Origin of the sequence: Microcoleus sp. S36a_B3, from assembly GCF_036700745.1 — a bacterium.
Lineage (GTDB): Bacteria > Cyanobacteriota > Cyanobacteriia > Cyanobacteriales > Microcoleaceae > Microcoleus.
Window position 1 is genome coordinate 55,885 of record NZ_JAUBPN010000008.1, and the last position, 172,950, is coordinate 228,834.

General features: G+C 45.4%; 185 protein-coding genes, 3 tRNA genes and 3 pseudogenes. 113 read left to right on the plus strand and 78 right to left on the minus strand.

Annotated features, from left to right (window positions below):
- Nucleotides 1–1,220: 1,220 nt before the first annotated feature.
- Complete coding sequence (locus tag QUA01_RS11250; RefSeq protein ID WP_333092441.1) at nt 1,221–1,571, minus strand: hypothetical protein; 351 nt, start codon at nt 1,569–1,571, stop codon at nt 1,221–1,223.
- 180 nt (nt 1,572–1,751) lie between these two features.
- Here QUA01_RS11250 and QUA01_RS11255 point away from each other — a divergent pair, with 180 nt between their 5' ends.
- Both QUA01_RS11255 and QUA01_RS11260 read left to right on the plus strand, forming a co-directional pair.
- Nucleotides 1,752–1,967, plus strand: coding sequence for a hypothetical protein (locus QUA01_RS11255; protein WP_333092443.1), 216 nt, complete (start codon nt 1,752–1,754; stop codon nt 1,965–1,967).
- A gap of 153 nt (nt 1,968–2,120) precedes the next feature.
- The gene (locus QUA01_RS11260) at nt 2,121–3,017 is read left to right on the plus strand and encodes a pirin family protein (RefSeq protein ID WP_333092445.1); all 897 of its coding nucleotides are present in this window, start codon (nt 2,121–2,123) and stop codon (nt 3,015–3,017) included.
- Nucleotides 3,018–3,118: 101 nt separating this feature from the next.
- Here QUA01_RS11260 and QUA01_RS11265 read toward each other — a convergent pair whose 3' ends face one another.
- From QUA01_RS11265 to QUA01_RS11275, 3 genes are all read right to left on the minus strand, one after another.
- Nucleotides 3,119–5,812, minus strand: a complete 2,694-nt coding sequence (locus QUA01_RS11265) for a hypothetical protein (protein WP_333092446.1) — start codon at nt 5,810–5,812, stop codon at nt 3,119–3,121.
- 2 nt (nt 5,813–5,814) lie between these two features.
- The gene (locus QUA01_RS11270) at nt 5,815–7,230 is read right to left on the minus strand and encodes a hypothetical protein (RefSeq protein WP_333092447.1); all 1,416 of its coding nucleotides are present in this window, start codon (nt 7,228–7,230) and stop codon (nt 5,815–5,817) included.
- A gap of 339 nt (nt 7,231–7,569) precedes the next feature.
- Nucleotides 7,570–7,977: a hypothetical protein gene (locus QUA01_RS11275; RefSeq protein ID WP_333092449.1), complete on the minus strand. Its 408-nt coding sequence runs from the start codon at nt 7,975–7,977 to the stop codon at nt 7,570–7,572.
- A 93-nt stretch (nt 7,978–8,070) separates the two neighbouring features.
- On the opposite strand from QUA01_RS11275, the gene QUA01_RS11280 reads away from it, so the two are divergent.
- Nucleotides 8,071–8,418, plus strand: a complete 348-nt coding sequence (locus tag QUA01_RS11280; protein ID WP_333133149.1) for a hypothetical protein — start codon at nt 8,071–8,073, stop codon at nt 8,416–8,418.
- 26 nt (nt 8,419–8,444) lie between these two features.
- Complete coding sequence (locus tag QUA01_RS27390; RefSeq protein WP_442921584.1) at nt 8,445–8,648, plus strand: DUF3606 domain-containing protein; 204 nt, start codon at nt 8,445–8,447, stop codon at nt 8,646–8,648.
- 196 nt (nt 8,649–8,844) lie between these two features.
- Here QUA01_RS27390 and QUA01_RS11285 read toward each other — a convergent pair whose 3' ends face one another.
- The 3 genes from QUA01_RS11285 to QUA01_RS11295 form a co-directional block, all read right to left on the minus strand.
- Complete coding sequence (locus QUA01_RS11285; RefSeq protein WP_333092452.1) at nt 8,845–8,991, minus strand: hypothetical protein; 147 nt, start codon at nt 8,989–8,991, stop codon at nt 8,845–8,847.
- 230 nt (nt 8,992–9,221) lie between these two features.
- Nucleotides 9,222–10,754 (minus strand): ATP-binding protein, encoded by a 1,533-nt coding sequence (locus QUA01_RS11290; RefSeq protein WP_333092453.1) that lies wholly within the window; start codon nt 10,752–10,754, stop codon nt 9,222–9,224.
- A 42-nt stretch (nt 10,755–10,796) separates the two neighbouring features.
- Nucleotides 10,797–16,157 carry a trifunctional serine/threonine-protein kinase/ATP-binding protein/sensor histidine kinase gene (locus QUA01_RS11295; protein ID WP_333092454.1) on the minus strand — a complete coding sequence of 1,787 codons (5,361 nt, stop codon included), beginning with the start codon at nt 16,155–16,157 and terminating at the stop codon, nt 10,797–10,799.
- Between the two features lie 627 nt (nt 16,158–16,784).
- On the opposite strand from QUA01_RS11295, the gene QUA01_RS11300 reads away from it, so the two are divergent.
- The 6 genes from QUA01_RS11300 to QUA01_RS11325 all read left to right on the plus strand — a co-directional run bounded on the left by QUA01_RS11300 (nt 16,785) and on the right by QUA01_RS11325 (nt 21,602).
- Nucleotides 16,785–17,228 carry a DUF262 domain-containing protein gene (locus QUA01_RS11300; RefSeq protein WP_333092456.1) on the plus strand — a complete coding sequence of 148 codons (444 nt, stop codon included), beginning with the start codon at nt 16,785–16,787 and terminating at the stop codon, nt 17,226–17,228.
- Between the two features lie 57 nt (nt 17,229–17,285).
- Entirely contained in the window at nt 17,286–18,038 is a 753-nt protein-coding gene (locus tag QUA01_RS11305) for a hypothetical protein (RefSeq protein ID WP_333092458.1), read from the plus strand.
- Nucleotides 18,039–18,611: 573 nt separating this feature from the next.
- A complete protein-coding gene (locus QUA01_RS11310; RefSeq protein WP_333092459.1) occupies nt 18,612–19,202 on the plus strand; it encodes a ParA family protein in 591 nt (196 codons plus the stop codon).
- Nucleotides 19,199–19,450 carry a CopG family transcriptional regulator gene (locus QUA01_RS11315; protein WP_333092460.1) on the plus strand — a complete coding sequence of 84 codons (252 nt, stop codon included), beginning with the start codon at nt 19,199–19,201 and terminating at the stop codon, nt 19,448–19,450. The genes QUA01_RS11310 and QUA01_RS11315 overlap by 4 nt, the downstream gene beginning before the upstream one ends.
- Before the next feature lie 339 nt (nt 19,451–19,789).
- Complete coding sequence (locus QUA01_RS11320; RefSeq protein WP_333092461.1) at nt 19,790–20,539, plus strand: SDR family oxidoreductase; 750 nt, start codon at nt 19,790–19,792, stop codon at nt 20,537–20,539.
- Between the two features lie 163 nt (nt 20,540–20,702).
- Nucleotides 20,703–21,602, plus strand: coding sequence for a DNA/RNA non-specific endonuclease (locus tag QUA01_RS11325; RefSeq protein WP_333092462.1), 900 nt, complete (start codon nt 20,703–20,705; stop codon nt 21,600–21,602).
- Nucleotides 21,603–21,605: 3 nt separating this feature from the next.
- Here QUA01_RS11325 and QUA01_RS11330 read toward each other — a convergent pair whose 3' ends face one another.
- From QUA01_RS11330 to QUA01_RS11345, 4 genes are all read right to left on the minus strand, one after another.
- On the minus strand, nt 21,606–21,776 hold the full coding sequence (locus QUA01_RS11330) for a LysM peptidoglycan-binding domain-containing protein (RefSeq protein ID WP_333092464.1): 171 nt from the start codon (nt 21,774–21,776) through the stop codon (nt 21,606–21,608).
- 80 nt (nt 21,777–21,856) lie between these two features.
- On the minus strand, nt 21,857–22,255 hold the full coding sequence (locus QUA01_RS11335) for a nuclease A inhibitor family protein (protein WP_333092465.1): 399 nt from the start codon (nt 22,253–22,255) through the stop codon (nt 21,857–21,859).
- A 148-nt stretch (nt 22,256–22,403) separates the two neighbouring features.
- A complete protein-coding gene (locus tag QUA01_RS11340; RefSeq protein ID WP_333092466.1) occupies nt 22,404–22,769 on the minus strand; it encodes a DUF4087 domain-containing protein in 366 nt (121 codons plus the stop codon).
- A 220-nt stretch (nt 22,770–22,989) separates the two neighbouring features.
- On the minus strand, nt 22,990–23,187 hold the full coding sequence (locus tag QUA01_RS11345) for a ribbon-helix-helix domain-containing protein (RefSeq protein ID WP_333092467.1): 198 nt from the start codon (nt 23,185–23,187) through the stop codon (nt 22,990–22,992).
- Nucleotides 23,188–23,342: 155 nt separating this feature from the next.
- Here QUA01_RS11345 and QUA01_RS11350 point away from each other — a divergent pair, with 155 nt between their 5' ends.
- Complete coding sequence (locus tag QUA01_RS11350) at nt 23,343–24,122, plus strand: hypothetical protein (RefSeq protein WP_333092468.1); 780 nt, start codon at nt 23,343–23,345, stop codon at nt 24,120–24,122.
- Nucleotides 24,123–24,186: 64 nt separating this feature from the next.
- On the opposite strand, the gene QUA01_RS11355 is transcribed toward QUA01_RS11350, so the two are convergent.
- From QUA01_RS11355 to QUA01_RS11375, 5 genes are all read right to left on the minus strand, one after another.
- Nucleotides 24,187–24,549 carry a hypothetical protein gene (locus QUA01_RS11355; protein WP_333092469.1) on the minus strand — a complete coding sequence of 121 codons (363 nt, stop codon included), beginning with the start codon at nt 24,547–24,549 and terminating at the stop codon, nt 24,187–24,189.
- Between the two features lie 150 nt (nt 24,550–24,699).
- On the minus strand, nt 24,700–27,009 hold the full coding sequence (locus QUA01_RS11360) for an FUSC family protein (RefSeq protein ID WP_333092471.1): 2,310 nt from the start codon (nt 27,007–27,009) through the stop codon (nt 24,700–24,702).
- Between the two features lie 186 nt (nt 27,010–27,195).
- Nucleotides 27,196–27,678 (minus strand): GIY-YIG nuclease family protein, encoded by a 483-nt coding sequence (locus tag QUA01_RS11365; RefSeq protein ID WP_333092472.1) that lies wholly within the window; start codon nt 27,676–27,678, stop codon nt 27,196–27,198.
- A 100-nt stretch (nt 27,679–27,778) separates the two neighbouring features.
- Nucleotides 27,779–28,756 carry a GntR family transcriptional regulator gene (locus tag QUA01_RS11370; RefSeq protein ID WP_333092474.1) on the minus strand — a complete coding sequence of 326 codons (978 nt, stop codon included), beginning with the start codon at nt 28,754–28,756 and terminating at the stop codon, nt 27,779–27,781.
- A gap of 105 nt (nt 28,757–28,861) precedes the next feature.
- On the minus strand, nt 28,862–29,209 hold the full coding sequence (locus QUA01_RS11375) for a hypothetical protein (protein ID WP_333092476.1): 348 nt from the start codon (nt 29,207–29,209) through the stop codon (nt 28,862–28,864).
- Between the two features lie 192 nt (nt 29,210–29,401).
- On the opposite strand from QUA01_RS11375, the gene QUA01_RS11380 reads away from it, so the two are divergent.
- Entirely contained in the window at nt 29,402–30,097 is a 696-nt protein-coding gene (locus tag QUA01_RS11380; protein ID WP_333092477.1) for an iron-containing redox enzyme family protein, read from the plus strand.
- A gap of 40 nt (nt 30,098–30,137) precedes the next feature.
- On the opposite strand, the gene QUA01_RS11385 is transcribed toward QUA01_RS11380, so the two are convergent.
- Nucleotides 30,138–30,509, minus strand: coding sequence for a helix-turn-helix domain-containing protein (locus tag QUA01_RS11385; RefSeq protein ID WP_333092478.1), 372 nt, complete (start codon nt 30,507–30,509; stop codon nt 30,138–30,140).
- A 169-nt stretch (nt 30,510–30,678) separates the two neighbouring features.
- On the opposite strand from QUA01_RS11385, the gene QUA01_RS11390 reads away from it, so the two are divergent.
- Both QUA01_RS11390 and QUA01_RS11395 read left to right on the plus strand, forming a co-directional pair.
- On the plus strand, nt 30,679–34,434 hold the full coding sequence (locus tag QUA01_RS11390) for a toprim domain-containing protein (RefSeq protein ID WP_333133151.1): 3,756 nt from the start codon (nt 30,679–30,681) through the stop codon (nt 34,432–34,434).
- A gap of 2 nt (nt 34,435–34,436) precedes the next feature.
- The gene (locus QUA01_RS11395; protein ID WP_333093624.1) at nt 34,437–34,778 is read left to right on the plus strand and encodes a hypothetical protein; all 342 of its coding nucleotides are present in this window, start codon (nt 34,437–34,439) and stop codon (nt 34,776–34,778) included.
- 59 nt (nt 34,779–34,837) lie between these two features.
- On the opposite strand, the gene QUA01_RS11400 is transcribed toward QUA01_RS11395, so the two are convergent.
- Nucleotides 34,838–35,089: a hypothetical protein gene (locus QUA01_RS11400; RefSeq protein ID WP_333093625.1), complete on the minus strand. Its 252-nt coding sequence runs from the start codon at nt 35,087–35,089 to the stop codon at nt 34,838–34,840.
- A gap of 106 nt (nt 35,090–35,195) precedes the next feature.
- Between QUA01_RS11400 and QUA01_RS11405 the strand changes: the two genes are divergently transcribed.
- Complete coding sequence (locus QUA01_RS11405) at nt 35,196–35,903, plus strand: hypothetical protein (protein ID WP_333133154.1); 708 nt, start codon at nt 35,196–35,198, stop codon at nt 35,901–35,903.
- Nucleotides 35,904–36,317: 414 nt separating this feature from the next.
- Nucleotides 36,318–36,452: a hypothetical protein gene (locus QUA01_RS11410; RefSeq protein WP_333093589.1), complete on the plus strand. Its 135-nt coding sequence runs from the start codon at nt 36,318–36,320 to the stop codon at nt 36,450–36,452.
- Between the two features lie 143 nt (nt 36,453–36,595).
- Here the strand turns inward: QUA01_RS11410 and QUA01_RS11415 are convergent, their stop codons facing one another.
- From QUA01_RS11415 to QUA01_RS11425, 3 genes are all read right to left on the minus strand, one after another.
- A complete protein-coding gene (locus QUA01_RS11415; RefSeq protein WP_333093590.1) occupies nt 36,596–36,787 on the minus strand; it encodes a hypothetical protein in 192 nt (63 codons plus the stop codon).
- Between the two features lie 360 nt (nt 36,788–37,147).
- Nucleotides 37,148–37,432, minus strand: coding sequence for a hypothetical protein (locus QUA01_RS11420; protein ID WP_333093591.1), 285 nt, complete (start codon nt 37,430–37,432; stop codon nt 37,148–37,150).
- Between the two features lie 23 nt (nt 37,433–37,455).
- Nucleotides 37,456–38,316: a DNA phosphorothioation-associated putative methyltransferase gene (locus QUA01_RS11425; RefSeq protein ID WP_333093592.1), complete on the minus strand. Its 861-nt coding sequence runs from the start codon at nt 38,314–38,316 to the stop codon at nt 37,456–37,458.
- An 84-nt stretch (nt 38,317–38,400) separates the two neighbouring features.
- Between QUA01_RS11425 and QUA01_RS11430 the strand changes: the two genes are divergently transcribed.
- The 5 genes from QUA01_RS11430 to QUA01_RS11450 all read left to right on the plus strand — a co-directional run bounded on the left by QUA01_RS11430 (nt 38,401) and on the right by QUA01_RS11450 (nt 41,545).
- Complete coding sequence (locus QUA01_RS11430) at nt 38,401–38,736, plus strand: DUF3846 domain-containing protein (RefSeq protein WP_333093593.1); 336 nt, start codon at nt 38,401–38,403, stop codon at nt 38,734–38,736.
- Between the two features lie 134 nt (nt 38,737–38,870).
- Nucleotides 38,871–39,710: a siphovirus Gp157 family protein gene (locus tag QUA01_RS11435; RefSeq protein WP_333093594.1), complete on the plus strand. Its 840-nt coding sequence runs from the start codon at nt 38,871–38,873 to the stop codon at nt 39,708–39,710.
- Nucleotides 39,711–39,847: 137 nt separating this feature from the next.
- A complete protein-coding gene (locus QUA01_RS11440; RefSeq protein ID WP_333093595.1) occupies nt 39,848–40,264 on the plus strand; it encodes a hypothetical protein in 417 nt (138 codons plus the stop codon).
- A gap of 268 nt (nt 40,265–40,532) precedes the next feature.
- On the plus strand, nt 40,533–41,165 hold the full coding sequence (locus tag QUA01_RS11445) for a hypothetical protein (protein WP_333093596.1): 633 nt from the start codon (nt 40,533–40,535) through the stop codon (nt 41,163–41,165).
- Nucleotides 41,166–41,230: 65 nt separating this feature from the next.
- Nucleotides 41,231–41,545 carry a hypothetical protein gene (locus QUA01_RS11450; protein WP_333093597.1) on the plus strand — a complete coding sequence of 105 codons (315 nt, stop codon included), beginning with the start codon at nt 41,231–41,233 and terminating at the stop codon, nt 41,543–41,545.
- Between the two features lie 76 nt (nt 41,546–41,621).
- Here QUA01_RS11450 and QUA01_RS11455 read toward each other — a convergent pair whose 3' ends face one another.
- Nucleotides 41,622–41,969 carry a GIY-YIG nuclease family protein gene (locus QUA01_RS11455; protein WP_333133156.1) on the minus strand — a complete coding sequence of 116 codons (348 nt, stop codon included), beginning with the start codon at nt 41,967–41,969 and terminating at the stop codon, nt 41,622–41,624.
- A 118-nt stretch (nt 41,970–42,087) separates the two neighbouring features.
- Here QUA01_RS11455 and QUA01_RS11460 point away from each other — a divergent pair, with 118 nt between their 5' ends.
- The 5 genes from QUA01_RS11460 to QUA01_RS11480 all read left to right on the plus strand — a co-directional run bounded on the left by QUA01_RS11460 (nt 42,088) and on the right by QUA01_RS11480 (nt 45,018).
- Nucleotides 42,088–42,468, plus strand: a complete 381-nt coding sequence (locus QUA01_RS11460) for a hypothetical protein (RefSeq protein ID WP_333093599.1) — start codon at nt 42,088–42,090, stop codon at nt 42,466–42,468.
- Between the two features lie 73 nt (nt 42,469–42,541).
- Nucleotides 42,542–42,838 (plus strand): hypothetical protein, encoded by a 297-nt coding sequence (locus QUA01_RS11465; RefSeq protein WP_333093600.1) that lies wholly within the window; start codon nt 42,542–42,544, stop codon nt 42,836–42,838.
- 83 nt (nt 42,839–42,921) lie between these two features.
- Nucleotides 42,922–43,443, plus strand: coding sequence for a hypothetical protein (locus QUA01_RS11470; RefSeq protein WP_333093601.1), 522 nt, complete (start codon nt 42,922–42,924; stop codon nt 43,441–43,443).
- A gap of 126 nt (nt 43,444–43,569) precedes the next feature.
- Nucleotides 43,570–44,430: a DUF5895 domain-containing protein gene (locus tag QUA01_RS11475; RefSeq protein WP_333133159.1), complete on the plus strand. Its 861-nt coding sequence runs from the start codon at nt 43,570–43,572 to the stop codon at nt 44,428–44,430.
- 120 nt (nt 44,431–44,550) lie between these two features.
- Entirely contained in the window at nt 44,551–45,018 is a 468-nt protein-coding gene (locus tag QUA01_RS11480; RefSeq protein ID WP_333093486.1) for a hypothetical protein, read from the plus strand.
- 104 nt (nt 45,019–45,122) lie between these two features.
- Here QUA01_RS11480 and QUA01_RS11485 read toward each other — a convergent pair whose 3' ends face one another.
- Entirely contained in the window at nt 45,123–45,302 is a 180-nt protein-coding gene (locus tag QUA01_RS11485; protein ID WP_333093487.1) for a hypothetical protein, read from the minus strand.
- 158 nt (nt 45,303–45,460) lie between these two features.
- Here QUA01_RS11485 and QUA01_RS11490 point away from each other — a divergent pair, with 158 nt between their 5' ends.
- The 5 genes from QUA01_RS11490 to QUA01_RS11510 all read left to right on the plus strand — a co-directional run bounded on the left by QUA01_RS11490 (nt 45,461) and on the right by QUA01_RS11510 (nt 48,694).
- Nucleotides 45,461–45,955, plus strand: a complete 495-nt coding sequence (locus tag QUA01_RS11490) for a hypothetical protein (RefSeq protein ID WP_333093488.1) — start codon at nt 45,461–45,463, stop codon at nt 45,953–45,955.
- 70 nt (nt 45,956–46,025) lie between these two features.
- Nucleotides 46,026–46,388, plus strand: coding sequence for a DUF2493 domain-containing protein (locus QUA01_RS11495; protein WP_333093489.1), 363 nt, complete (start codon nt 46,026–46,028; stop codon nt 46,386–46,388).
- Between the two features lie 121 nt (nt 46,389–46,509).
- Entirely contained in the window at nt 46,510–47,670 is a 1,161-nt protein-coding gene (locus QUA01_RS11500; protein ID WP_333093490.1) for a hypothetical protein, read from the plus strand.
- A 145-nt stretch (nt 47,671–47,815) separates the two neighbouring features.
- Nucleotides 47,816–48,313 carry a pilus assembly FimT family protein gene (locus QUA01_RS11505; protein WP_333093491.1) on the plus strand — a complete coding sequence of 166 codons (498 nt, stop codon included), beginning with the start codon at nt 47,816–47,818 and terminating at the stop codon, nt 48,311–48,313.
- Nucleotides 48,314–48,535: 222 nt separating this feature from the next.
- Complete coding sequence (locus QUA01_RS11510) at nt 48,536–48,694, plus strand: hypothetical protein (RefSeq protein ID WP_333093492.1); 159 nt, start codon at nt 48,536–48,538, stop codon at nt 48,692–48,694.
- Between the two features lie 500 nt (nt 48,695–49,194).
- Here the strand turns inward: QUA01_RS11510 and QUA01_RS11515 are convergent, their stop codons facing one another.
- Nucleotides 49,195–49,614, minus strand: a complete 420-nt coding sequence (locus QUA01_RS11515; protein WP_333093493.1) for a hypothetical protein — start codon at nt 49,612–49,614, stop codon at nt 49,195–49,197.
- 179 nt (nt 49,615–49,793) lie between these two features.
- Between QUA01_RS11515 and QUA01_RS11520 the strand changes: the two genes are divergently transcribed.
- From QUA01_RS11520 to QUA01_RS11545, 6 genes are all read left to right on the plus strand, one after another.
- Nucleotides 49,794–50,333, plus strand: coding sequence for a hypothetical protein (locus tag QUA01_RS11520; protein ID WP_333093494.1), 540 nt, complete (start codon nt 49,794–49,796; stop codon nt 50,331–50,333).
- Between the two features lie 77 nt (nt 50,334–50,410).
- Entirely contained in the window at nt 50,411–51,133 is a 723-nt protein-coding gene (locus tag QUA01_RS11525; protein WP_333093495.1) for a hypothetical protein, read from the plus strand.
- Nucleotides 51,130–51,336 carry a hypothetical protein gene (locus QUA01_RS11530; RefSeq protein WP_333093496.1) on the plus strand — a complete coding sequence of 69 codons (207 nt, stop codon included), beginning with the start codon at nt 51,130–51,132 and terminating at the stop codon, nt 51,334–51,336. Before QUA01_RS11525 ends, QUA01_RS11530 begins: the two co-directional genes overlap by 4 nt.
- Nucleotides 51,333–52,346 (plus strand): metal-dependent hydrolase, encoded by a 1,014-nt coding sequence (locus tag QUA01_RS11535; protein ID WP_333093497.1) that lies wholly within the window; start codon nt 51,333–51,335, stop codon nt 52,344–52,346. The genes QUA01_RS11530 and QUA01_RS11535 overlap by 4 nt, the downstream gene beginning before the upstream one ends.
- A gap of 1 nt (nt 52,347) precedes the next feature.
- Nucleotides 52,348–53,202: a hypothetical protein gene (locus tag QUA01_RS11540; RefSeq protein ID WP_333093498.1), complete on the plus strand. Its 855-nt coding sequence runs from the start codon at nt 52,348–52,350 to the stop codon at nt 53,200–53,202.
- Between the two features lie 151 nt (nt 53,203–53,353).
- Nucleotides 53,354–53,917 (plus strand): thermonuclease family protein, encoded by a 564-nt coding sequence (locus QUA01_RS11545; RefSeq protein WP_333093499.1) that lies wholly within the window; start codon nt 53,354–53,356, stop codon nt 53,915–53,917.
- A gap of 113 nt (nt 53,918–54,030) precedes the next feature.
- On the opposite strand, the gene QUA01_RS11550 is transcribed toward QUA01_RS11545, so the two are convergent.
- A complete protein-coding gene (locus QUA01_RS11550) occupies nt 54,031–54,243 on the minus strand; it encodes a hypothetical protein (RefSeq protein WP_333093500.1) in 213 nt (70 codons plus the stop codon).
- A gap of 121 nt (nt 54,244–54,364) precedes the next feature.
- On the opposite strand from QUA01_RS11550, the gene QUA01_RS11555 reads away from it, so the two are divergent.
- Together QUA01_RS11555 and QUA01_RS11560 are read left to right on the plus strand one after the other, a co-directional pair.
- Nucleotides 54,365–56,317 (plus strand): UvrD-helicase domain-containing protein, encoded by a 1,953-nt coding sequence (locus tag QUA01_RS11555; RefSeq protein ID WP_333093501.1) that lies wholly within the window; start codon nt 54,365–54,367, stop codon nt 56,315–56,317.
- A 334-nt stretch (nt 56,318–56,651) separates the two neighbouring features.
- Nucleotides 56,652–57,830 (plus strand): ATP-binding protein, encoded by a 1,179-nt coding sequence (locus QUA01_RS11560; protein WP_333093502.1) that lies wholly within the window; start codon nt 56,652–56,654, stop codon nt 57,828–57,830.
- Nucleotides 57,831–58,284: 454 nt separating this feature from the next.
- Here QUA01_RS11560 and QUA01_RS11565 read toward each other — a convergent pair whose 3' ends face one another.
- The gene (locus QUA01_RS11565; protein ID WP_333093503.1) at nt 58,285–58,896 is read right to left on the minus strand and encodes a hypothetical protein; all 612 of its coding nucleotides are present in this window, start codon (nt 58,894–58,896) and stop codon (nt 58,285–58,287) included.
- A 363-nt stretch (nt 58,897–59,259) separates the two neighbouring features.
- On the opposite strand from QUA01_RS11565, the gene QUA01_RS11570 reads away from it, so the two are divergent.
- Nucleotides 59,260–59,586, plus strand: a complete 327-nt coding sequence (locus QUA01_RS11570; protein WP_333093504.1) for a hypothetical protein — start codon at nt 59,260–59,262, stop codon at nt 59,584–59,586.
- A gap of 455 nt (nt 59,587–60,041) precedes the next feature.
- On the opposite strand, the gene QUA01_RS11575 is transcribed toward QUA01_RS11570, so the two are convergent.
- Nucleotides 60,042–60,677 carry an adenylate/guanylate cyclase domain-containing protein gene (locus QUA01_RS11575; protein ID WP_333093505.1) on the minus strand — a complete coding sequence of 212 codons (636 nt, stop codon included), beginning with the start codon at nt 60,675–60,677 and terminating at the stop codon, nt 60,042–60,044.
- 135 nt (nt 60,678–60,812) lie between these two features.
- Here QUA01_RS11575 and QUA01_RS11580 point away from each other — a divergent pair.
- Nucleotides 60,813–61,994: pseudogene (locus QUA01_RS11580) on the plus strand (RNA-guided endonuclease InsQ/TnpB family protein).
- Between the two features lie 9 nt (nt 61,995–62,003).
- Here QUA01_RS11580 and QUA01_RS11585 read toward each other — a convergent pair.
- The gene (locus QUA01_RS11585; protein ID WP_333092117.1) at nt 62,004–62,246 is read right to left on the minus strand and encodes a hypothetical protein; all 243 of its coding nucleotides are present in this window, start codon (nt 62,244–62,246) and stop codon (nt 62,004–62,006) included.
- A gap of 417 nt (nt 62,247–62,663) precedes the next feature.
- Between QUA01_RS11585 and QUA01_RS11590 the strand changes: the two genes are divergently transcribed.
- Nucleotides 62,664–63,704 (plus strand): tetratricopeptide repeat protein, encoded by a 1,041-nt coding sequence (locus QUA01_RS11590; RefSeq protein WP_333092116.1) that lies wholly within the window; start codon nt 62,664–62,666, stop codon nt 63,702–63,704.
- Nucleotides 63,705–64,089: 385 nt separating this feature from the next.
- Here QUA01_RS11590 and hemL read toward each other — a convergent pair whose 3' ends face one another.
- Nucleotides 64,090–65,391, minus strand: a complete 1,302-nt coding sequence (gene hemL, locus QUA01_RS11595; RefSeq protein ID WP_333092115.1) for a glutamate-1-semialdehyde 2,1-aminomutase — start codon at nt 65,389–65,391, stop codon at nt 64,090–64,092.
- A gap of 403 nt (nt 65,392–65,794) precedes the next feature.
- Here hemL and hisIE point away from each other — a divergent pair, with 403 nt between their 5' ends.
- Nucleotides 65,795–66,445, plus strand: coding sequence for a bifunctional phosphoribosyl-AMP cyclohydrolase/phosphoribosyl-ATP diphosphatase HisIE (hisIE, locus tag QUA01_RS11600; RefSeq protein WP_333092113.1), 651 nt, complete (start codon nt 65,795–65,797; stop codon nt 66,443–66,445).
- A gap of 94 nt (nt 66,446–66,539) precedes the next feature.
- Here hisIE and QUA01_RS11605 read toward each other — a convergent pair whose 3' ends face one another.
- Nucleotides 66,540–68,699, minus strand: a complete 2,160-nt coding sequence (locus QUA01_RS11605; RefSeq protein ID WP_333092111.1) for an iron uptake porin — start codon at nt 68,697–68,699, stop codon at nt 66,540–66,542.
- Nucleotides 68,700–69,117: 418 nt separating this feature from the next.
- Nucleotides 69,118–70,407, minus strand: a complete 1,290-nt coding sequence (locus tag QUA01_RS11610) for an MDR family MFS transporter (RefSeq protein WP_333092109.1) — start codon at nt 70,405–70,407, stop codon at nt 69,118–69,120.
- Between the two features lie 358 nt (nt 70,408–70,765).
- On the opposite strand from QUA01_RS11610, the gene QUA01_RS11615 reads away from it, so the two are divergent.
- Nucleotides 70,766–71,272, plus strand: coding sequence for a hypothetical protein (locus QUA01_RS11615; RefSeq protein WP_333092108.1), 507 nt, complete (start codon nt 70,766–70,768; stop codon nt 71,270–71,272).
- Nucleotides 71,273–71,391: 119 nt separating this feature from the next.
- Here the strand turns inward: QUA01_RS11615 and QUA01_RS11620 are convergent, their stop codons facing one another.
- The 5 genes from QUA01_RS11620 to QUA01_RS27395 form a co-directional block, all read right to left on the minus strand.
- Nucleotides 71,392–71,685, minus strand: a complete 294-nt coding sequence (locus QUA01_RS11620) for a TMEM165/GDT1 family protein (RefSeq protein WP_194067192.1) — start codon at nt 71,683–71,685, stop codon at nt 71,392–71,394.
- Nucleotides 71,686–72,045: 360 nt separating this feature from the next.
- Entirely contained in the window at nt 72,046–72,513 is a 468-nt protein-coding gene (locus tag QUA01_RS11625) for a TMEM165/GDT1 family protein (RefSeq protein ID WP_333092106.1), read from the minus strand.
- Between the two features lie 476 nt (nt 72,514–72,989).
- The gene (upp, locus tag QUA01_RS11630; protein WP_333092119.1) at nt 72,990–73,640 is read right to left on the minus strand and encodes a uracil phosphoribosyltransferase; all 651 of its coding nucleotides are present in this window, start codon (nt 73,638–73,640) and stop codon (nt 72,990–72,992) included.
- A 136-nt stretch (nt 73,641–73,776) separates the two neighbouring features.
- Nucleotides 73,777–74,898 carry an RNA-guided endonuclease InsQ/TnpB family protein gene (locus tag QUA01_RS11635; protein ID WP_333092104.1) on the minus strand — a complete coding sequence of 374 codons (1,122 nt, stop codon included), beginning with the start codon at nt 74,896–74,898 and terminating at the stop codon, nt 73,777–73,779.
- A gap of 204 nt (nt 74,899–75,102) precedes the next feature.
- Nucleotides 75,103–75,210, minus strand: coding sequence for a helix-turn-helix domain-containing protein (locus QUA01_RS27395; RefSeq protein ID WP_333117011.1), 108 nt, complete (start codon nt 75,208–75,210; stop codon nt 75,103–75,105).
- Nucleotides 75,211–75,593: 383 nt separating this feature from the next.
- On the opposite strand from QUA01_RS27395, the gene QUA01_RS11640 reads away from it, so the two are divergent.
- Both QUA01_RS11640 and crtH read left to right on the plus strand, forming a co-directional pair.
- Entirely contained in the window at nt 75,594–75,890 is a 297-nt protein-coding gene (locus QUA01_RS11640; protein ID WP_333092103.1) for a hypothetical protein, read from the plus strand.
- A 63-nt stretch (nt 75,891–75,953) separates the two neighbouring features.
- On the plus strand, nt 75,954–77,498 hold the full coding sequence (gene crtH / locus QUA01_RS11645) for a carotenoid isomerase (protein WP_194010220.1): 1,545 nt from the start codon (nt 75,954–75,956) through the stop codon (nt 77,496–77,498).
- A gap of 198 nt (nt 77,499–77,696) precedes the next feature.
- Here crtH and QUA01_RS11650 read toward each other — a convergent pair whose 3' ends face one another.
- Nucleotides 77,697–78,137 (minus strand): pentapeptide repeat-containing protein, encoded by a 441-nt coding sequence (locus tag QUA01_RS11650; protein ID WP_333092102.1) that lies wholly within the window; start codon nt 78,135–78,137, stop codon nt 77,697–77,699.
- Nucleotides 78,138–78,708: 571 nt separating this feature from the next.
- Here QUA01_RS11650 and QUA01_RS11655 point away from each other — a divergent pair.
- A complete protein-coding gene (locus QUA01_RS11655; RefSeq protein WP_333092101.1) occupies nt 78,709–82,035 on the plus strand; it encodes an EAL domain-containing protein in 3,327 nt (1,108 codons plus the stop codon).
- A gap of 424 nt (nt 82,036–82,459) precedes the next feature.
- Here the strand turns inward: QUA01_RS11655 and sipA are convergent, their stop codons facing one another.
- The gene (sipA, locus tag QUA01_RS11660; protein ID WP_194067195.1) at nt 82,460–82,681 is read right to left on the minus strand and encodes a regulatory protein SipA; all 222 of its coding nucleotides are present in this window, start codon (nt 82,679–82,681) and stop codon (nt 82,460–82,462) included.
- Between the two features lie 644 nt (nt 82,682–83,325).
- Between sipA and rbfA the strand changes: the two genes are divergently transcribed.
- The 3 genes from rbfA to QUA01_RS11675 all read left to right on the plus strand — a co-directional run bounded on the left by rbfA (nt 83,326) and on the right by QUA01_RS11675 (nt 86,171).
- On the plus strand, nt 83,326–83,769 hold the full coding sequence (gene rbfA / locus QUA01_RS11665; RefSeq protein ID WP_333092099.1) for a 30S ribosome-binding factor RbfA: 444 nt from the start codon (nt 83,326–83,328) through the stop codon (nt 83,767–83,769).
- A gap of 130 nt (nt 83,770–83,899) precedes the next feature.
- Nucleotides 83,900–85,579, plus strand: a complete 1,680-nt coding sequence (locus tag QUA01_RS11670) for a glycoside hydrolase family 3 N-terminal domain-containing protein (protein ID WP_333092097.1) — start codon at nt 83,900–83,902, stop codon at nt 85,577–85,579.
- A gap of 358 nt (nt 85,580–85,937) precedes the next feature.
- Nucleotides 85,938–86,171, plus strand: coding sequence for a DUF4327 family protein (locus QUA01_RS11675; protein ID WP_228049921.1), 234 nt, complete (start codon nt 85,938–85,940; stop codon nt 86,169–86,171).
- Nucleotides 86,172–86,246: 75 nt separating this feature from the next.
- Here QUA01_RS11675 and QUA01_RS11680 read toward each other — a convergent pair whose 3' ends face one another.
- From QUA01_RS11680 to QUA01_RS11690, 3 genes are all read right to left on the minus strand, one after another.
- Nucleotides 86,247–86,651 carry a hypothetical protein gene (locus tag QUA01_RS11680; protein ID WP_333092095.1) on the minus strand — a complete coding sequence of 135 codons (405 nt, stop codon included), beginning with the start codon at nt 86,649–86,651 and terminating at the stop codon, nt 86,247–86,249.
- Between the two features lie 516 nt (nt 86,652–87,167).
- The gene (locus QUA01_RS11685; RefSeq protein WP_333092093.1) at nt 87,168–88,301 is read right to left on the minus strand and encodes an ABC transporter ATP-binding protein; all 1,134 of its coding nucleotides are present in this window, start codon (nt 88,299–88,301) and stop codon (nt 87,168–87,170) included.
- Between the two features lie 166 nt (nt 88,302–88,467).
- Complete coding sequence (locus QUA01_RS11690) at nt 88,468–89,043, minus strand: HD domain-containing protein (RefSeq protein WP_333092091.1); 576 nt, start codon at nt 89,041–89,043, stop codon at nt 88,468–88,470.
- A 65-nt stretch (nt 89,044–89,108) separates the two neighbouring features.
- Between QUA01_RS11690 and QUA01_RS11695 the strand changes: the two genes are divergently transcribed.
- The 6 genes from QUA01_RS11695 to QUA01_RS11720 all read left to right on the plus strand — a co-directional run bounded on the left by QUA01_RS11695 (nt 89,109) and on the right by QUA01_RS11720 (nt 97,646).
- Entirely contained in the window at nt 89,109–89,696 is a 588-nt protein-coding gene (locus tag QUA01_RS11695) for a Uma2 family endonuclease (protein WP_333092088.1), read from the plus strand.
- A 110-nt stretch (nt 89,697–89,806) separates the two neighbouring features.
- Complete coding sequence (locus QUA01_RS11700; protein WP_333092087.1) at nt 89,807–92,611, plus strand: hybrid sensor histidine kinase/response regulator; 2,805 nt, start codon at nt 89,807–89,809, stop codon at nt 92,609–92,611.
- Nucleotides 92,604–93,941, plus strand: a complete 1,338-nt coding sequence (locus QUA01_RS11705; protein WP_333092086.1) for a sensor histidine kinase — start codon at nt 92,604–92,606, stop codon at nt 93,939–93,941. Before QUA01_RS11700 ends, QUA01_RS11705 begins: the two co-directional genes overlap by 8 nt.
- Before the next feature lie 420 nt (nt 93,942–94,361).
- Nucleotides 94,362–96,446, plus strand: a complete 2,085-nt coding sequence (locus QUA01_RS11710; protein WP_333092084.1) for an FAD-dependent thymidylate synthase — start codon at nt 94,362–94,364, stop codon at nt 96,444–96,446.
- 157 nt (nt 96,447–96,603) lie between these two features.
- The gene (gene dut, locus QUA01_RS11715) at nt 96,604–97,032 is read left to right on the plus strand and encodes a dUTP diphosphatase (RefSeq protein WP_333092083.1); all 429 of its coding nucleotides are present in this window, start codon (nt 96,604–96,606) and stop codon (nt 97,030–97,032) included.
- A 44-nt stretch (nt 97,033–97,076) separates the two neighbouring features.
- Complete coding sequence (locus QUA01_RS11720; protein WP_333092081.1) at nt 97,077–97,646, plus strand: deoxycytidylate deaminase; 570 nt, start codon at nt 97,077–97,079, stop codon at nt 97,644–97,646.
- 212 nt (nt 97,647–97,858) lie between these two features.
- Here QUA01_RS11720 and QUA01_RS11725 read toward each other — a convergent pair whose 3' ends face one another.
- The 3 genes from QUA01_RS11725 to QUA01_RS11735 all read right to left on the minus strand — a co-directional run bounded on the left by QUA01_RS11725 (nt 97,859) and on the right by QUA01_RS11735 (nt 99,643).
- Nucleotides 97,859–98,365 (minus strand): salt stress protein, Slr1339 family, encoded by a 507-nt coding sequence (locus tag QUA01_RS11725; RefSeq protein ID WP_333092080.1) that lies wholly within the window; start codon nt 98,363–98,365, stop codon nt 97,859–97,861.
- Between the two features lie 73 nt (nt 98,366–98,438).
- The gene (locus QUA01_RS11730; protein ID WP_194067210.1) at nt 98,439–99,044 is read right to left on the minus strand and encodes a vWA domain-containing protein; all 606 of its coding nucleotides are present in this window, start codon (nt 99,042–99,044) and stop codon (nt 98,439–98,441) included.
- A gap of 122 nt (nt 99,045–99,166) precedes the next feature.
- Nucleotides 99,167–99,643 carry an NAD(P)H-quinone oxidoreductase subunit N gene (locus QUA01_RS11735; protein WP_333092078.1) on the minus strand — a complete coding sequence of 159 codons (477 nt, stop codon included), beginning with the start codon at nt 99,641–99,643 and terminating at the stop codon, nt 99,167–99,169.
- A 9-nt stretch (nt 99,644–99,652) separates the two neighbouring features.
- Here QUA01_RS11735 and QUA01_RS11740 point away from each other — a divergent pair, with 9 nt between their 5' ends.
- The 32 genes from QUA01_RS11740 (at nt 99,653) to prfA (ending at nt 119,883) form a co-directional block, all read left to right on the plus strand.
- Nucleotides 99,653–99,838, plus strand: coding sequence for a hypothetical protein (locus tag QUA01_RS11740; RefSeq protein WP_333092076.1), 186 nt, complete (start codon nt 99,653–99,655; stop codon nt 99,836–99,838).
- 355 nt (nt 99,839–100,193) lie between these two features.
- Nucleotides 100,194–100,829, plus strand: coding sequence for a 50S ribosomal protein L3 (gene rplC / locus QUA01_RS11745; RefSeq protein WP_333092074.1), 636 nt, complete (start codon nt 100,194–100,196; stop codon nt 100,827–100,829).
- A gap of 160 nt (nt 100,830–100,989) precedes the next feature.
- Nucleotides 100,990–101,622 (plus strand): 50S ribosomal protein L4, encoded by a 633-nt coding sequence (rplD, locus tag QUA01_RS11750; protein WP_333092072.1) that lies wholly within the window; start codon nt 100,990–100,992, stop codon nt 101,620–101,622.
- Nucleotides 101,615–101,923, plus strand: a complete 309-nt coding sequence (locus tag QUA01_RS11755) for a 50S ribosomal protein L23 (RefSeq protein WP_194010344.1) — start codon at nt 101,615–101,617, stop codon at nt 101,921–101,923. Before rplD ends, QUA01_RS11755 begins: the two co-directional genes overlap by 8 nt.
- Before the next feature lie 163 nt (nt 101,924–102,086).
- Complete coding sequence (gene rplB, locus QUA01_RS11760; RefSeq protein WP_194010345.1) at nt 102,087–102,950, plus strand: 50S ribosomal protein L2; 864 nt, start codon at nt 102,087–102,089, stop codon at nt 102,948–102,950.
- Between the two features lie 131 nt (nt 102,951–103,081).
- Nucleotides 103,082–103,354, plus strand: coding sequence for a 30S ribosomal protein S19 (rpsS, locus tag QUA01_RS11765; RefSeq protein ID WP_194010346.1), 273 nt, complete (start codon nt 103,082–103,084; stop codon nt 103,352–103,354).
- A 98-nt stretch (nt 103,355–103,452) separates the two neighbouring features.
- Nucleotides 103,453–103,812 carry a 50S ribosomal protein L22 gene (gene rplV / locus QUA01_RS11770; protein WP_194010347.1) on the plus strand — a complete coding sequence of 120 codons (360 nt, stop codon included), beginning with the start codon at nt 103,453–103,455 and terminating at the stop codon, nt 103,810–103,812.
- 192 nt (nt 103,813–104,004) lie between these two features.
- Entirely contained in the window at nt 104,005–104,733 is a 729-nt protein-coding gene (gene rpsC, locus QUA01_RS11775; protein WP_194010348.1) for a 30S ribosomal protein S3, read from the plus strand.
- 109 nt (nt 104,734–104,842) lie between these two features.
- A complete protein-coding gene (gene rplP / locus QUA01_RS11780) occupies nt 104,843–105,262 on the plus strand; it encodes a 50S ribosomal protein L16 (protein WP_194010369.1) in 420 nt (139 codons plus the stop codon).
- 157 nt (nt 105,263–105,419) lie between these two features.
- Nucleotides 105,420–105,701, plus strand: coding sequence for a 50S ribosomal protein L29 (gene rpmC, locus QUA01_RS11785; RefSeq protein WP_194067217.1), 282 nt, complete (start codon nt 105,420–105,422; stop codon nt 105,699–105,701).
- A gap of 64 nt (nt 105,702–105,765) precedes the next feature.
- Nucleotides 105,766–106,014, plus strand: a complete 249-nt coding sequence (gene rpsQ / locus QUA01_RS11790) for a 30S ribosomal protein S17 (RefSeq protein ID WP_194010350.1) — start codon at nt 105,766–105,768, stop codon at nt 106,012–106,014.
- Nucleotides 106,015–106,128: 114 nt separating this feature from the next.
- Nucleotides 106,129–106,497 carry a 50S ribosomal protein L14 gene (gene rplN, locus QUA01_RS11795; RefSeq protein ID WP_194010351.1) on the plus strand — a complete coding sequence of 123 codons (369 nt, stop codon included), beginning with the start codon at nt 106,129–106,131 and terminating at the stop codon, nt 106,495–106,497.
- Nucleotide 106,498: 1 nt separating this feature from the next.
- A complete protein-coding gene (gene rplX, locus QUA01_RS11800; protein ID WP_228041975.1) occupies nt 106,499–106,861 on the plus strand; it encodes a 50S ribosomal protein L24 in 363 nt (120 codons plus the stop codon).
- A 120-nt stretch (nt 106,862–106,981) separates the two neighbouring features.
- Nucleotides 106,982–107,527 (plus strand): 50S ribosomal protein L5, encoded by a 546-nt coding sequence (rplE, locus tag QUA01_RS11805; protein WP_333092068.1) that lies wholly within the window; start codon nt 106,982–106,984, stop codon nt 107,525–107,527.
- Nucleotides 107,528–107,549: 22 nt separating this feature from the next.
- The gene (rpsH, locus tag QUA01_RS11810) at nt 107,550–107,954 is read left to right on the plus strand and encodes a 30S ribosomal protein S8 (RefSeq protein WP_194010353.1); all 405 of its coding nucleotides are present in this window, start codon (nt 107,550–107,552) and stop codon (nt 107,952–107,954) included.
- Nucleotides 107,955–108,199: 245 nt separating this feature from the next.
- Nucleotides 108,200–108,748: a 50S ribosomal protein L6 gene (gene rplF / locus QUA01_RS11815; RefSeq protein WP_194010354.1), complete on the plus strand. Its 549-nt coding sequence runs from the start codon at nt 108,200–108,202 to the stop codon at nt 108,746–108,748.
- Between the two features lie 2 nt (nt 108,749–108,750).
- Nucleotides 108,751–109,113, plus strand: a complete 363-nt coding sequence (gene rplR / locus QUA01_RS11820; protein WP_333092066.1) for a 50S ribosomal protein L18 — start codon at nt 108,751–108,753, stop codon at nt 109,111–109,113.
- Nucleotides 109,114–109,240: 127 nt separating this feature from the next.
- Nucleotides 109,241–109,789 carry a 30S ribosomal protein S5 gene (gene rpsE / locus QUA01_RS11825; RefSeq protein ID WP_333092064.1) on the plus strand — a complete coding sequence of 183 codons (549 nt, stop codon included), beginning with the start codon at nt 109,241–109,243 and terminating at the stop codon, nt 109,787–109,789.
- Nucleotides 109,790–109,935: 146 nt separating this feature from the next.
- Nucleotides 109,936–110,382 carry a 50S ribosomal protein L15 gene (gene rplO / locus QUA01_RS11830; protein WP_333092062.1) on the plus strand — a complete coding sequence of 149 codons (447 nt, stop codon included), beginning with the start codon at nt 109,936–109,938 and terminating at the stop codon, nt 110,380–110,382.
- Nucleotides 110,383–110,484: 102 nt separating this feature from the next.
- Nucleotides 110,485–111,789, plus strand: a complete 1,305-nt coding sequence (secY, locus tag QUA01_RS11835) for a preprotein translocase subunit SecY (protein ID WP_333092061.1) — start codon at nt 110,485–110,487, stop codon at nt 111,787–111,789.
- Between the two features lie 5 nt (nt 111,790–111,794).
- Nucleotides 111,795–112,376, plus strand: a complete 582-nt coding sequence (locus QUA01_RS11840; RefSeq protein WP_333092060.1) for an adenylate kinase — start codon at nt 111,795–111,797, stop codon at nt 112,374–112,376.
- 449 nt (nt 112,377–112,825) lie between these two features.
- A complete protein-coding gene (gene infA, locus QUA01_RS11845) occupies nt 112,826–113,050 on the plus strand; it encodes a translation initiation factor IF-1 (RefSeq protein WP_006276978.1) in 225 nt (74 codons plus the stop codon).
- 363 nt (nt 113,051–113,413) lie between these two features.
- Nucleotides 113,414–113,527 (plus strand): 50S ribosomal protein L36, encoded by a 114-nt coding sequence (gene rpmJ, locus QUA01_RS11850; protein ID WP_015178722.1) that lies wholly within the window; start codon nt 113,414–113,416, stop codon nt 113,525–113,527.
- A gap of 82 nt (nt 113,528–113,609) precedes the next feature.
- Complete coding sequence (gene rpsM / locus QUA01_RS11855) at nt 113,610–113,993, plus strand: 30S ribosomal protein S13 (RefSeq protein ID WP_106333882.1); 384 nt, start codon at nt 113,610–113,612, stop codon at nt 113,991–113,993.
- A gap of 84 nt (nt 113,994–114,077) precedes the next feature.
- Nucleotides 114,078–114,476, plus strand: coding sequence for a 30S ribosomal protein S11 (gene rpsK, locus QUA01_RS11860; protein WP_006634980.1), 399 nt, complete (start codon nt 114,078–114,080; stop codon nt 114,474–114,476).
- Nucleotides 114,477–114,653: 177 nt separating this feature from the next.
- A complete protein-coding gene (locus QUA01_RS11865; protein ID WP_333092058.1) occupies nt 114,654–115,598 on the plus strand; it encodes a DNA-directed RNA polymerase subunit alpha in 945 nt (314 codons plus the stop codon).
- A 129-nt stretch (nt 115,599–115,727) separates the two neighbouring features.
- Nucleotides 115,728–116,078, plus strand: coding sequence for a 50S ribosomal protein L17 (gene rplQ / locus QUA01_RS11870; RefSeq protein WP_194010371.1), 351 nt, complete (start codon nt 115,728–115,730; stop codon nt 116,076–116,078).
- A 29-nt stretch (nt 116,079–116,107) separates the two neighbouring features.
- The gene (truA, locus tag QUA01_RS11875; protein WP_333092057.1) at nt 116,108–116,950 is read left to right on the plus strand and encodes a tRNA pseudouridine(38-40) synthase TruA; all 843 of its coding nucleotides are present in this window, start codon (nt 116,108–116,110) and stop codon (nt 116,948–116,950) included.
- 117 nt (nt 116,951–117,067) lie between these two features.
- The gene (gene rplM / locus QUA01_RS11880; RefSeq protein WP_194010362.1) at nt 117,068–117,523 is read left to right on the plus strand and encodes a 50S ribosomal protein L13; all 456 of its coding nucleotides are present in this window, start codon (nt 117,068–117,070) and stop codon (nt 117,521–117,523) included.
- The gene (rpsI, locus tag QUA01_RS11885; RefSeq protein WP_194067224.1) at nt 117,523–117,936 is read left to right on the plus strand and encodes a 30S ribosomal protein S9; all 414 of its coding nucleotides are present in this window, start codon (nt 117,523–117,525) and stop codon (nt 117,934–117,936) included. Before rplM ends, rpsI begins: the two co-directional genes overlap by 1 nt.
- Before the next feature lie 197 nt (nt 117,937–118,133).
- Nucleotides 118,134–118,442, plus strand: a complete 309-nt coding sequence (rpmE, locus tag QUA01_RS11890) for a 50S ribosomal protein L31 (protein WP_194010363.1) — start codon at nt 118,134–118,136, stop codon at nt 118,440–118,442.
- A gap of 346 nt (nt 118,443–118,788) precedes the next feature.
- A complete protein-coding gene (gene prfA, locus QUA01_RS11895; RefSeq protein ID WP_333092055.1) occupies nt 118,789–119,883 on the plus strand; it encodes a peptide chain release factor 1 in 1,095 nt (364 codons plus the stop codon).
- A 15-nt stretch (nt 119,884–119,898) separates the two neighbouring features.
- Here the strand turns inward: prfA and QUA01_RS11900 are convergent, their stop codons facing one another.
- Nucleotides 119,899–120,315 carry a hypothetical protein gene (locus QUA01_RS11900; RefSeq protein WP_333092053.1) on the minus strand — a complete coding sequence of 139 codons (417 nt, stop codon included), beginning with the start codon at nt 120,313–120,315 and terminating at the stop codon, nt 119,899–119,901.
- Between the two features lie 136 nt (nt 120,316–120,451).
- Here QUA01_RS11900 and QUA01_RS11905 point away from each other — a divergent pair, with 136 nt between their 5' ends.
- Together QUA01_RS11905 and QUA01_RS11910 are read left to right on the plus strand one after the other, a co-directional pair.
- Nucleotides 120,452–120,808: a helix-turn-helix domain-containing protein gene (locus QUA01_RS11905; protein ID WP_333092052.1), complete on the plus strand. Its 357-nt coding sequence runs from the start codon at nt 120,452–120,454 to the stop codon at nt 120,806–120,808.
- 180 nt (nt 120,809–120,988) lie between these two features.
- A complete protein-coding gene (locus QUA01_RS11910; RefSeq protein ID WP_333092051.1) occupies nt 120,989–121,354 on the plus strand; it encodes a helix-turn-helix domain-containing protein in 366 nt (121 codons plus the stop codon).
- 237 nt (nt 121,355–121,591) lie between these two features.
- Here the strand turns inward: QUA01_RS11910 and QUA01_RS11915 are convergent, their stop codons facing one another.
- Nucleotides 121,592–121,909 carry a hypothetical protein gene (locus tag QUA01_RS11915; protein ID WP_333092050.1) on the minus strand — a complete coding sequence of 106 codons (318 nt, stop codon included), beginning with the start codon at nt 121,907–121,909 and terminating at the stop codon, nt 121,592–121,594.
- Between the two features lie 106 nt (nt 121,910–122,015).
- Here QUA01_RS11915 and QUA01_RS27400 point away from each other — a divergent pair, with 106 nt between their 5' ends.
- Entirely contained in the window at nt 122,016–122,225 is a 210-nt protein-coding gene (locus QUA01_RS27400; protein ID WP_442921569.1) for a hypothetical protein, read from the plus strand.
- A 272-nt stretch (nt 122,226–122,497) separates the two neighbouring features.
- Here QUA01_RS27400 and QUA01_RS11920 read toward each other — a convergent pair whose 3' ends face one another.
- The gene (locus tag QUA01_RS11920; protein ID WP_333092049.1) at nt 122,498–123,277 is read right to left on the minus strand and encodes a photosystem II S4 domain protein; all 780 of its coding nucleotides are present in this window, start codon (nt 123,275–123,277) and stop codon (nt 122,498–122,500) included.
- 171 nt (nt 123,278–123,448) lie between these two features.
- On the opposite strand from QUA01_RS11920, the gene QUA01_RS11925 reads away from it, so the two are divergent.
- Together QUA01_RS11925 and QUA01_RS11930 are read left to right on the plus strand one after the other, a co-directional pair.
- Nucleotides 123,449–124,495 (plus strand): DNA-methyltransferase, encoded by a 1,047-nt coding sequence (locus tag QUA01_RS11925; RefSeq protein WP_333092048.1) that lies wholly within the window; start codon nt 123,449–123,451, stop codon nt 124,493–124,495.
- Nucleotides 124,492–125,223, plus strand: a complete 732-nt coding sequence (locus QUA01_RS11930) for a PaeR7I family type II restriction endonuclease (protein WP_333092047.1) — start codon at nt 124,492–124,494, stop codon at nt 125,221–125,223. The genes QUA01_RS11925 and QUA01_RS11930 overlap by 4 nt, the downstream gene beginning before the upstream one ends.
- Nucleotides 125,224–125,391: 168 nt before the next feature.
- Here QUA01_RS11930 and QUA01_RS11935 read toward each other — a convergent pair whose 3' ends face one another.
- The 4 genes from QUA01_RS11935 to QUA01_RS11950 form a co-directional block, all read right to left on the minus strand.
- Nucleotides 125,392–126,216 (minus strand): SWIM zinc finger family protein, encoded by an 825-nt coding sequence (locus QUA01_RS11935; RefSeq protein ID WP_333092046.1) that lies wholly within the window; start codon nt 126,214–126,216, stop codon nt 125,392–125,394.
- 96 nt (nt 126,217–126,312) lie between these two features.
- Nucleotides 126,313–129,603 carry a DEAD/DEAH box helicase gene (locus QUA01_RS11940; protein WP_333092044.1) on the minus strand — a complete coding sequence of 1,097 codons (3,291 nt, stop codon included), beginning with the start codon at nt 129,601–129,603 and terminating at the stop codon, nt 126,313–126,315.
- A gap of 204 nt (nt 129,604–129,807) precedes the next feature.
- A complete protein-coding gene (locus QUA01_RS11945) occupies nt 129,808–130,398 on the minus strand; it encodes a Uma2 family endonuclease (protein WP_333092042.1) in 591 nt (196 codons plus the stop codon).
- A gap of 74 nt (nt 130,399–130,472) precedes the next feature.
- Entirely contained in the window at nt 130,473–130,979 is a 507-nt protein-coding gene (locus tag QUA01_RS11950; protein WP_333092040.1) for a hypothetical protein, read from the minus strand.
- 288 nt (nt 130,980–131,267) lie between these two features.
- Between QUA01_RS11950 and serA the strand changes: the two genes are divergently transcribed.
- The 5 genes from serA (at nt 131,268) to QUA01_RS11970 (ending at nt 135,414) form a co-directional block, all read left to right on the plus strand.
- Nucleotides 131,268–132,851, plus strand: a complete 1,584-nt coding sequence (gene serA, locus QUA01_RS11955; protein ID WP_333092039.1) for a phosphoglycerate dehydrogenase — start codon at nt 131,268–131,270, stop codon at nt 132,849–132,851.
- Nucleotides 132,852–133,436: 585 nt separating this feature from the next.
- Nucleotides 133,437–134,327, plus strand: coding sequence for a 50S ribosomal protein L11 methyltransferase (gene prmA, locus QUA01_RS11960; protein ID WP_333092037.1), 891 nt, complete (start codon nt 133,437–133,439; stop codon nt 134,325–134,327).
- A 9-nt stretch (nt 134,328–134,336) separates the two neighbouring features.
- Nucleotides 134,337–134,459, plus strand: coding sequence for a pentapeptide repeat-containing protein (locus tag QUA01_RS27405; RefSeq protein WP_442921568.1), 123 nt, complete (start codon nt 134,337–134,339; stop codon nt 134,457–134,459).
- 21 nt (nt 134,460–134,480) lie between these two features.
- Entirely contained in the window at nt 134,481–135,050 is a 570-nt protein-coding gene (locus QUA01_RS11965) for a pentapeptide repeat-containing protein (protein ID WP_333092035.1), read from the plus strand.
- The gene (locus QUA01_RS11970) at nt 135,037–135,414 is read left to right on the plus strand and encodes a pentapeptide repeat-containing protein (RefSeq protein WP_333092034.1); all 378 of its coding nucleotides are present in this window, start codon (nt 135,037–135,039) and stop codon (nt 135,412–135,414) included. The genes QUA01_RS11965 and QUA01_RS11970 overlap by 14 nt, the downstream gene beginning before the upstream one ends.
- A gap of 119 nt (nt 135,415–135,533) precedes the next feature.
- Here QUA01_RS11970 and QUA01_RS11975 read toward each other — a convergent pair whose 3' ends face one another.
- Both QUA01_RS11975 and trxA read right to left on the minus strand, forming a co-directional pair.
- A complete protein-coding gene (locus QUA01_RS11975; protein ID WP_333092033.1) occupies nt 135,534–136,118 on the minus strand; it encodes a hypothetical protein in 585 nt (194 codons plus the stop codon).
- Between the two features lie 87 nt (nt 136,119–136,205).
- Nucleotides 136,206–136,523 carry a thioredoxin gene (gene trxA, locus QUA01_RS11980; protein ID WP_194010038.1) on the minus strand — a complete coding sequence of 106 codons (318 nt, stop codon included), beginning with the start codon at nt 136,521–136,523 and terminating at the stop codon, nt 136,206–136,208.
- Nucleotides 136,524–136,596: 73 nt separating this feature from the next.
- Here trxA and fabG point away from each other — a divergent pair, with 73 nt between their 5' ends.
- Nucleotides 136,597–137,361, plus strand: a complete 765-nt coding sequence (gene fabG, locus QUA01_RS11985; RefSeq protein WP_333092031.1) for a 3-oxoacyl-[acyl-carrier-protein] reductase — start codon at nt 136,597–136,599, stop codon at nt 137,359–137,361.
- 59 nt (nt 137,362–137,420) lie between these two features.
- Here the strand turns inward: fabG and QUA01_RS11990 are convergent, their stop codons facing one another.
- The 3 genes from QUA01_RS11990 to QUA01_RS12000 form a co-directional block, all read right to left on the minus strand.
- A complete protein-coding gene (locus tag QUA01_RS11990; protein ID WP_333092030.1) occupies nt 137,421–137,876 on the minus strand; it encodes an HD domain-containing protein in 456 nt (151 codons plus the stop codon).
- A gap of 118 nt (nt 137,877–137,994) precedes the next feature.
- Nucleotides 137,995–138,468, minus strand: coding sequence for an NUDIX domain-containing protein (locus QUA01_RS11995; RefSeq protein ID WP_333092029.1), 474 nt, complete (start codon nt 138,466–138,468; stop codon nt 137,995–137,997).
- 123 nt (nt 138,469–138,591) lie between these two features.
- Nucleotides 138,592–139,632: an adenylate/guanylate cyclase domain-containing protein gene (locus tag QUA01_RS12000; protein ID WP_333092028.1), complete on the minus strand. Its 1,041-nt coding sequence runs from the start codon at nt 139,630–139,632 to the stop codon at nt 138,592–138,594.
- Between the two features lie 488 nt (nt 139,633–140,120).
- Between QUA01_RS12000 and QUA01_RS12005 the strand changes: the two genes are divergently transcribed.
- Complete coding sequence (locus tag QUA01_RS12005; protein ID WP_333092027.1) at nt 140,121–141,254, plus strand: SAM-dependent methyltransferase; 1,134 nt, start codon at nt 140,121–140,123, stop codon at nt 141,252–141,254.
- 360 nt (nt 141,255–141,614) lie between these two features.
- On the opposite strand, the gene QUA01_RS12010 is transcribed toward QUA01_RS12005, so the two are convergent.
- The 4 genes from QUA01_RS12010 to QUA01_RS12025 form a co-directional block, all read right to left on the minus strand.
- Nucleotides 141,615–142,754, minus strand: a complete 1,140-nt coding sequence (locus QUA01_RS12010; RefSeq protein WP_333092026.1) for a fatty acid desaturase family protein — start codon at nt 142,752–142,754, stop codon at nt 141,615–141,617.
- 362 nt (nt 142,755–143,116) lie between these two features.
- A complete protein-coding gene (locus tag QUA01_RS12015; protein ID WP_333092025.1) occupies nt 143,117–144,382 on the minus strand; it encodes a glutamate-5-semialdehyde dehydrogenase in 1,266 nt (421 codons plus the stop codon).
- Between the two features lie 4 nt (nt 144,383–144,386).
- Entirely contained in the window at nt 144,387–144,791 is a 405-nt protein-coding gene (locus QUA01_RS12020) for a hypothetical protein (RefSeq protein ID WP_333092024.1), read from the minus strand.
- Between the two features lie 245 nt (nt 144,792–145,036).
- Nucleotides 145,037–145,108 (minus strand) — tRNA-Gly (locus tag QUA01_RS12025).
- A 219-nt stretch (nt 145,109–145,327) separates the two neighbouring features.
- Between QUA01_RS12025 and QUA01_RS12030 the strand changes: the two genes are divergently transcribed.
- The 3 genes from QUA01_RS12030 to QUA01_RS12040 all read left to right on the plus strand — a co-directional run bounded on the left by QUA01_RS12030 (nt 145,328) and on the right by QUA01_RS12040 (nt 148,313).
- Entirely contained in the window at nt 145,328–145,468 is a 141-nt protein-coding gene (locus tag QUA01_RS12030; protein WP_194010048.1) for a hypothetical protein, read from the plus strand.
- A 296-nt stretch (nt 145,469–145,764) separates the two neighbouring features.
- Nucleotides 145,765–146,196 (plus strand): hypothetical protein, encoded by a 432-nt coding sequence (locus QUA01_RS12035; protein WP_333092023.1) that lies wholly within the window; start codon nt 145,765–145,767, stop codon nt 146,194–146,196.
- Between the two features lie 296 nt (nt 146,197–146,492).
- The gene (locus QUA01_RS12040; protein ID WP_333092021.1) at nt 146,493–148,313 is read left to right on the plus strand and encodes an ABC transporter ATP-binding protein; all 1,821 of its coding nucleotides are present in this window, start codon (nt 146,493–146,495) and stop codon (nt 148,311–148,313) included.
- A 59-nt stretch (nt 148,314–148,372) separates the two neighbouring features.
- Here the strand turns inward: QUA01_RS12040 and QUA01_RS12045 are convergent, their stop codons facing one another.
- The 10 genes from QUA01_RS12045 to QUA01_RS12090 form a co-directional block, all read right to left on the minus strand.
- Nucleotides 148,373–148,669, minus strand: a complete 297-nt coding sequence (locus QUA01_RS12045; protein ID WP_333092020.1) for a chaperone modulator CbpM — start codon at nt 148,667–148,669, stop codon at nt 148,373–148,375.
- Complete coding sequence (locus QUA01_RS12050) at nt 148,666–149,649, minus strand: J domain-containing protein (RefSeq protein WP_333092018.1); 984 nt, start codon at nt 149,647–149,649, stop codon at nt 148,666–148,668. Before QUA01_RS12050 ends, QUA01_RS12045 begins: the two co-directional genes overlap by 4 nt.
- A 212-nt stretch (nt 149,650–149,861) precedes the next feature.
- Nucleotides 149,862–150,884, minus strand: coding sequence for an NADP-dependent oxidoreductase (locus QUA01_RS12055; protein ID WP_333092017.1), 1,023 nt, complete (start codon nt 150,882–150,884; stop codon nt 149,862–149,864).
- Between the two features lie 11 nt (nt 150,885–150,895).
- On the minus strand, nt 150,896–151,381 hold the full coding sequence (locus QUA01_RS12060) for a DUF6920 family protein (RefSeq protein ID WP_333092016.1): 486 nt from the start codon (nt 151,379–151,381) through the stop codon (nt 150,896–150,898).
- Nucleotides 151,382–151,985: 604 nt separating this feature from the next.
- Nucleotides 151,986–153,095 (minus strand): hypothetical protein, encoded by a 1,110-nt coding sequence (locus tag QUA01_RS12065; RefSeq protein ID WP_333092015.1) that lies wholly within the window; start codon nt 153,093–153,095, stop codon nt 151,986–151,988.
- Nucleotides 153,096–153,104: 9 nt separating this feature from the next.
- Complete coding sequence (locus QUA01_RS12070; protein WP_333092014.1) at nt 153,105–154,565, minus strand: DUF5677 domain-containing protein; 1,461 nt, start codon at nt 154,563–154,565, stop codon at nt 153,105–153,107.
- A 210-nt stretch (nt 154,566–154,775) separates the two neighbouring features.
- The gene (locus QUA01_RS12075; RefSeq protein WP_333092012.1) at nt 154,776–154,919 is read right to left on the minus strand and encodes a hypothetical protein; all 144 of its coding nucleotides are present in this window, start codon (nt 154,917–154,919) and stop codon (nt 154,776–154,778) included.
- 38 nt (nt 154,920–154,957) lie between these two features.
- On the minus strand, nt 154,958–155,158 hold the full coding sequence (locus QUA01_RS12080) for a hypothetical protein (protein ID WP_333092011.1): 201 nt from the start codon (nt 155,156–155,158) through the stop codon (nt 154,958–154,960).
- A gap of 159 nt (nt 155,159–155,317) precedes the next feature.
- Nucleotides 155,318–155,989 (minus strand): glutathione S-transferase, encoded by a 672-nt coding sequence (locus QUA01_RS12085; RefSeq protein WP_333092010.1) that lies wholly within the window; start codon nt 155,987–155,989, stop codon nt 155,318–155,320.
- 49 nt (nt 155,990–156,038) lie between these two features.
- Complete coding sequence (locus QUA01_RS12090; protein ID WP_333092009.1) at nt 156,039–156,650, minus strand: cation transporting ATPase C-terminal domain-containing protein; 612 nt, start codon at nt 156,648–156,650, stop codon at nt 156,039–156,041.
- Nucleotides 156,651–156,742: 92 nt separating this feature from the next.
- Between QUA01_RS12090 and QUA01_RS12095 the strand changes: the two are divergent.
- Nucleotides 156,743–158,036 (plus strand): annotated as a pseudogene (locus QUA01_RS12095) (RNA-guided endonuclease InsQ/TnpB family protein).
- Here QUA01_RS12095 and mgtA read toward each other — a convergent pair.
- Complete coding sequence (gene mgtA / locus QUA01_RS12100; RefSeq protein WP_333092008.1) at nt 158,023–159,978, minus strand: magnesium-translocating P-type ATPase; 1,956 nt, start codon at nt 159,976–159,978, stop codon at nt 158,023–158,025. The pseudogene QUA01_RS12095 and the gene mgtA overlap by 14 nt on opposite strands.
- Before the next feature lie 309 nt (nt 159,979–160,287).
- Here mgtA and QUA01_RS12105 point away from each other — a divergent pair.
- The 3 genes from QUA01_RS12105 to QUA01_RS12115 all read left to right on the plus strand — a co-directional run bounded on the left by QUA01_RS12105 (nt 160,288) and on the right by QUA01_RS12115 (nt 162,504).
- A tRNA-Tyr gene (locus tag QUA01_RS12105) sits at nt 160,288–160,372 on the plus strand.
- A 57-nt stretch (nt 160,373–160,429) separates the two neighbouring features.
- A tRNA-Thr gene (locus tag QUA01_RS12110) sits at nt 160,430–160,501 on the plus strand.
- 785 nt (nt 160,502–161,286) lie between these two features.
- On the plus strand, nt 161,287–162,504 hold the full coding sequence (locus tag QUA01_RS12115) for an HhoA/HhoB/HtrA family serine endopeptidase (protein ID WP_333092007.1): 1,218 nt from the start codon (nt 161,287–161,289) through the stop codon (nt 162,502–162,504).
- 253 nt (nt 162,505–162,757) lie between these two features.
- Here QUA01_RS12115 and QUA01_RS12120 read toward each other — a convergent pair whose 3' ends face one another.
- Both QUA01_RS12120 and scpB read right to left on the minus strand, forming a co-directional pair.
- Nucleotides 162,758–163,105, minus strand: coding sequence for a DUF760 domain-containing protein (locus QUA01_RS12120; RefSeq protein WP_194010056.1), 348 nt, complete (start codon nt 163,103–163,105; stop codon nt 162,758–162,760).
- A 42-nt stretch (nt 163,106–163,147) separates the two neighbouring features.
- A complete protein-coding gene (gene scpB, locus QUA01_RS12125) occupies nt 163,148–163,663 on the minus strand; it encodes an SMC-Scp complex subunit ScpB (protein ID WP_333092006.1) in 516 nt (171 codons plus the stop codon).
- Nucleotides 163,664–163,852: 189 nt separating this feature from the next.
- Here scpB and QUA01_RS12130 point away from each other — a divergent pair, with 189 nt between their 5' ends.
- The 4 genes from QUA01_RS12130 (at nt 163,853) to QUA01_RS12145 (ending at nt 166,698) form a co-directional block, all read left to right on the plus strand.
- Nucleotides 163,853–164,113: a hypothetical protein gene (locus QUA01_RS12130; protein WP_333092005.1), complete on the plus strand. Its 261-nt coding sequence runs from the start codon at nt 163,853–163,855 to the stop codon at nt 164,111–164,113.
- Nucleotides 164,062–164,997 (plus strand): RNA-guided endonuclease InsQ/TnpB family protein, encoded by a 936-nt coding sequence (locus tag QUA01_RS12135; protein WP_333092003.1) that lies wholly within the window; start codon nt 164,062–164,064, stop codon nt 164,995–164,997. The genes QUA01_RS12130 and QUA01_RS12135 overlap by 52 nt, the downstream gene beginning before the upstream one ends.
- A gap of 178 nt (nt 164,998–165,175) precedes the next feature.
- On the plus strand, nt 165,176–165,673 hold the full coding sequence (locus QUA01_RS12140) for a hypothetical protein (RefSeq protein WP_333092002.1): 498 nt from the start codon (nt 165,176–165,178) through the stop codon (nt 165,671–165,673).
- A gap of 203 nt (nt 165,674–165,876) precedes the next feature.
- Nucleotides 165,877–166,698 carry a hypothetical protein gene (locus QUA01_RS12145; protein WP_333092001.1) on the plus strand — a complete coding sequence of 274 codons (822 nt, stop codon included), beginning with the start codon at nt 165,877–165,879 and terminating at the stop codon, nt 166,696–166,698.
- A 918-nt stretch (nt 166,699–167,616) separates the two neighbouring features.
- On the opposite strand, the gene QUA01_RS12150 is transcribed toward QUA01_RS12145, so the two are convergent.
- The 3 genes from QUA01_RS12150 to QUA01_RS12160 all read right to left on the minus strand — a co-directional run bounded on the left by QUA01_RS12150 (nt 167,617) and on the right by QUA01_RS12160 (nt 169,177).
- On the minus strand, nt 167,617–168,060 hold the full coding sequence (locus tag QUA01_RS12150) for a PepSY-associated TM helix domain-containing protein (protein WP_333091999.1): 444 nt from the start codon (nt 168,058–168,060) through the stop codon (nt 167,617–167,619).
- 72 nt (nt 168,061–168,132) lie between these two features.
- Nucleotides 168,133–168,534, minus strand: a complete 402-nt coding sequence (locus QUA01_RS12155; RefSeq protein WP_194071171.1) for an ExbD/TolR family protein — start codon at nt 168,532–168,534, stop codon at nt 168,133–168,135.
- Complete coding sequence (locus QUA01_RS12160; protein ID WP_194071172.1) at nt 168,518–169,177, minus strand: MotA/TolQ/ExbB proton channel family protein; 660 nt, start codon at nt 169,175–169,177, stop codon at nt 168,518–168,520. Before QUA01_RS12160 ends, QUA01_RS12155 begins: the two co-directional genes overlap by 17 nt.
- Nucleotides 169,178–169,808: 631 nt before the next feature.
- Between QUA01_RS12160 and QUA01_RS12165 the strand changes: the two genes are divergently transcribed.
- Together QUA01_RS12165 and QUA01_RS12170 are read left to right on the plus strand one after the other, a co-directional pair.
- Nucleotides 169,809–171,386 carry an energy transducer TonB gene (locus QUA01_RS12165; protein ID WP_333091996.1) on the plus strand — a complete coding sequence of 526 codons (1,578 nt, stop codon included), beginning with the start codon at nt 169,809–169,811 and terminating at the stop codon, nt 171,384–171,386.
- 170 nt (nt 171,387–171,556) lie between these two features.
- A complete protein-coding gene (locus tag QUA01_RS12170) occupies nt 171,557–171,766 on the plus strand; it encodes a hypothetical protein (RefSeq protein ID WP_333091995.1) in 210 nt (69 codons plus the stop codon).
- 103 nt (nt 171,767–171,869) lie between these two features.
- Here the strand turns inward: QUA01_RS12170 and QUA01_RS12175 are convergent, their stop codons facing one another.
- Together QUA01_RS12175 and QUA01_RS12180 are read right to left on the minus strand one after the other, a co-directional pair.
- Entirely contained in the window at nt 171,870–172,022 is a 153-nt protein-coding gene (locus QUA01_RS12175; protein ID WP_333091994.1) for a transposase, read from the minus strand.
- 189 nt (nt 172,023–172,211) lie between these two features.
- Nucleotides 172,212–172,950 (minus strand): annotated as a pseudogene (locus QUA01_RS12180) (transposase); the annotation flags it as partial.

Consider the following 172,950-nt stretch of genomic DNA (forward strand, 5'->3'; position numbering starts at 1 on the left):
GTGACAGTCAACATCTCCAGCCCCAACACCAAAAACCTGCTCCCCACTCGCTGGGGAAACTAATTGAATGGAAACTTTTAAGGCATCACCTGCAGTATCCATCAGACAACCTCCCCACTCGCTGGGGAAACTAATTGAATGGAAACTATGTGACAGTCAACATCTCCAGCCCCAACACCAAAAACCTGCTCCCCACTCGCTGGGGAAACTAATTGAATGGAAACTTGAATCGTCGCTCATCTGGCTTCCTCCGTACTGTGAGAATAAACGTCCCCACTCGTTGGGGAAACTAATTGAATGGAAACGCTAAAACAAAATTAGTGGAAGTCTTCTATTAATGCGACAGTTTAAGGGAAACCATAAATAGCTGTTGACAAAAGACTAGATTTTTAATAGCCTAGTTTTGGGGGACGCCTCTACCGCATAGAGTAAACGTCCTTAAGGCATCGTCCTATCCCCCAGCCGAAGGGTTACGGCACTTAAATTTAAGTCGGCACTGCCTAAAAATAGGTAGCTAAGACAAATTTTGTCGAGGTCTTCTATTAATGCGGAATCGAAGGAGGCTTCGACCCCCGACACCGCAAACAGAAATTAAAAATCAGAGCCTTCTGTAGTGCCAAAAGCTCTAAGTTTTCAACATCGGGAAAACTTCAAACACAAACTTTTACAACTCAAATTTCAGCAATTAATCCGAATTGCGAAGAATTAACAAGCACAAAAAAAAGCCCCATGATTGGGGCGGATTTATTATATTGTTGGTTTCTGACAGAGAGGGTTGGTGAAACTCGTTCCTACGAGAATTGGGGCAGACACGATCGCTTATTACGGAGTCACCAAAACCAAATCATCCGCTGTTTTGACAATCTCAGAATTCTGCAAACCTAAATCTTTTAAACCTGGTTGAATGGAAACAAGCGATCGCAGCCACGGAACTTAACGCTAAATACTCCCCACTCGTGGGGCAAGCTAATTAAATTGAAACGGGCGATCGTCAAAGTTCAAGAGATACCAGGTTTTCAGTGGAAGCTCCCCACTCCTTGGGAAAACTTCTGTTTCTTAACCCAGTCAGTTCCTCCGAGTGATCGCCACTTTCCGAGTACAGCGATCGCCATCAATAGGAAGAGAATCCTTATCCCTCAACCTCTTTCAAACCATCCTCCAACAGCATCCGCACAATATCCACTTTCTTGCGCCCCGTCCTAGCTGCCAGCATCGACAGTTTACGGTGCTCTCCAGACGGACATATCCACAGTAAAACTGACAGTCGCTTCTTTATCGGGTGTTTGGAGGCGGTGAGTCAGGCTACTTTCCTTTGATTGAAGGGGAATGGGTTCTGACACGGGTGCGGACGGTATTGGCGGTGTTGGTGCTGGCAATACAGCTTCCGTTGCTGGCATCGTTTCCGATGTTAGTGATGCTGTTGGTTTTGCGGATAGCGATAGAGCTTCCGTTCCATTGGCTGTGTTTTCAGCGCGAGCGGTTTTACTTCCGATGCTGTTGGTGCAGCTTCCGCTGTACCCTCGACAAACTCTTCCACCGCACTGCCGAGCGGTTTGCGTTTCTAGCGTCATGACAGCGCCAAAAGTTCTAGTTGCTCCGCAGTTCCACTGGGTTACTGTGACTTCGATCGCTTGTAACGCGGACTTGGCTTACCCAACACCTTCAGTATTATCACGGAAAAATAGCAGCACCATCACTTGCTCTTAAGGGAAACCAGGAGATGATTGAGGTGTCGAGTTCAAAACAATCCCATGTCTTTACTCAACCTTCTCCCAGGCGCTATCAACGAATTAATCGCCACTGTCACCGATACTCACCGCCTCACTAAAGCTGACCGCTACGGCCTCATGGCTGCCATCTTCGATGAGTCCATCAGCGAAGAAGAACGCGGCTCGCTCGATCACCTAATTCGCTCCCTGCTCAAAGGTCGGATTCAAGTCACTGACGAACTCTCCACCGTCTCGTAAGCAGAAAGCTGGTTGAGAACTCGACACTCTACAACAGCTTTCCGTTGGGAAAGTTTAAACAATTGAAATACTCACCGATACAACTTTCTAGGGATAGCTTTTTGTATAATGCACTCTTGACACAGGCTTAGCATTCGCAACTTCACCAACATCATGACGGATAGCATCCAGCATCTCATCGAGCCGCACATTCAAGATTTGGGTGGATTCCAAGCCCGTCGCCTGCTTCCCTCAGACGTTCTAACACTGGTTGGCCCGTTCATCTTTTTTGACCATCTCGGCCCTGCGGTGTTTCCACCCGGTCAAGGCGTGGATGTCAGGCCGCACCCGCACATCAACTTAGCAACCGTCACCTACCTGTTTGAAGGGGTTTTGCTGCACCGCGATAGTGTCGGCAGCGTTCAAGAAATCCGTCCCGGCGCGGTGAATTGGATGACGGCAGGGCGAGGGATTGTCCACTCCGAACGCACCCCTGACGATGAGCGCAGCTTTGAAGCCATCCTGCACGGCATCCAAACTTGGATAGCGCTTCCCGACGAATACGAAGAAACAGAACCTTGGTTTCGGCACCATCCGGCTTCTGAGCTACCCGTTTGGGAGGATGCAGGAGTTTCGTTCACCCTGATTGCGGGTGAAGCTTACGGTCGCATTTCCCCAGTTGAAATATTTTCACCCATGATTTATCTGGACGTGCAACTGACTCCAGGCTCGCAATTTACCTTACCGGGCAATTACAGCGAACAGGCGGTTTACAGCGTAACAGAGGGGCTTGCGATCGATGGAGTGCCTCTGGAACAGCATCGGTTGGCGGTTCTAACTTCAGGCACATCGGTCAGCATTTCCGCATCGGGTACGGCTCGGTGTATTGTGATTGGCGGCGAACCTGTGGGCGAGCGGCATAAATGGTGGAATTTTGTTTCGAGCAGGCACTCGCGCATTGAGCAAGCCAAACTCGATTGGAAAGAAGGAAGGTTTGGTCAGGTTCCTGAAGAGACAGAATTTATCCCGCTGCCAGAAGAACCGCCTTTGCAAGCAGAGCAGCCGCTATGAATAACCGCAACCATCTAAATTAAGGAACTGTTTTTAGATGCAGAATCCGTCTTTTCTCCTCCACTCTTAGCAGATTATTCCTAAACCTGAGAAAGGTGCGATTAAGGTGAAAGACCGAAATCTTCCGGCTTCCACAAACTTGATGCCGCGCGACCGAACGCAAGAACATCCTGAATTTGCTCCTCGCTCATGCTTTCATCGAACAGCCAAACTTTGGTGGTGGGGATGCCGATTTCACCGTCTCCTTTTGTCCAAACCTTCATAGTTCGAGTTTCGCCAATCGCCATCTTAGAGCGGTCTGCTTCTGCAACAAATCCCAGCGGATAAAACCCAACTAACTCAGTGCTTTGGGAATACATCAAATCAACGGCCGGCGTGGGTACAATCTTACCGGTGCGGGGAGCAGCCCAATCCCGCAGCACGACTCTAATTTGAACGGTGCGTCCTTTCCACTTAGCCTTCGACCAATGGTTTGGTTGTTGTTTGTGGACGTTGTACACCTCAAAGAAACTCGGCGGGTCGGGGTTTTCTTTAAGTTCGGCCATAATCTCATCTGGGAATAGGTTGAATGCCAAGGAGCCAGAACTTCTCGAATCTTCTTTGACGGTATGGCTTGCCCGCCAATAAGCTGCTGCCCAAGATTTAACCGTATAGGGAGTGCCGTCGGGTTGAGTGACTTGTTCGATGGCTGCATTTCTTAAAGCTTGATACTTAAAGGCTACGGAGCGGATTCTCGCAGTGTCACCCTCATTTTCTGCTTTCCAAGCGATAGCAGCGCTCATTTCCGCAGCGTACCCATTTCTTTGCCCGAATGCGTAATTTTGTTGAGCTTCGGATACCGATACTGCGGAAAAAAGCGAATTCACAAAGGAGGTAAGGTTTAAATTGGTTTCTAGTTGGGCTGGTTGCCAGTAACTGTTTACTAAGCGGACTAATCGAGAGATAGTATCGTTAGCATCGGGTGCGACGTTACAAGGTCGGCTTAAATAACAATCAGGGTTTTTAAAATCAGAGAGCCACGGAATTTGAGCTGCATCGCCCAAACTGTTGAGATAATCTCCAACTTCCTTTAAACCCTCGCCGTTGTTTGGATAAGCCGATTTTAGTGAATCTACAGCGATTTGAAGTTCCTGGCTGAGGAAATCGATAATCGACATTTCTTGGGGTGCAGTTTGCATTCCGCCGGGAGGAATCATCAGCACGATTCCTTCAGCTCCCGCGCCTCTAGCGCGACCTAAAAGCGATGCTACGATTCCGGTACTGTCGTTCATGCTGTTGATGGCAACTTGTTGCAAAGTTCCGGGTAAAGCCATTTTTGGGAGTTTGCGAACTGATGGGGGTTTGTCGAAGTTGGCGATCGCATTTCTGAGATTTGGGTATTCAGTTGAGCGAATCAGTTGAATAAAATCTCCGTCGGTATCCCGTCCCAAGTTGAGCAGCAACTTCCGAGAAGCGGCCATCAATCCACCACCTTGGGCGTAAGTGCCTTCATGTACGTTTTCCCAAAGTTGGCAATCACCCCAGTGGCGCATGGGGTTGCAGAACACGATGTACTCACCCGTTGCCATACCGGGGGCGCAGAACACTTTTCTACTAAAAATTGTATTGCCGCTGGTGTCGGTAATTTCGTACTTCGCAAAATATTCATCGGGTTGTGCCATCAACGACCAGAACCTAACTCCCGCCGCTTTTGCTAAATTTAACCAAACTGTTCTCAGGCGCTCTTTAACCTTGGCGATAATATAGGGATGAAGCAGCAGTTTTCCGCGCAGGTCGTATTTGATGATTTGCATCGCCGTGTTAACATACTCTGCCTCGGATTGCAGCCCTTCATTGCCCTGCTGTATTTCTTGCTCTGCTTCATTTTGGTCGATTCTCAACAGCTCGGCTAAGTTTTGAATTGAGTTGAGAGCGCCGACTAAACGCTCGCATTTATTGATTAAACGGCTGATGATTCTGTCTTGTTCTAGCGTGGCGTAATCGAACCACTGAAATAGCATCCACCCAGCTTTTGCGGTGCGCTGCTCTGCTTCAAATACCAACCCGCAAATGAGTTTATCCGCGTAGTTTCCTAGCGCTGGTTTGTTGCCCTTCAAGGATGACAGGGGAATCACTAAATCCAAACCTGAATCATCGAGTTCGGGGTTGTAGGCGATGGTACCTTTGGCTACCCATTGCTTGAATGATGCTATCCTAAATTGTAATGGGATTTCTGGATCGCTGTTAAGATGAACGTCTCCAGTCCCCAATATTGTCATGAATTGTTTGGAAGCTTTGCCGTGACTATCTCCGCTATTCCAATGCCTCCCATTTGTGGGGTCATCTTGCGGGTTTCCCTGAGCATCTTTATGTTCGTCATCAACCACTACGTAATTGAATTCTCTGCCAGCTAAGAGTTTGCAGCCTGTATGTAAAATGCTGCCATAAATAATTCGTTTCCATTGGTCGGTTGTTTTGGTTCCGTAGTAGCTCGAACCGACGGGCGCTAGGTTAAATGTAAATCTGCCACTGTTTCTGGAATTGCTGGCTAAATCTAAGGTGTAGCGCTCTTTGCCCGCAACAAACGGATTCAACAGCGACGAATCTTTCGTAGTTGTCGGGATTTCTCCAATGCAAAATCTTTCCTTACCCGCATCTTGGTGCAATCCTGAAAGTAGCGTGTTTCGCAGAGTTACTTTGGGCTTGGTTGACCAGCTTTTGGCAACGCAATCCCACACAGACCAGATGGCAGTTGTCTGAATCTGCGCTAAACTTTCATCAACCCAAGAATAATCTAATTCGTATATTGTCGGCATAATTAATCAAAGAAGAAAAACTTTCCTGATGCTATTTTATCAATTTTATCAGTTCCTAGTGCTGTTGCGATTGCTGATTCCCCTAGGATTGGAATGGGATTGTCGGGATTAGTTAAATTATAAGCAACAGCATATTCTCTTTTGTTGTTCAACCCGACTCCGATAATGCGCTCAATGGGCAAAGGAGCATTTTGAATCAATCTTAGTGAAGATGTTTTAAATTGTTCTAAAACTTCAACTTTATTGGTGTCTTGCATATAAGCCTGAGATAGATGAAACTTTCCTGCGATAGAACCTTGAATATCAGCAAATACGTAAAGCAGTTCTGCTAGTGCAGTTTTATTTCTCATGGCTGCGATAATGATAACGGCTGCTCCGATTATCGGCGATGCCCAAGCCATTAGGTAAGCCCATCCACTCGCTTGCATCCCCGTAGCTCCAAAGAGTTTGGGTAGCAGCGATTGCCCTGCTTTCAAAGCGGAAGCGGCTAAATATCTCGTGGCATTAGCACCAGCGCTACCCATTACTTTTAGGACAACCGACACTACCGTATTAGTTAGCGCTGGCAGCAGTGTAGCTGGGATATTCACCGCTTTGAGGAAGAAACTGCTCAACAACCAACTTGCAATTCCAGTTAGTACAGTTGCTGCTCCTGCTACCGTTGCTGCACCTCCTACTGCGATAGGAACTATGGCACTAATAACGGGCGGTTTCCGAAATGTAGAATTTATGGAAAGGTCGAACTTTGAGGTAATTTCGTAAGGATTCATGGCGATAATCGTGGGAATAATCCCAGTTTGCATGGCTGCTATCCCAGCTTCAATCTTTCTGAGCCTTGCCTTGGCGTTGTTTCGAGGATTGCCTTGAAGTCCTTCAATTAAGGCTACAAGTTCATTTTTTAGCTCTCCTAGCTTGGTGATAGCGTCATCCTTCCACTGCTCTATTTGCTCGACTGCTGTAGCTCCTTGCTGTTGAATAGAGGCGATTTCAGCTTCAATGGCAGCTACTTTTACCGAGAGTTCTGGTAGGTTGAGTGATTCGTTGTGCGCCATAACCGAAGCTTCATAAATCGCTTTTTCAGTGTTGTTATTGGCAAGTTTGGCTAACTCGATTTGAGCTTTGCCGGCTAGGTCTTTGTGAACTTTGCTATTAAAAGCTTTATTGATGCCATAAACCGTTTCCAGAAACACGAGATTGCAATCAATCACCGTCGCTCCTAAATCTTGGGATGCCGTCACTAAATCATTAACGCTTCCCATCACTGAGTTTGTCATGATGAACTGAATGTGAGGCTGGCTAAAGTACCATTCTATACCGTTATTTAGAGCCGTAATAACTGCATCGGATATTTGCAATATGTCTTTATCTATCCAGCTATTGTTAGTTATCTGGTCGCGTAAATCGTCGAATTGTCCCATGATTTTAGCTGAGAAACTGCTTTTCCTACTTTAACGCATTTGCGATTAGTTTACTGTCTTAATCCATCCCATTGAGTTGACAACTTGACCTAAACTCCCAGCTCTTACTATTAATTTACGTTACTTTAGATTGAATGCACCTTAATGCGATTATGAGCTGAATTAAAATGAACGCCCTTTGATAAAAACTAACGTATTTTCTGTTCCCCAGTATGCAGGGTTCAATCCCTGATTGGCCAGATAGTTAGTGGGCCAGCCACTATGTCACCAGCCCGCTACGAGATTTTGATGCTTGAAAGAAGTTCTTCCGTACTTGGATGCGGGCTAGAACAATCGCTTTTATCCTTCCACCTCCCTTAACCCTTCCTCTAACAACATCCGCACAATATCCACTTTCTTGCGTCCCGTCCTAGCAGCCAACATCGACAGTTTGCGGTGTAGGGATTCGGACATATCCACGGTAAACCTAACCGTTGCTTCTTTATCGGGTGCTTGGAGTTTGCTCATCAAGCTAGGCTCCTTGGATGGAATGGGAACTGATTCTGTTGGTGATGCTTCTGGCTGCGGTGGTGTAGATGCTAGCAATGCAGATTTTGGTGTGGTCAGTGTTTCCGTTATTGGTGATGCTGTGGGTGTTGGTGCTGGCGATGCAGCTTCCGTTGGTGTTGGTGGTGATGCAGCTTCCTGAGCACCGAAGACAAACTCTTCCATCGCACTACCCAATGGTTTGCGTTTCTTGGCGCTCATGTTAACGCTCCCATAATTTCCTTAAACAATCGGCTGTACTCTTTCCCGGAATATGAGGCTGGTTGACCGCCCAAATCCCACACGCCAAGCTGCTTGACCCGAAGAATCGGCGATTACTTGTTTTTGGTGAATCACCGATTTGAGCACGGCTTGATGGTGGGTGCAAGTTTCCCCAACAACTCCATTGCTTCGGTTTTGAGCTTTGTCCCCTTCACCGCGCGGTTGAGAAACATCACCGCTTTGGGTGGGCCCTGTCTCACCGATTGTGCTTGTTTGATGAGTCGCACGGCATCGGCGATTCTCCCCAGTTCTAAAGTTGCAGAACTGGTAGGAATTAAGCCCAAGGGAGAACAGTTTGAACGCGGGAACTTCCGGTTTACCCGCGCCGGTAAAATTTGGGGTCAGTCAGCTTGGAAGGTTGAAAAAACTGTGTTAGAATAGAAATATAAATTTATCAAGACCAAAAAATGTCAGACGATAGGAACCGTAAAGGCCCTGAAGACCCAAATAGAATTAATCTCAACGAACCGTATGAGGTTCGTTATTGGACTAAAGAATTGAGTATAAATGAAGCAACGCTAAGACGTGCTGTTGATGAAGTTGGGGTTATGGTTGTGTCGGTAAGAGCTTGGCTTAACCGAACTGAAAATAGATACCTAATTGTTAATTAGGCCCAGAAATAGCGAAGGTGACATCAGTCGCAAAGTAACAGTTTAAACCCTTGCTAGATAATGATTTGAGCGTTTATCTCCTTTTTATTTAAAACGGCTCAAACAGAGAAAACTCGTTGAACCGATCCACGAAAAAACAGAAACCCATCGACGATAGCTTTTTACAAAACCCCGAACTGAGGCGCTCGTTATTGGATCAAAACGTCAGCACCATCTCCTCGTCCAACGCCTGCGGCACAGCAGTCAAATCAATCAGATAATCCCAAAACCTGGCTTTAAATATTTTGACTGATTCAGAACCAAGTTCTAGATAAGTTGTGGTAATAACACTATATAAAAACATACTTTTAGTTTAACTTTTACGTTGATAAATAGAGTAGTAATACTACTCTGCGCTAGCTGACTGAGTGTTGGCAGCTTCTGTAGGCGGAAGGGACATTGAAAAGCGGGCATTGTTACAAAACTTTACGTCGTGTCCTATTTTGTGCGTAGTGCGGCTTTAGCCCATTAACAATTACCCTGCTTTCATGCAACTGAAAACCGCTATATGATGAATTCCGCCAGATGAGTTTTCTAAGGCATAGCTACGGCGAAATTGGTTGGTATACAGATAGCTGGCATCTCAATAATAAACTGCGTTCCCTGCTCAGGCGTAGAAATACACTGCAATTGACCGCAGTGTTTTTCTAGCAGAATTTTTTTACTGATTGACAATCCCATGCCTGTCCCTTTTCCGATTGGCTTAGTAGTAAAAAAGGGAGTAAAAAGTTTAGAACGAACTTTCTCAGTCATGCCAGCGCCATTATCAGCAATTGTTACCCGAATGCCTGAATCAAGGCTAATGTTGTCTTGTGAAGTTCCCGGTAAAACTTCAGTCCGAATTAATATCTGGGGCCAAAAAACTGTACCTTTTTCTTTACTTACCCGCTCTTCCAAAGCATCTATAGCATTCGCTAAAAGGTTCAGAAATACCTGATTAAGCTGACCTGCATAACAGGTCAAAAGTGGCAACACATCATACTCTTTAATCACATTAATAGCAGGGCGATCTGACCTAGCTTTTAGTCGGTGCTGTAAAATCATCAAACTGCTATCAATCCCTTCGTGGATATCTACTGATTTGATTTCAGTTTCATCCAATCGTGAAAAATTGCGTAGAGACTGCACAATCATGCGAATGCGGTCGATGCCTAACTGCAAGGAAGAAAGCAACTTTGGCAAATCGTCCATAATAAATGACAACTCTCCATCTTCTATTGCCTTAAGAATTTCTGCTTTTGGTTGTGGGTAATGCTGTTGGTAGAGATTCAACAGATAGATGAGTTCTTTAATATAATCTTTAGCATAGGAGACATTGCCGTAAATAAAGTTAACCGGATTGTTAATTTCATGAGCTACACCTGCGACTAATTGACCAAGACTAGACATTTTTTCACTTTGAATTAGCTGGAGTTGCATTTCTTGCAGTTCTTTGAAAGAATGTTCTAAGGCAAGAGCTTTTTGGTGTTCTTTTTCTTCACTGCTCCGAAGTGCTTTCTCTACTTGTTCGCGCCGCTCTATTTCAGACTGCAATTTGTGACCTAAACAAAAACTTCTCAAAGCTGTTAGTACGGTAGTGTATAACTTTGATGTCGTTAGTTCAGTTTTAGTTTTATAGTCATTAATATCATAATTGATAATAATGCTTTTTTCTGGTACTTGTCCGGGTTGGCCCGTGCGTAAAATAATTCGCACTAACTGATTGCCTAACACTTCGCGGACATATTTAACAAACTCTAAGCCAGCATCATCCGTTTCCATGATTACATCAAGCAGGATGATAGCCACATCAGGATGTTCTTGAATTAACTGTTTAGCTTCCTTAGCAGAATAAGCACTAATAAAATTTAAGGATTTATTTTCAAAAACAAACTTTCTTAGGGCAATATTGGTGGCTGTATGAACTTGAGCTTCATCATCTACAATCAAAATTTTCCAGCTTTCAGTCGGGGTATCTTCTGACACTTCATCCGCAAAAAATAATCCCTCATCTGAGTTAAAATCTTCAGCAAATAACACTTCTTCAGATGATTTTTTACTTGAAAAGCTGTAAATACTCTTGTCCATTGCTGCTCACCTTTTTTGTTACTGATGTTTTGATTTAGGAAACTACGGTTGTGAATCGATTTGGACAGGTAGCTTAATAATAAATTTGGTTCCCACTCCGACCTCACTTTTACATTCTATTTCACCCAAAAGTTTTTGGGTAACTAAATTGTAGACAATATGCAATCCCAAGCCGCTACCACCCTGGCCGCGTTTGGTAGTAAAGAATGGCTCAAAAATTTTACTTAAATTTTCTGGGGGAATGCCTTTACCATCATCGGAATATTCAACTCTAAGTTGATCGCCCTCTTGCTGCCAATCAAAAGCCAGCTTTCCGGTAGCGCCCGGTTCGTAAGCATGAATCAGAGAGTTCATCAGTAAATTTGTGACAACTTGAGATAAAGCCCCTGGATAAGAATCTAGGGCCATTTTGGTGTCTCCCTTAATTTCGATCGAATGTTTGCTATTTCTCAATTTTGGTTTTAATTGGATTAAAATTTCATCGAGATAATCTCTTACTATGAAAGTTCGTCGTTCTTCGCTAGAGCGATCGACTGCCACTTCTTTAAAGCTCTGAATCAATGCCGCAGCCTGATTTAGATTAATTAGAAGGGCGTTACTGCTCTGGGTGGCTATATCCAAAAATTCTTCTAGCTCGGAGCGCTTCATTTTGCCACTCTTATAAGTAGAAGCAAATTCTGTGGTATGTTCTGCCAAAGCTGACGCAACGGTGACACCAACGCCGATGGGAGTATTAATTTCGTGGGCGATGCCTGCAACTAATCCTCCCAGCGATGCCATTTTTTCAGATTCGACTAGCTTACTTTGAGCCGCTTTTAAAACATCCAGCGTGTTGGATAATTCGTGGGTGCGATCGCTCACTAATTGCTCTAAGTTTTGATTGAACTCCTGCAAGTTATTGTAGAGTTGGGCATTTTCAATGGAAATCGCTATTTGGGCAGATAACAATTTTAACAGCTCCAGCCTATCTGTAGTAAAGGCTCCTTCTGTCAGGTTGTTTTCCAGGTAAAGAATGCCTGTCAGCTTGCCCTGGTGCAGCAGAGGAGTGCAGAGAATGGATTTCGGTTGAGTGGCTGCAATATAAGGATCGCGGGTAAATTGTCCCTCTTGGGTGGCGTTATTTAAAAGCACGTTTTCCTGGGTGCGAATGACGTAGTGGGCGATGGCACTTGCTAGTTTGGACATTTCTCCAGAAGCAGCTTCTGCATTGAGAGGAAGCGATCGCAGCACGCTAATTTCATCCCCCTTAACGGAACCTTCAGCCTCAATCGCCCAGTTTCCCGCTTTTTCTAAAATTAAAAAGCCTTTTTGGGCGCCTGCATTTTCGATCGTAATCTTCATCAACCTTTCCAGCAACTTACTCAAAACTATTTCACCTGAAATCGCTTGAGAAGCTTTCATTACTGTGGCTAAATCTAGCGTCTCTCCCAAATTAGTGCTAGTGGTAGTAGGCGCGTTCGTTGTTCGGTTAACTTTTGTTTGAGTTGTTGCATTGGCTGATGTTCTAGCTAGGAATTGGGGATATTTCTTTTCTAAATCCTCAACTTTAGCTAGAGCGCCCCAGAGTTGGTAGCCATAGTGAGCTTTTTGCATATAAAGTTGAGCAAAATCTTCTTTTCCTTTAGCTAACCAGAATTTAGCCGCTAGTTCATTTCCTAAAGCTTCGTTCTGGATATATTCGTTTTTTCTAGCCGAAGTGATCGCTTTGTCGTATAAATCCATTGCTTCTAAATCCTTACCAGAAATCCGCGCTATTTCGGCCGCTATCAGTAAATACTGATGTAGATAATTATCTGGGCAGTTATCAGCCCAAATTTTTGTTTTTTCTAAAATATTATGTAAAATTTGCCAGTAGTTTTCTTTTTCATCAATAGTAGCCTTTGAATAGACACCAGCCACACTTAATGAATAATAGAAATAGTGTTGAGTGATATTAAAAAAACCGAAATTATTAATGGTTTTTTCATTTTCTTGAGCCAGCTTGAGAGATTCAGTATAATTATCATAAATGAATAAAACTTGAGCCTTGAAAGTTATATACCAAGTCTTAACATGATAAAACTTCGTATTTTCCCAGTGTTGCAAGCACAACGATTCACTATATATTTCATCATCGAAGCTGTATTTGTCTTTAGTCAATCCTTGTATATTTAAAATAGTTTGCTGTAAAGACATAAATCCATACAGCATACTTAAGTCATTTGTTTGCTTCATAACAGCTATATATTTACAAGATTCTTCATAAACCTCTTTTAGAGGCTGACCTATAATGAATCTCGTCCATATACTAAACATAATCGTCCAAACTATGTAAACTAAATCGCCACACTCTAGCCCACCTTTATAAGCTGTCCTAAAAATATTTAAGTTGGTTTTTAAATGATTATTATAAGGATTAATTCTCAAAGCAAAAAGATTAGGAACTTTACAACTAAGGCTCTTGTTGTTAAATTTCTCATTGAGCTTTAAAGCTAGCTTACCAAATTCATAAGCTGATTTATATTCATTTCGAGATGATAACAACATTCCATAAGTAACATAACCGAAGGCTGATAAATCTGTGTTTCCATACCTTAAGGACATATTAACTATCTTTAATATAGATAAATCTAGCCAATTTTGATGTCCAACATAATAAGCTACCGCCCACAAATCAATTAATAATTTAATGCTCGCTCTTTTAGTCAAGTCTCTAAGCTCAGGAGCATGGATTAAATCAGTAACTTTTCTTTGGGACAGATTTAACGATACCTGTTGTAATTCTACTTCTACTGCCTTTGGTAATTCTTTTTCTGTACGAGGCAAATCCATACCCAAACATTCTAAGCCAGCAAGCGTGAACTTTAGGGCTTCATCTTTCCGTGATAAAGTTGAACAAAAAAAGGTATAAAGAGAATAAATTTCTGCTTTATCTATGGCTGATTTGCTGTTACTTAATGCAATCTTAAAAAGTTCTTCTGCTTCCTCAAGATTGCCCGCTAAATACTCGCACTCACTTCGATCCCTATAGAGAGTAAATGTTAATTCATAATAATTTTCCCAAGCCTGAATCCCTAGTAGTTTTATTCCTAAAGCAAAATAGGTAGCTGCTGTTTTATAAGCTGTGGAAGCTTTGCCTTTTTTGCCTGCTATTAAATTCAATTTTGCTAATTTCACTTTCTCTTCTAAATCATCAATCAATTCCACACCAGTATTAAGATGATTGACCAGAGCGAAAATCTTTTCTTCCAGTTCTTCTTCAGGAGTATTTTTTAAAAGCAGTTGACCGATTTTGAGGTGAACTTCTTTTTTATGCTCTTCTGGGATAGTGGCATAAGCTGCTTGTTGCACTCGATCGTGCAAAAATTTAAAACTAAGAATAATTAGGGGAGCATTTATTATTTCTTCTCGTGTAATTTCCCACTCAGAAATAGGTAACACTAAACCTTCCTGAATTGCTGGTAAAAGGTTTTGATAAGCGACTGCTGTTGATGTTTCATGGATAATAAAAAGGGTGTGCAAATCAAATGTGTTGCCTACACAAGCAGCTAACTGTAAAACCTGCTGTGTAGAGGTAGGAAGTTTTCTTAACTTCCTAACCATTAACTCCACAACATTATCAGTAATACCTATTGCCTCAATTAAAGCAATGTCCCATTGCCATTGGGGTTTACTGCCTTGAGACGGAGGAATAAATATAAGTAAGCCTTCCTGATAGAGAGTTTGGAGAAATTGATTAACAAAAAAGGGGTTGCCAGAAGTTTTTCTGATTACTAATTGAGCTAATTGTTCTACTGCAATTAGGTGAGAGTGTAACGTATCACAAATTAAGTTGCAAATATGTTCAATAGCTAAGGGAACTAATGTAATATTGTTAATAACAGAAGCTTTAGACTGTAGTAAATCCAGAGTTATCATCAACGGATGTCCGGGATCGACTTCGTTATTTCGATAGGCCCCAATTAAGAACAAATAGCGCGTTTGTGCATCTGTCATCATTACTTCTAGCAACTTCAGCGTGGCAGAATCAGCCCATTGTAAATCGTCTAAAAAGATGACTAAAGGATGGTCAGATGAGCAAAACACGCCGATAAATTTTGGAAATATTGAATTAAAACGATTTTGTGACTCGGCTGCTGCTAATTCTGGCACGGCTGGCTGCTTACCAATAATGAGTTCCACTTCTGGAACGACATCAATAATGACTTGTCCGTTTTTACCCAAAACGGCTAAAAGTTTTTCTTTCCATTGAACTAATTGTCCTTCACTTTCAGTTAGTATTTGCTTCACTAAGGATCGAAAAGCATTGATGATAGCCGCGTAAGGAATATTGCGTTGAAATTGGTCGAACTTACCCGCAATAAAATAACCCCTTGCCTTAGTAATGGGTTTATAAACTTCTTGCACTAAGGCTGATTTGCCAATGCCAGAGTAACCCGATACTAACATGATTTCTGTCTCGCCATTGCTGACGCGCTCAAACCCAGCTAGCAAGGTTTCTACTTCTTGTTCTCTCCCATAGAGCTTTTGCGGAATTTGAAACTTATCGGTAATATCTTTTTGGGCGATCGCAAAATCTACAATCGTTCCTTTAGCCTGTAGTTGTTCTAGGCATTCTTCTAAATCTGCGATGATTCCCCAAGCACTTTGGTATCTTTTTTCAGCCGTTTTTTCTAAGAGTTTCACTACAATATCAGACACCGCTTTAGGAATTTCTATTTGTGCCTTGATTTCATGGGGCGGTACTGCTTGTTTAGCAATATGACAGTGCACTAATTCCATTGCATCGTTGTAATCCCATGGCAGTTGCCCCGTTAGCAGTTCGTAAAAAGTGATTCCTAATGAGTAAAAATCGGTGCGGTAGTCGATCGCTCGGTTCATTCTGCCTGTTTGTTCCGGCGATATATAGCTCAGAGTGCCTTCTAAAACATTAGGATTTTTTAGGGTAGGATTCTCACGATTTAAAACAGTAGAAATGCCAAAATCTATGATTTGGACTACCCCTGTTGTCGAGTTAATAATAATATTGCTGGGGTTGATATCTTTATGAATAATGTTATGTTGATGAAGGTGGCCTAAAGCTCTGGTTATTTTAATAGCGGTTGCCAAAAACTCTTCTAAGGTAAGTTGTTGAGAAGCCAACCACAGCTTTAATGATTTTCCACCACTATCCTCGAAAATAATAACTAAACTGTTTTGATATCTTTCTAAGCTGTAAGTTTTAGGCACACTTTCTAGGTTAAGATTGCGTGTAATTTCGTATTCCTGCTTGTATCTGACTAACGAAGCTGGCATCGGATAATCTTGCTTGAGAAATTTGAGAATGACTCGTTGGTTGTCTTGTTTTCTCAGTCCTCGGTAAACTAAAGAATTGTTACTTTCATGGATTTGGTTGGTAATTTCGTAGCCGGCTAAGTTAATCATCTTTGCAGCCTCTGTTAATAATTAATACACATTTTTTTTAGCAATTTTCAATTTGTAAGTAGATATATCCTCTAATATAAAGACTAGCCTGCACTTTAAGCAAAATTTAAATTTTAATTAAACAATATTATTTTTTACATTTCTTTAAAAAAGTACAAATAAATATTTATGTTAGGAGTCTGATCGCTTCGTTGCATAATTATAGTATGAATAGGTGAAATCACCATGCAGTCAGGAACTCAGGTCTCAAGACACGCTCGCTTGTAAAACACTTGTCTGGCAAGCTATTCTGACCAGCTATAGTCTTAACTGACTACGTTATTTAGGTCACGACACTCCTTGAATGCGACGCTAGTTCCCCGCTCTGTCATTTGCGGTTAAACAGTCTTAAAGTCACTCTCGACAGTGCTGCAAGTCTAACAAGCCTTTATAACCTTGACCGACAAGCGAACATTACCCGAAAGGGAGATTGAGGCAACCATACCTCTCCACCCCGCGAGGGGATTCAAGGCGATTGAAATCGCCGAGCCGTTTTCCTCTCAGGACTGAAGTCGCTGAGTTTCCCACTTACCGAGCTTTTTTTTATGAATATTGAGGCAATGATAACCTTAAAATAGGAAGGTAAGTATGAACATAACTAGCTACTTAATCTCAGGCGAAACATTTAGTACAGACAATCAATCCAATTGCTCTGAGATCTCTTTTTCAGACGAGCAAATCAACGATAAATACAAGAGAGGCGAGATCAGAATTGTAACCGAGCAAGCTCGTTATCCACTTGACACCATAGAAACTATGCTGGATAGCAAGCAGGGAGAGAGCAAAAAATATATCTTAAATCCTGAGTACCAGCGTAGAAAAAGGTGGGACAACACTCGCAAATCTCGTTTAATAGAATCATTTATAATGAATTTACCTATTCCTCCTATTTTTCTTTATGGAGTAGACTATTCTATTTATGAAGTAATGGATGGACAACAAAGGCTCACAAGTATTTATGATTTTTATCAAGGGATATTTGAGTTAAAAGGATTAGAACAGTGGCAAGAACTTAATGGCAAAAGATATTAGGATTTACCCGAACAAGTTAGAAGAGGTATAGATAGGCGTTATTTGTCATCGATCGTATTGTTAGAAGAAACAGCAAAAACCAGAGAAGAAGCTGAAAGTCTCAAGCGAATAGTTTTTAAAAGATTAAATACTGGGGGTGAAAAACTAACACCACAAGAAACAAGAAATGCTTTACATAATGGCAAATTCAATCAACTCTGCGTGAAACTTGCCAAAAACGACCTCTTTCGTAAAATGTGGCAACTACCGTTAGAAAGCGAGGTGGAAGATTTACTACTTAAAAGCGAAGAAGAACTCGAACGATCGGAATTTTCAGCGAGATTAGCATTATACCGTAAAATGGAAGATGTTGAATTGGTTTTACGATTTTTTGCTTGCAGGCATTTAGACAAGTTAAAGTCCCCGATATATGTTTTTTTAGATGATTATCTGAGACAAGCCAATAGCTGGCTGGATCGAGTTTTGAACGCTCTGGAATCTCTATTTAACGAAACTATTGAGTTGGTTTACACAGTTTTTGGTGAGAGTGCATTTTTGGCTCCTTCAATAACCCAAGAATCTAAGAGTCCGAGAAAGATTATTTACGATTCATTAATGCAGGTTTTTTCAAAAAATCTGATATACAAAACCCGTATTATAGCAAATGCGGAAACAATCAGGCAAACCAGATATTTCGATCCTGATTTCTTGTTGTGTCAAGAAAAAAATAGGCATCTGTTTGATGGAAGGTATAACGAGCGAAAGGATGTGGAAAATCGCATAGAATATTTTAATAAATTTCTACAAGGATTTATCAAAAATGGGGGGTAATATATGGATATAACATCCATCAGACCAAAGAAACTGCTGGAGTTTACCCCAAAAATATCAGTGATTAGGTACTTAGCCTTGCAGACTTTGACCAACAACCAAAATTCTAAAAAGCTTTTAGTAAAACATCTCATCATCCCAGACTGGATGAAGTAATCGTTTTGTTGATGTGCAGAAGTAGGGCGATCGCTCTTGCACGTCATCAAAGCACCTTTCCAGCCGCGCGCGCTCACACCATGTGCCAGTTGCGTAAGTCCTGAATTATTCAACTAGACATCTAGACGTTTAGATGATTAAACCGCAGGTGATGCTCTTCCCAATGTTATCGCGCCATTCGATCTCTCGAATGGGAGGCAAACTCTTGCAGCATGACAACTGCTTTGATTTGTGGGAATCTCCACCGCCTCCAATCACCTACAACCGAACGCTACGTTGTTATCGTTAATTAGCCGAGCTCTCCCCGCCCCATAACTGGCAAGATACGGCATCCTTTTAAACATTCAACCATTCAAATGTCTAGACATTTAAATGATTAAGAGGTAAAGTTGATTTAATTAACGTATCGATAAACTTATGATCGTGACAATCGCCTCATTCAAGGGCGGAGTCGGCAAGACAACTACAGCACTGCACTTGGCGGCTTACCTGCAAACCAAAGCGCCTACACTTTTGGTAGACGGCGACCTTAACCGCAGTGCTTTGGATTGGGGTGCGCGGGGTTCCCTCCCGTTCAAAGTGGTGGATGAAAAGCAAGGAGTTCGCTTTGCCAGAGATTACGAGCACATCGTAATAGACACGCCTGCCAGACCAGACCCTGACGAACTCAAAACTGTAGCTGAAGGTTGTGACTTGCTGATTTTGCCGAGTTCTCCCGATGCGATGGCCCTCACCGCAATGCTGCAAATGGTGGAAGCTCTGCATTCCCTAAAATCGAATTACCGCATTTTGCTCACCCTCATCCCGCCCGCTCCTAGCAAAGTCGGGATTGAGTCTCGCAGAACGATCGAGAAAGCTGAGTTGCCGATATTCAAAGCTGAGGTCAGGCGGCTGGCAGTATTCCAAAAAGCAGCGCTCGCCGGGGTTCCCGTAAGTGCTGTCAAAGATGCCTACGCCAAAGCTGCTTGGGGTTGTTATGCCGCTGTCGGCAAGGAGATATTGCCATGAGCCGCTTTGATGATTTGTTAAAGGCAAAAAACCTCAAACCCGGCGAACCAGATATCGCCCCTGCACCAACTCCCGCGTTACCCAAAAGCAAAGACCCCAACTTTGTCAGGGCTACGGTTTATCTGCCCAAACAAATGCACCGCGACCTCAAATCTGCTGCCGCACAGTCAGGTGAAGAAATCAGCGAGCTGGTTGAAAAGTCCGTCGCTCAATACCTCCAGCAACTTAGTGCCACTACAAACATTTGAACATTTGAATATTTAAACATTTGAATATTTGAACGTTTGAATATTTGAATGTTTATTAAATCTACTGGAGTTATTTCTCCCGTCTATCGCTGCATTCTGGAGGCCAGCGTACTGGTGGTAAAAAACTCAGAACTTACGCAACTATCACACGCGATGCTTAGCAAAACTAGAGCAAGAAGGTTTGGAGGACAGAGCCTTGAGCGGCAGGGAAATTTGTACGTTCAGGTGAATAGCGGGTTTATAATCGAACAGCTCAAACCGTCATTTAGAATCAACCCCATCATCAACTCCCTCTCAATACATAAGTTTTACCCTCAATAACCGCAGGACTCATCCAAAATGCAAAAACTAGAAGGAAAAGTTGCTCTCGTTACGGGTGGCACCAGCGGCATTGGTCTTGCCACTGCCAAGCGCTTTGTTGCCGAAGGTGCGTATGTCTTCATCACAGGTCGTCGCCAAGCTGAACTGGATGCTGCTGTCCAAGCGATCGGTAAAAACGTCACAGGGGTTCAGAGCGATGTCTCCAATCTGGCAGACCTAGATCGCTTGTTTACCACTATTGAAGAAAAGCAAGGACATCTTGATGTAATCTTCGCCAATGCTGGCGGTGGAGAAATCGCCCCGCTCGGATCGATCACCGAAGAACACTTTGACAAAACGTTTAACACCAACGTTAAAGGTCTGCTGTTCACCGTGCAAAAGGCGCTGCCACTCTTACGCGAAGGCGCTTCTATCATCCTCAACGCCTCGACTGCTTCTACCGTAGGTACCCCAGCCTTCAGCGTTTACAGCGCAACCAAAGCAGCCGTGCGATCGTTTGCCCGCAATTGGACGCTTGACCTCAAAGAGCGCCAGGTTCGAGTGAACGCCATTAGTCCTGGCGTAGTTCCTACTCCTGGTTACAATCTCCTAGGACTGAACGACGAGCAAGTGCAGGAATTCGTGGACAGCCAAGCCGTCAACATTCCATTAGGGCGAGTCGGCACACCTGATGAGATTGCTAAGGCGGTTGTTTTTCTCGCTTCAGACGACAGCAGCTTTGTCAACGGCATCGAGCTGTTTGTCGATGGCGGTATGGCACAGATTTGAAGCGCTCTAAAAGTGGCCGCTAATCTTCCAAGCGCGCTACTTCTTTGAAAGGGCAAACGTACTAGAGATTTGCGAAGTTGTTTGGCTGTGGCTGCATTCTTGCGGTTAAGTGTCAGGCTGCTGATAAGCTTGGGATTGACGAAGAGAATAGGGGCAGCAGATAGTGCAGAAATTGTGGCAACGGGGGACGATCGCTCTGATTTTAGTAGGGATTCTTAGCGGCTGCAACTTGACTGAGCCATCGCCACCGTCTCGGCTTCCTCAAATTGGTCGCGAGAAACCGAGGGCTCAGCAACCCAAGCCAAGCACCAGAGAACCAATCAGCTCAGCCACCAACAACCGCAACTTGCTCCTGGGCAATCCCAGCAATGCAGCTTCCAGTGTTGCCAGCACCGACAACTACCTGCTGGTAAAGCCACAGTTTGTACTCTCCTACAACAGCAAAACTAAGACCGCCAATTGGGTATCGTGGCAACTGAACCGCTCTTGGATTGGAGCAGCCGACCGCCAAGACAACTTTCGCCCAGACGGTGCCCTACCGGATGCTTGGTACAAAGTCCGCCCCAACGATTACAGCGGAAGCGGCTACGATCGAGGACACGTTGCACCCAGCGCTGATCGCACCCGCAATGAACCCGACAACAGCAGCACTTTCCTGATGACCAACATGATGCCGCAAGTGCCAGAACTCAACAGGGGCGTGTGGGGTGACTTGGAGGAGTATTGCCGGGAATTGGTGCAGCAGGGCAAGGAGCTCTACATCGTTGCCGGGCCCGTAGGGAAGCTTGGCGCTATAGGTAAAAAGGAAAAGATTGCAGTGCCGGCAAAGACTTGGAAAGTTATTGTTGTATTAGACCGACAGGGGTTGGGAATGCGGGGAGTTGACGCAAACACCAGGACGATCGCCGTGATGATGCCAAACGATGCCAGTGTCAAAGGTTCGGGATGGAAAAGCTTTCGAGTTTCGGTAAAGCAAGTGGAGCGGGAGACGGGGCTGAATTTCTTGTCTAATGTGCCGCTCCAGGTTCAGCAAGTGATTGAGGGGAAAGTTGACAGCCAGTAAAGGCTATTTGTCAGGAATAGTTAATTGCTGTCCCGGTAAAATTAAATCGGGGTTATCTCCAATAACTTCTTGGTTTGCTAGATAAATCTGTTCCCATTCGTTGCCGTCGCCGTAGAATTGTTCGGCAATGCCGTAAAGCGTATCGCCTTCTTGGACTGTGTAAGATTGAGCCATACATTCCTCTAGGTTGATTAAAGCTGCTTAAGTTTCACTGTTTGCCCGAGCTTTTTTCTCTACCTTGAGGCTGAAAATTGTTAAGTCTCTACTACCTGAGTAGAAAGCCCCGCCCAATCGCCTGACTGAGGAACGCCGACGATGTAGACATCAATTTCAATGCTGCCCACTCGGTAAACCTGCAACTGGGATAGGTTCTGCTTTAGTACGCTCACCAAGTTCTGAAACCGCTGCACTGTTTCTCGTTCCTCTTCATCGTGCCAAGTTTCTTCTGCGGTGGCGATCGCAAAAAAGTCATCAACCGTCCGCTGTTCTACGGGAGCATCGGGTGGGTGTCCGGTAAGTTGCAAGAGTTTCGGCGGGGTGAGTTCTCCCTGTGCCGGCCAATGAATAACCTCAAAGGGAGCATCGGTTTCGCTGAGGAAGAGCAAACCCTGAGTAGCAGAAGAGAGTTGGGTGGTGATGGTGCTGTCGGTCATGGCGTAGGAGTTATGAGTTATGAGTTATGAGTTATGAGTTATGAGTTATGAGTTATGAGTTATGAGTTATGAGTTATGAGTTATGAGTTGGTTTCTGAAGTTGTCCAGATTCTACCAAACGAGCGGCATTGCTACCGATTTACTGGAACTAACGCATTGGGGGTACATTTGGATCTTCACGGCAAGTTGACAGCGGTAATGATTCACCGCCCCGAATTTCGCTAATTCTAGATCGAGCGCTATCTGTTACCACATTCATACAAGCACAACCATATCCATAATAGCCATTCGTTTTGACGTATTCTTTCTCGTTATAGGTAGGAAGATTATCCATTCCTTTCGCTTGATATCCCCCTTGCAGCGAGATAGTCCAACGACCATCTTTGTCTACTAGATACCAATTTGCAGGCGTGGGATTTATTAACCACCCGCACCTAGTTTCAACCGCTTTTGCAGGAAGGGCCACGATAAAAAGAGATGAAATAATAGCCGATATAACTAAGTTTTGTTTCATGATTTTACACTCATTTAGTTTTTATTCAATACACCAGGCGAGCTCCCGTCAATCCTACACGAAATTCCCCGCTGGGCAATCGATAGCCGTCAACTTCTAGTCCATCGAAAAACCGCACTGTCTAACACTCAACTCTGATGATTTCTTCCACGGTATCCCTCCCAACGAACTGTCAATTATCTTCTAGATTATTGGAAATAGAAAGCTGCAAAGCATTCCCTTAATCTCCCGCACTTTCCTGTTGTATTGCACTCACTTGCAACATCCCCCGCCCTATCCTTTCGAGTAACTCAGAACGCGAAATGTTTAGGGAATCTGCCATCGCATCTATGCCTTTGACCGCAGTTGGCGTAATGGAGACTGTAATGCGCGTCTTCATTTCGTTGTACTCCGTCAGCGGTTGCCCTTTTTTTCTCATTTTATTTAGTATGCCTTATTTATTCAACTTCTACTAACCAAGCTTTCAACAAGTATGACATACAATTATAGTATAATTTAAAAGCGAGCGCTTCTACCGACTGGACATCTGAGGAAGCGCTCGCTATACACCGTTTCGCAAAGGTGCAACCAAATATGCTAGCAGAAAGATCGACAATTTACTTGGGGAATATTCCCTTAGAGGTTTTCATGCTGCCCGACGGTCGGTACGTGCTGAGCCAGACTCAGTTAGCAGAGGCGATCGGGATTCCCAAAAACTGGTTAACTGAGTTAGAAAAGAAAAACCGTAAATGCTTAGAATATTTACAGGGCAAAGGTTTCACTGGATTAGAAAACCGCTCGTCAATCAAATTTAATGAAGAAGGCAACCGAGGTGTCAAAACAGCCAAAGCTTTGACAGTCGATAATGCTACTTTGATTTGGGGCTGGTTTGCTCGACAAGGTAATGAACTAGCGTTAGACATTCTAGAAGCGTGTGCTGCCGAATCGATCGAACGGCGTGCCGATAGCGCGTTTGGAGTACAGCGAGCAGAGGAAGACCGACAAGAGTTATTGAGGATTCGGCTAGAAGGCAAGCGCATCCGCCGTCGCCTTACCGATGCCATCAAAAGCTACATCGACCGCCATCCAGAATTATCAGAAAACAACCGTAAATGGCTCTACGTCAATGCCAGTCAGCGAGTAACTTTGGTAGTGTTCGGACGGAAAGCTAAGCGGTTAGCGGAAGACTTGGGCGTTCATCCAGATGATTTGAGGAATGCGCTCACTCCCGATGAATTAATCTTGCTGCAAGAAGTTGAGGATACGGCTATCCGACTTATTGACATTCAAGATGTCCATCCCGATGATGCCATTCAACAAACTGCTGAAAGGTTACTCATTCAGGTGCAATCAAGAGCTTTGAAGCTGAAGTAATGGTTTATTACAATGCCCCGGTTAAATACTGGGGCTTTCTTGTTTTTATAGCTATCGATCGCCTTTACTCTCCTTCAATTTCCATCTCCAACTGATACATCCTCAAGCTGGGATGTTCGCCAATCAATTGCCAGCAATATCCCTGAATGTTTGGGGTAGGTCGGGAACCTTGGCCATACAGGAATATCGGCTCGTTTCTCATCAACGCGGTAAATATCTCCCGTTCTCTGTCTTTGCCATCATCCCAGATGAGATGAGCTTTGGCGAAATACCCAACACCCATCAAACTGGCGAACAACCATTCCATCAGAGCTTGCTGCTGTTCGTCGGTGAGTGCGGGTTGACCGTAGGTGTCGATTGCGGGTAGCTGGGATTTGGGTTTGAGGGAAGCGATGAGGGCGCTAGCGAGGTTGAGGTACTTTTTCATTGGTCGGTGGAGATGCGTCTACTTCTTAGTATGCGATGGTGCAGGAACTCAAAGATAAAGCTTAATCTTAGAGGATGTTTTAAAAAGGTTGTTTGACCTCATAGTTGGTACAAAGAAGTATCCAAGCATGGCCCTTGGTAAAGTATTTGACTATTTAGTTGAACTCGTATCAACTGATGCTTGCAGGCGATCGATCGCACAATGCAGACATTTCATTTCATAGGCAATTCGATCCAGTTGTGTGGAAACGGGAGTTTGTTCGAGAACAGCTTGTCTCGTTGACGTTACAGAACTTGGATTTGTAGCCAACTCTGATATCCTAGTGAGATGTAATTGTTCAATATCGTTGTGAATGGCTTCGATATAAATATCTAGCTTCGGTAAAGCTAGAGGTGGGTGTCCCTGTTCCAGCGCGTTGGCTAAGTTCTCTAAAACTTGGACAATCGCATCGGTAAATCGCTGAAAATCTACAAATTGGTAGTCTCCGCTAAATTTACGTTGATGTTCTGCTAGGGTTGTGACTGAGCTGAAAAAGGCACGAATATAAAGTATTAGCATCGCGATCGGTTCGACTTCTCCTCGAACATGACGGGGTTCGCTGAATAATCTTTGAGCAGCAGCAGCAGCATTCGCATTCTCTAATGCCGCTTGATGACGCAGGTTTCTGATAGTTTCAGTCGAGCACTTTTGTTCTGGGTTGATGTAGCTAGCTGCAACCTGTTGAAAGTATGCGAGATTAGAGCGAATCGTTGTTGCTAGTTGTGCTGGAAGGTGCGATTGCTCCCAACTGGGGAATAACAAATAGCTGCCGAGTAATGCTAAAATTCCTCCAATTAAGCTATCGACAATGCGTAATACTCCAATCTCCCAGCCGCCTTTGCTCGTCACATTCAGTAGCAATATGATTGCGGGAGTGAGTAGTGTGATAAAGATGCCGTAGCTCAGCGTTCGCACCGACATAGCAGTGACTAAAAGTATGAGAAGGCAAACTAATATTGTCACTGGATTGTGGATAAGTATGATTAAAGTAATGCCAAAGATGCCCCCTAATGTAGTTCCAATCACCCGTTGCACAGTTGCCTGAGAAGTACCGCCAAAATTCGGCTTTAGGGCAACTACAGCAGTGAGTGTTACCCAATAGCCTGTGGGTACTTGCAATAGCAAAGCTACTAATTCGGCAGTTGTTACTATTAGCGCCAGCCGCAAAGCGTGACGAAAAATAACAGAATTAAACGTGAGATTGTTCCGCAGCGTGTCAATGATTGAAGAACGCTGTGGCTCTATCGGGGGATAAATGTTTAGCTGGGCGATGCTGCGTCTTTCTCCCCGTTGTAAATCTGCGGCAATTTCGGCATCGGCATGAATTTGTTCCGCTAGCGCTTTCAGACTAGCTACAATCTTGCCAAGACTCACTAAGTCACCATAGTCATCTGTCCGATCCACACTAGCTTGATTCAGGGTTTGAGAGTGTAGGACTTGCCACTGGTATTCTAGTGCCTCGATTGCCCGATCTATATCTCCCAAGCGAACAACATTCTTTCCTTTAGCAAGTGCATCTGACAAGATTTGCAGACCCGTTGCCGATGTTTCTAGCACTTGCTGAATTTCTCCGTGCAACTGCTGAACTAAGGGACGAGAGGAGGCGATAACTAACAGTTCCACCAGTGCTACAATAGAATTAGTAATTTGGTTGACATCCTCAATCAAGACGAGTAACTGATTGCCGCGCAAGTCAGCAGTTTCTCTGCCCGTCCACACAGCACCCCAAACACTCCGGGCAGAGGTCAAATCCTGTATTACGCTGTCTTGACCTTGTAAGAATTGCTCTCCCCACTTCTGACGCTCTGAGAGAGTTAAGGGTATCTCGCTTGCCATTCTCACAAATTTACTCAATGTCGCATAACAACTGCTGGCTGCCTCAATCGCAGGTGTATAAGGGCGTAACACCCACAATAAGAGAGATAACACCATCGCCCATAAAGCTCCAGCTAGGCACAGCGTACATTGCAGGAGAACAGTAGAGAAATCGGGGAACGAAGCGAATTTTGCTAGAGAGACGATAAACATAATTGATGTCACAAGGCTAACCGTCGCCGCGCTCGTGCCAAATAGACCAGCTAAGCCAGCTACGAACATCACCAAGAACGTTGTTGGAATAGCCAGCCACAGGGTACTACTAACCAGATTCGCCATTAGCAAGGCGACAGTAACGCCAACGGTTGCGGAGAGCATTACAGTTGCTTTTTGGCGATAGGCTCCACCCACATCGACCATGCCAACAAACATAGCTCCCATCACCGCGATCGCACTTGCAGCAGGATGACCTGTAAGGAAGCCAACTGCAATGGGCCCGCTCACTGCCAAAAGGGTACGCAAGCCGTAGATAATGTCAGGTTTACCGGGCAAGGGCTGAAACTGCTGCAACAGCCAGTTGAGAGATTGTCGATGCTCAGATGGCATTACTAAAATACCTGTTTAAATTAACTGTGATACGAGTAATGAGACACAAAAGTGGCGTTGCTGATTTACGGTAGAAAAGGCTAAATATGCCAGTCATAGAAACCAATATCGATCCATATTTTATTTCGAGATGGCTGATTGTTCCTATATGGTTAGCTACCTTTAACATACCAAATGCTAGCAGTTTCACTTCCCAAAGGGTTGTCCCCACCACTGCCAGCATTCTTTATTAAAAGGCGACTTCCACTTGTAGATAAGCTCGGACTCTAGTTGCAGCCGCTTTTTTCGATTAGCGGGCGCTCCGTACCAAAATGCTATGGCTACACTCACATCTAGGGAATAACGCCGATGCAGTTCGATGTAGTTGGCAATGTAACCGTGGCAATAGTGATTTGTCCAGCGTTGCTTGGGAGTGCGGTGAGTTTCTCCTACGTACAACAACAATGGAAGCGCGTTATCGATAACGAAGTAAAGGCAAGTACGGTCGCCCCAATCCGGTTTATCGCAGAATGAAAGGTTGTGCAGTTGTAGGGAAAAAGGGTCGAGGGAATCCGGGTCATAAGGATTCGGTGCTAACTCGAATAGCGTTCCTTGCTGCGGTGGTTCGGTAGCAGATTGTTGGTGTTCAAAGATGCGCTGTTTCCAAGAATGCAGGGCATCAGAATTCATCGTTAGTGGAGTCTGTCGAACCGCACCGTTTTGTTTAAATTCAGGGAAAAGTTCAAGTTGGTTCACAGGGTTATCAAATATTTAATTTAATCAACTAATGCTACGCCACTTTCTCCATTTCCACCGCTGCCAAACGGGCTTGGAGTACGAGTAAATTCACCGGGTCAATGCCGATGCTAAAAGTCATTAGTTTCAAAGTTTCGGGAAGATATTGACTTAACTCGCTCTCAACCAAGCTGGAACACACCACCAACTCAAATTCATTGAGCGCTTTACCTTTACTGCTTTGCACCCATTCTAGGGTGACAGCTTTTGATACTACATGATGCGCGTTATAGTCAATAATTTGCTTCATCGCTTCACTGCTGCTTTGTTCCGCGCATACAAACAATACCTTGGTGTTGCGGGGTAGCGATGAAATAGAACTCAATAGCTGCATCTCCGGCTTGATATCTATGCCGATTACTTCCTTATTGGGGTCTGCTATCTGAGCCACATCCCACAGGTTTTTGATGGTGGTTACTATTAAATCAGCGGACAATAGCTGTGACAAAGCTTGGGGTTCTTTAACTTCTAAGTGCGTCCAAGGAATCGATAACAAGGCTAATCCCGTTGCTGCTTGAAGGCTCGCACTGATATCGATACTGTCAGGGAAAAAGTTCACGAAAGCTACACTTAACTGATGCCGCTCTAAAAGTACGGCTTGAGCGTAAGCGGCTGCCGAAAACTCTGCTGGAGTTAACCCGTATTGCGATGCCGAACGGAAAGCTTGAGCGAGCAAGTCGTAAAAGTTTTTGCGGGCAACCATCTGTCTCACCAAGGGTGAATCCGCTATGACCGTTCTTTTACCTCTGTTGCCTTCAAGGTATCCCGAATGAATCAGGTCATTGTACACCAAGGCAACAGTAGTATGGTTCACTCCCAAATGCTTTGCTAATTGGATGATGGGCGGTAAAGGCTGATTCGGTTTGAGATGACCCCGTACAATCAATAACTTCATTTGTTGGGTGATTTGATGTGCAATAGTAATGGGTGCAGCAGTATCCACAACTATGGGCGGTAACACCGGGTTTGTCATACAACTTGGCATAATTGTTTTGATATTATTATTGATTCATAGCTGTCATTAAAAGCAACCACTACCAGACAGAATGCTAGAGCGGATATTCTGCAATCTTTTACACTAATTAACTTCAAACATCCACAACCTACCGGCGTAAAATCCATTAATCCATAGCGGTTTAGAATGGCGCTCTATGATGCGACCGTTCCTGAGTTGAACTTTTTCATTGATTTCTAGATTCGTTTGCTCGTAAATTTCCGTCATATCCTTGAGGAAAACTTGGGGATTATTAAATTGCTCCGAAACAAATTCTAATGCCAGTTTGTCCGATAACGACCTGACAATAACTTCAGGCAGATTCCAAATTCTCAACAAATTCGGAGTGACCCCTATCATTTGTCGGTGGCTGTTGACCAGCAAAATGCCAGCATTCTCTAGGGTTTTCGGTTTTTCTGAAATTGACAGCATCAGAAATTCTCAACTAACTAATCCGTACTTGCTACGCCCCATCCTTACAAGCCCTGGGTCTAGTTACGACATCCTATCACACCTCCAACACGGATTTACCGCAGATATACTGATTGACTTGCACTATAATACTAACGTATTATGCCAAATACGCATTTGATTGCAATAATCTGTTCGTAGGGGATTCCAACAATGAAGTGGCTGTTAGATTTGGGAGCGCAATACCGCCAGAACCTGCTTTCTGGGTCTTTTTACACGCAACTAGCCTCATCCCAGCATCCCGATGATGTTCGGGGCTGGGTCAGGCAACTTTACTATCAATCCAGCGATTTTACGGCAGCGTTAGCCCTGCGCTATGCCACCTGCCGCGACTTTCGCTACCAAGGGTGTTTCGCTCACCACGCTACGGAAGAGGTAGACCACGCATCGCTGCTGTTGGATTGGATGCACAAACACGAGTTTTTGCAAAATGGAGAAAACCCAAATTCCATAGCTCCGACCCTGGAAACACAATCGGTTAGCGCTTATTGCTTTCGTTCAGTGTTGCGGGAATCCTACGCGCATCAAGTCATCGCCATGAATTTGATTTCAGAGGGCGTGAGTTACGATTTCTTCTCGGCGGTGATTCCCGTGTTTGCTCGAATCAATCTCAGAACTAACCGCTATTGGGTTGTTCACCGTGAAATTGACCTAGACCACCTGGCAATGGGTATCGACCTTATCCCCCAATGCGAGGCTGATTCGGAGCTAGGGAAAGAATACAGCCGCATTGCTTATGAAACTGCGATGCTGTACGGGCGGATGCTGGATTCTTGGTGTGTTTCCAACGCAGGTAAGAAAGAACTTTCCCTTGCTGAACTGGTTGCTGCCAGATCGCTGGTGCAGTAGTCAGGCGGTCGCATCACCGATCGCTCCGTGCGTCCATCCGTCACTTAGACTTCAGAGCAACAGAAGACTTGGCGCTCTTAGAAAAGTCGCTTTCAGCGGTATTTTTGCGAAACATTCGCTTACCAATTTGCCCGAACGCTTCTTCGAGTTCCTCCTCGTCCGCTATCTCTATCAGCGTTTTTAGGTCGCTGCCGATGGACTGACTCATCAACAAACAGCAAAAGTAGCGCATCGCACCAGGATGGATTCTCTCCATTGCCTCCAGCGCGGCCGAAGCTTTCGCAGTTACCACATCCGCTTTGCCGTTCCGGTACTCGCTCCAATGCTGCTGCGATATCCCTGACTCCTCTGCCAGGCGCGTTCCCTTGATTCGGTAATAATCCTGAGTCTTGCTTAGCGCTTCTCTAATCATTAATCTTTGTTAAGTTAACAAACGGTACTTTATGATTTAGTATATACTTCGCGTAAGCACGAAGGTAATGGATTTAGAGGCTATCAGCTAAGATAGCACGCCGAACAAAAAAACAACCCGTAGCACTGTTAATACGCCGGGTCAATTTAATTCAAATAAGGACTCCATCATGACAGATTCTTCCGAAATTAGCAACACTTGCGCCAAAGAATTCAATTTATTGAGGTTTTGGGAGCAGGAGGTGCTGCCCCGACTCACGGCAGACTTGGTGTACGACCATCCATCGCACTCATTCCAGCGGAGCGCCCAGAAGTGGCGGGGAGGCAGCCCGTTCCGCAAAAGCAAGTCGGGAACTTCGTTTGCGGTGTGGCCCGATACTTTACGCTTTTACGATGCGGGATGCGAGTTTGCCGGCGACCCCATCGCTTATGTCCACAGTATTAAGGTGAATCGCTGGGAACATCCCAAGGGCATTGATTGGGTAGAAGCGTTACGGGAAATAGCTTTGAAAGTCGGTGTAGCTCTGCCAGAGAGGGAACTCAATTCGCGGGAAATTGAAGTAGCAGCGAAATGGGAAGCGCGCCGGGGGATATTGGCAGCGGTGTACGCTCAATGTCGGGATTGGCTGTGGAGTGAAGAAGGAACCAGCGCCCTCAACCATCTGATTGCAGAGAGAGGTATGAGTCGAGAAGCGATCGCCGAGTTGGGGTTGGGCTATTACCACAGCAAGGATGAAGTTGCAGCAACACTTAAAGAGCACAAGCACAACTTAGAGATAGCTGAAGAAGCGGGCGTGTTGACTCGCAAGTGGGAGGGATACGTTACTTTTCCCTGGCACACGGCATTGGGTCAACCGCTTACTGTGTACGGTCACTGTCCGATAAAACCTTTACCCCTCAAAAAGCATCATCGGGGGTGGAAGGGCGAGAGGGATGCAGCTTACCGAGCTTGGGGGAAACTCTCGGAAGCTCAGAAACTAGAGCAACCTTGGCTGGAACCGACCGTGCCTAAGAAGTACGCTTGCTGGAATCCCAAGGATGAGGAGGGGGCGTGGTTGGCAACGAAGGAATCGCCGCTTTACTTTGATAGAGCAATCGCTGCGGGTCACAAAGAAGTAGTGGTGGTCGAAGGCGTTACCGATGCAGCGGTGGCTCAAGCTTTGGGAGATACCAGAGTTGTGGCTTGTGTCGCTGCTAGTTTGTCGGGAGAGCAGGTGCAATCACTACGGCGTTCGGGTATCGAGAGAGCGGTGATTTGCCTCGACCCGGATAGCGCTGGAGATAAGGGGATTGAAAGCTGCATCAAATCTTTGATGTTGGCGGGCATCGTTCCTTACGTAGCTCCCCGATTGCCTGTGGGTGAAGATGGCGATGGCGACCCGGACAAGTTCATTCTCAGAAACGGCATCGATGCTTGGTTGGAACATACCGACTTGGAGAAAGCCCAGCACGGGTTGAGGTGGAAAGCCCGACAAATAGCAGCTAGCTCTGGGGGTGACACCGATGCGGACAAGCAAGCAGTGCTCCTAGAAGCGACTAAATGGGCAACCCATATCAAGGATGCAGCAGCGCTCAACATATTCTATTGGCCGACTGTTGGTGAAGCGTTGGGTAGTTCACCGCCACCATGGTTAGTGGAATTCGGCAAGGAATTGGATGCGGGCAATCAAGACCATTCAGAGCAAGTAACCAAGTGTCCAGACCGCAAGCGAGATGCGTTTTACCGCAGTCTGTGTGAAAAGTTGGGTCTGGACTTTAATTACTACACCAGGGGACGAACGTTTGATGACTTTACGGTAAGGAAGGTATTCGGAACGCATTACAAAGCGATCAACAGCGCCATGTATCAATACACCGGGGCGGGGTGGTGGCAGCGACAGGATGAGAAACGGTGCGAACACGCGATTGCAGCAGTCAGCGAAAAGGTATTCAAACTCCGACAAATAAACAAGTGGGAATGGGAGGAAACGTTTCCCTTTTCTAGTGAAAGCTGCACCAACTCCGCATTCAAGTACGCCATGAAGCGCCTGTACATAGAACCTCCACAACACAGGCACTTTAGAGCTTTTCAGAACGGCACTGTGGATATGAGAACGGGGGAACTCCTGCCCCACGACCCCACTCGCTACCTCACTTCTGCCATTGAATCGGATTACGTTCCCAATCGCCCCTGCCCCCAAGTTTTCCTAGATTTCATCACTTCTGCTTTTGGTGAAGACCAATTGGATGCGGTGAGAGCCTACACTTCCATGCTGATTGACCCTACCGCACCCTACGGCAAGTTTATTCACATCATCGGGCCTTCGGGTTCGGGTAAAGGAACTCTACTCAGGCTCTGGGGTGAAATCTTTGGCTTGGAGGATTCGCATTCAGGTGATTTTACAGAGTTAGCAAATCCAGAATCGCGCCACCAACACCTAACCGGTAAATCTTTGTACACCATCCCCGACACCGGGGGTTACATCACGGGGATTCGTCCGTTTTATGAATTAGTGGACAACGGTAAACTTTCGGGTCGCAGCCTTTATTCATCCTGCGGCTACACCAAAGAATGGAACTGCCGCTTTGTTGCAGCTTCCGTTGACCACCTGCAAATTGAGAATGCGGGTGATGGTTGGGATAGACGCTGTTTGCCATTGCTGTCGAAAGGGCGGGAAGGATTGGAAGACCCCTACTTGCGCCACAAACTTTCTGCCGTCAAAGCGGATATCGTATCCTGGGCGCTGGCAATGCCCCGAAGCGAACGCGATGCCCTGCTGCTACAACCTTCCAAGAACAGTCGCATCCGCCTTGCCAAACTCGATGCCGCTACCTACGGCGACCCAGTACGCAGCTTCATAGATTTGTGCTTCCGACCTACTGAAAGTGTTTCCCAAATCCAAAACCACGAACTCCACAGTTGGTTTATCGCTTACTGCAAAGCGCACGGTTACTCGGACAACCGAGGTATGAGCAAGTTCATAGCCCACCTCAAAACAGTAATCCCCCAACACCACGTACCCAGGCATCGCAAAGATGGCGAGTTACAACCCGCTCACTGGACACGCATCACCCTATTAGCCGGTGTCATGGTCGATGTTTCACTCGCTGAGGATGCTTCTAACGGCTACCAGGGTAAACCAAACCACCAACCCCCTGAACCAGAGTGGCGGTGTGCCAAATTCCTTTGCTCTGAAGGTGGTTTATTAGCTTTTGAAGAATGGAGTGAACAACAAAAGAGGGAGCCTCTTACACCTGATTTTTATCAACAAGGCGATCGGGGCGATTTGGATACTGCTTCCCTAACAAATGAAAGGGTGGGGGATGTTCCGAATCTACAAGACACCCCCCCTCAGAAAAGAGGTGAGGAGTTGCCGTCTACCCCGCTCGCCCCCGCTCGCCCAGATAGATCGCTCAGTATCGGCGAATGGGTATTCCAGCTTTCCGAAGCAGCCAACCAGCACAGCACAACCTATGAAGCGGTGAAGGAATTGGGCGTACCGAACCACCAGCGCCCTGAAATCTTTGCTGCACTGACACCGGGAGTGAAAGAGCGACTCAAAGGATTGAGGGAAGAGTTCGAGAGGCGAATTCCTCAAGATATCGAGAAGTGGAAAGAGGCGATCGCAGCTTGGTCGGCTTTGGATGCAGGTGCTCTCAACGCTCAGTGGCAGCAGTTCGATCTGTGGAGCCAGTGCTTGTCGGGTATCGGTAACTGGGTTGAAAGAATCAATGAAGCGGGATTATTTGACTTAGGAGCATCGGTGTACGCCCGATCGCTTGAATTAGCTAGCGAGAAATCTGAGGCGCTTGGGGATTTGGCAGTAACAAATACCGAGCTAGAAATCACCAATCCCGAACCCAAGCAGCTCAATTTATTACCAGATGTTCAACCGCATTCAGAGCATCACAACAGATTTTCACCCAAGTCGGAGGATTGGTTTTAATCATGAACAAACAATGCCCGAATTGTCGTTCACCTGAAATCTATCGCCGTCATCCCCAGAGTTTAGAAGTTTGCTGCGACAACTGCAATCATCAATGGCAAGCAAAGCAAGTTTTGGCTCCAATTCTTCGGGATAAGTTCTGGCTCAGTACGCCATTGAAAGGCTGGCACTATGTCGAAGTGTGGCGCTCGCCAACTAACTCCCAAAAGTTCGCTTATCGGTTGGCTTACAGCGCTTCCCTCTTCGGTGAGTTAAAGGGCGAATTTGATACGCCAGACTTAGCCTTAGAAGCGGGAATTCAGGATGCTAAGGGATTACTAACACCCGTTAACTCACCAATTTAAGAAGCCCAATTGTGACTCCGAAAAAGGAGAAGCGAAGATGATGCGAACGCTTTCACTATTCAGCGGCATCGGCGGTTTTGAGCTAGCATCCACCGCCCTAAATTGTTGCACAGTCGAACACTTTGTAGAAATCGATGAGGACGGCTCAATATGTACTCCGACATTACTACTTCCGCATTCCCATCCACGGCTACATCCAAACTTTGTACGCTTCCCCAAGCCCAACCAAAGGTTGAATCAAAGCCAGATACACCTTTACTCCAACCTTCTTCCCCGAACAAGCTTACATTACCCTCAAACAAGTGCAGCACCTCACCCAAGCTTTCGGAATCATCGATTCAGAATACTTCTGAATTTACACTGTCAGGGTTGGGTATTAGCTTCGGGAAAACGCTGCCGTACCTTCCCCATAAAACAGTGACCCGTCGCACTTGGAAAGACAACCACGCCCAAAAGTTCATCAACGCTTTCCACCACAATAAGTTAGTTAAAGCTTTAGATCGGGATATCCGTTACGGAGGCAAGCAAATTGGTTGGTGTCGCTTACTTTGCGCTCCCTACAAAGAACAACTTGCAGCTATGCCAGAGGTAGATTTGCAGGCTGAAGGAGGAATGTGCGATTCCATCAAAGAGTTCGTTCAGCGCTACTTTCAAGGCAACTCCAGCCTCGAAGTGTGGGTGATTCGCTTTGAATTTATTGCCACAGGTGAACCAGTACAAATCCCGACTGCTGCGATGCTTGGTGTATACTCTGACTCGGTAAGTAAAGCTGATAGCCATTCTGTTGTTACTTCGTTAACTCAGAGTATACACCAAACTACATTATTAAGTAGCAGTGTATGTGATAACTCTGTAAGTACGACTGATAGCAACTTTCCCATTACTTTAGCAACGGATAGTATACACCAAACGCTTACACTTCAGGGAGGCAGCGGGTTGGTGTACAGCTTTTGGAAGGGTGAAAGCATAGTAAACCATTATCGCTACAAAGTTAAAACCAATGGCAAGTGGCAGGTGAAGAGTATCTACATTCCTGTGGGTAAATTACCTAAAGTGAGAAAAGCCATAGCCAACAAATTAGGAGTAGCTGCGATAGTAACTGAGGTGTTGGGCAAACAATTGTGATTGATTGTTTCCTTTTTTTCACACCTTGCGGTAGCTTTTTCTTGGGACTCTCTTAGCTCTTTGATGGCTCTACAATTCATTCAACATCAATCCGCATCACTAGATTCGTTTATGTAGAGTCCATTCCTGCATCCCATCACACTCACACTAATCAAGGGTCTAACCCCTCATTTTTAGTGACAGGGCGATCGGGGCATTGTGGGGGGTCTCACCCTTGATTTTACCTTGATCGGCTAACATACCACGCTAAATCAATACTTTGAGGATTATCTAAGGCGATCAGGGTACATCGTAGGGTGTCACCCCTCATTATGCCCTGATCGGCATAAACCTAACGTAAAATCAAGGGTTTGAGGGTGACGATCAGGGCGATCAGGGCGATCAGGGTACTACTCCCTAAAAAAATAAAGGGGTATGGGTAGTTTCTCACAACAACAGACACCCCTTAATAAAAAAGGTGAGGAGTTAGCGATCGCCCTGATCGCCCCGATCGCTTTTACCCAAACCCATATAACACAAGGAATTGAGAAGGCGATCAAGGCATCGTAAGGGGTGATACCCTCTAATTCACCTCGATCGCCTTTACAACTGAGATGCTCAAATTCAAACGCAGCATATAAATCCCCTAGCGCTGTAGTTAGGGTCTAACCGCTTGTTCTATCCCCATCGGTTGAGCTTGAATGTGTGGGTAGTCAAGCTGGGATGAGGTAAAGCCACAACGAGAACAGCTTGACGTGCGGTGGCTTAGTAGAGGATTTAGGCATCGTTACTTTTAAAGGCAAGGGAAATCTCGAAGTGCGGGTGACTTGCCTGGAATGGTTGACAGCAGGAATGTGGGGTATTTGCTGTGCTGCGATGAATAAAATTAATAGCAACTCTTTCATTACTTGGCAAACAAGCAGTATACACCAAACTCTATCAAAAGCTTTGGTGTATACTAGAGCGCTCACATAAAAACTAATAGCAACTTCCGCTTACTTGACCAAATGTGAGGATACGCCACGCTCCATTGTCAAGCGTTGGTGTATACTGTTGTTCACTCAATCAAACTAACAGTAACTGTTTTATTACTTAATGAACAAACGAGTATACACCAAGCCTCAGTAAAGAATCTTGGTGTATGCAGAGAGTGATGGCAATCAAAGTGAGAGCAACTGCCTACAATCCCAATCTGCTGTATCGTGTACTATCCTGGAATTACTATTTGTTTGCAAACACTGCGAAAGCCATTATATTAAAGTTTTTTAACTTTTTGATTCTTCTTCTACTTTTACTAATTCAACTAACAATGAAGCAGGAAGGCGGTGCAGCCATTGCTCTAAACTAGCTCGGTCTATGGATTCTAACTTGGTCACAGCTTCTTTGACCAACCGCGCTGCATTGTTATTATCCGAAGCACTTTCGACATTCTCTTGTGTTAATTGAGATTGGCGGTACTCTGCATTAAAAGTATCCACCTCATCTTCAGTGAGGTAAGAATCCCTCACCCAACCCGGTACCCAATCTTTCATCGAAATAACATTAGTCATAGCCCATCCTCAACTCTCGACGCTCATCCATTAATTATAGCTTCAACCTGCACCAATCTCCGTTCGTTGATGCAAAGCAAGTCCCTGCGTTCCATCGCTCCTACAGCATCCAAATAACGCTGACTGTGAGCCGTTCCCAGGTGCATGGTTAGCTTGCCATTGGGGAGAGAGCGAGAGCGCGACTTCAACCTAAAATAACAATAGCGCTTACCCTTTTGGATAGAGGAATGCTTTTCAATGATGGCATCGGCTGGAGGAATCCAAACACTCTTCAATTCCTGGTGCTGGGAATGAAGCAGAGAGCGGCATTGTGCTAAGTAATGGCGATCGCTGCTGTGGATAATCAAAGGAAGAGCGCGAGAGTGGTGAGCAACGGTGTAGGTATTGTGAGTCAGGTAACGCGCGGGTACGCCCAAAGTATCTTCAATCAAGTGTTTGAGTTCGGTATGTGAATAGCACTTCTCGAACGTACCCCACTTGGTAATTACGCCGTCGTTGTAAGCAACACCCGCATGATTCCTCGATCGCCCCGTGATAGCGCTAACCACCAAAGTGTGGCGAATGAGTTGGTAAGCCTGAATGAGCGCTTCACACCGCAGTGCGGGAACTTCAATGGTGCTCAGAACGTAAAGCAGCGTCACAACATCAACCGCTCTTTTGGGAGTGCGGGGGAAGTAGTAAGGGTCGTAACCGCGAGAACGAAAATTCATGGCTTTGAGGAAGCGAACATCATCACCGCGACCGCATCCATAATCCAAGTGTGCGTGATGGGGCAACAAAATCCCCGCATCAATAGTAGCAGCCATAGGTAAGCTCAATTCCTGGCGTTTTAGTGCAGCTTTGTGTCGGGGTACTGTCAACGTATCGGCGTTTGTTAAGGTCATTGCAAGATTCAATATTAATACAAACTATACAAATATTTTAAAGTAAAGGGCTATCGCATGGCTGAAAACAATAGGAATTAAGCTATGCTCTACGCTTTGATTAACAAAACAGGCATCCATCGGTTAGAAGTAGCAGAGAAGTTGGAACTAGCCGACCTACAAAACCGAGTTGGCATTGAAGGTGAGGATGCGTATATAGAATACCTGCGCCATCAATTTACTGACCCAGACATCGACCTAATCTGTGACGAGGAATTCTTGCACAAGAAATTACCCTTAACCTGCATCACCCGCCGAAGTATTGCACTATGCGGTCAAGTAATTGCTGCTGCTTGTACCGAAGACGGCGATACCATTGGACTAACCGAAGCTCAGTTTCAATTAGTAGCCGCCAATCTAACTTTTGCGCTAATCCTCTAATCAATCATGCCTCAAGTCCGCACTTGGGGCGACTCCCTTATTTTAAATAATAACGCATAAGTAATAACTAACGAAACTAAAACAAAAAAGCTATCGCAATGGGTACAAACAATGACGACAATAGGAAGAACATCATGCCCAGAAAGAAAACCCAATCACCAGCCTTACTAGAATCTCCGACATCCACTGCATCCACTGCATCCACTGAATCTATACCCAACCCTTCCTTATTGGATGCCATCTGCACTCAATTACTAGCAGCATCAGAACAAGGAATAGAAACACTGAACATTCTCAAAGCTCAACTAACAGCACAGCACGACACTTCCGATACTCCTGAATCCAATTCAATCGTACAGCAAGCGCGGGATTACATGAACCCACAGCAACGCGCTCTCATGGATAGTCGCTGCCAGATTCACCGAGCCAACGAACGAGTACGCGGTAAATCATTGCACCAACTCACAGCCGAATTGGAAGACTTTGATGAACTAATCGACAGCATCGAAGGTGAAGAAATCGCACCCGAATTAAAAGCAGCCGTGCAGCAACTACTCGAACAGCGGGATAGCACCTACGAGCAATGGCTCACCAAAGTTGATAACTATTGCGCCGCCATCACCAACCGCCACGCCATTAGCAAACAACGGAAAGCTGAAGCAGAGCGCTTGAACAAACTCGCAGCTACCGATAGCCAACGGGTGGATTGGATGAAGCAACAACTCAAGAAGTGTCTCGAAGCTCAGGGTGTCAAGAAACTAAACCTGCATCGCTTCAACTTAACTATCAACAAGAACGGCGGAGTATTGCCCCTCAAACTAACTTGTCAAGTAGCACAACTCCCTCCCCAGTTTCAGCGCATTGAAGTATCAGCAGATAATGGCGCTATCCGCAAAGCTTTGGAATCAGGAGATATCGCAGCTCAGGAAATTGCACGATTCGGAGAACGCGAGACTCATTTGAGAGTTCGGTAAACTTAACATTAAAGCCTGACATTCTCGCTTTGTTATCGAGGCTAATCTCAGGCTTTAATGTTAACATAAAAACAAAAGTAATTTAAATAAAATAGCTCTCGCTAGGGTAGAACAAATAGTAAGTTAGAGAGGTCATCATGCACTGCAACCTAGGGTTAGATTGCGCTCAAATGGGTTTAGATGAATGCGGTGAGTGCATCAACGAAGAACTTTGCCACGAATACACGAAAGCCTGGAACCTCTACGAGATAGTGCTACTCAAAGGATTCCCTGGAGCGGTGTATCTGTGTTGGCATAGCAGGGATGGCAATACCGAATGGACGGATAAACAATGGGGTTTTAAGCACCTGAATAACTGCGATTGGTTGCTGTACTACACCGCATCATTAAACTCTTTTGAGCAATGGCAACACGCCTATTACAAACTATCTAGTCTCAAGAATACCAAGTACATCCGCACTGAATTATTTGATGAGTTTGAAGCGTTGAGAAAGCAGGTAGACACCGAATATGGAAAAAGTCAAGAAAGCAGCGCTCTGATTCTCTTTGAATAACAGAAGCCAAAACAATGACAAGAAAGATTCACAACCTCCTCCGAAAAGCTTGTTTCGTAAAATGCCGCAATCCTTGCCATCACGAACGAGGCTACAGCTTAAAGCATCATAAAAACGCAGCCCGCATCCAAGTTTACTTTAACTCGTTTGAGTTGTTAGATGAAGCAGACCGACTTTTGCACACCCAAGGAATAAGGGTAGTGAAAAGCTTACCCCACCAATCTCAAGGCTGTTTTCTTTCTATTGAACTGAACCAGGAGCCACAACAATGATAGGAACGCATTTTATCGAATTACCCGTACCGATGCCACCCATGTTAGCTGAAATGGTGGGAGTCAACCACACTCAATACTTTGCTCTTTACTATCAAGGAAGCAAAGCCACATGGAGCAACGGTAGGGCAGGAAGTACCTTCAGTTACTACGCCGTGTACGCACCTCTAATAGAACACATAGCCCTAGCAATTTACTTAGAACCGTACAACTTAGGCTCCGATGATGAAGCACCAGAACACGCTATTTTATGCGATTGCGCTTTGAATAAAATGTATATCGGTGCGTACCAAGAAATCGATTGCTTTTTGTTGCAGCAGCATTCCGATGAGTTACCCAAGTTATCGCAACAAGAGTTTGAAGAAGCCGTAAAAGCGTTGAAGGATATGAGCTTAGCGCAGATACAAAGTTTGGGAATGTTCGAGATGTTCGGCAACACCAACCCCCAAGCGCGCCAACAAACCGTAGAGTTAGTGCATTGGTTAGACCGACAAATCACCGAAGAATTGATACAGCAGTACATCCAATCAGCAAATCGGGGTAATTGGACAGCGATGATGGCATTAGAAACCCTCAAACGCAGAATCTTGGAAGCTAAGAAACAGCAACAGCAACTTGATAGCAATTAAAACACTGATGCCGGGGAAGTATCCATATTACAGCCCCGGCATGGGTACAAAACACGGAGTTACCCATGAAGCGATTTACTTGGAGAGATAAAGCAATTCATAGCATTGCCAGCGCTCTCCTAGAATATGAAGCTCAATGCTTGTTAATGGGAGAAGCAATCGAAGGGAAAAGCGCTAAGAAATGGATATCCAAAGAGCGCTACCCCTTCGGCTTCAGGGAATACACGCCCTATCGGATATGGCTCCAAGAAGTTGCCAAGATTCCCTATTTCATCAGCACGGGATGGCCGGCAGTATCGTATCCGGGATGGCGTAACGGATTATCAAAGCGCCACCGCAGAAGCAAGGCAGCCAACGACGGTCAACTCAGCTTGTTCTAAGCAAGAGTCGGGTTGAGTGCAATGCTTCGATGAGATAGCCGATCGCTAATCTTGCCCTAATGCTGCATCACAACCGTTATTGTTTCAAGGTTTGCGGGGTTTGTATCCGAGAAAAGGGATTGCAGATAGGGCAGAGCAAGCGGTTGTTGTGGAGCTTCTTGAGCTGCCGTTCTCGATTCCACCCGCCATCCCAAGTCCGCACCAACACCAACTCTCTTCCTTTTTCCACCGCAGCCTTGGTGATGCGAGCTCCCGCTTTAGATTGGTGTTCCCTCAAGCGTTCGCCCACCGGTTTATTAGTGCTGCCCAAGTAGTGAGATGCCGTGCCTCTGGGATTAGTTAAATTGCCGATAGCGGGTTGCCAGTGGATTAAATAACAACTGGGTTGATGTGGGTTCATCGCTTCGATTAATCTTGTTTGCACCAAAGCGTTAGCCGTTTTATTTAAATTAATTTAGTTGTGAATTTAAGGATAGTTTTAATGAATCATAAAATATCAAAATAACGGCTATCGCATCGGGTGAAAATAGCGAGAAAGTACCATGCTAAATCAACCCAATAAACCCGTTCACATTGCCCCGCCTTACCGCATTCAATTAACTACCCTCACCATTGAAATGCAGTGCTGTATCGAAGTTGCAGCCGACTCAAATGATGAATGGATTACCCCCGATCCCGCATACTCGATTGGTCAACAAATCTGGTTGATTGCACCCGATTTAGCCGTTGAAGATTGGGAACAAAAGCGCATCTTCGGCATCGAACTCTACGCTCCCAGGTGGCAGCACGGCTCTCTCATGTGCGAACCCGTTTGGTACTACGGAATCAAAGCTCTCACGGGTCAAGGAGAAACCAAGTGGCTGACCGAGGACAAGATTACCCATCGCCCCCAATCCTACGATTTTGAATCTGATTGGTTTTAAATCAGCATCAATAACTCACAAAATCCCCAAGTAATTGCTACCGCTTGGGGTGCAACATTAGCACCACAAAATTATGCACATTACAACCATCGCCGTCAGCTACACCCGCAAGTTTAACTTGGGTAACTTCAATTCAGTTGACTTATCCTGCTCGCTGTGGGCGCAAATAGATGCAGAAGAAGATGAAGATTGCTGCATTGCCATATTGCAGGACAAAGCCAGGGAAGCAGTGCGTTCCGAATACCGCAAAGTGAAAAGCAACCAAGGGCCCGTACCCACCATCAAAATCAACGGTGCTTTTGTGGAGGATTCTCTGCCAGAAAGTGAAGACTTTGAAGCGCTTTCGGTGCATCCAACACATCTGCAATAGCGCCGGGATAAATGGAGAAAGAAAAGCCCCAGGTAATTGCTATCGCCTGGGGTACAACAATTAATTGAGTTGAGGTGAAGGTTATGAACAATCGAGTATTTGAGGGTGAGTACCGCGTTGAAGGTGACAAGCGCATCTTGCAGTGCCATTCCCGTGGAGACAAGCGCTACAGCCCCTTCTTTTGCTATGTAAAAACTTTTGGTACGACGGATTCAATCGAGAATCACTACCAATGCGCCAAGCGTTTTGAAGGTTGCCCCGAACCCGGTAACTGGACTGCTGCGAGATATTGGAAGCGCCAAGGATGCAAGCAAATCGCGTGGCAAATAGGCGATCGCGAGTTACCCGTGAAGTCGAACGAACAAGGCACTAGCTTTGCTCTTGATGATTGGGGAATCCAATACTACATCGCTTTGTGGCACCGACACTTATCCCAACATCCTGAAAAAGTAGAACTTGCCCGACACTTTGATGAATTTGAAGACCCGTTTAAGCGAGATTTTCCTTTCGGTCAAGCTGATATTATCCGAGTTGCGGTTCGCGAAGGAGTAGAAGCGCTGTTGCCTTATTTCGCTCCCCTGAAGCAACTCTGGGATACCAAGTAATCTTAGCTGGGCTGCAAGCTATGAACTATAAACTTGCAGCCCATCAGAGCTAAAACTCAATAATCAATAACCAATAAAACTGAAAGTAAATGGCTTTCGCTAGGGTGAAAAATAGGAGGCTTTATCATGGCTAAGAAATCAGAAGTCAATGTTCAATCCGATGTCGATATCCAATCCGATGCAATGCCCATCCCCGAAGTTGTAGAAGCTACCATCGAACGCGATGAGTTTGCCAGTCCCGATTTCGTTGACCCCGACGCTCGTTTGCCACGCATTCAAGCACTTCGCGGAGAATCGAATTTAGAACACTGCGGCTACTTCATAACGGTTGACCAAATGGCACAAGCAGGTTGGCAAGATTTTGATGAATCTCAACTAATCAAATATACCTTCAATTCAAGTCAAACCGAGCAAGGAATCTTGATAAAGAAACCCCGCATGATTGTATGCCCCAAAACACCCGTACTCGCCTTTGACCGCGATGAAAGCGAAAAGCTGCAACAAACGGTAATCCTAGGTTTGTACGACCGCACGGCTAAAGAAAACGAGCGCACGAGCAACATTCAGTTATTCCAAGTATTCCTGGTCAACTCAGAAAATCAACCGCTGCACTCCATTCCTTTGAGCTACAAAGCCAAGGGTGCGAATCAAGCGAGTTTTAGCAAGCACTGGCAGCAATTCTGCACCGAGATTACCGCTTGCCACGCCATCCAAAACCGCATTGCCGCTAAACCTAAGAATGCTGCTTTCAAAAGCCTTTGTGTATTCGAGTTCGAGGTAGAGCGTCAAACCGTCGGAGATAAAAAGAAATCAGCCTGCTGTTACGTTACCTCGCACACCAAACCCACTCTGGAGACTTGGAAACAGCACTTTTTAGGTTACGACCGACCAACCAAAGAATGGACTTGGGAAGCCCTCGAACCAGAGCGCCCTTTGACCATCCCCGCATTCCCGCAATCTCAACCGCTAGCTTTGCCTGAAAGCTAATTCACACTATCGGGGAATTGAGCAACTTCGATTCCCCAGAATTCAAACACTTTAAAAGTACACAAAACAACAACGAAACGGCTACCGCAACGGTTGAAAACAACGAATCAGAGGTATACTATGGCTCGCACAACTGCAAAACAACCCGAACTCCCCAACTTTGATGCTGCCTTCGGTGATGGCTTTACCGTCAAGGATTACTCCGAAAAAGAATGGGCAAGCGCGTACTATGCCATCCGAGAACTGCAAGGAAAAGCGCTCAGGAAATCTAAAATAGCTCAGGGCGATACGTTCTCCTGGGATGCCTACAAAGCTAAGTTTGCGGAGGTGTTCGGAACGCCCCAGGATAAGCGCTTCACTCTGGAACAACTCGTGAGCTACGGAACGCAAAAATGGGGGATGGATTTGGATGAACTCAAAGCCTACAACCGCCGTTCTTGGGAAAGACGCAATGTTGAATCTGCTGAATCCAAGGTATCGGTAATTCCCCCCGCTGTGAAAACTCCTAAAGGAATCAAAACGGTCAGTTCTTGGGAAGTGAGCAATCGGGTAACGGATAGTTGGGCAACGGATGATATTCCCTACTAATCGCCATTGAACCGCACTCCCAGGCTAGTCCTGGGAGGTACAGTACAGCTAATTGATACTTGGGTGCAGCCTATATTTAATGATACTTTGATACATCTCCGCCATCATTTAAATGCACTAATCAATAGTTGAACTAACGCTCGCCCGCTGCAACCGATCGCGCTTGGGAAACCTCCACCGCCCGCACAACCGATCGCGCTTGGGGAAACCTCCACCATCCGCTGCAACCGATCGCGCTTCCAATTCAAAGGGATATGAAGTTGCTGTAACAGTTGTACCGTCACTACAGAAAGCGGTAAACAGGAACGGTTGGAAGGGATGTCAAGCTTTACGGTAACCGAGACTTAAGGATGGGAGCTTCGCTGTAAGGATGTGAGGAGTTCCCTTGCTTAGTTAAGCGTTGGAGCTTCGCTGTGAGGGTGCAGTAGCTGAGGATAAAGCAATGACCGTTAAGTTCATCAACAAAGTAGACCCGGATTCAATCGAGGATTTGAGGAATTGGTGTCGGGAACGAATTGAGGATATGAGCCGAGATGTATCCCGTTACGCTCCCGGTCGATTGAGAATGTGGCTCTTTGCCGAATGTAATTTGCATCAAACCAATGCCCGAGTTTATCCAGCCTATACGGACAATCGAATCCAGAAATTTGCTGAGCGAGTTTTCCCTGGCTGCGATATTGGATTGTTAAGCTACAACGGGAAAATTGATTGGCACCGAGACCACAACTATGCAACAACAATTGCACGAGGTATCAATCTCGGACAAGCAAAGTTTGGCATCGGTTTACCCAACAATCGGGAGGTTGTTGATTTGGATGATGGCGATATCTATGAATTTAACTGCAAATCGCCCCATGCCATATTGTGGCACAGCCAAGAACGATTCAGCATTACCTTTTGGAAAATGCGGAACGAGTACAAACAACAACTGAGTTAACCAGATTTGAGATGAGGTAGAGAGTAAAATCTCTACCTTTTTTTTGTACCAACAATCACAGGAAAAGATAATGCTGAAAACCATCATCGCAGGTTCCAGAGATTTCAACGATTACGAACTGCTCGAAAGGCTGTTGGATATGTACTTCCAGCGCTATTCGACAGACCAAATAGAAATAGTATCGGGAGGAGCCAGGGGAGCCGATCGCCTCGGTGAACGCTACGCCCAATCTCGGGGTATAGCGCTCAAGGTAATGCCCGCAGATTGGCAGCAATACGGTAAATCAGCAGGCTACCGGCGCAATGAATCTATGGCGCAATATAGCACCCACTGCATCGTTTTCTGGGATGGCTCGTCACGGGGAACCCAGCACATGATTAATCTAGCAAATCAATACAACTTGGCTCTGAGAATCGTGCGCTACCGTTCCTAGAATATTGCCCTGAGCAAGGCATAAAAAGGCTCATTAGAAAGAAGAGCAAAGAAAAAAGGAAAGTAAATAAAACTGCTTTCGCTTTCGGTGTAAACACAATTCACTTCAGGAGACAAAGACCATGAACTTCATCAACAAATCGAACCTCGGAATCTATGCACCCAAAGCTTCAGAGAAAGTGGCAATCGGTGCCGAAGCCCAAACCGCTATCAAAGATGCCCTCTCCACCTACAAGAAACTCTACTACGGGTTGAGACAAACTGCTTGGCAGCACCGAGATAAGCGGGCTAGTTTCATGGATGCCAAATCCAAGGGAGAATTAGAGCAATTCATTCTTGCACCGGGTTGTCGGAATGAGGACGGTTCCTACTCCAAGGATGAATTGGATTTCCAACCGCTCAACAAATACCTCTGGGAGCGTTTCTCTAACCACTTCGAGGATACCTTCGGACTAGAACGCATTCAAGAATTGAGCAAACTCAAGGATTTGTTAGCCGTTACCGAAGAATTGCTCTCAGTAGCCCTGGACGAATGGGGAAACCGCATCCTCGAACGCATTGAGGATGAATCAACAGAATCCCTGGAAAACATAGCGCGATACACGAGCGACCTTCAGGGCGGTATCCGCATCGAAGCCGATTTCCGCAATCCCAACCAGCGAACGATCGCCATCAGTGCGCCCAACTTCTCCAACATCCCGGACGTGTTGGTCGAACAAATGCGGGGCGATACTTGCTGGCAGGGAAGGATTTACTTCGACACAACTGGAGTAGCAGCGCTCACATCCAAGTCGGCAAAACTCTTGGGTGAAATGCTCGAATTAGCCGCCAAGGTGAATGCGGGCATCAAGGAATTTATCGCAGCACCGGATTTATTCCTCGGTTTGGAATCGGCTCAAGCCCGCAAGCGCAACCTCCAGCGGGTGAAGGCGAGGCTCATCGAAATCAACGAGAACAATCTCACCAAAAAGCAAGTCGAAGCACCCGAAAAGCAAGCCACCCGCCGCATCAACGAAGCAATAGATGCAGCCGAGAATGCCGACCCCGATGGATTTGAGTCAGCTCGGAACCAAGCTAACCGCATCAAAGCCGAGAATCCAGTGCGCCAACAACCGCAACCGGGACAATTGAAACGGCGGGCTACAACCCTGGATGAAGTTGCCGAATGGATGGAACGCAACACCCATTTGTTGGGAATGGAATCAGACCTCGATGCCGAACTCGGAATCAAAAGCGTAAAACAATCCCCCAAGCACCGAGTTACTGAAGCTGACCGAGAATAAGCGCCAAAAGTGAATAACTGAGCGGTCGTACTTACAAGAGAGTGCGACCGCTCTTTTAATTCTCAACTAATTGAAGTCACAAGAAAACAGGAAATACCAATAAAACGGCTATCGCAGCGGGTGCAAACAATATGAGGCAACTATCATGCGCTATTCTACCAATGCTGGATTCACGCTAACCGAAAAACTCATTTTGATAGTCGTGCTTAACATCCTGTGCGCCATCGCAGTACCCGGTTGGATTGGTTTCATGAATTCCCAACAAGTTAGCGTAGCCAACGATCGGATTTATTGGTGCTTCCAAAAGGCTAAATCAGAAGCTCGACGAGACAAACTAATCATGGAGTGCCTGATTCGACAAACTCCCCAGGGCATCGAATATTCGGTTCATCGAGTTGATGAACCTCCCCAGTGGCAAAGTGCGGGCATCGACCCCAAAGTGACCATCAAAACTGCTACTTTCTACTACGACAAAATAGATGGAGCCTATCGGATGCAGTACAACTGGCTCGGTGTGAGTAACGGACGCTTAGGTCGCATTCACCTAATCAAAGAAAATGCCGAACGTTGCACCGTGGTAAGTACCCTTTTAGGCTCCATGAGAACCGGACGCAGGGGCAATTCCTCCAATCCTTGCATCTAACTCAAAGCCAAGCGTACCGAGAGTTTGTGCGCTGAGAGTTTGGGTGCTTCCGCATATTCGTATTGCCCAGCAATCCTTCCAAAGATGCTTGGCGTTGTTGCCTAAATCAGGAGATTGCTGGGAATAAGAAAACTCAATTATCTAGGTAACACAATTACAAATAAATATTAACAAAACGGCTATCGCAGGGGGTGTCAAACTAGAAATAGGAACCAGATTCCCATGCTCCTAATTAGCTTAGTGCAATTCATCGCTCTGTTCTATCAACAACAATTAGTACGATACATTGAATCCGAAGCATCCCTCACACCTTACTTAGCTCAACTAGAATTGCAGCACGAAATAGAAGCGGATTACTATCACGCTTGCGGGGGCTGGTAACTCCTCAACTTGGGGCAGCTATTGCATTCTACCCAGCTTCTCCCGCTGCCCCAACTTCCCCGTTGTTTCGATGTTCGAGTACGCCAAACTATTGCCTTTGTTTCGGTGTATTGGCATAGCAAGATACTCGTTGAGTTTCGGTGCATTGGCATAGCTAGATATTCCTTGAGTTCGGGTACAGGGAGTTATGGGCTGCGTATCAGTGTTCCTGCACTCAAAGCTCTGCGCTGCGTTTCGGTGCTCCCGCATAGCTAGATACTCGCTTGGTTTCGGTGCATTGGCATAGCTAGATACTCCGCATTGGGTATTCTCCGAATCGCGCTCTCTCCAGTTACTTTGATGCTGCACTAACTTAATCTTTAATCCAGGTTATTACAGTTTGTTACAAAATCATTACTTTCAGCAGCTTAGATTAGTTGGGGATTTCCAACTAGCAGGTATCATACGGCACATGATACTAGAAATGAAGCTGAAACTCATTTGGGATATCGAAACGGGCATCATCGCTTTGTTAAGGTCAACTTGGAGGTAAACAAAGCAGGAATCGAAGACTCGCTGCTGAACTGGAGAAAGTAGACTCCCGGCTCCAAAGTAGCTGTCAAGTTGCTCGAATATCCATCACTTGAATCCACCACTACGCTTTGACTCGAATTCACAATGGCGGTAATGGCGTTGTCCGTCACCAAATTCACTTGCACGGGAACATTCACTCGAAACCTCGCCCAATCGGTGATGTCATCCCCGCCGATGCTTTCAGAGATGGCGCTAACTCCACTGCGGTTCTTGCTAGCGATACCCTCATTCCAATCTGCACCAGTCAGAATATCCACACTTTCCCCGCTTTTGGGATTCCTGCGCTCTCTCGCTAGCTTTCCCATGTTCCACGCTCCACTCCGATTGTTGCCCATGTCGGTTTCCATAAGCTCGCTCTCAATCACTGCTGCTAAATTATACACGCTTTTGGATAGCTAGGCTAGCGTAATTACGTAAACAAAATAGCGGGGTTTTCCAGTGCCTGATTCCAGTTTGTTGCTAGGTTTTTTGCAGTGAGTAGCGCATATTATGGTAAACACAGCACACAAAATTTACAATAATTCCGATGACAACAGAAGTTTCCACAAAGCAACGACCCGACGAAATCTGCGAGGTACTGGGTATCGGAACATCTACGTACTACAACAGATTGAAGTACCTGGGAATTGAGGCAAGCAAAGATGCGGATGGAGCGTACCTCAACGCCGAGCAAATGAAACTGATGGAGGAATTGAACGAGCACATCAAAGAAACGGGGAAGATGAAGGGATTTCGGGATAGCGGCGGGCAGCTAGCGGTTTCGGAAAGTTCCGGTTTAGCATCAGCCTTGGATATTCCCGTGCAGCCGGAGATACCAGGGAGTGATGAGGATGGGGACGGGCTAGAAGAGTTGATTCGAGAAGCAGCCGAATTGAAGGTGCAGCAGGCGGCGATGCCGGAACTCATCAAGTTACACCTCGCAGCGGGGATGACCGAGGATGATTTGCCCGCCGACCTGAAAGCAAAACTCCAAGCGGTCAGGGATGCAGCCAACCCAAAGCAGAGTGCCGCCACAATAGCCCAACAACTGTTGCAGCGGCACCGCCAGAACCAAGCCAAGAATTAAGAAACGAAGCCACCAAAGTCTGCGAAATCCTCCGCAGCGGTCACTGCTGCATCGTCACCGGGGAACTGGGTACGGGATTGGAAGATGTAGCGGCAACTGTGGCTTTGGAGTTGAGTGGAGAGTTCTCGGTTGCTGCGGCTACTTACAAGGGAAGCGGCAAGAAATTCTTTCAACAATTGGCAGAACAGTTGGACATTCCTACCGAAGTGGAGGATGACAAAGGCAGAATCAAGCAACTCACCCTAGACCAGCTCAAAGATGAAATCGCGCTCAATATTCCCACTGATGCGTTATTGGTGTTGCCCGAAGCCAAGCGCCTCACCACGGGAATTCGATTCTGGCTTGAGGATTTAATCGAAGCTGGTTGCCGGGTTTGCTGCTTTGCGGTGGCTAACCCCGGTCGCGATATCTTCATCAAGATGATCGAAGTTGAATTAGAATTGCCGAGCGACCGCACCATCAGATCGACAATGCAGCAGGAAGCGGCAAAGTTGGGTTTGAATCTCACAGCAGCTCGGCTTTCCCAACTGCAACCGTTAGCTGGGAGGAATCCGATGCTGGCGCGTAAAGTAGTGCAGCAAGAGAAGTTGGGCATCAATCAAATAGTGGAACACCGCCAGTATTTAGTGATGATGCCCATCCTGCTCGCTGGATTGTTCTCTTTTGCCGTGATTCGCTATGTGGGAATGGGAACGGGTAACAAGAATTGGCAAATCTTTGGTGGCGTTGCTTTAACTGTGGCGATGGCGGCCAAACAATTAGGGCGGGTTGAAGGTGCGAAGAAGAGGCTGGGTCAATGATTCAAGGTATTTCTGCAACAGAAGCGCACAAATTACATCCACAACAGTGGGTAAACATTTACGAGCTTAGTATTGCAGGTGATGCTGAGTTTTATGATTGTTGTCAAGTGTCAGATTTAGATTTAGAAGATGCGTCAGAATACGGTCTAGAGCTAATAGATGAAGCCGGAACAGTTATGTCTATGGGAGAATCTTTGAAATGATGGCATTCACTCATTCCATTGTGTCAGCAGCAGGAGTTTCATTACTCCTAGGTACTGGTAATCCTTTGCAGTTGGCATTAGCGATTGCCGGTAGTCAGTTGCCGGATATTGATACATCTACAAGTACCATCGGACAAATCTTGTTTCCGATCAGCAATTGGATTGAGGATAGATTCCCCCACCGTTCGGTTACTCACTGCTTTTTAGCAACTTGCGCTTTGGCTGTGATATCAATGCCGCTTTACTTTTATGTAGATTGGAGAACGTGGCTTTGTCTGCCCTTGGGACACTTGCTAAGTTGCTTTTCCGATATATTCACCAAACAGGGAGTGCAGTTTTTCTGGCCCCATCCCGCTTGGTGCATATCGGTAAGCAATCCCAACCGACGCTTGCAAACCGGAGGCACGGGTGAATATTGGGTGTTGGCCATTGCAGTAGTGCTGTTGATTCTAGGAATTAAGTTAAGCGGAACGGGTGGCCCAACAGCCTTTGTGGGAAACTCGCTTGGATTGCGCTCGAATGCCACAGAGATTTATCAAACCAATGCCGCATCGAATCACGTTTACGCTCAGGTAAGCGGAACCTTCGCCAGCGATTCTAGTTCAGCGGAAGGTCAGTATTTCATAGCAGCGGGAGAGGGCAGCGAGTTTGTGTTGGTCAATAAACTAGGAATCTTTAAAACCGGAACCAATATCATTACTAGCAGATTGACCGCAAAAGTTGGTAAACCCGCAGCAGCATCAATTCAAACTCTAGAATTCGATGAATCAGAATTTACCATCACCCCCATCCCCAATACTCTCATTTTAGTAACAGGTATGCTAACTGTGGATGAACCAGAGTTAATTAAAATTACCGTTAATCCGAAACAATTAGAGATAGCGAAACTAATCGGTGATAAAATAACTTTGAACTACTGTCCCCTAGAAACAGCTATCAAATTACTGAACGCTCAATACATCACAGGTTCCCTAGAAGCCAAGATATTTAGCCCCAAACCTGATTTGTAATATGAAAGAATATTTAGCAACTGTATTGGGAGCGGGAGTTGTGGGATTCTTGCCCTTTCTCAACCTTAACCCGCAGCCCAATACACCCGCACTCTCACCCGTACCGAGTTTACAAAAACAGCCCGTTATTCAGTTACAGCAATCACCCCAATCAGGAAAAAGACACCGCATTCAAGTGCAGGTCATCTCGCTTAACGATTTAAAGATTGCGGAAGGTTCGGAGGTGGCAGCCAATCAAATCATTAGCGACCGCACCGAAGAACGCGAAAGTTTGGAAGCGCAGCGCAATCAAATCGATATCAGCATCAAACAATTATCCACTCCTACAAGCCAAGTAGCCGAACTACCACCGCCTAATTTTGCAGTGCAGTCAGCAGCCATTGCTCGCATCAAAAGTGAAATTGAATTGATGGATGGCAAACCCCAGCTACCCCCAATTCCCGCACCCTTTTTCAGGTTTAAGGATGAAAAGTTGAGGAAGCTTCTGGAACCAGAGAAGATGAATAAAGTGGCGGAGAGTATCAGAACAGAAACCTCAGAGCGGGCTAGGGTGAGTGAATCGAAAGCCAAATTAGCGCTCGAATTGAATCAGGCGATTGCTGCGTTAGATAAAGCGCAAAGCGACCAGCAGCATCAACAATACCAACATTCACTCAACCTGATTCGTCAACAATCAGAGATGCAGAGGCAACAATATCAGGTAGCTTCCCTGGTAGCTCAGAAGCAGCAAATAGAATCGAAACTACGCGAGATTACTCAGATTAAATCCCCCGTAGCAGGCAAAGTCCGCCGTATCAAAAACCTGGGTCAAAAGGATAGGCAGATTAACTTGGAGGTCGTGATTGATGTTAAATAAAAGCTATCGTAGCTGTAGCATTAATCCACAACAAGTAGGTTCTTTAATTCTATTATGGATTAAATCTACCCGCTACTTTGCAGATTATCCGAAGTGGATAAACCGACAACTAACGTACCTAGCCATAGAAAAAGCGTTGGGAAATAAGTAAATGCAGAAGTTCATCAACACTCTACCTTTGTTCGCCATCGCTGCTTTGATGTGGTTCCATTTCCAACAACCCACCAACGATAAACCAAAACTAGCCAAACGACCCAGCCAAACAGAATCCCTACGCTGCCAAGTGGTTTCCAATTCCATCTACGACGGCGATACCTTTCGAGTTCAATGCGATGGTCGCGAACAAAAGATTCGACTGTGCGGGATAGATGCACCGGAAGTCAAACAACCGCTCGGCATCGAATCGCGAGATTATTTGCGTTCCCTAATCGTTCAAGCCAAAGGTCAGGTCATCGTTATCGAAATGGATCGGGATAGGTACAACCGCACCGTAGCTGAAGTATTGCTAGAGTCACCATCAGGCGAACAATCGGTGCAGGAGGAAATGCTCAAAGCGGGTATGGCTTATCACTACAAGCAGTACAGCGCTAATTGTCACAACCGCGATGTATTCGATATTGCAGAAGGAATCGGAAAGTCGCAGCAGCGGGGAGTGTGGCGGTTTCCCAATGGCGGTGAAAGACCGTGGGATTATCGCAAACAGAATCAGAGTTGATGTACGCCAATGTTGGGTATACACCAAGCCAGTCAGGAGCGATCGCAATAGCAGGGAGTGTGGCAGCTTCCCAATGGTGATGAACGGCTGCGAAATTATCCTCAACCAAAGCGTTAATTGGGGTTGCCAAATTGTTGTTTTGCCCAATCCAACAGTTCGTCGTAGCTCGAATAAGCGCACAGTATCCGTGACTTATCGCCTTTTTTCCTTACCGCAATCACTTTGCCTCTTCTATCTTCATAACCGGGCTTCCCGGTCATATCTTCTAACTCTAGCTCAAAGAAAGCCAGCGCTTGAATGAATTGGGAAATCTTATTTTCTGGCATCAGGTTCTCCTCTTTTGATTATATTGCTTCATTATATCGCTTTACCAATCAGCAAAACGCAAATTATTCCGTTCGATAGTTTATACTGTAAATAGTTTAGAGCCTAATCTTAAGTTTAAATATGCAGCTTTCATCATACCAAGAAAAAATTATTGACTGGGTGAGAAATGGAGTAGGACACGGATGCTGCAATGCAGTTGCCGGAAGTGGGAAAAGTACCACACTGCGACTTGCTGCAAGCGCTCTAAAAGAATCTGGAATAAAACCTTCAGAAATTAAAGTTTGCGTGTTTGGCAAAGCTAACAGCCTTGATTTAATTGCTAAGTTCGGACAAGAGTGGAAAGGGTCGATTTCCACATTACACAGTGCAGGATGGAGTTTAGTTAAAAAGCACTTATCCATTCGTAACAATTACGAGGTAAAACTTTCGGGCAACAAATATAAATCAATCGCGCAAAACCTTGGATTGATAGGCAGTCGCGGTAATCCAAGCAGTGCATTGAGAAGAGAAGATGCGATAGAAAAAGACGACGATTTCGTCAAACTCTTAGATTTAATCAGGTTGACTAATCATCAATCTGGAAGCGATGAAATTAAAGAAATCTGCCAACACTTTGAAATAGCAGACATTTACAAATATTCAGTTGTTGCAAGTGCGATAGAAAAAGTATTGAGGATTGGTGAAACTCAAGCTCAAAAGAAAATTGATTTTGATTTTACCGATCAAATCTGGTTGCCGCTAAAATGGCAGTTGCACAAACAGCGTTCGTTTAAGCCGTACCAATTTGTTTTAGTAGATGAATGTCAAGATTTAAATGCAATTCAATTAGAACTGGCAATTGCACTAGCTGGTCAAGGTCGGGCGTTATTTGTTGGAGATCCAAAACAAGCGATTATGGGTTTTGCCGGTGCAGATTGCAATAGTTATCAGAACATTGTCGATCGAACCGAAGCAATAGAGTTGCCTCTATCAATTTGTTACCGTTGCCCGAAAAGTCATGTTGAATTAGTTCGCAAGAATTTTCCAGAAATTGCGATTGAAGCAAATTCTGTAGCTATACCAGGGCATATCGAATCGATTGCAGAATCAGATTTATGGAGCGAGAAACCTTGCAAACTAACCACTGGTGATATGGTACTCAGCCGTAAAACAGCACCTTTGGTAAAGCTTTGCATTAGATTAATTGTCCGAGGAATTGCTGCGACAGTGAAGGGAAGACAAATCGGGGAATTAATTAAAGGCGACCTCAAGGAAATCGCTAAAATGCCGGGATTTCAGTACAACCAATTCAATGATGCTGTAAATGCTTACAGAGCAGCAAAACAACAGCGGTATGAAGGTTTAGAGAATGAAGAGCAGTTGTGTGAAGCACTTAAGGATAAATTAGAGGCACTTACAGAAATCTATAAATCGCAACCTCAAGCAACCTGCATCGCGCATCTGGAAAACTACATTGACAGTTTGTTTAGCGATGAATCGTCACCAATTACGCTAAGTACCTGTCACCGTGCAAAAGGACTTGAGGGCGATCGCATCTTCATCATTAGCCCTAACGATTTACCTATGGTGTGGCGCAATCAGCAGGGCTGGCAGTTAGAGCAGGAAAATAACTTGCTGTACGTTGCCCTGACTCGCAGCAAATCAGAACTGTATGTAGTAGGTAATGCAAGTTGGTTGAATCCCAAGCCAGAACCAGAACCAGAAACAAAAAAGGAAACTGTAAGCCCTTTACAGCAGCCGAATAATAAGGAGAAGTTGAAGAATTGGGTCGAAGGTTTGCACGAGAAAGTACGCGCTGCTCTTCTCTCTCCAGAATGGCAAAGCAAGAGCGATCGCGCAATTGCCGATTTCTGCGGTGTGAGCACTTCTACTGTAAGCAATCAACGCTTGCACTTACAGGAAGAGGGGCTTTTGCTAGAAATAACCGAGCGAACCGACAAAAGCGGCTGCAAACTCAACATCGGAAACATTCGCACGAGTGCCAACCACAAGGAGAAAATCCTCAAAATTGCTAGTGAGTTGGATGCAGGCGAAATAGAGGAAATTATTAAACTGCTAGAGGCAATGCTCTAAAACGCACTGTTTGCTGCTTGTTTAGGAGAATAATCAGTTTTCACAAATTCTGAAGTTTCAATTTGCTTGTTTGAGAAACTTTTTTCTAGACCGATGGCACTACCTTACTTAGACCCGGTGATTAAGACTCTGCGGATTCTAGGGCTACAGCCGAAATACGTGCAAAATATGACACGACGTAAAGTTTTGTAAATATAAGATAAAATGACTTTTGGAAGCTGTGGTGCGATTGCGATCAGCTAAACACCCTCCCAGCGCCACGGTAACTGTTTAGTTTTCTGAAATAAAAACGGCTATAATAAGGTAGGGTTTTATTTGTACCAACACAAATTTAATGGAATCTGAAAGAAGAGACATACAATTAGCTAATTTAGGCAAAGCGTTTACTCCATCGGCTCCTGTGACAGCTACTGATTTTTTTGTAAGAAGATTAGGAGAAATAGAAGAAATCACAGCAAGCGTTGCAGAACCCGGACAACACGCTGTACTCTATGGAGAAAGAGGAGTAGGAAAAACATCTCTTGCAAATTTTATTGACTCTGCTCTTGGTAACGCATATAATCTTGTAACAGTAAAAATATCTTGCAATCAATCTGATAACACAGGAGAAATTTGGAATAAAATTTTTAAAAAAATTAGCACACAAGTAGACGATTATGAGCCTAATATACATTTATCGGAGACAGACGATATCAACCCTAGTTACATAATAGAAGAACTTGAAGAACTGCACAAGCCCACCCTTATTATAATAGATGAATTTGACAACATTAAAAAAAGCATAACTCAAACTCAAATTGCTGATACCATTAAAGTTTTATCAGATACTATACCTTATATAACAATTCTAATTGTTGGAGTGGCTGACAGTATTAATGATTTGATTGGAAGCCATGCTTCCCTAGAAAGATGCTTAAAACAAATAAAACTAGGCCGTATGTTCCCTCAAGAACTACAGCAAATCATAGAAAAAGGACTGAAAAAATTAGAGTTAAGAATAGATGAAGAAGTTAAAAAAGATATTATTGAATTTTCTCAAGGATTCCCACATTATGTTCATTTACTTGCTAAATTGTCCGCAAAAGTAGCAATAGAAAAATCAACAGAAAATATAACTAGGGAATGCTTTGATATGGCAGTAAACGAAGCCATAAAAAATACTCAAGAAAGTATGCGTAAATCTTACCAAAAAGCAATTACAACCAGTAGAAATCAACACGGATTTAGAAATGTTTTATGGGCTTGTACTTTAGTTGAAGAAGACGAAAATGGAACTTTTAGAGCCAAAGATATACAAGACATTTTACTCAAAATAACTAAGAAAAAAGTTCAGCAACAATCATATACCTATAATTTAGGTATGCTCTGCCAAAACCAAAAAGGAGCTGTTTTAGAAAAAGTAGGGGAATTGTCTAACCAAACCAGATATAGATTTAAAAATCCTTTGCTCAAAGCGTATATTAAGCTAATAATTTATCAACAAAAGAAAGAGACTACTAATTTTTTAACTTAAAAAGGTATTACTACTCTACGATCTTGGATTTTTCTTTTCCCTTGATAGTAACACTCATTCATCAATTAATTAAGTAAAAACGAAACCCGTTTCACTTATAAAAAATAAAAAGACATTGGTTAATGCTGTGTATTTATGTATTTATTCACTAGACAATGGTAACTTGTTCATTAATGCGGCGGACAAACTTGAAGGAAAATCCCTGGCTTTGATGTTCCTTGAAGGGATGCTAAAAGCCACGAGTCGGAGCCTAAAACAAAGCGGGAAGTGTGGCAATTGCTAGGAGCCAGCGTCAAAGCCAGTGATTATCGCAAACAGAAGAAGTGATGTATACAACATTTCCCCATCTCGCCCCTAAAATTCTCAGAACTCCGTCAGGTTAGAGGCATATTTTGAGCCAGAGCTTAAAAGCGCTACGGCTAAGCGGGCATAATTCCTAATTCCCTTTTGTGGTTTACCCTTCAATCACCTCCAAAATCGCTTCGATGTCCGCAAGCGACGCTGTAGATTTTTTGCGCTTGGCTCGGAGCTTGCTAAGAATAGTTACCGCGTCGAGTGTTAATTTCTCAGAAAGTGTTGTGTCCCGAACAGAATTTTGCTTTTTCTCGTAGAGTTCGCGCTCAATTTTTTCTCGCAAGGCGCGCTCGGCCGCAAGCTGCGATTGAATTTCTGCTAATTCCTGATTGAGTTCTGCTCTCTGGGCTTCTAAGTTACCTAACTCATTATGCAACCGTTGGTTATCAGCCCGTACTACTTCTAATCCTGCCATTTCAATAAACAGTAAAAGCTCGCTATTTGGTTGCTTCACCGTGTTCGCATCGTGGGTTTCTATCTCTGCTCCTGCCGTTTCTATAAATGGTTGGATAAGAGGTTGCTCCATTTCCATAAATGGACGGTTCCCGGACGCCAGTGCTTCTAGGTAATCGTTTCTGCTCATCCCTGCTTTGTCTGCTACAGTCGCCAACCATTGCCACGCAGTGTCGGTCAAGTTGACTGACCGTATCTTGCGAGGGACTTCTGACTTAGGGGCGAATTTACCTGACGTGTTACGTGCCTTGTTACTCATTACCATTTCCATAAATGGTTGCTCTCTCTATCCAACCATTTCTATAAACGGCTGTCAAGGTTTTTGTCAACCATTTCTATAAATGGCTGGTTAGGGTGGCAGCTATTTTTCCGAGGGTCTGAAACCGATTTTCTTCATCTCAGCAAAAATTTAGCAGCCCGTCGAAAAAATCCCGCTAGAAGTTTAGGAGGGGATATCCAAATTTTCACAGTCACTCCAAAAGCTTGTTCTAGGCGGGGATACCGAAATTTCCCCACCTAGAGCTTGTAACCGTTACAGAATAGATAGTGTGGTATGTAAACATTTTATGTGTTATGTTAAAAAATAGCTTACAAAACTATTACAATCAAACGAGGTAACAAAATGTTTTATAAATCTCTACCTCTAGCATCTGTTCAAACTATGTATACTACAAATAAACCTTTACACGTCTTATATACTCTTTACGACTTAACAAAAGAAGGTAGACATAATATCAGTAATTCAGACATTACAAAGTCCACAGACATTCAAGGTAAGGACTTATACGATGCTTTAAAGATTTTACTAGAGCAAGATTTGATTAGAGAAGTATTTTCTATCAATGGTATACTTGAAAAGAGTGGATACACTGCTGTTTCAATTACAGATAAAGGGTTACTTAATGTAGAAGATGAAATAAAATTAAGTGAGGAACTTTCGCTCTTGTAGAAAAAAAGTATTTAAGAAGTTATAAAATTATTAGACCCGCTACAACTTAACCGTGGCGGGCTTTATGTTTTTATTCTTTGGTTCCAAATTCCATATTTCCCCGCCTAGGACTTGTAACCCTTGCTGCTACGTCAGAAGAGAGAATATTTTTGATTTTTATCTGCCTCTCTAGTTTTTAGAAGTGGGGTGCCATTTTTAGGCAACGGTGGATCAAACATCTTGGCAACCAAAGCAGCCCCAAAAATCTAGCTTTGAGACAGAAGCCAGACAGTTTGCCCCTGTCTCAAAACTCCGAAGTGTGACAAATTTTGCACACTTTTGCAATCGGCTGGGGATGCAGGGTGAGGTTAGGTATCTAAAACTTTCGTTATCCCGCACGACATGGCACAGATTCCAGAGTTTTTGGACAATATCAGTTGTTGGAATCATAAAGCAAGATTTTGGCTCGACAAAAATTAAGCATTCAATCCAATCAACTCATAAACCTTGAATGGGTTTCCTTCAGGTTTCAGTTGGGTCGAGTCTCTTTCTCTCACTTGAACGCACTCCACACAACTTTCATACGTCTTTTGACCAATCAAAATATCGCAGGCATATTGCTGCGTTTGTTGACTCAGGTGATTCGCCACATTGACCCCATGCCCCACGACAGTGAACTCCATTCGTCGAGGGGAACCAACATTACCGCAGAAAACACGAGCTGTATTGATGCCGATTCCTATCCTCAGCGGATGTTGCTCTTCTGGGAACCAGGAACTGTTGATTTCTGGTAGTCGCTCTCGCATTGCCAATGCCGCTTTAATTGCCATCAGCGCATGGTTTTCTAAGGGCAGTGGTGAATTAAAAACTACCATAATCGTTGAGCCAATGTATTTATCTACTGTGCCTTGATGTTCAAAAACAGTCTCCACCATCACTTCAAAATAGTGGTGGAACAGCTCGACGCGAGTTTCTACTTCCATTTGCACAGTTAAGCGCTCAGCTCCGTAAAGATTTGCAAACAAAATAGAAACTTCTTTCTCTCCATCATTGGGGAGAAAGCTTTTCAGTTTTTCCAGTAATTCATCAAACTCATCAGATTTATTCGGCATATTAACCAAGGGTACGTTTTATCAAAGAAATGGGTTTAAAACCCCGTCGTTCTAGGACGGCTTTAATTCCTTCTGAATTTTCCCGACCGTGTTAAAATAGTATGGCATACTAAAGTAGTAAAACAGCTAAAAATAATGAAAGCAAGGTTCCAATACAGATTCTATCCAACCGATAGACAACGCCATAGTTTGGCTCAGTTGTTTGGTTGTGTAAGAGTTGTTTGGAACGATGCTTTGGCTGTTAGCAGATGTGGCAAATATCCTGGGTACAACACTCTATCCAAGTCTCTAACTATATCTAAAAAGACAGAAGAAAGAGCATGGTTGAACGATGTTTCGTCCGTGCCGCTGCAACAATCCCTCAAACAGTTAGAGGTTGCTTACAAAAACTATTTTGATTTCCTAAAAGGGAAGAGAAAAGGCAAGAAAGTGGGTCAACCCAAATTCAAAAAAAAGACTAACAGTCAGTCTGCAACTTTTGCTAAAACAGGTTTCTCTATCAAAGATGAGTCCGTGTACTTAGCAAAGATTGGAAATGTTAGCCCTATTTGGTCTAGGGAGTTACCATCAGAGCCTAGCTCTGTAACTGTACTAAATGACTGTGCTAATCGCTATTTCTTGAGCTTTGTAGTAGAAGTTAAGCCCGTTCAAATTGATGCTAAAAACCCAAGTGTCGGAATTGATTTAGGGATTAAAACTTTTGCTGTGATGAGTAATGGGGAGAAAGCTAAAAGTCCAGACTATAAAGTGTTAGATCGGAAAATTCGTAAACTCCAAAAAAAGCTAGCTCGGTAATCTAAAGACTCGAAACGCAGAAATAGAACTCGGATTCAGATAGCCAAACTGCACAATCAAATTGCAGACACCCGTAAAGATTTCTTGTACAAGCTGTCAACCCAAATTATTAGTGAAAACCAAACTATCGTTTTGGAAGACTTAAATGTGTCTGGAATGGTCAAAAACCGCAAACTTGCTAGAGCTATTAGTCTTCAAGGATGGAGAGAATTCCGAACTTTGTGCGAGGCAAAGTCTGAGAAGTTTGGTCGAGACTTTAGAGTAATTAGTCGCTGGGAGCCTACCAGTCAAATTTGCTCAGATTGCGGCTTTAAGTGGGGAAGACTGGATTTAAAAATCAGAGCGGTTCAGTGTTTGAATTGTGGCACTGAACACGAGCGCGATGAGAACGCTGCAAAAAATATAAACAAAGTCGGGATAGGGCATTGCCACGACTATAAACGGGCGCAGAGACAGAGTAAGACTATTTCGGTAGCATCAGTCAGTGAAGCGTCAAGAATCACCGCCCTAAAAGTGCGGTGAGTATGTCAACTAATTAGCCAGCAAAATTTTGTCAATATCTGCTGCGAGAAATACTGAGTTGAAATTGCTAAACAGGATATAAATTTTACTCAAGAGAAATGCGTGCAACAATTTATACCGAGGGGGCGCGTCAAGCTTAATTTTGCTACCCGTGCCGATCGCACCTACATAGAGACACACAGAGCGCCAGCGCCAACTAAAATGTTGAGCGAAAGTCGTAGCGTAGCGGGGCGTAAGCCATCGGGTAAACAATCGAACTCATAAATTAAATCCACCCGAGGATAATGCTCTTTCAACATGATTTAACTGCTGTTAAGATCGACCTAAATCCTGTTTTGGGTAGATTTCCTGGAATAACTCAAGAGTTACTCTGGGTGTAAATGGATGCTGTTTCAACAGATTAACGTCTGTCGAACTCAACACAGAGTACAAAGGAATCTCTCCCCAGAATCAAGCAATCCTGAAAGTTAACCCCACCCCATAACCGACACCGTGCCGCCGACATTATAAATGTGAAGTTCCCAACACTTTAGACGCTTGTTCAAACTCCGGTGATTCACCCAGCAGCAAGTCAATCTAAAATCTAAAACTTGTTCAGAGCGAAGCCGAAGTATCTAAAACTTGTTCAGAGCGAAGCCGAAGTATCTAAAATCTAAAATCAACTCACCTATGAACCTCAAACAATTTTACAAGCGCGGTTTACATAGCGCCAAGAAAGGAAACTACGAAGCGGCGATCGAAGACTTCGATCAGATACTGCAGGAAAATCCCGCTGATGCCAAAGCATATAACAATCGCGGCTTAGTCTACTATTACATGAAAGATTACCAAAGGGCGATCGCAGACCTCAGCCAAGCACTAGATATCAATCCTAATTTGTTCGAGGCCTATCTGAATCGAGGCAATGCTTGGCGGCATCTCGGAGAAAACGACAAAGCCATTGAGGATCTCAACTGCGCTTTAGCAAACAAACCTGACAGTCACGCTATTTACAACAACCGGGGACTCGTACTTGCTAATTTAGGACATTACGAAGAAGCAATAGAAGACTACAATCAAGCTCTCTCTATCAATTCCCACAATTATAAAACCTATTACAACCGGGGGCGGGCTTACTACCTTTTGGGAGAAAAAGAGGCAGCAATAGAGAACTTTAACGAAACGCTGCGGTTGAATCCTAGATATATCAAAGCTTACATCAATCGCGGCCTCTGTTACCACCAACTAAAAGACAATACGCAGGCGATCGCCGATTACAACACTGCACTAGGAATCGATCCCAAAAATATTTATGCGTATTACAACAGAGGATGCGTGCGCTATAAATTAAAACAAATGCAGCTAGCAATAGAAGACTTTGACAAAGCAGTGGAACTAGATCCAAATTATGTCAAAGCTTATCTCAACCGAGGTTTAGCGCTGTACAAACTCGGAGAGATCGCAGCAGCCAACAAGGATTTTTACCACGTCATGTGCATTAATGCCGAAGCTTATTTATACTACCAAGCCCAGCGCTGCACGCCGGACATTAATTCCTACTTCAAGGAAGCGCCGCAGATGGAACAGAATAATGCTGTGGAATATTACAACACAACATTAAATACAATGTCAACTTCTCTAAGTTCGGCAGCATTAAACTCGATTTGGAATCAAGAAGATTTGGAAAGCAGAGACTCGATTATCTGTGAAGGTGAATTTTTAAACGAGTGAAGTAGTCAGTAGTCAGTAGTCAGTAGTCAGTAGTCATTAGTCATTAGTCATACTAAATCTGGGTTTTGGATACCCTTTATGAACCAGTCGGCGCAGGCCGACTTTGTTTGACTTTCTGGCGGTTTCAACCGCCGAATCATATCAAATCCGGTAGCATCGGAATTATAAAATCGAGTCCGATCAAATCCGCGCTTCATAGTTCTGTATTCATCTCTCTCTTGTCTTCCTCTGTGTTCTCTGCGCCCTAGCGCCGGTTAAATCACCTGACGATGTTACCGGAAACGATATCATCTGTTAAAAATTAAAGTCCTTGCAGTTTTTTGCAGCAAGGACTTTAATCCTTCATCCCTGAGTTTTAAGGACTTGCATTCGCAACCATCGCACTTTAAATACTAGCCATCACTTCGCGCGCGGCCGCCAAAGTGCGATCGACATCCTCATCAGTATGAGCCAAAGAAGTAAATCCAGCCTCAAACTGCGAAGGAGCCAGATAAATACCGTGCTCCAACATTCCGCGATGAAAGCGGCCAAACTTTGCTACATCAGACTTCTTAGCATCATCGTAATTGTGAACCGGGCCCGCCGCAAAAAACAAGCCAAACATCCCGCTAATTTGCCCGCCACAAACCGCGTGTCCCGCTTCCTTAGCAATTTTCAGCAATCCGTCAGACAGTTTTTTCGTAATTCTATCCAACTGTTCGTAAGTGCCAGGTTTTTGCAGCAATTCCAAAGTTTTAATCCCAGCAGTCATCGCCAAAGGATTTCCCGAAAGCGTACCAGCTTGATACACCGGGCCCGCTGGAGCCACCATTCCCATAATATCGCGGCGTCCGCCGTAAGCTCCCACCGGCAAACCGCCGCCGATAACTTTACCCAAAGTTGTCAAATCTGGGGTGACACCGAATTTTTGCTGAGCTCCGCCGTAGGCGATGCGGAAACCGGTCATTACTTCATCAAAAACTAACAAAGCACCGTTATCTTTGGTAATTTCCCGCAAACCTTCGAGGAAACCCGCATCCGGTACAATAAATCCGGCATTTCCTACAACTGGTTCGAGAATTACGCCTGCGATTTCGCCCGGATATTCGGCAAATAAAGCTTTGACTGCTTCTAAGTCATTGTACGGAGCGTTGAGGGTGTTGGCGGTAGTGGATTTTGGCACTCCCGGAGAGTCGGGAAGGCCGAGAGTTGCGACACCGGAACCGGCTTTTACCAAAAACATATCGGCGTGCCCGTGATAGCAGCCTTCAAATTTAATCAATTTATCGCGTCCGGTGAAGGCTCGCATCAGCCGCAAAACGGCCATGCAGGCTTCGGTGCCGGAATTGACAAATCGCACCATTTCTATGCTGGGAACGGCATCGATGACCATTTCGGCGAGCACGTTTTCCAGCAGCGAGGGTGCTCCGAAACTTGTGCCTTTTTCTAGAGATTCGTGAAGGGCTTTGATGACTTCTGGGTGGGCGTGGCCGCAGATGGCTGGGCCCCAAGTGCCTACGTAGTCAATGTATTGGTTGCTGTCAACATCCCAAATGTAGGCTCCTTTTACCCTGTCAAAGACTATTGGCCCTCCGCCTACGGATTTGAAGGCGCGCACGGGGGAACTGACGCCACCGGGCATCAACTTCTGGGCGGCGGCAAAGATTTCTTCTGATTTGGTGGTTTTCAAGTGTGTTGTGGAAACCAATGTTTTCTCCTTAGTGAAGGTCTGTTGTTGGTAGGATACTTTTATAGCGACTTCAGGATAATGGTTAGGTCGATTTAAAGAAACTATGTTAATTGATTTTAGGATACAAACCAATCCGTAGCAATACTAGGTTGGGTTTTTCAGGCTTTGTACTGCTGGCACCGATCGCACTCAATTGTAATTTTTTGTAAAATTGTTGTTGACAATTTGTCCCTAACTTGCTATGTTGCCACAGGTGTCGATCGCCAAAAAGCTGTGTCTTCAGTAACTCGCTTCTGGCTTAAAGATTAGCTATCTCTTCTTTTCTTTTGTTTCTCTGTCTCAAGAGCGTCCTCTGCGGTTAATGAAAAGAATTGTCGGACAAAAAAGCGTAAATCTCTACTATCAAAGTTGAAATAAAATTATGTCTGCTACGGATTTGTCTAGTTTAAGCCGATCGATTCCCATTGAAAAGATTCGTTACGACGATCGCGGTTTAGTGCCGGCGATCGTCCAAGATTACTTAGACGGCACTGTATTGATGATGGCGTGGATGAATCGCGAGTCGCTGCAAAAAACCCTCGCAACCGGTCAAACTTGGTTCTGGAGTCGTTCTCGCGCCGAATTGTGGCCCAAAGGCGCGACGTCGGGACACTTTCAAAATGTCAAAGGGCTGCGTTACGACTGCGATAGCGATGCTTTGCTAGTGACAGTGGAACAAGTCGGAGATATTGCTTGTCACACGGGAGAAAGAAGTTGTTTTCACCAAGTTGATGGGGAAATTGTACCGCCGCCTGGAGATATGTTATCTCAATTATTTGCCGTAATTTGCGATCGGCGAGACAATCCTAACGAAACATCTTACACTTGCAAGTTGTTTGCGGGCGGCGACAACAAGATTCTCAAGAAAATTGGCGAAGAGTCGGCGGAAGTTGTGATGGCTTGCAAAGATGACGACAAAGACGGGATCGCTGGGGAAGTTGCGGATTTATTTTATCACGCTTTGGTTGCTTTGGCTCACCATCAAGTTGATTTGAGAGAAGTATATCGCAAATTGGGCGATCGCAGAAAATAATCATTTGTAGTAAGGACTTTAATCCTTAAGTTGCCTAAATTTATGACAAAAAATTAAAGTCCTTACTACAAACAGATAATAGTGTCGCCACTTTTTAGAAAGTAAAAGTAGTGCGAAGAACGCCCACCCCTACAGTGTCATTATCCTTAGTACCTTCAGGATTGAACAACACAAAAGCCCCCGGTGTAATGCTGATATTATCGTTAACTTTGAAACGATAATAAGCCTCTAAATGGTAAGGAGTTGCTTTGTTGGCTTGAAAACGAGCACCGCCGCTTACCGAATCGCGATCCAAAGGCTGTCCAAACAGAATACCTGCATTATTTCCTGATTTGAACAAATCTCGGAAATGTAAACCAACCATCCAACTGTTGAAAGTTGTAGAAGCATTGCTTCTTTCAGCATCAGCAATTATCCAAGCTCCATAGGTAGAAACAGCAAGTTTCGGAGAAAGCCGCCAGGTTGCAGTACCGCCAAACGAATTCATCCTCACGCCACCGTTAACAGGTTCTCTATCTCTTCCCAAAATAGAACCCAAATCCGCATCAGATAATCCTGTAGCCAGAATATTCAATTGGTGGCGGCTGTAAGCGTAATTCAAACCAATGTCAATACTGCTAGTTGGTTTAATCGTTAACTGCCCCGCAGCAATCGTACTGCCCTCAAATAAACCAGCCCCCAACGGAGTAGCTGGAAAACCTAAATCGTTAGGCAAAGCAGCATTTACACTGCCGTACAAAGCTGTGAGATTGAGCTTTTTAGAAATGTTCCAAATAAACCCGCCAGCCGATGCCAAACCGCTGCCAGAAGTGCCGCCCGATACGCGCACTACAGGGTTGTAACCTCCAAATCTAGAAATAGATTCTTGCCCTTCTCCTGCAAAAGGAGTGATTGCTTGAAAAGCATCGGAAGTTTCCGCCTTCGGGCCAGCAAATAAAGTAATGCTGTTAGAAACTGGGAAGACGTAAAGCAGTTTGTAAAGTTCAACTGTGTTAGCACCGCTGCTAGATAAATTTTGAGGGTTTATTCCGGGAAATTGCGGCTCAAAACTCAGCCTTGCCTGACTGTCAGATAAACCGCTAAATGCTCCCGTTGACAAACCCAAATCTGGCCCGAAGCTGCGAATGTTGTAAGCTTGCAAGCCTGTGATTAATGTGTCTTTGCCGGTGAAACTGGTAAGGAGATTCAGCCGCACTCGGTAATTGAAGACTGTCTGAGTATCCCTGTTATTGTTTTTGGTAGTGTCGGCAACACTAAAAATGGCTTCGCCGCTGAGTTTAGTTGTTGTCGAAAATTGATTTGCTTCTAATTCGGCGGTGCGGGATTCTAAAGCATCGACTCTACCGCGCAAAGTTGCCAATTCTGCTGCAAATTCTTCTTGCAATCTTTGCAATGTAGTTAAGTCTTCTTTGGTTGCTAAATTTCCCGTACCTGCTTTAATTAGCTCTGTTACCTTATCTAAGCAAGCATTTAAACCGGCGGCGAATTCGTAGCGAGTCATTGCCCGATTGCCTCGGAATGTGCCGTCTGGATATCCCGCTATGCAGCCGTATCTTTCTACGAGAGATTGTAAGGCTTGAAATGCCCAATCTGTCGGGCGCACGTCGGAGAGTTGTGAGACAGATGTTACTTGTTCGAGTTCGGTAGATTCGGGAGTTTGGCTGTTGGTTGGTGTGGGCTCTAAGGAAGCGCTGTTTTCGATTTCAGCTAACTTTTCGGCAGTAGGTGTTTGTGTTTGAGCAATGACTGGTGCCGGGTTTTGGGCGGGAATTGCAGATGTTGTTTCTGCGCTTTCGGCTGGTGTCTGCGGGTTTTGGGCGGGAATCGCCGATGTGGTTTCTGTGATTTCGGCTGGTGTCTGCGGGTTTTGGGCGGGAATCGCAGATGTTGTGTCTGCGATTTCGGCTGGGGCTTGGTTGGCTGGTTTTTCGGCTGAGTTTAATGAGTTTTTTGGGTGATTTTCTGCGGTTAATGCTGCAGTTTCGGGCTGATTGAGGTTGGCGACGCGATGGACTGTTGAGGTGGTACTGTCAACTGGTGGCTCCTCGATTTGTTTGAATTCTGATGTTTGAGGGATTTTGAGCGGATTTTCAACAGTTGTATTCAGGCTAATTTTATCATCTGACTCTTTGAAGTCTTGAGTGCTTAATGTTTCTCGATCTGCAATCGGTGGCATGGCTGCCAATGGTAAAGAAGCAACAAGTAGATATAGTAAACCTACTCCGCCGGCACTAAATAGTAAATGTGTTTTCATTGCGACTCCTCACCAATAAATTCTAAAATTGCTAGTAGCTTTCTAGCGATTGTAAATCTATTCGGCAGCCAAAATCACAAGTTTTAAATTCATAACTTTTAGATTTTTTATATCTTTAATAAGCTCTGTAAGAGTTTACGCAAAAATGGTGTCGCTGTGTTCTTGGTAGGGATAAGATACGCCGAAGTATCATAAAGATAGAGTGTGTGCGGAGGGGACTGTGTATAAAATAATTGCTTTAGTTCGCGGAGGCACGGGCGACGAGCGCTCTACCGGGTTTTTCGGCACAATATTTGCTTAAAACTTTCTATTTCGGTTCCAAAATCCGGTTTCTTGGTTCGGGTGTGTATGCCAAAAATGCCGATCGGAGTTTGAGGGCGATCGGCATTTTTGGCAATTTATTTGTCTAGTTGATATATCACAAAAGTTGTTTTTTTGCAATGATTTTTTCTTTCAACATGGGATCGAGCTTTCGCAAAATCGCGATCGCCAATATCACGCTAACAGCCAAACCCAACCAAAAATTATCCGCCCCCCATTTACCCTGATCCAAGGCGAAACCGCCCAGCGGCGGCCCGATTAAATAGCCGATCGCCCAACACTGAGAATTAAGCGCCAAATACACGCCTCGCAAAGACTCCGGCGCTAAATCTACCACCAAAGCCGAAGCAAAAGGCGTATAAGCAACTGTCGCTAAGGATAAAAAGCTCAAGCCTAAAACAGCTAAAAATAGATTGCCAGTTGCTGCCATTCCCGTCAAGCCGATCGCGATAAATCCCATTCCCCACAGCAGCGCCGAAATCATCAAAGCTTTTGGATGGGAAAACCGCCTCAAAGCTTTCACAACCGGCAGTTGCAAAGCTACCGTTAAAAATGTACTAAAAGCAAACAAAACGGTAATTGTACCTGTAGAAAAGCCTGTTCCCGATGTCCCCACCTGCACAAACTTGCTAAAATACAGCGGCATTGTGGTTTGAATTTGGGAAATGTAGAGAGTGAACAAAATATTTACCGAGGCATATACTAGCAAAGTGCGATCGTTCAACGCCACCATCCAGCCATTTTTGAGATTTTTTGGGCTGGCATCTGTTGTTGCAGTAGAAGGTTTATAGGTTTCTGAAATCGCGATCGCCACCACCGCAAACAGCACTATAAACGAGATACCGTCGATAATAAAGAGCGATCGATAATTCCCCGTTACCGCAATCAAAACACCGCCAAAAATAATCCCAACTTGCAAACCCAAATTATCAGCAAGCCGCGTCAAAGCAAAAGCCTCCTGTCGCCGATCGCCCTCCGTTAAATCCGCCACCATTGTCTCCGTTGGAGGCCAATACAAACCCACGCCAAAACCCATCAGTACATTTCCTGCAACTAAGCCGGCGAAATTATTAGTTGCCGCCAGTACAAAAGAAGCGACAGCCGCAATCATTGTCGCCAGCAATAAAGTTCGCCGCCTTCCCCAAAATTTAGAATCGCAAAAAGAACCGCCCAAAACGCGGCCGAATATTCCCGCAATTGAACCGATACCCAAACCGATACCAACAGCAGTTGCAGATAAACCGACGCGATCGACAAAAAAGATCGGCGCGTAAAATAAAGTAAAACCGGTGCCGCTTTGCGAGAGGAATCTGCCTGCGGCGAGAATCCAGACTTGAGTGGGGAGACGGGGAAGCCAAGATGATAGTTGAAATTTCAATTTAGGCATATACAGCAGATTGTAGGTCGATGGAGTTAGCAATTAGTGGTAAATTAATAGGGTGTCTCAGCTTGTAGCGGTCAATATATCGATCGAACAATCCGCCGCTGACGCACCACCCTACAACCGACTAAATTAGTAGCGTGCGTCAGCTTTTAGCCGTTAATTATCTATAAAACAATCCGCTGCGGTTGCGCCTAAAATTACAAATGTTCGATCGCGCGATCGAACATTTTTACGCCAGCTTAACAATTCTTCTAAGTCAGTTAAAAAAGTTACCATTCATTTAAAAATACTTAACACAATTTTCTAGAAAAGTTAGTTAAACTCTAGAAAAGGCAGAAAAAAATTTTAGATGGTCAATTATATGACAGCTATTACAACATCAAGAGTGGAATCAATCAAACCGCGCTGGCAAGCAATTGTCATGGTAGCCCTAATTTTCTGGCTCAGCGCTAGCCTGATTATGGATTTAGTAATTATGCCCAGCCTGTTTGTATCGGGAATGATGACATCTCCTGAGTTTGCAACAGCCGGAAATATGATGTTCTGGGGATTCAACCGCGTTGAGTTGATCTGTTCGGGCTTGGTAGCAACGGGTTTGATGGTTTTGAGCAATTTATTCGGTGACTTCGGCAAGCGCAGTCGCACAGCAATCATATTATCATTGGTACTTCTGGCGATCGCCCTGATTGACACCTACAGCCTCACACCTCAAATGAGCGCCTTGGGAATGCAGCTAAATCTGTTCGATTCAGCAGCAGAAGTCCCCGCCGGGATGAATTTACTGCACCAAGGATATTTTGTCTTGGAAGCTGTAAAGTTGACCCTCGGCGCTACCTTGGTGGGCTGGTGCTACCAAAACCAAGTTTAACCGACACAATCATCTGAGGTTGAGTTGATAAAAAAACTCAAAAATTAGCGGCGGGCGTGAATTCACACCCGCCGTTAATTTTTGGAAATTTTAGCCATCTTTATATATTTCAGTCAATCCTACTCGGAAGCTTCCGCCTCATCAGATTTTGGCCACAGCAACCGCAAGCCCATCACCGCAAATCCGATCGCCGCGATCGTCTTTACCAATTGTTCCGGTAACACCTCCGCCGTACCTTGTCCAACCAAAACACCGATTAAACTAGCCAGCAACAGCGCCGACGCAGTGCCGAAAAATACAGCCCTGGGCGAGTTAGAACTGCTACCAAGGGCGATCGTAGCTAATTGACTTTTGTCACCCAATTCTGACAAAAACACCGTCATAAAAGTTATTCCTAAAAGTTGCCAATCCATGTTTATTTTTTAGTTATGAATTTGTAGGGCGCACAACGCGCACCGATTGAATTTGTAGACTTACCCACAGGCTCCCAGAAACCAGGTTTCTCTCCAAAATCTTCGGTTTCACCCAAAGATGCAGCCAGAAACCAGGTTTCTTGCAACTTATCCCCACCCAATCAGTAATATCAAATCCTCTCTTCATCCGAATAGTAAATTCACTGTTGACTGTTGACTGTTGACTGTTAACTGTTGACTGTTGACTGCTGACTGTTGACTGTTGACTGTTGACTGTTAACAGTTAACATCATGTATGAGTGCAACTGGACGTGATATAGTTACCAATTCTTCAATCTAAAATCTAAAATCTAAAATCATTTATCCCAGCACTTCCCACAGCAAAGCCGCCGCAATCACCAGCAAAATCACCCCAGCAGCTCTCTCCAAAGTTTTCGGAGCAATCCGACTAGCCATCCACCTTCCCAGCAAAACCCCCAGCAAACTGGTTGCTATCAAAGCTGAACCCGCACCCGCAAAAACAATCCAAGGATTCCGAGATTCAGCCGTCATCAGCAAAATCGCTAGCTGAGTTTTGTCTCCAATTTCAGCAAAAAAAATAGTTGCAAACGTCGAAGCAAAAATTGCCCAGTGGTTGGGCTTCAGTCCTTTTTCTTCATGACAAATATCGGCATTTGTACTCACTGAGAGTTCAACCTGCTCCGGGGTTAAAGCAGCACAACTCTTAGAAGCCTCTATTATTTGTGTTTGTAGGTGTTGCGGCAAGTCGGAATTGGGGGTGGGTGAGTCAGAACCAGACAAGCTTGGCGGTAAAGAATCAAGTTTCACGGGCAATGAGTGCTAAACGCTATTTATTTTTGACTTATAGTTTTAATCTTAACTTTCTCTGTGCCTGATTTTACTGGCGTCCGGGTAATCTTTTTTACCGGAGTTTCCAGAAACTGATTCCAGAAACCACTCACCGCGCCTAAATACGGAGAAATCGAACCAGACAATTTTAGATTTTAGATTTTAGATTTTAGATTGGGGATGATTCACTGGATATGGGTTTGATATCATGTCCGATGGATTGACCGCAATCAGTAAGGTTCGTAGTACGTCATGGTGTCCGCTCTTGCGGTGCGGACTCGCATTCGGCACGCGCGCTCCATTTTTGTTATGGTAATCGATCGCACATGATATGACGCTTCCCTACAGTTGCACGATTTGGGAAAAATGATACAACCGCGAGATTTATCTGTGGAATCAATTTTTCAATCAAAAATCCACAATCCAAAATCCACAATCCAAAATCTAAAATTGTATTAGGTGCCGTAAGTTCGATCGCCCGCATCACCCAAACCAGGTACAATAAAACCCTGTTCGTTGACTGTTTCGTCGATCGTCGCCGTGTAAATAATCAAATTCGGGTACTCTGCACTCAGCATCTTCAAAGCTGGAGGAGCAACCACCACAGAAATAATCCGAATCAAGCTCGGATCAATTCCCCGCGAAGTCAACTCCCGCATAGTCGCCCCAATCGTACCACCAGTTGCCAGCATCGGCTCGCTAATTATCACGCGCGTTTGGGGGTTAAACTGCGTCGGCAATTTATTCAAATAACAAATCGGTTGCAGCGTCTCCTCATTCCTCACCATCCCCAGATGGTAAACCGAAGCCAGCGGCACCACCGTCTGAATTCCTTCCAGCAGCGACAAACCCGCCCGCAAAATCGGTACCACAACTAACGGAGCTTCCGGGTTGATAAACGTCGCCGGACATTGTGCCAAAGGTGTCTGCACCGTTGTCTCCACAGTCGGGAGCCACTCTCGAATTGCCTCGTAGGCCAGCCACCTTCCCAATTCTGTCATCGCAGAACGAAAAAGTACCGATGGGGTGGCCGCGTCGCGGGCGACAGCCAGCCAGTGTTTGATTAACGGATGTGGAGGAACGTAAACGCGCAGTTGCAGGGACATGAGGAAATTGCCGAGATTGCTAGGTTTCAGAGATTTTATGCACAGAGCGATCGTTTTCGTTGTAGCCCCCGTAGGGGCGGGCTTCGCTAACGATCGCTCTGTGCAACTTATCACAATCTGTGAACAAACCTGACGGTTAACGGAGTACCGTTAAACCGCAGGCTTCTTTTTCCTTTTTTGCAAAGGCTTTTTTGAGTGACGTAGAACCACCGCCACTTTCATAACTCAATCCAATCTTTTTTCTAAGCTTGGCTGAATTTTCGTCTCTATCCAAAGACTCTCCGCACTGACAAGAATGCCATCTGTCGGATAATTCCTTCGGCACTTTATTGAGGCAATTCCAACAGTGCCCAGAAGTCCCCTTGGGGTCAATAAATAAACCGTTTTTACCCAATTTCCCTGCAACATATTTGAGGACGGTAGCAAATTCACCATGAGCAGCATCAAGCATTGATTTGTTCAAACCACTTTTAACCGCTTGACCATTTGGTAAATAAACCAAGTTACCATTGTCAATATCTGTCTTGACTTTGGCACGTCTGGTCAAATTCCTGATACTCAAATCTTCAATTACTAAAACATCGCACTTGCTAAATAAGTAAGGCGCTGTTTTGAATTGAAAATCAAGTCTCGCTCTAGCGACAAATTGATGAAGCTTAGAAATCTTACTTTTGATAATCTGCCAAGCTTTAGAATCTTTAGCTTTGTTGGCGAGTTTCGCTTGAAGCCTTGCTAACTTCTCAGCAGACTTTCTCAAGAATTTAGGATTTTCAACCCTTTCGCCATTAGAAAGGTAAGCGTAATTATTGATTCCCAAATCAATACCGATACTATTTTCTACGGTCGGTTGAATTTCTGCAACCGTTACGGGAACCGTTTTGTCTTCTAGCGCTAGGGAAATATACCACCCATCGGTTTCTCTGATAACTGTTCCCGTCTTGACCTTGAATCCTGTCGGTATTGGTCTATGAAAAACTATTGGCACTTGACCTATCTTTGCAAGGTTGATGCAAATTCTGTTTGGTTCATCCTTGATAAGATTGAGATGATCTAATTGAGGATAAGTAAACGATTTGTAGTAGTGGAAACCTTTAAATTTGGGTTTGCCTCTACGGTTGCCGTTTTTATCGGGGGTCGTAAAGTTTGAAAAGGAAGTTTCCACTCTGTTAACCACATCCTGTAAAACTTGGGAATCCAAGCTTTTGTAATCAGGAAATAGCTTCTTGGTGTTTTTTAGATCAGCTAACTGAATATTCAACCATTGAATATAACCAGCTTCAATATTCGAGAAAATATCACCCTTTTTAGTGAGAGAGTTGCCTGAATCATCCTTTTTTCTACCATCCCTCGTTTGCGTTCTGGTTAAAGGAATATTTTGATAAATTTCCTCAAGTGGGACTATAGATGCTGTCAGAGGGCAGGCGTTGACAGGTGTTCTTGTTGCTTCCCACCATCTAAATCTTTAACTTAAGCGGTAGTTATACTGTCTGCGAGAGAGTTCTAGGTGGGCAGCAATTGTTGTCAGTTGGGCTTTTGTGGGCTTGAGGCGGTATTTGTACGTTAGCTGCATTGGAAACTTCCTTTTTTCGACCTACTTTAATTTACCATTTTCCTTGCTTCACTTTTTGGAAAATACATTGAAAATATAATTGTCGGGCTACGTCCGCGACGACCGACGCTTCTGGACATCCCTGCGGTAATTTATTCGGGGTACTCCGCGCAAGCGCTCCGAGATATCCCCTCTAAATATACCGAGGGACTTCCCGGCTGTTAGTTAATCGAAAATCTCAAATCGAAAATGGAACATCTCAAATCCTACAACTGGCTTGGTTTGCCGACCGCCGCCAACTTATTGAAATATTTTTCCAATAGTGTTGACATTAATTAGCAACAAGGCTATAGTAATTTTTAGTGTTCTCCTCTCAAAGGATCGGCAGACGGGGGCAGTCGGCAATGGTAGACTGTCCCCGCATTTTTTTTTGGAAGGAAGAAGCCTTGCGAAGGAAGAGGGAAGAAGGAAGAGGGAAGTTCGGCAACGAGCAATGTACGGGATGTAACGGATGTAACGGATGTAAGTCGGTCGGAAGAAGGAAGAGGGAAGAAGGCATCCGAAGGAAGAGGGAAGAAGGAAGAGGGAAGAAGGAAGAGGGAAGAAGGAAGAGGGAAGACACAAGAAGGCATCCGAAGCTAGAAGCTAGAAGCTATAGGTTAGAACAGGCTTACACACCAGAGGTAGAGGGAAAATCGTAGAGGCAAGAGTTCAGGAAGGGCGATCGACTGTAAAATTATCTCAATATTAAGATTTTTAACCCAATGTCAGCTCCTACTCAATCCCAGTTATTCTCTCCCAACTCCGGCCCTACAGAGCAAGAGTTTGATGTGATAGTCATCGGTTCCGGCATTGGCGGACTCGTGACAGCCACCCAGCTAGCAGCCAAGAAAGCCAAAGTTTTGGTGCTCGAAAGCTACACAATTCCCGGCGGTAGTGCTGGATATTTCGATCGAGAAGGCTACAGATTTGATGTCGGAGCCTCCATGATATTTGGATTCGGACAGCGCGGCACCACCAACCTCCTCACCCGCGCCCTCAAAGCAGTCAACGTCACCCTAGAAACAATTCCCGACCCCGTACAGCTTCACTATCACCTACCCGACGGCTTGGATTTGGAAGTTCCCCAGCCTTATGAGAAATACTTGCAAGAATTAATCGACAGATTCCCCCACGAACGCCAAGGAATCCAGAAATTTTATGGCGAATGCTGGAACGTCTTCAACTGCCTCAACGGCATGGAATTGCTATCCCTAGAAGAACCCGGATATCTGGTGCGAGTCTTCTTTCAAAATCCTTTAGCCTGTTTGGGATTAGTAAAATATTTGCCTCAAAATACTGGCGACATTGCGCGGCGCTACATAAAAGACCCGACTTTACTGAAATTTATCGACATGGAATGCTACTACTGGTCTGTAGTACCCGCAGACTTAACACCGATGATTAACGCCGGAATGGTATTTTCCGACAGACATTACGGCGGCATAAATTATCCCAAAGGCGGAGTCGGTCAAATTGCCCAAAAATTAGTCGAAGGATTAGAAAAATGCGGCGGAAAAATTCAATACAAAGCTAAAGCAAAAAAAATTATCACAGAAAACGGCCGCGCTGTCGGAGTCGAACTCGCAACGGGCGAAGTTTACCGCGCCAAGCGAATAGTTTCTAACGCCACGCGCTGGGATACTTTTGAAAAATTGCTGCCGGCAGAAGAGATGCCAGCTAGCGAGAAGAAATGGCAGCAGCGCTATCAAAAAGCACCCAGTTTCCTGAGTTTACATTTGGGAGTGGAAGCAAGCGCCATCCCTGCCGGTACTGCCTGCCACCACATTTTGTTAGAAGCTTGGGACAAAATGGAAGCGCCGGAGGGAACTATTTTAGTCTCAATTCCGACCGTGCTAGACCCGGATTTAGCTCCGGCAGGATATCACATCGTTCACGCTTTTACTTCGAGTTGGATGGAAGAGTGGGAAGGACTGGCGGCGCAGGAATACGAGGAGAAAAAAGAAGAGGCTGCGGGGAGAATTATTGACCGATTAGAAACAATTTTCCCCGGTTTAGATGCTGGTTTGGATTATATGGAAGTGGGGACTGCGCGTTCTCACCGCCGCTTTTTGGGCCGCGAAGACGGAACTTACGGGCCGATTCCGCGACAAAAGTTAATGGGTTTGTTGGGAATGCCGTTTAATCGAACTTCTATGCCTGGTTTGTATTGTGTGGGCGACAGTACGTTTCCGGGACAGGGTTTAAATGCAGTGGCGTTTTCTGGATTTGCTTGCGCGCACCGAATTGCTGTGGATTTGGGTTTTTAGATTTTTTTCAGGACATACCGAGAAAATCTGATTTGCTATCGGCTAAAATAACCCCAATCAGGTTCGATCGTTCGGAATTCAGTCCGCAAACAAAGAAAAAACTAAAATCCTCGCTAAAAACTAAAAACCCGGTTTCTGGGGAGAAACCGGGTTTTTTAACTGAAAAAGGGTGCTTTGCATTCTTTCTTTAAAAAGAGTTTACTGGTCGTAGCTGCCGCCGACACCGATTTTGGTATTGTAGATTTTGGCATCGGTAATGGTCATATCTTCCATTGATGCACCAGATACGTCGGCGGTGTTGATGATGGCTGCGGTCAGATTTGCCCGATCGAGGTCTGCATCATTTAAACTGGCGTTAGTCAAGAAAACTGCGGTTAAGTTAGCACCAGTCAAGTTAGCAGCCGTCAAGTCAGCACCTTCGAGGTTAGCGCGATAGAGGTTAGCACCTTGCAAATTTGCTTCTCTCAAATCTGCACCAATTAAATGAGCACCGGTCAAATCTGCTCCAGACAAGTCGCACTGAAAACATTGGCCGGTTGACAGTAACTGTTTTACTTGAGCCGGATTTTCGGCACGGGTTTGGCCGGCGAACAGTAAGGGAGCAATTAAAAGAGTTGCGGTTAATAGATAACGTTTCATATTTTTTGCCTCTGCCTATTATGTGTTTAAGTTCTACTGTTTATATCTACAATTTTACCACGGTTGTTTTCGCAACTTGCAATCTATATCACATATCTACTGTGATATCGATTGCCTCTGACAGCGCACAGATGGTTTTCTAAAGCTCGCAAAATGTAATGTCGCAAAACTTAACAATGCCCAACTTTAAGACAGTGCTTTTTTGTAGTAACATCTTCTATATTAGCCAAAATCGTCCGTAAATGTGTCTTTCTAAAGAAGGATATGATTGATAACGCGATCGATCGTTGTAGCAGGTAACTCGATCGCCAAAAAAATCAAAACCAACACACTATTTTTAATAAAAGTGTCACGAGACTCAAAATTTAACTTAAAATAAAGATCGGCTTATAACTTTATAGGTAGAGCTAGAGCCGTCACCGGCCTGCTACCGGGCCAAACAACAGGTGCATTTTTTACAAGAAATTTTTATGCTGTCTCAGCAGCGCTGTAAAACTCCAGCTAGTGCTTGGAAAGCAGGGCTTTTTTGGAATGTCGCAGAGCCAGCGCGATCGCAAAAATCTATTAAATTATGTTCAAAAACGATTCCTCCAAGTATCTGCCAACTTTAGATCGAGTAATTGACCGCTCCCCCTTGACAGTTGCGCCAGATACCCCATTAGCAGAAGTAATTACGCTCATGGGCCAACAGCGCCCGACTTGTCCTCTAAACGCAGATATTCCAACAACCAATCTCTACCAGCAGCTAACAGAAATTGCCGATCCGCACACCTCAAACATCCTCAGAGATGCCAGAGGGATCTGCGTCTTTGTGGTGGAAACATCTCTAGAAAAATCAAACTGGCAATCTGCTCAAAATTGTCAATTACAAGGAATTTTTACCGAGAGAGATCTCGTCGATTTGATTGCTTCCGGCAAAAATTTAAAACATATTACGATCGCAGAAGTGATGCGACAGCCGACGGCAACGCTGACAAATGATGAAGATCGAGACATTTTTAGCGCCCTAATTCTGCTTAGCCAACATAAAATTCACCACCTGCCAGTATTAGATCGCAGCGGTCAACTCCTAGGAGTAATTACCCCCGAAAGTATTCGCCAAGCAATGGTGCAACCGGCAAATATCTTAAAAATGCACAGCGTCAAAGAAGTAATGACCGCAGAAGTCATTCAAGCGCCTCGCTCAGCGTCTGTTCTGAGTTTAGCTGAGTTGATGGCGCAGCACCGCGTTAGCTGCGTGGTAATTACAGAACCCAGAGAGTTATCGATGAATTTGCCGTTCCCAATTCCCGTAGGTATCGTCACAGAACGGGATATTGTGGAATTTCAAGCTTTAGATATAGACTTGTCGCAAACGATCGCCCTCACAGTGATGAGTAGCCCCTTATTTAGTCTCAAGCCAGAAGACTCGCTGTGGGTAGCTCATCAGGAAATGCAGCAGCGTTTAGTCCGCAGGTTGCTAGTAAGGGGCGAACGCGGAGAACTGTTGGGAATAGTTACTCAAAGTAGCTTGCTGCGCGTGCTCGATCCGATGGAAATGTCCGGGGCGATCGATCTGCTGCACGATTTAGTCGCACAACAAACTAGCGAATTGCAAAAAGCGATTGTCTCCCTCAGCTTGACTAACAGCCGGCTGGAAACGGAAATCGCTACCCGCCAGCAGGCCGAGGTGCGACTGCAACTCCTAGAATCGGCCGTAGTTAACGCTAACGATGCGATCGTGATTATGGATGCGGGAAACAGCGATATCTCCGATCCCGCCATCATATACGTCAACGAAGCTTTTACCCAAATGACCGGTTATCGGCCCGAAGAAATTATCGGCCAAACACCCAGTTGTCTGCGCGGCCCCGACAGCGACGGCGCTCAAGTTGCCAAAATTCGCCGCGCTTTCTCTCGCCTTGAACCGCTGCGCTTGGAATTGATCAACTACCGCAAAGACGGTTCTACTTATTGGGTGGAACTCAACAGCGTACCCGTTGCTGACGAGTTGGGGAAAGTCACTCACTGGATATCCGTGCAGCGGGATATTAGCGATCGCAAGCGCATGGAACAAGCATTTTTTGAGGAAAAAGAACTCGCTCAAGTTACTCTACAATCGATCGGCGATGCCGTAATCGCTACTGACAGCAACGGCTTCATTTCTACCCTCAATCCAGTTGCTGAACAACTCACCGGTTGGTCAACCTCGGAAGCAAAAGGTTTGCCCCTCGCCAGCGTGCTGAGAATAGTTGACGAAACTACCCGGATGCCGATCAAAAATATCGCCGAAATCGCTTTGTACGAAGGTCGAATAGTTGACCAAGGAAACAACAGCTTGCTGATTGCTCGCCACAACCGCGAATTTGCGATCGACCACTGCGTCGCCCCCATCCACGCCAGCAACGGCCAAATTATCGGGGCCGTCGTTGTGTTCCGAGATGTCACCCAAGTGCGAACTCAAGCGCGGCAGCTAACCTGGCAGGCAACTCACGACCCCTTGACGCAATTGGTCAACCGCCGCGAATTTGAATATCAGCTAGAACACGCCCTGCACAGCGCTCAAGGTTACGGCGAAGAACACGTAATGCTTTACCTCGATCTCGATCGCTTCAAAATAGTTAACGACACAGCAGGTCACGTTGCAGGCGACGAACTGCTCCGCCAAGTCAGCCAGCTATTTAAAAGCAATATCCGCAAAACCGATATTTTGGCGCGTATCGGCGGCGATGAGTTTGCTGTACTCCTGTACAATTTCCCCCCAGAACAGGGCTTAGATGTTGCAAAATTGCTGCTGCAAAGCATTCAAAAATTCCGGTTTGGGTGGCAGGACAAAACTTTTTCGATCGGCGTTAGTATCGGTTTGGTGGCAATTAATCGCAAAACAACATCGACATCTGCGGTGTTGAGCGCGGTCGATCTAGCCTGCTATGCTGCTAAAAATAAAGGCCGCAACCGGGTGCAGATTTATCGATCGGGCGATCGGGAATTAATCAAACAGCACGGCGAAACCCAGTGGGTAGTGCAAATTAATCAAGCTTTAGAAGAGAATCGCTTGCGCTTGTACTCTCAGCCGATCGTACATTTGCTCAACCCGTCAGCCACCGGCATCCACTGCGAAATCCTGCTGCGCCTCCAGCTTGCAAACGGTCAGTTAGTGTCGCCGATGGCGTTTATTCCCGCCGCCGAACGCTACAACTTGATGCAGGCGATCGATCGCTGGGTAATTCGCACTTTATTTAGCAACTTATCTCAATTATTTACAGCCAATTTATTAGTCCAAAACCCAGAAGCAGAAAGCGCTCGAATTGTTACCTTACCTGCTGGATCTCCCCACTCTAATTCACAATCCTCCTTTGGCAAATATCCCACCCTTTATGCAATCAACCTTTCTGGCGACAGCATCAACCAAGAAAAGTTGATCGAGTTTATTCAGGAGCAGTTTTCTATCCATCAAATACCGCCACAAATAATTTGCTTTGAAATTACCGAAACTGTGGCGATCGCCAATCTCAGCAAAGCAGCAAGCTTAATTTGGAAACTCAAAGAACTCGGCTGCAAGTTTGCCTTAGACGACTTCGGCAGCGGGATGTCTTCCTTTGCTTACCTGAAAAGCTTGCCCGTTGATTATATCAAAATTGATGGTAATTTTATTAAAAATATCACAGATAATCCTATTGATATCGCAATGGTGGAAGCTATCACCAAAATTGCTCACGTCATGGGAATTAAAACTATTGCCGAGTATGTCGAAAATCAAGCGATTATGGATAAGATCAAGGAACTTGGGGTAGATTACGCTCAAGGTTATTTCTTGGGAAAACCCCAACCCTGTAACTTTACATCTCCTCATATAGAGGAAGTATTGGAAGATTTTCAGGTTAATCCTCTAACTTTGGAAGCAAAGTTAGCTTCTTAAAAATGGAATTTTGGCAACGAATATTTTAGCAAATTTAACGGATGTAATGAACACCTATTATAGCCTTTCAAGCGAAAGATGAGGTAATGTCGGGCATAGGGCATAGGGCATAGGGCATAGGGCATAGGGCATAGGGCATACCTCACTTTTTTGAGAAAGGCTATACATTCATTCGAGATCATTTTTTTATATTATCTGCGTCTATCAGTCTTAATTTGCCTTGCATCTGCTGTTGACATATCAATTAAATAAAGATTTATGCAATAAGTCTAGAAAAGAAGCAAAAGGCAAAAAGGAAAAGGCAGATTGTAATTGTGATATCAATTCCCAATTCCCAATTCCGAATGACAACTGCCAACTGCCAACTACCAACTGCCAACTGCCAACTGCCAACTGCCAACTGCCAACTACCAACTGTCAACTGTCAACTGTCAACTGCTTCTATGTACTGACTGTCTAACAGAAAAGCACCTTTTTCAAAGCGAATGCCCCAATAATTGCCGGGACGCCGATCGAGTACAACACCCTCAGCGCCGATCGCAATTAAATTTGCAGGCCGCAGCATCGGCATAGGTTCGGCAGTTTTCACGTAGGGCGGCATCGCCACAACTCGCACTTTTTGACCGACAGTAAATTCTTTTTCCATGAGTTTTGCGCCCTAAAAAAAACACGGCGATAAAGGAATTTTAACACGGATACGCGGATGGATTTAATAATCTTACTATCTCTCCAATGTTATGGAGTTTTACAAAGTTGGGTTTATTCTATAAAATTGAAAAAAAATTAGTCCCCAAGTGGCGGATGGGAAAGGAATGTTTGTGTTTGATTGATTAATTAGTAATGGACAATAAAATGGGAATTATGAAGCACAATCAAGGAAATTACGGCAAAATCATTGATATTTTAGGCTGCCATCTTTGTTATATTCAAGTTCATGATATTTTCCCCCTAATCCTAAGTCATAAACACATCGTTGGTAGTTTTTGGCTCCCATGTCGAAAGGGTTAGTCCTGTTCAATCTTGCCCATTCAGCTATCTTTAGCTGGTTAGTTACCCCTGAAGCATCGGCTACGGTTTTGACAATCCAATCAAACATTTTTTCCCTCTAAGCTGTATCTCAATCTAGGTCTCTATATTAGCTATATATTCACCACAGCGGTTATCAAACATTTTTTTCCTAGCTGTGTCTCACCCCTAACTCGGACGATCGCCCGTAACACCCCTGACCGATCGCGCTACAATTGTCTATTGGGATGAAAACGGCCGATCTAAAAGTAGGGGATAGTTGGTATGGCTACAAGTCGTCGCATTGAGCGCGTAGCTTCAATGATTAAGCGGGAAGTTAGCCTGATGCTGCTGAACGGCATTAAGGACGATCGGGTAGGTGCAGGTATGGTTAGCGTTACCGATGTAATTGTTTCGGGAGACCTTCAGCATACCAAAATCTTTGTCAGCATTTACGGTACTGATGAGGCAAAGGCCGAGACTATGGAAGGTTTGAAATCGGCAACTAGCTATGTCCGCAACCAGTTAGGCCAACGGGTGCAACTGCGCCGGACGCCGGAAGTGATATTTCTCGAAGACCGTTCCCTAGAACGCGGGGATAAAATGCTGATACTGCTAAATCAGCTTTCTGCCGATCGCAAACCCGGTATGTTTGATGACGAAGAATTGGCGGATGGCAATGAAAATGATGATGATGATGATGAAGATGTGAAAACAGACGAGGATTAGTATCTGAAGCTAGTCAACCGCCAACTGACAACCGCCAACTGACAACTAAGAGGGCCCGCACGCACCATCCACCGCTCTTATCAACTGACAACTGACAACTGACAACTGACAACTGACAACTGACAAATTCATGATTATTGACAATCTTTCCTTGCCCGAATTGGTAGCCCAGATGTTCGTAGTGCGGGCTTCCGGCTGCTTGTTCGACCACCAAATTCGCTATCCCGAATGGGAACCAACGGCTAGCAAACTCCGCTATTATCTGGAAAAATTGGGCGTGGGCGGGGTGATTTTGGTGGGGGGAAGTGCTGCTGAGTTGGCGGTTCGATCGCACCAATTGCAGTCTTGGGCAAAATTTCCGCTGCTGCTGGCGGCTGATATTGAGGAAGGTGTCGGCCAGCGCTTCGCCGGGGCGACTTGGTTCGGGCCACCGATGGCTATTGCCGAAATTGCGCGGCACGATGCAGCAGCGGCCGATCGCTATGCTGAACAAATGGGCGCTGTGACTGCGATCGAAGCTAGGGCGATCGGTCTTAATTGGATTCTCGCGCCAGTCGTTGATGTGAACAACAATCCCGACAATCCCGTGATTAACGTCCGCGCTTTTGGCGAAACGCCGGAAATTGTTGGCAAATTAGCCAGTGCTTTTATTCGCGGCGCAGGCGAACACCCGGTCTTGACAACAGCTAAGCATTTTCCCGGCCACGGAGATACTGCGGTTGATTCTCACTTGGAATTGCCGGTTTTGCCGCATTCGCCAGCGAGATTGACCGAGGTTGAGTTGCCTCCTTTTGTCCGGGCGATCGCCAGCGGAGTCGATGCTGTGATGAGCGCTCATTTGCTGATTCCGGCTTGGGATTCCGAGTTTCCTGCTACTCTTTCTCGCAAAATTTTGATCGGGAAGCTGCGAGAAGAGTTGGGATTTGAAGGTTTGATCGTGACTGATGCTTTGGTGATGGGCGCGATCGCCAATAAGTACGGCCATAACGAGGCTGCTGTTTTGGCGGCTGAGGCTGGTGCTGATATTTTGCTGATGCCGCTTGACCCGGAAGGGGCGATTTTGGCTGTCTGTGAAGCTGTCACTCAAGGACGGATTTCTTTAGCACAAATCAAGAAATCTGTCAAGCGAATTTGGCAGGCGAAAATTAAGGTAGGTTTGTCGATTTTTGACCCCCCCCAACCCCCCCTTGCTAAGGGGGGGAGTAAGAATCAAACTGCTGTTGTTGATATAGAAAGCAAGAATTCAAAGTCGATCGACTCGATCGACTTAGGTTTGCTGGCCAATCCCGAAGCAAGGGCAACGGCAGCCGATATTTTGCGAGATTCTTTAAAGTTTGGGGGAAATCTACCTTTAAGAGCGAAAAAACCCTCAGAAAACCAGTTTTTGCGGAATTTGATTATTGTAGATGATGTTTTGGGTTGCGAGTTTTTGGGAAAACACACTCCGGCGATCGCCCGGCCCGAAGAGTTGGGTTACGAATTGCAACTAATTGACGATCGCACAGGTGCGATCGCCCATAATGCAAGTGCAGAGCATTTTTCTCGAACACTGCTACAAATTTTTATTCGCGGTAATTGCTTCCGAGGCAGTGCCGATTTAACCCAAGCAGCGAGAGATTGGTTTAAGAAATTATTAAGCACCGGAGAACTGCAAGCTGTGCTAATTTACGGCAGTCCCTACGTTTTAGAGCAATTTTTACCACATTTGCCTCCTAGTATTCCTTATGTATTTTGTTTCGGGCAAATGCCGGCCGCGCAATCCCTAGCTTTAGAATTGCTGTTCGGTACTGACAAAACGGGCAATAGTTGAACAGTCGGACTCCTGAATATTTCCTTTGCAGGCTAAGCAATTGAATCGATATACCCGGTTTGTCCCCAGAAATTTTGCTGCTGGCGGCCAAGCATTCAGCATTCACGAATCGGACACTGATGTCCGATTCGTGAATGCAGCTTTGTAGCAAACCCGCCGCCTGTTAGCCTGGAACATCTGCTGCGTTTCAAAATCCGAAAACAGATCCGATCGCTTGCTCATCATTCCTATAACTTTTTTAAATCGATCGGTGAAGAGTATATGTGTATACAGAAAAAAAATAACTTACATATTCGGAAGTTTGGATTATATTATTACCAGGGACATAATTTTTTTAGTAAAACCTTGAGGGCGCATCATGATTAACTCAACTATTAACCAACTTCACTACTCTTTAGATGTTATCCAAGATGAAGCGCGCCATCTCGTGCGTGAGGGCGTACTTAGCCGACAACAACCAATCTACACGCTTTGTCAGTTCATCCCGCCCAGAGAGTGGTCTTGCGTCGAGGGAGAACTAGAAAAATGGGACTTCTTGCTGCGCGATCGCATCGGCGACCTGATCGGTTCTGAAAAATGGGACAATGACTAAAGTTTAGTTCCGTTAAATAAATTTGCAAGTAAGTTTGCAACTAAACTCCGGCGGTGTTAAAGAATTTTGAATTCTTTAATCCTGGGAATTTTCGGCGCGCAACTTTTCCAATTCAACCCTCAGCGCTGCCATCTGTGCAGTTAATTCTTGAATCTGTTTTACATCAGCCTGTCCAACCGACTCCGAAAAAGTGTCAGTTGGTGTATCGGATTGCTGGTGGGAGACGGATTCGTCGCTGCTTGCATTATCCTTCTCGCCCGGTGGGGAGAAAATTGTATCGACAAAATTCCGCGCTTCTTTCTCGGTCATTTCCCCTTTTTCCAGCAACTCATCCGCGAGAAGGCTCAAATCTGACTGGAGTTTGTCCAGATTTTCTTCTCGCTTTAAGGGATCTTGCAAGGTCTCAATGAAAAAAGAAGTTGCACCTAAAGTCAGGTGAAATCCTGTTTGCAGGATTTGAGGCAGGTTGTCGGGATTCATCTACAAATGCCGCTAGAAGGCGGTTGGGAGTTTTTGGTTCGCGAGTTACTCCCCATGGGGCGGGGTTGCCGCTTTTTGGGGGAATATCCGAAGTTATCGATCGCGATCGCCCGGAATCAGGAAATATCAGTTTCTCGGGGACGGTTTTTCCTTGCGAACATACTAACTTTACCATTACTCTGTAACTTGAGAAACGTCAAGTGTAAAGTTTTGTAATGAGCGATCGAGACTTCGGCTGTGGATGGATCGGTGGATTTTCCATTGTCGATTTGAGAAAAATTACGCACTGCGACGGCGAGAAACCCGGTTTCTGAGCAAAATTTGCGTCGGGAACGAGAAATCTAGGAAGAAACCGGGTTTCTGAACTCAGGGTGATTCCGAGACAATCTATGGAAGATTTGAGATAGTGAGATTTGAGAACGAGAAATCTAGGAAGAAACCGGGTTTCTGAACTCAGGGTGATTCCGAGACAATCTATGGAAGATTTGAGATTGTGAGATTTGATGTTGAATCCAGTTAAGGATACAGCGCCTCGCCCGTGGAGGGGTCAAAGATAAATAGTCGATCGAAGTCAAGCTGTACCTTCAGCCGATCGCCCGGACGCAAGCGAACACTCGCAGGTACTTGCACCTGTATAGTAGTTTCAGCGTTCAACAAAGGCAAACTCGCCCGGACTAAAGTTTCTCGCCCCAGAGGTTCCACTACTTTTACCTCTACCTCCAGAGGGACTTTTTCTAAAGCCCAAAGATCGATTTTCAAATCATCTTTTTCTGTTGTTTGCGGCTTAAAAATTTCTATATTTTCAGGACGGATGCCTAAATCAAATCCTTGTCCTTCTCTAGGGTGCAATCTTTGTTGCAGTGAGGGCGGACAGGCTAAAGATTGATCTCCCAAAATAAAGGATTCGTTAGCATAAATTGCCGGCAAAATGTTCATGGCTGGATTGCCTAAAAATGTGGCAACCATGCGGTTAGCTGGTTTGGCATAAATGCTTTGCGGAGATCCGATTTGTTGAATTTTCCCCGCATTTAAAACTACAATTTTATCCGCTAAAGTCATCGCTTCTACTTGGTCGTGGGTGACGTAAACCGTGGTAATTCCCAGCCGTTGATGCAGTTGTTTGAGTTCGGCCCTAGTATCATCTCGCAGTTGCGCGTCGAGGTTAGAAAGCGGTTCGTCTAAGAGAAATACTTGCGGTTCGCGGGCGATCGCCCTTCCGAGTGCTACCCGCTGTTGCTGTCCGCCCGATAGCTGTTTCGGCTTGCGGTTGAGGAGATGGTCGATCGAGAGCGATCGGGCTACAGTTTCGACACGTTCTTGAATTTTAGTCGAGTCAACATTCCGCATCCGCAATCCAAAAGCCAAGTTTTCGGCGACTGTCATGTGCGGATAAAGCGCGTAGTTTTGAAACACCATTGCGACATCCCGCTGTCTAGCCGGAATGTTGTTAACTAAAGTATCTCCAATATAAAGATTACCAGAAGTGGCAGTTTCTAAACCTGCAATCGTCCGCATAATTGTGGATTTTCCGCAGCCGGAGGGCCCGACTAATACCCAAAATTCCCCATCCGGGATTTTGAAAGTTATGTTGTCGATCGCGGTGACGTTTTGGTAGCGTCTGGTAATATTTTCTAAGCGAACGTTGGCCATTTTTTGATTGTAAGTAGTATTCGTAGAGTGCTTAGGGGCGAACCTTAACTGCATATTTCGGGCGTGCGTTCGTGCCCACAATAATTGGATTATTTCTTGATATGCAGTTAAGGTGCTGAACGAGCTTAATTAGTAATTAGTAATTGGTAATTTATAATTATTGCTTTTACTTTTTGAATTCAAAAAACTGTTCTAATTCTAAAACTGTGCGGTCTAATTCTTCAACTATAGGCGTTAATTCAGCTTGGCGGAATGCTTCTACTAACGAACGATAATACCAGAGAGAACCGCCTTTGCCACCTTTGAAGCGTTCCCAAACAGAGTCGCCCAATTGACGGGAGTCTTTCAGGATCGATCGCGCATTATAAAGTTTATCAGCCGCCGAGACCAATCTGACTGAGCCAGAAGCTGTGAGAATGTGGGCGATGTAGGCTTCTTTTCGCTGCCGCCAAGGGGGTTTCGGCGTTGCGTCGCTGTCGGTACAGCCGTCTACAATCGCTGTGACGGTATCGCCAAACCGACGGCGGATAGCTTCGCGGGTGGGCGGGCCGCCTCGATCTTCGATCGCATCGTGAAGCAAAGCTGCGATCGCCTCATCTTCCGAAGCCCCATACTCTAAAGCTATACTAGCAGTACCCAACAAATGAGCAATATACGGAACGCCCGAACCTTTGCGGATTTGAGTTGCGTGCAATTCGGCGGCATAGATGAGGGCTTCAGAAAAACGGCTTGAGAGTATCATTGCAATAGAGTATTTGTTGAGTAAAAGTATTGATTTGAATGTTTGAGTAAAGCGAGGTAATCACGATGACAGCTACTTTAATCTTACCAGAAACACCTCCTAAAAATTCCGAACAATCTGCCGAAACACAACCCAAAAATGTTATATCTTTGGAAGAATTTCTCGTCAAACCGCCGGAGAGAATGGAGTGGGTTGACGGTAACTTAGTGGAAAAAACAGGCATGACATTTAAACACGGTGTGGCTCAATCTAAATTAGCCCGTTACTGGGGAATTCACAAAGACTCCAGCGGACAGGGAGGAGAAGTTCTTACCGAAACACTTTGCCGAACTGCCAAACAGGGCCGCCGTCCCGATGTCGCTTACATCACTCCCGAATTGCTGCCGCCATCAGGCAATTTTACAGCATTTTCCCAAAGTTTTCCCCTGATAGCAGAAGTTGCTTCGCCGGAAGACAGCGGCGAAGACTTATTTGCGAAAGCTCAGGAATATTTGGAATCTGGCTGTCAGGAAGTCTGGCTGCTATTTCCTGAAGCGAGATTAGTATTTGTGAATGCAGGCCAAGGCTGGCGTTTGTTTAATGCGAATGAAGTTGTTAACACCCAAACTATACTTGCAGGTTTTAGCATCGCAGTCAGTGAATTGTTGACTTGAGGAATTGATTAGAATAAATTATTATCATTCAAGAAAATAGAAACTTTCTGCTAACTTATCGGAGCAGACCGCCGTCTCTGGGCTACTCTATATTTACTATTTTAAAAATTATGCTCTCTAAATCCCCAATTACTACTCCAGCCTTTAGAAAGGTTTCCCTGCGAACCTGTCTGGTTGTTCCCTTCGTCCTGCAAATCTTCGCGGTAGTAGGATTGACAGGGTATCTGTCGCTGCGAAACGGACAAACAGCAGTGAATGAACTAGCGACTAAGTTGCAAAGGGAGGTGAGTAACCGTGTGGATCAGCACCTCGACAGCTATGCCGCTGCAACCCGCTATTTGACCCAAATTAACGGCGAGCAAATTGACCTGGGATTGTTGAACTTACAGGATGCCGATCGCCTCGCTCAATTCTTTGCAAAGCAGGTAAAAACCTACAACGTTGGCTATATCCTCTACGGCTCTAAAACGGGCGACTTTATCGCATCGGGATATTACCGCGAATCAACCATTCTCAACCACGGCAATCCTGACATTAGCCTGGTGCTACCTAAGCGGTACGGCAATCCTGATTTGTACAACTACATGACGAATGACCGAAGCCAGCCAACTAAAATGTTTGAAACCACCAAAGCGTATCAGTTCCAGAAGGAAGGCTGGTACGCTAAAGGTGCCGAGACAGGCAAGCCTGGGTGGAGCGAAATCTATCAATGGGAGACCAATAACTACCCGCTGTCGATCGCCACGAGTCGCCCCATTTATGACAAGAATAATCAGTTGATCGGCAGTGTGGGAGTGGAGCAGCGCCTTTCACAAATTAGTGACTTTTTACGTGAAATTAAGGTTAGTAAATCCAGCAAAGTGTTCATTCTCGAACGCAACGGATTTCTCGTTGGCAGCTCTAGCGATGCGCCCGTATTTTCGGTGACAAACGGCAAACCTCACCGACTGCGCGGCTTTGAGAGTCAGGACGCTTTAATTCAAGCCACGTCAAAGCATCTGGGCGATCGCTTCGGCGATCTCAAAAGAATTCAAACTGTTCAGCAGCTAGACTTTCAGCTCCAGAGTCAGCGGGAGTTTGTTCAAGTAACTCCCTGGCAGGATGAATGGGGATTGGACTGGCTGGTAGTCGTCGCCATGCCCGAATCAGATTTTATGGGACGAATTAATGCCAACACAGTCAACACGATTTGGCTGTGCTTGGGCGCATTAGGATTAGCAACGGTTTTGGGTATCTACACCTCGCGCTGGATTGCTAGACCAATTTTGCAGATTGGTAAGGCATCGTCGGCGATCGCCGAAGGAAAACTCGACCAAAACGTCGCCGCCTCTGGTGTTAAAGAACTGGATGTGCTTGCTCAATCCTTTAACCGCATGGCGCAGCAATTGCGCGATTCCTTCACCGCCCTAGAGCAAACTAACCAACAGCTAGAACAGCGAGTTGAACAACGCACCGCCGAACTCCAGTGTGCAAAACAAGTAGCAGATAATGCCAACAAAGCAAAGAGTGAATTTCTTGCCAACATGAGCCACGAACTCCGCACTCCCCTCAACGGTATTTTGGGCTACGCTCAAATCCTCCAACGCAGTACCGCGTTGCCAGCGAAAGAACGTCATGGGGTAGAAATCATGCACCAGTGCGGAAATCATTTGCTGGGGCTGATCGAAGATGTGTTGGACTTGTCCAAAATTGAAGCGGGCAAACTAGAACTTACACCTAAAGCGATTCACTTTCCCTCATTCATTCAAGGTGTCGCTGAAATCTGTCGCATTCGTGCTGACCAAAAAAGCATTAATTTCGTTTACGATCCCGATCCCCAGTTGCCTGAAGGGATGTTTGTTGATGCAAAACGGCTGCGCCAAGTATTGCTCAATCTGCTAGGAAATGCGATTAAATTCACCGACCAAGGTTATGTTAAGCTTAAGGTTAACGTCATTGAGAATCATGCCAATCCGTCCACTCGCAGAATCGGATTTCAAGTCGAAGATACCGGTTTTGGAATTGCACCTGACCAATTGGATAAAATTTTTCAGGCTTTTGAACAAGTGGGCGATCGCCAGCGCCAATCCGAGGGTACCGGTTTAGGACTGGCGATCGCTCAAAGAATTGTCCAACTCATGAACGGACAAATCCAAGTTAAAAGCCAACCCGGAGTTGGTAGTAATTTCTTTTTTGAGGTGGAACTGGCGATCGCTACCGATTGGGCACAGCAAAACTCGATCGCAACTGGAAAACAAATTATTGGTTACGAAGGAGAACGACGCAGTATTCTGGTAGTAGATGATCGTTGGGAAAACCGAGCCGTTCTCGTCAACTTGCTAGAGCCACTCGGATTCCTGCTGACTGAGGCCGAAAATGGACTTGAAGCATTGAAAAAAATCCGACATTCTCCACCAGATTTAGCGATTACAGACTTGATGATGCCAGTCATGAACGGCTTTGAACTGCTCGAACAAATTCGCAGCGAACATAATTTGCGAAACCAGAAGATTATTGTCTCTTCTGCATCGGTGGCACAAGCCGACCGACAGATGAGTTTAGATGCAGGGGGAAATGATTTCCTAGACAAACCAGTGAATGTCAGTGAATTATTTAACCTTTTAGCCACTCATTTAGAATTAAAGTGGAAATATGAAATTCAAGTATCCAACGAGTCTAAAGCATCCACTTTGACGACTACTTTAGAAAAGCCAGAAATAATAATTCCTGACATTTTAGAGATAAATAAATTACTAGATCTGGCAAACAAAGGCAACTTAAAACGGCTGCGAGAATACACAGAGCATCTTGCTCAATCCAACCCTCGTTACGCTGGTTTTGCCTCAAAAATCATTAACCTGGCCAAGCAATTTAAAGCCGAAGAAATTGAAGAATTGCTGAAACAATACCTGACAGAGGAGAAAACAGATGTCTAGTCCAGAATTAATTCTGGTGGTGGATGATACCCCTGCGAACTTAGAAGTGGTTTGTGAAACCTTAAGTGATGCGGGGTACGAAGTAGCAACCGCGATCGACGGCGATCGCGCTCTGAAGCGAGTCCGAGCTTATCCTCCCGATTTGATCTTGCTTGATGTTCAAATGCCAGGAATTGACGGCTTTGAAACCTGCCAGCGTCTGAAGGCAGATCCCGCAACAGCCAGCATTCCTATCATTTTTATGACCGCTCTCTCCGATGCTGAGAGTAAGTTGAAAGGATTTGCATTAGGTGCTGTGGACTACATCACCAAACCCTTTCAAGAAATTGAGGTGCTAGCACGGGTGAAAACTCATGTGCAGCTACGGCAGTTAACCAAAAATCTAGAACAGCGTGTAGCTGAAAAAACCGCTGATTTAGAAGCCGCACTCACACAACTCCAACAATCTCAAATTCAGTTAATCAACAGCGAAAAGATGTCTGTTTTGGGTAATTTAGTGGCGGGTGTCGCACACGAAATTAATAACCCGCTCGGCTTTCTGGTTGGCAATCTCAAACCTGCTAAAGATTATATTAAAGATTTATTTCAACTAATCGATTTATACCAGCAAGAACTATCTCATCCGAGTGCCAAACTACAGGAAGTTGTGGAGGAAATAGACTTGGAATACTTGCGAGAAGATTTACCTAAGTTGATGGATTCGATGGAACAAGGAGTGGCTCGTATTTGCACGATCAGCACCAGTTTAAGAACTTTCTCGCGTTCTGATTGCGATCGCCCTATTTTTTTCGATATCCACGAGGGCATTGACAGCACGCTGTTGATTCTCAAGCATCGCCTCAAAGCCAATGAATCTCGCCCGGAAATTAAAGTCATCATAGACTATGGTGATTTACCAAAAGTAGAATGCTTTGCGGGACAGTTGAATCAGGTATTTATGAATCTGTTGGCAAATGCGATCGATGCCGTTGAGGAATCAAATCAAGGATGCAGTTTTGCTCAGATCAAAGCCAACTGTAACCAAATTACTGTCAAAACCCAATTGTCTGAAGATCGGGTGGCGATCCGAATTCAAGATAATGGGATTGGCATGACTCCTGATGTGAAGCAAAAAATTTTCGATCATCTGTTTACAACTAAAGCCGTGGGCCAAGGAACAGGGCTAGGATTGGCGATCGCCCGTCAAATCGTAGTCCAGAAACACTCTGGAACTTTAGAAGTCAACTCAACTTTAGGTGAAGGTACAGAGTTTGTGATTTCAATTCCGGTGAAGGATCTCGCTGTAAAAGACTTTCAGAAAACGAGCTGTGTTGGGGCAGCATACAGATGATTGGTGATGTTCCCAAAGGCGATCGGGCCCCACACAAACTCAACTTTTGTTAACCGAAAAATCCCAGTATGGTCAATCAGGGTACTTTAAGTTGCAATTCACAATCGGGAGAAGGCAGGGAGTTTGTAATTAAAATTCCGCTCAAACAAAATTTTAGACCTTAGAACCTATCTACAGCAATATTACTATAACTACAACAAAAAATGCTTTTTGTTATAGTGCGATGCACCCTTGTCACCTGCTAGGGCGATCGACACATCTTCCCAAGCTCCCTATTCCCAAGCTATACTGGGAACCCACCAAAAATTAGCTACATTAACGAATTATTAGCATAAAAATAACTTGCCATAAATGCTATTATATGAAACAATCTAGGATGTTGCAATTTCAAACTACTGTTGGGAACACAAATAAAATATCATGGAGAGATTCAGAGTAGAAGTTATTTCTCAAACACCAAATCCTCAGCAAGTAGTTTATGCTGCACTCCATCAAGACTATACTGAGAACTTTGTATTTGACGAGCGGGATTCGTGGCCTTCTGAGGCAGAATGTGGCGAAATAATTGTTAAGCGACTCCTAGCGGGCGATCGCGGGCATTACGGCCCCTTAGAACATCCCCAAATTATTTTTAATTGCGGCTATTTTCCTCACAGTGTCATGCAGCAGGCGAGGACACATCGTGTAGGAGTATCATTCGATGTTCAATGTCTTGCTGCTGATACCTTAATCACTTTTGTTGATTGTAAGGGAAGTGCTGGCAAGAAAAATTTGAGCAAAACAATTGGAGAACTTTATGACCTTTGGACTAATGGGGAAAAAGCGATTCGTTCTCGGTCTATTCTAGGTCGAAATGGTGAGCCACCAGGCGAATACCGTCGTGACTGCAAACAAAGAATTCGTAAAATGCGCCTACGAGTCTTAAATGAACAAACAGGCTTGTTTGAAGTAGGTCATATCAAAGAGGTAATGTGCAGCGGTATTCAGCCGGTTTATAAGGTAACATTGGAAGACGGCAAAACTTTAGAATGTACCGCTAATCACCGTTTATTTACCCCCGACGGTTGGCAAACCATGAAAGATGCGGTTGGGTTAATAACCCACGCAGATGAAACAGTGGTTCGTATTAACCAAAATTCCCATGTTATGTGTAATGGTGTGTCGGTGACAGATGATAGGATTTACACAGACAAGTCATGGCTTGAAACCAAAATTTCGCAAGGATTGACAATCAAAAAAATTGCTGACTTATCTAACTGCTCTCCCAATACGATTAAAGCATGGACTAACAAACATGGGCTATCTTTAGCCTATTCAGGTTCGCGCTTCCCTGAAGGTCATAAGCCCTGGAATTATAACCCTAACGCTCTCTATCGCGACCAAAATTGGTTAGTGGAGCAACTTGAGAAAGGATTGCACGCTGATGAAATGGCGACTTTAGCTAACTGCTCAATTGAGGTCGTTAAAAAATGGGTCTATGCTTATGGACTGTCTCTAAATAAGCGAAAACCAGGGAGCAATGAACCTTGGAATAAAGGCAAAGGAGGTTATGAACTAAACCTCTCTGAAGACAGTCGCCAAAAACGGATAGAAAATGCAAAAATTTACACACAAAGAGGTGCTGAGTCTCATTTTTGGAAAGGTGGCACTTCTACCGAGCGACAATTGATTGGCGCTTGGACACGGCAAATTGCACCCCAAGTCCACAAAAAGTTTGATTATATTTGTCAAAAATGTGCCATGAGGGGTGGTAGTCTTCACGCTCATCACTTAATACCAGTTTTTGCAAATCAATCTCTCGCTTATGATTTTGATAATTTAGTGACTGTCTGTAAAGAATGTCACGAACATATCCATCAAAATAATTTAGAGATTGAATTTTATCAAGCTTATTCACCAATTTTAGATCCTCAAGATTGGGAAGTTAAGCCCAAGCCCAAGGGAAGAAAATTGCAGTCTCATGCCGTAAAAGTCAAGAGTGTTGAATATGTTGGTCAACACATGACTTACGACTTAGAAGTGGATGGTGACTGGCATAACTTTGTTGCTAATGGTTTAGTAGTACATAATTCTCTTCGCTACACGGGAAATCAATTTCTGGATGCAGCAGTCGGTAAAAAAGATATCGAAGATATTTTTTACCTGCGTCCAGTAGATTATTATACCGATCGCGAAGGCAAAAAATATTACTATTCTCCCGAACAAAGAGAAAAAGATTTAGAGTGGTGTCTAGAAGCCGCTAAACGTTACAAAATTGACTTCGACGGCGGGATGTCGGAGGAACACGCCAGAGGCAAATTACCCTTTGACTACCGCCAGCATTTTGTAGTCAGTTTCAATTTGAGGTCTTTCCTGCATTTTGCCGACTTAAGAAACAAGAAAAATGCTCAACTAGAAATTCAAAAACTCTGCGAAATGATGTGGCCTCACTTTGAGAATTGGGCACCGGACATTGCCAAGTGGTACACAGCTACTCGTCTGGGAAAAGCAAGGCTAGCCCCGTAATATCATGTCCGTTGTGCGCTTCGGACTTCTATGATGTTAAATTTTGTAGGGGCGGGTTCACCAACAATAATTGCCATAATAGACACTCTCATAAACCCGCCCCCGCATCTACAAGTCAGATGCTACAGGATTTGATATCAAGTAAATACCAAACAAGATGAAACTAAAAATTCTGCAACTCCATGAATTAGCGATAATCCCGCAATATGCCCATGATACTGATGCTGGAATGGACTTATTTTCTATAGATGAATTAGAAATTACTCCGGGAGAAAGCCAGTTAATTCATACAGGAATATCAATAGAATTACCAGAAAAAACAGAGGCTCAAATCCGTCCCAGAAGTGGTTTAGCTCTCAAGCACCAAATCACTGTCCTCAATGCACCAGGAACCATAGATGAAGGCTATCGAGGCGAAATCAAAGTCATCTTAATCAATCACGGTCAAACTTCCTTTCAAGTGACAAGAGGCATGAAAATTGCTCAAATGGTAATAGCGCCAGTAATTCGTGTGGAAATTGAAGAGATTAAAATGTTACGTTCGAGTTCTAGGGGAGATAAGGGATTTGGCTCAACTGGACTATGACAATAAATTTCTTGTTTCAATACAGTTCTCATTCTAGCTTTTAAATGAACAATACACCAGACAATTACGAACCCCCTCACAGACCAAATTGGGACGAATACTTTTTAATGTTAGCAAAATTAGCTGCTACTCGATCGACTTGTCTGGCTTTCCCCGTCGGCGCAGTAATTGCTAAAGACAGGCAAGTTTTAGCCACGGGTTACAACGGTTCGCCGTCAGGTTCGGTACACTGTACGACTCAAGGCTTTTGCTATCCGGGTTTAAGCAGTTGCGACGCCAGCAAAACTTTGCCGTCGCGGGCGGTGCACGCTGAAGCAAATGCGATCGCCAAAGCTGCCAAACACGGGATATCTACGGCTGGATCTAGCATTTACGTGACTTTAGAACCCTGCATTTATTGTTTGAAATTAATCATTTCTGCAGGGATTCGCGAAGTTTTTTATGAAACTGTTTTTAACAGCGGAGAAAAAGCTGAGTTGAGAGATTCTTTTATAGCTGAAGGTATTGTTGAGTTTACACAAATTCAGCTATCTGAAATCACAGCAAAAACAGCAGCTTCATTTCTGCTGAATCCTACGTCTGTTCCAAAGGGCGATCGACCATTTGGTTCGTAGCGGGGACTTTAGGATCGAAAACTTAATAGCTTAAGCACCTCCTACAGTCCTCTATCTCGTAAGTTGCGAGAAAGAAGGAGGCAAAGAGAGCCTCCGCACCTGCATTACCAGGCTCTTCCTGGTAACGAGAAATCCCTTAAGTTATTAAATTTTCATTCCTTAGTCCGCATTCAGAATTTAACAGTCAACAGTCAACAGTCAACAGTCAACATTCAATCAAACTCGTCCACAACTTGTAAATAGTCGATCGCCGCATCTATCCTCGAACTATACTTAAAAGCAAACTGATCGAACCAATATCTCTCATCGGAATTCTTATCCAAATTTTTCAGCCAAACTTGAGCTTGCCTAACCTTCTGCCTGCGGGTTTGGATGTCTAACTCTGACTGCACAATCTTTTCTGGGGGTTGCGGTGCTAGTGCAGTCACTTCCTGAGCTTTATTTTCTGCTTTTTTCGGAGACTTAAGCGGTTTTTGTGCAGCAACTTCCTGATGTTTATTTTGTGCTTCGCATTCAGCCTTAATTTCAGCTAAATCCTTCTCTAAAGCACCAGGATACAAATTGATATTTGTTGTTTTTGATGTTTTATTTGACGGCACTGCTGCTGGTTGCGAAAGCGGTTGTGCTTCCACTGACGGCTGACTTTGTACCTCGCGAAGTTTTTGAGATGCTTGATATTCTGCCTTAAGTTCAGCTAACAGGCGATCGATCGATTCCATAACTTAAAACCCTCTAAAAAATGCTGTCCAGCAACCAGCCACAAATATAATCGCGCGAAATTTCCCCGATTCTTCAATCAGTGATTGCATTTAACAATACTTCCGTCAGTGTCATGTCTTCAAGATCGTCCATCGTCACGGTATCAACGATATCAAATTTAGCCCCAGCGCTTTGTAATTCGTCATCTAATATTTTGAGAAATTTAGTAGCTTCCGGCGCATTCCCTACTTGAATGAAAGAAATTGCTAACTCTTCATCTCGATCGATCTTCCGCGAAGCCTCTATAATCGTTTTCATCACTTCTTTGCGATCGTCGGGTTCACCGTCCGTCACCACTAATATTGTTTCCCCATTTTGCTTGGTCTTACCGGATGCTTTGCGCTGAAAATAACTGTTTAGAGCGTCTAGCAGTACCGCAGCTAAATTTGTATTCCCCGAAGGTTCGTTTTCTTGGAATATTTGCAAGACTTTAGCTGATGTTACGTTGTCGTAGCGCTTGAAACGACCGGAAAACACATAAACGGTGATGCCGTCTGGATCCAGTTCTTCGCATTTGTTCGCTAGGGCGATCGTCGATTCTTGGATCAGCGCCCACCGACTTTTACCGCCAGTCCGATCTTTAGTGTACATACTGCCGCTTTTGTCAATGATGATTGTATAATCGCGGTTCTGAAGCATAAGATTTTCCTGTTAATTAAATAAAGTTTTTCCAAAAAAGAAGAAAACCAGCGAGCCGAAGCTGTTGAGCTTTCGTTGCTCGCTGCGTTTTTTAGTTGATTTGCGATCGCAAATAGCAGAATTTAAGCTGTAACTAAAGCTTCTTTAAGCGGCTTCCAGCTAAAAACTCGATCGCCCCCCATCTCCACTGCTATTTTAACTCGCGGTTCTAACGTCGGCAAAACAGTCAAATACTCAACTTCCTGACTCGACAAAACCTGCCCTTCAATAATCCACAGCACCAGTCCTTTTGCTTTCGGCGGCAAATTGTCTAATTGAGTTTTCAACATCGGCGGCAGGTAGTACGTATAACCGACAGCCCCTTCATTGCCAGTAGTTTTTTTGCCCAAATGCGGCGGCCGCACTCCGTGAACCCCCGTCAAATACATCGCCAAATCGCCCAAGCCCCGCGCCGTAATCGTATGGGCACCGTAGCCCGCAGCCCTCAGCCGCCGCAGGTAACGACCCTCAAATCCTCCCTCTAAAGGAACGTACAGGGCTAGCGACCCCGACTTTTCCAAATCCCGAATCATATCCGAACCAGTCGTAATCAGTCCCATAAATTTGTCTTGCCTGCTGTTTTAAATGTGGTCGATCGCCAATTGCGAGCTTGGAGTATTATAAATCCTCAAGCTGAGGCGAAAAGTTTAGTCCGGGACGATCCGAATCAAAAAACCGGGTTTTTCAATCTGATTGACGGTTTGACCAAAGTATTGTCGTTAAAAAAATTCCGGTTTCCGGCCACGGGTGGTTAATTCATCAACTTATGCTCGCGGCCTTGACAAACGGCAAACACTTCATATACTATTGTAAATTGTCGCCGTTAAGGATACTGAGTAGCTTGCCGCTCAAGTCCTGGCGCAAACAAGCAAGACCGAGACAAAACTCGGAGAGCGATCGGGTAAAAAGCCGCGCATCTCAACCCTTGCAAGACTTCCACAAGCTCGCTCCCAAATTTAAAACTCAAATTTTAAACACCGAGGAAAGCTGTTGGTTGATAACAGTTAATTGCAGGAACACTGAAATAAATGTTTCTGCACAAGAGCAAGCGGATTGACGTAAAAAAAATCTCAATCCGAAACCTCTTGCGTAAATAAAAGGAAAAAATCCGTGTCTGTAGGCATTCTTGGTACAAAACTAGGCATGACTCAAGTGTTTGACGAAGAAGGGAGAGCAATCCCCGTCACCGTCATTCAAGCAGGGCCTTGTACAGTAACTCAAATCAAAACAAAACAAACTGACGGCTACGGTGCCGTTCAAGTTGGATACAGCGACGTTAAGCCGAAGGCTCTCAACCAGCCAAAATTGGGACACCTTGCCAAGTCGGGGGCGACTCCATTGCGCCACTTGCACGAATACCGATTGGAAGACACCAGTTCCTTTGAATTAGGTCAACAACTAAAAGCAGATAGCTTTACACCGGGACAAATAGTAGATGTCATCGGTACAAGCATCGGTAAAGGTTTTGCAGGCTTTCAAAAGCGCCACAACTTCAAACGAGGCCCTATGTCTCACGGTTCCAAAAATCACCGCGAACCTGGATCGATCGGACCTGGAACAACTCCCGGCCGCGTCTATCCCGGTAAAAAAATGGCGGGACGTATGGGCAACGTTCAAGTCACCGTCCGCAAACTCACAATTGTCCGGGTGGATGCAGAGCAGAATTTGTTGCTAATTAAGGGAGCAGTTCCCGGCAAACCTGGCGCCTTAGTCAATGTTGTGCCTGAGAAAAAAGTAGGACGTTAGTCAGCAGTCAGCAGTCAGCAGTCAGTAGATAGTAGTTGGCGGGCGAGTAGCAAGAAGAACTAAGAGCCAAAAACTTAAAGCTGACAAAGCGACAAAGCGACAAAGCGACAAAGCGAAAACTAAAAAACAGACAACTAACAACAGACAAAGGACAAAAGATATGGTTAATTGTGTAGTGCGAAATTGGCAAGGCGAAGAAGTTGGGGAAACAACTTTAGAACTGCGCGTAGCCAAAGAAGAAAATGCGTCTCACATCGTTCACAGAGCATTGACGCGGCAACTGAATAACGCCCGTCAAGGAAATGCTTGCACCAAAACTCGCTCGGAAGTTAGAGGTGGCGGTCGCAAACCTTGGCGTCAAAAAGGCACCGGTCGAGCCAGAGCAGGTTCTATCCGTTCTCCGCTGTGGCGGGGCGGCGGTGTCATATTCGGGCCGAAACCCAGAGACTTTGAAGTCAAAATGAACAAGAAGGAACGCCGTCTCGCTTTGCGGACAGCATTCCAAAGTCGCACCGAAGACATGATTGTGGTTGAAGAATTTGCAGAGCAATTTCCGAGACCGAAAAGCAAAGAATTGCTGAGCGCGATCGCCCGTTGGGGCATCGACCCAAATAAAAAAGTTCTGTTAATCTTGCCAGAACCGCAACTAAACGTCTATTTGTCAGGACGCAACATCGAATTAGTCAACGTCATCTTGGCAACTTCCCTGAACGTTTACGACGTTCTCGCGGCTGACAAAATCATTGTCACCTCTACCGCCATCACAAAAATTCAGGAGATTTACGGTGAGTAAAATCGACCCCCGCGACTACGCAGATTTGATCCAGCGTCCGATTCTCACCGAGAAAGCTACCAGAATGATGGAATTAAATCAATTTACATTCGACGTAGCCCCCAAAGCGACCAAGCCTCAAATCAAAGCAGCCATCGAAGAGCTATTTAAGGTGAAAGTCATCGGCGTAAACACCCAAAACCCGCCGCGCAAAAAGCGTCGAGTTGGTAAATTCGTCGGCTTTAAACCTTGTTACAAGCGAGCAACCGTCACTTTGCTAGACGGAGAGTCGATCCGCAAACTGCTATTCCCAGAAGTTTAGCCAATTTTGGATTTTAGATTTTAGATTTTAGATTTTAGATTGCAGTTAGCTCGTGCCAATTCCCAATCCAGGAAACAGCAAAGTTAACTGATCATCCCAAATCTGAAATCCCAAATCTAAAATCTAAAATCCCAAGTCTAAAATCTAAAATCTAAAATCGATTATGGGCATTCGTTCTTACCGACCTTATACATCCAGCACCCGAGAAAAAACTGTCTCGGACTTTGCTGAAATTACCACGTCAGAACCCGAAAAGTCTCTAACCAGCAACAAGCACACCAAACAAGGCCGCAACAACCGAGGCGTCATCACCTGTCGCCACCGGGGAGGCGGTCACAAACGGCTTTATAGAGACATCGACTTCCGGCGCGACAAACACAGCATTCCTGCTACCGTCAAGTCGATCGAATATGACCCCAACCGCAACGCCCGCATCGCCCTTGTATTCTACAAAGATGGCGAAAAACGGTACATCCTGCACCCGCTAAACTTAACCGTCGGTACAGTAATAGTCTCAGGCCCAGACGCGCCGATCGAAATCGGCAACGCCCTACCCCTGAAAAACATCCCCCTCGGTACCAGCATCCACAACGTAGAGCTAGTACCCGGAAAAGGCGGACAAATCGTCCGTTCCGCAGGCTCCAGCGCTCAGCTAATGGCAAAAGAAGGTACCTACGTCACCCTCAAACTGCCCTCCGGCGAACAGCGCAAAGTCCGCGCCGACTGCTACGCCACCATCGGTCAAGTTGGCAACACAGACGCTAGAAACATCAGCCTCGGTAAAGCAGGCCGCACCCGCTGGAAAGGCCGCAGACCAACCGTTCGCGGTAGCGTCATGAACCCGGTAGATCACCCGCACGGCGGTGGCGAAGGCAGAGCGCCCATCGGACGCTCTGGGCCCGTCACACCTTGGGGTAAACCAGCATTGGGTGCCAAAACTCGAAAAAAGAAAAAGCGCAGCGACTCTTTAATCGTCCGTCGCCGCCGCAAATCTTCCAAGCGCGGCAAGGGCGGCAGACAAAGTTAAGGAAGAAGGAAGAAGGAAGAAGGGAGAAGGAAGAAGGAAGAAGGAACAACGAAAAAGTTTTCCGTGCTCTTTTATTCCTGCAACTTTCTTCCCAATTCAATTCCAACTACTAATTACTAATTACCAAAACCATGTCTCGATCGCTAAAAAAAGGCCCCTTTGTAGCAGATCACCTGCTTACAAAAATTGAAAAACTCAACGCCGAAGGCAAAAAACAAGTAATTAAAACTTGGTCGCGCTCTTCCACAATCCTGCCTCAAATGGTAGGTCACACGATCGCAGTTCATAACGGCAGACAGCACGTCCCAGTCTACCTCACCGACCAAATGGTAGGTCACAAACTCGGAGAATTCTCCCCCACTCGCACCTTTAGAGGTCACAGCGATAAAAAGGCAAAAAGATAGCCAAATTAGGTGACAGGTAATAGGTAACTGGAAAAAGTTTTTCCCAATTACCAATTACCTTTTTCCCAATTACCAATTACCAACTTACCCAAATCGAAATGGTTATAGATACCACATCCGAAATTAAGGCGATCGCCCGTTACATTCGGTCATCCCCCTTCAAAGTACGCCGAGTCCTCGACCAAATTCGCGGCAAAAGCTACCAAGAAGCCCTGATTTTACTCGAATTCATGCCCTACCGCGCCTGCGAACCCATCGTCAAAGTTTTGCGATCGGCAGTAGCCAACGCCGAACACAACGCAGGACTAGACAAAAGTAAGCTAGTAGTCTCTCAAGCTTACGCAGACCAAGGCCCAGTCCTCAAGCGCTTCAGACCCCGCGCTCAAGGTCGCGCCTACCAAATCCGCAAGCCAACTTGTCACATCACCGTAATAGTTGCTCCGATCCTAGAAGACTAAACCAAGGAAAAACGTAATAGGTAATAAACAGCTTAAAGTTGAAAAAATAGGCGATCGCCAATTACCTTTTCCTCAAAGCACGGAAATCACGGAGTCGCAGACAGTTGTTTTTTACATCTTCCTTCTTCCGACTTCCCTCGAACTTATTCCCAGTTACCAATTACCTTTTTCCCAATTAACTAATCAAATATTATGGGCCAAAAAATACATCCAATTGGTTTTCGTCTCGGCATTACCCAAGAGCACCGCTCTCGCTGGTTTGCTGACCCGAAGAACTATCCAGAACTCTTGCAAGAAGACTACAAAATCCGCAAGTACGTCCGCAAAACCCTCAGCAATGCTGGCATTTCCTCAGTCAGAATTGAACGGAAAGCCGATCAAATCGACCTAGAAGTCTTCACCGCCAGACCGGGCGTTGTCGTAGGCCGCGGCGGAGCAGGTATCGAAACCTTGCGCGTCGGTTTGCAACAGCTAATCGGTAACAACCGCCAAATTCGCATCAACGTCGTCGAAGTTCAGCGCGTAGACGCCGATGCCACACTGATCGCAGAATACATTGCCCAGCAACTAGAACGGCGCGTATCCTTCCGCCGAGTAGTCCGCCAAGCAATCACCCGCGCCCAAAAAGTCGGCATCCAAGGCATCAAAATTCAAGTCAGCGGACGGCTAAACGGCGCAGAAATCGCCCGTACCGAATGGACGCGCGAAGGCCGAGTCCCCTTGCACACGCTGCGGGCCGACATCGACTACTCCTACTGCACCGCTCAAACCATCTACGGTATTCTGGGCATTAAAGTTTGGGTTTTCAAAGGCGAAATTATTCCCGGACAAGAACAAGAATCTGCACCAAACGCAGCCGTGCCCCGGACTAAACAAAAGCGCCGTCGCCAGAACTTTGAAGATCGATCGAACGAAGGCTAGCTAATTGTTAACTGTTAGTTGCAATGGTCAATTGTCATTTAAAACCAATTGCCAATTACCAATTGCCAATTACCAATTACCAAATACCAAAATCCCAACTCCCAAAGCCATGTTAAGCCCTAAAAGAACAAAATTCCGCAAACAACAGCGCGGGCGAATGAGCGGTCAATCCACCCGCGGCAACACAGTTAGCTTTGGCGACTTCGCGCTCCAAGCCGTCGAACCCGCCTGGATAACCTCCCGCCAAATCGAAGCCGGACGGCGCGCCATGACCCGCTATATCCGCCGGGGCGGTAAAATCTGGATTCGCATTTTTCCCGACAAACCAGTCACCCAGCGCGCAGCAGAAACCCGGATGGGTTCTGGTAAAGGCGCGCCGGAGTTTTGGGTAGCCGTCGTCAAACCAGGCCGGATCATGTTTGAAATTGGCGGTGTAGCCGAAGAAACAGCCCGCGAAGCAATGCGTTTGGCATCTTTCAAATTACCGATTAAAACCAAGTTCATCAGCCGCGAAGAAGGCCAGTCCTAGCGAAAATCGAAGGTAGAGTTAGGTCGGCATTGGTCTGAATTTTAAAGGGCGACAGCAATTTAAAATCGGCAATTCATAACTTTTCTTTCCTTCGACCTTCAGCATCTAGACAATTAAGTCTTCACTCTTTCGATCGCTCACGATAAAGCACAGAATTATGTCTTTGACCAAGATTAAAGAAGCTAGAGAATTAAGCGATGCAGCAGTAGCAGAGCAAATTTTAGCCGTCAAGCGCCAACTCATGGATCTGCGGCTCCAGCAAGCTACCGGCCGCCTGGAAAAGCCTCACCTGTTCAAGCACGCCAAACATCGGCTGGCTCAATTAATGACAGTTGAACGCGAGCGACAAATCGCAGCCGACGCTCAAGCTAAAGCCGAAAAAGCCGCATCGAAAGCAGCCGACGCACAGCAAGCTGCAACCGCAGTCAGTCCCGAGTAAGCAGCAGCCGAAGCTCGCACAGTAGTTCAAAAAAACTCAATTGCACAATTAAAGATAGATAGCTATGGCAGTTAAAGAACGAGTTGGCGTAGTAGTCAGCGACAAGATGGACAAAACCGTCGTAGTAGCGATCGAAAACCGCTCCTCCCACAGTAAGTACGGCAAAATCGTAGTCCGCACCAAGCGGTACAAAGCTCACGACGAAGAAAATCAGTGCAAACCAGGCGATCGCGTCCGCATCACTGAAACTCGCCCCTTGAGCAAAACCAAACGCTGGACGGTTGCTGAGATTTTCGGTGCAAAAAATGGCTAACAGTTAATTCTGGATTGCTCAAAAGCGCGATCGGCCATCGAGCTCGATCGACCATCCATTAGCAATTCACAGTTAGCAGTTAGCAAGCATCAAACTACCTTTTCCCCAATCACCATGATTCAACCCCAGACATACCTCAATGTCGCCGACAATAGCGGAGCCCGCAAACTAATGTGCATCCGCGTATTGGGAGGCGGCAACCGTCGCTACGGCGGAGTCGGCGATGTCATCATTGCCGTCGTCAAAGACGCCATCCCCAATATGGCAGTCAAAAAATCCGATGTCGTCAGAGCCGTCATTGTCAGAACCCGCAAAGGCTTGCGTCGCGACAGCGGCATGAGCATTCGTTTTGACGACAACGCCGCCGTCATCATCAATCCAGAAGGCAACCCCAAAGGCACTCGCGTTTTCGGCCCCGTCGCCCGCGAATTGCGCGACAAAAACTTTACTAAAATCATTTCCTTAGCCCCGGAGGTACTTTAAAATGTACGGAAAAAAGGGTAAAGCAACTAGCGAACCGCAGCGCTACAGAATGCACGTCAAAGCAGGCGACACCGTGCAAATAATTACTGGCAAAGAAAAAGGAAAAGTCGGAGAAATCCTCAAGACATATCCCAAAGTCAGCAAAGTAATTGTTAAAGGCGTAAATATCCGAACCAAGCACGTCAAGCCCCAGCAAGAGGGAGAATCCGGGAAAATAGTCACCTTTGAGGCTCCCATTCACAGCTCAAATGTCATGCACTATTCCGAAAAAGAGAAAATCGCCAGCCGCGTCTGCTATACATTTAGTGAAGACGGCCGCAAACTGCGACAACTCAAAAAAACCGGAGAAATCCTCGATAATTAGTCATCAGTCCTTAGTCCTTAGTCCTTAGTCCTTAAAAGACAACTGACAACTGACAACTAACAACTGACAAAGAACAATTCCCTGACCAAGCCCAGGGACAGTTAACGAAACACAAAAACTATGCCGGACAAACTCAAAGTTCTTTATCAAGGAAAAATCGTTCCCACACTGATGGATCAGTTTAAATATACTAATATCCATCAGGTTCCCAAACTCGTCAAAGTCACAGTGAACCGCGGTTTGGGAGAAGCATCTCAAAACGCTAAGGCACTCGATTCGTCGATCAACGAAATTAGCATCATCACCGGGCAAAAACCAGTGGTGACACGGGCGAAAAAAGCGATCGCAGGCTTCAAAATCCGCAAAGGAGTACCCGTCGGCGTTATGGTGACGCTGCGCGGCGATCGGATGTACGATTTTCTCGATCGGCTGATCAACCTCGCACTACCCCGCATCCGCGACTTCCGCGGCATCAGCCCCAAAAGCTTCGATGGTCGCGGCAACTACAGCTTGGGCCTGAGAGAACAGCTCATCTTTCCAGAAATAGAATATGACAGCATCGATCAAATTCGAGGCATGGACATTTCAATTATCACCACAGCAAAAACCGACGAAGAAGGACGCGCTTTGCTTAAAGAAATGGGAATGCCGTTCCGGGACAACTAAGCACTAGAGTAAGAAGCAAAAGATGGCAGCTAACGATACCATAGCAGATATGTTGACGCGCATTCGCAATTCTTGCATGGCGCGCCACCAGACAACACAAATTCCAGCTACAAAAATGACCCGTAGCATCGCCCAAGTCCTCAAAAATGAAGGCTTTATCAGCGAATTTGAAGAAGCAGAACCAGAAGGGGTCAAGCGAACTATAGTGCTTTCTCTAAAGTACAAAGGTAAAACTCGCAAGCCCATTATCACCGCACTTAAGCGAGTCAGCAAACCAGGACTTCGCGTTTACTCGAACCGTAAAGAATTGCCCCGAGTATTAGGCGGAATTGGCATCGCCATTATCTCCACCTCCAGCGGCATTATGACCGATAGAGAAGCCCGACGCCAAGGTTTGGGCGGAGAAGTGCTTTGTTATGTTTGGTAGTCATTAGTCATTCGATTTTAGATTTTAGATTTTAGATTGACGCTCCAGCGCAGTGAATCTGAGAGTTTCAACAAAAATCTAACATTTTGGGAGCATCAACTCAAAAGTATCGGGGCACAGTACCCGTTTATTGCGGGTCATTAGTCGCCGATTATTGGCAACAAACTCCAGAATCGATCGCTCAAAGACTAATAACTAAAGACTAACAATCAAGCACTAATCACTAAAAACAAAGGACAAAAAATATGTCGCGAATTGGCAAGCGTCCGATTAGCATTCCCACTAAAGTCACCATCACCCTAGACGGCCAAAAAGTAGCCGTCAAAGGCCCAAAAGGTGAACTTTCCAGAGTGATACCAGCAGAAATCCTCATGGGACTCGAAGGCGAGACTTTACTCGTTACCCGCCGAGACGAATCTCGCGTCGCCAGACAACTGCACGGCTTGTGCCGCACCCTAGTCGCCAACATGGTCGAAGGTGTATCAGAAGGTTTTCAGCGCCGTCTGGAAATTGTCGGCACAGGTTATCGGGCACAGGTTCAAGGACGGAACCTGATTTTAAACGTCGGTTACAGCAAGCCAGTTGAAATGCCCCCTCCAGAAGGCATCACAATGGCAGTTGAAGGCAACACCAACGTCATTGTCTCCGGCATTGACAAAGAACTCGTAGGTAACACAGCAGCCCGCATCCGCGCTGTGCGTCCGCCTGAAGTCTACAAAGGTAAAGGCATTCGTTACAGCGGCGAAGTCATCCGGCGCAAAGCTGGTAAAACAGGCAAAACAGGTAAGAAGTAAACATGAAGCTTACTCGCAAAGAATCAGTCCACCGCAGACACCGCCGCGTGCGGCGCAAGGTGTTCGGCACCGCCGAGCGTCCCAGATTAGCGGTATTTCGATCGGACCAGCACATCTACGCCCAAGTAATCGACGACACAGCCCAGCACACTTTGGCAGCCGCGTCAACCCTAGATCCAGAATTGAAAGCCGAACTCAGTTCTGGCAACAACTGCAGCGCCAGCACCAAAGTCGGTCAGTTGATTGCCAAACGCTGTTCCAGCGCTGGCATAGTCAAAGTCGTGTTCGATCGCGGAGGCAACCTCTACCACGGTCGCGTTAAAGCCCTCGCAGATGCAGCTCGCGAAGCCGGGTTAGACTTTTAGGAAGAAGGAAAAAGGAAGAATGAAGAAGGAAGAAGGAAGAAAGAAGCAATAAAATTCTTAATTCCTAATAGTTAATTCCTCATTGCAGACTACCAGTTACTAATCCTCAATTCCCCAAGACAAAACTATGGCAGAACAAAAAGAACAGCGCACCAAGAAAAAAAGCAGCAGCAACAACAAAGGACGCGAAAAAGAATCCGAATGGCAAGAAAGAGTTGTTCAGATTCGTCGCGTTACTAAAGTAGTCAAAGGCGGTAAAAAACTCAGCTTCCGCGCCATAGTCATTATCGGCAACGAACGCGGTCAAGTTGGAGTGGGAGTCGGCAAAGCTAGCGACGTCATCGGTGCAGTGAAAAAAGGCGTCGCTGACGGCAAAAAACACCTCATTGAAGTCCCCCTCACCAAAGCAAACTCCATCCCTCACCCCATCAACGGTGCAGGCGGCGGAGCCAAAGTCATGATGCGTCCGGCCGCAGCCGGAACAGGCGTAATTGCAGGGGGAGCAGTCCGAACAGTTCTCGAACTAGCAGGAGTCCGCAACATCTTAGCCAAACAGCTAGGTTCTGGAAACCCATTGAACAACGCCCGAGCTGCAGTCAACGCCCTCTCCACCCTCCGCACCTTGTCCGAAGTTGCTCAAGAACGCGGAATCCCAGTAGAAAACCTCTACGGTTAGGGCATAGGGAATGGCAAACTGTCAGTTTTGAGTGTTAAGTGCTGGCGTTGAGAATCAAAAAAATCCGCAACTCAAAACTCACGCACTCAAAACTACTGCGCGCCGGCTCTCTAAATACCAATTACCAATTACCAATTACTAAAACTATGAGATTGCAAGACGCCCGACCCAAAGCAGGCTCCCAAAAGCGCCGGCGACGCTTAGGCAGAGGTATTTCTGCCGGTCAAGGCGCGAGCTCCGGTAAAGGGATGCGCGGTCAAAAATCTAGAGCCGGTAGCGGCACTAGACCGGGTTTTGAAGGCGGCCAAAATCCTCTCTACCGCCGCCTGCCCAAGCTCAAAAGCTTCCCTTTAGTGAACCGCAAAGAGTACACTACCATTAATGTAAGTAAATTAGCATCGCTGCCAGCAAACACAGAAGTTACTCTCACCTCTTTGCTTCAAGCAAAAATTGTCACCGCTGACAATGGCCCGCTGAAAATCTTAGGAGATGGCGAACTAAATGTGCCCCTGCAAGTGCGCGCCAAGGCTTTTACCGCAGGTGCTCGCACCAAAATTGAAGCCGCAGGCGGAAATTGCGAATTAATTGCCTGAAGATTTGAGGTTTGAGAAGAAGTCCAAATCTCAAATCCTCAAGTTTGCTATCAGAAAATGATTTAGTCGAAAATCCCAAATCTAAAATCCCAAATCGTAACTATGGACGTTAGTAGAGAGAAAGCGCCAACTGCACAAGAGACATTCATGCAGATGGCTCAAGCTGCAGGTTTGCGGGGCCGTATCCTCGTAACCCTTGGCTTATTGATTTTAGTGCGTCTGGGTGTCCACTTGCCAGTCCCCGGCATCGATCGAGCTGCCTTTGCCCAAAACGTCCAAAATAGCCCTTTAATTGGCTTTTTGGACTTGTTTTCAGGAGGCGGCCTGTCAGCATTGGGGATTTTTGCGCTGGGGATTTTGCCCTACATCAATGCTTCAATTATCGTGCAACTTCTAACCGCTGCTCTGCCAAGTTTAGAAGATTTGCAGAAAAATGAAGGAGAAGCGGGGCGGCGCAAGATATCTCAAATTACTCGCTACGTTTCTTTGGGCTGGGCAATTCTGCAAAGCATTGGCATTGCGATTTGGGTCAGCCCTTTTGCTCAAGCTCCAGCGCCCTTATTCATAGCACAAACTGCTTTGGCCCTGACTGCTGGGTCGATGTTTGTCATGTGGATATCGGAATTGGTGACGGAACGAGGCATCGGGAACGGAGCGTCGTTGCTGATATTTATCAACATTGTGTCGGTTTTGCCGCGCTCTTTGGGACAAACTTTTGAGTTGGCCCAAAGTGGCGATAACGCGATTGTCGGTCGCGTAGTGGTTCTGCTGCTGGTATTTTTGGTGACGATTGTCGGGATTGTGTTTGTTCAGGAAGGTACTCGCCGTATTCCGATTATTTCTGCCCGCCGCCAAGTCGGACGCAAGGTTTATCGGGAGAGTCGCAGCTATCTGCCCCTGCGCTTGAATCAAGGCGGAGTGATGCCGATTATTTTTGCATCTTCGGTGTTGATTGTGCCTTCTTTCCTCGCTCAGTCTCTGAATAACCCATTTTTGGTTGAAGTTGCTAATGTTTTGAGTCCTAACGGGCCTGCGCCTTGGGCTTACGCGCTCTTTTATCTGACTTTGATTCTGTTCTTCAGCTATTTCTACGCTTCGTTGATTGTCAACCCTGTAGATATGTCTCAGAACTTGAAGAAAATGGGCGCTAGTATTCCTGGCATTCGTCCTGGTCAGAAAACGAGCGATTATGTGGAGAAGGTTTTGAACCGTTTGACTTTCTTGGGCGCGATATTTCTCGGTCTGGTGGCTATTGTACCAACGGCTGTAGAAAGTGCGATCGGCGTGCAAACTTTTAGAGGTTTTGGTGCAACTTCCCTGCTAATTCTAGTGGGTGTCGCGATCGAAACTGCTAAGCAAATTCAAACTTACGTCATCTCCCAACGATATGAAGGAATGGTGAAGTAATCGCAATGCAACTGATTTTTATGGGGCCTCCAGGGGCAGGTAAGGGAACTCAGGCTCAAATATTAGCCGCTCTCTGGAAAATACCGCACATTTCTACTGGTGACATTCTACGCGCCTGCGTGGTGGCGAAAACACCCTTGGGGCTACAGGCGAAAGCCTACATGGATGCTGGTGAGTTGGTTCCCGACCAGTTATTGATGGATATCGTCCAAGAACGCATGAATCAACCAGATGCAAGTGCAGGCTGGATTCTCGACGGCTTTCCCCGCACTGTGGCACAGGCAGCGTTTTTTGACAAACTGCTCTGTGATGTTGGTGTAGAGGGAAGTACGTCTGGTAAGGACTGCGATATCAGAGCTGTCAATTTGGACGTACCTGATAATGTTTTGGTGACTCGCCTATTGTCGCGGGGTCGCCAGGATGACAATGAGGAGACGATCCGCCGCCGGTTGCAAGTTTATCGCGAACAAACTGAGCCTTTGATTGAGTTTTACAGCGCTCGCGAACAGTTAGTTGCGGTTGATGGCGATCGCGATATGGGATTAGTCACTGCTGAACTGCAACAAGCCCTCTCTGGCGACTCTTGAACCCTCTCAATAGAGCTTGTTACTCACCAAATTTTGCTAAGATATGTTAACTAGGAGCTTTGTGTGCGATCGGGTTTTGTGAGGGTTGTTAGAAACAGGATTGAACTCGATTATACTTGCCACAACTTTACTCAAGTAAAGCTGAAGCAACAAGTTAATTAGAGTCAAGCATTCGATCGAGTCGCCCGAATTATTGCCCCGTTCGCCTTAGACCCGCCCAAAACGGATACAAGCCACCGACAATCATCGTCGCAAACCCTGATTTTAGACCGCAGTTTCTGCTCATTTGATGCCTCTGTGGAGTCAATCTAAAATCTAAAACTTGTTCGCTTGCGAAGTCGAAGCATCTAAAATCTAAAATCGGCAGATCCTTAGTTGGTAAATAGGTTTTGAAGCCAATACCGGGATACTCCTAGTTAATCAAATGTAAAATTGAGGTAAATACCAAATTGTCTAAGCAAGATTTAATTGAAATGGAAGGGACAGTGACGGAATCTCTTCCCAATGCGATGTTTCGCGTTGACCTAGATAATGGGTTTAACGTGCTAGCTCACATTTCCGGCAAGATTCGTCGCAACTACATCAAGATTTTGCCCGGCGATCGCGTCAAGGTCGAATTAACTCCCTACGACTTGACCAAAGGCAGAATTACATATCGCCTTCGGAAAAAATAGGCTTAGATAAAACTTTCTAAAAACTAATTTTAAGTTTTATTAGAGAGAACTTGGTAAAAAGCTTCAAATTTATGCTATAATGCTACGTTTGTAGTGTTGGCGAGAAGGGCGTCAACAACCCACCAGCGTAGAGGGCTAAGTGACTGCTACGCGGTAAAAGTATCGATTGCCCAAATTTGGGTGCAAGCGAATTTGACCCCAACAAAGGGAGTGGGTGCAAGCGGGCTCCTTCAATAAACAACCCGTACTTTATACAATTTAATCGAGGAGAGGCCTACACCTTGCCCAGCCTCTCCTCCCACCGCTCTACGGGCCAGCGTGGCTGAGTTCCGGTAGAGCGGGGTTCTCCAGGCAGGAAGAAAGATGAAAGTTCGAGCATCTGTCAAAAAGATTTGTGAAAAATGTCGCGTCATCCGCCGTCGCGGTCGAGTGATGGTGATATGCACTAACCCAAAACACAAACAGCGCCAAGGTTAGACAACAGCAAGATTGGGCGCTGCACGCAGGTGCCGCCTCATTCAACATTGTAGCCAAACAGGAAAATTAGGGAGACAAAAGTGTGGCACGGATTGCCGGGGTAGACCTTCCACGCGATAAGCGCGTCGAAATAGGTCTGACATACATTTTCGGAATAGGCCTGTCGCGGGCCCAAAAAATAATCGCTGCAACAGGCGTAAATCCCGACACTCGCGTCAAGGATTTAACAGAGGCCGACGTGACACTTCTGCGGGCTCATGTAGAAAGCACCTACCAAATCGAAGGAGACCTCCGGCGCTGGGAGTCAATGAACATCAAGCGCCTGATGGATATCGGGACTTACCGTGGTAGGCGTCACCGTTTGGGTCTGCCTGTGCGGGGCCAACGAACCCGTACCAACGCCAGAACCCGTCGCGGCGTTCGCCGAACAGTGGCGGGCAAGAAAAAGGCACCTTCCAAGAAGTAACTTCTTTTTGGAAAAACTACGCTGGGGGCTGCTGGCTCCTAGCGCTTCGGGACATTAGTTGAGAGAAACGTTAAAGAGACTAATATGGCGCGACAACAAACAGGCAAGAAATCTGGTGCAAAAAAACAGAAACGGAATGTACCCAATGGGGTAGGCTACATCCAGTCTACCTTCAACAATACGATTGTGACTATTACCGACCTCAACGGGGAAGTAATATCCTGGGCATCAGCAGGTTCCAGCGGCTTTAAAGGAGCGAAAAAAGGGACTCCCTTTGCAGCTCAAACAGCAGCAGAAAGTGCAGCCCGCAGGGCCAACGACCAAGGAATGCGCCAAATAGAAGTAATGGTGAGCGGGCCCGGAGCAGGTCGAGAAACTGCAATTCGGGCTCTGCAAGGGGCGGGACTGGAAATTACCCTGATTAGAGATGTTACCCCGATTCCTCACAACGGCTGTCGCCCTCCCAAGCGGCGTAGAGTCTAAAACGATTTGAGATTTTAGATTTTAGATTTTGGATAATGGTTAACTGCTTAAAATCAAAAACTAATAATGGTTTCAACTGTTGCCCCGTCCGTCCAAAATCCGAAATCCGTTCAGGGGTATGCTCTGCAATCTAAAATCCAAAATCAAAAATCCAAAGTGGAAAAGGGAGGTCACTCCGTGGCGCAGTTTCAAATTGAATGTATAGAGTCTAACACTGACAAAGACCGCAGTCAGTACGGCAAATTTGTCCTAGAACCCCTAGATCGCGGTCAGGGAACAACGGTTGGGAATGCGCTTCGGCGAGTGCTGCTGTCAAATTTGGAAGGAACGGCAGTAACTTCAGTCCGCATCGCGGGTGTCAATCACGAGTTTGCCACGATCGAAGGGGTACGGGAGGATGTTCTGGAAATTCTCCTGAACATGAAAGAGGTGGTTCTTAAAACTCATTCCCAGCAGCCGCAAATCGGCAGGTTGCGGATTGAGGGGCCAGTCACAGTTACTGCCGATCGATTCGATTTACCTTCTGAGGTGGAATTGATCGATAAATCGCAGTACATTGCGACTCTCTCCCCCGGTTCAGTTCTGGAAATGGAATTCAGAATTGAAAAAGGCATCGGATATCGAGCAGTAGACCGCAGTCGCGATGATGGGTCGGCTTTGGATTTTCTCCAAATTGACGCCATCTTTATGCCGATTCGCAGAGTCAACTACAGCGTTGAAGATGCTCGGTTGGGTGGCACGGCCGAGAAAGACCGGCTGATTATGGAAATCTGGACTGATGGCAGCGTGACTCCTCAAGAAGCTCTGAGTCAATCTGCCCACATCCTGGTAGATTTGTTTGCCCCTCTCAAAGACATCACCCACGATTCTCTCAAACCAGAGTATCCAGGTGAGGCCGATCCCACGAGCCAAATCCCGATCGAAGAATTGCAGTTGTCAGTCCGGGCTTACAACTGTCTCAAGCGGGCTCAGATCAACTCAGTCGCCGACTTATTGGATTATACCCAAGAAGACTTGCTAGAGATCAAGAACTTCGGGCAGAAGTCCGCAGAAGAAGTGATTGAAGCTTTACAAAAACGCTTGGGGATTACCCTGCCGCAGGAAAAATCAGCTAAAAGTTAATCAACGGGTAACGGGTAAAAAAGTGCGGAATTTTAAGTGGGTGAGTTCTTAAAAACCCAGAATTCACCCCCGGAGTTCGCAGACTATCTATCCCCGCGCCCAATTACCAATTACCAATTACCAATTACCATGCGCCACCGCTGTCGCGTCCCCCAACTAAACAAACCGGCTGACCAGCGCCGCGCCATGTTGCGCTCGCTGACCACCGAATTAATCCGTCACGGTAAAATCACTACCACTCTCGCCCGCGCCAAAGCGCTGCGCCCAGAAGCGGACAGAATGATTACCCTGGCAAAAGAAGGCTCCTTGGCCGCTCGCCGCCAAGCTATGGGCTATATCTACGACAAACAGTTAGTACACGCCTTGTTTGAGGCCGCTGCAGAACGGTACGGCTCGCGCAACGGTGGTTACACCCGCGTAGTGCGAACTGTCCCCCGTCAAGGAGACAATTCCGAAATGGCGATCGTTGAACTGGTTTAATGAAATTTTGGGTTGGAGATTTTTGATTTATGACTGACAATCCAAAATCCCCAATCGAAGATGCCCGATCGATACAGCGCGTTGCTTTAGTGATCCAATACATCGGCACTAACTTTCACGGCTGGCAGCGACAGCCGAACCAGCGTACAGTACAAGAAGAAATTGAAACAGCAATATCGACTGTCCTGCAACGTCCGGTAACGCTGCACGCTGCCGGGAGAACTGACGCAGGAGTTCATGCCGCTGCTCAAGTAGCCCATTTTGACGTCTGCGGCCCAATTCCGGCTCACCGCTGGGCAAGCGTTCTCAACTCTCGACTGGCAAAAGATATTTTAATTCGAGCTTCGGCAAAGGTGGAACCTACCTGGCACGCTCGGTTCTCAGCCAGTTGGCGGCGCTATCGCTACACCCTTTATACAGACCCGATTCCTAATTTGTTTGTGCGTCCTTATGCTTGGCACTGCTACCACGCGCCTGTGGACGAATCTTTGATTCAGGCAGCTTTGACACCGCTAATCGGGCGGCATCACTTGGCGGCTTTTCACCGCGCGGGGTCTGCCCGCCCCCATTCTTGGGTGGACGTACAAGCAGCAGAGTGTCATCGTTCTGGGCCTCTTATCTATATCGAGGTTCAAGCGAGCGGGTTTCTGTACGGGATGATGCGGCTGCTGGTGGGGTTGCTAGTGCAGGTGGGTCGCGGGGAAAGGGCGATCGACAATTTCACAGATATCTGGGTCAACGAACGCCGAGAAATGGTAAAATACGCCGCTCCCGCTCGAGGTTTATGCCTGCTGCGGGTTGGGTATTCAGAATTTCCCTTTCCCCCAGATGTTTGGTACGATACTCAGCCAAAATTAGTTATTGGTTATTAGTTATTGGTTATTAGTTATTGGTTATTAGTTATTGGAAACAACTAACAAATAACAAATAACAACTGACAACTAACAATGAACAACTAACAAATAACAAATAACAACTGACAACTAACAATGAACAAAACTTACGTCCCTACTCAAGACTCCCTAGAGCACAAGTGGTACGTGGTCGATGCTGCCGACCAGCGCCTGGGCCGTCTGGCAACAGAAGTTGCCATATACCTCCGGGGCAAACACAAACCCACTTACACTCCTTCAATGGATACCGGCGACTTCGTAATTGTCATCAATGCTGACAAAATCGCTGTTACTGGTAAAAAACGCACCCAGAAAATCTACCGCCGTCACTCTGGCAGACCGGGCGGCATGAAAACAGAAACTTTTGCCAAATTGCAAGCACGTTTGCCCGAAAGAATCGTCGAAGAAGCTATCCGGGGAATGCTGCCTCACACTTCTCTGGGCCGACAACTGTTTACTAAGCTAAAGGTGTACGCTGGCCCCAACCACCCGCACGAAGCTCAAAAACCAGAAGAATTAATTGTTCACACGATTCCGGGAGGAAATGAGTAATGCAAGCAACAGATACATCCGGGCGCGCCGTTTACTGGGGTACTGGCCGCCGCAAGTGTTCCGTAGCGCGGGTACGTTTGGTTCCCGGCACAGGCATACTGACTGTCAACGGTAAAGAAGGGGATTTGTACCTGCAATTCAACCCTACCTATTTGGCACTCGCTAAGGCTCCTCTGGAAACTTTGGGTCTGGAAAATGAATATGACATTTTGGTAAAAGTCGAAGGTGGCGGTTTGACCGGTCAAGCTGACTCGATTCGCTTGGGTGTCGCTAGAGCGCTTTGTCAGTTAGACCCGGATAACCGCAAGCCTCTGAAGACTGAGGGCTATTTGACTCGCGACCCGCGGGCCAAAGAGCGGAAAAAGTACGGTTTGCGGAAAGCTCGGAAGGCTCCTCAATACTCGAAGCGGTAATCGAGCAAAGAAGGAAGAAGGAAGAGGGAAGAAGGAAAAATTATCCAGATTCCATCCTTCTTTTTTTCAAGGTCTATTTCTGATTCCTGATTCGCGCTTTCGCAGCCAACGATTGCGGAAAATTCCTGCTGTTGTTGGTAGGTAAGTCCGATGACAGCTAAAATGGTTGTAAAGTCAAAAATTAGAGAGTAAAAAAAATGGCGAAAGATGGCATTCACCCTGAGTGGTATCCCGAATCTCAGGTTTTTTGCAACGGGGAACACGTGATGACGGTTGGTTCGACTAGACCAAAGCTTCAAGTTGATGTTTGGTCGGGGAATCATCCTTTTTATACTGGCACTCAGAAGATTATTGATACTGAAGGTCGTGTGGAACGCTTTATGCGGAAATATGGCATGACAGATGTAGAAATGCCGCAGGCAGATGCTTCCTCTGGCCCTCTGAAAATGGAAGACCCGAAAGCAGATGCTGCTAAGGCTGCTGCTAAAGGGAAAAAGAAGAAGTAGCTGGATTGTCATTTGTCCGCAGTCGGTTAAGAGTAGTGTTTTCTACAAATAACTGACTGCTATAGGATTTGAGATTTTAGATAAAAGACTTGCCGTAGCGGGCAGTTTAGTTCGATCGAGATTCTCTCCAAACTGCTCTTGAGTTCTAAAATCAAAAATCTAAATTTAAACATCTCAAATCGAACCGCTCTCGGATTGGAGGTTTTAGATAGAAGACTTGCCGTAGCAGGCGGTTGAGTTAAATCCAATTAAGTTCGATCGCGATTCTACTCCAACTGCTCTTCAAATCTAAAATCTAAAATCTAAAATCTAAAATCTAAAATCGATTGACGGAGGACAACTGACAATGGCTGAATCTTATTTGCTGGATAAATTGAAGTCGGTAGAGCAAACTTTTAATGAGTTGACTCGCCGCATGGCTGACCCGGATGTGGCTAGGGACAATTATGAGTTTCAACGGGTGGCAAAAGCTCGATCGTCCTTAGAGGAAGTGGTCGATACTTTTGCTCTGTGGAAAACGACTCAGGAAGATTTGGTGGGCGCGCGACAGGTGCTCAAGGAAGCTGCGGGCGATCGCGAAATGCAAGAAATGGCTGGACTGGAAGTTGAGGAACTTGAGTCGAAGCTGGAAAATTTGGAAAGTCGTTTGAAGGTGTTGCTGCTACCGCGCGATCCGAACGATGACAAAAATATTATGCTGGAAATTCGCGCTGGTACTGGCGGAGATGAGGCTAGTATTTGGGCGGGGGATTTGCTGCGGCTTTACACTCGCTACGCTCAAACTCAAGGCTGGCAGGTGAAATTGGTGAGCGAGTCGCTGGCGGAAATGGGCGGCTTTAAAGAGGTGATTCTGGAAGTTACCGGCGATAGCGTGTACAGCCAACTGAAGTTTGAGGCTGGGGTACACCGGGTGCAGCGGGTGCCTGTGACTGAGGCTGGCGGCCGGGTTCACACTTCGACGGCGACTGTGGCTGTAATGCCGGAGGTGGATGATGTGGAGATTCACATCGATCCGAAGGATATTGAGATGAGTACGGCTCGATCGGGCGGCGCTGGTGGTCAAAACGTGAACAAGGTGGAAACTGCTGCAGATTTGTTTCACAAGCCGACGGGTATTCGGATTTTCTGTACTGAGGAGCGCAGTCAGTTGCAGAATAAGGAGCGGGCGATGCAGATTTTGCGGGCTAAGCTTTATGAGATGAAGTTGCGGGAACAGCAGGATGAGGTGAAGTCCCGGCGTTTGGCTCAGGTTGGTACTGGTTCGCGATCGGAGAAGATTCGCACTTACAACTATAAGGATAATCGGGCTACCGACCACCGTTTGGGGGAAAATTTTTCGCTCAATAGTGTTTTGGAAGGGGATATTGAGGCGATTATTCAGACTTGTATTTCTCAGGATCAGCAGGAACGTTTGGCTGAGTTGGCTGCTTCTATTAATTGATGGAGCGATGGGGAATTAGGCACATTTTTGGGTGTGCCTTTGTTCTGTGATGGCTCGGCGGATGTGGTGGAGCAGGGTGTCCCAAATTGCATCGGCGCTTTGAACGGGATACTTGAAATGTTCGAGGTCGTATTGTACAATGACTTCTAGAGGCGCGAGGGCTTGCTGGTTTCTACAACTGGCAATTGTGGCGATCGTCTCTTGTTCCCATCTGGCAAACAGTCTATAGCTGAAAAAGGAACTGCATTTTTGTCCTTTCTGGTTCAGGTAAACGACTATTACTTGATGTTGTTTGGGGTAAACTTTGACTATGCGGTTGACGGGCATTCTCAGGGCTTCGGCTGCTTCTATTTTGGAGATTTGCCAGCACTGGGGTTTGAGCCAACCGGAGGCTGTGAGGCTTTGACGGGTGTTGCGTGTCTTGCGAGTCATTTTTACTACCCCTGATTGGCTACAAATACAATTACGATTTCAAAAGTATTTACACTCTAACTGGTAAACTTTTTGCTGTCAAGCAAGAAAGACAGATTTTTTGGTAGATAAGTAAACTAGGAGTTGTGTTGATCTGGTGACTAATACTGTGGACGCAGAAGCTAGGAAGAAACTGAGCGAAGTTGTTAAGCTAGCCCGTGGCGACCTGAGTTTTAGCGCTTTTGGTAGGCTATTGGGAGTCTCTGGGTCTGCTGTTCAGTATTGGGAAAAGGGTCAGGTACTCCCGGATACGAAAAATTTGACTCAGATTGCGGCAAAAGCGGGCTTTACGATGGAAGAATTGATGGCTCATCTCGAAGGCAAGCCAATGCCGGAACCTGTTAATACCAACGAGCTGCTGAAAAAAATTCAGTGTATGCCGATTAGTGAGTTGGCAGTGATTGGTAGAGCCGTTATGGATAGGCTCGCTGCTGCTGCTGAGTCTTCTGGGTAAGTAGAGTAGATTGCGAGTTTTTTGAATGCTTCTCTTGGTCATTGTTATTTCTCCCAAGTCTGCGTTAAATAAATTGAATATTTTCAATTTATTTAAAATAGTATCTGTTAAATGTTCTGCTGTCAAGCAAGACAGACAAATTTGTTGGTACACAAGTAAACTAAGAATTGTGGTTATCTGGTGGCTGATACCGTGGACGCAGAAGCTAAGAAAAAACTGAGTGAGGTTGTTAAATTAGCGCGGGGCTCGATGAGTCTGACCGCTTTTGGCAAATTGTTGGGAGTTTCTGCTGCTTCTGTCTTGTATTGGGAAAAGGGGCAGGTACTTCCAGATACGAAAAATTTGACTCAGATTGCGACAAGAGCAGGCTTTACGATGGAAGAACTCATGGCTCATCTTGAAGGCAAGCCGGTGCAGGAACCTCTGGATACCAACGAGCTGCTTAAGAAAATTCAATGTATGCCACTGAGTGACTTAGCAGTGATTGTTCGAGCTGGTATGGATCGACTGGCTGCTGCTGCTGTAGCTTCTGGGAAGTATGGTTGAGCTGGTACAAATCCCGATCACACTTGAAAAATTTCCACCACTCGTAGCTATCACAAATCGAGTAATTTGTCAAGGCAAAATCTACTTTGTTACGGAGTGCGATCGCGCTTATGGACTGACGCACTCCGACAAAGAAACCGGGTTTTTACCTAATCTGTCGGTGACAACGAAGTATTTTCCTAAAAAACCCGGTTTCTGGGCCCCTATACGATCGCCCTTATCGGAAAATCACTCGCCCTATCCCTGACTCAATATGTCTAAAAATTCTCGGACAATGCGATCGGGTTCTTCTGTGCATCTGTTAGCGTCGCAGTAGTGGATGATACTGATACCGTGAGATGCAAACAGTCGATCGCGCGTTTCATCTTTTTCTGTGTCGGGATGCCATATTTCCAGAATACCCCATTTGCCTTGGTGGAAAATGAGAAAATCTGGTTCTTGGTTTTGTCGCCCTGCGGGTGTGGTGAGGCGGGCTTTGGAGTTGGGGAAGAAAAGGACGGAAGTGCGATCGAGCGCTTCGGCTATTTTTACTTCTTCTTCGCAGCGAAAGCGCAAATCGTTCCAGTGATAAATCCGTTCTTTTGTGCTTGACAGAAATCCCTGGTTATGCGCGTTTTCAGCCTTGATAATTCTATCTGATACTGTATGATAATCAGATAGAATTGCACCGTGTAAATCTGCTGACGAATCAGATTCACTTAAGGGCGATCGCTATGAGGGTCAGTGGGAGAATGACAAGCGCAACGGTTCAGGGACAATGATATATTCTGATGGCACTCGTAAAGAGCAATTTTGGAATAATTGTGAATTAGTTCAATTACCGACAAGTCCTCCACCAGATTTTTTACCAATTGCTTCACCAAGTCCTTGATAATTAAGAGTATGTGCTTGAATTACGATCGCACTTCTATCCTCACTTCTTCCCCACCTTGTCTCATTGCTTGCAAAAAGGCTGTTGAAGCGCGATCGCCCTTTCGTCAATTTTCAACCAACACAAAACCACGCGCACTTCATTCTCACCCTAAATCTCGTAAAAAACCCGGTTTCTTCCAACTCAACGAAGTGGTCAGAAACCGGGTTTTTCCGCAATACTTGGCTATCGTCCTCAATCTTGTAAAAAAACCCGGTTTCTCGATTCGTCAATTACAAATATCGAGTTAACTGCACTCGATAGCGTTCTTTTTTTGTTACCATAACTTCCCCAATTTCCAATCTTCCCTTACCGCTAACGGCGATTAAATCTCCAGATTTAACGTGATAACTAGATTGGGTGATATCTTTCCAATTAACTCGCACGTCGCCTCTGTCAATAAATTCAACCATTTTGCTGCGAGACATGGCAAATCCGGCCGAAGCAACAGCATCCAATCTCATTGATGCTTCAACGGTTGTCATTTCTTTCTTTTTCGGTTCTCTAATTTTGAGCTCGCTCAATTCAATGCGCCGAGTTTTCACCGGAACCGATCGCACTTGCTGCAAACTCATCTCCAAATACTCTACCATCTCCGGCATGACAATCGCTTGCGCGCCGCGTTCTCCCAATACAATGATATCGCCCGTTTTCTCGCGGACAATTCCCGTACCCAACATCGCCCCCAAAAAGTCGCGGTGAGAAGCTGTATCGAACAAGAAATTGCCAGCAATTTCTACCGCAGCAACGTTAACGCTACCAGAGTCGATCGGGATATCCGATCGCGCGATCGCAATTCTTTGTCTTTCAGCTTGCGGGTAGCCGCCCCAAGCCACTAATTCCACATCAGTTAAGCGCTTAAATACCGTCAGAGTGTCCGCCAATTCTGGAGGCGACAGAAAATCAGTCAGAGTAACTTCCCAAGTTTTAATTGCTTGTTCCGCTTGGTCGATCGCCCGCGCCACACATTCGCGGTTTTCAATGCCTTTTAACAGTTCTTCTCTTTGTAACATCAGTTAATGCTAGATTCTAATTTGAAATTGCCAAAAATTGCTGTAACTAAAAAGTCTACTTTTTTAACAGTCACACTACTTTAATTATAGTCTAAGATAATCCAATAACGAACTTATGATTTTTGGGACTCGCAAAACTGATATGATGAACATGATTATTGTACCAAATGTATGAAGTCTTCCAGTTTAAGCAAGGTTAATATTTCAACGCGGTTACTGTGTCAGGAAGCAGCCGAACCGTTGAAACAAGCGCTACAGGATAAAAGCCTTGTACCCGATGAAGCAACGGCATTACTAACAGCAGACGAGCAACGCGCCATTCCTGCCATCAGCAAAAATAAGGCGTTGATCCAGGAAATTCAGAATCGGGTGCAGGGGTTGCCATCTTTCCATTCCCTGCTAGAGGGCGATAGCCGAAACTTGACACATATTCCCGATGAAAGCGTACATTTGGTAGTCACATCGCCCCCCTATTGGAATTTAAAAGAATATCTCAAAAATCTCAACCAGCTTGGCGAAATAGCAGACTACGAAAAGTTTTTGCAGGAGCTCGATCGAGTATGGCAGCAGGTATGGCGGGTTTTAGTCCCCGGCGGACGACTGGTGATTGTGGTGGGCGATGTCTGTGTTGCCCGCAGGCGGTTTGGCAGGCACATGGTATTTCCCCTGCACGCGAGTATTCAGGAACACTGTCGCCATTTGGGATTTGATAACCTCGCACCGATTATCTGGTACAAAATCGCCAATGCTTCCCTAGAAGCAGCGGGGAATGGCACCAGTTTTCTCGGCAAACCTTATGAGCCCGGAGGTGTCATCAAAAACGACATCGAATTTATCCTGATGCAGCGCAAACCTGGCGGCTACCGCAGTCCCACTCTGACAGCACGAGTATTGTCCGTAATACCGGAAACTCTCCACCGGCAGTGGTTTCAACAAATTTGGCAGGATATCAAAGGCGCTTCCACCAAGCAACACCCCGCCCCATATCCTTTGGAACTGGCAGAACGACTGGTGCGGATGTTTTCCTTTGCAGGGGACACGGTACTTGACCCGTTTATGGGGACAGGAACAACCTGCGTCGCCGCCGCCAACTGGGGGCGCAACAGTATCGGGGTAGATGTTGAGCCAACTTACCATCACCTAGCGCTGAAACGGATGCAGGAGACGTATGGCTTGCGCGTAGTCTACGACAGAACGATGGGGGAGGTTGCTGAATGACGGGACAGACACCCATCATCCCCGATGATGTGTTCCGGGAAGCTGTGCAGGGTTTCTGGGATACCCGCATCGCCCAGGCACAAGCCCAGGTGCTAGCAGGCAAAGTTGACCAAGGGAACCGCAGTGCGGTGACAGGCGGCAAGCAGATGGACGGTTTCATCCTGACGCTGACTAATTTCTTGCTGGCTGCAGGTGTGCCTCAAAACCATATCCACGTTAAAAAAAGCCTAACCGTTATACCGGGGTTCTTTCGCCCGACGAAGATGTACGACTTTTTGGTGGTAAACCCTGAAAAACGGCAACTCAAAGTAGTCATCGAGTTGAAGAGCCAGGTTGGCAGCTTTGGCAACAACTTCAACAACCGCACAGAAGAAGCGATGGGGGCTGCTCTCGACATCTGGACAGCTTACCGGGAAGGGGTGTTTGGCGCAGCACCTCCGCCACCGTGGTTGGGGTATTTGTTTGTTTTGGAAGACAGTCCGGCCTCGCGCGCAGCGGTGCAGGTTGCCGAACCGCATTTCGCCGTTTTGCCGGAGTTTAGAGGGGCAAGCTATGCTAAACGCTACGAACTTTTTTGTCAGAAGATGGTGCGAGAAAGGCATTTCACCGCTGCTTGTTTTTTAATGACAAACCGCGAACAGGCCGCACAAAATCCCAACTATACGGAGCCATGTTCAGACTTGTCGGCAGTCAATTTTTTGCAGCAGCTTATCCGGCACGCGCTGTAGAGTAGATAACAGATTTTGGCGTTGCAGAGTAGAGGGATGGGTGTTGCTGAACTTTAGTATGAATGTACATTTTTTAATCTTTGCCGAAGACAGACTTTTTGTGCCTTGGAGTCTTTTCGTAGAACTTAATTCATACCCTTAATCAGCAATGCCACATTGTCCACCCAACTACTTATTCTTCTTCACCCGCAAATACAGCTCTTCCATCGCCTCAATAAACGAACCATCCTTGTGCCAAAACTGTGGAAAATCTCCCTGTTTCTTCACCACGATCGCACTTACCCCACTTGGCGCTGCCACCTCAATCGTCTGCGGCAATCGCTTCGCACCATGCCAAAACTCTTTCAGGCTGACCGTTTGCGCCTCACTGGCGATCGCCTGCGTGTAATAGGAATCCACCGCCACAGGGGCCGCTGCATCAGCCGTTAACTCGGCAGAAAGCGCCAAGCCCAAAGGCGTTTTTGCCAATTCGCGGTGCAGCACTTCCTTAGAAAGCCCCCGTAATTCAAACAGTAAAAAGGGATCTTTGTCCAATTCAGCCGCCACCAAATAATAAACTCCGGCAATATGTTTACAGGGATTGCTATAGTCTGGGCAAGAGCAAGTAGTCTTAAAGTCCTCGCGGCTGCTGGGTAAAAGGTGCAATCCGAGGGGTGCAAAAGCATTTTCAATGTTGTCAGGCATTTCGTTTATTAGCAGCCGAGAAATGAAGCTGGCTTTCGATGCCATTTGGGCGATCGCCATTTGCCACTTTTCCTGACTAATTGGCTCAAACTCAATTTGAGTTGTGTACAGAGGCTCCTTATAAACCCCAAAATAAGGATTAACCGAGCCTCTCACCTGTGCCATCACTAACCCATCATTCATGCCAAAGCTTTTTACCTTGCCGTTTCGTGCATAGGCACGTCCCCGCCCGAGTCGCCCAGAATCTGTAAATCTTTCTAACGCATCGATAAATTTATTGCCCCACCAAGTCCGAGTAAATTGTGACATAAGCTGTTCTGCATTTAAATTGTATATTTCGATGACAATCAAAAACCCTCTCCCTCTCTCCCCCTCTCCCCCTCTCCCTCTTTTATGTTGTTTCTCCTAATCTAGAACCGCATTTTTATTGAGCCTAATTAATTTCTTAAATGCCTCATTATCCAACTCAGTCAACCACGATTCATCAGCACCAATAATTGACCCTGCCAATTTCTTTTTGTCCTCAATCATTTGGTCAATCTTTTCTTCCAAAGTGCCAATCGCCACAAACTTATGCACAAATACATTTTTTTCCTGCCCGATCCGAAACGCCCGATCCGTCGCCTGATCTTCCACAGCCGGATTCCACCAGCGATCGAAATGGAAGACGTGATTGGCTTTTGTCAGCGTAATTCCCACGCCGCCCGCCTTCAGTGACAGAATAAATACCGAAGGTTCAGACTCTGGATCTTGAAACTCTGAAATCATCCGTTCCCGTTTTTCGCGACTGGTGCCCCCGTGGATGTAGTAAGTGTTGTAATGTAGCGTTTGTTTAATATATTTTTCCAACGCACTTCCCAGTTCTGTAAACTGCGTAAATACCAATAAACTTTCGCCTTCTGCTTTGACTTCCTCAATCATCTCGATCAGCCGTTCCAGTTTGTGCGATCGCTCTGGTGTAAACTCACTTTCATCTTGCAAAAACTGGCGCGGATGGTTACAAATTTGCTTCAGCTTCAGCAGTGTCGCCAAAATCATCCCCTTGCGCTTCATCCCTTCCGCCGCGTCAATTTCTTGTTCTACCTCTTTCACAATCGCTTCATAAAGCGAAGCTTGCTCGCGGGTGAGATTGCAGTAGAGCTTTTGCTCAACTTTGTCGGGGAGATCCTGAATAATCGACTTATCGGTTTTCAGACGGCGCAGGATAAAAGGTTCTACTAATTTTTTGAGCGCGGCTGATTGTATGCGACTCCCATGTTTTTGAATCGGTAATTCAAACATTTTCCGAAACTGTGCCTCTTTTCCCAAATATCCGGGATTGAGGAAATTAAAAATTGACCATAAATCCAGCAATCGATTTTCCACCGGTGTTCCAGTCAATGCTAGTCGATGGGTAGCGGGTAACTTTAAAATCGCCTTGGTTTGCGCCGCTTTCGGATTTTTAATATTCTGCGCTTCATCAATTACCACGCGATGCCACGCTACGCTGCTCAACAGCTTCTCATCTTTTCGCACCAAGGTAAAGGAAGTAATCAACATATCGCAACCTTGGACGGCGGCTTTAAATGCTTTGGCATCTTGCAAACGTTGAGGGCCGTGGTGAATCAGCGATCGCAATTCTGGAGCAAACTTTTCCATTTCCTTTTGCCAGTTACCAACTACGGATGTGGGCGCAATTAGCAGCGTGGGTAGAACCGAAGGTGCGATCGCTTTTTCTGTCTTTTTTTCTGTCTCTTTTGTAGTAGATAAAACTTCCCGCTCTTGCAATAATCGAGCAATTACCTGCGCCGATTTACCCAAACCCATATCATCGGCAAGACAGCCATTTAATCCCAAACTTTCCAAATAACTCAACCAAGAAACGCCGCGCTTTTGGTAATCCCGTAACTTCCCCTGAAACTTTGCTGGATCTGCAATTAACTCTAACCGACTCTTATCGTTTAGCTTCTCCAACATATCCGATAACGCCCGATCGCGCTCAACCTCTAACTGTTCGCTCGCTTCTCCTTCTGCCGTCAACTTCATAAAGTCAATCAGGCTTAAATCGGGGTTTTCTTCGCGATGTTTTTGCCAAAAATTTAGCATCTCCTGCATCTTGTCTTTGTCCAGTTCCATCCATTGTCCTCGGAACTGCACCAGCGGTGTTTTGCTATTTACTAACGCCTGCCATTCTTGTTCGCTAACCCGTTCACCCCCGATCGCCAATTCATATTGATATTCCACCAAGGAATCCGCCGAAAACAATCCTTTGCTCTTGATTGCAGCGCTCTTGCTGCCCTTCCCTTTGACTTGCAGGCGAATCTTCGCCCGTTGTCGTCCCTTCGGCGTCCACCAAGCGGGGACAATCACTTTGTATCCGGCATCTTCTAGTACCCAAGCGGACTCGCTGAGAAAGGTGAAAGCATCATCTAAGCTGAGGGAAATGTTAGCAGGTTTGTCGGTTTCTAGCCCTTGCCAAAGCTGGGGATAAATGCGGGCAGCGTAGCCGAGATTTGTCAGCAAATGTTGCTCAAAGTTGTCTCCGAATTGTGTTTGCAACTGTTTTTGTTGAGTCGATCGCGATCGCCAATAATCCTGCAACGGCATCCGCAAAGATGGGTCTTTTTTCGCAGCCACCTGAAACTCTAAAACCCAAGGCTGTTCGGGGTTTTCGGGGGATTGTAGTTGAAAGCAGAGGGAGAATGAGTCAGCAGATTGATTGCGCGTAATGCGATCGCGCCAGGTTTGCCATTGCCGGTATTGATCAAGGCTTACTCGCGCGATTTTTCGTGTTTGGTTGAGGCAGATGTGGAGTAAAGAATCCGCAATCTTCTTTTCAAACGATGCTGGGATGGGGGTTTGAGTGACAATTTCCGCGATCGCACACTCGGAGAAATGCCGCAGCAACCGTTCGCGATCGTACAACTTTGGTGTATCTTGTAGCTGGATCTTCCGAAAACCGGACACACAAACTAAAGGCATCCATTCAACATAGCGTTGTAAATCTGTTTCGTACTGTGTTGAAACAATTTCCCATCCCGGATAAATCTCAAAGCTGGGTTCAATTTTGGCAGGTGTTTTTGGAGTTTTTGCAGTTGTTTTGGTTTTTGTCTCGCCCGCTTTCTTGCGCCCGCGCGTGGCTTTCTCAGCGGGTTCGGATGTTTCGATGGGTGCGATCGCGATCGGAGCAGTTTCTCGATAGCGCAACGCCGGAATATAATGATCTTTCAGAACAATTTGCTTAAAATTTTGGGTGTAGTGATACCAAAATAGCAAGTCTGAACCAAACTGAACTTCTGCTACATCGTAGAGGGCAAAAAAATGCAGATCGTTCAATACTTTAGTCAAAGTGTGGGTGGCGATGCACACACAATCAACTTGCCAATACTCCAACTCCAATGTTTCGGGTAACTCTGTCTCTAAATATCGCGCTAACTCTAAAGATGGTAACGGCTGGTTGTCGGCGGCGGGTAGTAGAAAGTACCGAGGGGCGATCGCGTATTCTCGCCCCATCGCACTTGTATTGCTGACTGCTGACAGTTGAATCCCGGCTTCTTTCGTTAGAAACTCTCTTAACTGTGCCGTCTCCAATTGTCGGGGATGAACCTTAGCAGGCTGTTTTTTCTTTTGAGTGGTTTCAACCCAAAGACAAAAAGTTCCACCTTGAACAAAACTCTCTTCTGTTTGAGGAATCCAAGTCCCGTGGAGGATTTTCATAGGTCATACCAAACGCAACCTTTGGCAGCCTATCATATCATGAATGAGTGGGAAAAGATAAGACGGCGGTTGAAAGCAGGTTTATACAAACCATGTCTGCTGGATGCCGAATAACGTAATTTTACCCCTGTTGTCCTCTTTAACCACCCTCTGCGGGTTTGGACTTGATAGATGCGGTTTCAACCGCCGAGTCTTCTTACAAATTTAGAAAATATCAGTTAAATCCAAAACAAAACCGGGTAATACATCTTCGCCTGACAGAGTTGCAGGCGAGTCTAAAATTTCCACATCTGAACCTTGACGGGAGATTTCTACTTTTCTATTTTTGCGATCGAGCAACCATCCCAACCTCGCTCCATTTTTCACATATACTTTCATTTTAGCCCGCAATTTTTCTAGCGAGTCAGTAGTCGAACGCAATTCCACCACAAAATCGGGACAAATCGGCGCAAATTTCTTTTTTTCTTCAGCAGTTAAAGCATCCCACCTGTCGCGCCGAATCCAAGCAGCATCGGGAGAAATATCTGTACCGTCGGGCAGCTTAAATCCAGTTGAAGAATCAAAAGCAATTCCCAAATGCTTATTTTGTCTGCTCCAAGATTGAAGTTGATACGATAAGTCAATGTTGAAATTACCAGTTTCGCTACCCGTAGGTGGCATAATAATCAATCCTCCACTAGCAGTCCGTTCAAATCTTAAATCCCGGTTGTCAATACACAACTGAAAAAACTGCTCGTCTGTTAATTCCAGCGTTAATTCTAGGGGAGAATGTAGGGGGATAGTTTGTAATTCCATAACTGCCTCCAAATATTACACGAGTTGAATGTCAACAGTTAACAGTCAACAGTCAACTGTTAACAAACAAATAACTAAGTCTCTGTATAACCTTGGATATTTTCCGGTTTAAACTGCTGCAAAATCTTCGCAGCTTTCCCAGTCAAATCATCAGTACCCTTAACCGCAATCAAAAATTTACCCGCATTCAAACGGTTGCGGTAGGGCAAAGCATCGCCGCTACCAAAAGCCATACCGCCCGCGCCTCCAACAAACACACTGCCCATTGCAGCGGCGATCGCACCGAGTACACCACCGATCGCATGATCGCCAATTTCGCCCGCCCAGGCAAAGGTTTTCAACTCAGTCATCAAGCTGAAAGTAACCCCGGCAATAAAGCCAAACGGTATCAGCCAAATAGCCATGAGTTTCGCTTGTTTATTTGCTTGCTGGTTGGGATCTATCAAACCAAATTCATCGGCAGTTTTGTAGCCGCGGCCCAAAATACTCACTTGCTTCATCGGTAAGCCTTCTTTTTCGAGGGCGCAGTAGGCCGCTTCGGCTTGCATTCGATCGGGCAGTACGGCGATAAGATAATTCATTGAGAACAATTCCTGATAGTTAGGTTCGGATACCCGGAATTTATTATAGCCTGAAAAGACTTGCTAGCTAAGGAATTGGGCGTTTTATAGAGGTCGGGCCAGGACGATCGCCCCCAAAGCTAAAATATTTCCCGCAAAAATGACCGACCATGACCGAATACAGATACAATTCAAACTGCACAAAGGCAAGCTTGAGCTGATCTGTCAGATACGGCTCTAAGTCATAAGTCTCAACTTTGAGCTCGCCAACGCTCGGCCTATTTTTACTATTGCACTCGATTGCTTGCTATGCCTAAAGTTCTAGTATCCGATCCGATCGACCAAGCCGGAATTGACATCCTCTCCCAAGTCGCGCAAGTTGACGTAAACACAGGACTTTCAGCCGCCGAACTGGTTAAAATTATTCCAGATTACGACGCTTTAATGATCCGTTCTGGCACCCAAGTTACCAAAGAAATCATTGAAGCCGGAAATCTACTCAAAATCATCGGTAGAGCCGGAGTCGGCGTAGATAATGTCGATGTACCCGCCGCTACCCGCAAAGGAATTGTAGTCGTCAACTCCCCCGAAGGCAACACGATCGCCGCCGCCGAACACGCGATCGCCATGATGCTCTCGATGTCCCGCCACATCCCGGAAGCCAACGCCTCCGTCAAAAGCGGTAAATGGGAACGCAACCGCTTTATCGGCGTAGAAGTCTACAAAAAAACCCTCGGTATCGTCGGTTTGGGGAAAATTGGTTCCCACCTAGCCGCCGCAGCTAAAGCAATGGGCATGAAACTGCTCGCTTACGATCCCTTCATTTCCACCGAACGAGCCGAACAGTTGGGCTGCCGTTTGGTAGAACTAGAATTGCTGATGCGCGAATCTGACTACATCACCCTGCACATCCCCAAAACGCCGGAAACCCTGCACTTAATTAACGCTGAAGTGCTGTCAAAAATGAAGCCCACGGCCCGCATCATTAATTGCGCCAGAGGCGGCATCATCGACGAAGCAGCCCTCGCAGAAGCTATAAAATCAGGCCAGATAGCCGGCGCAGCGATCGACGTTTACGAACACGAACCCCTCGAAGCCGATTCCCCGCTGCGGAGTGTCGGCCAAAACATCGTGCTGACACCTCACTTGGGCGCTTCGACGGCGGAAGCTCAGGTGAATGTGGCGATCGACGTGGCTGAACAAATTCGCGATGTACTGTTGGGGCTGCCGGCGCGATCGGCTGTTAACATCCCAGGAATTTACCCAGACTCGATCGAAAAACTCAAACCCTACCTGCAACTAGCCGAAACCCTAGGCAACCTCGTCAGCCAGCTAGCCGGAGGCCGAGTCGATTACCTCAACGTTCAACTCCAAGGCGAACTCGCCAACAACCAAAGCCAGCCCGTAGTCGTTGCCTCCCTCAAAGGCCTGCTCTCCCAAGCCCTGCGAGAGCGTGTCAACTACGTCAACGCCAGCATTGAAGCTAAAGAACGCGGAATTCGCGTCGTCGAAACCAGAGACGCCTCAATTCGCGACTATACCGGCTCTCTGCGCCTCTCCGCCAAGGGAACTCTGGGCGAACACACAGTCACGGGTGCAGTGCTCGGCGAAAGCGAAATTCGGATTACCAGCGTTGACGATTTCCCAGTCAACGTTTGCCCGACTAACCATATGCTGTTTACCCTGCACCGCGATATGCCGGGGATTATTGGCAAAATTGGTTCCCAATTGGGCAGTTTTAATGTCAATATTGCCAGTATGCAAGTAGGCCGTAAAATCGTGCGAGGCGATGCGGTGATGGTTTTGAGCCTGGATGACCCTCTACCAGAGGGCATATTGGCGGAGATTCTCAAAGTTCCGGGAATTCGGGATGCTTACACGGTGAATCTTTAAAGAATTTTAGATTAAGGATTTTAGATGTCAATCTAAAATCCTTAATCTAAAATCGTTACAGGGTAAATCTTTAAAGGGTTAAGGATTTTAAATCTCAAGTCTAAAATCTAAAATCGTTACAGGGTAAATCTTTAAAGGGTTAAGGATTTTAAATCTAAACTCTCAAACTTGTTCGCTTGCGAAGTTTAAAATCTCAAATCCTTAATTTCAAATCGTTAAACGGTAAATCTTTGAAGGATTAAGGATTTGAGTGACTGCCAATCTAAAAGCTAAAACTTGTTCGCTCGCAAAGTCGAAGAATCCTTGATCTAAAATCAGTGCACGGTAAATCTTTGAAGGATTAAGGATTTTAGAAGCTGCTAATCTAAAATATAAAATCGTTGCACGGTAAATCTTTGAAGGATTAAGGATTTTAGATTTTGGATACAAGGACTGATAATTGGTAATGAGTAATTAGTCATTGGTAAAAAAGCCAGAAAGCTGAATTGTTTCTATTAGTCAATCCTGATTCTTCACTACCCAGTTCCCAGTTGCCAATTCCTGACGGGCCAATCTAAAATCTAAAATCTAAAATCTAAAATTGTTATGGCACATAGCTGGTGGGAAATTAGAATTATTTGCGATCCGGCGCTGGAAGATATCATTTTTTGGCGTTTGGAACAATTTAAGTGTCGGGGAACAGCCACTCAGATCAAAAGCAATTCCTGCCTGATGTCGGCTTATTTGCCCGAAGAACAAGCCCGATTGCTGGATTTGGCTGCCCTGTCTCTGTGGCTGCGACAAGATGCTCTGTGTGCAGGTTTGCCCCTACCTGCGATGCAGTGGAATTTAATTGAAGAGGAGGATTGGGGCAGCACTTGGAAGCAGCACTGGCAGCCTCAAGAAGTGGGCGATCGCTTTTTAATTAATCCCGCATGGCTGCCCGCGCCGACTGATACTGATCGCGTCATTTTGCGTTTAGATCCCGGTGTGGCTTTCGGTACGGGTGCTCACGCTACGACTCAGCTTTGTCTGGAGTCGCTGGAAATGCGTATCGGTTTTGATGACAAAGAGTGCATCGTTGCGGATATTGGCTGCGGATCGGGTATTTTGTCGATCGGCGCGGTGTTGTTGGGCGCTACAAAGGTTTATGCTTTGGATACAGATCCTTTGGCGGTGCGATCGACCATTAGCAACCGACAGCTTAACCGCGTTAACCCGCAGCAGTTAATCGCAGAACTCGGAACGGTCGATCGTTTGAAAGAAATGGTAGATGAGCCGATCGACGGTTTGATGTGCAACATTTTAGCAGAAGTAATCATAGATTTAATCCCGCAGTTCACCGCCATTAGCAAACCGAGTACATGGGCCGTGCTCAGTGGCATTTTGCTCGACCAAGCTAAGCCAATTGCTGATACTCTCGAACAGCACGGCTGGATTGTCGCTACTTTGTGGAAGCGCCAAGATTGGTGTTGTTTTAACATTCGGCGCAGTTAGTGTTCTGAGATTAATGCTAATTTGAGCCATGCTAATCTCAGAAATGCTAAATTGATTAATACTCATATGTTGCACCATTCTCAAAAACCTGTAAGGGCGGGTTCACCAAATAGTTCTGCTAAAATTAACTAATATTATTTATGGTGAAAAAAAGTGGTGGACGAAAACCATTTAACGAGACTATACGAGCAAAAAGAATTACGGAGACGGTATATAGCTGGAGAGAGAAAATTTTCGGGTATAGACCTGAAAAATTTTCATCTCTCCGAGTTTTTCCTGGTTGATATCAACTTGAGCGGCGCTAATCTGGAAGACGCTAGTTTGGAGCGGGCTAATTTAATTAATTCTAACTTGAGCCATGCTAACTTAGAAAGAGTATGTCTGAATCAATCCTTACTGATTAAGGCAAAATTGAGAAATGCCAATCTCAGGAATGCTAAATTGGTTAATGTTGACTTGACTGGTGCTGACTTAACAGGTGCCGACTTGACGAATGCCGACTTGACGGGTGCTGTGCTGATTGACACTAATTTGACTGATGCCAATTTGAATGATCTTAAAACAACAGAGCAGACTATTTTTCATCAAGTGACTATGCCTGACGGCAGGATTCAAAACGATTTAAACAGAGCGTTGTCTGCTGAAGAATTGCTCCGGCGCTATGGCGAGGGCGAGCGAAATTTTCAGGATAAAATAGCATCGTGTAGATTTGAGCGGTGCTGACTTGCGTGATATTGACCTGAGTCGTTCTCGCTTAAGCTATGTCAACTTTAGTTGTGCTTGTTTGGAAAATGTTGGCTTGGGAATGGCTATATTTTCTGATTTCAGAAATGCTCGATTTAGTCGGGATGAAGATTGGTTTGGTGTCTATTTTTTTTATTGCGATTTGAGAGATGCTAATTTAGCAGGAGTTGACATTAGTTATTCTAAATTCATAGGAAGCAACTTACTGGGGGCACGAGTATGCGGTGCTATACAAGGAGATATATTCTTTTACAATACTACTTGGAGTAATGGAGAATTTATCCCTGGTCCTATCAACGCTACTGAACACTGGCGGGGAGAGTTTAGGGAAGGTAAATTTTAAATTTGAAGAAGTAGTAGCAGGGTGGGTCAGCTTCAATGATAATGCCATAAGTACGATCGCCCTCAATTGGGCAAAAACAATCTCGATAATCAGGTGAGAGAGCAATTGCAGCAGCATAGTTAAGAACTAGAAACTAAAGAGCGAACGTAAAAAGACACCGCTCCAATTAAGTAAAAACCATTCACCAAAATCAACAATCCTTTCCCAATATAAGAGTGGACAAAACCAAAAACGCGGAAAGTAGACAGCAGCACTAACAGCATTTCCACCACAGAAATAATAGACCCATAGTGCTTTCTATCCCAATACGAAAACGGACTGATAAAACGGTAATTGCTGAACGGAAAAAAGTGTCGGTGAGCGTCGTCATTGTGGACTGGCAAATCTCCCAGAGAGTGCAGGATGATGCTGAGAAACAGAATTTGCACGCTTTGCCAGCCGAAGTAATAAGCAATTACCCAGCCAATAACCGCCAGAGGAATTGAATGAAACAGCGCCACAATATTCTGGACAAAAGGTTCATAATATGCAGTTGACCAAATTGTAGCTTCCGGCAAACGAGCAATGTATTTCGCCCAAAAGTAAAATAAAAATATCGGAATGTCGGGTAAGATTCCACCCGTAACGATGAGCAAATTCAACTCAGAATGCTGGGCTCTACCGAGAATGGCGAGATTGATAATCGCGTGGCTGGGAGTTTTCATGAGTAAGGTGCGTCAACTAGGATTATCTTATTCATAATTAATCAGATATTAGTTGACGCACCCTACGTGTGAGATAATTGGCTGATGTTACAAGTGAGGTTGCAGTCGATCGATCAACTGCGCCGCTTGCATCACTCCCTCAATGCGATCGACCTCAGCACCATTTTTGAACAGTACCAAAGTCGGCAAAGCATAAATGTGATGCTGCGACGCCAACTGTTCGTACTTATCCGTGTCAATCTTGACCACCATCAGCTTATCCTTCGTTTGACCGCTGACTTGCTCCAAAATCGGTGCCATCATCTGACAAGGCCCGCACCAAGTAGCGTAAAAATCTACCAACACGGGCAAATCGGAGCCCGATAGTAACTCCTCAAAACTGCTGAACTGTTTTTGAACTGCCATAAGACAAAATAATTTTTTTGGTTCTGGCTCGATTTTAGTGCAAAATTCTCTGGTAGATTGCGAGGATACAATTATGGAATTATTGCCAGAGACATATCAGAGATTGCGGGGTCAAGTTGCACTCGTCACCGGTGCATCGCGGGGAATCGGCCGCGCCGTTGCTTTAGCCCTAGCCGCAGAGGGCGCTAAAGTCGCCGTCAACTATGCCAGTTCCAGCGCTGCTGCTGATGAGGTTGTCGCAGAAATTGACGTTGCTGGCGGAGAAGCCATCGCCCTTGCAGCAGATGTCTCCAAAACTGACCAAGTGGATTCACTCATCAGTAAAGTCATGGAAAAATGGGGGCGGATTGACATTTTGGTGAACAATGCAGGCATCACCCGCGATACTTTGCTGTTGCGGATGAAGCTGGAAGATTGGCAAGCTGTGATTGATTTGAATTTAACCGGCGTGTTTTTGTGCGCGAAAGCTGCGAGTAAAATCATGCTGAAACAGCGCAGCGGCCGAATTATTAATATTGCTTCGGTGACCGGACAAATGGGCAATCCCGGACAAGCTAATTACAGTGCGGCGAAGGCTGGGGTAATTGGTTTTACTAAAACTGTGGCGAAGGAATTGTCTAGTCGTGGCATAACTGTGAATGCTGTTGCACCGGGTTTTATCACTACAGATATGACGAAGGATGTCAAGTCTGATGAGATTTTGAAATACATTCCGCTGGGAAGATACGGCGAAGTTGAGGAAGTTGCGGGGATGGTCAAGTTTTTGGCGGCGGATGCGGCGGCGGCTTATATAACGGGGCAGGTTTTTAATGTGGATGGGGGGATGGTGATGGCTTAGATTTGTTTTTTTTTAACCGCAGATGCACGCGGATGAAAGCGGATATCTGCGGTTAATAATTACTTTAAGGCCGCACGCAACTGACTGAGGACTTTTTTGTATTTTGCCATGCGTTGAAAATCTGCCTCTGTCGGATTGGCGATGCGACGAATATCAAGGTTATGAGTAACATCAGCGATTTTGACTCGCAGTGCGATCGGGTTGGCAATCACACGTTCTAAATAAGCTGCATAAGCCTCTCCTTCTATTTTGGTAATCGCCGCGATCGCCGAGACGATAACTTCAGGAAAATCTTCGCTTCTAAGTTGCTCAAGTGTAAGTTCAGAATCTTCGACTGCATCGTGGAGAACCGCTACGATTTTCTGCTCTAGAGAAGTTACATTTTCCATCACAAATAGCGGATGATCGAGATAGGGATTACCTGCCTTATCAACCTGCCCCTCATGTGCTTTGGCTGCGATCGCGATCGCCCGTTGCAGTAATAATTCGTAGTCGGAATTCGTATTAGACAACATAAGCTATTCTCCATTTTGACTGTATGTCAAAAAATAATAAAACTCTTGTGGGATGGGCATCCTGCCCGCCATGAATATGCGATTTAAATGCGCGACAACATAGTACATGAATTCTCTATTAAAATTTCATTTTCCTGGTGGCTAAAAGGTCGTGTGTGGTTTGCGATTTTAAATATTCCTGTAAAAATTTCCAAGCCATTTGAGTACCCTCCCCTGCGTTGACTTTTTCAAAATCTACATCTTTTCTCAAAACTACCAAACCGACACCTTCTTTGATTTCTATTTTATCGTAATCGCTAACTATCGCCAAAAAAAGATGGTTATTTTGTAAAATCTTTATATCGTTTTGGGTCTTTTGGTGAGTAAAAGTTGCGATAAATTCCATTGTGTAATCATGTATTGCGAGGCAAGTTTCTTCCTCCATTTCTCGCACTGCTGCCTGCTGTGGAATTTCTCCAATGTCCACGCCACCACCAAAAGTAGAAACCATTCCTTGACTGGCAATACCGGGAATATTATCTCGCAGTTGTACTCCAATCTGACCGTTCGGGAGCATTATAAAAATGCGAACTATTGACTTGGGGATATTCATATTATCGAGTTTATAACAAAAAGAAACTTGCTTTATATAGCGGTTCTCACAAAAGTGAGGATAGCCCTATGCCCTAGGCCGGATAGTACTTCCTCTTTCTGAGAAAGGCTATAGTTTTATAATTTAACTCAACATTTTCCTAATCCAATTGTAAACCGCAGCAGACCAAACCCGTAACTTATTTACAAAAATTTGCCAAATTGAAACTTTTCTTACCTCAAATAAATCTTCGATTTCCACGGGCAGCGGTGGCATTCCGACTACTTCATAGAGCGGATATTCGCCGCTTTTTCCCGGAATTTCAACTAATACGCATTGATTGACGATCGCCAATTCCTTGACTTCCTGATAAGTCTCCTCGGAAATCAACAAACTCGTTCCTACTTGCTTGTTCGCAGCCTCGATCCTGCTGGCAAAATTCACCGCATCTCCGATCGCCGTAACTGTCTGACTGTTCGACGCCCCCAAATTCCCCACAACCGCCAAACCGCAGTGAATCCCAATCCCAATCCGCAATCGGTGACGGTATAAAGCCTCAAAATAGGGATTGAGTTTCTCTAGTTCCTCCAGCATCTCGACTCCCGCCCTCACTGCTTGTTCCGCCGCCTTTTCGGGATTTTCTAACCCAAATAGCGCCATGAAACCGTCTCCCATATAATTATTAATCATCCCACCATTCTTATTGATTACAAAACCCATTTTCTGGAAATAGCGATTTAAAATATAAATTACGTCGTAGGGTAGCAGCGATTCTGCAAACGCAGTAAACCCTCGAATATCAGCAAACAAAATTGCAATTTTTTTCTCGTGTCCCACAGGTGCAGAAATCAAATTTCCGACCATTTCGTCGTTAAATGCTTCCAAGTCTTCAGAATCGATCGCCAATCGGCGCAAAATCACCTTCCCGCCAGCAATCTGTGTCTGACAAGCCAGCCTAATTTCGGGCTCTAAGCGTAATTTTTTTGCAAGTTCCTCTTCCGACGAGGTGCGCGGAGAGCAAAATTCCAAACCTTCGACAATCAAGACGCGGCAAGTCGAACACCGGGCGCTACCGCCGCAGATGTGGGTGTGGGGAATGCCGGCACTGAGGGAAGCTTCGAGAATTATATCGTCGTCGTCTATCTCGATCGTGCGATCGTCCGGCAGATAGTGAATGTGCGGCATCTGTGGCATCTCCAACCTGAATAGCGCGAGAAATCTCGCTCAAATCTGCGATCGCCATCAACCGGTGCGATGCCAACCCAATTTTTCAAACTCTTTTCTATATGCCCTGATTGCTTAACTGTATCAGGATTTTCTCTTATTTTCCGAACTCAACCGCTAAGCTGAGGCCCGATACGGGACATTCAGAAAAAGATCGCCTCACTCGATCGCTATTAGATACCCAACTTCTTCAAGAAGTCGCAGAGTTGGGAGTTCTGTTTTCTAGCGTTACTTTTATTGACAAAATTAAATTATTCTTAATAGTTTAATAGGGGCTGAAAGCCTTATAAATTCGTTGCCTAATCCGACCTGTCAGCCACATATTTTTATATTTTAGCAGGCTTTAGTTCTTAGAACCTTAATTAGTAATAGTTTCAGGTTTTTGACCCTATAACGGCCAGCAAATTTTTGTGAGATAGAATAGCAGCATCTTTAAAACCAATATAATCATGAGTTCATCAACAGCCCTACAAAACATCGAAAAGCACATTCCGATCGTAGGTAATATCCATCTCAAAAGCCCGATTGCCTACCGAGCAACCCGCCTCGCAGTCAGTGCAGTTAACGCGGTGCAAATGGCAGTAGCAGAGTCTTATATCAACGGCTTAGAAGTACCAGATTCTGTATTGCGATCGCTTTTTGATACCTGTATGCCCGTCTTTTTTAAGTATTTTCCCTCTCTGCTCGCACCCTACGAATGGGTACTAACAGAAACAGACCATACAGCCGAAGGGCCGCGGGATTTAATGAAAATTCAGTACGACTTACCTCAAGCAATGCTGAATCCGATGTTAGGCGACGGAAAACTCATTTATCCTAAGTACAGCATGGGGCTGTGGGAAAAAGGAGCCGCCAACCTTGAACAATCGCAAATGCAGATGATTGATGATGTGATTGAAAAGCTAGAGATTCAGGATGGCGATCGCATTTTAGACTTTGGTTGCGGTTGGGGTTGCGTTCCCAATTACATTCTTTCCAAATTCCCCAATGTCCAGTTTACTGGCATTAACCTCAGCCACAACCAATGCGAGTATATGCGTCAGAAGATGCAAGACCCCGAAAGCTACCTTAGTTCAGGTCGATTTACCCTATATGAAGGCGATTTGAACGACGCCAACTTCGAGACAAAATTTGACAAAATTCTCTCCATCGGAGTTTTTGAGCATATAGGCAATTTAACGAAGGGTTTCCAACAGCTTGCCTCTTTCCTGAAGGATAACGGCAAAGTTTTCATTCACATTATTACAGTCCGCATTCCCAACAATATATCCAGCGTTTTCACGCACAAATACATTTTCCCCCACGGCCGTTACTGGAAATACGATGCAGTTCCCAGCCACAACAAAGACCTCAAAACCATAAAAAGCTGGTATCTCAACGGATACAATTACTCCACAACCTTTGCTAACTGGCTGAAAAACTTTGACGATTCTCAGGCAACAGTCAAAGATTTAGACTACGGCATCGACTATGCCAAATTCCGCCGCATCTGGCGGTTTTACTTGATGTGGTTTGTGTCTAATTTTGCGAGTTGCGACGGCGAATACAACGGCAACGGTCAATATTTAATGGTTCATGCCTAATCGCTAGCATTCCCGGACAGGCTTTGATGTCATGTCCGGCTAATTATATTAAATCCGGTAACATCGGAATTGTAGTAGGGGCGGGGCGGGTTTATATAATTTTTCGATTTTTATCAAATATTTAACTGCACCCGTACCGACAAAACTTAAAACGCTCTAATTCTGCATCAAACGGAAATGATATTGCTTGTTACCACGATCTTCTTGATAACGTAGATAGGCGAGGAATAGCCGACTTTTATCTCAAAACTTACAGGAGAGAAAGCTGTAGGAGGTGCTTAAGTTATTAAGTTTTCGCTCCTTACTGTTGACTAGCAGTAAGGTGCGCTCGCGCACCTTACTTATTAAAATATGACTATATCAGCCTTTGTATTCTTCCACAATCGAGCAATTCACGACCATTGTTCCAGAGGAATCAGTGAAGGTGACTTCATCTTTGTAATGTCTGGGGGTTTGCATCAACAAGCGCCAAGCTTCTCCAGCATCGATTAAATTCATGCGGCCGGGATAGTGAATTTGCAACAACTCTTGCACCATCGGGTAATAGTTTGAGTTGATGCTGGGAAAAATGTGATGTTCTGTGTGGTAAGAAAAATTTAAGTGCAGCAAATCAAATATTTTAGGAACCCGCAGCGAAGCACTATTTATCAGCGGGTCGTTAATCTCGGTCATCCGACAGCCCATGTGATTGGTGAAGATGTAGAACATGGCACCTGCATGACCGATCGCGATCGGCAAAATGTAGGCAAGAGCTACTTTAATCGGGTTAAACTCTAGATAGAACAAGATACTCAGGTGAATTGCGACAATTCCCAGACATTCAAAGGCGATCGTTCTTCTATCTTTCGGACTAACTGTAAAGGCAGCCGGTACGTAATCGACAGATTTATCGTTGAATAACAGTACCGAGGTGAGATTGCGGAAATTGTGTACAAACCAGGAACCGGCCATCCCGACAATTAACCACAGCGGATTGACTTCCACCGACGGTACAAATAGATTTTGAATCCATTTTCCCCAAGTGTCGGGCTGCTGGGACAGGTAATTGCGATCGGGGTCTGCTAAGGAGTTGGTGGTATTGTGGTGTACGAGGTTGTGCAGATTTTTCCACTGAGTAGGCGGCATGAACAGCATACTTAGGCCAAAAAAGGCGATCGGATAAGTGAGGCGAGACTTTTTCTGAACGCTACCGTGCATCAAGTCGTGGGAGCTAAATAGCAAAACTATGATACTATTGCCCATGATGACGGCTAAAGGTAAGTAAAGCCCTAAAAAATAGACAGGCCAGCGATCGAGATTAGCAGCAATTCCCCATCCCAACAATAAAATCGCGATATTTATCAGCAGTATCCCTAACTTGCTTGAATTCGGTTCAAAGGCATCTGATGGCAGCAGCGGGCGCAATTTTTTAACATATACCGAGTGGTGAATTAGCGTTTCTTCGCTTAAGGTCGGTGTTTCAGTCTTGTCTAGAGTATTGAGTTTTTTTTCTGATTTCATGTTTTGGATAAGAGTATTTCGATGTCACTCAATAACTTTCTACAGTTAATTGTATCTGAGATATTGCATGATTGTTAGCAACAGGTTTTCCTGTTATGCAAAAATTTAATGTTCTTGTGAAATAAGCCGGAGATTCCGTTTCCAAACAGCTTATTGAAAATAATAGTATATATAAGTTATCGGATTTTGAACCAATAACCAATAATATCGTTTCCGGTTGCATCAGAATAATAAAATCGAGTTAACAGTCAACAGTTAACAGTTAACAGTCAACAGTCAACAATCAACAGTCAACAGTCAACAGTCAACAATGATGTTTGAGTGCAACCGGAATTGATATAGCTCACAAGAAGCAACTTACCTTAAAATTGTCCGTTACCTTGAACAATTTCTTTAATTGTCGTCAGCGTATCTAGCCCGATTAATCCCCGGCGATAACCTTTTTGGTTGGACATTCCCAAAAATATCGCATCTCCCCGATTTTGATAGCGCCAAAACCGAGGGGAGGCATTAATAAAAGTTGAGGCGCTGTTGACATCTAGAGCAAATTGGCGACTTTCTAAGTAAGATTCAGTGGCGATAGAGTCAGCGTGGCCGCTGCTGTAGCGGTTGATCCAACCGATCGCAATTTCTAAACTATCAACAACTTTAAACGCTATGGTTTTGTTTAAGTAAGGTTGAGTCCATTCGTAGGGTTCAGCCAGCTTCAACTCTGGGAAATCTGCGACGAGATCTGCGTCTCCGCTAATTTGAAAGCCTTTTTCTTTTAAACTGTTCCACAGCCTGACTAAGGAAGAAGGCTTTTGGTTGCGATCGATCAGCACTTTCTCGATCGCATTTACCGGATCTGGCACACTTTGATGGCTGTCCAAAATCATCCACCTTGCCATTTCCAAACTACCAGTCGGCGACCAATAGAGGTAGCAATTGCCCATTGCCGATCGCAACACCGGTGCAGTGCACAGCCTTACCACCTGCTGCACCAAACTCGGTCTGCCGTAGGGAATAATTAAATTGAGATATTGGTCTTGAGTCACCAAATCGCGGATTGCAGCGCCCCGATCCGGCGGCAATACCTGCAAACATCCTGACGGCAAACCGACCTCATCGATCGCCGAGTTCAAAGCTTCTCCAATTACAGCATTAGTTCGCCAGCTTTCGCTGCCACCTTTGAGAATCAAACTGTTAGCGGTTTTGAGACACAAACCCGCCGCGATCGCCCCCAACTCGGGAAACGCCTCGTAAATTAGGGCGATCGCCCCCAGCGGCAGCGATTGACAGTATACTTGACAGCGATCGACCTGATAGGAAGCATTGATCACTCTGCCGATCGGATCTGGCATTTCCCCCAACCGTTCCAGAATTTGGACAGTTGTCTTGATCCGTTCCGGTGTCAGCTTCAGCCACTCCACAATCAAGTCGGGAATCGCCATATCGCGACTCGCTTCTAGATCCAGAGTATTTGCTTCTAAAATGTCATTTTGTCTGTCTTTTAGCGATCTCGCCATCGCCTGCAAACCAGCAGCGCGATCGGTGCTTTTTGTCGCCGCCAAGTCCAAAGAAGCTTGATAAGCGCGGCGGGCAACATTTGCCCCATCTGATGAATGACTAAATTCTTCTATTATCATTTAACTAACGCCTGTAAGCCAGCCATACCATCAGAGCCGGCAGCATTGCTAGCAGCACGGCGACCATTGCCCACAGAATCACATTCGGCCCGGGCGAGTTCAGCGCCAGGGGCAACCAAATCACTAGCGGGACCAAAATCATCCCTAGCGCCAGTGGCAAGTAGTGGGTTTGAAAACCCGGATTCGCTCTGTTCCATTGCTTCCCCGTCCAGCGCCAAGCCTGCTTGTAAGGATAGTTTGTTGATAGTTGTTCGATAACCTGTCCGCTTTCATCCAATACAAATATTTGCTGACAGCGGTTGCAGCCAAAGGCTTCTGTCAGCGTTATGGGTACGAGACGACCCTTGCGCCGGCAAGGGCACGGGTACTCATCGTTTAAGTCAATTTTTTGAGCTTTTTGGGATGGCACGAGCGATCGGATAAAAAAAGCGTTTTTGCAAAAATAATCGTTAACATATCCACTTTATCAAGCTTGTCAATTCTGCCCGAGGCTTTCAATTGCTTGTTTCTAGCCGAAGCTCGACCAGCAATTTTGACTTGCAAGTTCTGGACTCAATTGTACCACTAACTTAGGTATTTTCAACCATTTCTGGGAGTATACCAAATAGTTTCTTTTGATACTCTTGGATCTTGTTGATTTTTTCCATCTTCTAAAGCGGGTGACGCGATTCGAACGCGCGACATTCACCTTGGCAAGGTGACGCTCTACCACTGAGCCACACCCGCATTTCCTGCGGTCTTAACTATCATGTCTCAATTCTCCGAATTTGTCAAGTCTTTTTTATAAGTTTTTTTTTCAGACACTTCAGACAGCGCGCCGGGCCGCGCCCCGCCTGAATTTGCAGCAGCTTGATTGTTAAAAAAATCAGTAATTGCAGTGCTTTTAACCGTCATTCGCCCAAGGCAAGGCTACAATCAAGCTGCAATCGTGGGAGAACACTGCTCATGTCAGACTTAAATCGCGGAATCATGAAGTTCAAAGGAGCTGACAGCCCGATCGCGATCGGCCTTTCGGCGATCGTCATTGGCAGCGGCATCGGCTTCCTGATCTGGTGGGCGATGCAATCAGCCTACGCCTTCAGCTAACAGGCGCATAGAACTAGGACTTATGCAAAAACCCGGTTTCTCAGAAAAATCGTCGATAGATTCGGGAGATACTTGAGGCAGGAACCGGGTTTTTGAGTTCGCGCGCCTCCAGCACTGAGAACCTAAGAATTAGAAAGCATTGCTCAGAAGGCAGAATTTTCAGCAAATTCTGTCTTCTATATTTTTTTGCCCTCAGACAGCACTTGCCAAACTCTTATGTGATGCTTATCCTGAGCTTGATGAGGCTTTTATACTTGTAACTTAATATGCGATCGATTTTCTTGACGTTTGCTCTCATGTGTTTAGCTAGCCCCGCTGTTGCTGCAACCTGCGAGGAAAGCTTTCAAAAAAAAGGCGACTTTCTCAGTGGTGCTGCCTTTTCGGCGCGGGTTCAGGTTGAGGGATTATCAGTAGAAAAAGCATTTTCGCAATTGCGACCCATTTTAGCCCGCGAGGGGATCAAGACTGTCAGCACTGATGTGAGTATGGGTGTGATGAAAGCAGAAAATCCCGCAACAGCTTTTCAGCGCGCTTTGCCGATAGATGTATTTGCCTCAGAGGATGACAATCTGTTAACTGTCGAGATGATTTTTACCATTCCCAGTGGCGTGGGTGCAAGCAGGGACACCGTGAAAAAATACTTGTGCGATGCGCTAAATCAATTGTTGCCCAAAACTACAAGTACAAGGACTTCTGCGACACCACAACTGAGTTCGGCATTGCATTAATTCGATCGCTCTTGGGAAACTATCTGCGTTAAGGAACGTTAATCTGTGGTTTCCTGTTGCTGCATCAACGCTTGAAATATCATCGCGGGCGATCGAGTGCAGCAGATCGATCGCCCCTTCCCCATCATATCTATGTCAAATCAGCGATCGCACTCCTGAGTTAGCTGAGCCTATCTGCTGTTATCCCATAGATTTCCCCCACCAACTACTTTTGTAGTATGATCGTAGTCCGACCGCAGTCGCGCGCAATTATCAAACTCAAGTGTTTGGAAGGGGTTGTATCTCACAAGAAATTTATGGCAAGCTTTCAGGACATCATCAAATACTACAACAATTACTGGAAAACCTCGGTTCTGAGCATCGGTGCATCCAGCCTGTTTGCGATCGCAGATTTAGCCGTACCCTACGCGATCGGGCAACTCTTAAACGTATTGTCCGATCGACCTACAGACACAATAACGCAAAAATCGATCGCTGCGATCGCCTCATTTACCCAGCAGTCACCAAGCAAAATATTATCCTTATCCGTCTTGCTGGGCTTGATTTTTATCGTAACAGTCGCCAAAGCACCCATACAGCCTTGGGTGGGAAATTGGTTCCACTGGGCGCTACCATTAACAGCGCGGCGCGATCGAATGAAAGGAGCGATCGGCAAAATCCTCACCTTACCCCTAGAATTCTACGACGAAAACAACGCCGGACGGATTGCCAGCCGCATCGCCAAAGGCATCGCCAACCACACTTGGACTTACCCAGAAATTGCCGGTGAATTCATCCCCGAAGTCGTGCGCTTAATCGGCATCTTTGCAGTTATCTGGTTAATTGAATGGCGGATCGGCTTATTAATTTTGGTTTCCTTCCTCTTTATCCTCAGTTTCACCCTCCAAAGCCTCCGACAAGTCACTCAGCGCGAAGCAATTTTGGATGAATACATCGAAAATACCGAAAGCCGCAACTCAGAAATTATTACCAACATCAAAACAGTCAAAGCATTTGCGACGGAAACAGACGAACTAAAAAGACAAACAACCAGACTCGATCGCGAATTGAAAGTAGTAGTTAACCGCATTCACAAAGGATACGTCATCCTGGGGACATACCAGCAGACGATCGTCCAGCTTTGCTTGTTTTCAGTTCTAGGTTTTAGTTTGGCAGCAACAGTCGCCGGCCAGATATCTCTGGGATATTTTGTTACGGTTTACACCTTAGCAAGCATGGCTTATTCCCAACTGCGTCCGATTAGCATTATCGCCGAATTATTGGCCCGCCGGTATTCTTCAATGATCCGGTTTCACGAGTTTATGCAATTGCCAGACGGTGTAGATGCAGGCAATTTATATGCAGAAAATGCTGTATCGGCGTCGCCCTATAAATTTACTGGCAAAATCGAGTTTTGCGGGCTGACATTCGGGTACGATCGCCAAAAGCCTGTTTTGCAGGATGTAAATTTGTTGATTTATCCCTGTCAAACAGTAGCATTAGTCGGGCGATCGGGTTCGGGGAAATCAACATTAGTTAAACTGCTATTTCGGTATTTCGAGCCCAACTCCGGCCGCATTCTGATCGACGGCGAGGACATTTGCAGCTTAGACGTGACTCGCTACCGCAAGCGTTTAGCCATCGTGCATCAAGAAGTAGACGTATTTAACGGTACTCTATTGGAAAATTTGATTTACGGCAACCGGAAAGCAACTTTTGAGCAAGTTGAGGAAGCTTGTCGCATCGCCAGAGTAGACGAGTTTGTCGGCTTGTTGCCCCAAGGTTACTATACCGTTGTCGGGGAGCGGGGAATGCGTTTGTCCGGCGGTCAGCGGCAGCGGTTGGGGATTGCCAGGGCTTTGTTGGTGGAGCCGGACGTGTTAATCTTTGACGAAGCTACTTCTAGTTTGGATTATGAGTCGGAGCGATCGATCCAACTAGCCATGCAAAACATCTTGGGTACGCGCACCACCATAATTATCGCCCACCGACTGAGTACAATTCGCGAAGCCGATGCGATCGTTGTATTAGACGGCGGTAAAATCGTCGAAATTGGCAGCCACGACGAACTCTTGAAGCAACAAGGCATTTACCGCCGCCTGCACTCCCTGCAAGAAACCGGCGAATTATTGAATTAGGGATTTGGGCTTAGCCGAGGCTTGGTGCACTACAGCAACATAATTAATAATTTTTTAAGTCAAGCCTGCAATGCTTTTAGCCTGGCCCGAAGTTGGGCGATTTCCTGCGCCATATCTACAACCATTACCGCCCCGACGAGATTTAGTCCTAAATCTTGGCGCAACCGTTGGATTTGACCAATGCGCGCAATTTCCCGCGCGTGCAGCATTGAGCCGATCGGCTCAATCAACCCGACTTGCACAAATTGCTCAATTATCATCGTTGAAGTTTCCGTCACCAAAGCTGCATATTCAAACGTATACAGCCGATCGCCATTTTCGGAAACAACCATAGTGGACAAGCTAAATTCGCTCATAGTGTCACCTCTTCTATTGCAGAACGTGGGTTAAAACTGCTACTCGCCTTAATTTTTTCATAACACTCCTGCTCGATTTCACTCAACTCCTTCGGAGACAGGATCAGAAGTTTCACAATTAGATCTGTGCGATCGCCTTTGGGTAATATCCAACCCTTGCCGCGCAGCCGCAGCGATTGCCCGGAATTTACCCCTTTAGGAACAGTCATCGTCACAGAACCATCTGGCGTTGGCACTTGGATTTGAGTACCTAAAACAGCTTCATCTGGGCGAATAGGAACCTCGCAGGTTAAATTATCACCCGAAAACTTAAAAAATGAGTGGGGAAATAGTTCGATCGTCAGATACAAATCGCCTCGCTGTTGAGAAAAAGGGCTGACGCGACCTTTTCCTTTAATCCGAATCCGACTGCCTGATTTAGCACCTGCGGGAATACGAACGTTAAGGGTTTCATCGTCCAACTGCAAGCGTTTCTGCACGCCGTGAAAGGCTTCTGAAAGCGAAAGCGCGATCGCCGCTTCAGTATCAGGTGCAGGTGCTTGAGTGCGAAATCCCGCAAAATCATCAGCCTGAGTCGAGGTACCCGAATAAGTTTGTCGCGATCGGCTTTGGCCGCCGCGACCCAGCAAATCCTTGATAAAATCATCAAAATTGCTGTATTCGTCGAAATTGGTGGACGGATCGAAATCAAATCCCCCGGCATTCGTGCTAGTTCCTCTAGGAGGAGCGCCGCCAGCTCCTGCTTGCTTCCAGTGCTGCCCAAATCGGTCATACTTTTCGCGCGTTTCAGGATTTGATAAAACCTCGTTTGCCTCATTCAAATCTTTGAACTTATCCTCAGCTTCTGGATTGCCGGGATTCACATCAGGATGATGTTTGCGGGCAAGTTTGCGATATGCTCGTTTGATTTCTTCAGGAGTTGCAGTTTTGCTGACTCCCAGAATGGTGTAGTAATCTTTGAAGTCGGTTGCAGTTGGCATGATTTAATCCTCAAAATCTGATTATTCTGCACTCAAAAACCTCAAAAAATAGACCTCTTGTAAAAATAGCCCAGACGGGAAAAATGCCCAGCCAATTTTTTTTCTTTCTTGTGTGATGGGCATTTTTTCCATACCCAAAATTAATTAAAAGGACTTTGGCAAAAAGTCTAATAGGTCATGCGCGTCAAAATACTCAATCTTTTTTGATGCTATCAATTGTTTGTTGAATCGTCACTAACCTGAACTATTAACTTGCCAAAGTTCTTCCCTTGCAGTAAACCAATAAAAGCGTGGGGTGCGTTTTCCAACCCTTTTACAACGTCTTCTCTGTACTTCAGTTTGCCTGCCTGCAACCACTGAGACATATCATTGATAAACTCTTCGTGACGCTGCTGGTAATCGCCAACCAGAAACCCTTGGATCAGCGCACGTTTAACCAATAGCGGCATCAGATTAGGGCCGGGAGGTGGAGTTTCGGCATTGTACTGGGAGATTAAACCTACTAATGGAATTCTGGCTCCCAGATTAATCTGTTGCAAAACTGCTTCTAGAATCGGGCCCGCCGTATGATCGAGGTAGACATCGATTCCATTTGGACAAGCAGCTTTTAATGCTGAATTCAGGTCTTGAGTTTTGCGGTTAATGCAGGCATCAAATCCTAATTCATTGACAACGTAATCGCATTTTTCATCGCTGCCAGCAATGCCTACTGCTCGACAACCCTTGATTTTGGCAATTTGACCGACAACTGCACCAACAGCACCAGAAGCAGCAGAAACCACGACTGTTTCGCCGGCTTTCGGCTTGCCAATATCTAGCAGTGCAAAATAGGCTGTCATTCCGGGCATTCCGGTAATGCCTAATGCGTAAGAGATTGGTACTTGATTGGGGTCGAGTTTTCTCAAGGTTTCGGCTTTGGCGATCGCATAATTTTGCCAACCGCCATATCCCAGCACGAAGTCTCCGGCTGAAAATTGGGGATGGTTTGATTTCACCACTTGGCTGACGTTGCTCCCCACCATGACTTCGCCTAACTTTGCCGGACTTGCATAGGACTCGCGATCGCTCATTCGCCCTCGCATATACGGATCGAGGGATAGGTAAATGGTGCTGCTGAGTATTTCTCCCTTTCCCGGTTCTGGAATTGCTGTTTCGACAACGGCAAAATTACTCTCTTTGGGTTCTCCCGTCGGGTAACTTTTGAGCAGGATTTGTTGGTTCATTGACTTAGACATAAATGACTCCTTTATTGATAGATTGCTTTATCGATCGCACAGCGGAAGAATTCGCCTTCAGACTCAAAGCGATCGCTCCCCAAAAACCAGCCTACCCGAAGATGAGTCGGGATTGTGTAGCCGTCAAAGGTACTGCTTTGCTCGACAATTCCCCCAAAATCCACGTAGTGAAACGCTTCACCTTCTGGATTGCCCCAGCGATCGCCTCCCCAAATCGGCAACCCCTTCGCCCAAGTCGTCGCCCGCCAGATCATCCCCCGATCACCGTAGATAACTTCTTCTCCCTTGAAGGGATGCCATTTTTGATCGAGTTTGATTTCACCGTGCATCCACAGTCGAACGGCGGATGCGAGGGGTGTGCCGGGGGCGATCGCATTCTCCAAATAGCGACGGGCTAGATTGGGAAGATTGATTAATGATTCAGGATTGAAGGGGCGATCGCTCTTCGGTGCTGATTCCCACAAATCGTCTAGAGAAATTTCTGGGATTTTAGTCATGTTTTAAAAGGTTTCAAGGGCAAGATACAGCACTTTGCGCTGAAGATTTGGTTAAAACTACGATGTATGTTACTGGTTAAAAGCTTTTGGTTAAAAGAACTACCACAGATGAAGCGCTCACAACTACGGCATTTTTTTTATTGATGCGCTTCTCTCCGCGTTAGGATATTATCTAGAATAGCGATCGCATCATATATATATATGTATCCGCAGGCGGATATTCTGATTGCCCATCAACTCAACAATCTAATCGCAAGAAGCAGAAGTGCAACTATCAGCAAGCCACCATAGATCGTGAAAATGCGATCGGCGAACCACTTTGGCAAGCAGGAAATGTCGATGACTTGACAGTTAAAATTTGCTAGAGGCGATCGCTATTTCACCCAACTACAAATATTCCCAAATGATTTGATGTGTTTTAGAGGGCGATCGCCAATAATCTCTCCGAACTTATCAACAAAGTCAACTATTTTTGCTTGCTTAATCTCGAACTGAAACAGATAATCTTAACGGACTTATCATTTCGGTCTAATGGTGAAGCCCAACGGCGGCAAGCAACCTTGGTATCTTCACCGACACCTCGGCTCCGTCCGTTGCAGCAGTGTTAGGCAGCAGCTACATCTGCAAACAATTCCTGAATTATTTCAGCTACTTTCTGAATCCCACTTTGAAATATGTCTATATCATTTTCTCGCATACTATTGAGTATCTTAGGTAAAGCTTTCTTATCGGCTATTTTTTCGCAATAGTATTCAAATGACTCGAAGTGCTCAAATGCGCCATCCATTTTTTTGCGAAATATATAAAACACAATTGCTTTCTCAAGCATGTCTCTTAGCTTTTCATCTTCAATAAATGTGTACATTATGAGTGACAAGTAGCTAAAAGTGACTTCATACCTGATGTATGGATAAAGACGCAGCATTGAGCATATCAGCAGAATATCGGAAACCTGTGCTACATAAGAATACAAAGTAACTAGAAACACTTTAGCTTCAGGTTGGTCTGCCATAAGCTGAGTGTAGCCTGCTTGAGATGTGTTATGCATCTCAACTTTTCTGCGGAGCGAGATACCATTTTCATAGAAACTGTTGAATACTATTCTGTCGCGAACATAAGGTTCTAGCTTATTTTCGATATCTTCAAAAGTGTTGAAGTCTTCATAAAATGAATCTTGATCCTCATACTTTTTCCCAAATATACTCGATATAAAATTCATAAAGAATTTGTCAAGTAACTCGCGATGGTTTTGTTCACTTTCGACTGCCAGCAATTGAATTGGCAATATAAAAAAATTAAATTTATAGCTCTCTAGAACTTTGATGCTATCAATCAGTACACGCCGAAAATAACTTATATACTCACCCATATCAATCGAGTCTTCGCGAATCCTGAAGAAATGCTCTATCTTTAGAAAAGGGTCATGCAAGAGATGGAAGTCACCAAGTGATTTGAAATAGAACTGTTCATTTTCGGAAACGTTTAAGCAGATAGCACCACTCAACAAAAAGCATGTATTATATTCCGTCAAACTCTCAAGCTCTACATCAATAATGTCAAGTCGTTTCATCCAAAAATACTTGACCTCATCCATGAATAGTACAATTTGCCTTGCACTTAATTCGTCAATATTGTGGCTACTTGTAAACTGAGTAATCAGTTCATGATATTCCGATTGGAACTGTATGATATGTTGAAGAGTTGGTTGAGGCATTCGGGTATCCTAATTCGATATCATCAATGTTTCTGGAATCGCGTAGTTTTGCTTTAGCAAGTCAAACAACCTCATCATAACGTTGAAGCAGTCTGCCTTTACGTCAGGCAAGTTCTGAACAGCAAATATGTCTGGAACAATATGGTACTGATGGCTTGCATTATTGCACTTCAACATAGATGCTTCTCTAATCGCTCCCCACAAACCATGAGCAAAACTTGAATCGTAATCGTAGAATAGGTCATAAAGATACTTTTCTCCGACTTCTATACTTTTTTCTCTAATCCCTTGCTTGTCGAAATACTTTAAATCAACGTCTATAAACTCTTCCCATTTGATTTCATTCACTAACATGTCAGCTAATAGTGGGACAAAATGAGCTGATTCTTCCAAGTCATTTTCCCTAGCCTTCAACAAAACAAGTTTATATTTGCCGATTCCATACAACTTGTACTCTCCCCAGATTTTAGGATGATCGTTTTCCCGTTTCAACAAATACTTTATAATAATCAAAATCTCGATTATTGTTCTCACTCCGTGCCGGCCTAGAATTCCGTTCCCCAAGTTGTTGTCATGTAATTCGCAGAAGACTTTCAGCGCATAAGTGATTGAACCAACAATAACGTCAAATCTGTCATCTAAAAGTGATTCTTTTTTGTAGGAATTTGTAACGTACTCCAATATTTTTCGGAATTGTTCAATAAATGGACGATAATCGCTTTCACTCTCTTTATGCATTATGCTGATGATGTTACATTTTGTAATTAGTCCAATACTCTCCCAAAATTTTGATGTGAAGTCGCTATTCTCGTTATCTCCAAATGCGCCTTCCATAGCTCTTATGGTTGGTCGATACATTTTCATCTTTTCGTCATCATGACTAGTATGAGGATAATTTGAAAGTGCTTCAATTGTATCGGTTAAATCCTTTAATATTTTAAGCCTTCCACAAAATAGTTGAAACCCTATGATCAAAAAACGTATATCCGTAGCTTCATCAGACTGATGAGGGAAGTATATCTCTACTGCTTTAGTAATCTTCTTTAGTCTTTCCTCAAAATGAATTTCTATAACATTAAAGGCTTCATTAAATTCTGGATAGTCTTTAGCTCGATATAAAATGGTTAGAGGAGACAAAACAAAAGGCTCGATTTGATATAAAATGATTTGAAAAACAGATACTTGTTCGTCATGAGACAGTCCAAATATTTGCGACAATTTAGGTTCTGATAAAGTTGTAACCTGCGTAGAAATATTCTTCAATATTGCTCCCGCTTTTTCAAATCCCTCTTCTCTTCCATACTCCATAAGAATTAAGCCTAGCCATAAATATTGTGGCATTCGTTCTTTAGCCCATGAACTTAATTCCAGTTGGTCGCCAAAACCATCATTGAAAGGAGTAACTACTCTCCCTTGCCGACGAGGCAGTTTGTGATCACTAAGACTACTAACGTTCTTTTCGCTTGTCATAAGTTGATTTCTTTATTAAAAATTCACGCTAGGACTGGCACGATTTCAATCTTATGTCCACCGTTCAGTTGCTTAAGCCGCCCTTTGGCACGTCGGCTCTAAGCTCTTGCTAATCGGGGGGACTTTTTCTTTTGGAAGGTTTTGTTACATGAGCCAGCATAACTGTATATTATCCTATAACTACAGTCTGATTCTTGCTTTAATGACATATTACCTAAGATTTTCGTACAAAGTCAATGCGATCGCCCAAAAAAAATTGTGCGTGAATGTAAATTCTGCACCATAGGGAAAATATTGCCATCTCTCAGGTTCATCTTTGCTGAAGGCAGCTAGCGATCGCTTTAACTGCCCCATCAACTCTATTCTCGTTCTGAATCTTTTCTCCCAATATTTTAGCTTTCTGTTGGACTTCTTTTGTCAAAGCGTAGGCGATCGCGATGACTGCCACATCGTTTGTTCAAATCAGATAAATCTTTGTGCTTCGGGGGGTGCATTGTCAGCGTCTCGCCATTCCGCGTAAATCTCAGATTGCCGTTGTGATCCTCTTCCACGTGTGCGATCGCGCTGAGCGTCGATCGCAACTTTAATGGCATTGATGGGTAACTTCAAGCGTTCAGCGATCGTCAATTGCACCGGGCGATCGCCTCAACAATAGAGGGTGTGATGATGTCAAAGGCATCACAGACTTTCCAGCATTATTAACAATCGTTTCGGGCTGAACGCTTCACCTCATTTTATGAAAGGATTTCCACTTAATTCAGCAGCTCGTATGCCCCGCCACGTTCTAATGCACGGCGGTATGCGGGACGCGCGTGAATGCGATCGAGAAAGCCCATCAGTTTCGGTCGGCTGCTGTCCAACCCTACCTGTGCAGCCGCCGCCTCCAATGGAAAGCTCATCTGAATATCGGCTGCGGTGAACTCACTACCAACAAACCATAAGCTTTTCTCAAGTTCTGCTTCTACATAACCCAGATGCAGTGCGATTTGAGGATCAATGAACGATTTATTGACGCGAGCCACAATTGCCCGCGCGATGGGTCGAGCGAAAAACGGCATCGGACTTGTTTCGACTTGGTTAAAGACTAGCTTCAACACTAGCGGGGGCATCGCAGAGCCTTCAGCATAATGCAGCCAGTAGATGTATCGCAACCGTTCCGGCGTGCCAAGCTCTGGAGCGAGTCGTCCGCCACCGTAACGGTCAACTAAGTATTCGACGATCGCACCGGATTCAGCCAGAGTCAGCGCACCATCGGTAATCACCGGAGACTTGCCCAGTGGATGCACTGCACGCAGCGACGCGGGAGCGAGCATTGTTTTCGGGTCGCGCTCGTAGCGCTTGACTTCATACTCTAGGTCGAGTTCCTCTAGCAGCCAGAGCACTCGCTGGGAGCGAGAGTTGTTCAAGTGGTGGACAGTAATCATGTTTTTATTCTCAGCTTACCAAAAAATTGATGCGGTGAATTGTGAATGGTCAAGAGTGGATGTGTTGATAGAAAACTCGTTTAACGTTTTCGGCACAGAAGATATAGAGTCCGACAATTGCCGCCAGCACCAACAGGAATTCGAGCGGCAAGGATTGGAATCCCAGTAAACTTGCAAGCGGAGTATAGGGAAGGAAGAGTGCGATCGTGACGATCGCGATCGTGGCCATCAACAAATACTTTCCCGGCTTGCTCGCGAGAATCGATTGCCGCGTCCGAATCACCAGCACAATTATGGATGCAGAAATCACCGATTCCATAAACCAACCAGTTCTAAATTGCGCCTCGTTGGCGTGCAGCAGGAATATCAATGCTCCAAACGTCAGATAATCAAAGACAGAACTGAGTAAACCAAATACCAACATAAATTTGCGGATAAACTTGATATCCATGCGGCGGGGTTTGTTTACCAATTCCTTGTCTACGCGATCGGTGGCGATCGTCATTTCAGGAAAATCAGTCAATAGATTTGTGAGCAAAATCTGACTGGGCAGTAGCGGCAAAAACGGTAAAAACAGAGAAATACCTGCCATGCTGAACATATTGCCGAAATTAGCGCTCGTTGCCATAAACACGTATTTAAGCGTATTGTAAAACTTCATTGAGTTTATAAGCAATTATAAACAATAATGGTATCATATCGCTATGAGTGTTGAACAAGGAATACGCACAACTCAAAGAACGGAAGTCTCAAATGCAACTAACAGAGCGACACATCATCAAATCCACGGAAGACCGTTTCGCTCAAATTGACGAACTAGCTTTTAAATCCAAAAATCTCTACAATGCCGCCAATTACGTCATTCGTCAGAGCTTTATTTATGGATGGGGCTATATCGGCTACAACGAAATGAATGGCTTGATGAAGTCTCACGAAGCTTATAAGGCAATGCCTGCTAAAGTTAGTCAGCAAATTTTGATAATCTTAGACAAGAATTGGAAATCGTTTTTTGAAGCCGTTAAAGCTTACAAAGCTGACCCTTCAAAATTCACGAGTCGCCCAAAATGGCCGAAGTACAAAGATAAAACTAAAGGGCGAAACATTCTTGTCTACACGATTCAAGCAATTAGCAGCAAACAGTTGAAGAAAGGAATAATTAAACTTTCTGGCACTGAACTTTCAATTAAAACCCGGCTCAATCCCAACCAGATTTGTCAAGTTAGACTGGTTCCGAAATGTGATTCCTATGTAATTGAGGTAATTTACGATGAACCGGAGTCCACCATCAGCAATGCCAACTCTGTAGCTAGTATTGATTTAGGGCTGGACAATTTAGTAGCGCTAACTTCAAATCAACCGGGATTTATCCCTTTGTTGATTAACGGGCGACCATTAAAATCGATTAACCAGTTCTACAACAAACATAAATCCCGATTACAATCCCAGTTAAAAGGGAATCGTCAAACCTCATCCAGAATTCAGCGATTAACTCGCTGTCGCAACCAGAAGGTTGATAATTACTTGCATCATGCTAGTCGTGTGGTTGTTGACCATTTGGTAGTGAACCAAATTGGGACGCTGGTCATCGGCAAAAATGGACAGTGGAAAACTGATATCAATCTAGGTAAACAAACCAACCAAAATTTTGTCAGCATTCCTCACTCTCGATTAGTTGAGATGTTAGAATACAAAGCTCGGCTGGTAGGAATCACGGTAATTGTACACGAGGAATCCTACACATCCAGAGCAAATTTTGTGGGACTAGACCCAATTCCTGTTTATGGAAAAACAGAAAAAGAACCTGTATTCACTGGAAAACGGATCTCACGAGGATTGTACAAAACATCGACTGGTCGGTTAATTAATTCTGATGTGAATGCTTCGTACAACATTCTCAGAAAAGCAATCCCAAATGCGTTCAGCGATGGGATAGGGAGCTGCGTAGTTCAGCCTAGGCGGGTTAATCCGCTCAAAGTAAAACAGAAAGGGGAGGGCTGACGCCTCCCATGTCGTTGCAATAAATGACTATAGTTTTACCAGCTATTAGCAAACGTCACCCGTCCTTCATTCACACCCTCAACCAAAACATTTAGGTCTTTTTCCATCAGCACAATGTCGGCTGCTTCCTTCGCCACATCAACCGCACTCTCAACGGAAATGCCCACATCCGCAGCATGAAGCGCCGAGGCATCGTTAATACCATCTCCGAGATAGCCAACCACATTCCCCGCTTTTTTGAGCGCGATGATGATCCGCTCTTTTTGATTCGGCTCAACTTCAGCAAAGACATTGGTTTCTCCAACACGATGCAGTAGCGCTTCATCACTGAGCTTTTGCAGTTCGGCACCACTCAAAACCTTTGGTTTGGGTAGTCCTACCTGTTGAATGATACTAATCGCCACAGCCCGACTATCGCCCGTAATCATCTTCGGGGTGATGCCCAGGGCTATCAATTCTTTGAGGGTGTCAGCAATACCTGCTTTTGGTGGATCGAACAGGGCAAGATAGCCCATAAATGTCATGTTCGTTTCATCGTCTTTGCTGAAGGAATCGCGATTGTCGTAAGACGACACGCAAGCTCCGAAATTGCGGTAAGCAACTCCCAATACTCGAAATCCTTTGCTGCCCAATTCTTCAGCGCGTTGTTGAATCTTGTCCTGCTGCGGCGCAATGTCGATCGCAATTCCTTCACCAGTCTCTACCGTTGAGCAGACATCCAGAATATTCTTGAGTGCTCCTTTGGTGACAATTAGATGCGTATTCTCTTGTTTAAACAGGATGCTTAAGCGTTTGCGGTTGAAATCATAGGGCACTTCATCGAGCTTTTGATAGCCTGAGATGTCAAATGTCTTGTGTTGACGAATCGCTTGGTCGATCGGATTTACATAGCCAGATTCAGATGCAGCATTCAAATAAGCGTAGAGCAAAACCCGATCGCTCTCCTTGCCATCCACATCAACCGCCGAGTGAATTTTCACCTCCCCTTCCGTCAGCGTGCCCGTCTTATCTGTACAAAACACGTTCATGCTGCCAAAATTCTCGATCGCAGCCAACCGCTTCACAATCACCTGCTTCTTCGCCATTTGCTTAGCGCCGCGAGACAGATTGAGGCTGACAATGGCCGGCAGCAGTTGAGGAGTCAGGCCAACCGCCAGCGCCAGAGAAAATAGAAATGATTCCAAAACTGGGCGTTTTAGGTAAACATTGGCGGCAAAAATCAGGACAACCAGAATCAGCGTCACCTCCATCAGAAAGTAACCAAACTTGCTGAGTCCCTGTTCAAATTCGGTTTCCGGCGGCCTAAGTTTCAATCGTTCCGATACCTTACCAAACTCAGTCTCCTTTCCGGTATGCACCACCACTGCTTTGCCAGTACCGCTGATGACATTGGTACCCATATAAAGGATGTTAGTGCGCTTACCCAGATCGGTTTCAGCAGGCAAAACTCCACTAAGTTTGTCAGCCGGATAAGTTTCCCCAGTCAGCGCCGCTTCATTCACAGACAAATCTTTCGACTCTAAAATCAGGCAGTCACCGGGAATACTATCGCCAGCGTTAAGCAACACAATGTCACCCGGAACCACCTCTTCATTGGGGATTTCTTGAGATTTACCATCCCGCAACACCGTGGCTTTTACTTGCACCAAAGCCAGTAATTTCTCAACAGCATTTGTCGCTCCCCTTTCTTGCCAAAATCCTAGTAAGCCGCTAATTAGGACGATCGCCAAAATGATGATCGCATCTGCCGCATCTTTCAGAAAGATCGACAGCACAGCAGCAAAAATCAGAATCAAGATAATCGGACTCTTAAACTGGTTGAGCAACAGCGTCAGTGAGTTCGATTGCTGTTTTTGTTTCAGACTGTTCGCACCGTATTCGCTCAGGTGTTGTTGAGCATCCTGACTGCTTAAACCTGCGGGCGTAGACTTCACCTGAGTCAGCACCCGATCGGCAGGCAAGTTCCAAAACGTCGAAAGTTGTGAATTCATTGTTTTATAGCTAAATACGGTTCACTTAAGACTGTTCAGTCTGTAAAACCAGGTGAAAAATATATACTGCGATCGCTTTCCTACCCTTCGCGAACGCCTTCGGCGAACGGATCGCTTCGCTAACACGCGGACGTTCGCAATCACAAAAAAGCGTTAAGTCTTGTTTTATACCTAACTTTTAATTTCCTGTTCGATTTTCGAGTTTACCGCTAACTGACTTATCGGTTCCGAACTGAATGATTAGAGTTTTAAATGTAATGTTGCAAAATCAAGATGAAGCTGCTAAGGTGTATAACTGTGGGTACAAATGGGTCGGTGCCCGAGCGGTTAATGGGGGCGGACTGTAAATCCGCTGGCTACGCCTACGCTGGTTCAAATCCAGCCCGGCCCACCACAATTTACATAAAAGTTAAAAATTAAAAGTGTTAAATTAAAATTTTTAATCTTTTATGCCCGTGTAACTCAGGGGTAGAGTACCTCCTTGGTAAGGAGGAAGTCGCGAGTTCAAATCTCGCCACGGGCTTATCTTTCCAATCATTATGGCTGCGTCCTTTAGCAGTCTCACTCAATCTTTGATTGACGGCGGGCGCTGATTTTCCACTGATATCGTCTTTCAATAATATCAACAATATCGGGCATTTTATTTTACCTCATCGGGGACAAAAAGTTCTATGGAGTACCGTAAACTTATGCGGCCCACAATACTTGTCGCGCTTCGACTCAGTTCATGCTGAGTCAATTTGTGCTTAGTCTAAACTCCAAAGATTTGAGGTTTTTTGCTAATTCTCAATTTTCTGCCTTTAGGGAACCTGTGGCAATCACAGGCTCCCTTTTCTTTCCCTTGTTAGTCTAAACTCCAGTTGAGTCGGTGGGGGTAAAAAATCACGATATTTTCAGGGGCGGGCCCGGAATTGGCCACAAGATCACCTAACAGGGGCGATCGACCTTTAGGATCGCACAAATGACCAAAAATCAGCGTTTAAAAGTCAATATGCACGGAAAAAAGTATTCATTTCGGAGAATTGACAATTTTTTCACCTAGTGAAAGTGCCTATTTGAAAGCTCTAGTCGCACCCGATACCGCAAATCCCAGGCCGAGCCAAGTTACGATAAGAATTATTGGTTTTCTTGGCTGTTTGAAAATCAAGCAATTTTTGCTTGTTGGGCACATCAGCACTTGTCTGTTAACAGCTATGTTCTTGAGGAAGCGGTAAGCCCCGCCCCGCTTCCTTAACCTGTGGCCAAGACAAAAATGCTTGATGCCAAAGGTTTCTGCGGGGATGAGGTATTCAGCGGGAGTTGTTAAATATGAGTTTATCTTTTAAGCAAATGACCCTTTATGTGACTTTGCTGTCGATCGGCGGAGGCATGGGATGGTTGGGGAATCGCTACCTGCAAGCCCCAAATTATCTCGAAACTGGATCGGTTTTGCCCGTGGTGCGCCAGCAAATCCCGCCCTATGCTTCTCCTCCGGTTACAGAAAATCGCGCAGTCGATCGCACCAATCCTAATTTTATTGCTGAAGCAGCAGAAAAAGTCGGGCCTGCAGTCGTGCGGATTGACGCATCGAGCAAGGTGACGAATCAAGTACCGGAAGCTTTCAAAAATCCTTTGTTTCGCCGGTTTTTTGGGGACAATTTGCCGCAGCCGGAAGAACGAATCAAACGCGGCACCGGTTCGGGGTTTATTCTGACTGCTGACGGCCGCATCGTGACGAATGCTCACGTTGTCTCCGGTACGGATACTGTTAAGGTGACGCTCAAAGACGGCCGCGAGTTTGAGGGTAAGGTGCAGGGTGTCGATCCGCTGACGGATGTGGCTGTGGTTAAGATTAATGCTAAGGAACTGCCGCAGGTTGTTTTGGGTCGATCGGACAATATTGTACCCGGACAGTGGGCGATCGCGATCGGCAATCCTTTAGGTCTCGACAATACCGTGACTGTGGGCATTATTAGCGCTACGGGTAGAACCAGTTCCCAAGTCGGCATCCCCGACAAACGAGTCCGATTCATCCAAACCGACGCAGCCATCAACCCCGGTAATTCAGGCGGCCCCCTGCTCAACGACCAAGGCGAAGTAATTGGCATCAATACCGCCATTCGCGCCGACGCTCAGGGCTTGGGATTTGCAATTCCGATCGAAACGGCCAAACGAGTTTCCGATCAGTTATTCGCCAAAGGAAAAGCCGAACATCCCTATCTCGGCATTCAAATGATCGGCTTGACTCCCGCCACCAAAGCAGAAGTCAACAAACAACTAGATAATAAAATCACCCTCGATCGAGGTGTAGCCGTAATGCGAGTGGTGGAAAATTCCCCCGCTCAAAAAGCCAACCTGCGCGCCGGAGATGTGATTCAAAAAATTGACGGAATTGCGGTCAACACTCCCGGAGACGTGCAAGAACGGGTGGAAAACGCTGCTGTCGGCAAAGAACTCGAAGTGGAAATTAACCGTTTGGGTCAAGTTCAGAAAATTAAAGTACGTCCGGGTGCTTTTCCCGTATCCGCTAGCCCCGCCGGTGGATAATTTCAACAGTTGACATGATGCAGCATACAGGTTGAGAGTTTACAGAAGGACGATCGCGCGAGGAGATGCCGAGGGAGAATGAATCTGATGCTCGATCGTTCCCGACACAAAAACCGGGTTTTTTACTACAATCCTCCGTCTATCGCGAGGTATATAGGATTAAAAACCCGGTTTCTTAATTCCCTGTCCATCCAGGATTGTTTATTTTTGGAACAACATTCATCTTTATGGCTTCGGCAAACCGTTGATCTGTTTACTTTTCTTTAGGAGAGTTTGGTTTAATCGAACTCGTGCTGGCTAAATTTTCTTCTAGGTGCATCCTCTGCTCCATTTGCCTGAGAAAATAGCCTGTCATCATCGCGGAAGCTAGCAAACCTGCTAAATTTTCGCGGTCGGTGGTAATTTGGACATTAAAATTGTCTGAAGGCAATACCCCGACAAGTCCTTGGACGTTATGAGAGATAATTTCTTTGATTTCAGGGCTGGCGGACTTGGCGATGCGGGCTAGAACCTCGGGAGATTGGTGTTGGAGGTACTTCAGAAGTGGGTTGACTGCGGTTTGTTGGGCATTGTCTGGGTCAAAGTCAGGGTGAAAAACCATTTGGCGATTCTTAATTTCTGGCTGGCTACATTCTACTTCAAACTACTCGTCATTGCTTCGGCACAAATTTGCCTGAAAGTCAATTTGCAGTTGTTTGGGGAGTTGGTCTACTTGAAAGTACCTATGAAATTTCTCGGTAACTTGTAACCAATACGATCGCCCGTCGGTAGGCTTCCGCTTGCGAACAAAGCCCATTTCTACCAGTTCCTGCACTTGTTGGTAAGCTCCAGAACCCCGCAAATTCACTAAATCCGGCTGTGCGATGCCGCCTTTGAGGGCGATCGCCGCCAGCGTCCGCAAAGCTCCCACACCTAATTCTGGAGGTATCAAAGTTTGCATCAAACTGGCAAACTCGTCTCTCAGTTGTAGGCTGTATCCCGTGGGAGTTTCGACGACTTCTAGGGCGCTGTCGCGGCGGGAAGAGTCAGACATGAGTTCAATAATGGCATCTTCGGCGGCAGGTCGATCGCACTTAGCAATCTCGGCAATTTCTGCTATTGAGACCGGCTGACCTTTAAGGTAAAGTATGGCTTCTATTGTTGTGGCTAAGCGAGTCATTGGGAAATTGGTAATCGAAAATTGGGATGTTGAAGTTCAACTAGACAGCAGGAGTCCCGCACTCTAACTGTACTCCGTTGAGTGACGGGAGGAATGCGCGTCAGGCCTGACTGCCGAGCAAATCTTTGATTTCCGCTATTGCAGTATTGGTTTTCACGAGATACGATAACACCAGAGTTTGTGAATGTAATGTCCCAAGTAATCACCGCCAAGCTAAAACTCAAACTCACTGCCGAGCAAAAAGCTTTGGTGACTCAGACTACTTTAGCCTACCGAGATGCCTTGAATTACACTTCACAAGTCGCTTTTGACGCAGGTAAAACCAGCAATGGTGCTAAGCTGCAAAAAGCCGTCTACAACGAACTGCGGGTGAGATTTGGACTTGGAGCCCAAATGGCTTGCAACGTACACAAGTTTCTGGAACCTACAAAACTCTGTGGACTAAGGTAAAACAATCTAACGATGCTATTGCTTCATGCTACACCAAGAGACGATATAAAGGGTTAGACAAAGCCCCTAAATACATCTCTCGAACTTGCACCCTAAATTATCAGCGCGACTACTCTTTTAAAACCGAAAGGCGAGTGAGCATCATCACTCTCCAAGGTCGAATAGTAGTTTTGTATGATGGCTACAACAAGCATTTAGACTTAATTGCCAATGGCGCAAGGATTGGAGCAGCTAAAATTGTCTATCAGCGTTCCTCCAAAATATATTACCTGATGGTAAGTATTGAAGTAGAAACGCCTAAAATTAACCCACTAAAAATAACTAGAATTTCTGGTGTTGACGTGGGTATGCGCTACTTAGCGGTAGAAACAGACTTACAAAATAAGTCTAAATTCTACTCAGGTTCAGATGTTAGACATAAAGCTAACCGCTACCATAAAGCACGGATGACTCTTCAGCGTAAAGACACTCGTTCAGCGAAGCGAAGATTAATCGCTTTGTCTGGGAGAGAGACACGGTTTATCGCTGATGTAAACCACCAAATCAGCAAGGATATTGCCAAACCTAACACCCTGATTGGACTAGAAAACCTCACCGGAATCCGGGACAGGACTAGCACTAAATCGGGCAACAAGGCAAGCAAGAAGAGGCGAGTAGCTAATCGAAACAAAGCTAAATGGTCTTATGCCGAATTGCATGGGTATATTGACTACAAAGCCAATCTAAATGGTTCCTTAGCAACGAAAGTTCCGGCTCATTACACGTCGAAAAGTTGTCCTAAATGCGGGCATACTTCCGATGCTAATAGACCAAACAAAAGTATCCGCTCAATAAGTAGGGGTAGCAGAGAAAAAAAAGTAAGCAGAGTGCACAAAGTGTCATAAAATAGGAGACATGACGCCAAAGATTATTTAACAAGACAAGTCATCCTCCGATTTACTGCAAACCATCGACCCAAAAGGGATTGCAGACGAATCAATGCTTCAGACAGTAGAGATATTACTGAATCTAATAGAGCAATTACAATTAAAAGTCAAAGACTTGGAGTCAGAGAATCAACGGTTGAAAGATGAAAACAACCGATTGAAGGGAGAACAAGGAAAACCAGACATCAAAGCTAACTCCAAAGGATTCAAAAGTCAGCACTCATCAGAAAAAGAACGAAAAACGCCAAAAAAGCACAAAAAAGGCAGTAAGAACGCGACGATTAAAATAGATCGAGAAGAAATACTAGAATATCCGAAAGACCAACTGCCGGCAGATGCAAAATTCAAAGGATACGAACAAGTAATCATTCAAGATATCAGCTTGGCAACCGACAACATATTGTTCCGCAAACAGAAATATTATTCACCCTCAGTCGGAAAAACTTATGTAGCAGAATTACCATTAGGCTACGAAGGAGAATTTGGACCAGGAATAAAAGCCTTAATCATCAGTTTATACTATGGGGGTAATATGACGATGCGGCAAACTACTAGATTTTTTAGCCGATTTAGGTATTTCCATCTCAGCCGGTTATTTATCCAACCTGTTAATCAAAAACCACTCCAGTTTTGAAACCGAGAAAAAAGAAGTTTATGATTCAGGACTAGCGAGTAGTCTGCAGGCAACACTTCGACCAAACAGGTGCGCGTGTAGGTGGAGTCAACCATACCACTAATATCATCTGCAACCCTTTATATACAGTATACTTTACAACAGCTAATAAAGATAGACTGACGGTACTGAAAGGATTACAGCCCGGACGAGAACTAGAATTGATGCTGAATCCACTCACATTCTCACGAATTCAGGACTTCAAAATCCCGATTAAATGGCAGAATGTTCTCAAGCTATTACCTCAAGAAACCGTGTTGAGTGAGTCACAGTTTAATCACCTACTGAATAATTATCTACCCAAACTGGGTGTTCAGCAACTGACCCGCATTAGGGAAGCAGCAGCTATTGGTTTCTATCATCAGCAAACTGATTGCCCAGTCGTACAAACTCTTTGTTGTGATGATGCCCCCCAATTCAAGTTAATCACTGCCGATCGAGCGTTATGTTGGGTACAGGAGGGAAGACATTACAAAAAGTTAAGCCCAGTATTCGCTTGCCATCAAGTAATTTTAGGGAAATTTATCGAAGATTTTTGGGATTATTATCGGGAATTATTAGCTTATAAAGATGCTCCCAGTCCCGAAGCTGCACTGCTTTTAAGGTCTAAATTTCGGCGGCTTTTTGAAACTCCAAGCGGCTATGAATTGTTGGAGGAACGCAAACAATTAACTGCTGCCAAAGTATCGGAGTTGCTCAGGGTTTTAGAGCATCCTGAATTACCTCTGCACAATAATCCGGCTGAGTTAGCTGCCAGAACTATGGTGCAGCGACGTAATATTAGCTATGCAACTCAGACAATTGAGGGTACTCAAGCCTGGGATACTTTTATGTCTCTTGTTGCTACTACTCGTCAGTTGGGAATCAGTTTTTTTGATTATGTCCGTGACCGAATTTCTCAACTTGGAATTATTCCCTCTCTCTCCACTATTATTTGCGAAAAATCTTCTCTTCATCCCTTGGGTTTGTCTTGGCAACTAGAATAACTCCTTCCCCTACTTATTGAGCCGATACAAACAAAGGACTATTGTTTCAATGCGAATGTTGTAGTCATGAGTTACACGCTGATTTGATTGGTACACGAAATATTGCAATGAGAGCGTTGCTTGTCCGGCAAGACTGGATGAGTACGGGGAGCTTGTCAGCATCCCCTAATGTATCGGGCCGTGAAACTAAAGCTGAGATTCTCTCTAGATTCTCGGAATTGCGGTGGAGCTCAGATACAAGCCCACACCATAGAGGTACTCCGCTTGGTGATGGGTAGTTGACCAATCATTAGTGTAATTGATTTAACGAAATTAACCGATATTTGTGACTTCTGTATCGTGCATCAAGGGAATTAGCAATCAACATTCTCATGAAACTTATCCAATACTTCTGGTGGTTCTGGCATTTTGCCTGCTGTTTACAGGCTTTTTAAGAAAAGTTTTTTACAATAAGTCGGGACGGTTTTTAATCACCAACTGTAGAATCATAGTTAGTTGATTTGAGATTTTATATTTCAATACAGTTCACTTGAGATTATCTGAAAATAGAAACGAAGCAAACAAGAATATTTATTTTTCATAACTTTTTACCGCCTGCATCGTCTTAAATAAACCGTATTGATCTATAATCAACGCTACTACTGCGATAATGATATCTACTAACTGTAGCACGATTTTATGAAAATGGTATAAGAGTTTTGCGATCGCTAGCGCGTGCAGTATCAAATACTAAATCCGAATTGTTTTTTTGAGGGCGTTGCTAAACTTGAATATGAATTCAGATTGTTCGCTATCAACCCAAGAGGATTTGCCGGCTTCATATTCATAAACCATAAACCTAGTTAAATCATAAATTTCTAGTTGATAATCCTCAATCTTTCACAATAACCCGGTTTCTTTCTTGTGAGTAAATCCTGCTTAAGAAAGCCGATTTGACTCAGTTTGATTTACCCGCAATTGGGATGTTGATTCCCGTCTTGCCTTCAGCCACCGTCTCCGTTCCCAATTCACCGAACCAGTGATTAGTAAAACACTGGGTATTAAGCCGATGAATACATAGAGAATACGACTATAAATTCCGCCAAAAAGACCGAAATGAATAGTACCCATCGCAATCATAAACTTTAACATAGGTGGCGGTTCTACAACGCGATTCACTGTCAACACTTCCCCACTATATCGGTTCAGTTCTACATTACTCAGAGCAAACCGAATTAACTCGTGAGGAAGTTGCTTGCTAACTGTAATTTTTTCTGGTTCATGTTCGTCAAAAACTACATAAGTCGTTTTTCCGTCCGGCATAGCTGCATCAGCTTTGCGTAACAGTTGACTTAAAGCTATGGGTTGTTTCGCAGGGGGCAAGACTTTGGCCAATTGCGGAGGTTGCAGTTTAAGGGTATGAGAAAATTCTCAAGTAGGAATTCTACTAACTCTCTACTTGATGGTAGCAATCCCTAACTTAGCTCCCTTAATTCGGCGCAATCGATCCATAACTTCCACAACATTTCCGTGATTGACACCTTTATCCGCGTTCAAAATAATTAAAGAAGTCTGATTAGAACCCATCACCTCGCGCACCGCACCCTCAATCTGGTCTAAGTTGACTGGCTTTTTATCAACCATTAATTTTCCCGATTCATCAATGGTGATGGTAATTTTAGAAGGTGCTTCCTGACTTTGAGAGGTTGTCGCTTTTGGTAAATTTACCGGCAAACCCTCAGATTTGGATAAAGACAGAGAAGAAATGATTAAAAACGTCAATATAGCGAATACCACATCAATCATTGGCACGATATTGATCTGAGCAATGTTATCGGGTTCATCGGGTAGACGCATAGTTAGATTCTCTCGGTAGTTTTTCGTAGCGGTGACGGTACAATAATTCTAGCTGCCCTCCAGCTTCCTGAATAAAAGCAATTTGTTGTAAGTAAAACCCGCGAAACATATTGGCAAATAACAGCGTAAAAATTGCCACCACTAACCCCGTTGCCGTAGATACCAGAGCTTCGCTAATCCCACCGGTAACGCCTGCTGCATTGCTGCTGCCGGCTTCTCCCAGTTTGAGCGAGCCAAAAGTAGTAATTAGTCCCAAAACAGTGCCGAGCAACCCAAATAGTGGGGAAAGGCTGATAATGGTATCAAATATTGTATTAAATCGCTTCAGAATAGGGATTTCTGCCTGAGCGCCACTTTCTAGGGCCAAACGAAATTCTTCGATGTTGGGCGAGTCTAATTCTAAAGCTTCTAAAAAAATCCGGGCCAAAGGCAAATCGGCGTTTACTTGTAATTTTTTGATGGCGGAATTGGGGTTTTCGCGGTAGAGATTTAGAACTTCTCGCACGACTCGCCGCTGCCGCCGATTTACCCGAAACCAAAAGGCAAGACGCTCTATAATCAACGCTACTGCTGCGATTGACGAGGCAAACAGGGGCCAAGCAACAATGCCGGCAGCGCGAAAAATGTAAATCAAAGTATCCATTAGAAAGTATCCATTAGTTTGTACTCTCGCGAGATCCGTCGATCGCAGGGGGTCTAATGCTGCAACCCCTTGCGACAGAAGGCTGGTAGATGTTTCTGTGTCAAGTTGGCACAAGTGATTCAGACGGAGAATTGTTTCACTCCTTGGCGCGATCGCGATCGCACTTCCCGCACTACCTGTATCTGAGTATCTTTGCCTGTAGTCGAAATGCTCCTACTGTTATCCCTATCGATTTTTCTGTCAGTGCTTTGTTGCTAAAATTTGCATTAGGAGTTGACAATAGCAGTCAATAATTAAAAAGATTCTCAACTAGAATTTCACGATTGTTCGGGAATGTCAAGCGATCGCACCCAACATACTATACAAATTAACTATATGCTAGTTTATAAACATAAGCGATAATTATAAATTAAAGGCTTGAGAATACTGATTTTTTTTGGTAGAGTATGGCTTAGAGTATTGCAGTTAAGGAATTTGGGAATTTTATCTGCCCGAATTCGACCGCAAACAGCGCCCGCGTGAGTAACACAGACAGCAAAACAGAATGCTAGGTGATAGTATAAACTCGCTATATAAAAAACAAATAAATGAGAATAATTATAATCTAACTAAAGAAGGAGATTCATCAGGCATGAGTTTTTCAAACGTTTCGGCGACGCAAAGACAACAAGAACAAGAGGCTCTCAAAAAAATTCTGGCGATCGGCCTGCTAGCCTCAACCATACTGCACGCTGTTGTACTGCCCTTGAGCCTCAAGTTGGTGGTCAAACCGGCTGAATTTCCAGACGATGCCATTGAAATTGTCATGCTGGATGAACCTAAAGTAGAGGAAATCAAGCCAGAGCCAGCTATTCAAGAAAAGGTATCTCCCCCGCCGGAGACATTCAAACCAGAACCGCCACTAGAGCCAACTCCCCCAGAAGAGCCACCCGTAGCAGTAACGCCACCGCCAATTCCAGAGGCGCCACCCGTAGCGGTAACGCCACCGCCGATTCCAGAGGAAGCCCCGGTAGCAGTAACGCCACCGCCGATTCCAGAGGAAGCCCCGGTAGCAGTAACGCCACCGCCGATTCCAGAGACACCTTCTGCGATCGCACCTAAACAGGATTTGACTCCCCCAGAAACTCCTCCAAGCCCGATCGCCAACGAAACCAAAACCCCATCGCCCGATCCTCCCAAAAATGATAGCCCGATCGCCAGTGAGGAACCTCCTAAAAGCGAACCACCCGTTACCCAGTCTCGCCCCAAGAGCGCTGAGAGTTCCCCAGATTTTACTGCAGATGCTGGAAATCCCAAGTCATCGAATAGTCCTGAAAACAATAACTCGCCCTCGCCATCCTCAGAGGCATTAAATCCTGCTTCTGGCCCCATAGCCCGATCGCCAGCAGCCGGCCCGCCAGTCACAGCTATCAGGCCAGGAGGCGGCAGCAATTCGGCAAGTGCGATCGCCGATGTCACAAATCCAGCAGGAAATACCGCCCCGAGTGAAAGCGAAATATCTTCCTCAGAGCCATTTGCGGCCGGTTCTGGCCCCATAGCCCGATCGCCCGCAGCCGGCCCGCCAGTCACAACTACCAGGCCTGGAAGCGGCCGCAATTCGGGAAGTGCGATCGCTGATGCCACAAACCCTTCCTCTGGTCCCGGAGGCGGAAACCCCCAGAGTGAAAGCGAAATATCTTCCTCAGAGCCATTTGCGGCCGGTTCTGGCCCCATAGCCCGATCGCCCGCAGCCGGCCCGCCAGTCACAACTACCAGGCCTGGAAGCGGCCGCAATTTGGGAAGTGCGATCGCTGATGCCACAAACCCAGCAGGAAGTCCCTCGAACTCAGCATCCGGTGGTAGTGGAACTGGTGGGGGAGGCTCTTCAGAGCCCTTTGGCAGTGGTTCGGGCTCAGTGCCAAAACCGAAAAACTCTGGTGGAGGGGGGAGTGCTTCCCCTGCTTCGGGCCCGGCACCAGGCACTTGCATTAGCTGCGGTAAACCTGAATATCCCAGCGCCGCCAGAAAAGAAGGGCGTCAGGGTCAAGTCAAAGTCAAGTTTGATATTGACCCCAACGGTACGGCATTCAACATCGCGATCGAGACTTCTAGCAAATACGACGACTTCGATCGCGCTGCGATTAAAACAGTAGAAAGATGGAAATTTGCCTCATCAGAAAGCGGCATTCAAGGAAAAGTAGCATCCATTACCTTCCGACTCAATGAGTAGGGATTTTCTGGAAACCTAGCAATTTGGCTGGGAATTCCATAGCACCAAGAAAGCAACTGTAAATCTAAAAATTGAATTTTGTGTGAATTATGAATTTTGGAATGTCGCCAGCAATATTAAGTAAACTTCAGCGATTTGGATTCGCTCTATTACTTGGCTCCAACTTGGGAATGGCTGAGTTATTCGCAAACCCTCACAGCGCAATGGCAGGAGTGATTACTTTACCCGATGGCGGACGTTGTGAGGGAGAATTGAGCGAGGGAAAACTCAGCGGGCCCGCTAGGTGCGAATATGCCAATGGCGATCGCTATGAAGGGCAATTTCTCAACGGCCAACCTCACGGTAAAGGTGTCTATTCTTTTACAGCAGAAGGTCGATAAGTAGTTAATCAAAATTAATTACATAATTATCTCCAAAATTTTTAAGAATTATTTCGACAGATGAAACAAGAGATTGCCAGCTAGAGTAGGCATCTATTTCGAGCTATTCATATTTTATAAACCGCCACAAAATCTCAATTAAATTTAATTCAGGTGAATAAGTCGGTAATTCAAATATAGTTAAGCCACGTTCTTTCCATTCTTCAATTTTATCTAAAATGGCATTGCTAGTATGAATAGAAGCTTGATCTACCACAATAAGTGTTGGCCGCTTTACCACAGCAAAGAAAGTATCACTTGCAGGCTATGATCACATCAGAATTAATTGTCTGCTCTGCAACATAAGCAGGTCGAATGTTTTGCCAATTCATGATTCCCAAAACATTTAAATGCTTAGTTCTACGACTATCAACTATAGTCATTTCAAATAAGTATGAGACACTCTTCATGCACAATAAGCACGAATAACTTCATCAAGAGATGTGCCAGGAGACGCATACATTTTAGCTCTTTTTAATGCACTAAAATCATGCTCAATATCATTTAAGTCAGGAGAGTATTTTGGTAAAAATATTATCTGATGACCCGCCTCCTCAACCAATAGTCTAATGACCGTTTTACGATGAATGGGTGCATTATCCATAATTAATATAGATGGACTTGTTAAATCTGGTAACAAATATAAAGATAACCATCCTTCAAATCCTTCTGCATTCAAACTACCCATAAAGAGCATTGGTGCAATTAAGTCCTTCTTTCCTTTTCTTCTTCCTGCTACTAAATTTTCTCTTTTTCCCCGTTGTCCTGGTATGAGCGCCATAGACTTTCTTTCCTCTTTTTGAAAGGCATACACAGAACCTTCAAATTCCTCAAATCCTGACTCATCAATGAATACAAGACTTTTGCCACCATAAATTTTAATTAATTCTCTCAGATTTCTATAATATTTCATTCTTTTTTCTCTATTTCTTTCTTTATAAAAAATTCTTTTTTTTTTGTAATTTTCAGTTTCTTTAAGGCATAGCAGATGGCACTAGGTCGAACGCCTGAAAGTTTTTGCTCTTTCTACTCATCTTGCTGAGCGGATTTTTTTCAACATCTTTTTTGAGGGCTTCCCAATCTAACTTTCGTTGACGGTGGTTGACCTGAGTTGGTCGAAGGTCTTCCCTACCTAGCCATCTATA

What these genes read in the sequence shown, in the direction of transcription:
- QUA01_RS11250 (WP_333092441.1), bottom strand. Translation starts at nt 1,571, where the DNA reads ATGACGCTAGAAACGCAAACCGCTCGGCAGTGCGGTGGAAGAGTTTGT.
- QUA01_RS11255 (WP_333092443.1), top strand. Translation starts at nt 1,752, where the DNA reads ATGTCTTTACTCAACCTTCTCCCAGGCGCTATCAACGAATTAATCGCC.
- QUA01_RS11260 (WP_333092445.1), top strand. Translation starts at nt 2,121, where the DNA reads ATGACGGATAGCATCCAGCATCTCATCGAGCCGCACATTCAAGATTTG.
- QUA01_RS11265 (WP_333092446.1), bottom strand. Translation starts at nt 5,812, where the DNA reads ATGCCGACAATATACGAATTAGATTATTCTTGGGTTGATGAAAGTTTA.
- QUA01_RS11270 (WP_333092447.1), bottom strand. Translation starts at nt 7,230, where the DNA reads ATGGGACAATTCGACGATTTACGCGACCAGATAACTAACAATAGCTGG.
- QUA01_RS11275 (WP_333092449.1), bottom strand. Translation starts at nt 7,977, where the DNA reads ATGAGCGCCAAGAAACGCAAACCATTGGGTAGTGCGATGGAAGAGTTT.
- QUA01_RS27390 (WP_442921584.1), top strand. Translation starts at nt 8,445, where the DNA reads ATGTCAGACGATAGGAACCGTAAAGGCCCTGAAGACCCAAATAGAATT.
- QUA01_RS11285 (WP_333092452.1), bottom strand. Translation starts at nt 8,991, where the DNA reads ATGTTTTTATATAGTGTTATTACCACAACTTATCTAGAACTTGGTTCT.
- QUA01_RS11290 (WP_333092453.1), bottom strand. Translation starts at nt 10,754, where the DNA reads ATGGACAAGAGTATTTACAGCTTTTCAAGTAAAAAATCATCTGAAGAA.
- QUA01_RS11295 (WP_333092454.1), bottom strand. Translation starts at nt 16,157, where the DNA reads ATGATTAACTTAGCCGGCTACGAAATTACCAACCAAATCCATGAAAGT.
- QUA01_RS11300 (WP_333092456.1), top strand. Translation starts at nt 16,785, where the DNA reads ATGAACATAACTAGCTACTTAATCTCAGGCGAAACATTTAGTACAGAC.
- QUA01_RS11310 (WP_333092459.1), top strand. Translation starts at nt 18,612, where the DNA reads ATGATCGTGACAATCGCCTCATTCAAGGGCGGAGTCGGCAAGACAACT.
- QUA01_RS11315 (WP_333092460.1), top strand. Translation starts at nt 19,199, where the DNA reads ATGAGCCGCTTTGATGATTTGTTAAAGGCAAAAAACCTCAAACCCGGC.
- QUA01_RS11320 (WP_333092461.1), top strand. Translation starts at nt 19,790, where the DNA reads ATGCAAAAACTAGAAGGAAAAGTTGCTCTCGTTACGGGTGGCACCAGC.
- QUA01_RS11330 (WP_333092464.1), bottom strand. Translation starts at nt 21,776, where the DNA reads ATGGCTCAATCTTACACAGTCCAAGAAGGCGATACGCTTTACGGCATT.
- QUA01_RS11335 (WP_333092465.1), bottom strand. Translation starts at nt 22,255, where the DNA reads ATGACCGACAGCACCATCACCACCCAACTCTCTTCTGCTACTCAGGGT.
- QUA01_RS11340 (WP_333092466.1), bottom strand. Translation starts at nt 22,769, where the DNA reads ATGAAACAAAACTTAGTTATATCGGCTATTATTTCATCTCTTTTTATC.
- QUA01_RS11345 (WP_333092467.1), bottom strand. Translation starts at nt 23,187, where the DNA reads ATGAGAAAAAAAGGGCAACCGCTGACGGAGTACAACGAAATGAAGACG.
- QUA01_RS11350 (WP_333092468.1), top strand. Translation starts at nt 23,343, where the DNA reads ATGCTAGCAGAAAGATCGACAATTTACTTGGGGAATATTCCCTTAGAG.
- QUA01_RS11355 (WP_333092469.1), bottom strand. Translation starts at nt 24,549, where the DNA reads ATGAAAAAGTACCTCAACCTCGCTAGCGCCCTCATCGCTTCCCTCAAA.
- QUA01_RS11360 (WP_333092471.1), bottom strand. Translation starts at nt 27,009, where the DNA reads ATGCCATCTGAGCATCGACAATCTCTCAACTGGCTGTTGCAGCAGTTT.
- QUA01_RS11365 (WP_333092472.1), bottom strand. Translation starts at nt 27,678, where the DNA reads ATGAATTCTGATGCCCTGCATTCTTGGAAACAGCGCATCTTTGAACAC.
- QUA01_RS11370 (WP_333092474.1), bottom strand. Translation starts at nt 28,756, where the DNA reads ATGACAAACCCGGTGTTACCGCCCATAGTTGTGGATACTGCTGCACCC.
- QUA01_RS11375 (WP_333092476.1), bottom strand. Translation starts at nt 29,209, where the DNA reads ATGCTGTCAATTTCAGAAAAACCGAAAACCCTAGAGAATGCTGGCATT.
- QUA01_RS11380 (WP_333092477.1), top strand. Translation starts at nt 29,402, where the DNA reads ATGAAGTGGCTGTTAGATTTGGGAGCGCAATACCGCCAGAACCTGCTT.
- QUA01_RS11385 (WP_333092478.1), bottom strand. Translation starts at nt 30,509, where the DNA reads ATGATTAGAGAAGCGCTAAGCAAGACTCAGGATTATTACCGAATCAAG.
- QUA01_RS11390 (WP_333133151.1), top strand. Translation starts at nt 30,679, where the DNA reads ATGACAGATTCTTCCGAAATTAGCAACACTTGCGCCAAAGAATTCAAT.
- QUA01_RS11395 (WP_333093624.1), top strand. Translation starts at nt 34,437, where the DNA reads ATGAACAAACAATGCCCGAATTGTCGTTCACCTGAAATCTATCGCCGT.
- QUA01_RS11410 (WP_333093589.1), top strand. Translation starts at nt 36,318, where the DNA reads ATGGGTAGTTTCTCACAACAACAGACACCCCTTAATAAAAAAGGTGAG.
- QUA01_RS11415 (WP_333093590.1), bottom strand. Translation starts at nt 36,787, where the DNA reads ATGAAAGAGTTGCTATTAATTTTATTCATCGCAGCACAGCAAATACCC.
- QUA01_RS11420 (WP_333093591.1), bottom strand. Translation starts at nt 37,432, where the DNA reads ATGACTAATGTTATTTCGATGAAAGATTGGGTACCGGGTTGGGTGAGG.
- QUA01_RS11425 (WP_333093592.1), bottom strand. Translation starts at nt 38,316, where the DNA reads ATGACCTTAACAAACGCCGATACGTTGACAGTACCCCGACACAAAGCT.
- QUA01_RS11430 (WP_333093593.1), top strand. Translation starts at nt 38,401, where the DNA reads ATGCTCTACGCTTTGATTAACAAAACAGGCATCCATCGGTTAGAAGTA.
- QUA01_RS11435 (WP_333093594.1), top strand. Translation starts at nt 38,871, where the DNA reads ATGCCCAGAAAGAAAACCCAATCACCAGCCTTACTAGAATCTCCGACA.
- QUA01_RS11440 (WP_333093595.1), top strand. Translation starts at nt 39,848, where the DNA reads ATGCACTGCAACCTAGGGTTAGATTGCGCTCAAATGGGTTTAGATGAA.
- QUA01_RS11445 (WP_333093596.1), top strand. Translation starts at nt 40,533, where the DNA reads ATGATAGGAACGCATTTTATCGAATTACCCGTACCGATGCCACCCATG.
- QUA01_RS11450 (WP_333093597.1), top strand. Translation starts at nt 41,231, where the DNA reads ATGAAGCGATTTACTTGGAGAGATAAAGCAATTCATAGCATTGCCAGC.
- QUA01_RS11460 (WP_333093599.1), top strand. Translation starts at nt 42,088, where the DNA reads ATGCTAAATCAACCCAATAAACCCGTTCACATTGCCCCGCCTTACCGC.
- QUA01_RS11465 (WP_333093600.1), top strand. Translation starts at nt 42,542, where the DNA reads ATGCACATTACAACCATCGCCGTCAGCTACACCCGCAAGTTTAACTTG.
- QUA01_RS11470 (WP_333093601.1), top strand. Translation starts at nt 42,922, where the DNA reads ATGAACAATCGAGTATTTGAGGGTGAGTACCGCGTTGAAGGTGACAAG.
- QUA01_RS11475 (WP_333133159.1), top strand. Translation starts at nt 43,570, where the DNA reads ATGGCTAAGAAATCAGAAGTCAATGTTCAATCCGATGTCGATATCCAA.
- QUA01_RS11480 (WP_333093486.1), top strand. Translation starts at nt 44,551, where the DNA reads ATGGCTCGCACAACTGCAAAACAACCCGAACTCCCCAACTTTGATGCT.
- QUA01_RS11490 (WP_333093488.1), top strand. Translation starts at nt 45,461, where the DNA reads ATGACCGTTAAGTTCATCAACAAAGTAGACCCGGATTCAATCGAGGAT.
- QUA01_RS11495 (WP_333093489.1), top strand. Translation starts at nt 46,026, where the DNA reads ATGCTGAAAACCATCATCGCAGGTTCCAGAGATTTCAACGATTACGAA.
- QUA01_RS11500 (WP_333093490.1), top strand. Translation starts at nt 46,510, where the DNA reads ATGAACTTCATCAACAAATCGAACCTCGGAATCTATGCACCCAAAGCT.
- QUA01_RS11505 (WP_333093491.1), top strand. Translation starts at nt 47,816, where the DNA reads ATGCGCTATTCTACCAATGCTGGATTCACGCTAACCGAAAAACTCATT.
- QUA01_RS11510 (WP_333093492.1), top strand. Translation starts at nt 48,536, where the DNA reads ATGCTCCTAATTAGCTTAGTGCAATTCATCGCTCTGTTCTATCAACAA.
- QUA01_RS11515 (WP_333093493.1), bottom strand. Translation starts at nt 49,614, where the DNA reads ATGGAAACCGACATGGGCAACAATCGGAGTGGAGCGTGGAACATGGGA.
- QUA01_RS11520 (WP_333093494.1), top strand. Translation starts at nt 49,794, where the DNA reads ATGACAACAGAAGTTTCCACAAAGCAACGACCCGACGAAATCTGCGAG.
- QUA01_RS11530 (WP_333093496.1), top strand. Translation starts at nt 51,130, where the DNA reads ATGATTCAAGGTATTTCTGCAACAGAAGCGCACAAATTACATCCACAA.
- QUA01_RS11535 (WP_333093497.1), top strand. Translation starts at nt 51,333, where the DNA reads ATGATGGCATTCACTCATTCCATTGTGTCAGCAGCAGGAGTTTCATTA.
- QUA01_RS11540 (WP_333093498.1), top strand. Translation starts at nt 52,348, where the DNA reads ATGAAAGAATATTTAGCAACTGTATTGGGAGCGGGAGTTGTGGGATTC.
- QUA01_RS11545 (WP_333093499.1), top strand. Translation starts at nt 53,354, where the DNA reads ATGCAGAAGTTCATCAACACTCTACCTTTGTTCGCCATCGCTGCTTTG.
- QUA01_RS11550 (WP_333093500.1), bottom strand. Translation starts at nt 54,243, where the DNA reads ATGCCAGAAAATAAGATTTCCCAATTCATTCAAGCGCTGGCTTTCTTT.
- QUA01_RS11555 (WP_333093501.1), top strand. Translation starts at nt 54,365, where the DNA reads ATGCAGCTTTCATCATACCAAGAAAAAATTATTGACTGGGTGAGAAAT.
- QUA01_RS11560 (WP_333093502.1), top strand. Translation starts at nt 56,652, where the DNA reads ATGGAATCTGAAAGAAGAGACATACAATTAGCTAATTTAGGCAAAGCG.
- QUA01_RS11565 (WP_333093503.1), bottom strand. Translation starts at nt 58,896, where the DNA reads ATGAGTAACAAGGCACGTAACACGTCAGGTAAATTCGCCCCTAAGTCA.
- QUA01_RS11570 (WP_333093504.1), top strand. Translation starts at nt 59,260, where the DNA reads ATGTTTTATAAATCTCTACCTCTAGCATCTGTTCAAACTATGTATACT.
- QUA01_RS11575 (WP_333093505.1), bottom strand. Translation starts at nt 60,677, where the DNA reads ATGCCGAATAAATCTGATGAGTTTGATGAATTACTGGAAAAACTGAAA.
- QUA01_RS11590 (WP_333092116.1), top strand. Translation starts at nt 62,664, where the DNA reads ATGAACCTCAAACAATTTTACAAGCGCGGTTTACATAGCGCCAAGAAA.
- hisIE (WP_333092113.1), top strand. Translation starts at nt 65,795, where the DNA reads ATGTCTGCTACGGATTTGTCTAGTTTAAGCCGATCGATTCCCATTGAA.
- QUA01_RS11605 (WP_333092111.1), bottom strand. Translation starts at nt 68,699, where the DNA reads ATGAAAACACATTTACTATTTAGTGCCGGCGGAGTAGGTTTACTATAT.
- QUA01_RS11610 (WP_333092109.1), bottom strand. Translation starts at nt 70,407, where the DNA reads ATGCCTAAATTGAAATTTCAACTATCATCTTGGCTTCCCCGTCTCCCC.
- QUA01_RS11615 (WP_333092108.1), top strand. Translation starts at nt 70,766, where the DNA reads ATGACAGCTATTACAACATCAAGAGTGGAATCAATCAAACCGCGCTGG.
- QUA01_RS11620 (WP_194067192.1), bottom strand. Translation starts at nt 71,685, where the DNA reads ATGGATTGGCAACTTTTAGGAATAACTTTTATGACGGTGTTTTTGTCA.
- upp (WP_333092119.1), bottom strand. Translation starts at nt 73,640, where the DNA reads ATGTCCCTGCAACTGCGCGTTTACGTTCCTCCACATCCGTTAATCAAA.
- QUA01_RS27395 (WP_333117011.1), bottom strand. Translation starts at nt 75,210, where the DNA reads ATGCAGCTAACGTACAAATACCGCCTCAAGCCCACAAAAGCCCAACTG.
- QUA01_RS11640 (WP_333092103.1), top strand. Translation starts at nt 75,594, where the DNA reads ATGGTAGACTGTCCCCGCATTTTTTTTTGGAAGGAAGAAGCCTTGCGA.
- crtH (WP_194010220.1), top strand. Translation starts at nt 75,954, where the DNA reads ATGTCAGCTCCTACTCAATCCCAGTTATTCTCTCCCAACTCCGGCCCT.
- QUA01_RS11650 (WP_333092102.1), bottom strand. Translation starts at nt 78,137, where the DNA reads ATGAAACGTTATCTATTAACCGCAACTCTTTTAATTGCTCCCTTACTG.
- QUA01_RS11655 (WP_333092101.1), top strand. Translation starts at nt 78,709, where the DNA reads ATGTTCAAAAACGATTCCTCCAAGTATCTGCCAACTTTAGATCGAGTA.
- sipA (WP_194067195.1), bottom strand. Translation starts at nt 82,681, where the DNA reads ATGGAAAAAGAATTTACTGTCGGTCAAAAAGTGCGAGTTGTGGCGATG.
- rbfA (WP_333092099.1), top strand. Translation starts at nt 83,326, where the DNA reads ATGGCTACAAGTCGTCGCATTGAGCGCGTAGCTTCAATGATTAAGCGG.
- QUA01_RS11670 (WP_333092097.1), top strand. Translation starts at nt 83,900, where the DNA reads ATGATTATTGACAATCTTTCCTTGCCCGAATTGGTAGCCCAGATGTTC.
- QUA01_RS11675 (WP_228049921.1), top strand. Translation starts at nt 85,938, where the DNA reads ATGATTAACTCAACTATTAACCAACTTCACTACTCTTTAGATGTTATC.
- QUA01_RS11680 (WP_333092095.1), bottom strand. Translation starts at nt 86,651, where the DNA reads ATGAATCCCGACAACCTGCCTCAAATCCTGCAAACAGGATTTCACCTG.
- QUA01_RS11685 (WP_333092093.1), bottom strand. Translation starts at nt 88,301, where the DNA reads ATGGCCAACGTTCGCTTAGAAAATATTACCAGACGCTACCAAAACGTC.
- QUA01_RS11690 (WP_333092091.1), bottom strand. Translation starts at nt 89,043, where the DNA reads ATGATACTCTCAAGCCGTTTTTCTGAAGCCCTCATCTATGCCGCCGAA.
- QUA01_RS11695 (WP_333092088.1), top strand. Translation starts at nt 89,109, where the DNA reads ATGACAGCTACTTTAATCTTACCAGAAACACCTCCTAAAAATTCCGAA.
- QUA01_RS11700 (WP_333092087.1), top strand. Translation starts at nt 89,807, where the DNA reads ATGCTCTCTAAATCCCCAATTACTACTCCAGCCTTTAGAAAGGTTTCC.
- QUA01_RS11705 (WP_333092086.1), top strand. Translation starts at nt 92,604, where the DNA reads ATGTCTAGTCCAGAATTAATTCTGGTGGTGGATGATACCCCTGCGAAC.
- QUA01_RS11710 (WP_333092084.1), top strand. Translation starts at nt 94,362, where the DNA reads ATGGAGAGATTCAGAGTAGAAGTTATTTCTCAAACACCAAATCCTCAG.
- dut (WP_333092083.1), top strand. Translation starts at nt 96,604, where the DNA reads ATGAAACTAAAAATTCTGCAACTCCATGAATTAGCGATAATCCCGCAA.
- QUA01_RS11720 (WP_333092081.1), top strand. Translation starts at nt 97,077, where the DNA reads ATGAACAATACACCAGACAATTACGAACCCCCTCACAGACCAAATTGG.
- QUA01_RS11725 (WP_333092080.1), bottom strand. Translation starts at nt 98,365, where the DNA reads ATGGAATCGATCGATCGCCTGTTAGCTGAACTTAAGGCAGAATATCAA.
- QUA01_RS11730 (WP_194067210.1), bottom strand. Translation starts at nt 99,044, where the DNA reads ATGCTTCAGAACCGCGATTATACAATCATCATTGACAAAAGCGGCAGT.
- QUA01_RS11735 (WP_333092078.1), bottom strand. Translation starts at nt 99,643, where the DNA reads ATGGGACTGATTACGACTGGTTCGGATATGATTCGGGATTTGGAAAAG.
- rplD (WP_333092072.1), top strand. Translation starts at nt 100,990, where the DNA reads ATGGTTAATTGTGTAGTGCGAAATTGGCAAGGCGAAGAAGTTGGGGAA.
- rplB (WP_194010345.1), top strand. Translation starts at nt 102,087, where the DNA reads ATGGGCATTCGTTCTTACCGACCTTATACATCCAGCACCCGAGAAAAA.
- rpsS (WP_194010346.1), top strand. Translation starts at nt 103,082, where the DNA reads ATGTCTCGATCGCTAAAAAAAGGCCCCTTTGTAGCAGATCACCTGCTT.
- rplV (WP_194010347.1), top strand. Translation starts at nt 103,453, where the DNA reads ATGGTTATAGATACCACATCCGAAATTAAGGCGATCGCCCGTTACATT.
- rpsC (WP_194010348.1), top strand. Translation starts at nt 104,005, where the DNA reads ATGGGCCAAAAAATACATCCAATTGGTTTTCGTCTCGGCATTACCCAA.
- rplP (WP_194010369.1), top strand. Translation starts at nt 104,843, where the DNA reads ATGTTAAGCCCTAAAAGAACAAAATTCCGCAAACAACAGCGCGGGCGA.
- rpmC (WP_194067217.1), top strand. Translation starts at nt 105,420, where the DNA reads ATGTCTTTGACCAAGATTAAAGAAGCTAGAGAATTAAGCGATGCAGCA.
- rpsQ (WP_194010350.1), top strand. Translation starts at nt 105,766, where the DNA reads ATGGCAGTTAAAGAACGAGTTGGCGTAGTAGTCAGCGACAAGATGGAC.
- rplN (WP_194010351.1), top strand. Translation starts at nt 106,129, where the DNA reads ATGATTCAACCCCAGACATACCTCAATGTCGCCGACAATAGCGGAGCC.
- rplX (WP_228041975.1), top strand. Translation starts at nt 106,499, where the DNA reads ATGTACGGAAAAAAGGGTAAAGCAACTAGCGAACCGCAGCGCTACAGA.
- rplE (WP_333092068.1), top strand. Translation starts at nt 106,982, where the DNA reads ATGCCGGACAAACTCAAAGTTCTTTATCAAGGAAAAATCGTTCCCACA.
- rpsH (WP_194010353.1), top strand. Translation starts at nt 107,550, where the DNA reads ATGGCAGCTAACGATACCATAGCAGATATGTTGACGCGCATTCGCAAT.
- rplF (WP_194010354.1), top strand. Translation starts at nt 108,200, where the DNA reads ATGTCGCGAATTGGCAAGCGTCCGATTAGCATTCCCACTAAAGTCACC.
- rplR (WP_333092066.1), top strand. Translation starts at nt 108,751, where the DNA reads ATGAAGCTTACTCGCAAAGAATCAGTCCACCGCAGACACCGCCGCGTG.
- rpsE (WP_333092064.1), top strand. Translation starts at nt 109,241, where the DNA reads ATGGCAGAACAAAAAGAACAGCGCACCAAGAAAAAAAGCAGCAGCAAC.
- rplO (WP_333092062.1), top strand. Translation starts at nt 109,936, where the DNA reads ATGAGATTGCAAGACGCCCGACCCAAAGCAGGCTCCCAAAAGCGCCGG.
- secY (WP_333092061.1), top strand. Translation starts at nt 110,485, where the DNA reads ATGGACGTTAGTAGAGAGAAAGCGCCAACTGCACAAGAGACATTCATG.
- QUA01_RS11840 (WP_333092060.1), top strand. Translation starts at nt 111,795, where the DNA reads ATGCAACTGATTTTTATGGGGCCTCCAGGGGCAGGTAAGGGAACTCAG.
- rpmJ (WP_015178722.1), top strand. Translation starts at nt 113,414, where the DNA reads ATGAAAGTTCGAGCATCTGTCAAAAAGATTTGTGAAAAATGTCGCGTC.
- rpsK (WP_006634980.1), top strand. Translation starts at nt 114,078, where the DNA reads ATGGCGCGACAACAAACAGGCAAGAAATCTGGTGCAAAAAAACAGAAA.
- rplQ (WP_194010371.1), top strand. Translation starts at nt 115,728, where the DNA reads ATGCGCCACCGCTGTCGCGTCCCCCAACTAAACAAACCGGCTGACCAG.
- truA (WP_333092057.1), top strand. Translation starts at nt 116,108, where the DNA reads ATGACTGACAATCCAAAATCCCCAATCGAAGATGCCCGATCGATACAG.
- rplM (WP_194010362.1), top strand. Translation starts at nt 117,068, where the DNA reads ATGAACAAAACTTACGTCCCTACTCAAGACTCCCTAGAGCACAAGTGG.
- rpsI (WP_194067224.1), top strand. Translation starts at nt 117,523, where the DNA reads ATGCAAGCAACAGATACATCCGGGCGCGCCGTTTACTGGGGTACTGGC.
- rpmE (WP_194010363.1), top strand. Translation starts at nt 118,134, where the DNA reads ATGGCGAAAGATGGCATTCACCCTGAGTGGTATCCCGAATCTCAGGTT.
- prfA (WP_333092055.1), top strand. Translation starts at nt 118,789, where the DNA reads ATGGCTGAATCTTATTTGCTGGATAAATTGAAGTCGGTAGAGCAAACT.
- QUA01_RS11900 (WP_333092053.1), bottom strand. Translation starts at nt 120,315, where the DNA reads ATGACTCGCAAGACACGCAACACCCGTCAAAGCCTCACAGCCTCCGGT.
- QUA01_RS11920 (WP_333092049.1), bottom strand. Translation starts at nt 123,277, where the DNA reads ATGTTACAAAGAGAAGAACTGTTAAAAGGCATTGAAAACCGCGAATGT.
- QUA01_RS11925 (WP_333092048.1), top strand. Translation starts at nt 123,449, where the DNA reads ATGAAGTCTTCCAGTTTAAGCAAGGTTAATATTTCAACGCGGTTACTG.
- QUA01_RS11930 (WP_333092047.1), top strand. Translation starts at nt 124,492, where the DNA reads ATGACGGGACAGACACCCATCATCCCCGATGATGTGTTCCGGGAAGCT.
- QUA01_RS11935 (WP_333092046.1), bottom strand. Translation starts at nt 126,216, where the DNA reads ATGTCACAATTTACTCGGACTTGGTGGGGCAATAAATTTATCGATGCG.
- QUA01_RS11940 (WP_333092044.1), bottom strand. Translation starts at nt 129,603, where the DNA reads ATGAAAATCCTCCACGGGACTTGGATTCCTCAAACAGAAGAGAGTTTT.
- QUA01_RS11945 (WP_333092042.1), bottom strand. Translation starts at nt 130,398, where the DNA reads ATGGAATTACAAACTATCCCCCTACATTCTCCCCTAGAATTAACGCTG.
- QUA01_RS11950 (WP_333092040.1), bottom strand. Translation starts at nt 130,979, where the DNA reads ATGAATTATCTTATCGCCGTACTGCCCGATCGAATGCAAGCCGAAGCG.
- serA (WP_333092039.1), top strand. Translation starts at nt 131,268, where the DNA reads ATGCCTAAAGTTCTAGTATCCGATCCGATCGACCAAGCCGGAATTGAC.
- prmA (WP_333092037.1), top strand. Translation starts at nt 133,437, where the DNA reads ATGGCACATAGCTGGTGGGAAATTAGAATTATTTGCGATCCGGCGCTG.
- QUA01_RS11975 (WP_333092033.1), bottom strand. Translation starts at nt 136,118, where the DNA reads ATGAAAACTCCCAGCCACGCGATTATCAATCTCGCCATTCTCGGTAGA.
- trxA (WP_194010038.1), bottom strand. Translation starts at nt 136,523, where the DNA reads ATGGCAGTTCAAAAACAGTTCAGCAGTTTTGAGGAGTTACTATCGGGC.
- fabG (WP_333092031.1), top strand. Translation starts at nt 136,597, where the DNA reads ATGGAATTATTGCCAGAGACATATCAGAGATTGCGGGGTCAAGTTGCA.
- QUA01_RS11990 (WP_333092030.1), bottom strand. Translation starts at nt 137,876, where the DNA reads ATGTTGTCTAATACGAATTCCGACTACGAATTATTACTGCAACGGGCG.
- QUA01_RS11995 (WP_333092029.1), bottom strand. Translation starts at nt 138,468, where the DNA reads ATGAATATCCCCAAGTCAATAGTTCGCATTTTTATAATGCTCCCGAAC.
- QUA01_RS12000 (WP_333092028.1), bottom strand. Translation starts at nt 139,632, where the DNA reads ATGCCGCACATTCACTATCTGCCGGACGATCGCACGATCGAGATAGAC.
- QUA01_RS12005 (WP_333092027.1), top strand. Translation starts at nt 140,121, where the DNA reads ATGAGTTCATCAACAGCCCTACAAAACATCGAAAAGCACATTCCGATC.
- QUA01_RS12010 (WP_333092026.1), bottom strand. Translation starts at nt 142,754, where the DNA reads ATGAAATCAGAAAAAAAACTCAATACTCTAGACAAGACTGAAACACCG.
- QUA01_RS12015 (WP_333092025.1), bottom strand. Translation starts at nt 144,382, where the DNA reads ATGATAATAGAAGAATTTAGTCATTCATCAGATGGGGCAAATGTTGCC.
- QUA01_RS12030 (WP_194010048.1), top strand. Translation starts at nt 145,328, where the DNA reads ATGTCAGACTTAAATCGCGGAATCATGAAGTTCAAAGGAGCTGACAGC.
- QUA01_RS12035 (WP_333092023.1), top strand. Translation starts at nt 145,765, where the DNA reads ATGTGTTTAGCTAGCCCCGCTGTTGCTGCAACCTGCGAGGAAAGCTTT.
- QUA01_RS12040 (WP_333092021.1), top strand. Translation starts at nt 146,493, where the DNA reads ATGGCAAGCTTTCAGGACATCATCAAATACTACAACAATTACTGGAAA.
- QUA01_RS12045 (WP_333092020.1), bottom strand. Translation starts at nt 148,669, where the DNA reads ATGAGCGAATTTAGCTTGTCCACTATGGTTGTTTCCGAAAATGGCGAT.
- QUA01_RS12050 (WP_333092018.1), bottom strand. Translation starts at nt 149,649, where the DNA reads ATGCCAACTGCAACCGACTTCAAAGATTACTACACCATTCTGGGAGTC.
- QUA01_RS12055 (WP_333092017.1), bottom strand. Translation starts at nt 150,884, where the DNA reads ATGTCTAAGTCAATGAACCAACAAATCCTGCTCAAAAGTTACCCGACG.
- QUA01_RS12060 (WP_333092016.1), bottom strand. Translation starts at nt 151,381, where the DNA reads ATGACTAAAATCCCAGAAATTTCTCTAGACGATTTGTGGGAATCAGCA.
- QUA01_RS12065 (WP_333092015.1), bottom strand. Translation starts at nt 153,095, where the DNA reads ATGCCTCAACCAACTCTTCAACATATCATACAGTTCCAATCGGAATAT.
- QUA01_RS12070 (WP_333092014.1), bottom strand. Translation starts at nt 154,565, where the DNA reads ATGACAAGCGAAAAGAACGTTAGTAGTCTTAGTGATCACAAACTGCCT.
- QUA01_RS12075 (WP_333092012.1), bottom strand. Translation starts at nt 154,919, where the DNA reads ATGGGGCAGTTAAAGCGATCGCTAGCTGCCTTCAGCAAAGATGAACCT.
- QUA01_RS12080 (WP_333092011.1), bottom strand. Translation starts at nt 155,158, where the DNA reads ATGCCATTAAAGTTGCGATCGACGCTCAGCGCGATCGCACACGTGGAA.
- QUA01_RS12085 (WP_333092010.1), bottom strand. Translation starts at nt 155,989, where the DNA reads ATGATTACTGTCCACCACTTGAACAACTCTCGCTCCCAGCGAGTGCTC.
- QUA01_RS12090 (WP_333092009.1), bottom strand. Translation starts at nt 156,650, where the DNA reads ATGAAGTTTTACAATACGCTTAAATACGTGTTTATGGCAACGAGCGCT.
- mgtA (WP_333092008.1), bottom strand. Translation starts at nt 159,978, where the DNA reads ATGAATTCACAACTTTCGACGTTTTGGAACTTGCCTGCCGATCGGGTG.
- QUA01_RS12115 (WP_333092007.1), top strand. Translation starts at nt 161,287, where the DNA reads ATGAGTTTATCTTTTAAGCAAATGACCCTTTATGTGACTTTGCTGTCG.
- QUA01_RS12120 (WP_194010056.1), bottom strand. Translation starts at nt 163,105, where the DNA reads ATGGTTTTTCACCCTGACTTTGACCCAGACAATGCCCAACAAACCGCA.
- scpB (WP_333092006.1), bottom strand. Translation starts at nt 163,663, where the DNA reads ATGACTCGCTTAGCCACAACAATAGAAGCCATACTTTACCTTAAAGGT.
- QUA01_RS12130 (WP_333092005.1), top strand. Translation starts at nt 163,853, where the DNA reads ATGTCCCAAGTAATCACCGCCAAGCTAAAACTCAAACTCACTGCCGAG.
- QUA01_RS12145 (WP_333092001.1), top strand. Translation starts at nt 165,877, where the DNA reads ATGCTGAATCCACTCACATTCTCACGAATTCAGGACTTCAAAATCCCG.
- QUA01_RS12155 (WP_194071171.1), bottom strand. Translation starts at nt 168,534, where the DNA reads ATGCGTCTACCCGATGAACCCGATAACATTGCTCAGATCAATATCGTG.
- QUA01_RS12160 (WP_194071172.1), bottom strand. Translation starts at nt 169,177, where the DNA reads ATGGATACTTTGATTTACATTTTTCGCGCTGCCGGCATTGTTGCTTGG.
- QUA01_RS12165 (WP_333091996.1), top strand. Translation starts at nt 169,809, where the DNA reads ATGAGTTTTTCAAACGTTTCGGCGACGCAAAGACAACAAGAACAAGAG.
- QUA01_RS12170 (WP_333091995.1), top strand. Translation starts at nt 171,557, where the DNA reads ATGGCTGAGTTATTCGCAAACCCTCACAGCGCAATGGCAGGAGTGATT.